This window comes from Mucilaginibacter rubeus, assembly GCF_014643835.1.
Classification (GTDB): domain Bacteria; phylum Bacteroidota; class Bacteroidia; order Sphingobacteriales; family Sphingobacteriaceae; genus Mucilaginibacter; species Mucilaginibacter rubeus.
Genome location: NZ_BMKD01000008.1, coordinates 173,015 through 337,280, shown reverse-complemented (window position 1 = coordinate 337,280; position 164,266 = coordinate 173,015). Strand labels below are relative to the sequence as shown.

156 protein-coding genes, 1 tRNA gene and 1 riboswitch (1 of these 158 only partly in view) are annotated in these 164,266 nt (G+C 43.3%); of the genes, 79 read left to right on the top strand and 78 right to left on the bottom strand.

The features are described 5' to 3' along the window. Window positions 1-491 precede the first annotated feature (491 nt). The 4 genes from groES (at window position 492) to IEX80_RS23815 (ending at window position 5,502) form a co-directional block, all read left to right on the top strand. Complete coding sequence (gene groES / locus IEX80_RS23830) at window positions 492-767, top strand: co-chaperone GroES (RefSeq protein ID WP_090530466.1); 276 nt, start codon at window positions 492-494, stop codon at window positions 765-767. Window positions 768-911: 144 nt separating this feature from the next. Then, window positions 912-2,543, top strand: coding sequence for a chaperonin GroEL (gene groL, locus IEX80_RS23825; protein ID WP_090530469.1), 1,632 nt, complete (start codon window positions 912-914; stop codon window positions 2,541-2,543). 364 nt (window positions 2,544-2,907) lie between these two features. Next, window positions 2,908-3,699, top strand: coding sequence for a mechanosensitive ion channel family protein (locus IEX80_RS23820; RefSeq protein WP_090530472.1), 792 nt, complete (start codon window positions 2,908-2,910; stop codon window positions 3,697-3,699). A 177-nt stretch (window positions 3,700-3,876) separates the two neighbouring features. Then, window positions 3,877-5,502 (top strand): NADP-dependent glyceraldehyde-3-phosphate dehydrogenase, encoded by a 1,626-nt coding sequence (locus IEX80_RS23815; protein WP_188834371.1) that lies wholly within the window; start codon window positions 3,877-3,879, stop codon window positions 5,500-5,502. A 223-nt stretch (window positions 5,503-5,725) separates the two neighbouring features. Here the strand turns inward: IEX80_RS23815 and IEX80_RS23810 are convergent, their stop codons facing one another. Next, window positions 5,726-7,780 carry a M13 family metallopeptidase gene (locus tag IEX80_RS23810; RefSeq protein ID WP_188834370.1) on the bottom strand — a complete coding sequence of 685 codons (2,055 nt, stop codon included), beginning with the start codon at window positions 7,778-7,780 and terminating at the stop codon, window positions 5,726-5,728. An 88-nt stretch (window positions 7,781-7,868) separates the two neighbouring features. Beyond that, window positions 7,869-8,108, bottom strand: a complete 240-nt coding sequence (locus tag IEX80_RS23805) for a helix-turn-helix domain-containing protein (RefSeq protein WP_090530481.1) — start codon at window positions 8,106-8,108, stop codon at window positions 7,869-7,871. A gap of 407 nt (window positions 8,109-8,515) precedes the next feature. Between IEX80_RS23805 and IEX80_RS23800 the strand changes: the two genes are divergently transcribed. Together IEX80_RS23800 and IEX80_RS23795 are read left to right on the top strand one after the other, a co-directional pair. Further along, window positions 8,516-9,655 carry an acyl-CoA dehydrogenase gene (locus tag IEX80_RS23800; RefSeq protein ID WP_188834369.1) on the top strand — a complete coding sequence of 380 codons (1,140 nt, stop codon included), beginning with the start codon at window positions 8,516-8,518 and terminating at the stop codon, window positions 9,653-9,655. Window positions 9,656-9,712: 57 nt separating this feature from the next. Further along, a complete protein-coding gene (locus IEX80_RS23795; protein ID WP_188834368.1) occupies window positions 9,713-10,954 on the top strand; it encodes a peroxiredoxin family protein in 1,242 nt (413 codons plus the stop codon). Window positions 10,955-11,072: 118 nt separating this feature from the next. On the opposite strand, the gene IEX80_RS23790 is transcribed toward IEX80_RS23795, so the two are convergent. From IEX80_RS23790 to IEX80_RS23765, 6 genes are all read right to left on the bottom strand, one after another. Then, window positions 11,073-11,789 carry an ABC transporter ATP-binding protein gene (locus tag IEX80_RS23790; RefSeq protein ID WP_188834367.1) on the bottom strand — a complete coding sequence of 239 codons (717 nt, stop codon included), beginning with the start codon at window positions 11,787-11,789 and terminating at the stop codon, window positions 11,073-11,075. Window positions 11,790-11,793: 4 nt separating this feature from the next. Continuing rightward, window positions 11,794-13,269 carry a DUF5687 family protein gene (locus IEX80_RS23785; RefSeq protein WP_188834366.1) on the bottom strand — a complete coding sequence of 492 codons (1,476 nt, stop codon included), beginning with the start codon at window positions 13,267-13,269 and terminating at the stop codon, window positions 11,794-11,796. Between the two features lie 137 nt (window positions 13,270-13,406). After that, the gene (locus IEX80_RS23780; RefSeq protein ID WP_188834365.1) at window positions 13,407-14,687 is read right to left on the bottom strand and encodes a replication-associated recombination protein A; all 1,281 of its coding nucleotides are present in this window, start codon (window positions 14,685-14,687) and stop codon (window positions 13,407-13,409) included. A gap of 247 nt (window positions 14,688-14,934) precedes the next feature. After that, window positions 14,935-15,279, bottom strand: coding sequence for a four-helix bundle copper-binding protein (locus IEX80_RS23775; RefSeq protein WP_188834364.1), 345 nt, complete (start codon window positions 15,277-15,279; stop codon window positions 14,935-14,937). A gap of 154 nt (window positions 15,280-15,433) precedes the next feature. After that, complete coding sequence (locus IEX80_RS23770; RefSeq protein ID WP_175490031.1) at window positions 15,434-16,552, bottom strand: DUF6515 family protein; 1,119 nt, start codon at window positions 16,550-16,552, stop codon at window positions 15,434-15,436. 150 nt (window positions 16,553-16,702) lie between these two features. Beyond that, window positions 16,703-17,275, bottom strand: coding sequence for a hypothetical protein (locus tag IEX80_RS23765; protein WP_090530509.1), 573 nt, complete (start codon window positions 17,273-17,275; stop codon window positions 16,703-16,705). A gap of 302 nt (window positions 17,276-17,577) precedes the next feature. Here IEX80_RS23765 and IEX80_RS23760 point away from each other — a divergent pair, with 302 nt between their 5' ends. Together IEX80_RS23760 and IEX80_RS23755 are read left to right on the top strand one after the other, a co-directional pair. After that, the gene (locus tag IEX80_RS23760; RefSeq protein ID WP_188834363.1) at window positions 17,578-17,829 is read left to right on the top strand and encodes a hypothetical protein; all 252 of its coding nucleotides are present in this window, start codon (window positions 17,578-17,580) and stop codon (window positions 17,827-17,829) included. Further along, window positions 17,816-18,463, top strand: a complete 648-nt coding sequence (locus IEX80_RS23755) for a hypothetical protein (protein ID WP_188834362.1) — start codon at window positions 17,816-17,818, stop codon at window positions 18,461-18,463. The genes IEX80_RS23760 and IEX80_RS23755 overlap by 14 nt, the downstream gene beginning before the upstream one ends. 74 nt (window positions 18,464-18,537) lie before the next feature. On the opposite strand, the gene IEX80_RS23750 is transcribed toward IEX80_RS23755, so the two are convergent. Both IEX80_RS23750 and pafA read right to left on the bottom strand, forming a co-directional pair. Beyond that, the gene (locus IEX80_RS23750; protein WP_090530515.1) at window positions 18,538-19,164 is read right to left on the bottom strand and encodes a thiamine phosphate synthase; all 627 of its coding nucleotides are present in this window, start codon (window positions 19,162-19,164) and stop codon (window positions 18,538-18,540) included. Between the two features lie 109 nt (window positions 19,165-19,273). Then, window positions 19,274-20,956, bottom strand: a complete 1,683-nt coding sequence (gene pafA / locus IEX80_RS23745) for an alkaline phosphatase PafA (RefSeq protein ID WP_188834361.1) — start codon at window positions 20,954-20,956, stop codon at window positions 19,274-19,276. Between the two features lie 224 nt (window positions 20,957-21,180). On the opposite strand from pafA, the gene IEX80_RS27950 reads away from it, so the two are divergent. From IEX80_RS27950 to IEX80_RS23730, 4 genes are all read left to right on the top strand, one after another. Further along, the gene (locus IEX80_RS27950; RefSeq protein ID WP_262892463.1) at window positions 21,181-21,591 is read left to right on the top strand and encodes a carboxylesterase family protein; all 411 of its coding nucleotides are present in this window, start codon (window positions 21,181-21,183) and stop codon (window positions 21,589-21,591) included. Then, entirely contained in the window at window positions 21,492-22,715 is a 1,224-nt protein-coding gene (locus IEX80_RS23740; RefSeq protein ID WP_308421707.1) for a carboxylesterase/lipase family protein, read from the top strand. The genes IEX80_RS27950 and IEX80_RS23740 overlap by 100 nt, the downstream gene beginning before the upstream one ends. Window positions 22,716-23,062: 347 nt before the next feature. Further along, a complete protein-coding gene (greA, locus tag IEX80_RS23735) occupies window positions 23,063-23,536 on the top strand; it encodes a transcription elongation factor GreA (RefSeq protein WP_090530524.1) in 474 nt (157 codons plus the stop codon). A gap of 135 nt (window positions 23,537-23,671) precedes the next feature. Further along, a complete protein-coding gene (locus tag IEX80_RS23730) occupies window positions 23,672-24,067 on the top strand; it encodes an HIT family protein (RefSeq protein ID WP_188834380.1) in 396 nt (131 codons plus the stop codon). A 116-nt stretch (window positions 24,068-24,183) separates the two neighbouring features. On the opposite strand, the gene IEX80_RS23725 is transcribed toward IEX80_RS23730, so the two are convergent. From IEX80_RS23725 to IEX80_RS23705, 5 genes are all read right to left on the bottom strand, one after another. Continuing rightward, window positions 24,184-25,491 carry a carbohydrate porin gene (locus tag IEX80_RS23725; protein ID WP_188834360.1) on the bottom strand — a complete coding sequence of 436 codons (1,308 nt, stop codon included), beginning with the start codon at window positions 25,489-25,491 and terminating at the stop codon, window positions 24,184-24,186. A 36-nt stretch (window positions 25,492-25,527) separates the two neighbouring features. Continuing rightward, on the bottom strand, window positions 25,528-26,178 hold the full coding sequence (locus IEX80_RS23720; RefSeq protein ID WP_188834359.1) for an HD domain-containing protein: 651 nt from the start codon (window positions 26,176-26,178) through the stop codon (window positions 25,528-25,530). Between the two features lie 53 nt (window positions 26,179-26,231). Then, window positions 26,232-26,471 (bottom strand): helix-turn-helix domain-containing protein, encoded by a 240-nt coding sequence (locus IEX80_RS23715; RefSeq protein WP_090530535.1) that lies wholly within the window; start codon window positions 26,469-26,471, stop codon window positions 26,232-26,234. A gap of 251 nt (window positions 26,472-26,722) precedes the next feature. After that, window positions 26,723-27,220, bottom strand: a complete 498-nt coding sequence (locus IEX80_RS23710; protein WP_188834358.1) for a hypothetical protein — start codon at window positions 27,218-27,220, stop codon at window positions 26,723-26,725. Beyond that, complete coding sequence (locus tag IEX80_RS23705) at window positions 27,221-28,396, bottom strand: THUMP domain-containing class I SAM-dependent RNA methyltransferase (RefSeq protein WP_188834357.1); 1,176 nt, start codon at window positions 28,394-28,396, stop codon at window positions 27,221-27,223. It lies immediately after the preceding gene. An 87-nt stretch (window positions 28,397-28,483) separates the two neighbouring features. Here IEX80_RS23705 and IEX80_RS23700 point away from each other — a divergent pair, with 87 nt between their 5' ends. The 3 genes from IEX80_RS23700 to IEX80_RS23690 all read left to right on the top strand — a co-directional run bounded on the left by IEX80_RS23700 (window position 28,484) and on the right by IEX80_RS23690 (window position 31,697). Further along, window positions 28,484-28,852: a DUF3127 domain-containing protein gene (locus IEX80_RS23700; RefSeq protein WP_112651106.1), complete on the top strand. Its 369-nt coding sequence runs from the start codon at window positions 28,484-28,486 to the stop codon at window positions 28,850-28,852. Window positions 28,853-29,074: 222 nt separating this feature from the next. After that, complete coding sequence (locus IEX80_RS23695; RefSeq protein WP_188834356.1) at window positions 29,075-30,886, top strand: sensor histidine kinase; 1,812 nt, start codon at window positions 29,075-29,077, stop codon at window positions 30,884-30,886. Between the two features lie 118 nt (window positions 30,887-31,004). Continuing rightward, the gene (locus tag IEX80_RS23690) at window positions 31,005-31,697 is read left to right on the top strand and encodes a response regulator transcription factor (RefSeq protein ID WP_090531325.1); all 693 of its coding nucleotides are present in this window, start codon (window positions 31,005-31,007) and stop codon (window positions 31,695-31,697) included. Between the two features lie 137 nt (window positions 31,698-31,834). On the opposite strand, the gene IEX80_RS23685 is transcribed toward IEX80_RS23690, so the two are convergent. From IEX80_RS23685 to IEX80_RS23675, 3 genes are all read right to left on the bottom strand, one after another. Further along, window positions 31,835-32,302 (bottom strand): phosphatidylglycerophosphatase A family protein, encoded by a 468-nt coding sequence (locus IEX80_RS23685; RefSeq protein WP_176625358.1) that lies wholly within the window; start codon window positions 32,300-32,302, stop codon window positions 31,835-31,837. 184 nt (window positions 32,303-32,486) lie between these two features. Next, entirely contained in the window at window positions 32,487-33,308 is an 822-nt protein-coding gene (locus tag IEX80_RS23680) for a TerC family protein (protein ID WP_176625360.1), read from the bottom strand. 3 nt (window positions 33,309-33,311) lie between these two features. Next, window positions 33,312-34,274 carry a hypothetical protein gene (locus tag IEX80_RS23675; RefSeq protein ID WP_090530557.1) on the bottom strand — a complete coding sequence of 321 codons (963 nt, stop codon included), beginning with the start codon at window positions 34,272-34,274 and terminating at the stop codon, window positions 33,312-33,314. Window positions 34,275-34,826: 552 nt separating this feature from the next. Here IEX80_RS23675 and IEX80_RS23670 point away from each other — a divergent pair. Further along, window positions 34,827-35,408 carry an RNA polymerase sigma factor gene (locus tag IEX80_RS23670; RefSeq protein WP_188834355.1) on the top strand — a complete coding sequence of 194 codons (582 nt, stop codon included), beginning with the start codon at window positions 34,827-34,829 and terminating at the stop codon, window positions 35,406-35,408. Beyond that, window positions 35,405-35,911, top strand: coding sequence for an anti-sigma factor (locus IEX80_RS23665; protein ID WP_188834354.1), 507 nt, complete (start codon window positions 35,405-35,407; stop codon window positions 35,909-35,911). The genes IEX80_RS23670 and IEX80_RS23665 overlap by 4 nt, the downstream gene beginning before the upstream one ends. Before the next feature lie 400 nt (window positions 35,912-36,311). On the opposite strand, the gene IEX80_RS23660 is transcribed toward IEX80_RS23665, so the two are convergent. The 4 genes from IEX80_RS23660 to IEX80_RS23645 all read right to left on the bottom strand — a co-directional run bounded on the left by IEX80_RS23660 (window position 36,312) and on the right by IEX80_RS23645 (window position 40,031). Further along, window positions 36,312-37,217, bottom strand: coding sequence for an SDR family oxidoreductase (locus IEX80_RS23660; RefSeq protein WP_188834353.1), 906 nt, complete (start codon window positions 37,215-37,217; stop codon window positions 36,312-36,314). Window positions 37,218-37,292: 75 nt separating this feature from the next. Beyond that, window positions 37,293-37,871: a Crp/Fnr family transcriptional regulator gene (locus IEX80_RS23655; protein WP_229701741.1), complete on the bottom strand. Its 579-nt coding sequence runs from the start codon at window positions 37,869-37,871 to the stop codon at window positions 37,293-37,295. 140 nt (window positions 37,872-38,011) lie between these two features. Further along, window positions 38,012-38,833 (bottom strand): alpha/beta fold hydrolase, encoded by an 822-nt coding sequence (locus tag IEX80_RS23650; protein ID WP_090531330.1) that lies wholly within the window; start codon window positions 38,831-38,833, stop codon window positions 38,012-38,014. Between the two features lie 322 nt (window positions 38,834-39,155). Next, window positions 39,156-40,031 (bottom strand): winged helix-turn-helix domain-containing protein, encoded by an 876-nt coding sequence (locus IEX80_RS23645; RefSeq protein WP_229701740.1) that lies wholly within the window; start codon window positions 40,029-40,031, stop codon window positions 39,156-39,158. Window positions 40,032-40,154: 123 nt separating this feature from the next. Between IEX80_RS23645 and IEX80_RS23640 the strand changes: the two genes are divergently transcribed. Beyond that, window positions 40,155-40,760, top strand: coding sequence for a YceI family protein (locus tag IEX80_RS23640; protein ID WP_188834351.1), 606 nt, complete (start codon window positions 40,155-40,157; stop codon window positions 40,758-40,760). Between the two features lie 88 nt (window positions 40,761-40,848). On the opposite strand, the gene IEX80_RS23635 is transcribed toward IEX80_RS23640, so the two are convergent. From IEX80_RS23635 to IEX80_RS23625, 3 genes are all read right to left on the bottom strand, one after another. Then, complete coding sequence (locus tag IEX80_RS23635) at window positions 40,849-41,349, bottom strand: RICIN domain-containing protein (RefSeq protein ID WP_188834350.1); 501 nt, start codon at window positions 41,347-41,349, stop codon at window positions 40,849-40,851. A 613-nt stretch (window positions 41,350-41,962) separates the two neighbouring features. Continuing rightward, on the bottom strand, window positions 41,963-43,234 hold the full coding sequence (locus IEX80_RS23630) for a DUF1501 domain-containing protein (RefSeq protein ID WP_188834349.1): 1,272 nt from the start codon (window positions 43,232-43,234) through the stop codon (window positions 41,963-41,965). Window positions 43,235-43,252: 18 nt separating this feature from the next. Then, window positions 43,253-45,190 (bottom strand): DUF1800 domain-containing protein, encoded by a 1,938-nt coding sequence (locus IEX80_RS23625; protein WP_188834348.1) that lies wholly within the window; start codon window positions 45,188-45,190, stop codon window positions 43,253-43,255. 163 nt (window positions 45,191-45,353) lie between these two features. On the opposite strand from IEX80_RS23625, the gene IEX80_RS23620 reads away from it, so the two are divergent. The 6 genes from IEX80_RS23620 to IEX80_RS23595 all read left to right on the top strand — a co-directional run bounded on the left by IEX80_RS23620 (window position 45,354) and on the right by IEX80_RS23595 (window position 49,442). Further along, window positions 45,354-45,722 (top strand): hypothetical protein, encoded by a 369-nt coding sequence (locus IEX80_RS23620; RefSeq protein WP_091167609.1) that lies wholly within the window; start codon window positions 45,354-45,356, stop codon window positions 45,720-45,722. Between the two features lie 143 nt (window positions 45,723-45,865). Further along, window positions 45,866-46,333 carry a response regulator transcription factor gene (locus tag IEX80_RS23615; RefSeq protein WP_090530593.1) on the top strand — a complete coding sequence of 156 codons (468 nt, stop codon included), beginning with the start codon at window positions 45,866-45,868 and terminating at the stop codon, window positions 46,331-46,333. A gap of 110 nt (window positions 46,334-46,443) precedes the next feature. Further along, entirely contained in the window at window positions 46,444-46,983 is a 540-nt protein-coding gene (locus IEX80_RS23610; protein ID WP_188834347.1) for a DUF4199 domain-containing protein, read from the top strand. A gap of 151 nt (window positions 46,984-47,134) precedes the next feature. After that, entirely contained in the window at window positions 47,135-48,034 is a 900-nt protein-coding gene (locus tag IEX80_RS23605) for a LysR substrate-binding domain-containing protein (RefSeq protein WP_218117180.1), read from the top strand. A 77-nt stretch (window positions 48,035-48,111) separates the two neighbouring features. After that, entirely contained in the window at window positions 48,112-49,122 is a 1,011-nt protein-coding gene (locus IEX80_RS23600; protein ID WP_188834346.1) for an NAD(P)/FAD-dependent oxidoreductase, read from the top strand. Between the two features lie 2 nt (window positions 49,123-49,124). After that, window positions 49,125-49,442 carry a 2Fe-2S iron-sulfur cluster-binding protein gene (locus IEX80_RS23595; protein WP_091167599.1) on the top strand — a complete coding sequence of 106 codons (318 nt, stop codon included), beginning with the start codon at window positions 49,125-49,127 and terminating at the stop codon, window positions 49,440-49,442. Window positions 49,443-49,628: 186 nt separating this feature from the next. On the opposite strand, the gene IEX80_RS23590 is transcribed toward IEX80_RS23595, so the two are convergent. From IEX80_RS23590 to pdeM, 4 genes are all read right to left on the bottom strand, one after another. Next, complete coding sequence (locus IEX80_RS23590; protein WP_188834345.1) at window positions 49,629-50,414, bottom strand: succinate dehydrogenase/fumarate reductase iron-sulfur subunit; 786 nt, start codon at window positions 50,412-50,414, stop codon at window positions 49,629-49,631. A gap of 102 nt (window positions 50,415-50,516) precedes the next feature. After that, window positions 50,517-52,451 (bottom strand): fumarate reductase/succinate dehydrogenase flavoprotein subunit, encoded by a 1,935-nt coding sequence (locus IEX80_RS23585; protein WP_188834344.1) that lies wholly within the window; start codon window positions 52,449-52,451, stop codon window positions 50,517-50,519. A gap of 42 nt (window positions 52,452-52,493) precedes the next feature. After that, window positions 52,494-53,285 carry a succinate dehydrogenase cytochrome b subunit gene (locus IEX80_RS23580; RefSeq protein WP_090530615.1) on the bottom strand — a complete coding sequence of 264 codons (792 nt, stop codon included), beginning with the start codon at window positions 53,283-53,285 and terminating at the stop codon, window positions 52,494-52,496. 181 nt (window positions 53,286-53,466) lie between these two features. After that, a complete protein-coding gene (gene pdeM, locus IEX80_RS23575; protein ID WP_229701739.1) occupies window positions 53,467-54,150 on the bottom strand; it encodes a ligase-associated DNA damage response endonuclease PdeM in 684 nt (227 codons plus the stop codon). Between the two features lie 145 nt (window positions 54,151-54,295). Between pdeM and IEX80_RS23570 the strand changes: the two genes are divergently transcribed. After that, window positions 54,296-54,670 (top strand): DUF6249 domain-containing protein, encoded by a 375-nt coding sequence (locus IEX80_RS23570; RefSeq protein ID WP_090530618.1) that lies wholly within the window; start codon window positions 54,296-54,298, stop codon window positions 54,668-54,670. Window positions 54,671-54,777: 107 nt separating this feature from the next. Here IEX80_RS23570 and IEX80_RS23565 read toward each other — a convergent pair whose 3' ends face one another. Together IEX80_RS23565 and IEX80_RS23560 are read right to left on the bottom strand one after the other, a co-directional pair. Then, window positions 54,778-55,293 (bottom strand): DinB family protein, encoded by a 516-nt coding sequence (locus tag IEX80_RS23565; RefSeq protein WP_218117181.1) that lies wholly within the window; start codon window positions 55,291-55,293, stop codon window positions 54,778-54,780. Then, complete coding sequence (locus IEX80_RS23560) at window positions 55,268-56,485, bottom strand: sensor histidine kinase (protein WP_176625392.1); 1,218 nt, start codon at window positions 56,483-56,485, stop codon at window positions 55,268-55,270. The genes IEX80_RS23565 and IEX80_RS23560 overlap by 26 nt, the downstream gene beginning before the upstream one ends. A 219-nt stretch (window positions 56,486-56,704) precedes the next feature. On the opposite strand from IEX80_RS23560, the gene gltX reads away from it, so the two are divergent. After that, the gene (gene gltX / locus IEX80_RS23555; RefSeq protein WP_188834343.1) at window positions 56,705-58,237 is read left to right on the top strand and encodes a glutamate--tRNA ligase; all 1,533 of its coding nucleotides are present in this window, start codon (window positions 56,705-56,707) and stop codon (window positions 58,235-58,237) included. Between the two features lie 138 nt (window positions 58,238-58,375). On the opposite strand, the gene IEX80_RS23550 is transcribed toward gltX, so the two are convergent. The 5 genes from IEX80_RS23550 to IEX80_RS23530 all read right to left on the bottom strand — a co-directional run bounded on the left by IEX80_RS23550 (window position 58,376) and on the right by IEX80_RS23530 (window position 62,930). Further along, the gene (locus IEX80_RS23550; RefSeq protein ID WP_188834342.1) at window positions 58,376-59,131 is read right to left on the bottom strand and encodes a 2-phosphosulfolactate phosphatase; all 756 of its coding nucleotides are present in this window, start codon (window positions 59,129-59,131) and stop codon (window positions 58,376-58,378) included. A 51-nt stretch (window positions 59,132-59,182) separates the two neighbouring features. Next, window positions 59,183-60,268: a glycine cleavage system aminomethyltransferase GcvT gene (gene gcvT, locus IEX80_RS23545; protein ID WP_176625398.1), complete on the bottom strand. Its 1,086-nt coding sequence runs from the start codon at window positions 60,266-60,268 to the stop codon at window positions 59,183-59,185. 387 nt (window positions 60,269-60,655) lie between these two features. Further along, the gene (locus IEX80_RS23540) at window positions 60,656-61,144 is read right to left on the bottom strand and encodes a TlpA family protein disulfide reductase (protein ID WP_176625400.1); all 489 of its coding nucleotides are present in this window, start codon (window positions 61,142-61,144) and stop codon (window positions 60,656-60,658) included. A 39-nt stretch (window positions 61,145-61,183) separates the two neighbouring features. Next, window positions 61,184-62,200 (bottom strand): Gfo/Idh/MocA family oxidoreductase, encoded by a 1,017-nt coding sequence (locus IEX80_RS23535; protein WP_188834341.1) that lies wholly within the window; start codon window positions 62,198-62,200, stop codon window positions 61,184-61,186. A 121-nt stretch (window positions 62,201-62,321) separates the two neighbouring features. After that, entirely contained in the window at window positions 62,322-62,930 is a 609-nt protein-coding gene (locus IEX80_RS23530) for a DUF4142 domain-containing protein (protein WP_176625404.1), read from the bottom strand. A 197-nt stretch (window positions 62,931-63,127) separates the two neighbouring features. Here IEX80_RS23530 and IEX80_RS23525 point away from each other — a divergent pair, with 197 nt between their 5' ends. The 6 genes from IEX80_RS23525 (at window position 63,128) to IEX80_RS23500 (ending at window position 68,286) form a co-directional block, all read left to right on the top strand. Continuing rightward, on the top strand, window positions 63,128-63,733 hold the full coding sequence (locus tag IEX80_RS23525; RefSeq protein WP_090530639.1) for a hypothetical protein: 606 nt from the start codon (window positions 63,128-63,130) through the stop codon (window positions 63,731-63,733). A 39-nt stretch (window positions 63,734-63,772) separates the two neighbouring features. Then, window positions 63,773-64,432, top strand: coding sequence for a DUF6624 domain-containing protein (locus tag IEX80_RS23520; protein WP_188834340.1), 660 nt, complete (start codon window positions 63,773-63,775; stop codon window positions 64,430-64,432). A gap of 494 nt (window positions 64,433-64,926) precedes the next feature. Beyond that, window positions 64,927-66,324 carry a class II fumarate hydratase gene (fumC, locus tag IEX80_RS23515; RefSeq protein ID WP_090530645.1) on the top strand — a complete coding sequence of 466 codons (1,398 nt, stop codon included), beginning with the start codon at window positions 64,927-64,929 and terminating at the stop codon, window positions 66,322-66,324. Between the two features lie 49 nt (window positions 66,325-66,373). Next, entirely contained in the window at window positions 66,374-66,958 is a 585-nt protein-coding gene (locus IEX80_RS23510) for a fumarate hydratase (RefSeq protein ID WP_188834339.1), read from the top strand. Then, complete coding sequence (locus IEX80_RS23505) at window positions 66,958-67,752, top strand: S1/P1 nuclease (RefSeq protein WP_176625410.1); 795 nt, start codon at window positions 66,958-66,960, stop codon at window positions 67,750-67,752. Before IEX80_RS23510 ends, IEX80_RS23505 begins: the two co-directional genes overlap by 1 nt. A 93-nt stretch (window positions 67,753-67,845) precedes the next feature. Continuing rightward, entirely contained in the window at window positions 67,846-68,286 is a 441-nt protein-coding gene (locus IEX80_RS23500) for a low molecular weight protein-tyrosine-phosphatase (protein WP_090530652.1), read from the top strand. A 36-nt stretch (window positions 68,287-68,322) separates the two neighbouring features. Here the strand turns inward: IEX80_RS23500 and IEX80_RS23495 are convergent, their stop codons facing one another. Then, a complete protein-coding gene (locus IEX80_RS23495; protein ID WP_188834338.1) occupies window positions 68,323-68,853 on the bottom strand; it encodes a GNAT family N-acetyltransferase in 531 nt (176 codons plus the stop codon). Between the two features lie 161 nt (window positions 68,854-69,014). Between IEX80_RS23495 and IEX80_RS23490 the strand changes: the two genes are divergently transcribed. The 3 genes from IEX80_RS23490 (at window position 69,015) to IEX80_RS27865 (ending at window position 73,350) form a co-directional block, all read left to right on the top strand. Continuing rightward, entirely contained in the window at window positions 69,015-70,244 is a 1,230-nt protein-coding gene (locus IEX80_RS23490) for a DEAD/DEAH box helicase (RefSeq protein ID WP_175490032.1), read from the top strand. 175 nt (window positions 70,245-70,419) lie between these two features. Then, the gene (locus IEX80_RS23485) at window positions 70,420-71,415 is read left to right on the top strand and encodes a glycoside hydrolase family 43 protein (protein ID WP_188834337.1); all 996 of its coding nucleotides are present in this window, start codon (window positions 70,420-70,422) and stop codon (window positions 71,413-71,415) included. Window positions 71,416-71,733: 318 nt separating this feature from the next. Beyond that, window positions 71,734-73,350: an aminopeptidase P family protein gene (locus tag IEX80_RS27865; RefSeq protein WP_229701738.1), complete on the top strand. Its 1,617-nt coding sequence runs from the start codon at window positions 71,734-71,736 to the stop codon at window positions 73,348-73,350. A 304-nt stretch (window positions 73,351-73,654) separates the two neighbouring features. Here IEX80_RS27865 and IEX80_RS23470 read toward each other — a convergent pair whose 3' ends face one another. From IEX80_RS23470 to IEX80_RS23450, 5 genes are all read right to left on the bottom strand, one after another. Beyond that, window positions 73,655-75,562, bottom strand: a complete 1,908-nt coding sequence (locus IEX80_RS23470) for a beta-N-acetylhexosaminidase (protein WP_188834336.1) — start codon at window positions 75,560-75,562, stop codon at window positions 73,655-73,657. A 278-nt stretch (window positions 75,563-75,840) separates the two neighbouring features. Next, window positions 75,841-76,971, bottom strand: a complete 1,131-nt coding sequence (locus IEX80_RS23465) for an acyltransferase family protein (protein ID WP_090530664.1) — start codon at window positions 76,969-76,971, stop codon at window positions 75,841-75,843. A gap of 169 nt (window positions 76,972-77,140) precedes the next feature. Then, entirely contained in the window at window positions 77,141-78,922 is a 1,782-nt protein-coding gene (locus tag IEX80_RS23460; RefSeq protein ID WP_090530667.1) for a RagB/SusD family nutrient uptake outer membrane protein, read from the bottom strand. Between the two features lie 23 nt (window positions 78,923-78,945). Next, the gene (locus tag IEX80_RS23455; RefSeq protein WP_217633169.1) at window positions 78,946-82,446 is read right to left on the bottom strand and encodes a TonB-dependent receptor; all 3,501 of its coding nucleotides are present in this window, start codon (window positions 82,444-82,446) and stop codon (window positions 78,946-78,948) included. Window positions 82,447-82,666: 220 nt separating this feature from the next. Further along, window positions 82,667-83,731: a FecR family protein gene (locus tag IEX80_RS23450; RefSeq protein WP_090530670.1), complete on the bottom strand. Its 1,065-nt coding sequence runs from the start codon at window positions 83,729-83,731 to the stop codon at window positions 82,667-82,669. A gap of 241 nt (window positions 83,732-83,972) precedes the next feature. Here IEX80_RS23450 and IEX80_RS23445 point away from each other — a divergent pair, with 241 nt between their 5' ends. Further along, window positions 83,973-84,533 carry an RNA polymerase sigma-70 factor gene (locus IEX80_RS23445; protein ID WP_090530673.1) on the top strand — a complete coding sequence of 187 codons (561 nt, stop codon included), beginning with the start codon at window positions 83,973-83,975 and terminating at the stop codon, window positions 84,531-84,533. Window positions 84,534-84,753: 220 nt separating this feature from the next. On the opposite strand, the gene IEX80_RS23440 is transcribed toward IEX80_RS23445, so the two are convergent. Both IEX80_RS23440 and IEX80_RS23435 read right to left on the bottom strand, forming a co-directional pair. Then, window positions 84,754-86,091, bottom strand: coding sequence for an efflux RND transporter periplasmic adaptor subunit (locus IEX80_RS23440; protein WP_090530676.1), 1,338 nt, complete (start codon window positions 86,089-86,091; stop codon window positions 84,754-84,756). Between the two features lie 36 nt (window positions 86,092-86,127). After that, entirely contained in the window at window positions 86,128-87,573 is a 1,446-nt protein-coding gene (locus tag IEX80_RS23435) for a TolC family protein (RefSeq protein ID WP_188834335.1), read from the bottom strand. Between the two features lie 101 nt (window positions 87,574-87,674). Between IEX80_RS23435 and IEX80_RS23430 the strand changes: the two genes are divergently transcribed. Together IEX80_RS23430 and IEX80_RS23425 are read left to right on the top strand one after the other, a co-directional pair. Further along, window positions 87,675-88,295, top strand: coding sequence for a polysaccharide deacetylase family protein (locus tag IEX80_RS23430; protein ID WP_188834334.1), 621 nt, complete (start codon window positions 87,675-87,677; stop codon window positions 88,293-88,295). A gap of 135 nt (window positions 88,296-88,430) precedes the next feature. Then, entirely contained in the window at window positions 88,431-89,177 is a 747-nt protein-coding gene (locus tag IEX80_RS23425; RefSeq protein ID WP_188834333.1) for a class I SAM-dependent methyltransferase, read from the top strand. Window positions 89,178-89,180: 3 nt separating this feature from the next. Here IEX80_RS23425 and IEX80_RS23420 read toward each other — a convergent pair whose 3' ends face one another. From IEX80_RS23420 to bshA, 3 genes are all read right to left on the bottom strand, one after another. Further along, a complete protein-coding gene (locus IEX80_RS23420; protein ID WP_188834332.1) occupies window positions 89,181-90,569 on the bottom strand; it encodes a voltage-gated chloride channel family protein in 1,389 nt (462 codons plus the stop codon). 58 nt (window positions 90,570-90,627) lie between these two features. Beyond that, window positions 90,628-90,692, bottom strand: a riboswitch (Fluoride riboswitch). Between the two features lie 109 nt (window positions 90,693-90,801). Continuing rightward, a complete protein-coding gene (locus IEX80_RS23415) occupies window positions 90,802-90,993 on the bottom strand; it encodes a hypothetical protein (protein ID WP_090530691.1) in 192 nt (63 codons plus the stop codon). Window positions 90,994-91,087: 94 nt separating this feature from the next. Further along, complete coding sequence (bshA, locus tag IEX80_RS23410; protein WP_090530693.1) at window positions 91,088-92,242, bottom strand: N-acetyl-alpha-D-glucosaminyl L-malate synthase BshA; 1,155 nt, start codon at window positions 92,240-92,242, stop codon at window positions 91,088-91,090. A gap of 176 nt (window positions 92,243-92,418) precedes the next feature. Here bshA and IEX80_RS23405 point away from each other — a divergent pair, with 176 nt between their 5' ends. From IEX80_RS23405 to IEX80_RS23360, 10 genes are all read left to right on the top strand, one after another. Then, window positions 92,419-92,841, top strand: a complete 423-nt coding sequence (locus IEX80_RS23405) for a VOC family protein (RefSeq protein WP_090530694.1) — start codon at window positions 92,419-92,421, stop codon at window positions 92,839-92,841. A gap of 197 nt (window positions 92,842-93,038) precedes the next feature. Continuing rightward, the gene (locus IEX80_RS23400; protein WP_188834331.1) at window positions 93,039-93,713 is read left to right on the top strand and encodes an energy transducer TonB; all 675 of its coding nucleotides are present in this window, start codon (window positions 93,039-93,041) and stop codon (window positions 93,711-93,713) included. 47 nt (window positions 93,714-93,760) lie between these two features. After that, a complete protein-coding gene (locus IEX80_RS23395; RefSeq protein ID WP_188834330.1) occupies window positions 93,761-94,264 on the top strand; it encodes a hypothetical protein in 504 nt (167 codons plus the stop codon). Between the two features lie 235 nt (window positions 94,265-94,499). Further along, window positions 94,500-96,818, top strand: a complete 2,319-nt coding sequence (locus tag IEX80_RS23390) for a PSD1 and planctomycete cytochrome C domain-containing protein (protein WP_188834329.1) — start codon at window positions 94,500-94,502, stop codon at window positions 96,816-96,818. Window positions 96,819-96,822: 4 nt separating this feature from the next. Beyond that, on the top strand, window positions 96,823-98,280 hold the full coding sequence (locus tag IEX80_RS23385; RefSeq protein ID WP_090530702.1) for a DUF1501 domain-containing protein: 1,458 nt from the start codon (window positions 96,823-96,825) through the stop codon (window positions 98,278-98,280). Between the two features lie 204 nt (window positions 98,281-98,484). Continuing rightward, complete coding sequence (locus IEX80_RS23380) at window positions 98,485-99,510, top strand: NHL repeat-containing protein (RefSeq protein WP_188834328.1); 1,026 nt, start codon at window positions 98,485-98,487, stop codon at window positions 99,508-99,510. Between the two features lie 25 nt (window positions 99,511-99,535). Next, on the top strand, window positions 99,536-101,692 hold the full coding sequence (locus IEX80_RS23375; protein ID WP_188834327.1) for a c-type cytochrome domain-containing protein: 2,157 nt from the start codon (window positions 99,536-99,538) through the stop codon (window positions 101,690-101,692). Window positions 101,693-101,962: 270 nt separating this feature from the next. Beyond that, window positions 101,963-102,970 (top strand): NAD(P)H-dependent glycerol-3-phosphate dehydrogenase, encoded by a 1,008-nt coding sequence (locus IEX80_RS23370; protein WP_188834326.1) that lies wholly within the window; start codon window positions 101,963-101,965, stop codon window positions 102,968-102,970. Between the two features lie 30 nt (window positions 102,971-103,000). After that, a complete protein-coding gene (locus IEX80_RS23365; protein WP_188834325.1) occupies window positions 103,001-103,312 on the top strand; it encodes a hypothetical protein in 312 nt (103 codons plus the stop codon). 47 nt (window positions 103,313-103,359) lie between these two features. Beyond that, window positions 103,360-103,680: a hypothetical protein gene (locus IEX80_RS23360; RefSeq protein ID WP_188834324.1), complete on the top strand. Its 321-nt coding sequence runs from the start codon at window positions 103,360-103,362 to the stop codon at window positions 103,678-103,680. Between the two features lie 229 nt (window positions 103,681-103,909). On the opposite strand, the gene IEX80_RS23355 is transcribed toward IEX80_RS23360, so the two are convergent. Then, entirely contained in the window at window positions 103,910-105,745 is a 1,836-nt protein-coding gene (locus IEX80_RS23355; RefSeq protein ID WP_188834323.1) for a DEAD/DEAH box helicase, read from the bottom strand. A gap of 375 nt (window positions 105,746-106,120) precedes the next feature. Continuing rightward, complete coding sequence (locus IEX80_RS23350; protein WP_090530720.1) at window positions 106,121-106,588, bottom strand: DUF4293 domain-containing protein; 468 nt, start codon at window positions 106,586-106,588, stop codon at window positions 106,121-106,123. A gap of 129 nt (window positions 106,589-106,717) precedes the next feature. Here IEX80_RS23350 and IEX80_RS23345 point away from each other — a divergent pair, with 129 nt between their 5' ends. The 3 genes from IEX80_RS23345 to IEX80_RS23335 all read left to right on the top strand — a co-directional run bounded on the left by IEX80_RS23345 (window position 106,718) and on the right by IEX80_RS23335 (window position 110,070). Further along, window positions 106,718-107,239, top strand: a complete 522-nt coding sequence (locus tag IEX80_RS23345; RefSeq protein ID WP_167516312.1) for a DUF892 family protein — start codon at window positions 106,718-106,720, stop codon at window positions 107,237-107,239. A gap of 55 nt (window positions 107,240-107,294) precedes the next feature. Beyond that, window positions 107,295-108,113, top strand: a complete 819-nt coding sequence (gene truA, locus IEX80_RS23340) for a tRNA pseudouridine(38-40) synthase TruA (protein WP_090530727.1) — start codon at window positions 107,295-107,297, stop codon at window positions 108,111-108,113. Window positions 108,114-108,321: 208 nt separating this feature from the next. Beyond that, entirely contained in the window at window positions 108,322-110,070 is a 1,749-nt protein-coding gene (locus IEX80_RS23335) for an ABC transporter ATP-binding protein (protein WP_188834377.1), read from the top strand. Window positions 110,071-110,149: 79 nt separating this feature from the next. On the opposite strand, the gene IEX80_RS23330 is transcribed toward IEX80_RS23335, so the two are convergent. Further along, window positions 110,150-110,350: a hypothetical protein gene (locus IEX80_RS23330; RefSeq protein ID WP_091167464.1), complete on the bottom strand. Its 201-nt coding sequence runs from the start codon at window positions 110,348-110,350 to the stop codon at window positions 110,150-110,152. A gap of 349 nt (window positions 110,351-110,699) precedes the next feature. Between IEX80_RS23330 and IEX80_RS23325 the strand changes: the two genes are divergently transcribed. From IEX80_RS23325 to IEX80_RS23305, 5 genes are all read left to right on the top strand, one after another. After that, a complete protein-coding gene (locus IEX80_RS23325) occupies window positions 110,700-111,578 on the top strand; it encodes a cell division protein FtsX (protein ID WP_091167461.1) in 879 nt (292 codons plus the stop codon). An 85-nt stretch (window positions 111,579-111,663) separates the two neighbouring features. Next, window positions 111,664-111,948: a DUF3098 domain-containing protein gene (locus IEX80_RS23320; protein WP_090530735.1), complete on the top strand. Its 285-nt coding sequence runs from the start codon at window positions 111,664-111,666 to the stop codon at window positions 111,946-111,948. 95 nt (window positions 111,949-112,043) lie between these two features. Next, window positions 112,044-112,838, top strand: a complete 795-nt coding sequence (locus tag IEX80_RS23315; protein WP_176625455.1) for an undecaprenyl-diphosphate phosphatase — start codon at window positions 112,044-112,046, stop codon at window positions 112,836-112,838. 147 nt (window positions 112,839-112,985) lie between these two features. Further along, window positions 112,986-113,717, top strand: coding sequence for a tRNA pseudouridine(55) synthase TruB (gene truB, locus IEX80_RS23310; protein WP_373290422.1), 732 nt, complete (start codon window positions 112,986-112,988; stop codon window positions 113,715-113,717). 75 nt (window positions 113,718-113,792) lie between these two features. Beyond that, complete coding sequence (locus IEX80_RS23305) at window positions 113,793-114,719, top strand: bifunctional riboflavin kinase/FAD synthetase (RefSeq protein WP_188834321.1); 927 nt, start codon at window positions 113,793-113,795, stop codon at window positions 114,717-114,719. A gap of 98 nt (window positions 114,720-114,817) precedes the next feature. Here the strand turns inward: IEX80_RS23305 and IEX80_RS23300 are convergent, their stop codons facing one another. Beyond that, on the bottom strand, window positions 114,818-115,441 hold the full coding sequence (locus IEX80_RS23300) for a LysE family transporter (RefSeq protein WP_090530747.1): 624 nt from the start codon (window positions 115,439-115,441) through the stop codon (window positions 114,818-114,820). Between the two features lie 167 nt (window positions 115,442-115,608). Between IEX80_RS23300 and IEX80_RS23295 the strand changes: the two genes are divergently transcribed. Then, on the top strand, window positions 115,609-116,535 hold the full coding sequence (locus tag IEX80_RS23295) for a cobalamin-binding protein (RefSeq protein ID WP_176625459.1): 927 nt from the start codon (window positions 115,609-115,611) through the stop codon (window positions 116,533-116,535). 173 nt (window positions 116,536-116,708) lie between these two features. Then, on the top strand, window positions 116,709-119,264 hold the full coding sequence (locus IEX80_RS23290) for a family 20 glycosylhydrolase (protein ID WP_188834320.1): 2,556 nt from the start codon (window positions 116,709-116,711) through the stop codon (window positions 119,262-119,264). Window positions 119,265-119,530: 266 nt separating this feature from the next. On the opposite strand, the gene IEX80_RS23285 is transcribed toward IEX80_RS23290, so the two are convergent. Continuing rightward, window positions 119,531-121,609 (bottom strand): TonB-dependent receptor, encoded by a 2,079-nt coding sequence (locus tag IEX80_RS23285; protein WP_188834319.1) that lies wholly within the window; start codon window positions 121,607-121,609, stop codon window positions 119,531-119,533. A gap of 251 nt (window positions 121,610-121,860) precedes the next feature. Here IEX80_RS23285 and IEX80_RS23280 point away from each other — a divergent pair, with 251 nt between their 5' ends. Then, on the top strand, window positions 121,861-122,637 hold the full coding sequence (locus tag IEX80_RS23280; protein ID WP_176625465.1) for a hypothetical protein: 777 nt from the start codon (window positions 121,861-121,863) through the stop codon (window positions 122,635-122,637). 98 nt (window positions 122,638-122,735) lie between these two features. Here IEX80_RS23280 and IEX80_RS23275 read toward each other — a convergent pair whose 3' ends face one another. The 3 genes from IEX80_RS23275 to IEX80_RS23265 form a co-directional block, all read right to left on the bottom strand. Beyond that, window positions 122,736-123,866 (bottom strand): TlpA disulfide reductase family protein, encoded by a 1,131-nt coding sequence (locus IEX80_RS23275; protein ID WP_176625467.1) that lies wholly within the window; start codon window positions 123,864-123,866, stop codon window positions 122,736-122,738. Window positions 123,867-123,967: 101 nt separating this feature from the next. Next, window positions 123,968-125,155 (bottom strand): TlpA disulfide reductase family protein, encoded by a 1,188-nt coding sequence (locus tag IEX80_RS23270; protein WP_090530765.1) that lies wholly within the window; start codon window positions 125,153-125,155, stop codon window positions 123,968-123,970. 57 nt (window positions 125,156-125,212) lie between these two features. Next, entirely contained in the window at window positions 125,213-126,394 is a 1,182-nt protein-coding gene (locus tag IEX80_RS23265) for a formimidoylglutamase (protein WP_188834318.1), read from the bottom strand. 166 nt (window positions 126,395-126,560) lie between these two features. Here IEX80_RS23265 and IEX80_RS23260 point away from each other — a divergent pair, with 166 nt between their 5' ends. Further along, window positions 126,561-127,529 carry an NAD-dependent epimerase/dehydratase family protein gene (locus tag IEX80_RS23260; protein WP_188834317.1) on the top strand — a complete coding sequence of 323 codons (969 nt, stop codon included), beginning with the start codon at window positions 126,561-126,563 and terminating at the stop codon, window positions 127,527-127,529. 7 nt (window positions 127,530-127,536) lie between these two features. Here IEX80_RS23260 and IEX80_RS23255 read toward each other — a convergent pair whose 3' ends face one another. Together IEX80_RS23255 and IEX80_RS23250 are read right to left on the bottom strand one after the other, a co-directional pair. Next, the gene (locus IEX80_RS23255) at window positions 127,537-127,830 is read right to left on the bottom strand and encodes a HigA family addiction module antitoxin (protein WP_188834316.1); all 294 of its coding nucleotides are present in this window, start codon (window positions 127,828-127,830) and stop codon (window positions 127,537-127,539) included. 29 nt (window positions 127,831-127,859) lie between these two features. Next, window positions 127,860-128,174, bottom strand: a complete 315-nt coding sequence (locus IEX80_RS23250) for a type II toxin-antitoxin system RelE/ParE family toxin (protein ID WP_188834315.1) — start codon at window positions 128,172-128,174, stop codon at window positions 127,860-127,862. 171 nt (window positions 128,175-128,345) lie between these two features. Here IEX80_RS23250 and IEX80_RS23245 point away from each other — a divergent pair, with 171 nt between their 5' ends. Beyond that, window positions 128,346-129,635 (top strand): HAD-IB family phosphatase, encoded by a 1,290-nt coding sequence (locus tag IEX80_RS23245; RefSeq protein WP_188834314.1) that lies wholly within the window; start codon window positions 128,346-128,348, stop codon window positions 129,633-129,635. Here the strand turns inward: IEX80_RS23245 and IEX80_RS23240 are convergent. Next, on the bottom strand, window positions 129,632-130,114 hold the full coding sequence (locus IEX80_RS23240) for a universal stress protein (RefSeq protein WP_188834313.1): 483 nt from the start codon (window positions 130,112-130,114) through the stop codon (window positions 129,632-129,634). The genes IEX80_RS23245 and IEX80_RS23240 overlap by 4 nt on opposite strands. An 84-nt stretch (window positions 130,115-130,198) precedes the next feature. Here IEX80_RS23240 and IEX80_RS23235 point away from each other — a divergent pair, with 84 nt between their 5' ends. After that, the gene (locus IEX80_RS23235) at window positions 130,199-131,152 is read left to right on the top strand and encodes a tryptophan 2,3-dioxygenase family protein (RefSeq protein ID WP_188834312.1); all 954 of its coding nucleotides are present in this window, start codon (window positions 130,199-130,201) and stop codon (window positions 131,150-131,152) included. Window positions 131,153-131,281: 129 nt separating this feature from the next. Next, entirely contained in the window at window positions 131,282-132,352 is a 1,071-nt protein-coding gene (locus tag IEX80_RS23230; RefSeq protein WP_090530786.1) for a branched-chain amino acid aminotransferase, read from the top strand. A gap of 203 nt (window positions 132,353-132,555) precedes the next feature. On the opposite strand, the gene IEX80_RS23225 is transcribed toward IEX80_RS23230, so the two are convergent. Together IEX80_RS23225 and IEX80_RS23220 are read right to left on the bottom strand one after the other, a co-directional pair. Then, a complete protein-coding gene (locus IEX80_RS23225) occupies window positions 132,556-133,104 on the bottom strand; it encodes a histidine phosphatase family protein (RefSeq protein ID WP_217633172.1) in 549 nt (182 codons plus the stop codon). 19 nt (window positions 133,105-133,123) lie between these two features. Further along, window positions 133,124-133,405: an ATP-dependent Clp protease adaptor ClpS gene (locus IEX80_RS23220; RefSeq protein WP_090530789.1), complete on the bottom strand. Its 282-nt coding sequence runs from the start codon at window positions 133,403-133,405 to the stop codon at window positions 133,124-133,126. A 99-nt stretch (window positions 133,406-133,504) separates the two neighbouring features. On the opposite strand from IEX80_RS23220, the gene IEX80_RS23215 reads away from it, so the two are divergent. After that, window positions 133,505-134,374 (top strand): DOMON domain-containing protein, encoded by an 870-nt coding sequence (locus tag IEX80_RS23215; protein WP_188834311.1) that lies wholly within the window; start codon window positions 133,505-133,507, stop codon window positions 134,372-134,374. A gap of 91 nt (window positions 134,375-134,465) precedes the next feature. Here IEX80_RS23215 and IEX80_RS23210 read toward each other — a convergent pair whose 3' ends face one another. Both IEX80_RS23210 and dcd read right to left on the bottom strand, forming a co-directional pair. Continuing rightward, window positions 134,466-137,183 carry a TonB-dependent receptor gene (locus IEX80_RS23210; RefSeq protein WP_188834310.1) on the bottom strand — a complete coding sequence of 906 codons (2,718 nt, stop codon included), beginning with the start codon at window positions 137,181-137,183 and terminating at the stop codon, window positions 134,466-134,468. A gap of 144 nt (window positions 137,184-137,327) precedes the next feature. After that, complete coding sequence (gene dcd, locus IEX80_RS23205; RefSeq protein WP_090530796.1) at window positions 137,328-137,864, bottom strand: dCTP deaminase; 537 nt, start codon at window positions 137,862-137,864, stop codon at window positions 137,328-137,330. A 211-nt stretch (window positions 137,865-138,075) separates the two neighbouring features. Between dcd and IEX80_RS23200 the strand changes: the two genes are divergently transcribed. The 5 genes from IEX80_RS23200 (at window position 138,076) to IEX80_RS23180 (ending at window position 141,087) form a co-directional block, all read left to right on the top strand. Then, window positions 138,076-138,717, top strand: coding sequence for a 4'-phosphopantetheinyl transferase family protein (locus IEX80_RS23200; protein WP_188834309.1), 642 nt, complete (start codon window positions 138,076-138,078; stop codon window positions 138,715-138,717). After that, a complete protein-coding gene (gene lipB / locus IEX80_RS23195) occupies window positions 138,717-139,472 on the top strand; it encodes a lipoyl(octanoyl) transferase LipB (protein ID WP_188834308.1) in 756 nt (251 codons plus the stop codon). The genes IEX80_RS23200 and lipB overlap by 1 nt, the downstream gene beginning before the upstream one ends. Continuing rightward, window positions 139,472-140,194: an SGNH/GDSL hydrolase family protein gene (locus tag IEX80_RS23190; RefSeq protein WP_217633173.1), complete on the top strand. Its 723-nt coding sequence runs from the start codon at window positions 139,472-139,474 to the stop codon at window positions 140,192-140,194. The genes lipB and IEX80_RS23190 overlap by 1 nt, the downstream gene beginning before the upstream one ends. A 56-nt stretch (window positions 140,195-140,250) precedes the next feature. Beyond that, window positions 140,251-140,658 carry an Xre family toxin-antitoxin system antitoxin gene (locus IEX80_RS23185; protein WP_188834307.1) on the top strand — a complete coding sequence of 136 codons (408 nt, stop codon included), beginning with the start codon at window positions 140,251-140,253 and terminating at the stop codon, window positions 140,656-140,658. Window positions 140,659-140,781: 123 nt separating this feature from the next. Next, complete coding sequence (locus IEX80_RS23180; RefSeq protein ID WP_229701742.1) at window positions 140,782-141,087, top strand: RES family NAD+ phosphorylase; 306 nt, start codon at window positions 140,782-140,784, stop codon at window positions 141,085-141,087. 28 nt (window positions 141,088-141,115) lie between these two features. Here IEX80_RS23180 and IEX80_RS23175 read toward each other — a convergent pair whose 3' ends face one another. The 3 genes from IEX80_RS23175 to IEX80_RS23165 are packed head-to-tail and all read right to left on the bottom strand — an operon-like array spanning window position 141,116 to window position 143,025. Next, on the bottom strand, window positions 141,116-141,916 hold the full coding sequence (locus IEX80_RS23175; RefSeq protein WP_090530810.1) for an ABC transporter permease: 801 nt from the start codon (window positions 141,914-141,916) through the stop codon (window positions 141,116-141,118). A gap of 3 nt (window positions 141,917-141,919) precedes the next feature. After that, window positions 141,920-142,819 (bottom strand): ABC transporter ATP-binding protein, encoded by a 900-nt coding sequence (locus IEX80_RS23170; RefSeq protein WP_188834306.1) that lies wholly within the window; start codon window positions 142,817-142,819, stop codon window positions 141,920-141,922. Further along, window positions 142,813-143,025 (bottom strand): hypothetical protein, encoded by a 213-nt coding sequence (locus tag IEX80_RS23165; protein WP_090530816.1) that lies wholly within the window; start codon window positions 143,023-143,025, stop codon window positions 142,813-142,815. Before IEX80_RS23165 ends, IEX80_RS23170 begins: the two co-directional genes overlap by 7 nt. Before the next feature lie 241 nt (window positions 143,026-143,266). On the opposite strand from IEX80_RS23165, the gene IEX80_RS23160 reads away from it, so the two are divergent. From IEX80_RS23160 to IEX80_RS23150, 3 genes are read left to right on the top strand one after another with little or no spacing between them, the layout of a single operon-like run. Then, a complete protein-coding gene (locus IEX80_RS23160) occupies window positions 143,267-144,322 on the top strand; it encodes a sensor histidine kinase (RefSeq protein WP_090530821.1) in 1,056 nt (351 codons plus the stop codon). An 18-nt stretch (window positions 144,323-144,340) separates the two neighbouring features. After that, complete coding sequence (locus tag IEX80_RS23155) at window positions 144,341-145,675, top strand: 3-keto-disaccharide hydrolase (RefSeq protein WP_188834305.1); 1,335 nt, start codon at window positions 144,341-144,343, stop codon at window positions 145,673-145,675. 54 nt (window positions 145,676-145,729) lie between these two features. Then, complete coding sequence (locus IEX80_RS23150; protein ID WP_090530824.1) at window positions 145,730-146,464, top strand: LytR/AlgR family response regulator transcription factor; 735 nt, start codon at window positions 145,730-145,732, stop codon at window positions 146,462-146,464. A gap of 172 nt (window positions 146,465-146,636) precedes the next feature. Here IEX80_RS23150 and IEX80_RS23145 read toward each other — a convergent pair whose 3' ends face one another. Both IEX80_RS23145 and frr read right to left on the bottom strand, forming a co-directional pair. Continuing rightward, window positions 146,637-148,397 carry an ABC transporter ATP-binding protein gene (locus IEX80_RS23145; protein WP_176625483.1) on the bottom strand — a complete coding sequence of 587 codons (1,761 nt, stop codon included), beginning with the start codon at window positions 148,395-148,397 and terminating at the stop codon, window positions 146,637-146,639. Between the two features lie 73 nt (window positions 148,398-148,470). Continuing rightward, complete coding sequence (gene frr / locus IEX80_RS23140) at window positions 148,471-149,034, bottom strand: ribosome recycling factor (protein WP_090530830.1); 564 nt, start codon at window positions 149,032-149,034, stop codon at window positions 148,471-148,473. 151 nt (window positions 149,035-149,185) lie between these two features. Here frr and IEX80_RS23135 point away from each other — a divergent pair, with 151 nt between their 5' ends. Then, a complete protein-coding gene (locus tag IEX80_RS23135; RefSeq protein ID WP_188834304.1) occupies window positions 149,186-149,575 on the top strand; it encodes a hypothetical protein in 390 nt (129 codons plus the stop codon). On the opposite strand, the gene IEX80_RS23130 is transcribed toward IEX80_RS23135, so the two are convergent. From IEX80_RS23130 to IEX80_RS23115, 4 genes are all read right to left on the bottom strand, one after another. Next, a complete protein-coding gene (locus IEX80_RS23130) occupies window positions 149,565-150,395 on the bottom strand; it encodes a sterol desaturase family protein (protein ID WP_188834303.1) in 831 nt (276 codons plus the stop codon). The two genes, IEX80_RS23135 and IEX80_RS23130, sit on opposite strands and share 11 nt — an antisense overlap. 137 nt (window positions 150,396-150,532) lie before the next feature. Further along, the gene (gene cdaA, locus IEX80_RS23125; protein WP_090530839.1) at window positions 150,533-151,324 is read right to left on the bottom strand and encodes a diadenylate cyclase CdaA; all 792 of its coding nucleotides are present in this window, start codon (window positions 151,322-151,324) and stop codon (window positions 150,533-150,535) included. Window positions 151,325-151,426: 102 nt separating this feature from the next. After that, window positions 151,427-151,897 carry a group II truncated hemoglobin gene (locus tag IEX80_RS23120; RefSeq protein WP_188834302.1) on the bottom strand — a complete coding sequence of 157 codons (471 nt, stop codon included), beginning with the start codon at window positions 151,895-151,897 and terminating at the stop codon, window positions 151,427-151,429. A 79-nt stretch (window positions 151,898-151,976) separates the two neighbouring features. Beyond that, window positions 151,977-152,948: a polyprenyl synthetase family protein gene (locus IEX80_RS23115; protein ID WP_090530846.1), complete on the bottom strand. Its 972-nt coding sequence runs from the start codon at window positions 152,946-152,948 to the stop codon at window positions 151,977-151,979. 260 nt (window positions 152,949-153,208) lie between these two features. Here IEX80_RS23115 and IEX80_RS23110 point away from each other — a divergent pair. The 5 genes from IEX80_RS23110 (at window position 153,209) to IEX80_RS23090 (ending at window position 156,494) form a co-directional block, all read left to right on the top strand. Beyond that, window positions 153,209-153,296: transfer RNA gene (locus IEX80_RS23110), tRNA-Ser, on the top strand. Between the two features lie 248 nt (window positions 153,297-153,544). Further along, window positions 153,545-154,753, top strand: a complete 1,209-nt coding sequence (locus IEX80_RS23105; RefSeq protein ID WP_188834301.1) for a site-specific integrase — start codon at window positions 153,545-153,547, stop codon at window positions 154,751-154,753. Between the two features lie 234 nt (window positions 154,754-154,987). Further along, complete coding sequence (locus IEX80_RS23100) at window positions 154,988-155,404, top strand: hypothetical protein (protein WP_188834300.1); 417 nt, start codon at window positions 154,988-154,990, stop codon at window positions 155,402-155,404. Window positions 155,405-155,415: 11 nt separating this feature from the next. Further along, window positions 155,416-155,799, top strand: coding sequence for a hypothetical protein (locus tag IEX80_RS23095; protein ID WP_188834299.1), 384 nt, complete (start codon window positions 155,416-155,418; stop codon window positions 155,797-155,799). Beyond that, window positions 155,799-156,494, top strand: a complete 696-nt coding sequence (locus tag IEX80_RS23090) for an ATPase (RefSeq protein WP_188834298.1) — start codon at window positions 155,799-155,801, stop codon at window positions 156,492-156,494. Before IEX80_RS23095 ends, IEX80_RS23090 begins: the two co-directional genes overlap by 1 nt. Window positions 156,495-156,868: 374 nt before the next feature. Here the strand turns inward: IEX80_RS23090 and IEX80_RS23085 are convergent, their stop codons facing one another. From IEX80_RS23085 to IEX80_RS23065, 5 genes are all read right to left on the bottom strand, one after another. Beyond that, window positions 156,869-157,843, bottom strand: coding sequence for a DUF5712 family protein (locus IEX80_RS23085; protein ID WP_188834297.1), 975 nt, complete (start codon window positions 157,841-157,843; stop codon window positions 156,869-156,871). 41 nt (window positions 157,844-157,884) lie between these two features. Beyond that, window positions 157,885-158,436, bottom strand: coding sequence for a BfmA/BtgA family mobilization protein (locus IEX80_RS23080; protein ID WP_188834296.1), 552 nt, complete (start codon window positions 158,434-158,436; stop codon window positions 157,885-157,887). Between the two features lie 389 nt (window positions 158,437-158,825). Next, window positions 158,826-159,143 carry a hypothetical protein gene (locus tag IEX80_RS23075; protein ID WP_188834295.1) on the bottom strand — a complete coding sequence of 106 codons (318 nt, stop codon included), beginning with the start codon at window positions 159,141-159,143 and terminating at the stop codon, window positions 158,826-158,828. Next, window positions 159,140-159,406, bottom strand: coding sequence for a helix-turn-helix domain-containing protein (locus IEX80_RS23070; RefSeq protein WP_188834294.1), 267 nt, complete (start codon window positions 159,404-159,406; stop codon window positions 159,140-159,142). The genes IEX80_RS23075 and IEX80_RS23070 overlap by 4 nt, the downstream gene beginning before the upstream one ends. Window positions 159,407-159,671: 265 nt before the next feature. Further along, the gene (locus IEX80_RS23065) at window positions 159,672-160,418 is read right to left on the bottom strand and encodes a hypothetical protein (protein WP_188834293.1); all 747 of its coding nucleotides are present in this window, start codon (window positions 160,416-160,418) and stop codon (window positions 159,672-159,674) included. 762 nt (window positions 160,419-161,180) lie between these two features. On the opposite strand from IEX80_RS23065, the gene IEX80_RS23060 reads away from it, so the two are divergent. Further along, window positions 161,181-161,660 carry a nuclear transport factor 2 family protein gene (locus tag IEX80_RS23060; RefSeq protein ID WP_188834292.1) on the top strand — a complete coding sequence of 160 codons (480 nt, stop codon included), beginning with the start codon at window positions 161,181-161,183 and terminating at the stop codon, window positions 161,658-161,660. Window positions 161,661-161,738: 78 nt separating this feature from the next. On the opposite strand, the gene IEX80_RS23055 is transcribed toward IEX80_RS23060, so the two are convergent. Both IEX80_RS23055 and IEX80_RS23050 read right to left on the bottom strand, forming a co-directional pair. Next, on the bottom strand, window positions 161,739-163,511 hold the full coding sequence (locus IEX80_RS23055) for an alpha-L-fucosidase (protein ID WP_188834291.1): 1,773 nt from the start codon (window positions 163,509-163,511) through the stop codon (window positions 161,739-161,741). A 262-nt stretch (window positions 163,512-163,773) separates the two neighbouring features. Next, window positions 163,774-164,266, bottom strand: the end of a protein-coding gene (locus IEX80_RS23050) for a RagB/SusD family nutrient uptake outer membrane protein (protein ID WP_188834290.1). 1,148 nt of this gene lie beyond the right edge of the window; 493 of the gene's 1,641 nt are visible here — the last part of the coding sequence; its start codon lies beyond the right edge, outside the window — the gene reads right to left on this strand; its stop codon occupies window positions 163,774-163,776.

The following is a 164,266-nucleotide window of genomic DNA, read 5'->3' as shown; positions in this document are numbered from 1 at the left end:
CTTACCTTCCAGGATTTCTTATGGACATCTATCCCCGCAAAAATCTTTTGCCCGCTAAAATCTAATTGTGTAACTTGTTGCATGAGTTCTTGATTTAAAGTGTTTGTTCTTAGTTGTTTACTTTAACCTACAACCTTTTTTTCAAGAACTCTTCTTTAACTGTTTCATGCATACGATCTTATACGCCTTGTTCTAAAACGTGTGTACGACTCTACAGGGCGTATAAGATTTCTCTTTCGCCCCAGCGCCGATGCCCAGCTGCTCAATCGAAATGACATTTTTTTTAAAGCATCATCCCCCTACCGTCATCCCTAAGTCATACTGACAACCTGACACCATCGGGTTAAAAAATTGTTAAGCTGCAAAACGCAAATAACCTTTTGCTGACATTAAAACAGTTTAGCCTGTCAATACTTGCCATAATACCCGCTTGGCATAATTGATGTTGCACATCGGGCTGAAAAACTTAAATAAAATAAACAGTTATAACTATGTCATTAAACATTAAACCGATCGGCGATAGGGTTGTAGTGGAAGCTGCAGCAGCCGAAGAGAAAACCGCTTCAGGTATCTTCATTCCTGATACTGCCAAAGAAAAACCTCAACGTGGAACCATCGTTGCTGTTGGACAGGGAAAAGTTGATGAGCCTTTAACCGTACAAGTTGGTGACCAGGTTTTATATGGTAAATATGCAGGTACTGAAATTACCTATGAAGGTAAAGAGTACTTAATTATGCGTGAATCAGACATATACGCAGTACTGTAATAATAGACGTGAGACATTAGATATAAGATTTGAGATAAAATAACCTCAAATACTTATGTCAAAACCTAAAAAATTAAATTGATTTGAATTTGGACTGAGCTTATCTCATGTCTCAAATCTCAGATCTCAAATCTTAAAAACATCATGGCAAAACAAGTTAAATACAATGTTGAAGCACGCGACGCCCTGAAACGCGGTGTTGATATCCTTGCTAACGCAGTAAAAGTAACCTTAGGCCCTAAAGGCCGTAACGTAATCATCGACAAAAAATTTGGCTCACCGGCCATCACCAAAGACGGTGTTACTGTTGCTAAAGAAATTGAATTAAAAGACGCCCTTGAAAACATGGGCGCACAAATGGTAAAAGAAGTTGCTTCAAAAACTGCCGATATTGCAGGTGATGGTACTACTACCGCTACTGTATTAGCTCAGGCTATCGTAACTGCAGGTATTAAAAACGTAGCTGCCGGTGCAAACCCAATGGATTTGAAACGCGGTATCGACAAAGCTGTTGCCTCCGTTGTTGAAAATCTGAAATCACAGTCACAAACTGTTGGCGAAGACAATAACAAAATCAAACAAGTTGCTTCTATCTCTGCAAATAACGACGAGGTTATCGGTTCATTAATTGCTGAAGCAATGGAAAAAGTTGGTAAAGATGGTGTAATCACTGTTGAAGAAGCAAAAGGTACTGAAACTGAAGTTAAAACTGTAGAAGGTATGCAGTTTGACCGTGGTTACCTTTCTCCTTACTTCGTAACCAACGCTGACAAAATGGAAGCTGAATTAGAAAACCCTTTCATCCTGATCTACGACAAAAAGATCTCTTCAATGAAAGAATTGCTTCCCATCCTTGAAAAACAAGTACAAACTGGCAAACCATTACTGATCATTGCTGAAGATCTTGACGGCGAAGCTTTAGCTACTTTGGTAGTTAACAAAATTCGTGGTTCACTGAAAGTTGCTGCTGTTAAAGCTCCGGGCTTCGGCGACCGTCGTAAGGCTATGTTAGAGGATATCGCTATCCTTACCGGTGGTACTTTGATCTCTGAAGAAAGAGGTTACAAATTAGAAAACGCTGACCTTAGCTACTTAGGTACTGCTGAGAAAATCGTTATCGACAAAGATAATACTACTATCATCAATGGTTCAGGTTCTGCAGAAGAGATCAAAGGCCGCGTAAGCCAGATCAAATCTCAGATCGAATCAACAACTTCTGATTACGACCGTGAAAAATTACAAGAGCGCTTAGCTAAATTATCTGGCGGTGTTGCTGTACTTTACGTAGGTGCTGCTACCGAAGTTGAAATGAAAGAGAAAAAAGACCGTGTTGACGACGCTTTACACGCTACACGTGCCGCTGTTGAAGAAGGTATCGTAGCTGGTGGTGGTGTTGCTTTCATCCGTGCTGTTGCTGCTTTAGCCGATCTTAAAGGTGATAACGAAGATGAAAACACTGGTATCCAGATCATCCGTCGCGCTATCGAAGAGCCTTTACGTCAGATCTGCGAAAACGCTGGTATCGAAGGTTCAATCATTGTGCAAAAAGTTAAAGAAGGCACTGCCGACTTTGGTTACAACGCACGTACTGATAAATACGAAAACCTGATTGCTGCAGGCGTTATCGACCCAACTAAAGTAAGCCGCGTTGCTTTAGAAAATGCAGCTTCAATCGCTTCCATGTTATTAACTACCGAAGTTGTATTGGCTGATGATCCTGAAGATGAAAAAGCAGGCGCTCCACCAATGGGCGGCGGCATGGGCGGCATGATGTAAGAGTCGCCAAGCCCCTGAAGGGGTGTATAGAAACTTATATACTTTCAAAACCCTGTATGCAAAAGCATACAGGGTTTTGTGCTTTAAAAGAGGCTTTATAGTCATCCTAAGGTAATTCAATGGTCATTAATTAATCATTTGATTAATTTTCAACTTCGCGGGGCGTCGTAATACGTAGTTTTGCATAACAAATCTGATACAGCACTAATCAGGCACAGGATTTGAATAATGCAGGTCATGAAACGTCTATCTCAAAAAACAAAACAAATACAAAGCACACTGGTTGAGTGGGTGTTGTTTAAGGGCCCCGAGCTCTTCGTTTCCCTGTACAGTTAATAGATAATTATTAACTTTGCGCCCAGTTATGAAACTGGACGAATTTTACACTGAGTTCCACCATTGGCTTATTAACCGCGGCCCTAATTATGTAGGTGGACTAATCATATTTTTTATTGGTTTATGGTTTATTAAGTTTTTGCGTGCAAGGCTGCGCATGCGTATGATGAAGCGTGGCATTCATTCATCACTACAGCCATTTTTCTTAAGCCTAACCATTACAGCTTTATATGTTTTACTCATTATTTGGGTAATGAACATCATAGGGCTGGAGATGAGTATCTTCACTACCATCATCGGTGCATTTTCAGTAGCGGCCGGTTTGGCCCTATCGGGTACCTTTCAAAACTTTGCAGGTGGCGTACTGATACTATTGTTAAAACCTTTTGAAATAGACGACAGTATTGTTGCCCAGGGTCAGGATGGCAGGGTGGTATCTATACAGATGTTTTATACTGTACTTATTACTGCCGATAACAAAACCGTCATTATCCCTAACGGAAAGCTGTTTAATGAAGTTATTGTAAACATAACGCGCGAAGGCCGCCGCCGTCTTGATTTTGAATTGCGGGTAGGTTATAACAATGATATAGAAAAGGCGAAGGCCATCATGACAGGCGTAGTAAATGCCAATAAAGATATCCTTCATGACCCGGCCGCGCGGGTGGGCGTTATCAGCCTGGATAACGATTGTGTAAGGTTTACCATTAATGTTTGGGTTGATCCTGCCGATTTCCTCAATGCTAAAATAAACCTTCAGGAACAAATGCTTAAAGAGCTTGCCGCGGGTGGCGTTAACTTCCCTAAACCAGGATTTTGATAAGAAGCAGGAAACCGGGAATCAAAGGCGTTTCAAAAGGGTAATTCTTCCACGAAGGCGGATCGGATCATCAATAATGCCTTCGGCTATTAAAAATCAGTAAACATTATAACACATAAAGCTTGCTTGTTAAAGCAGGCTTTTTTTATCTTAGGGAAATCAAACCCTTGAAAAAATATGAGTTTTAAAACCCAGCTCAGTTCAATTTTTATTGATGAAAATAATATTCCCCCCGAATTTCAGATTGAAGAAGTACACCAGCGCGAATACCTGAGCGGTGGCGAAATGAAACTATGGAACGGCGAAGTAAGTGAAGTTTACTCACCTGTTGGTTTTTGGGCGGAAGACGGTACTTTTACCCGTAAGCTCATAGGTACCTACCCGGTTTGCACCGAAAAAGAAGCTTTTGAAGCTCTGGATGCCGCCCTTGAAGCCTATGACAATGGCCGCGGCGAATGGCCCACCATGAGCATTGCCGACCGTATTAAATGTATGGAGCGCTTTATTTACAAAATGAGCGAACAACGTACGCTGGTGGTAAAACTGCTGATGTGGGAAATAGGCAAATCATACGCTGATTCGGCTAAAGAATTTGACCGTACTATTGAATACATCAATGCCACCATCGACGCGTTAAAAGATATTGACCGCCAGTCGTCACGCTTTGAAATGGCCGAGGGGCTGGTGGCCCAGATCCGTCGTTCGCCCCTGGGAGTAGTGCTTTGCATGGGGCCGTTTAATTACCCGTTAAACGAAACTTTCACTACGTTGATCCCCGCGCTGATCATGGGGAACACCATTTTATTTAAACCGCCTAAACACGGTACACTGCTGCATTATCCATTGCTAAAAGCCTTCCAGGAATCATTCCCTAAAGGAGTGGTGAACACCATTTATGGCAGGGGCGCAGTGGTAACACCCGGGCTGATGTCATCGGGCAAGGTGAATGTGCTGGCTTTCATTGGCTCAAGCAAAGTAGCAAATGATTTGAAAAAGCGTCACCCTAAAATTAATCGCTTAAGAGCTGTTTTAAGTCTGGACGCCAAGAACGCAGCCATAGTCACCAAACATGCCGACCTGCAGCAGGCTGTAAGCGAGTGTATTTTAGGCTCGCTGTCATTTAATGGCCAGCGTTGTACCGCTATTAAAGTGATATTTGTACATAAAGCCGTTGCCGATGAGTTTTTAAAGCTATTAAGCGAAGCCGTTGCCAAACTTAAATTCGGACTGCCCTGGGAAAAGGATGTAAAACTTACCCCGCTCCCCGAACCTCATAAACCGGCTTACCTTACCGATATTGTAAATGACGCCGTAGCTAACGGCGCAAAAGTGATTAACGAAAACGGAGGTGAAACATCGGCTTCGTTCTTTTTCCCGGCCATAGTTTACCCGGTTAATGAAAACATGAAACTGTACCGCGAAGAACAATTTGGACCGGTGATCCCAGTGATTCCGTTTGAAGATATTGAGGAGCCGATCACTTACCAGATAGATTCGCCACATGGTATGCAGGTGAGTATTTTCAGTAATGATGCGAGGGAAATTTCGTCACTGATCGATCCCTTTGTGAATTTAGTAAGCCGTGTAAACATTAACAGTCAGTGCCAGCGCGGTCCGGATGTATTTCCGTTCACCGGGCGCAAGGACAGTGCCGAGGGTACACTTTCGGTACATGATGCCTTAAGGTCGTTCTCAATCCGCTCATTAGTTACCACTAAAATGACCGAAACCAACAAAAACATCATCAATGAAATTGTAAATGACAATGATTCCAATTTCCTGAGCACGAAGTTTATATTGTAGGGAACCGTTAGGACGTCATGAGGAGCAGCCCCAGGACAACCCTAAAAAAAGGGAGTTAATATGCTTATACTTGACAATTAACAACTTACAGTCATTGCAACTATAAGACACGAAGCAATCCCGATTTACAGTCGCCCTGTATGATTTGGATTTGCTTCGTGTCTGTTTTTAACACACTAAAAGGTGACCATATAACGGCCAACCACATCGTTACCGCGCTACCCTACCATATCTTCACCCGTTTATCCGGATCTATCCACATTTTATCACCTTTCTTAATATGAAAGGCTTCGTAAAATTCAGGCACATCGGTAAACGGCCCGTTAACACGCATAAAACCGGGCGCATGTTCATTGGTTAGGATCTGGCTCGAAAGTGATTCTTTCCTGTCTTGCGTAAGCCAGCCTAATGAGTATCCTAAAAAATAACGCTGTAAGGGTGTTAACCCGTTAATGAGTTTACCCTCTCTATATTGCTGTGTTTTTTTGAACGCGTCAAGACCTATTACTATTCCGCCGAGATCGGCAATATTTTCCCCCTGAGTGGCTTTGCCATTTACATGCAAACCATAAATGCTGTAACCATTAAACTGGTCGATAAGCATTTTGGCACGCTGACTAAATTTTACCGAATCCTGCGGTTTCCACCAGGCTTTAAGGTTTCCGGCAGCATCAAACTGCCTGCCCTGGTCATCAAAACCGTGGGTCATTTCATGGCCAATAGTTGAAGCGGCAGCATAACCGTAAATGACGGCATCATCAATATTCTCATCCTTGTAGCCGGGAATGGTAAAAATGCCGGCAGGCAATACAATCTCGTTGTTTGATGGGTTATAGTAAGCATTATAGGTTTGAGGCGTGATGTCCCATTCAGTACGGTCGACAGGTTTGCCTAATTTAGCCGCGCTGAAATTATGCCACCACTCGTTTGCCCGTAATACGTTGAGGGCGTAAGGGCCCCGGTTAATTTCCAGAGTTGAAAAATCCTTCCATTTATCCGGGTAACCAACTTTAGGGACAACTTTTGATAATTTGTAGTAAGCTTTCTCCTTGGTTTCGGGGCTCATCCAATCCAGCTTTTCAATATGCTCTTTAAAGCTGGCGCGCATTTCTTCAACCAATTTCACATAGCGCTCTTTTGTTTTCTCGGGGAAATATTCTTTTACGAAGATTTGTCCTAATACCTCGCCCATCAAACCGTTTTCAGTATCCAACACCCTTTTCCAGCGTGGAAGTTGGGCCGTACTGCCATAAATCACCTTATCATAAAACCGAAACACCTCCTGATCAAACGGTTTGCTCAGGTATGGCCCAAAAGCAGTGACCAGGTTCTTGCGCAGGTAATTCTTCCAGTCATCTATAGTAAAAGTTTTTAGTGCTTTATTAAGCGCCCTGTAATACTCAGGCTGTCCTACAATTACGGTATCCGCATTTTTGTAGTCCATCTTTTCAAAAGTGGGTTTCCAGTCAATATCCGGGGCCAGCTTGCTCAGCGCGGCAAGTGGCATTTTGTTATAGTTATGATAAGGATCGCGCAGGTCCTCCAGTTTCCGGCTGCTATCAGCCAGGAAAGTTTCCAGCGAATAAGTTTTCTTAGCGCCGGCAATTGCTTTATCGACAGGCAGGCCTGCCAGTTTGAATATGGCGGGCAGGTAATTATTTTGATAGTCGGTACGGATGGCTGCGCTATGCTCATCTTTATTAAAGTAGTAATCGCGGTTTGGCATACCAATGCCCGACTGGTATAAACCCAAAGCCATCTTTGCACTGTTCTTAGCATCTTGCCCAACATAAGCGCCGATAGGCTGCGTAACGCCAATCCGTTGTAAGTGTGCAAACTCCTCAACCAGGCTTTTGATATCCGTTATCCTGTCAATTTTATCCAGTTCATCTTTCAGAGGTGCAAGCCCCTGTTTTTCGATGTTAACGGTATCCATCCCGCTGAAATAAAAATCGCCTATTTTTTGGGTGTTGCTGCCCTTCGGAGCATTAGCCTTAAGCGCATCCTCGTTGATCTTTTTCATCTTGTCGCGCAACTCTTCCTGCACAACATTGCCGATGCCCCAGGCAGCGTACGCCGCCGGAATAGGATTTTTGCGAAGCCAGGTTCCGTTGGCATATTTAAAGAAGTCATCGCCCGGTTTTACGGTGGTATCCATATTATGGATCACTGGGTCGCCGGCTTCGTAAGCTTTTGTTTTGTCGGTTTGGCTACAGGCACTAAGTAAGGTGCCAAGCGCGGCGGCAACTATGGATAAGGATTGGGTTTTTCTGTTCATTTTTTAGGTGTGTGTATGAATTAAAATACAACAACTGTATGGTAAAATAGAATTTAGGACAGCTTATTTTTTAAAATATGATAATTTATTATATCTCCTGGAAAAAACCTGCTAAGGAAACGTTAAAATAATAACAAATTTTACGAAGTGTTTCCAACCTGATATCAATAATACCAGATTCGAGCCGGGCAATATTTATGTGCGTTTCGTTAAAAAACTTCTCCTGGGTAACCTGATTTTGCTTGCGTAAAGTTTTAATCTGTAAGGCAACTTTGCGTTTAAATGCGCTATTAGTGTCGTTAAGGTATTCAAAATCAGTTAAAAGCATGACTGGATCGGCTAATATGATACATTGTATTTTTTGTGCAAGCTAAATATAAAATAACACCATTACATTTTATATACAGATATTATTCTTTTATAAAAATGAGCAACTAACGTTTAAACATGAAATATTAATGCCACAATTTTATAATTATGGCAAAGGATTTGTATATAGATATTCGCCCTGTATCATCTGTGAAAAAATAAAAGATTTAGTAACATCTACCTGTGAAAAATTAAATTGAATTCTCAGACGCCCAAGTTGAGATTTTTTGTTCTTTGTTTTGGGTTTAATCAATAGTTTAAATTAATTAGGGGAAAGGGAGCTTCAAAAAAAGCTCTCTTTTTTTGTTTATAAAAATTACTATGCATGCATAGTAATTTTTATATATTTATGCTTTTAATTATACCATGTATTTTGAACTGACCGAAGAACAAAAAATGATTCGCCAGGCTGCGCGTGATTTTGCGCAAACAGAATTGAAGCCAGGTGTTATTGAACGCGACGAACAGCAAAAATTCCCTGCTGCCCAGGTTAAGAAACTTGGTGAACTGGGTTTCCTGGGCATGATGGTATCTCCGCAATATGGCGGCGCTGGCATGGATGCCATATCATATGTGCTGGTGATGGAGGAACTTTCAAAGATTGACGCATCCACATCAGTAATTGTTTCAGTGAATAATTCGCTGGTATGCTATGGATTGGAGAAATATGGCAGCGAAGAACAGAAGCAAAAATATCTGGTACCGCTGGCCAAAGGCGAATGCATTGGCGCGTTCTGTCTTTCGGAGCCGGAAGCCGGCTCTGATGCTACATCACAAACCACTACAGCAATTGATATGGGCGATCATTACCTGCTTAATGGTACTAAGAACTGGATCACCAACGGAGGCAGCGCATCTACCTATATTGTAATAGCACAAACCAATGCCGAAAAAAAACACCATGGTATCAACGCTTTTATTGTTGAAAAAGGAATGGCGGGCTTTACTGTTGGCCCTAAAGAGAACAAGATGGGCATCCGCGGCTCGGATACCCACTCGCTGATGTTTGCCGATGTTAAAGTGCCTAAAGAGAACCGCATTGGCGAAGACGGCTTTGGGTTTAAGTTTGCCATGAACGTACTGGATGGTGGCCGTATAGGTATTGCTTCGCAGGCTTTAGGTATTGCTTCAGGTGCTTACGAACTTGCAGTGCAATACGCTAAGGAGCGCAAAACTTTTGGTAAATCGCTTGCCGACCACCAGGCTATCCAATTTAAGCTGGCCGATATGGCTACTGAAATTGAGGCAGCCCGTTTGATGTGCCTTAAAGCAGCGTGGTTTAAAGATCATGGAAAACCCTATGCCCAGGCATCCTCAATGGCAAAACTGTATGCATCTGAAGTAGCTATGCGCACCACCACCGAAGCGGTGCAGATTCATGGCGGGTACGGTTATGTGAAAGAATATCACGTTGAACGCCTGATGCGGGATGCCAAAATAACTCAGATCTATGAAGGAACATCTGAAATTCAAAGAATTGTCATTTCGCGCGGATTGTTGAAATAACGGCGCTGTTTTTATACCTTTGAAAGTATATAGATTAAGTAGACTATATATTTAAGTATGACTTTCAAAAATATTATAGCTGGTATTTGCGGATTACTATTTCTGCAAACCGGCTTTGCTCAAACCAAACTAAAAACAGGTGTGTGGCGCGGTGCACTTAAAACTAAATCAGGCACCGAAATCCCTTTTAATTTCGAGGTCAACAATAGCGGGAGCAAACAACAATTAGCTATCATTAACGGTGCCGAGCATTTCAAGGTAACAGATGTTGCTACCAAAGGCGATTCTGTTTTTATCCATATGCCGCTGTTCAATTCAGAATTTAAGCTGAAACTTAACGGAGATAGCCTTAACGGCAACTGGGTAAGGCACCTGGCGGATAATGATCTCCTTGTTCCGTTCAGCGCCAGGCCTAATACTTCATGGCGCTTTTTTAAGAATACTGAACAACCGGCGTTTAATATCGGAGGCCGCTGGTCGGCAGTGTTTGGTGAGGGCGAGGGCCGCGATACCACCGTTGGCGAGTTTAAGCAGGACGGTAATAAACTTACAGGTACTTTCTTAACCACCACCGGTGATTACCGTTATTTAGAAGGCTCGGTAAGTGGTAATAAACTTTACCTCTCTACTTTCGACGGCGGTCATGCCTATACTTTTACTGCTACTATCGGCAATGATAAAGCCATTACCGACGGTAAATTTTACGCCGGATATTCGGCAGTTCAATCCTGGACCGCTGTAAAGGATGAAAACGCCAAACTTCCAGATGCATATTCACTCACTTCATTAAAACCGGGGTATAAAAAAATAGCTTTCAGCTTTAAGGACCTTGATGGCAAAACTGTTTCGCTTGAGGATGCCAGGTTCAGAAACAAAGTGGTAATTGTGCAGATATTGGGCTCATGGTGCCCAAACTGCATGGACGAAACTGCTTATATGGTCAACTACTATAACAAATATCACGATAAAGGTGTTGAGGTAATTGGCCTGGCTTATGAACGCACCACCGATTTTGAAAAATCAAAGAAAGCGCTGCAGCAAGTAAAAGACAGGTTTAAAGTACCTTACTCATTGTTGGTGACCGGCTATACCAGCGATAAAAAACAAACCGCTCAAAGCCTGCCTATGTTATCCAAAGTGGTTGGTTTCCCTACCACCATTATTATCGATAAAAACGGCGACGTACAAAAAATCCATACTGGTTTTAGTGGTCCGGGAACGGGGGAGCATTATACAGAGTTTATCAACGAGTTTGAGAAGCTGACTGATGATCTAATACAAGCTCCTCCAGCCCCCTAAAGGAAGTGCTTGTATGCACGCACGCTTTTCAAAAGAAGATTTTAAACAAAAAAAGCATTGCTGTCGGCAATGCTTTTTTTGTTTATGCTTAAAAAGGGGCTTGAAGGTAGTCACCCTTTTAATGGGCAGGAGGGGCGACCTCAACGCCAAAGTACGCTTCCAACTCATTTAACGTTGATGAGCTGGTTGCAATATCTTTAATGATCACGCCTTTTTCCATCAGCAGAATCCGGTCGCATACATCGGTAATGTGGTTAAGATCATGGCTGGATACTATGGTAGTTACACCTTTATTCCTGTTCAGATCTTTCAGCAGATTTTTAAGCCTAAACTGGGTGCTTGGGTCGATATTGGCAAAGGGCTCGTCCAGCATCAGCAATTGAGGTTCCTGCAACAGGCAGGCCGCTACACCAACTTTGCATTGGTTACCTTTTGACAGGTCGCGGATGTACTTCCCTTTCTTCAGGATCTCGCCATTAAAAAAATCGGTCAGGCCAACCAACACCTCGTCAACATATGTGCGGTTATGACTATGTAGCCCTCCTATAAAATAAAAATACTCTTCAGGTGTAAGGTAATCTATCAGGAAACCTTCGTCGAGATAAGCAGCGGTGTAATCTTTCCACTTCTCATGACCAGCTACAGTTTCATCGTTGGATAAAATCTCGCCGCTTTCGGCGCGAATGAGGTCGAGCACCATCCGGAATAGTGTGGTTTTACCAGCGCCGTTATTACCTACAAGGCCAACGCTTTCGCCTTTGTTAATTTGCAGGGCGGGTACATCCACAACGGTAATCCCGTTATAAACCTTTTTTAAATTTCTTACTTCAATCATAGAATTATTTATTTCTGAAGCCTTCGGCAACGGTGTAACGTTTTTGTATAAAATCCTCTTCCAGTTTTTTAACCCAAAAATCGCGGGTTAAGATGAATATGATCCCGGTACCAGCCAGCATGGCCAGGCCGACGTCGGCGTGTTTGAACAGTGAGAAGGGAAGATAAATGATATACGGCGTTATCATCAAGGGAAACGAAATAAGCATTTGCGTTGCCCCCACCCCTTCCCAATTAAACGACGCGCCTTTTGACAGATCTATCCGTTTGGCATTGCGGTTAGCAAAAAACAGCACAATGGTTGTGTTGACGCCGATGTTCCACAGGTACATTACAAAATGTACCAAAACAATGCGCCAGCCAAAATAAGCATAAGGCGTAGTCAATATAAAAGCCACGGTTGATACCATAGTAAATAGCAGGTATTTTGCCTTTAAAAAATCGCGGAAATTGATCTTGCTTACCAACAGGCCATCAAAATGAGCGCCTTGCCAGCTATACATGAACTGCCCATAACTGATAATAAAAATACCCGTCATGAACATGCCCACAAAAATGTACCAGGTTTGTCCGTAATGGCTGTTGGTATAAAATATGAGCCCGTAAAACATAAAGAACAACCCCATAACCAATGCCGATCGTGGCCGCTTATTACGGAAGATCAGTTTCAGCTCGTTTGCGGCAAGGTCGCCAACCTTACCAAACCTGTTTAACAGCGGAAACTCCGTACTGCTTTTATAAGCCGATGCCTTGCGCGAACTCAGCTCTTCGAGGTACAGGTTTTGTTTTAAGTAGGCAAAATTGATGTAGTACATGGTTGCAGCAAGCACAACAGGCAGTAATACCAATACCGGTTTAGTGAGCAAATGGCCGAAATACAGATAGGAAATATTACGCACCGAATACAGATGAAACCTGAAATCGCCGGTAATAATAAGGATGAGAGCCGCTGCGAAAACCAGGAAGACCCAGCCATTAAGATTGGCCTTACGTTTAATAAACAAGGCCATGTAATTATTGAAAAGCATGAAGCCGATAATAGCCAATATAAAAACGAGCGCAGGCAAAGCACCCGAATCGGTAAGGATCACTTTTAAAATAAAAGGTACAAAAAGTATAATGGGCCACAGGTTAAAAACCGAAAGCATGGCCGTAAAGGCCAGATAGCCGACCACCGTATTCCTTTTTATAGGTAAATGAAGATATGGTTGCACTCTTAACGTAGGCAGTTCCTGCAATTGCATGCGCATCATGAGGTCAAACAAAAAATAAAGCAGGATGATACCGCAAAAAGAAACCACTATGTCATCATGCGGAAAAACCTGCCCCAAAATTTCATTCAAAAACAAACCGGCAAGCAAGATACATCCAAAAAGATAAAGGATAAGTAAGGCCATTACCACACGGATAGCAATACTTTTACCTGTATTTTTTGACCGCCAGAAAGCTTTAAGTTCGTGCCCGAGAAAGGTAGTGATCATAAGTATAGACAGTTAAGAGTTAAGGTATAGGTTTTATATAAAAGCAAAATGCATAAAGCCTAAAGCTATAAATTAATTAATATTGGTCAAATCATTATATGATATTAATTAACAGGCTCTATAACGCGAAACTTAAGTTAGTATTTATACCTGTCGCCCCAAAGTTTTCTTAACTTTTCTTTTGATTCGTTTTCGCGCGCATTGTTACCGGGGTCGTAAATTTTTGTTCCGCGGATAGCATCCGGCAGAAAATCAAGATCGGTAAAATTACCTTCGTAGCTATGGGCATATTTGTAATCCTTGCCGTAGCCAATGTTTTTCATGAATTTGGTTGGGGCGTTACGTAAGTGCAGCGGCACCGGTAAATCGCCGGTTTGACGCACCAATGCTATGGCCGCACCAATAGCCGTAGTGGCCGAATTACTTTTGGGCGATGTTGCCAGGTAAATAGCCGTTTGCGATAATATCAGTTGCGATTCGGGCATCCCTATTTTATTTACAGCCTCAAAGCAGCTTTGCGCAAGTAGTAATGCGTTTGGGTTGGCGTTGCCAATATCTTCGGATGCCAGGATCAGCATGCGCCGGGCTATGAAAAGCGGGTCTTCGCCGCCAACTATCATGCGCGCCAGCCAGTAAACAGCACCGTTAGGATCAGAGCCCCGCATGGATTTGATAAAGGCCGAAATGATATCATAGTGCTGCTCGCCGGTTTTATCATATAGTGCCATGTTTTGCTGTACGTGCTCCAGCACAACTTCATCGGTCAGTACTATCTCAGGCGTGTCAAAAGCGTTTACCAGCAGCTCGAAAATATTGAGCAGCTTTCGGGCATCGCCTCCCGAAAGGCGCAGCAAAGCCTCATGATCTTTGATGGTGATGTTTTTACCCTGCAAAACCACATCCTCTTTCATCGCCTTGTTCAGGAGGTCGATGAGATCAGTCTCAGACAGCGGCTGTAAAATATAAACCTGGCAACGCGACAGCAAAGCCGAGATCACTTCGAAAGATGGGTTTTCGGTAGTAGCGCCTATTAACGTAACAATGCCCCGCTCTACAGCGCCTAACAATGAATCCTGTTGCGATTTGGAAAAACGATGAATTTCATCAATAAATAATATCGGCAGTACCTCGCCCTGTTTTTTTAACAGTGATGCCTTTTCTATCACCTCCCTTACATCTTTCACGCCCGAATTAATAGCACTCAAAGCGAAAAACGGACGAAACAATGATTGCGAAATAATATAAGCCAAAGTAGTTTTACCCACACCCGGCGGCCCCCAAAATATCATCGACGGCAATGAACCCGACTCGATAGCTTTACGCAGCACTGCTCCCGGCCCAACAAGGTGTTTTTGCCCAACATAATCATCAAGCGATTTGGGGCGCATACGTTCGGCTAATGGCGGGAGGTTATTCATAAAAGTAAAATTCAGAAAAGAAAACGCTAAATCCTAAAAAAATTAGTAAAATAGTGAGCGTTGCGGATAATAAAGAGATTTTTAAATCCCCTCTTGAGAGGGGCGTGAAGGACAGAGCGATGGCAGGGGTGTGTTTCTTCGACTAACTCTAACGCAGAGACACACCCCTCCCCCCTCTCGAGGGGGAATCGCACGACCCTCCCGCTTTTTGACGACTATTCTCAAACGGGAACTAAATGTAATTACCTCAATCCTGTGTAATTGGCTCGTGATGTGCGTGGCAGGCCTCCGCGCAATCAATACAGGCTTTGGCACATTCCTGGCAATGATCGTGCTGATGCTTACCGCACTCCGCAGCGCAAAGGCGACAGATCTCCTCGCATAAAACCAGGTATTGGTGGGCAATAACTGAATCTCTTTGCAATAAGCGGGCTCCCTGGATACATATGTCAGCGCAGTCCCGGTCAAGACTAATGCAGCCGGCCATCATTTTAACATCCTCTTCGTGCAGGCATGCAGTAGCACAATGTTCGCAAGCTAAAGCGCAATCCAATAATTTTTGAATTATAACGCGGTGATCATGATTTTGCATAATGGCAGATTTTAATTATTACTTAATATACTACCCTTTGTAATTAAAAAAAGTTTGAATTAATTTGAATTATTCGGTTCAGATTCCGCAAGAATCAAAAAAGGCCGCTTCCAAAATGGAAGCGGCCCTAATATATATATTGAATTTTTATTAATTACTGTTGGTTAGGGTTTTGATCGCTGTCGTTATTTTCAGGATCATCAGATGGGGTGCCTACAATTTTGTAAGCTTTATTGCCGTCATCCTGAGTTTCCTGGTAGTAATAACCATCAGGGGATACAAACAGCTTTTCACCATTGATCTTGATCTTGCGGCAATCCGGTGGCAATTGAGTTACAATGTCGCCAATTTGCGGGCCCTGGTCAACACTGCTGCCATCGCCGTTGCCCTGATCGGTATTTAATTGGCCATCTTTACCTGCAATAACGTAAACAGTTGAGCCGTCATCTTTGGTATATGGCTGGTAGTAAACACCGTTTAACTCATAGTACTGTTCGCCATTGATCATGATAGATTCGGCACCTGAAGGCAGGGTTTTAATCTCGGCCCCTATCGGTGGTTCAACAACGGTATACTGGTCATTGTATTGACGGTAGTACAAGCCATCGCTGTAAAAATATTGGTAATCGCCCCACCAGAAAGGATAGTAACCATATGGCAAGAAACCTATGCTAAAACCTAACCGCGGATAATAGAATGAATTATAGTAGTTACGGTATGGATAATAGTAGTGACTGCCAAAATACCCCCCGCGGCCACCGTAATGGTAAGTACCGGGATAAACCCTGCGACCACCGTATGCATATGAACCACCTCTGTAATAAGTACCGCGACCGCCATTATAAACGCGCCTGTCTACAGTAGTATAGCTGCGGTTACCATTGTATACGGTACGACCGGTGCTACCATAGCTACGCTGGGGTGCTACGGATGTGCCATTTGGCCTTATTGCGTAATCACGACCACCATAACTGCGTTGTTGAGGAGCACCTATGCTGCCGCGAGAGTCAGTTCCATAGCTCCGTTGTGGAGCCGCGATAGCGCCGCGTGTGCTACCATTAAATGAAGTTGAGGGGCGGGAAAAACTACCACCGGAAGGACGGGAAAAACTACCGCCTCCGCCACCACCGCCTGACGGTCTTGAACCACCGCCTCCTCCGCCACCGCCGCCACGAGAACCGCCGCCACGTTGTGCATCAGCATTGAATGCCAGGGATAAGCTCAATAAGCCCCCCAATGCAATTGTTAATAGATTTTTATATGTCCTTTTCATGATGAAAGATTTTTTAACAGATCAGCATGGTATTTTTTGCTGATATAAATATATAGACTATTAAATGTTTAAACGGTTTAACGCGTTTTTAATTATTTTTCACTCAAAAAGCGAACCAATACCAGCTATACGTACCGGTTATTGTTTTCGCTACGCTATATCCTCGGCAATAAACAAAAAAGGTTGCTCAAACTGCAGGGTAAAAAAACCATCGTGGGTGGTTTTATACCTATTAGTGCTTGTGGCTTCAAGCCCGCTTATTTGTAAGCCCGACGGATGCGAAAGTACTTCAATGAACTCACCTGCAGGTTTCCACTTACTGAAGCCCGAATTAACCGGGTAGATCTTTTGCCGTTCCCTAAAAATCACCAGGTTTATTTTATCAGCATAAAACAAAAAATCTTTCAGGTCCAGCACATCGGTAATTACATTAACCGCCGGGTAATTATGCGTTATCAGGTATTTTAAAGCTGCACCTGCCGCATTGTCACCTCCCGAAGGCATCACCTTCACGTCCGACTGTAAATCACCCGAATCACCATCACTTATTATCCAGTCGATTTTAATCCCTGATGCATCCAACTTTTCGGCGGTACCGGTAGAGCAGATCACGGTCGGGCTCCACTCCAGCAACTGCCCCAGCATTTCCTCATCAAAAGTATCCATGCTTAAAACTAATAAAGCTGGTTCCTGTTTTTCGCGAACTATATGATGTGATGACATTGCTAATGTAGATGGAACAGATGAATATTAAATGAAAATATAAAGATGGGGTTTTTATTGATTGCTGAAACCAAATCAAAGTTTTATGACGGTAGAATAATATTTTTAGAACTGATGTCATCCCGATAAAGCGGGAAGAACAGATAGCGTGCCGGGGCGAAAGAGAAATCTTCTGCGTCATGCACAACTGCACGCCAAGTCGTATAAGATCGTATGCATGAAACAGTTAAAGAAGAGTTCTTGAAAAAAAGGTTGTAGATTAAAGTAAACAACTAAGAACAAACACTTTAAATCAAGAACTCATGCAACAAGTTACACAATTAGATTTTAGCGGGCAAAAGATTTTTGCGGGGATAGATGTCCATAAGAAATCCTGGAAGGTAAGCATCCGTAGTGAACAAATGGAACTCAGGACGTTTTCGCAGAACCCATCGGCGGGAGAATTAAGTACTTATCTTAAGCGTAATTACCCATCAGCGGACTACCACGTAGTTTATGAAGCCGGATTTTGCGGTTTCAGTCATCAGCGGGAATTTAGTAATGCAGGGATTTAACTGCATCGTTGTAAACCCGGCCGATGTACCCACGACAGGTAAGGAAAAACAGCGTAAATCAGACACCGTTGATTGCCGGAAATTAAGTCAGTCACTAAGTAAAGGAGACCTTACCGGTATTTTTATTCCCTGTATTGAACAACAGGATGACCGGGATATTATTCGCACATACAATCAAACGGTAAAAGATCAGACGAGATATAAAAACAGGATCCAGGGTTGGCTTCACTTCCAGGGGATAACGTTCGGTGAATCAGAGGGCCGTTATTGGTCAAATAATTTTACCAACTGGCTTAAAAATCTGTCATTGAGTCCTTCGGCAAGGACAGCCCTTGACCTTAAACTTCAGGGTTACCTACAGGCCAGGAGCATGGTATTGGCCGCCACCAGGCAGGTGCGTATTTTGTCCAGGCAGGCGCGTTATAAGGAAAGAATAGCCCTGATCAGGACAATTCCCGGCGTGGGCGAGATTAGATCATATTGCTGGCAGGTTGCTCCCCAGCAGAGCCTGTTTCCTCTTCTGATCTGCAAAGGAAAATTAAGAAAACATGCTCACGGTTTGCTTAGTCATTTATATATTATAACTTTATATAATCTATTACCACGCTTTTTAGGACTTTTTGCCTTTCTGTAGCAGATTTTCATCATAGGAGATTTCTCCTCACTCCTCATTTAAAAATGACAAGGTTTATTTAGAACCAGTGATTATCAATATACCCTTTTATAAAACTCCTTAACCCTTTCAGCCGGGTCAGCTACAAGATTTATGGCCGATGATATCGCAATACCGTCGATGCCTGTTTGAAGCAAGGGCTCAACATCATCCGGCTGGATGCCACCTGCTGCTATCACCGGGATACTGATGCCCAGTTTCTCCAGTTGGCGATATCCGTTAAAACCAAGCGGGTGATGCCCAACAGGCTCCTCTGTATTAGTGGCTGCAAATGGCCCGTAAACATAATAATCAACCACTCCGGTACTTTGTATTTTCAATAATTCATCAGCACCTGCTGCTGATACCCCAAGAGTTTTATCCGGGCCGATAATCTTGCGGATACTAGCCAGATCGGCATCACTATCATCTATATGCACACCCTGCGCATCAACCCGGTCAAGCAAGTCGTAATGATTAGCGATGATAAGGGTCGCGCCCCATTCGTCGCAAATTTCGGCTATTTCGTTTATCTCATCAATCAGCTCATCTTCGGGTTTGGTAAGGCAACGGTATTGTATCCAGTTTGCACCCGCGCCGCAAGCTATCTGCACTTGTTGTACGTGGCTAAAATCAGGCAGGTCATGTGTAAGATAATGAAATTTAGAAATGTATTTTTTCATTTTATAAGTCCGAATTCGGTCAAGCCCTAAAATCGGAAAGTTTTTAATTATTAACCGAAAAGTCCGAAAGTTTTGTGTTGTAAACTTTCGGACTTTCCTGACTTCAGACTTAGTTTTTCAGTGCTTCGCCGATAGCTTTACCTACACAGCCATCAGGAGCCTGGATATGCAGTAGCGATGCTACAGTAGCCGAAATATCTGTCATATGTGTTTGACGGGTCAAACTGCCGTGCTTAATGCCCCAGCCCATAAATACCAATGGGATATGCGAATCGTAAGGGTTCCAGGTACCGTGTGTAGTACCGGTTGGGCCGCGATCATTAGTGCCATGACCGGTATACCATGCCGGTTTCAGTATGATCTGGATAACACCGCTATGCTCGGCATTATAACCGTTAATGATCATACTGCGCAGCTCATCGGGGATATTGGCTTCCTGTATTTTTTGCAGGTCAATTGCATAGGCAATGCCTGGTTGTTTCTTCAGGTATTCGATACAGTCTAACTTTATAGCCTCTTCGTTAATGCCTGCTTTTGCAAGGGCCGCGTTGTTAAAATTAACCTGATAATTATCCATACTGATGATCAGGTTATCCACTTTGTATTTATCGCTGATCATCGTGTTCATTTCTTTTGCAGCTTTTCCCTCATCCCAAACACCTGCCGGGATGTTATGATCTTTCAAGAAGTTAGGGTTGTGGGCAGCGCCATGGTCAGCACTCAGGAAAACCGAATAATTGCCTTTACCTACAGTTGCATCTAAATAACTAAAAAACGCGGCCAGGTCCTGGTCAAGCCTTAAATAAGTATCTTCAACCTCAACCGAGTTAGGGCCAAACTGGTGACCAACATAATCTGTTGATGAAAGGCTCACGGCTAAAAAGTCGGGTACGGTATTTTTGCCCAATTTTTCGCCCTCAATAGCAGCTTTAGCCAGGTCGAGCGTCATGGTGTTGCCGAACGGAGTAGAACGGATCATGCCGATACGGCCTTTATAAAGTTCGGATGTTTTAACCGGTAAGGTAGGTGTAGCGGCACCGGCAAATTTGCCTTCATAACGATCGCTGTTATCGGGTGCGCTTTGTACATACGTATTAATAGGATATAACGGGTTCCAGTCCTGCTTCAGGTATTTTTCAGCAATTTTTTGATTGTTGAAGGTTTTAACCCAGGCGGGCAGGTCATTCATGTAATAAGTACTGGTGATCCAGTTACCGCTGGCATCATCAAACCAGTAAGCAGCGTTAGCCGAGTGACCCGCTGGCAGGATCCCGCCGCGGTCTTTTAATGCTATGCCGATAACTTTTGAGCGAAAATTGGTTGCCAGCCTCAATTCATCGGTAATTGTGCTAACCAGCAAGTTGCGGGGCGACATTTGCCCTGCTTTTGAAGTGCTGCCAACAGCTACAACCGTGCTGTCGTCGGTACAATACATGGATTTGCCTGTGGCCTGGATAATAAAATCATTACCCACTATACCATGTATGGCGGGGATAGATCCGGTATAGATACAAGTATGGCCGGCAGCGGTTACCGTTGGGATATAGTCGATATTGGTGTTTTCGCAGGTGAAGCCTTCATTAAGCATGCGCTTAAAGCCACCGGTTTGATAACGGTCATAGTAGCGGTACAGGTAATCCCAGCGCATTTGGTCAACTACTAAACCCACAACCAGTTTTGGGCGAGGAATTGATGCAGACGCAGCGGGTGCTGTCGTAGTTTTCTTTTTTTGTGCCGATACCGAAACGGTAGCGAAGGAGAGGGAAATAAGCAGCAGATGTTTAAACTTCATCGCGAAAAAAGATTTTTGATTTCGCCAAATATCAACAAAGCATTTAAAATGCAATGTGATGCTTTTGTTAATTATAGGGGATTGTTACAGAAGCCCCCTCTAAATCTCCCCCGGAAGGGGAGACTTTAAAGCCCTCCCTTCCGGGGAGGGTTTGGGTGGGGCTGTGTTTACAAAATGCCCAAAACTTTGTAAGTTTAGCAAACCAATCATTAAACCTATAATCAATGAAACGCATCCTTTTATTGCCGCTTTTGCTGCTGTGCTGTTCTGTCATCGCTCAAAATAAAAATCTTGATGTTGTTGCTACTGATGCAGGTAAAGTATCAGGCTTAACCAACCAGGCGGGCGATGTGCGTATTTATAAAGGTATTCCCTTTGCAGCGCCACCGGTTGGTGATTTACGCTGGAAGGAACCGCAACCGGTAAAGCCCTGGGAGGATGTTAAAAAATGCACCGATTTTGCGGCCAGCCCAATGCAGAGTAAACCAGACCCCTTTGGTGTTTACACGCGCGAGTTCCTCATCCCTATGAGCCCATCAGCGAAGATTGCCTGTACCTTAATGTATGGACTGCCGCAAAAACACCGTCAGAAAAACGCCCTGTGCTGGTTTATATTTATGGCGGTGGATTTGTAAGTGGCGGAGCAGGCGTACCAATTTATGATGGCGAGGCGATGGCTAAAAAGGGGATCATATTTGTGGTTATTAATTACCGCGTCGGGATTTTTGGTTTCTTCGCGCATCCTGAATTAACCCGGGAGTCGCCGCATAATGCATCAGGAAATTATGGTTTGATGGATCAGCTGGCTGCATTAACATGGGTGAAAAAGAATATCGCGGCTTTTGGTGGAGACCCGGATAAGGTTACCATAGCGGGGCAATCGGCAGGTTCCATGAGTGTAAATTGTTTGGTGGCATCGCCATTAGGTAAAGGGCTGTTCAGGGGTGCAATTGCCGAAAGCGGGGCCAGTTTTATTAGTCAGCAAGGATCTGGTGGGTTGCGGGAAGCAGAGGCAGCCGGTGTAAAAACAGCGACTGCCTTGGGTGCAAGCACCATTGCCGAACTAAGGAGCAAACCCGCCGCCCAACTGCTTGGCAAAGGCCAAAGCCGCCCGGTTATTGACGGCTATGTTTTACCCGCAACCATCGCTGATATTTTTAATGAGCACAAACAAAACGATGTGCCTGTACTTACCGGTTGGAACGAAGACGACGCTTTTGTAGGTCCGCCAAAAACTGCTGAAGAGTATAAAAAGATGATAAAAAGCCAATATGGTGCCGATGCTGATGCATTTTCAAAACTATACCCGGCGGGTTCAGACCAGGAAGCCGCGACCTCCCAAACCCGGATAAACCGCGATCAGATCTTCGGGATGCAGAATTATACCTGGGCCAATGTGCAAAGTAAAAAGGCGAAGTCGAAAATCTATGTTTACCGTTTTACCCGCCGCCTGCCAGCCACTGCCGATTTTGTTAAATACGGCGCTTTCCATACCGGCGAGGTTGCTTATGCCTATGACAACCTCAAATTCCTGAACCGGCCATGGGAACCTGTCGATCAGCAACTGGCCAATACAATGAGCACTTACTGGGCTAATTTTGTTAAAACCGGTAACCCGAACGGGAAAGGCGTACCTGCATGGCCGGCTTATACAACAAGTGATCATAAAATAATGATATTGGGTGAGAAGCCGGGCGCAAAACCTTTGCCGGATAAAACCGCTTTGGATTTTATGGTGAAGAAGGCCAACGGAAAGTAATACATAGGTAAAGACCCAGATAATAAACGCTGCCAGATACATTTAGGTAGGGAAGTCTTAAACACCCGCTTAATAAACTGATGAGACAGCCAGGCTTGAAATGTTAGTGGATACCATAAAACAAAAAGGTATAAACCCGGAATAATGTAAAAAAATTCCCCTCTTAAAAATTTGGATAATAAAACTTAAATCACTTATCTTCGTTAATTACCAAAACGCAAGACTATGTAAGCAGAGGGCTTACATAGTCTTGTTTGCTTTTATAAGCATTGCGTCCTTTCTTAAAACAGGGAAGGGCGGTTTTTTTTGGTTGATTAACAGTAATAATATTAATTAATTTTTGCGTTATGGCAGAGGTATCATACTATACCAAAGATGGTTTAGAGAAATTAAAAGAAGAACTACAGAGATTAAAAACAACCGGCCGTGCCGATATATCAAAAGCTATTGCTGAGGCACGTGACAAAGGCGATCTGTCGGAAAATGCCGAATACGATGCAGCTAAAGAAGCGCAGGGCTTACATGAGGCCAAAATAGCCCAGATGCAGGAAACACTGGCCAATGCGCGCCTGCTTGATGAATCAAAACTTGACGTTTCGAAGGTGCTTGCATTGTCGATAGTAAAGATCAAGAATCTGAAAAATGGAGCTACCATGAGTTATCAGCTGGTATCAGAGAGTGAAGCCGATCTTAAAACCGGTAAAATCTCGGTAGCGTCGCCGATAGCTAAAGGCCTGCTTGGCAAAAAGGTTGGTGAAAAAACCGAGATCACCGTACCTGCAGGTAAAATTGAATTCGAGATCCTGGAAATAAGCAGGTAATTTATTGGGTGAGCAGTGAATAATTGATTAAGAGAATGGTTTTTCCGGATATCGTAATCAATTATTAACTACTCACCCTTTTAATTAATGCCATAACAAACTACTCACCCAATCAACATAATCAACCACTCACCAATAATGACCATCTTTTCAAAAATAGTTGCAGGCGAGATTCCCGCTTATAAAGTGGCCGAGAACGATGAATTTCTGGCTTTTTTGGATATTTTTCCGCTTACGGAAGGTCACCTGCTGGTGATCCCAAAGAAGGAGGTTGATTATCTTTTTGATTTGGACGATGATACTTATATAGGCTTGCAGGTATTTGCCAAAAAAGTAGCCCTCGGTTTAAAAAAGGCTGTTCCCTGCCCACGGGTTGGAGTAGCAGTTATGGGCCTTGATGTGCCTCATGCGCATATCCATCTTATACCCATGAATGATATGAGCAGCATTAACTTTTCGCTCCCCAAACAAAAATTCACCCCCGAACAATTTAACACTACCGCCGAGAAGATCAGACAGGCAATCGGTTAACAATTGGGATAACATTAATCAAGCTATTAGCTATAAGTTTTGCTCATGCTGCTTTTAGCTTGTGTATATAGACAAAAAGGCCTCATCATAATATAAGTGACGAGGCCTTTTTATGTTTAAAACTCCACATGCGCCCTTAGCGAAAAGACATTTACCGGTCCCCTGTCCTTATTGTAGGCGGGGTTTAGCAAAAACTGGTAACCGGGTGTAAGCCAGAACTTTTTTTGATATGCGTTTATTTTATAATCAAGTTCGGCAATAAATTCGGTGCCGTAATTAAGCTTGCCATCGCCTATGATGAAACCGTAGCCGCCGGTTGCAAGATAATCACGATGGGCATTTGAGATGCCGTTGGCTACAAAAGCCAGGCCCAGTTCGTCATCGCCGCGGTTCCATGAACTTCCTTTAAGTACACCGCCAAAACTCAATGAACGGTCAATCTCTGTAAAATACCATGTTTGGGTTTTACCATCATTATAACTCACTTTGGCAAATACCCCAAAATCTTTGGTCAGATATTGGTCGGCGCTGATGCCGAAACCATATTTGTGCCTGCCATAAGCTTGTGTGGTATCAACATTGGGGGCAACAGGGCTTTGCGCGATTGCCAGGCGATAATCTCCCATTTTGCCATTATTACGGAAACCTAAGATCCTGAAGGTACCTTTTTGGCCGTTAAGTGTATAGCGTTTTTCGTATTCTAAGGTCTGGGTGTTTGCTTTACCAATTTTTTGATCCCAAATGGCGCCGTTGGCGGTAGTGGTTGACATAGTAAAGGCGAAACGCAAAGTCCAGTTAGGTTGCCCTAATTCGGTATGGATCCCCATAACATACCCGCGGGTATTGGCGGGATAATCCCATGCACCGTTATCCATTAAGCTCCAGTTCATGAACTGCGTACGCGGATCATGGCTAAATTCATTGCCGTCATAAAAATCGGCCATACCAAATTTACCTACGGTAACCGAAAAGTAACGCTTGCTTTTTAAACCGGCTAACTGGTTGGCATCATCGCTAATGGTGTCTTTATCCTTGCCCCATTCAAAGTTTTGGGTAAAATATAAACGGGCGATGTAGATCTTCGGCTCTGCGCCGCCTACACGAAAAGTTTCGCCATTAGGGAAACCTGCCGCACCCAGCGTTTTGCTCAGGCCCGATCCACCCGAAAGCTCGGGGTTAAAATAGGCTTCGGCGCCTTTCCAGAGCCTTGCACCGCCAAAAAGCGTAGTGGTAATTGAGCTTTGTGTTTCTTCTTTGGTAAGTAAACTGTTATCGCCATTATAATCGGCATGAAACGATGGTTTGTATTGAGTAATTACCGTTTGCTGGAAATGGAAGTTGAACCGCTGACGTTTAACTGTATCCTGCGCCAAAGCGGCGGCGGTAATTAATACGGGTATTATAGTAAGTATAAGTTTTTTCATGGGCTGTCAATTTTGGCGCAAAAGTAAGCTTTCGCGTTAACTTGAACCACATTCATCAAAAAACTGTTTTAAATAATCTTCCATAAAAGCGTGCCTTTGCGCGGCGAGCGCTTTGCCGGCAGGCGTATTCATTTTATCCTTAAGTAATAATAGCTTTTCGTAAAAGTGATTAATAGTTGGTGCGGTAGTGTTTTTATATTCTTCCCTGGTCATGTTAAGGTTTGGCGGGATTTCGGGATTGTACAATTCGCGGCCTTTAAAGCCTCCATAGGTAAAAGCGCGCGCAATGCCGATGGCGCCAATAGCATCCAGCCTGTCGGCATCCTGTACTACAGCCAGTTCGGGCGAATGAAAGGAGGGTTTATCAAAGCTGGCCTTGAACGACATATGCCTGATGATCTGCTGCACGTGCTCAGTAACACCCGTATCAACATTCATGCTTTGCAGGTAATTGCCAGCAGTACGCGGGCCAATCTCTTCATCGCCGTTATGAAACTTACTATCGGCAATATCATGCAGCAGGGCAGCAAGTTCAACTATCAGCTGATCGGTTTTTTCTGTTTGGTTGATGAGTTTCGCGTTTGTCCAAACGCGGTGAATATGCCACCAGTCGTGACCACCTTCGGCATCCCTGAGGGTGTTGCGCACAAAATTTGCAGTGGCTTCAATGAGTTTATTGTGTTCCATCTTTTGCAAAGATACTAAGCAAAAGACAGAACAATGGGGTTGTGTATAAAACGTTAAGCAGCGGCTATTTTTTCTGTATCGATGAGTTCGACAACTTCAATCTCCAAAATAGCAGCGATCTGAAAAAGCCTTTCCACGGTTATTTTTGTATAGCCTAACTCTATTTTGCTATACGCGTTTTGCGATATACCCAGCTTGGCTGCAAGGTATTCCTGGGTGTAATTTAGTCCCTCCCTGGTATGCCTTATGTTAGCAGCTATGGCCTTGATCTTTAAATTTAGCATATCTTTCATCCATTTACATATTAATTCGTTTATAAATAACGAAAATAATGGGGTTATGGATTTCAAAATTTTTAATTTTTTTAATGGCTAACCAATTGAAAAGCTGATATTTTATACTTTTTTAATTAAAAATTAATAACCCTTTATAAAAGCCCGTATAAATACATAGGTTTTAACAACCATACTAATTAATAATAAAGACAAAAAAAAGCGACAGGCCGCAAAGTCTGTCGCTTTCAAATTCCTTTTTATTAAAAAAACTACTCGCTTAAATTGTAACTAACAATTACCGTGGGCAATAAAGTAGCCGTTTCAAGCGGTACCTGGTTATAAGATATGATTGGCTTGCGTTTGCTGTAATAATCAAATGCCGCCTTTATAGTAGCATTGCTTGTATTTGCCGGCGCATTAAAGTTAATGGAAAACGGCAAAATAAAATCATGCAGTTTTTCATGATCGGGGATGATCCATTTATGATTTGATTTTTTTAGCGCCTCAATGATGGGTACTACCAGTACGGCATCATCCGCATAGTAAACAATTATTTTTTTGATCAAACCTTTTTCATCAGCGGTAAATTTAAACACCGCTGTTCCGCTTGCTTTCTTTTTAATGATTTCGGGTGATACAACAAGACTGTCTTTAAAAAAGCGGTTCATAATAGGACTACCGCCCTGAAACGGAAATGCTAATTGCGCTTGTGCCTTAACCAGTACTGATGATAAAATAAGTGTTATAAATAACAGGATCTTTTTCATTTAATTTTCTTCTTTCGGTTCGCGTTTGCTGCCCTGGTATAATTCATACTCAAACAAGCGGCAATCAAGCTTACCATTATAAAATTCAATTTTTCGGGCTGCCTTCAGGCCTATCTTTTTGGCCAGGTCGGGATTGCCCGTAAAAACGTAACCATTATACCCAAGGCATTTCTTTTTCATAAAATCGCCCATACGTTTATAGGTGATCTCCAGCTTAGTGTGTACGCCCAAACGCTCACCGTATTCGGGATTAAACATTACAACACCAGTTTCTGCCGGAACCTCGGTATCTTCAAAATCACAAACGGCAAAATCGATCAAATGTTCTACGCCGGCTGTCCTGGCATTTTTGCGGGCGATGTCAACCGCGTCTTCAGAAATATCCGTAGCGATGATTTTAAAGCCGGTTTCTTTTTTGGATTTATCTTTCAATGCTCGCCGCTCTGCAAAAAATACCGTTTCGTCATATCCTAAAATATGCATAAAAGCATAATTCATCCTGAACAAACCCGGCGACTTATCTGTAGCCAGCAATGCTGCTTCAATAGCCAGGGTACCCGAGCCGCACATAGGGTTAATGAATGTGCTTTTCATATCCCATTTGGTAGCCATAATGGTTGATGCTGCCAAAGCTTCGAGCATTGGTGCTTTACCCGGTATTTTACGGTAACTGTGCTTGGCCAGTGTTTCGCCCGATGTATCCAGGAAAATTTCGGCGCGGTCATCCTGCCAGTAAAGATGTACCAGCGTTTTATTAACCTCCGGGCCAGAGTCGGGCCTGATACCTTTAATGGATTTGATCCTGTCGGCAATAGCATCCTTTACCTTTACGTTGGCAAACAGCGGTGTAAGGATGTGTTCGTTATTTACGTTTGATGATACCGAAAAGTAACCGGTAAAATCAATCAGCTTTTCCCACTCGATGGTTACCAGCTCTTCGTAAAGCTCTTTCGGGTCGCGGGCGGTAAAAGTTTTTAACGAATACAGTACCTGACTTGCGCAGCGCAGGTTCAAATTAAGCGGAATAGTATCTGTAACGGTACCTTTTAGTTCGACCCCGGTAGGGAAAACGCGGACCGGCTCATAGCCTAAAGCTTCAACTTCCCGTTGCAGGTAGGTTGAAAGCCTTTTGTTACATGTAATTATGATTTTACTTTCGGTGTGGAAAACTTGCATATTAATTCGGTAAAATTAAGAATTAAAAAGCCCCTATTTTAATTTCTTACTATTAACTTTACATTTTAAATTATTTGAAGACTAATTATGGAAGTTAAAGGTAAGGTACATGAAGTGTCGGCCACTCAGCAAGTAACCGATTCACTTAAAAAACGCGAACTTATACTTGAATATATTGAGAACCCTCAATACCCTGAATATTTAAAGTTTGAAGCTATACAGGATCGTTGCAATTTACTGGATAACGTGAAGGTTGGGGATGATGTAGAGGTTTCTTTTAATCTTAAAGGTCGCCCGTGGACAGATAAAATGGGTAAAAAAACCTATTTTAACTCATTGCAGTTATGGAGAATTACTCCGCTTGCAGCTGCTAACAATGCAACGGCTGCTCCGCAATACGCAGCACCTTCAGCTGATATCAGCTCATCGGCCGATGATGACGATCTGCCATTCTAATAAAATAGAGAAAAGCTTGAGTAAAATATTTCAAAAGGCCCTTTAACAGGGTCTTTTGTTGTTTATAGGTTTCCCGTTATAACCCGCAGCCTTAAACAGACATCTCACTAATTGATACAATAAAATATTAAGCAGCAGAGTTTTAAATTGAATGCACATTTGTTAAATTTTGTTAAATGCAATTTTTGTGTGCGGATTTAGGATAATTTTGTTTGTTAATAAATGAAGAAAAGGAGCATAGGTTTAATTATTGGCTTAATGAGCTTTGCGTTGCTGGGCGTTATGGCTATGCAATTTTATTTTCTGAGGCAATCTTACCAGATGCAGTCCGATTCGTTCGATCGCCAGGTGAGGGAGGCTATGAACAATGTGGTAGATAAGGTTACCCGCCAGGATGCGAATAACTTTTTGAAAACCAAAACCCAGCAAGCTACCATTAGCACCGATAATGAAGAACAGGACATCGGCACAATAAAAGTAGCGGGAATACCAAAAACAAAAAAACACTCATCTGCCCGCGAAAAACGGATTGCTTTACTGCGCGATAGTTTGCAGCGCATGATCCAGCGTAAAAAAATGGATGATGAGCTTAACGGCTTACTACAAACAGAAGGTACGGTTGATTTTAAAGTACGTGTTGAAGAATATACAGACGAGTTTGGTGTAGTACATGAGCAACTTACACCCGAAATAGTGCATACCCGTATTACCCGCAGGGTAGGTCATCCTAAAAAGCTTCATAAGTATGATACCCTGAGGTACGTCTACGTCGACCCTCAGTTTGGCAAACAAATGATCTCGGTACCGCGCATCAATCCGTTGTGGGTACAGGAACAAACCCGTAAGCAAAAGGAACGGCAGGTTCAACAAATAAAAAAAATGCTGGAGACCGATTCGCTTGAAAAGGCTAACAGTTTGAGCAATAAGCCCACCGTTATTGAGAACCTGGCCGAAGAATACCGTAAATCGGGCGAACCGTTGAATAAACGGATCAACCCTTTCTGGATAGATTCGTTACTGCGTTTTGAGCTTCATAACAAAGGCATTTTTCTGCCTTTCAGCTATGAAGTAACAACTGCCAACAGCGACTCGCTCATATTTTCAAATGCCAGCGACAGCCAGGGCGAAAAGTTGCCTGTGTTTGTAGCGGCAAATACTTATCAAACCCCTATTTTCACCAAAGAGGTGATCAACGACCCCGGAAAGATCAGGCTTTCGTTTCCGCAAAAAAACTCGCTGATCTTAAGCAATATGACGGCTACTATGGCTACAACCGGCGGCCTTACCATGGTGCTGATCCTTTGTTTCGGCTACACTATCTTTTCGATATTGAGGCAGAAAAAGATCTCGGAAATGAAGATCGATTTCATTAACAACATGACCCACGAGTTTAAAACCCCGGTGTCAACCATCATGATTGCCAGTGAAGCTTTAAGGGATAATGAAATTGCCGAAGATAAAAGCCGGGTAGCCCGTTTAGCGAACATCATTTTTGAAGAAAATGCCCGTTTAGGCAGCCATATCGAGCGCGTATTAAACATTGCCCGTATTGAACGCAATGACTTTAAACTGGAGAAAAAGCCGGTTGATGTGAACGAGATGGTGAGCATAGTGCTTGATAGCATGGCGCTCAAATTGCAAAAATGCAATGCTAAAACCACACTGCACCTTGATGCCGAAAAAGCCTATATCATTGCCGATGAGCTGCATTTTTCGAACGTATTATATAACCTGGTTGATAACGCCATTAAATACAGCAACGAAGCGCCTGATATAACTATAAGTACTTTTGTTAAAAACGGCCAAATTGTTATTAAAGTAGCTGATAAAGGTATAGGCATGAGCCGCGACCAGCAATCAAAAATATTTGAACAGTTTTATCGCATCCCTACCGGCAACGTGCACAACGTTAAAGGTTTTGGGCTGGGCTTAAGCTATGTTAATACCATAGTAAAACGCCTGAATGGCACCATAAGCGTGAAATCAGAAAAAGAGAAGGGCTCGGAGTTTGAGCTGAAGTTCGCAGTGGCGTAGATCTACGAGTCGGAAAGTCGGGATGCCCGAAAGTCCGTAAGATAAGCTCAGCCTATCTCCCGACATGATTAAAGAACTTCCGGACTTTCCGACCTCGGACTTCCGGACTAAAAAACATATGAAGAAAATACTACTGGTTGAGGATGATGCCAATTTGGGCCTGTTACTGCAAGACTACCTGCAATTGAAAGGTAAGTTTGACGTGGTTTTATGTAAGGATGGCGAAGAAGGCCTACGCGCCTTTACCAAACAAACATATGACTTGCTGATACTGGATGTGATGATGCCTAAAAAGGATGGCTTTACACTTGGTAAGGATATCCGTAAGATCAATGCCCAGGTGCCTATTATTTTTGCGACGGCCAAAGGCATGATTGAAGATAAAACCCAGGCCTTCAATTTGGGGGGAGATGATTATATCACCAAGCCTTTCCGTATTGAGGAGTTATTACTTCGTATAAATGCCCTGCTAAAACGTACGGATAATATCGGCAAAAAGGAAGAGGAGAAACAAACCTCCTTTAAAATTGGGAAATATACTTTTGATTATACCACTCAGATGATCATGACAGCAGACAACCAGCAAAAGCTATCTACCAAGGAGGCTGAATTACTGCGCTTGTTGTGTGTACATAAAAACGAAGTGCTTACCCGCGAAGAAGCCCTGCTGAACATCTGGCATGATGACAATTACTTTAACGGTCGCAGCATGGATGTATTTCTGAGCAAGATCCGTAAGTATCTGAAAGATGACCCTAACGTGGAGATCATCAACGTACACGGACGAGGGTATAAGCTGCTGATTAACTGAACTCAGGGTTAATTTTTGTTTTGAAAAAATTATTTGTGTGATATAAGCCTCAAGAGGGCTTAACCAAGTTAGCTATGTAACCACATATTTGATTTTATAGGTTAGGAAGATGAAATCCCACAAATCCGCTCCTTTCACTAATGTGCTCCAAATTTCATCCACACAAAATATCCAATCCAAAGCAGGATATTGGAGTAAACGCCAGCCAGCACATCATCCATCATTACACCCAAACCGCCGCCAAGATCTTCCATTTTGCGTACGCCAAGCGGTTTCACAATATCAAAAAAGCGGAACAATACCAATCCGGCTAAAAGGAAATATAAGTTGGCAGGGATAAAAAGCATAGCTATCAGCATTCCGGCAACCTCATCAATTACCACACGCGAGCTGTCTTCGCCCCAGTCGGGTTCAACCTTATTGCCTACAAATACGCCAAGCGCGGTGACAAATATGGTAATAGCCAACAGGTACCAGGGATTTTGCAAAGCCGGACTTTGCCACAGCAGCCAGATAAAGCCACAGGTAACTATAGCGGCGTAAGTACCCCCACCTTTTAAAAAGCCGATGCCGAAAATGGACGCTATTGTTTTATTTAAGAACATTTAATTTATATATCAAGTCATTAATGTTTTATTCCCTCCCCGGGGAGGGTGCGGCTGGCGGTATTGTGGCAGGGAGGGGTTTATCCGCTTTGCAAAATCATACAAAGTTCAGGAAACCCCTCCCTACACCCTCCCAAAGGCGTTTTTTACTGCTGCCTGCTGCTAACTGCCACTGCCAACTGAACTACTGTTTATCCAGCACATCCTCTGCCGCTTCCGCAACTTCTGGTTCAATAGTATGTCTTTTTGGGAAGTTGAACAGCAATGACGTAAGTACAGGGATAATAAATAAAGCCACAGTAAACACCGAAGTGAAAATATCGGCGCTTTCTCCTTCCATCATTTTTGAAAATCCGGCTTCAGGGTAAAAGTGGACGTATAATGATGAGGCCAGTTTAATGCCCAGCACACCAATCACTATAAATGCCACTGTTTCCAGGAAGGTAAATTTCTCCATCAGTTTCACGAAAGCCTGGGCAACAAATCGCATAGCCAGGATCCCGATAAACACGCCAATATAAATTAACATCTTATGGTCGGTAAAAGCAACAGCCGCAAAAACGTTATCAATAGAGAAGGCAAGGTCCATTAGCTCCACTAAAGCTATGGTTGCCCACAAATTACCTATCAAACCAACGGTTGAGCGGTAAAGCCAGTTTTTGTTTTTATCAACCGTTTCCTCTTCAGCATCGCCATCGGCCTTTTTCAGTTTGCCTTTAAAATAATTGAAGCTCAGGTATATCAAATAAAGGCCTCCAAGTGGTTTCAGCCACCAAACAGATACCAGCCATGCCGCTAAAAACAAACAAACACCCCGTAAAACATATGCACCTATAATACCATAACGTAGTGCTTTTTTACGCTGATGCGGAGGCAGGTCAAGTACCATAGTAGCCAGTACGGCAGCATTATCAACCGAGAGCAGGCTCTCAATAACAATCAGGTTTAGGACAATCAATAGGCCGGCCTTAAGGTCGGGGCCAAGCAGGTAATGTAAAAACTCCATAAATTATATAATATCGGTATTAAGCATTGCTTTTAAAATATTGGCCTGCACATCCACGTCGCTCAGGCTTTGTAAAAAGTTGATGTCGGCTATTTTTTTGTAGTTTTCGGCTAATAGGCTTTTTATTTCGGGCGGCATGTAAGCTTTCATGGTAACTACATCGCTTTGCAGCTTATCAATTTTGTCCTGCAGCTCATGCATCAGTTTTTCCCTTTTTGACAGATTGTTGTTATGCTCGATGCCCGAAAGCTTTGTAACATCGCAAAATAGGAATAAATTATTGGCAGGCGAAAATAAAAAGTGCCTGTCTTCATCCATAAATTTATACACTTCCAGTATCAGGTTACCGGCTTTTAACCCACAGTAAAACTCTGTACGGAACTCGCGTTTTAACAATACCCCCATCAGCTTACGCTGAATAGTAGCGTAGTTATTATGATAGGTATCATTATAGTTATGTTGCACAAGTTCATTATACAGCTCTGGAGTTATGTTATAAAAAAAATCGGAACCATAGCGCAGGCTGAAGGCATTGATATTTTTGGAGAAAGGATAATCGGTTGAGTTATCTGAAAGTACCTGGTAAAGCTTCCGCAACGAAAGGTTTACTTTCAGCGCCTGCCTTTGCCTGTCAATCTTGAAATCCTGCTCGGTGAGCACATTGTCGTCCATCTTATCAATCATCTCCCGGGTAAGCTGGATCTCGTCGAGCACAAGGCTTACATTGTTCTCGTTGTTCTTCTTGATCTTGCGGAGCAGGTCGACCAGACTGGTGGTAAATTGCACATGAAAAAGTTCCAGCTTGTTGATATCGATTTCGGGATTGGTTTCAAAAAGCTTGTGGATAACCTGTGTGCGCAGATAGATCTTGTAAATGAGCTCGTCTTCAAAAAATACCGACAGCAGTTGAAGCTTGCTGAGCATCCTGTTTGAGCTATTTAAAATATTTAGCCTGTTTTCATCCATCAACGTACAATATCCCTTTTATAAATGTAAAAATACAAAATTATGAGATTGAATGTTGGGGCGTATGTTACGAATCGGGTGTGTATTTGGATTATTGACCTTAGAGGGCACCGCTTTAATTGAACCCCAATTTGCGTTAGGGATTGAAGCGGATACAGGCCCGGAGCGTAATTCCTGCAGGCGTATGAGCGTAAAGCCCGGCCGCAGGCAACGCTATGATTGATTTCGGAGTTGGGATTTTCGAATTCGGATTTCTTTTAATATCATGCCTGAGCTAAATGAACTAAGGATTTTTTATTGGTTTAGCATTCGATCAATTATCAAATTCTGTAAATTCTGATTCAGACAATGGCGTTGCCTACGGACCGGGCTTTTCGTTGCAAGTCCTCACCTTTCCTGCCCGCAATCCTAATACGCGCTGCGGGCTTTCCACTGCAATCCCTAACGCGCCACACACACAATCCCTGATACCAATCTATTCCCATCAAAATAAATTATATTTACATAAAGGTGTAACCTGATCTGTAAAAGTATGGTCACAGGGGTTATATAATGCAGAGCAAGCTTTCAGATATCGAACTTATTGAGCAAACCCTGGCTGGTAACCAGTTCGCGTACGCTGATTTGGTTAAGCGGCACCAGCGTTTTGTTTTTACGCTGGCCCTGCGTTTTGCAAAGGGCCGGGAAGATGCTGAAGAGATTGCGCAGGATTGTTTTGTGAAAGCGTACCGCTCGCTGGCTTCGTTCCAGGGGCAGTCAAAATTCAGTACCTGGCTGTATAGTATAGTTTATACTACAGCCATGACATTTTTAAGAAAAAAACGGGTGGATACCCATTCGATTGATGATGAGGGTACGTTTGTACAGGTTGAGAACCATGAATCGGCATATGATACCAACAACGCAGAAAACAAATCGCGGTCATATTACCTGAACCAGGCAATTGAGCAATTACTGCCCGATGATGCCACTATTATTACCCTTTTTTATAAGGGGGAGCAATCGTTAGAAGAAATTGCCCAAACAATGGGTATTGAAACAAATACCGTTAAGGTTAAACTATTTAGGGCACGCCAGCGTTTGAAAGAGAAGCTGGAGCGCAATTTAAAACACGAGGTGAAAGAACTGATATGAACACCATCGAAGAAAAACTTTGGAACTATATTGATGGTACCTGCACACCGGCTGAGCAGGAAGCCATTTCCCGGCTTATTGAGGAAGACGAGTTGTACAAACAAAAGTACACAGAGCTGCTTGTGCTAAACCAGGAGTTTGCCGGCCTGGAACTTGATGAACCATCAATGGCCTTTACCTATAATGTAATGGAGGCTATCAGGGCAGATCAGGCACTGGCACCTCTAAAATCAACTATAAATAAAAAGATTATACTGGGTATTGCGGCCTTTTTTGTGCTAAGCATATTGGCCCTGCTGGCAATCACCCTTTCAAATGTCCAAATTTCAGGAAATCCGTTCAGTGTTGTAAACATTAAACTACCTGCAGATTTAAAATTGCCTGCAGCCAACGCCATTTTCAATAGCGCTTTCATGAAAAGTTTTTTCGTGTTTGATGTAATTTTGGCGCTATTTTTAACTGACAGTTATCTGCGTAGAAAAAAAGCTGCAAAAGAGGCATAAAGTGTTCACTTTTCTGTATGCCAATAAAAATCACGGTGTCTTTTTGACACTTAATTGCACACTTTTTGTAAAGTAAATTCCCTTTTAACCTATTGTTAATGTATCAACAAGGATACATTAACAAAAAATTTAAAAAGTTTCCAATTTTGGCACAGGGATTGTAATAACAAGTGCGAACTGGTAAACTTACCGGTTTAATTGTGATAAGGTTTAGGTTGAAAGTCTCCCGACGCAAGGTTGGGAGGCTTTTATTTTTTAAAGGCAATCTATTCCTCAAACTCAGGATTAAGCAATCAACTTAGGGGTGAATAATAAGAGTATTTGTTTACCCAATAAATAAACGCACAGAAGCCGCCGTAAAAGTATACGATGGCTTCTGTGCTTTGAGCAAACTAAAAGTTTAATCAATGTTATTCTTGAAATAACCAGCGGCTCCGATATCAGCAATTAAACCGGTAGCTTGGGGCTGCCAACCTAAAACTGCGCGTGTTTTTTCGCTGGATGAAGGGCAGCCCAATGATGCAAAGTGTAAAAACCAGCCAAAATGTGCCGCCGCTTCATCACCTGTTTTACTCAGTACAGGCAAATGCAGACCCAGACCAATTTCTTCGGCAATTTCACGAAATGCGATACCTTCTTCAGCTACGGCGTGAAACACACGAAGCTCAGGTTGCTTTTCTATGATCAGGCGATATAGAACCGCGGCATCTGAACGGTGAACGGCAGGCCAGCGATTGCTCCCTTCAGCTATAAAGGCCGATTCTCCTTTTTCCCGGGCCATATTAATGATCATCGGTACAAAACCATGGTCGCCCTCGCCATGCACACTCGGCGGCAGGCGCACCGTATAAACTTTTACACCTTTTGCCGCCGCGACCGCGGCGGCCTCCTCTGAAGCTACGCGCGGAATAACATCTGATCCTGCAGGCGGCGCGTCATCTTCGTTAACCAGCCGGCCATAATTCAAAAGCCCTACTCCGGAGGTAATAACTAAAGGTTTACTTGTTCCGGCCAGTGCATCGCCCAGAGCTTCAATTACCTTCCGGTCGGCCTCACAATTGGCCTTAAACTGTGAAAAATCATGATTAAAGGCCGTATGGATTACAGCATCACACGCCGCGGCGCCTTGCTGAATAAATTTCAGGTCGTTGATATCGCCACGGTATACTTCGGCACCGGTTGATGCCAATTGTTCAGCGCCTTTATCTGAACGGACAAGGCCAAGCACCTCATGGCCTGCCCCTAAAAGTTCTTTTACTATTGCTGAGCCTACAAATCCTGAGGCTCCGGTTACAAATACACGCATAAGTCAATGATTTTATTTGATCCAAAATTCTCCAATAAAATCCCGCTAAAGATGGTCAGCTGACCATAATTTCAATTAGCGCTGAAGCTGCGCGTGACGGATACGGGTAAGGGTTTTTATGGAGATGCCCAAATAAGCGGCAATCATACGCAGGGGCAAACGAGCCAGGTAGTCCGGAAAGGTTTGGATAAAATCTTCATACTTTTCTTCGGGCGTTGCGCTTAACGAAATCAGGATCCGCTTCCGGCTGTAGTGGATATTACGGGCAATAAGGCCTTCGGCAAATTTTTTTAGTTGCGGCACCTCTGCCAGCAACATATCGAAATCTTTTTTTTGCCAGCAAAGTATTGTGCTGGGTTCTACTGCTCCTATGCTTACTTGCGAGGGTATCTGCCGGTCATAACTTTCAACATCAAGCGTCCAGCTGTTTTCCGGCGCAAATTGCAGAATATGCTGAGTGCCCCCGGCAGAAATATTGAAGGTGTGCAACAGCCCGCTTACAACAAATACCTTGTGCCGGCAAATTTCGCCTGCGCTTAAAAGGAGCTCATTACGGCGCAATTTTCTTGCCACTGCCAGATCACTGATCTTGCGGACCGCCTCCTCAGATAGGTCGCTCCTTCGCAGATATGTTTCAAATTCCGGATGCATCATCCAAAAATAATAAACATTTCAACAGCAAGTTTTCAGATGTGTATAAAATGAGATTCGGATAGATCATTGGTATGTCAATACAAACAAAAAGGCCGTCTCAAAAGAGGCGACCTTATGCAATACAGTAATTGATGAAAAAATTATTCTTTAATAAAAGCTAAAAGATCTTTGTTGATGGTTGCAGCCTCGGTAGTAGGCATACCATGCGGGAAACCCGGATAGGAGATCAATTTGCCGTTTTTCAGGTGTTTGATAGACTTTAGTGCCGAGTTTGCAAACGGAACGATCTGGTCATCTTCCCCGTGTAAAATAAGTACGGGAATATCTACACTTTTAAGATCTTCTGTGAAATCTGTTTCCGAAAAAGCTTTAACACAGTCGTAATGTGCTTTTATACCGCCCATCATACCCTGGCGCCACCAGTTGTCCCTGATACCCTGTGAAACTTTAGCGCCTTCGCGATTGTAGCCGTAAAACGGAATAGTCAGGTCCTGGTAAAATTGGTTCCTTTGGGTTGCAGTATTTTCGCGGATCTCGTCAAATACTGCAATCGGAACACCATCAGGATTGCTTTCGCTTTGAACCATAACCGGAGGAACCGCGCTGATCAGCACAGCTTTGGCGATACGTCCTTTTCCATATTTTGCAGCGTAATGAATAACCTCTCCGCCACCTGTAGAGTGACCGATGTGGATTGCACCCTTCAGGTCAAGCGCCTCAACAAGCTCCGCAACGTCAGCTGCATAAGTATCCATTTCATTGCCTGTTGCGGTTTGGCTTGAACGTCCATGGCCGCGGCGGTCATGGGCTATCACCCTATAACCTTGTTCAAGGAAAAAGAACATCTGGGCATCCCAGTCGTCGGCAGATAGAGGCCAGCCGTGATGGAAAACTAATGGTTGCCCGGTTCCCCAGTCCTTGTAATAAATTTCGGTTCCGTCTTTTACTGTAATTTTACTCATTTTGTTTTTCAATTATGGTGATTAATAAAGCGCTGAAGATGCAGGGCGTTTTTAGCAAATGTAACACCTTTAGGTTTTACTTTGGATGTTTATTATATCCACAAGTAAAGCTGGCCGGCGCCCAAAAGTAGTGAATAAAGGGAGGGCCTTTCAAAACCGTATCGAAATTTACCTGGATGCGATAAATCGGCTGTTTTTTTTGACGGAAAGCTTGATGACGTTTATCGTCGCTGCAAATCATTTATAAAACCACGTTATTGCATTTAAACAGTAACAACTTATCTGTACATATATACAGTGAAGCTTGTAGTTACAAAAGTAATTACCCGTTGATTTCCAGCTTATATCCCTTGCCGTGTATATTCACCAGTTTAATAGCCGGATCATGCTCCAGTTTTTTTCGCAGTTTTGATATGAACATGTCAAGGCTCCGGCCAACAATTACGCCCTCATCCTCCCAAATCTCTTTTTGAAGCCTGCTCCTTTCAATGATCTCATTTGGCGACCGGGCAAAGATGAGCAGCAGTTTATTTTCTTTTAAGGTAAGCTCGGTAATCATTCCGGCACTTTGCAGTTGCCGCCTGGCCGGGTTAAATATAATATTACCCATTTTAAAACTATTATCCAGGATGGAGCTATTTTCAACTGTGTTTTTCCGGCCTTTACCCGACATTGAAATTACAAGCCCGATAAATGCCAATAAAGGTATCCCGCCAATTAGATAGCCTTTTGAGGGCATATTCAATCCCTGGCTTTTGAATTTGAGGTTGATCACGTAACAGCTTTTAGGCTGTTTTCGCCCGGAGCAGGGCATTATGTTATCTTTTTTATTTTTGAATATAGCATAGCCAAATATCACATCCTTCCCTGTACAATTCAAAACGCTCACAATATAGTCGTTAGCCAGGTTGTCCTTTGCCAGCGCGCTGCTGATTGCTTTTTCCAGCGAATCGGGCTGAAAAGAAAATTCATTCTCAAACCGTAACTGGTACTCATTTTCAGCAATCTTTTGTACCGGCATCACCCGCGATGTACTATCACCCGAATATAATAGCACCTCATGCCCAATTTTCCGGAGCAGAATTTCCTGCCGGGCCATATCAAAGTCATCCTTACCGGTAAAGCTGAAAGCAACACATAAAAGGGTCATGAGCAGCAGGCAACCAAGCCCCAGCAAGCGTTTGGTTGTCTTATTCATTGGTAGTTTGGAGCCGGCCATATTCCTGGAAATTTAATTTACAAAGTTTACAATTTTATTTACAATATCGGCAATAACAAACGCGCTGAAGCTGAGTAGGTTTGCCAAATAAATCACTTATGTATGTTAAGAAAACACGCAATTATCCTGTTGCTGTCCATGGCCCTGCTCCCGGCCTCTGCACAGCAAACCTACCATTTAGATATTAAAAAAAGTAAAGTTTTATGGGATACCCGCAAAACTATGGGCGGCCATTACGGCTATCTGCTTTTTAAATCGGGCAGCCTGGAGTATACGGCTGGCGGTGAACCAAAAAACGGCACCTTTAGCCTGAATATGAATACCATGCACAGTACCGATCATGCCGATGCGGCCAGGAATAAAAAGGTAGATGAAGAATTGAAAAAAGAGGGCTTTTTTTCAGTAGGCCGGTACCCGGAAGCAACCATGGTTGTTAAAGAAATTACACGCGTTGGCCAGTCAACCAACTTTAACGTGACCGGCATCCTTACCATAAAAGGGATCAGCAACCCCATTGAATTTATGGCAGCTATCATTAAAAAGAACGATATCATCAGCGCTAAGGCAAATACCACAATTGACCGTATCAAGTGGAAAATCGATATGCAGCCTAAGCGGGAAGCATGGGATTTCTTTTCGGCCGTAAAAAACACAGTTGTTACCGACGAGATAGCAGTTGGGCTGAATCTTATATTTACGGCCGATTAACGCACTGTTGTGGCAGATACCGTTGCGTAATCCTATTTCAGGCCCGGTTGTAATATTACCGGTTAGCATACCATCTTCAGATAGGGCATCACATGGTAGGCGATTGTTCGTAAATATTCCAATACTGATCTTTTGTGTTCGTCTTTTTAGCTAAAACTATCTGTGAGTTAACTACGCCCTTTTTATCAGATGGCGTAATGTATAAGTCTGTCCCTTTCAATTTGATCATGAAAGTATCATGACCTATCGCCTCAAACTCATATTGCTGAATGGCGCTGTTCGTGTTAAGCGGTTGTTCCTCTAAAGCTACGTTTACATCAGCATCGCCCTTAGGCTGGAATGTTTTATTGGTAAGCAAATTCTGAAGCTCATAGGTATTCCCTGCAACATGTTTAAAATTCCAGGTCATGCATTTCCAGTTTTCGGGATAGTAAGCCACCAGTGGGGTACCATTTTCTGAATGTGCGTCTTTAACCCGTAACAGCATCCCGGTTTTCTCATTTTTAATAGCATAGCTCCCCTTAATTTGTTGGGCCGAAACCGCGAGGCAAGGTAACAGGAAGCATAACAGCCAGACAAATTTTTTCATAGGTATATCGATTTAAACAAATTTAGATACAAACTATAAACAGCTGTTATCAAAATTGATTCAGTTTTTAGTCGATATGTATCAAAGCGGTAGATGTGTTGCATGCGAATTGATTGTAACAAACGTGGTGTCCCAAAATTTTAATTCCCCATAAAAAATTGGAAAAACACCCAGGCCTTTTTTTCTGAAACAACATCATGTTCCAAATTTTAAGAGTGAAACACGAAACGCATTAAAACACTATTATTACTGATAATCAATGCTTTAACATTTTCAATGAAACATCTTCAAATAACTGACAATCAATGATTAAAACTTTAGAGAATATAAAATTAATGTTTCAACAGTGCTTTTTCGAAGGCTTTTATGCTACTGATTTTTTGATATTTTTTGAGCAAAAATAAACCTGGAAGGTTTTGGAAAAAAGTACTGACAAAACAGCGCCACCATTTTTTATGGCTAAAAGCTGTTGCTTTCGCAGGCAAAGTGCCTGCCCGGTTTTAGGCCGATTTACGTTATCGCCCAACTTCGGCCAGTGAATGAGCTGAAGTTAGAAACTTCAGGGATATCCAATCACGGGTTAGGCTATTGCTAAAACCGCGGCAGCCTGCTTTTATCCCCTCATTACATTCACCCTATCCCCTTTCCAGTCAGGAAACAGTATATGATCATTATTTATCGCAAGATGCTTATCCGCTACTGAGCTGAACACGCTCCTGAAATCGGTAGTTACCGCAAGGTCGCGGCCATCTTCAAGGTTTTCAACGGCGAGCGGCTTTACATCGCCATACACTAAACCGCCGCTTACATCATTACCTAAAATAAAGTTACATGAAGCGCGACCATGATCGGTACCACCAGTCCCGTTTTGATGCACGGTACGGCCAAACTCGGTCATGGTCATTATGGTAACATCGTCCTGGTAGGTGCCCAGGTCGGTCCACAGGGCCATTATGCTGTTGCTTAGGTCGGCAACATTCCGGGCGAAGATGCCGTTTTCGGTTCCCTGGTTAAAGTGGGTATCCCAACCGTTTGATTCGGCAAAGGCAACTTCCAGTCCCACATCCATTTTAATGAGCTGGGCTATTTGTTTCAGCGAATTGCCCAATGCCGAGCTGGGGTAAACAGCGCCATTGGCAGGCGTATAATTTTTAATATCAGTTTTCTGCAGCATCTTCATAGCCTCAAAACTTTCCTTTCCGGTTTGCTTCAGTAAGCCGGATGCGGTTTGATCATACAGATCTTCAAAACTTTTGGCCGCGATATTGGCTCCGGCAGGGTTGCCACGCATTTGAATCGCAAAATCCTGGAGATTGCTGATGGCTACCGAGGGATTGTCGCCATAAAAAGAACGTGGCATGGCCGATGTCATGCTCACGGCTGTAAACGGAGTAAGCGCGTCATGTCCAAGCAAACCTACAGCCCGGTTAAGCCAGCCGCTTGAGGTACCTTTATTGAATGGAGTGCCCGATTCCATATAATCCTGCGCATCAAAATGCGAGCGGGTATTATTAGGCGAACCGATGCCGTGAACAATGCCCAAACGTTTTTCGCGGAACATAGGTTCAAAGGCCTTCATGGCAGGGTGCAAACCAAAACGCCCGTCCAGGTCTATCAGCGGATTACCTGTACCACTTTTGGCAGCCGACATAAACAGGTTTGGCCGGGCAGCTTTCAAATAATCGTCCGTAAAGGGGGTAACAGCCATCAGTCCATCCATAGCTCCGCGCTGAAAGATACATACCAGCGTTTTTTTCTTTTTATAGGGCGATAAGATTTTTTCGCTTGCGGCTGCCTCAGCTAAAAAACCGGGTATGCCGCCCAGTAATCCTACACCTAAAAGGGCCAGCCCGCCCGATTTTAAAAAGCCTCTTCTTGATACCATTTTTAAATCCTCCTGCAATTAACGCCTTTGATATTCGGGTGAACCAATGATAACGCCAACCACCTGTGCCAGCATAGAATTATTGCCCGAGGTGCTTTGCATCGCTATAAAATTATTTTTTCGTTTACCTTTCAAACCCGCCTGCTGATCCATCATCTCATCACTGGCAGTTACTGGTAGCGCGGTTGCTGCAAGAGTTTTAGCGCTGGCTTCGCCAACCTTTTCCATAAGTTTGGGATCGTTAAGCATAGGCGTAAGCCGTTTAATAGTTTCATCAAGCTTACGGCCCGGCATAATGATCTTGCAATAAGTCATAAGTGCGGCCTGTGCGCTTTCGGGTTCGTGGTGGTTATTGAGTGCTGCAAGATCAACCTTTACACCCGGGATCCGGCCCGATGCCAACGCCAAACCAAAATTCATACGGTTAAGCAGTGCGCCGGTATTGATCCAGTATTGGCCTTTATCGGGGAAGCCCGTTGGGGCCTGGTAATAGTACATTTTTTCGCCCATTTTATTGATCCAGTTAAACAACTGGTAAGGCTGGGTAATATCGGCATGCAATGAACGTACCGAGCCTATGGCCAGTTCAAAAGGCGATTTTGTTTTTTCCCTTAAGGCTGCCGCGCTCCAAAATTCAGGCGCATCAACCATGGTGATCAATACCTGTTTAATATCACCATCTTTATTCATAAAGGTATGGACCATTTTATCAATAAGGCTCTGCGGCGGGTTATCGCTCACAAAGCGCACAGCAATTTTCTTTGCTATAAACCTTGCCGTAGCTCGTTGGTGTGCCAGCATATCAAGCAGTTGCACCCCCTCCTCATACCCGCCTCCAGCAGCAAAATGATGGCCCAATACCGTCTTTTCGCCGCTATCATGTTTGTTAGGGTTAAACAGAAAATCGCCCTCATGTACAAAACCACGGCTTTGCAGTTTTTCATCCCCAATACGGTTCATAAGTTTTTGACCCGCCTGCCCGTAAGTGCCCATTGGATAAACCGACCAGCCGGTAAGTACTTTAGCCGCCTGGGTAACATCCTGCTGGGTATAGCCGCCGTCAACGCCAAGGGTATGCAGTTCCATTACCTCGCGGGCGTAATTTTCATTAAGCCCCTGTGCCTTTTTTGCTTTGTTTAGTTTGGGCATATTGGCAAACCGACCTGTATCCGCACCCTGCATTTGCTGCATCAGCCGGCGGCGGATCGGCCCCTGCTCCATGTTCTCCTTATTCCCCGAGCTGCTGAAATTATCCAGGTAATATAGCATGGCCGGCGATTTGGCAGTGGCCAATAACAAATCATTAAATTTGCCAAGGGCATTCGGACGGATGACGTCGCGCTCATAAGCGGGGATATATTGCGAACAGTCATTTTTTACTATAGATACATTGAAATGATTGAACCAGAAACTGGTCATTACTTCCTGTAATTGATTATTGCTGTAAGCGGCTCTTAATATTTTTTGGTTGATGAATTGACGTAACAGCTCCTGCTCGGGCTTTAATCCGTTTTGCTGCATGTAGTTTTGCAGCTGATCGCGATAAGCTTTGCGATCTGTTTTTACCGAATCTTTGTTAACTATACCATCCCTTACAGCCATTCGCAAAACCTGCGCGCCTTTGGGGTATTGGGCAACAACTTCTGTATTGCTCAGTTTTAAGGCATCATATTTATTTAACAGTTGATTAAGGGAATCATCCGGGAGTTGGGCATCCAACTGTTGGGCAAACCACTTTTCGGGGCCGATTTTGGATACTTCTTCTACTTCGCCCGGGGTTGCCCCATAAGTAAAACGGCTCAGTAAATGAGCCGCGGCTTGTTCGGGTGTTAAACCCGCCTGCTTATATGGAAATTTTAAACTTGCATTAGGATAGCCCGGCAAAAAGGCAGTAAATACGGTAAACAAACACAACAACATAACAAAGCCACACCAGTACTTAACAGCCTTTTTCATAGTATCCGGGTTATTAAATTAAAAATTTAACTTTTGCATTAGTACGACCATAAAAGAACCCTTTGGTTTAATTTAATTGTCAAAGAAACTTATACACATACCCATTTAAACCAAAACTCATCTATATTGTCAATAAATTAATTATCTGCAAAAAATAAAAAATATGAAAAAACTACTGATGCTACTGGCCCTTGCCTGCGGACTAAACTACGCAGCCAACGCACAAAAAAAGATTGAAAAAACGCCTGCTCAAAAAGCGGCCAACAAAACCGAGCACCTGCAAAAAAACTTAAAACTTACTGCCGACCAGGCAAAAAAAGTCAATGTTATCCTGCTTGCCCAGGCAACAAGTATCGATAGCCTGAAAAAACTGAAACAGGATAAAAAAACCAGTCACCTGGCCGATCAAAAGATTAAACAACGCACCGCCACCGGCTTAAACAAGATTTTCACCCCCGAACAACAAAAAGCCTATGCAAAATTAAAAGCCGATAAAAAAGCCAGGAAAGACGCGGCTAAAGCTGATGAATAAAAGGAACCAGGACTTTCAGAATTAAGGTATTAACTTGACAAATTATAAATTTAAGAGCGGGATGTTTTCCGCTTTTTTTGTTTGCGTGTCTTTCTGCTTTATCTTAAATAATCCTAATTTTAAGATAAATCGGTGCTCATAACATGGCTTCAAATTTATTGGCAAAAAACAAACATACCATACTGTACGCGGTAGCACTCGCTCTGCTGTTGTTGTTGCTGAAATGGCTTGAGCTTAAACTGATCATTGTTGATAATGCCTATGAAATTTACATGGGTGCCATAGCAGTATTTTTTACCGTATTAGGAATTTGGCTGGCACTTAAACTTACCAAACCCAAAACAGTTGTTGTAGAAAAACAGGTTTATGTAAATAACGGACCTGAATTTATCATTAACCAGACAGAGGTGGAAAAGCTTGGCCTCAGCAAACGCGAGCTTGACGTTTTGCAATTAATGGCCGAAGGATTAAGTAACCAGGAAATTTCAGAGCGCTTATTTGTATCGTTGAATACCATCAAAACACATTCGGCAAAGGTGTTTGAAAAAATGGAGGTTAAACGCCGCACCCAGGCTGTTGAAATGGGGAAGCGGCTCAGCATTATTCCTTAACCCGCTTCATACTTTAGTACTAATGGCAGCATATTTTTAAAAATCACCCTAAAGTATGAGCCCGAAAAGTTTCTGACAAGCCAAATTTGTTCTATCAAAATATAAACGATATGAAAAAGAATGTATTTGTTTTTGGATCAATCTCCGGCCTCATCATCGCCGCTACCGGGGGAATTTCGGGAGCCCTTTGCTATAACAACCCCAACTTTCAGGGCAACATGTGGGTGGGCTATGGCTCCATGTTGCTGGCGTTTTCGCTGATATTTGTAGCCATCAAAAATTACCGTGACAAATACAACGAAGGCATAATTAGTTTCGGCAAAGCTTTTATGATCGGTCTTTACATTGTGTTGATCACCTCAACAGTTTATGTGATTGTGTGGTTAATAGAGTTCTATAACTTTTACCCCGATTTTATGGCCAAATACGTCGCCCATGTTTTAAGGGAAGCCAAAGCCCATGGTGCTACGGCCGCCGAACTTAAGCAACAGGAAGCAAGCATGGCCGGTTATGTTAATATGTACAAAAGCCCCTTCGGCGTAATCGTGCTTACTTACATGGAGATACTGCCTGTTGGCCTGGTGATTGCGCTGATAGCAGCTTTGATCCTGAAACGCAAGGATGCCAGCCCACAATTGGCTACGAATTAAATAGATACATTGACATAAATTTATGTCATTGCTGTAAGCGAAGCGTTGCAATCTCGCAGCCAATGCATATTCGCACTGTATAGTATGCGGTTGCCACGCTTCGCTCGTAGCGACATGCTGAATAAAAAGTATTTATTCCTAAATTGGCCCAATGATATTTGATTTCAGGCTGAAGGTTTTTTATACGGTAGCACAGCGGTTAAGCTTTACCAAAGCTGCATCCGAACTATTTATTACCCAACCGGCGGTCACCAAACATATCAAGGAACTGGAGCAGCAGCTCAGTGTACAGCTGTTTAAACGAAACGGCAATAATATTTCCCTTACCACCGCCGGCAAGATCCTTGAAAAATATGCCGAAAAGATTTTCCAAACCTATACCGACCTGGAAACTGAACTGGCACAGCTTAACAACCTGGAAGCCGGTACACTGCACATAGGGGCCAGTACCACCGTGGCGCAAACTATTTTGCCCAAACTGTTGGCTATGTTTAAAAAAACATATCCCAAGGTTACTTTCAATTTTATCCAGGCCAATACCGATCAGATCTCGCAGCTGGTACTGGCCGAAAAAATAGATATTGCCATTGTAGAAGGGGCTGCCCATTCGCCGCAATTATCCTATACCGATTTTATTAAAGATGAAATTGTACTGGTAACCAGTGCTAACAATAAGTTATCCAAAAAGACCGAGATCACACCCAAACAATTGCCTGCCATTCCCTTGGTTTTAAGGGAAGCCGGATCGGGCACCCTGGATGTTATCTTCAATGCCCTGGCCGCCGTGCAAATCAACCCTAAAGACCTGAACATCGAGATCCAACTGGAGAGCAGCATCGCCATAAAACAATATCTTTTATACTCAGAAACAGCAACATTTCTCTCCATCCAATCGGTAGTAAGCGAGTTAAAATACAACGAGCTCACCATTATTGATGTTAAAGGATTAGAGATTTTCCGCACTTTTCAGTTCATACAATTGCATGGCAAACACAGCAAACTGATAGAGTTATTTAAGCGTTTTTGCCTTGCCAATTATAACTTAAAGTAATCTCATATTACTTTATATCATTTGATTGCCAATTAGTTTAGCGGCAAATTTGATTGCTGAATCAAAGGCGATCATACATGGAAAAAATTACTACCGATATCTGCATTATAGGCGCGGGACCTGTTGGTTTATTTGCTGTTTTTGAAGCCGGGCTGCTAAAAATGCGCTGCCACCTTATCGATGTGCTGCCACAGGTTGGCGGCCAGCTTTCCGAAATTTATCCGCATAAACCTATTTATGATATTCCCGGTTATCCTGATGTTACCGCACAGCAACTGGTGGATAATTTGATGCTGCAGATAGCCCCGTTTCACCCTACCTTTAGTTTGGGCGAGCGGGTAGAAAACCTGCAACGCAATGATGACGGATCTTATAATATCATAACTAACGACGGCACAACCGTTCATTGCCAGGTAGTAGTAATTGCCGGCGGCCTTGGCTGTTTTGAACCCCGCAAACCAGAAATTGACCGTCTTACGGATTTTGAGGGAAAAGGCGTAGCCTACATGGTGAAGAACCCCGAACATTTCCGGGATAAAAAAGTGGTGCTTGCAGGTGGCGGCGATTCCGCCCTGGACTGGGCTGTTTTTCTAAGCAATGTAGCCGAGCGGGTTACCCTGGTCCATCGGGGAGATACTTTTCGCGGAGCGCCCGATAGTGCCGAAAAAGTATTTGAGCTGGCCAGGGAAGGCAAGATCGACCTGATCCTTAAATCAAACGTAGTTGCTTTAACCGGCGATGACCGTTTGCAGGAGATCACCCTGCTTGACCGGGACCAGCAGGTAAGCCATATTGAAGCAGATCATCTCATTCCTTTATTTGGCCTTAGCCCCAAACTTGGCCCTATTGCCGATTGGGGGTTGAATATCGACAGATCAGCCATCGCGGTAAATACAGTTGATTACAGCACCAATATCGAACGCATTTATGCCATTGGTGATATCAATACCTACCCGGGTAAACTTAAGCTGATCTTATGCGGTTTTCATGAAAGTGCGTTAATGGCCCAAAGTGCTTTCAAATATGTTTACCCCGAGCAAAAACTGAGTTTTAAATACACCACCGTTTACGGTGTAAGCGCTTTTTAGCCATGATAAATTTAACCATAATTGACCGCGACGGAGGCAGCAGGGCCGTTGAAATTCCGGAAGGCATAAATCTGAGCCTGATGGAAGTACTGAAGGCATCTGAATACGATATACTGGCCACCTGCGGCGGCATGGCGCTTTGTGCTACCTGTCACGTACAGGTGATAGAAGGCCCCGAGGAATATTTTACTGCTACGGATACCGAGCTCGACGTATTGGATACGCTCCCCTACGCTCCACCTGCAAGTCGGTTGGCTTGCCAGATCAGAATCTCTGAAGACATGGATGGGATGGTATTTAAGCTGGTTGGAGAGGAGTAAGCCGGAAGTCTTAAGTTCTAAGTCTTAAGCCGGACCAAAAAAGATTTGTATGCTTATTTCCCAAAAAGGGAAGAGTGTTTTTATGATCTCATTTTATTTTTATCAAGCCGTTTGAAAACTTCTGAATAAAACATAAAACGGCCCGGACAAGCCGGGCCGTTTACTATATCCTAACAGAAAGATCAATTAATGACCTTGCTCATGTACTTCTTCTTCCCTGAACAGTTTCGCGCTAAAATAGTCGTTGTTCATACGGGCAATGTTAGTCAATTTAATTTCCTTAGGGCACTCGGCTTCGCAGGCACCGGTGTTGGTACAGCTGCCAAAACCTTCCTCGTCCATCTGGGCAACCATTGATTGCACGCGACGATAGCGCTCCGGCTGACCTTGCGGTAATAAGCCTAACTGGGTGATCTTAGCCGATACGAACAACATAGCCGAGGCATTTTTACAGGCAGCAACGCAGGCTCCGCAACCAATACAGGTAGCCGAGTTGAACGCTTCATCAGCAATAACTTTAGGGATTGGGATAGCGTTACCATCAGGTACACCACCGGTGTTTACCGAAACATAACCACCGGCTTGTTGGATCCTGTCGAAGGCAGAGCGGTCAACCGCCAAATCTTTAACAATTGGGAATGCCTGAGCGCGCCATGGTTCGATAGTGATGGTTTCACCGTCGTGGAAGGTACGCATGTGCAGCTGGCAGGTAGTGATACCGCGTTTTGGGCCGTGCGGGTGACCATTGATATATAATGAACACATACCGCAGATCCCTTCGCGGCAATCGTGGTCAAAGTTAATTGGCTCATCGCCTTTGTGGGTAAGGCTCTCGTTAACCACGTCGAGCATTTCAAGGAACGACATGTCGGGCGAAATATTTTCGGCTTTGTAGCTTACAAATTTACCCGCGGTTTGAGCATTTTTTTGACGCCATACTTTAAGCGTCAGGTTCATATTTCCGTTACTCATCTTTGTTTTAGATTTGAGTTATCGTTGTTTTGTTGATTGAGTGAATAGATGATTGGAGAAATGGGTTTAACTTAATCAACCATTCTCCTAATCAACCAATCACTATGCATAATTACGTTGTGATAAATGAACTGCTTCAAATGTCAGTTGCTCTTTATGTAACTCTTCTGGTTGGTTTTCACCTTTGAATTCCCACGCTGCTACAAACGCGAAGTTTTCGTCATCGCGAAGTGCTTCACCATCTGCAGTTTGCGATTCAACCCTGAAGTGGCCACCGCATGATTCTTTACGCATTAAAGCGTCATCTATCATCAGCTCGCCAAGTTCAATGAAATCAGCTACGCGACCAGCTCTTTCTAACGAAGCGTTCACTTCTTCGTTTTCGCCGGTTACGATAGCATTTTTCCAGAAATCAGCTTTCAAAGCCTGGATCAGGCCTTTGGCCTTTTTCAGGCCTTCTTCGGTGCGGGCCATGCCGCAATACTCCCACATAATATGGCCAAGTTCGCGGTGGTATTCGTTAGTGGTTTTAGTGCCTTTAAGAGCTAATAATTTACTTATGTGTGCGATAACATCCTGTTTGGTTTTTTCAAACGCCGGGTGGCTGGTATCAACTTTTTTAGGGCCAATTTTAGCCAGGTAATCGCCAAGGGTATAAGGGATCACGAAATATCCATCAGATAAACCCTGCATCAGTGCAGATGCACCAAGGCGGTTAGCACCGTGGTCTGAGAAGTTACACTCACCTAAAGCATATAAGCCGGGGATTGTAGTGCTCAGGTTATAATCAACCCAAAGGCCGCCCATGGTATAGTGAACCGCAGGGTAAATACGCATTGGTTGTTTATATGGGTTCTCGTCGGTGATCTGGATGTACATATCAAACAGGTTACCGTATTTGGCTTTAACAGTTTCTTCGCCTAAACGTTTAATAGCATCGGCAAAGTCAAGGAATACCGCGAAGCCAGAACCTCCTACACCCCTGCCTTCTTCAACCATTTCCTTGGCGTTACGTGATGCCACATCGCGCGGAACAAGGTTACCGAAAGCAGGATATTTACGTTCAAGGAAATAATCGCGGTCATCTTCTTTAACCTGGTCTGCTTTCAAAGTGCCTTTGCGCAGCTGCTCGGCAATTTCAACAGTTTTTGGAGCCCATACACGGCCGTCGTTACGCAATGACTCTGACATCAGCGTTAACTTAGACTGGTGATCGCCGGTTACAGGGATACAGGTTGGGTGAATTTGAGTATAGCAGGGGTTACCAAAGAAAGCACCACGTTTGTGTGCCCTCCAGGCTGCCGTTACGTTTGAACCTATAGCGTTTGTTGACAGGTAGAATACGTTGCTGTAACCACCGGTACATAATAATACCGCGTGACCTGCATGCGTATCAATAGCGCCTGTTAACATATTACGGGTAACAATACCTTTGGCATGGCCATCGATAGTTACCACGTCAAGCATTTCGTGGCGGGTGTACATTTTTACTTTACCGGCATGGATCTGGCGGTTAAGCGCAGAATAAGCGCCCAATAATAATTGTTGTCCTGTTTGTCCCCTCGCGTAAAATGTACGCGATACCTGCGAACCACCGAATGAACGGTTATCCAGCAAGCCGCCGTATTCGCGGGCAAAAGGTACACCTTGTGCAACGCACTGGTCAATGATGTTTACCGAAACCTCGGCCAAACGGTGAACGTTGGCTTCGCGGGCGCGGTAGTCACCACCTTTAATGGTATCGTAAAATAAACGGAAAACACTGTCGCCGTCGTTTTGGTAGTTCTTAGCGGCATTGATACCACCCTGTGCTGCGATAGAGTGCGCACGGCGGGGGCTGTCCTGGAAACAAAACGCCTTAACGTTGTAACCCAGCTCGCCTAAAGTGGCAGCTGCCGAAGCGCCTGCCAAACCGGTACCTACAATGATGATATCGTATTTACGCTTGTTGGCGGGGTTAACCAGCTTCAGATCAAATTTATGCTTGCTCCATTTTTCGGCTAATGGGCCTTGAGGAATTTTAGCATCTAATGTCATCTCTTCTTTGTATTTATGTTTGTGGCTTTTGGCCAGCTAAACTTAGTGAGCTCCCTGGGTTGATAAATAGTAATAATAAACCGGCATGGCGGCAAAAAGCAGCGGAATGATAACTGCAAACAGCCATGTACCAATAAAGTAAACTACCGGCGTATATTTACGGTGTACCCAGCCCAGCGTACGGAACGCGCTCTGGAAACCATGTAACAAGTGAAATGCTACAGCGCCCATGGCTATTACGTAAAATATAACGTAGATAATGTTGCTGAAACTGTAAGCAACACGCGCGTGCAGGTCTTTTACCCTTACAACTTCCACATTGTTTTCGGTTGATACAGAGTGACTGAATTCGGCATTGGCCGGTGTGTAATCGCTAACCTTTGTTTCGCCTGTTGCCAGGTCGGTACGGTACTCTTTAAAGCCCATGGTTTTGTCGTTATGGTAACGGAACCAGAAATCGCCCATGTGGATAACGATGAACAGGAACAGGACTGAACCCAGCAGGCCCATGTTTTTTGATGACCATGAGGCATCAGATTTTGCCGCTACCGCATAACGTACAGGGCGGGCTTTACGGTTCTTGACAGTCAGGATCAAACCGTATAGTGCATGCACTAAAATGGAAAGGTACAACAGGTATGCTATAACTTCAATAGGCGGAAAATGCGTAAGGAAGTTGGCATACACGTTAAAACTGAAACCGTTATCGTTGTTAAACAACAACAGGTTGCCGCCTACGTGCACAATTAAAAAGGTACACAGAAACAAGCCTGTTAAAGCCATGATCAGCTTTTTGCCCAGCGACGAGTTTAAGGTTTGTTTGAATTCGCTCATTATGAATTGGATTTATTAGGCAAAAGTATTTATTAAATAACAAAACATAGAAGAGGTTTTGGCTTATTGGAGACCAAAAAGCTATTTAGAATCAATCTAAAATAATGTCCTGGTATTCAACAGCCAAATACAATACTATGACAGGGAATTCGATGGATTTAGTGCATTTTGTAGATAAAAATCAGGCTATAGCCACAACTTTATCTTTCAAAACAGCAAAGATCTTGTCGTTTTGAAGGCTCCGGATAGCTACCCGTCCGGTAAATTTTCCGAAGGATGGTAAAATTCCCTGTTTATTGCCGAAGGCAAAGCAAGGCAATGTAATGCTTTGACGTGCCCGGCCGCTTAAGTTTACCCCAGGGTGGATATGCCCGCAAAAAACGTAACCCGCTTTTTCGTCCTGGTCATTGGCAAGCGGATGGTGCATCATGAGGAAGGGGCCGATCAACAGTTCATCGTGCAGTTCGATATTCAGGTTATGATAATGCTTATCTGCAATGATATCATGGTTGCCGCGGACCAGCATGATCTGTAACGCGGGGAACTGGCTGCGCCAAAGGATAAACCAATCCCAATCGTTATTCATATCGCTGTGGAACAGATCGCCCAAAAAAATTAACTTTTCCGGCTTGTGTTCATAAATAAGATCGGAAAGTACGGCCAGGTCACTTTGCTCCATATCCCGCGGTATTGCTATGCCGGCCTTACGGAAATGGCCCACTTTGCCCAAATGCACATCGGCAATTATCAGGGCGCTTTGCTGCTGCCAGTAAATAGCTTTTTGTGGTAATAATAAAAGATCCTGCCCCAGCAGGTTAAAAGGAGTAGCCGCACTTATCATTAAAGCAAAGTTAATAAATGCCATCCGCCCTCCTAAAAGGGAGTAATAATTTTTTTCAATCAGGGTGTAACCTGTTTAAAAAACATGTGGTCATAGCTTACAAATACACCGCAATGGCGTGTTTATAGAGAGAAAAAACAGTATTAACTTAATTAAAAAAACAAATATTATGGGCGCAGGTGAATTGGGCGTATTAGCAGGAATTATAATACCCCTCAGCTTATTCGCAATGATCTTCGGGATCGTTTACTTAAACAAACGGGAGAAATTAGCTATGATTGAACGAAACATGGATCCGAGGAGTTATAAACCGCAATCGGCTCCTTACCAAAATTTAAAATGGGGCTTACTGCTTATTGGTTCGGGTATCGGGCTATTTTTGGCCTACGTTTTAAACCGTGGCATATTCAATAGTTTTGACGATGATGTTTTCTTTTTATACGTAGCATTGATCGCTATTTTTGGAGGGGCCGGCTTGTTTTTATCATACCGCATCGAGAAAAGAGAAGTGCTGGATAAAGAAGAATTGTACAAAGAGAAATAAAAAATCGCCCCCCCCCCGGGGCAGGTTGGAGAGCCCAGACTTACGAAGTTTTAAAAACTTCGTAAGTCTTTATGTTTAATGGCCTTACGATGTGCGATATAAATACCTTACCCTATCCCGTACCGCTCTTTAAATAAATTTAAATGATGGCGCTCATGCCCGGCCAGCATAAATACAAATGCGGCAACGGTAAACAAATGGTTGCTGGCAATACCGTTACGATTTAGCTGCTCATTGCTGAATGCTTTAATCATATAAAGGTTTGCCTGGCGCAATGCACGGAACTCTTCGGCAAGGTCTTTTATATTTTGACGGTTGAAATCGGTATTGTTAACATAAATATCCTGGTCAAAACCCGGCAGTTCGATATGATTGCGCGAAAACACGAGGGCACGATAGGCAAAGGTACGTTCGGTGTCTATCATATGGCCCAATGCCTGCTTAACTGTCCATTTGCCGGGTGCATAAGCATATAGTCCCTGCTCATCGGTTAAATTACTGAATAGCTGGTAACTGTTATCCATTTGCTGTTCAAGCATGTTAATTACATCATTGTCGCCAACAAGGCCCACATATCCCGCTGCAAATGGCGAATAATCACCTGGTTTTGGTTTTGTTATCATTGCGCGTGTTTTTTAGTACTATCCTGAAGGTTGTTCCTTTACCTATTTCCGAATCTTTCACAAAGATCTGCCCGTTATGGTAATTCTCTATTATGCGTTTGGTGAGCGACAAGCCTAATCCCCAGCCGCGTTTACGGGTGGTATACCCAGGTTGGAAAACGGTATCAAATTTAGAACGGGAGATGCCTTTGCCGGTATCTGTAACATCAATAAAAATCTGGTTTTTAACTTTATTGCCACTAATCTCAACCTTAATGCTTCCCTTACCCTCAATGGCATTAACAGCATTCTTCAGCAAATTTTCCAATACCCAGTCAAATAGTGGAATATTGAGCCCGGCCTTGAGGTGCGGATTACCCGTCATTTCAAAGCTGATGTTTTTACTAACACGTACCTTGAAATAATCAACAAAATCTTTCACTACGGCATAAACTCCGTGCTCGTCCAATACCGGTTTGGAGCCAATCTTTGAAAAGCGATCGGCCACAATTTCAAGGCGCTTTACGTCATTCTCCATTTCGGCCACCAGCACATCGTCTTCGGCATTAAATTTCTCTTTCATCAGCTCAATCCATGCAATAAGCGATGATATAGGCGTACCCAACTGATGAGCAGTTTCTTTGGCTAAACCAACCCAAACCTGGTCCTGCTCTGATTTGCGCGATGAACTGAAGGCTGTATACGCCATCAATAAAAATATAGCAATTACCGTGAGCTGTACATAAGGGAATAAGCGCAGCTGTGTAAGCAACGCCGAATCTTTATAGTAAACAAGGTTTTCTTCTCCCAAAACCTGGAGTTTAATAGGAGGATGCTGACCCTTCATATAGGCGAGCTCTTCTTTAAAGTAAGCCGGATCGTATTTTTTCCTCTTGTTGTTTTCGGCTTCCAGCTTGATAAAAGTCTTTGTGGTGTCTAAGCCTCGCTGTAAAACTATTTCGCCTTTTCCATCTGTTACAATGGCGGGTACGGTAAGGCTATCGCGCACGGCTATTACATAGTTTAAAAAGTCATTATCATCTGAGGCAAGGATCTGGCGCATACTTATGGCCCAAACCTGGGCCCGGGTACGTTCCGAACGTTCAATGTTTTTTACCAGGTAACGGGTATAAAGCAATGAGCCAATTGCAATTACCACTGCAAAGGCAAGGAGCAAATATTTCCAACGTTTTTTCTGTTGATATGGGTTCATGCTGGGCACAGCCCAAATAACGTAAAATTGCTTTGTAAAATATAATTTTTGTTGGAGGTAGTCCGGAAGTCCGCTGTCCGAAAGTCCGTAAGTTGAAAAGTGAGGATTTGCATATGGTTAAACTTTCAAATTGTAGGTTTTTCAGCCTGTACCATCCTTCCGACTTTCGGACAGCGGACTTCCGGACTTTCCGACTTAAAGCATATCTTTGCCCCCATCATGACCGATAAAAAAGTAAGAGTCCGTTTTGCGCCAAGCCCTACCGGTGGTTTACACCTTGGCGGTGTGCGCACCGTGTTGTTTAACTATTTATACGCCAAAAAACATGGCGGTGATTTTGTTTTGCGAATTGAGGATACCGACCAAACCCGCTATGTGGAAGGTGCCGAAGAATATATTTTAGATTGCCTTAAATGGTGCGGCCTTCACCCCGACGAAAGCCCGGTTGCCGGCGGCCCTTACGCGCCATATCGCCAAAGCGAGCGTAAACCACTTTACCGCGAATATGCCGAACGCCTGGTTATGGAAGGGCATGCTTATTATGCCTTTGATACCGCCGAAGAGCTGGACAAAAACCGGAAGGAGATCCCCAATTTTCAGTACGGCCTGGCCTATCGCCATACCCTAAGAAACTCGCTTTCATTGCCTCAGCACGAGGTTGATGCCTTGCTTGATGCAGGTACGCCGCATGTGATCCGCATTAAAATGCCGGAGGGTGAAACAGTAAGTTTCAATGATATGATTCGCGGATATGTGAGCTTTGAAACCGGCCTGGTTGATGATAAAGTGTTATTAAAAGCCGATGGCATGCCTACTTATCACCTGGCCGTTGTGGTTGACGATTATCTGATGAAGATCACGCATGCTTTTCGTGGCGAAGAATGGCTGCCGTCGGCCCCGGTACATTTGCTGCTTTGGGAATATCTGGGCTGGAAGGCCGATATGCCACAATGGGCGCATTTACCGTTAATCCTGAAACCGGATGGTCACGGTAAACTGAGCAAACGTGATGGAGCCCGACTGGGTTTCCCGGTGTATGCCATGAACTGGTTTGATGCAAAAACAGGCGAGTTGACGCCGGGTTTCCGTGAATTAGGTTTTTTACCGGAAGCTTTCCTGAACCTGCTGGCAACTTTGGGCTGGAACGACGGTACCGAGCAGGAGATTTTTACGCTTGACGAATTGATAGAAAAATTCTCGATAGAGCGCGTTAACAAATCGGGCGCCAAGTTTGATTTTGAGAAAGCCAAATGGTTCAATGCCGAGTGGATTAAGAGGTCTGAAGTCGAAAGTCTGAAGTCAGATGTTATAAAAGTATTTGCTGATAAGGGTGTTAACGTTAATGATGATGAGTATTTGGCCAAGGTTATCGGTTTAATTAAAGACCGTTGCGTACTAATGCCTGATTTTTACCAGCAGGCGGGTTTCTTTTTTGAGCAGCCCAGGGAGTATGACCTTAACGCGGTAAAACCTAAATGGACTGATGCCAAAACAGCGTTTTATCATGCGTTTATCGCCTTGCTAAATAACGAAGCAGTTATTGAAGCGCATGACCTGGAAGCTAAATTCAAAGCCCTTGCCGAAGAAAAAGGTTTAAAAGTTGGCGATGTAATGCTGCCTTTCCGCATTATGCTGGTTGGCGGCAAGTTTGGTCCGCATGTGTTTGATATTGTCGCCCTGCTTGGTAAAGAAGAAACCATCAGCAGGATTGAAAAGGCGCTTGTGGAGTTTGCTGCCCCCCCCGCCCCCTAAAGGGGGTGCTTACTTACGCCGGCTCTTTCGAGGCATCAACGATTTCTATTTTTGCTGTAAGGCACGAAACAATCCCCTATTGGCAGGTCCGCCCTGTATCGTTTGGGATTGCTTCGTGCCTCGCAATGACGTTTTTTATTACACCGCCAACTTCACCAGTTTCTCCCCTTCCAAAACAGGAATGGCAGTTGTCAAATCAACCTGTAAACAAAACTCGATATCTTTTTCGATGCCTAATTTTTTAAGGCGTTCGCCGTGTGATGTTTTTTTGAGATATCCGTTGATATCGCTTTTACCAACCTGGAAAAGATCGTTAGCGGCTAAGGCGGCATCGTCCAGTACAAATCCTTTATCTTTTAACTGCTCAATTACGGCACCGGCAAACAGGGTATCCTCCAAATTGAAATTGTTTTTCCAGCCGGCACACACCAGCAGCACATTTTCGTTTTGGGTATTAATCCAGTTGCTTAAAGCGGAAAGGTTCAGGAACGAACCAATAACAATTCTTTTTGCGCTGCGCGATAAATGCAGTGCATGTGTGCCGTTGGTAGTGGTTAACACTATTGTTTTACCGGCTACCTTTTCTTTAGTATATGAAAATGGCGAGTTGCCAAAATCAAAACCATCAACTACCGATCCGTCGCGCTCGGCGGCAAGAAGGTAATCCAGCCCTTTCTCTCTATACGCGGCACACTCCTCAACTTGTGATACCGGTATAATAGCCTCAGCACCGTTTTCAATACCATAACATATAGATGATGTTGCCCTGAAAATATCAATAACCACTACAATATAATCCTCCACATTAAACAGTGGCAGTAATGCAGGGGTTAGGCAAACGTGTGCCCCCCAGCCCCCTGAAGGGGGAGTTTGAGTAGTTGTATTTTCAGACATTTGTGTTTAATTAATTTAGAAAACTTTGAAGGTAGTTCCCCCTTTAGGGGGTTAGGGGGCTTTATAAAACGGAGGTTTTACAATCTGCGCTTTAATTTTATTATCCCTGATGCTGATGTAGATCTCGGTGCCTTCTTTGGCGAAAGCGGTATCTACATAGCCCATACCAATAGCTTTTTGTAATGATGGTGATTGTGTGCCTGAAGTTACTTTACCTATGGTATTGCCATCAGCGTCAACAATTAAATAATCATGGCGTGGAATACCGCGATCAATCATTTCAAAACCTACCAGTTTGCGGTTTACACCAGCTTGTTTTTGTGCCTGTAATGCTTCAGCATTAGTGAATTCTTTATTGAATTTTGTTACCCAGCCTAACCCGGCTTCAAGCGGTGAGGTGTTATCATCAATGTCGTTACCATATAGGCAGAAACCCATTTCCAAACGTAAGGTATCACGTGCGCCTAAACCAATTGGCTTAATACCAAAAGGCTCGCCGGCTTTGAAAATTGCATCCCAGATCTGCTCCGCATATTGGTTTTCAAAATAGATCTCGAAGCCGCCCGCGCCGGTATAGCCTGTAGCTGATATCAATACATTGTCAACACCTGCAAAAGTTCCTTTTTTAAAGGTATAGTATTCCATCGATACCAAATCTACCTCGGTAAGGCTTTGTAAAGCTTCGGCAGCTTTGGGACCCTGGATAGCCAACAATGAAGTCCGGTCGGATATGTTTTTCATATCTACACCCTTGGTATTGTATTTGGAGATCCAGTCCCAGTCTTTTTCAATATTTGAAGCGTTAACCACCAGCATATAGGTTTTTTCGTCGATCCGGTAAACCAGCAGGTCGTCAACAATACCGCCGTTTTCATTCGGCAGGCATGAGTACTGCACTTTGCCATCGTATAGTTTTGAGGCATCGTTACTGGTTACCCGCTGAATCAGATCAAGCGCGTTCTCTCCTTTTAAAATGAATTCGCCCATGTGGCTTACATCAAAAACACCAACGGCTTTACGCACGGTTTCGTGCTCGGCGTTAATGCCTGTGTATTGAACGGGCATGTTGTAACCGGCAAATGGAACCATTTTGGCACCGGCTTTTACGTGGATATCGGTTAATGCGGTATTCTTCATCGTCAACTTAAATATTGGCCGCAAAGGTAACTATTATGAAGCGTAATCGGTACTGTTGATTGGCTTTGATTTTGTTGATTGCTTTATGATCTTCTTATGGCCGCTGCGAGTTTAAGTAAGTTGCCCCCTCTGGGGGATTTGTATATTTTATTAAACAACATTAATTGAAATATACTTAAAAGCAAGTGCACCAGAGGTGCAAAAGGTTTGTAGCATGAAAGTTATAAAAATATCCTTTGCCCCAGCGGGGCAAAACAACACACCTTGCTGATTAAACGACAAAAAAGTTTTGTAGGGTAACTCAGACTGCGAGAGATCCTGATGGGACATTAAACAAAAAAGCCGGTTAACGTTGCATTAACCGGCTTGAGCTATAAGTTAGCTACTTTATACTTTTTTAAGCGTTTCCATCAACACCGGAATTTTTGGCACTTTTGGGTACGACTGGAATAATTTACCATACTTATCATAAATAGCTATGTATGGGGTGGTTTGTACGCTGTAAAACTTTTGCACAACGTAGGTATAACCTTCGGTACCAATGGTGATGTTATGGTATTTGGCCAGGTCAAAATCGCGTTGGAAAGTTTGGATCCCTTTAAGCATCGGCATAAAAGTGATCATCACTATCTGTACATTTTTTAATTTGGGCAGCTCGGGTTTCAGATCATACATCAGGTGCTGGCAATGGCTGCAATCGGGCGAAAAATAGATCACCATTACCGGTTTGTTTTTTTTCAGGTTGGCAGGAGTAACGTAAACACTGTCTGTAGTGAGGATGTGATATGGCGGCAAGCCGGAATTAGCAGGTGGCGTTTGTGCCTGGCTGCACCCGGCGGCAATAATCAGACAAAGCAGTAAATACAGTTTCTTCATTATTTTAATTAGCATTTAATAAGCATAGTTACAACATTTTTAGCTTTCAAGCAATTCAATTTGCCAGGCAACATGCTCCTCGGTTACCGGGAATAACGCATTTTCGCGCACGGTATGATATACAGCATCAAATATGCCATTATAATTACCTTTGGGTGACTTTATCCATTCCACGGTCTTCTGCCCGTCGGCACCCATAAGCACCAGTTTACCGTCGCTGCCTTCGGGCTCGATGCCAAAACCTTCGTCAGTAGGCATCATGTCGGCATCAAGCTGTGCTTCCTGTACATCGGTACGCATTTTAACAAAGCTGCCTAACGTGCCATGTACCACAAAGCCATAAGTATGCTCGGCAATGAGCAATCCCGAGGTTAGGTATACATTAAGCTGATTAGGATATTTAAGGTGGATATTGAAATAATCATCAACCTGCGAGTTTGGCCTAAATGCAGCGGTAGTTTTTTCATAGCTCAACGGCCTGCCAAAGATACTAATGGCATTATCAACCAAATGCGCGCCAAGGTCATAGGTAAGGCCACCGCCCGGAACGCCTGCTGTTTCCTTGAATTGTTTTGCACCGATAGCCATGCGGTACCTGTCCAGCCTGAAATGAACCTCGATCAACTCACCTAACCTGCCACTTTCAATCACCTCCTTTACCGAAAGGAAACCGCTGTCATAACGGCGGTTTTGGTAGATCATCACTTTCAAATCAAGTTTTTTGCCCAAATCATACAGCGCTTTCACCTCGCTTGAAGTTACGGCTGCGGGTTTTTCAATCAGTACATGTTTACCTGCATTTAGAGCTTGTACAGCATAATCAAAGTGGGTGTTGTTAGGGGTATTAACAATGATGAGCTCTATTTCATCGTCGTTAAGCAGTTGGTCGATGCTATCATAGCTGATCGCATCAGGGTATTTTTTGCCGGCTTTTTTTTCATGGCGCTCAACCACGGCCTTAAAAGTAAAGCCCGGATTGGTAGTTAAAAACGGGGCATGAAAAATCCGTCCCGACATTCCATAGGCCATGAGGCCGGTTACTATTGGTTTCGACATATTAAAGTAGATTTTGCTGTGTTAAAAGTATCGTTTTAGCTACACCTGTACAAGGGAATTAAACAGAAAAAGGGAGATTGTTACATCTCCCTTTTTCTATCTTGAATTAATCAATAGCTGATTACTTCATGCCTTTTTGAATAGCTTCAATTTCGGCTAAATGGTGCTGGATAACAGGTAATGTTTTAGCTGCAAAAGCCTTAAGGTCGGCATCTTTGCAATTTTTTGAAGCATCTTCAAACAGTGATTCAACTTTTTTATGGCCTTTAACCATAGCATCAACATAGTCCTTGTCAAAATCAGCACCAGATTTGGCTGCCAGGTCGGCTTTCATTTTCTGATGCTCATCATCAGGTGCCGATGGCAGGGTAATGTTTTTGGTTTTGGCTATGGCCATTAGTTCGTCGTTTGCTTTGCTGTGGTCAGTAACCATCATTTTAGCAAAATCTTTTACTTTGGCATTGGTTGCCTTTTCGCTGGCCAACTGGCCAACAGCAACTTCGGCTAAGCCGGCATTTGCCGCTTCGGTTGCAAATTTTGCATCATCGGCAGTAACGGCAATGCCTGTAGCACCGGTAGTAGTTGTGTCTTTTACTTTGTTGGCACTGTCGGCAGTGTCAGTTGTTGCAGCTGCTGTGCTATCGCCGCTGCCGCTTTTTGCTCCGCCTTTACAGGCCTGGAATGATAATGCCGCCAGGGCCATCATTGCAATTAAACTTAACTTTTTCATAGTAGTGTTTATGTATTTGTTTTTACAGTTAACATTTTTTAGTTAATTAAGTTTGATTTTCTTATTTGTAAAATAAGAAACAACAGGTAATTGGGGTGCCGTTTGTTAATATTTAGTTTTTAATAAATATTTAACATTTGTTTAAAAGCACTTTTATAAGTTGTGGTTTATAATAACGCGACTAAATTATACCTGATATGTTAATAGGATCATTGTTTTTGGGCAAAGTGCATGAGGTTAACGGGCAGTGGATAGAGACCAAATTTGTGGTTATTGGCATTCCGCTGTTCCCAACCAGCTCCATGCTGGTAACCCGATCGGCCTGGCGAAGCCGTAACGGGTTTAATATTCCGCTCAACCATCAAAGCATCATTGCAGGCTACGCCCGCATGTTTTCGGTGATCATAGCCTTTATTGCTTTCATCTTCTTTTTTAGCGAAAGGGATTCAACCGCTTTGTTAATCGGGGCCATTGGCCTGGCCCTGTGGTTATATTTTTATTTTGTATTTGGCAGCGCCGATACGGCAGAAGCGGAGGAACGAAAAAAAATGGGCGACCTTACCGGTCTGTACATCAAACCGGAGTGGCTTAGCTATGATGATGCCTACCGGATCTATGATCGCCTCGAAAAAAAATACCGGGCAGAGTTTGACGGTGCCGACTGGCTCAACGATCTGCAGCAAAATGAAATAGCGCCGGCCAAGCTGCCGCTGCTGTATGCGCTTTCGCGGTTTAACTATTCGTTAGGGGCTACCGAATGCAACAAAAAGCTATTTGAAAAGGCGGATAGCTTATACTTGTAATACAGGTTTTTGCGTTTATTTGCTTAAACCTCATTGACCATGAAAAACCTGATCATCGTGTTGTTAATTATAACGGCAGGCATAGCATCTGCTCAACAAAAGTTTAACCCTGTTTTAAAGAGACAGCTTGACAGCGTATTGGCACTTGATCAGAAATATCGCGAGATCTTAACTTATCTGATGGATCCGAGCAAAAAGGATTCGGTGTTGAAAACATTACCGGTTAAACCGGAAGAAGCTACAGGCTATTACTGGAAGCTTCAGAGCCAGGCCGATTCGACCAATTTGATTTTTATCGAGAATGTATTTGCGAAATACGGCTATCCCGGTAAATCGCTTGTTGGAGAACCAACCAATGAGGCAGCTTGGTACGTAATCCAGCACTCACCTAAAATAAATCAATACATGCCCCTCATGAAAACCGCTGCCGAAAACAAAGAACTGCCTTTCAGGTTGTACGCCATGATGCTCGACAGGCAGCTGATGTATGAAGGTAAAGAGCAAATCTACGGTTCGCAGGCTACGTCAAAGCCATTGCGCAACGGCCAAAAAATTGGTTATTATGTTTGGCCGATAAAAGACGCGGCAGGTGTAAATGAACGCCGTAAGCAAGCCGGTTTTGATCAAACTGTTGAACAGAATGCCAAAAGGTTGGGCTTTGATTACAAGGTTGTGAAAATTGAGGATGTAAAGTGGTAGCCATGATTTAATAAATAGAACTGCTCAATTGAACCCCAATTTGCGTTAGGGATTGAAGCGGATACCGGTCCACGAGCGTAATGCCTGCAGGCGTATGAGCGTAAAGCCCGGCCGGAGGCAACGCCCATATCTGAACCATGATTTTTAGGATTTTGGGATTGTTAGGATTTTTATGTCAATTTTTAAACCGGCATAGTAAAAATCGCAATGCTCTTTATTACTAATCTCATGCTGAAAAATTTCAACACAATTGCTTTGCAAGCGCTCCACAATTAATCGAATTACACGAATCTTAAATTGATTCAATTCGTGTAATTCGATTAATACGTAAAAATTAGTGTGAAAAATTTTCATTTATTGTTTTTCAATTCGTATGTGGTTAAAAGCAGTTTCCCTGTGCTTGGCTTTATATATTTATCATATCAAAAAGTTTACACCCCGCATTCCCCCGCATCATATAAAAACATAACTTTGCCCCTGCAAAATTTAATACCATGAGTTTCAGAACCGAACACGATACCATGGGCGAGGTACAGGTACCTGCCGACAAATACTGGGGAGCGCAAACCGAACGCTCACGCAATAATTTTAAAATTGGTCCGGAAGCATCAATGCCAAAGGAAATTATCGACGCTTTTGCATACCTGAAAAAGGCAGCCGCTTTTACCAATACAGATTTAGGGGTATTACCGGCTGAAAAACGCGACCTGATAGCACAGGTTTGCGACGAGATCCTGGCCGGCGAACTGGCTTCGGAGTTTCCGCTGGTGATCTGGCAAACAGGCTCGGGCACGCAATCAAACATGAACGTGAACGAGGTTGTTGCTAACCGTGCACACGTATTACAAGGCAATAAACTGGGCGAAGGCAAAACCTTTATTCACCCGAATGATGACGTGAACAAATCACAATCATCAAACGATACCTACCCAACAGCTATGCACATTGCGGCATACAAGATCCTGATTGATGTAACCATTCCGGGTATCGAAAAACTGCGCGATACCTTGCAGGCTAAGGTCGAGGCTTTCAAATCCGTAGTTAAAATCGGGCGTACCCATTTGATGGATGCTACCCCGCTTACCTTAGGCCAGGAGTTTTCAGGTTATGTTTCACAGTTGAACCACGGCTTAAAAGCATTGCGTAATACGCTTGATCACCTTTCAGAACTGGCCCTTGGTGGTACGGCTGTAGGTACAGGGATCAACACGCCTAAAGGTTATGATGTAAAAGTTGCTGAGTACATTGCCCAGTTTACCGGCTTGCCGTTCATCACAGCAGAAAATAAATTTGAAGCTCTTGCCGCTCATGATGCCATTGTTGAAAGTCATGGCGCTTTGAAACAAATTGCGGTTTCATTAATGAAAATTGCTAACGATATCAGGATGCTGGCTTCTGGTCCGCGTTCGGGCATTGGCGAGATCCATATTCCGGATAACGAACCAGGCTCATCAATTATGCCGGGTAAAGTTAACCCTACCCAAAACGAAGCTGTTACGATGGTAGCTGCACAGGTTATGGGGAATGACGTGGCTATTTCTATCGGTGGCTCAAACGGCCATTACGAGCTGAATGTATTTAAACCGGTTATGGCGGCAAACTTCCTGCAATCGGCAAGGTTAATTGGTGATGCCTGCGTGTCATTCAATGATCATTGCGCTGTAGGCATTGAGCCAAATTACGAAGGTATTAAAAAGCACCTTGAAAACTCATTAATGCTGGTAACTGCGCTTAACCCGCATATTGGCTATGAAAACGCGGCAAAAATTGCTAAAACAGCCCTTAAAAACGGCAGTTCACTGCGCGAAGCTGCTATTGGTTTAGGCTTACTAACCAACGAGCAGTTTGACGAGTGGGTTCGCCCCGAAAATATGATAGGCAGTTTAAAATAAGCCTCACCCCAACCCCTCTCCAAAGGAGAGGGGCTTTTAATTTCTGCTTATGCAAAAACGCTATAGCTTTCTCTTTTCTTTTTTCGGTTTCAGGCCTTTTGCCTTCAGCTTTCAGCCTTCGGCTTTTAGCTTAAAAAACGCCTTTTGCCTCATAGCCTTTAGCTTTATGCTTTCAGCTTTTAGCTCTTGCAGCAGGAACCCTGATATGCAGGAACCGGGAGACAGCAAACTGCAGGGCGAGTGGAAACAAGATTCCGTACCTGCGCAAAAAAGCCTGGTAACATATTCGCTATATGATATTAAATTCAGCTGTGATTCATTTCTTTTGAAGATTAGTACCGTTAGCAAGGTTAATTACGGGGCTGATACGTGTATGAGCAAAGGCCATTGGGATGAATATGTACGCGGAACGTACTCGCAACGGCGGGACACTCTCCACATTAAGGGGCAGTTTTGCAATGCCGATGGCTCATATAAAAATGAACAGGGCTGTTTCAGGTTTGGTGATTATGAAGAATATTTTAAGGTTCATAAGCAAAGCGACTCGCTGATCCGGTTTGTAAGTACATCCAACGTAATACCTATTAACGCGCATTTAATAAAAAGAACAAGCTGCATTCCAAAACCATTGTAATGAAAACACGAACCTTAAAAAAACTTTTATTGCTGGTGGCGATATTTTATATCCCCCTGCAAAGCATGGCCTGGGGTACTAATGGGCACCGCATTTGCGGCCAGGTTGCGGATAGCTACCTAACCACCAAAGCCCGTAAAGCTATTCAAGCCATTTTGGGTAATGAGTCGATTGCCATTACCAGCAACTGGGCCGATTTTATTAAATCAGACCCGGCTTACAATTACCTGTATAACTGGCATTTTATCAACCTGGAAAAAGCTTACACTTATCCTGAGCTACAGGGCTATTTAAAGGCTGATACGATTACCGATGCCTATACCAAAATGAATTTCCTGGTGGCCGAACTTAAAAAGAAAACTACTACCAAAACCAATAGGCTGCTTTACCTGCGCATGCTGATCCATATTGTTGAGGATGTACACCAACCGCTGCACACCGGTCACCTGAGCGATAAGGGCGGTAACGATGTAAAGGTACAATGGTTTGGTAAAGACAGCAACCTGCACTCGGTTTGGGACAGCGAGCTGATTGACCTTCAGCAGTTAAGCTACACCGAATACACTGCGATGATAAACCACACAACAGCTGCTCAGCGTACTGAATTACAAAAAGCGCCAATGAGCCAGTGGATATACGAAAGCAACCAGATGGCAGATAAACTGTATTCCGAAACTAAAACCGGTGATAAACTTGGTTACAAATACAACTTTAGCCATATAGCAACCCTTAACCAGCAAATGGTTAAAGCCGGCGTACGTTTGGCCGGTTTACTGAACCAGATATTTGGATAGTTCTTTGAGGTGAAAGGTTAAAGCTGAAAGGTAAAAGGTAGATTTTCTGCCTAAACCTTTTGCCTTTATCCTTTCGCCTTTTACCTCAAAAAAATGAAAATACTAATGGTATGCCTGGGTAATATATGCCGTTCGCCGCTGGCGGAGGGGGTTATGCAGCACCTGGCAGATGAAAATGGACTTGGCTGGGATGTTGATTCGGCGGGTACCGGAAGATGGCATGTGGGCGAAGCCCCCGACAGACGTTCAATCCGCGTAGCACGGAACCACGGCATTGATATCAGCAAACAAATTTGCCGCCAGTTTAAACGAAGCGACTTTGACGAGTTCGACCATATTTTTGTGATGGACCGTAATAACCTGAGCGATGTGCTTGATATGGCCCGCAACGAAGCACAGGCTGCTAAAGTAAAGCTTCTGTTAGGTGATAAGGTTGTCCCCGATCCATACTACGACGATAACCAATTTGAACCGGTTTTTGAATTAATTGAAAACGGGTGTAGGGATATTATTAAAGAGTTACACCCCCTCTAAATCTCCCCCATTGGGGGAGACTTTTAATAAATGTCTTTAAGCCCTCCCTTCCGGGGAGGGTTGGGTGGGGTTTTTCACCCTAAAAAACGGCACATCTTCCCCATACCAAAACACAATCCCTTCCCGTACAAAACCGGCTTTAATCAGCACCCTTTGCGATGCTGCGTTTTGCGGATGAGTAACGGCACAAATCTCTTTTAGCCCTATATCATTGAACCCATAACTGATCAGTGCTTCGGCCAGTTCGGTAGCTATACCTTGTCCCCAGTATTTGAGGTGCAGCCGGTAGCCCAGCTCAATGCGGCTCTTGTCGTAATCGCTGGGTTTAAGGGCGCAAACACCTATAAAATCGTTATCGGCAATATTAAAAATCCCCCATCTGCCCAGGCCAGAACCGTTCTGGTATTCCTTCAGCGTATCTTTAAAAACCTGTTTACTCTCTTGCGGAGTACGTTTTTTCACATATTGTGTAAGCCGGTCATCGGCATCTATTGCGGTAACAAGCTCTTCATCTCCGGCTGTAAATTCACGGATCAGCAAGCGTGGTGTTTGAGTGATAATATTCATAGGTTTTCAAAAATATATTTTTGAATTGATTGTACAGGTAAGTTGAGTGTCATATAAAAGGTGACCAGATTTATTTTGATCTTTAAGGGAAGCTCAATTATGCTAAAACCCTCATTTACCGTTAAATTTTTATACCTTGCATAATTTACTTATAAGATATAGTGACTTTCCAGGATTTTAAATTTAACGAGCAATTATTTGAAGGTGTAGAGAGCATGGGTTTCGTAAACCCAACACCCATACAATCTATGGCTATCCCAGCCATTATGGAGGGGCGCGACCTGATTGCATGCGCTCAAACGGGTACCGGTAAAACCGGCGCTTACCTGCTGCCTGTTTTAAACAGCATCAGCAAAACAAATAAACACCATACCAGTGCCCTTATACTTGCCCCAACCCGCGAGCTTGCCCAACAAATAGATCAGCAGGTTGAAGGCCTTGCTTATTTTACCGGCATCAGCTCCATCGCTGTTTTTGGCGGCGGCGACGGCATTGTTTACGAACAACAGCGCCGAGGCATCCAGAATAATGTAAATATTATTGTAGCTACGCCGGGCAGGCTGATAGCCCACCTTACATCGGGCGTGCTGAAGCTTAATCACCTTACCCATTTGGTACTTGATGAGGCCGACCGAATGCTGGATATGGGCTTTTCGGACGATATCATGAAAATTATCAGCTACCTGCCAAAAGAGAGGCAAACGCTGTTGTTTTCGGCCACCATGCCAGGTCGTATCCGTTCATTGGCTAAAGCTATTTTGAAAGATCCGGAGCAGATCAATATCGCTATTTCGCAGCCAGCCGTTGGTATCGATCAGCAGGTTTACCGCGTGCATGATCAGCAAAAAACGCCGCTGGTACAGCATATTCTGAAAGATTCAGCATTTACAAGCATCATCATCTTTGCATCACGCAAGGAGATCGTTAAAGCGCTATACAAAGAACTTAAGGCTATCAAAATCAACGCCATGTCTTTCCACTCCGATCTGGAGCAGAAAGAGCGCGAAGAGATCCTCCTTAAATTCAAAAACAAGCAATTACCGGTTATCATCGGTACCGACGCCCTTTCGCGGGGGATTGATGTGGAGGGTATCGATCTGGTGATCAACTACGATGTTCCCGGCGATCCGGAAGATTATATTCACCGTATTGGTCGTACGGCCCGCGCCGCTACCACCGGTACCGCCATAACCTTCGTTAACCACCGCGATGAGCGCAAGCTTAAAAATATTGAGAAACTGATTGAAAAGCCGATAAAGCTGATGGCACTGCCGGATGAACTGGCCACGATACAACCCCTGAAGCCCGAACAGCCTCAAGGAGATGCCAAAAGGAAACCTAACCGCCGCTGGGGCAAAAAGAAGCCGAAACAGCAGAATACGGGTAACTAAAAAAGTTTTCACGAATATCATTTTGGGTTCGATTTAATTTGATCGAATTACACGAATTAATAGTTGGCAGTACAAAGCTCAATAATTAAAAATTCGTGTAATTCGAAGAAATTCGCGCCTCATCACTAAAACGTTTTATCTATTTTAATATCTTAGACCAAAAATCTATTTCCCAATGATCATTCCTAAAAAACTGGTTTTACTGGCAACGTTTGGTGCGGCAATTATCATATCTGAAAATAAGGCTTTAGCACAGGAGAAGAAAACATCAGGTAACCCTATTGTTGAAGGTTGGTATGCCGACCCGGAAGCCAAAATCTTCAATAAGCAATATTGGGTTTACCCTACCTACTCGGCTAAATATAATGACCAGGTATTTATGGATGCCTTTTCATCGCCCGATCTGGTTAACTGGACTAAGCATCCCCGCATTATCGATACTGCCGCTGTAAAGTGGGCTAAACGTGCCATGTGGGCTCCGGCAGTAACTGAAAAAGACGGTAAATACTATATCTTTTTTGGCGCTAACGATATTCAGAACAATAACGAAGTTGGCGGTATAGGTGTTGCCGTTGGCGATAAACCTGAAGGCCCGTTCAAAGACCTTTTGGGCAAACCACTCATTGGCCAGATCATCAATAAAGCGCAACCTATAGATCAATTTGTGTTTAAGGATTACGACGGCCAATACTACATGATTTACGGTGGCTGGGGCCAATGTAATATCGTAAAGCTAAAAAACGACTTTACAGGTATCGAACCATTTAAAGATGGTGAAACCTACAAACTGATCACCCCTAAAGATTATGTTGAAGGCCCGGTGATGTTTAAACGAAAAGGGAAATATTACTTTATGTGGAGCGAAGGCGGCTGGACTGGTCCGGATTACCGCGTGGCTTATGCTATTGGCGATTCTCCATTCGGTCCGTTTAACCGTATTGGTACCATATTGAAACAGGATGCCAGCATAGCCACAGGAGCAGGGCACCATTCGGTGATCCAGGTGCCGGGTAAGGACGAATGGTATATTGTTTATCACCGCCGCCCCTTAACCGAAACTGATGGCAACCACCGCGTTACCTGCATCGATAAAATGTACTTTGATAAGGATGGCAAGATCCTGCCGGTGAAAATCACCAATGAAGGTGTAACGGCAAGGAAGATTAAATAGATCGTTCAAATTTAATATGTCATTGCGAGCGATAGCGCGGCAATCTCATAGCTAATGCTATTCGCCATGCCGGTTTGCTGTCTATGCGACGAGATTGCCACGTCGCCCCAGGCACAAACCCGGGCCGCTCCTCGCAATGACATAGTTGGTTTTTTGTAGCCATTGTGGTTTCAGCGTTGATATTGTCGTTGATAATTTGCACATCTGAAATCTTTTCATTTGCACATCAATCTTTTCCCCCTAAAAGGGTGAGCATGATAATCCCTGATATTTAGTATCTTAAACCGTTTTTTTGACTGACATTATTCCTTTATCATTATGACGCGATCAATTTTTCGGGCATTAGTAATTTTACTTGCCCTGGGCGGCGGCAGCCGCTGTTTCGGACAAACCGCCGAAAACTTACCCACCGATTATTTAAGCAATGAATTTCATGCCGGAAGGCGACAGGCCCTGCGCAACCTGATGCCCGCCAATTCGGTGATGGTGATCTTCTCGTACCCTGAACAGGTGTTTTCGAACGATGTTAACTACGTTTATCATCCTAATCCCGACCTGTATTATTTTTCAGGATATAAAGAACCCAACTCGGTGTTGTTGGTATTTAAAGAGATGCAGGCTGTGGGCGACAGCAGCTATAATGAGGTGCTATTTGTACGTCACCGGGATGCCGGTCGTGAGCAGTGGACAGGCAGGCGTTTGGGTGTTGAAGGCGCTAAATCGCAGCTTGGTTTTAAGCGGGCTTACAACAGCGAGGATTTCGCGAAATTCCCCGTTGATTTTAAAAGGTTTGCCAATGTGTATTATGATGCACTGCCCGAAGATGTTACCGGCGATGGATCGACCGGCGAGCTAAAAAAACTGATCGCAGCTTTTAAAAATAAGGCTGGCATAACGGAAACAAACAGGCAGGTTATGAGTGATCTTAATTTGATAGCAAGAATGGTTACTCCTCAAAATTTAACCCGTTTCATGACTTATTTTAAAGATAAGTTTGCAGATGAGGATCACAAGAATAATCCGCTTATACAACAATTGGTGGCCAAACCCGATTCTGCAACGCTTGCCGATGTTAAGGCAAAGATTGGCACAACCTACGGCGGTAACACCGGATATGCTGAATTTACTTCAAAGCTGCGGGGCGTAAAAACACCCGAAGAAATAGCTGTGTTGAAAAAAGCGGTTGAGATCTCAAGCCTTGCCCATCTGGAAGTAATGAAATCGGTAAAACCCAATATGAGCGAGCGCGAGGTTGAAGGCATCATGACCTACGTGCATAAAAGATACGGAGCAGAAGACGAGGGATATCCACCAATTGTAGGTGCAGGCGCTAATGGCTGTATCCTGCATTATGAAGAAAACTCGGCCACAAAAATCAATAACCAGTTGCTGCTGATGGATGTTGGTGCGGAGTACCACGGTTATTCTGCCGACGTTACCCGCACCGTACCGGCTAACGGCAAATTTACCGAAGAGCAAAAGGCTATTTATCAATTGGTATACGACGCACAGGAAGAGATTTTTAAATTGTGTAAAGCCGGTGTGCCCTATGCCAGTCTTGAGCAAAAATCGGTAGAAGTATTATCGGCCGGACTGATTAAACTCGGTATTATCAAGGACGCATCAGAAGTGCGCAAATATTATCCGCATGGCTGTTCGCACCATTTGGGGCTTGATGTGCATGACAAAGGCGGCCGCGGTAATTTGGAAGAGAATTGGGTGATCACCGTTGAGCCGGGGATCTATATACCTGCCGGAAGCCCCTGCGATAAAAAATGGTGGAATATTGGCGTACGTATTGAAGATGACGTACAAATTGGTAAAGACAAGGGCACAATCCTATCGATAGATGCGCCGCGCAAATGGCAGGATGTTGAAAAAGCTGCGACTGAGAAAAGCATTTTTGAAGCAGCTAAATTTCCGGAGCTGAAATAAAAATAAAGCCAATAGAAAAAGCCCGCCGCCGCTCGGCTCCAGCCGAGTGGCAATTTTTAAGCGGCCTCTGGCCGAAGCGAAAATACCTTGCGCTCGTTTGTAATGCGATATCCGCGATACAATCGCCGAACCATATTAAGCGCTCGTTGCAAACGAGCGCAAGAAATAACAGAACTTCGGCGGCCAGAGGCCGTTTGATAGTAAACACTCGGCTGGAGCCGAGCGTTGGCGATAGTATAAGCGTACTTAAACACGAAAGCCCTCCGAAACTAAATCGGAGGGCTTTTCCATTTATAAATAACTCTTATTTCTTAATCCTGCTCTTCAACTCGGCCAATGGCATGGTAACCATACGGCCTATTGGCTTTTTACCACGATAAGTGATCACCCTTAATGTAGTAGCATCTTTAGGGGCATCTATCGGCGCAGTGTACTTAGGATAAAACCTGTCGGGGAACGAGTTGTCAAAGCTGTAATAAGTGTCCAGCCCGTTTACCTCGTTTGTCAGTGTAATTTTTAACGTGCTGTCAGGATTCAACACCGCATCAAATGAGGGGTCGTAAGCACTTGGGGCTATTTTGGTTTCGGCTTCATCAAAGCGCGGGAAATGTTTCTCTACCCTGCCGAAAAATCCATCCCAGTTTTTAGGGCCTTTTGGCGACCATACATCTTCGGCAATAGCCATACCGCGTGGCCAGGTCATATATTCGGCCTGCCGGATGTTGTATACCTGCTCGGTCCATAAGTTGGCCTGGCCGCCTTTAATAAGGCGCGCATCAACGCTATCCGGTACAGGCTCCCATGAATAGGTTTTGTTAAGGCGAAGTGTGGCATAAATCTTTGTTTCGTTCACACGGTCGCTTTGCATATAATCAAGGTAAGCGAATGTGGTTGGGCTCATGACCACCTCATGACCTGCTTTAGCGGCAGTGATGCCACCCTGGATACCGCGCCAGCTCATAACCGCGGCATTAGGGCCCAGACCGCCCTCAATGATCTCGTCCCAACCCATGAATTTTTTACCTTTCGACTCTACGATTTTTTCAAGTCGCTTTTCGAAATAAGCCTGTACTTCGCTCATCGTTTTCAGGTTTTCTTTAGCCATTAATGCTTTTATGGCATCGCTTTGCTCCCAGAAATTTTTGGCGCACTCATCGCCCCCTAAATGGATATAGCCAAAGGGGAACAACTGCGCAATTTCGGTAACTACCTTATCCATAAAAGTATAAACAGCTTCATTGGCCGGGCAAAGGGTATTGTCGACAATAGCGCGGTTATGCGGACCGCTCCAATCCATGAAAGGTTCGCCCGAGTTTACTACGTATTTATCGGCGCCTGGTGTGCATGAAAGCTCGGGATAGGCAACTATCGCAGCAAGGCTATGGCCGGGAACGTCAATTTCGGGCAGGATGTTCACAAACCTGTCCTTGGCGTACTGTACCAACTCTTTGATATCTTCCTGGGTATAAAAACCGCCATAGGTACGTGGCTCATCTGCCGCAGGTGGAGTAAACGTACCAAACTGCCCTACTTTTTTAACGTTGTGCGATCCTACTTCGGTTAATCTTGGCAGGCTTTTGATCTCCACTCGCCAGCCTTCATCATCGGTAAGGTGTAAATGCAGCAGGTTAAATTTATACTTAACCATGGCATCGATGTATTGCTTAACCTCGGCTTTGGTAAAAAAGTGACGGGATACATCAAACATCAGGCCTCTCCAGCCAAACCTTGGATAGTCGGTAATTTCAACCGCGGGTGCAGTCCATTTTACGCCTTTGGCTACTTCCAGTCCTTCAATTTCTTTAGGCAACAGCTGGAAAAACGTTTGTACGCCATAAAATAATCCCGCGGCATCATTAGCACGGATCACTACTTTTTTAGGAGTTACGGATAGTTTATAGCCTTCGGTTTTGAGTACGGTATCGGCTGTTTTATTTAGAATCAGCCTGATAGGCGCAGTTGGCGCAGTACTTTTTACGGTGATGAATACACCTGTAGCTGTAGATAGCTTTCTTTTAAGATAGGCGGTAACGTTTGCCACATCAGCCGAAGAACCGGCTTCTACAACAACCGTTTTGGGCAATACAAACTGGCCGGTAGTTTGGGTAACTTTTACCGGCTGCGGGATAAGCGCGAGCGCCGGTTTGGTTGTTTGGGCCGCAGAAAGCAGGTGTGCCATACAGCCGCAAAGCAATAAGGATAATCTCTTCATAAAGAATTGTTATTTAATTGGATGTACGCAAATTAAACTTTTTAAATAATATTAAGAAGTGTATTTTTTGACCCATGATTTTTAGGATTTGAGGATGACCAGGATATTGTCTGAACTCAAATTTTAAAGGAATTTTTAGATTCTTTTTTGAATTTGCAGAGCGTTCTGTAATTACTTAATTCCTTAAATTCCTGTTCAGACAAAATCGGTGAAATCAAAAATCAATCGATGAAACCCAAAAAATCCGAAATCAAACATCCGAAATCCGACATTCCAAATCACACTCTGATATAGATATTCCGCTTATCAAGGATATAGGCAACCAGCCAGCAAATCATCATAAAGCTGATGGCGAATAGCAATGATCCAATCGGGCCGGGCGCTATAGCCTGGTAAAAAGCGGTGTTGATCCAATCGACAGCGTTGGTTCCGCTTATCATGATCATACTTACCGGGATCAGCAGTATTTCGGATAGTACATAAATAGGCAGCGGATTTTTCCCCATGGTGGTGAAAAAACGGGCCCAGTTGCCTTTATTCCAATTATTGATTTCCAGGGCATAAATCAATGCCGACAAGATCACCAGGTCAAGCCCGGTAGTTACCAGTACAAATGAGCTTGTCCACAGTTTTTTATTGATCGGGAAAACCATGTTCCAGCATAAGGCCAGGAAGATGAACAGGCAGCCTGTTAACAGCAGTTTAGTAGTAGTATCATATCCCTTCCCTTTTTGCTGAATGAATTTACCTGCATAGTAACCAACCACCACATTTACAATGGCAGGCAGGGTGCTCAATACGCCTTCCGGATCGAAGGGAATGCCTTCGCCATGATATAAATGATCAGGGCCGAATAAAAATTTATCAAGATAAATGCCTGCATTGCCGGTCATGCTCAGCGGATCGGCAGGGTTACCATACACCAGCAGGATGATCCAGTAGATCACCAGAAATAACCCCGATAAAATGAAAACCGAACGTTTTGACAGAAAATGAATCATGAGCGAGGCAAAACAATAACACAGGGCAATGCGCTGCAAAACCCCCATAATGCGGGTATGAGTAATTGGTTTTAGATGAAACTGTCCGCCGCCTGTTGAAAAGAAAGGGAACCAGTACATGAGGTAACCTATTAAAAATATGAGCAGGGTACGCCTGAAAATTTTGCTTAGCACAGCCGAGTTGCCCATTTCCTGGTAGCGTTTCATTGAAAAGCTCATGGCGTTGCCTACTGCAAACAGAAAAGAAGGGAACACAAGATCGGTTGGGGTGAAGCCATGCCATGCGGCATGTTCAAGTGGCGAAAAAGGGGCTGCTCCGCTGCCCGGCGTATTTACAATGATCATGAAGCATAAAGTCATGCCACGAAATACATCCAGCGATAAAAACCGCGATGATGATTTGTCCATAAATGGGTTTAAAAATGTTTATAATCAGCTTTTCAGAAGCAGGGATGTTAAGGCAATATAATAAACTTACCGGGAATGCATATTGTCCCGGTAAGTTATAAGCCATTACAAAACCGAATGCCGCCAGTTTAATAGCTTTCGGCTTTGCGCGTTTTGCTTTTAGCTTTAATTAATGATAACCCGGATTTTGTTTCAATTGCGGTGTACCACCTTTGGCGCTTAAGTCAATCTCTACCAGCGGTATCGGGAAATATTCGCTTTTACCTTTAATGAATTTACCTCCTTTTACATCATTGGTCAACGTACTTTGATATGCTATGTAAGCATTAAGCTCAGTATCGGCAATGCCCCAGCGTACAAGGTCAAAAAAGCGGTGCCCTTCCATGGCAAGCTCAATTTTACGCTCAAAATAAATGGCTTTAAGCGCAAAATCCTTATTGGCAAATGCACCGCCGGGATAAGGGCTAACCTTATAGTTAGCAGCAGCCTGGGTGGTGAAACCTGCTGTAGGGTCATCGTTATCTTTGTATTTATGTACAAAACCTTCGGGGTTAGCTGCGCGGTTACGCACCATGTTTACATAGCTTTCGGCTTTATCCAGGCTCCCAACCTGTGCTTCGACCTCAGCGGCCATTAACAGTACATCGGCGTAACGAATAATGTTATAATTGATGCCTGAGCCTGGCGCCCACGAGGTGTTATCGCCGTTTACATCCTGCTCGGCCTGGCCGTAAACGTTTTTGATAGGCGAATAAGGGCCGCCGTACTGCTGATCGCGGATCCAGTCGGCTCCTGGATGTAAGCCCCAGTCAAGATAAGGGATCCCGCGGCGACCAGCAGTCCAGTCAAGGCGCGGATCAATTGTGCCGGCGTCAGGAGTATAATCGTCGGCCGATGCCAGGCCCATATCTGTTTTTATAGCGTGACTGTTATAATCGTCAAGATATGGTAAGCCGGTAGTTGAATTGGTGCGGAAATGATTTACAAGGTCAATTGATGGCTGGTAAAAACCACAGCAGCTAAACGGGCTGCTATTGCCGTACGGAAAGTTAAGCATATCGCCGTTGTTTGCCTGCGACGGGCCGTTAGGATCGGTATTGGCAGCAGCCTGAACAGCAAAAACAGATTCGGCGCTGTTGTTGGTAGCTGTTCTGAAATTGTCGTTGAATTTAGCGTTAAGTGCATACTTTTTACCATCGGAAGTTACACCCTGCGCAATAACCGCATCAAATACAACCTTTGCTTCAGCATATTTATGCTCGTACAGGTATGTTTTACCTAAGTATGCACCGGCAGCCCATTTATTGGCGCGACCAACTTCGGTTTGGGTATTAGGCAGATTGTCGTAAGCGAATTTGAAATCCGCTTCAATCTTTGGCCAAATATCTGTGTTGTTAGGTTGATTAATGTCGGTTGTTGTTTCATCAAGATAAGGCACATTATTGAACATCTTTTTCAGGTCGAAATAATAATGCGCTCTTAAGAAACGGGCCTGTGCCAGTATATTAGTTTTATTTGAGGCTGATATCGAAGTAACCTTATTGGTTATTTTGATGGTGTTGTTTGTGCGTGATACCCCCTCGTAATCGGCCCGCCATTTGCTGTCAAAAAAACCATTGCTGGCATCTGCGTTGTATTTCATCATCGGCTCTATCGGTTGCTGATCGCCGGCAATACTGCCTTTTGATGCATCACCGCCTACTACACCGCCATATACCCAGTTATCCGGCGAGGCTTCCCAGGCACCGCCGCCGCCTACAGCGGCATCGCCGCCCTGCTGACCATCCAACACCGCATATGCACCTACAAGCAGTTCATTAGCTCCTGATTCTGTTTCGAGAAATTGAGGCTCGAGGGCGCCGTTAATAGGCTTATCGAGATATGATTTTTTACACGCGCCAAGCGATAGTGTGCTTAAAAGCGCTATGGAAATAAGTTTTTTAGCTTTCATTGTAATCCGTTTAAATATTGCTGTTATAATGAAAAATTAACTCCGAATATGAAGGTGCGCGGGCTGGCGTAGCTACCCTCGTCAATACCAAAATCTTTGGTGTTGCCGCTTAGTTCAGGATCAACACCGCTGTAACCTGTTAAAGTAAACAGGTTGGTTGCCGATACATAGATCCTTAACTTTTGGATCCCTGCCTTTTTAAGCCCTGCAATGTTAAAGGTGTAGCCAACCTGTGCGTTACGCATGCGCACATAAGTGCCATTTTCAACAAAGTATGAGTTTGGTGTAGCGCCGCTGCTGGTTGATGCGTCGAGCTCCTGGATAGGTGCCTTTGCATTTTGATGAGTTGGTGTCCATGAATCGTTAAGCGCGGTATAGCTTTTTGCTGTGCCGAATGAAGCATAGAAGTCTCTCCAGTATTTAACGCTGTTCCATAGTTTATTGCCAAATGAGCCGTAAAGGAATATGCTGGCATCAAAGTTTTTATAGTTTACACCCAGGTTTAAACCGGCAGTAACTTTCGGGTTTGGATTACCGATAAAAGTACGATCGGCATCGGTAATGACACCATCACCGTTTACGTCTTTATACCTGAAACGGCCAACCTTTACATCTGATTGGTAGTAAGCATTCGGATCGCCGGTGCGGGTTTGTACAGCTTTGTCGGCTGCGTCAATTTCGGCCTGCGAATTCCAGAAGCCCATGATTTGGTAGCCATAAAACTCGCCTAAAGAATGACCTACCTGGCTGCGGGTAATCGGGTTATCAAACCTGCTTGTTGCCGAGCCGGGGAAGTAATCCCTGTCATCAGATACTTTTAATACTTTATTATTATAAGTGGTTAAAGTACCGGTAGCATTAAAGCTCAGATCGCTGCTGGCCCTGAAGTTGCCGGTAACAGAAAGGTCAAGACCATCGGTTTTCATTTTACCAACGTTTTGTGCCGGGAAAGCACCATTACCCGCAGTACCTAACTGGGTAGCGTTAAATAACAAGTCCTTAATGTCTTTGCGATAGTAATCGGCGGTTACGGCTATTTTGCCGCCAAATAAGGTTGCATCAAAACCAAAATTGGAGTTAATATCTTTTTCCCAAAGCGCGTGAGGGTTGGCTGTTTGATCCTGGTAAAAGCCAGGGGTCAGGTTAAGTGAACCATCGATAGGATAATACGACTGGCCAATATCATTGCTGAACGTAACGTAAGCATCTTTACTGCCCATATTGATCTGATTACCCATAATACCCCAGCCGCCTCTTAGCTTAAGGTCGGTAAGCCAGGTAATATTTTTCATGAAGTTTTCCTGCGAGATCCGCCAGCCTGCGCTGAATGCCGGGAAATAACCGTAACGTTGGTCGACCGGGAATTTTGATGAGCCATCACGACGGATAGTGGCGTTAAACAGGTAGCGGTCGTTATAAGTATAATCTAAACGGGCAAACTCCGAAAATAACGAGTTGTTAGATTTGCCGCTGTAGGTGTTTTTATTGGTAGTACCGGTAGACAGGTTTACATAATCAGGATCAAAAGTGTAAAAACCCTGGATGCTGCCGCCAACATAACGGTCGTGATCTTCAACGGCCTCGGTACCTACCACTATGTTAACATTGTGTTTGCCAAATACTTTTTGATAGCTAAGGGTGTTGGTCCAGTTGTAGGTATAGCTGTTGTCTGAGCCTTCGCTGTAAGTATTTGTTGAAGAGTTTTCAACGTTTTCATACGTAGGGAACGAAAACGAATGATTGTTGCTGTTGATGATATCGCCGCCAAAACTGGTGCGTAAGGTAAGGCCGGGAATAATGTCGGCTTCGGCAAATACGTTACCAAGCAAACGATAACTTGTTGACTGGTTGTTTTTTGTACGCTCCTGTATGGCAACCGGGTTGTTGGCATCGCCGAGGCCTGTGCCGTAACTGCCTGCGTAGTTACCTTTAATATCATAAACCGGAATGATAGGTTGCTCGCGCAGGGCATGTGCAATAACGCCGTCCGGGTCATTAGTGCTAACCTGCGAATGTGATGTTCCGTCATTTACCTGCGGCTGCCTGGTTATAGAATAAGCCAGGTTTTCGCCCACCCTGATGTGTTTAGTTACATTGTAGGTGGTATTTGAGCGCAGTGTGTACCGTTTAAGATAAGTATCAATCAGTGTACCTTGCTGGTTAAAATAATTTAAGGAAAATAAATAGCTGGCGTTATCAGTACTGCCGCTCAACGATATATTGTGACTATTCATCGGGGCCGATTTAAACAACTCGTGATACCAGTCGGTACCGGCTTTGTTGGCCCTTGTTATCCTGTAAAAATTGCCAAGGTCTGCAGCTGATGTATAAAAAGGATTTACGTAGTATTTTGATGGATCGACAGAGGGGTCACCTTCTTTAGCACCTGCCGGGGTAATATAATCAGGCAGTGTAAAAGCCGAGCCAGTACCGGTTGGGTTGTACAAGGCATCTTTAATGCTGTTATCGCCCGAATTTTTCTTAGCCGTAAGTTTCAGATCGGCCATTTGTTGCGGCGTAATGGTATTCCAGACATTGCCGCCTTTTGGTCTTTGCGTACCGTAGTAGGCATCATATTGAATATTTACTTTGCCCTTACCCCGTTTGGTAGTGATGATGATAACGCCGTTTGCCGCCCTTGCACCATATATTGATGCCGAACTTGCGTCTTTTAACACCTGGAAGGTCTCCACATCATTAGGGTTCAGCGTGCTTACATCATATGTTTCCACACCGTCAACTACGTATAAGGGAGTATTATTTCCGAAAGTATTAAAACCCCTGATGTGTACCTGCGGCTCTTCACCGGGTTGTCCTGATCCGGTAACGGTAACGCCCGATGCCTGGCCTTGCAATTGCGAGTTTACTGATGACGATGCCTGTTTGTTGAGATCTTTAACATTAACTACCGCAACGGCGCCGGTAAGGTCTTTCTTTTTCTGCGTGGTATAACCAACCACAACCACCTCGTTCAGCGCTTTTGACTCTTCAAGCAAAGTTACGTTAATGGTTGTTTGTCCGTTTACCGGAATAACCTGTGTGGTAAAGCCTAAAAAACCAAATTCAAGTGTGCCGCTACCATCGGGCAGGGTAAGGCTGTATTTACCATCAACATTGGTAACCGTACCTAAATTACTGCCTCTGAGTTTTACACTTACACCCGGTAAAGGCTGCCCGTTAATGTCTTTAACCACACCTGTTACAGTTACCGTGACAACAGGTTTTGCATCGGCAGGTTTTATAATGATGATATCATCAACCACCTGGAAGGTTAAAGGCTGTTTTTGCAGCACCTTCTGCATTACGGTTTCAATAGGCGCGTCCTGCACATCCACGTTTATTTTCTTGTCGACATCAACCTGGTCAAGCCTGTAAAAAACGGTGTATTTACTGTTTTTTTCAATTTGCTTAAACATTTGCTTAACAGAAATATTGTTTACACTAAAGTTGTAAACGTTTTGTGAATAAGCGGCAGCGTGTATTTGCATAATGCCCGTTAAGAGCAGAACGGTTACCAGCTTCATAATTTTGATCGTTTTTTGCCACGGGCCGGCGGCCAGAGCGGACTTTCTGTAAAAATTAATCATAAATTTGTTTGTTAATCAGTTAATACGATGCTTCCCCAAGCGTAGGGTATTAGCTTTGATTGCTTTAGGCCCGGGCGTGTTGGTAGCACATCCGGGTTTTTTATGTAAAAGAGAATGTTAGTTTTTGATCATAGTTTCCTTTTTGTTTTTTTAGTCGTTAATCATTATTGTTGTTTCGTGTAATGTTTACTGTATTGCCGTTTACCGAATAATTGATAGCGGTATTAGCTTTTATAATAGCCAGCACTTTTTCGATGCTTTGGATATTTTTAAAACTGCCCGAATAGCGGATACTGCTCAGTTCGGCATCGGTCATGTTGATGGTTACATTATATCTGCGTTCAAGCACTTTAGCTATTTCGCTAAGGGTAGCGCCGTCAAATACCAGCAGGTTTTCCTTCCAGCCATCATAACGGTCAAGCTTTGCCGAATCAATCTCCGATACCTGGATCTCATTCAGGCTTTTTGGATCTGGTGTGGTATAGCTATAGTTTTCTTTTTTGGGATGATAATAAATGCGGAGCACCTGCCGCGGCTTTACATAAATCCGGCTCATTTCATGCGCATTGTTATCTATATTTCCCTCTACAGATACCTCGCCTTTTACTACTGTGGTTTCAAAGAACGGGTCGGAGGCATAGGCCTTAAGATTAAACTTTGTACCTATGTCCCTTATGGTATAGTTTTTCGTATTTACAATAAAAGGGATTGTCTTTTTCCCGGGAGCGATATCAAAAAACGCTTCGCCTTCCAGGTAAACGGTACGCGTTGTTTTACCAAAATCGGCCGTATAATTAAGCTTACTGTCCGCATTAAGCCAAACCTGTGTGCCATCGCTCAAAACAATTTTTTTAATGGCGCCAGGGTTAGCGGCTATTTGCCTTACGCTTTCTGCATTTTTTGAATACCTGTTATATAAGGTAGCCGTAACCGCTGCCAGTAAAGCAATAGCCGCTGCCACTTTGCCCCAGGTGATCAGCCTTGCATAGCGCGACGGCTCCGCTGGTTCCATACCAGTCGAAAGTTTATTATAGGCGTTATCTTTATTTACAACCGCTGGCTGCAGGTAAAGCATGTTATGCCAGGTTTCATACAGTTGTACAAAATACTGCTCGTTTTCGGGGTGCGCACTTATCCATTGTTTAACCTGCTCAAGCTCCTGCAAGGTAGCTTCGCCGGTTATGTATTTTACCAACAGTAGTTTTACTTCTTCGTTATCCATTTGTAATATTATCGTTAAGACAATCAACAAAACAGATACCCTCAAAACGAAAAGAAATATTTTTCAATTTTATTCGGCGAGTAACCTGAACGTCCCCTTCATATTACGCGTAACTGTTTTTTTACAGAATGTTTGTGTTTAGCTTTTCATTATTTCCATATTAAATTTGATACAGAATGAAAAACTCTGTAACTTGTTAAAGTTTTTTAAAAAGTATTCGGATTAATTAAAGGCGGGATTAATGATCCAGGAAAACAAACTACCTATAACCTCATTTACACAGGGTGACGCGAAAACGTTTGAAACCCTGTTCAGGCTATACTATACCCGCTTAACCTTGTTCTCCAATCGTTTTGTAAACGATTTAACCGTTGCCGAAGAAATTACTGCCGATGTATTCACCCACCTGTGGGAGCGCGGGCATGAGGTCAATTTTTGCTCATCAGTAAGTTCCTATCTTTTTAAAATGGTGCAAAACCGAAGCCTCAACTACCTCAAACGCCAGAAGATAGAAAACCTTTACGTTAATTACCTCGAAAAAAACAACCTGTTTGATGAACTGCGCAATACGCTCGAAAACGGACTGGAGGAAAAAGAACTCGCCCTGCAGATAGAAGCTGCCATAGCCACCCTTCCCGAAAAATGCCGCGAGATTTTTGTATTGAGCCGTTTCAGCGATATGAAATATCGCGAAATTGCCATGCAGCTCAATATCTCCCCCAAAACAGTTGAACGCCAGATGAGCATCGCCCTCGAAAAATTACGCCAGGTGTTGAAGCATGTGAGTTATATGCTTTTTTAAATTGCCGGTAAGTTACTATATAATAGTTGCCGAAGGGTTGCACGCTGGCATTCTGTCCACGCTTCGAGGGCCCGACCTTGACAACTGTTCAACTTAAATTCGCGCTTTTTTACGAGTGTTTAAATCATCGGAAATTCCATTCACAAAAAAGCCCGGCGAAACCGGGCGTCTGAAAATCTAATTGATATGCACATTTGAATCCTGCACATATGCATATCAATTACTTAGTATTATCAGCGTTAAATAATTTTGACTTATCTACTTTCTGAACAGCTTGCCCATCGCTAAGCGTTTTTGAAATAGCCGAATATGGAGCTGATACAACTTCTTCGCCACCTTTAAGGCCGGATAAGATCTGGATGTAACTATCGTTCTGGATACCCGTAGTTACCTGTACCTGTTTAAGCTTACCTGCGTTTAGTACAAATACGTATTCTTTGGCTACCGGGCTGATTTGTGGTTTACTCTTATCCTCATCAGCTTTCGGCGGACCGTTATTTTCTTTCTTTTCCTCGCGGGTGGTTACCGATTGGATTGGTACCGACAGAGCTTTGGCCGAATTGGTGCTGATATCAACAGTGGCTGTTAACCCCGGACGGAAAGGTGATGGATTATCGGCTGTTTTCTTTAACAGGGCGGCATATGAATCGGCATTGATCCTCACTTTTACAGTAAAGTTTGTTACCTGGTCGGCAGATGTACCTACCACGTTTGCCGAACTGCCTATTTCAGTTACCACACCGGTAAATTTCTTGCCTAAAAACGCGTCAACTTCAATTTTTGATGAATCGCCAAGGGAGATGCGGTTGATGTCATTTTCATTCACGTCAACATTCACGTCCATTTTGCTCAGATCAGATATAGTCATGATTTCGGTACCGGCAAATTGCTGGGTACCCAAAACACGCTCACCTTTTTCAACAGATAGCTTTGAAACCACCCCGTCAACCGGCGAGTAAATAGTTGTTTTCGCGAGGTTATCCTGCGCTTCCTTAACTGATGCCTGTGATTGTGCCAGGCCATATTGCGAGCCTACCACATTTTGTTTGGCAGCTTCAAGCGATGCTTTAGCGCCTTCATAAGCAGCTTTGGCATTTTCAAATTCCGAAACCGTTAACACTTTTTTATCATAAAGCTCTTTACTGCGCTTGTAAATACCGGCCTGGTTAGCATAAGTAGCTTCGGCTTGTTTAAGCATCTGGCTTGAATTACCTACGCTTGCTTTTTGGGTATTGTACGATGCGATAGCCCGGTCATAACCTGACTTTAAAATGTCGGGCCTGATCTTACAAAGCAATTGGCCTTTTTTAACCACATCACCCTCTTTTATTGGCAGTTCAACCACCTCGCCCGATACTTCGGGGCTTATCTTAACCTCAACATGTGGTTTGATCTTTCCGCTGGCCGATACGGTTTCATTTATTTCGCGTGTTTCGGCCTTTTCGGTAGCTACCTGGGTTAGCGCGGGCTTGCCTATCAGGCCCGTAACCTTAGCAATGATCAGCAGGACAATCAGTGCGCCAAGACCTATCAGAATATATTTAGTAGTTTTTCCCATGACGGTGAATTTGGATATTTTACGGTTAAGATTTTATTAAAGTGTTATAGGGTTACCTAAATAATAGTCAATGACTTTGCTTCTGAAAATCACCTGGTATTGCGCCTCAATCATATCAAACTGCGATTTGTTAAGGTTGGTTAACGATGTATTATAATCAAGCGAGTTAACCAAACCTACTGTATAGCGTTGCTGGATAATATTAAACGCATCTTTATTGGCATTGTAGGTCTGTGTCGCCGATGCATAACGCTTATCGGCGGCCTGCAAATCCCATACTGCCTGGTAAATGATTTTACTCAGGTTATTCCGCGCCAGCTGCGCAGTTACTTCGGCATTTTGGTTTTGCAGTTTTGCTTTCCGTACCGCAGTGCGAGACAAGAACCTATTGAAAATAGGGACCTGCAAGCTTACTCCCACCGATTGGTTAAAGTTGTCACTCAGTTGCCTGAAAAAGGGGTTGCTCTTGAAGCCTACTTTGTAATTAGGTACTACAACCGCCTGCTGCGAGTTTTGAACAAAGCCAACAGTATCAAATTTACCGGTTGGTGTAGCGCCAAAAGGCGTATTCTTGGCATCAGAAAAATAAGAGCCGGCAGCACCAAACAAAACCACCGACGGATAATAATTTCCCTTTGCTATTTTAACACCCTGCGCCGCAGCTTTTTGGCGCTGTTCGGCCAGTAGTACATCGGGGTTTACTGCAAGAGCGGTTTTTACAACTTCCTGGGCATCATATACAGTTTTCACATTGTTTAACTTACTGATGTCGGGCCTTTCAACTCTAATATCAGTGCCGGGATCCATCTCCATATATTGCTTTAGGGTCAGGAGCGATTGCTCCAGTTGATTCTCGGCATTGGTATAGTTCAGATCGTTGGTCGAGAGCTGCGCTTTTGCCTGCGACAGATCGGCAAGAGTTTGATTACCTACATCAAATCCTTTCTGAGCGCGATCCAAAGCTATTTTGGATACATCAATCTGCTGCTGGGCGGCTGTTACCAGATCCTGGTTGGTCAACACCAGCAAGTATGTAGTAACCACGTTCAATATCAGGTCGTTTTTTACTTTGGCAACGTTGGTTTTATCGGCATCAAGCAAAATCTTATTCTGGATTACCGTATTACGCAATTGTCCGCCCTGAAAGAGGGTAACTTGTGAGGTGAAGTTACCGCTTACCGCCAAAATACGCTGGTTGCTGAACTGGTTGGTTGAAGGGTCGATATTACGGCCAAAGTTGAATGAGCCCTGTGGGCTTACTGCTAAATTTGGCAGTTGATTATATTTCGACTGTTTAAGATCTTCGTTGGTGATGGCAGCTGTGAACTCGGCTTGTTTAATAGTAAGATTACGTTCAAGGGCCAGGTCTACTGCCTTTTGCAAGCCTATTACTTCCTGCGCGCCGGCATTAAAGCTGCATACCGAAAATATAATTGTGCAAATGAGCGTTGCTTTAACTGATAGTAATAATTTTAGTTTCATAAGGTTTTTCTATACAATGGTAAGCAACTGTTCATTACATTGCAGTGTTTATTTTTGTTAAATGTTGTTAATAGGGATAAAACACAAACTACCTCATCTGTATGTACCTGGTTAAAACTCCCTGGCTGCTGAAAAAGCTTTATCCCCAACTTACCTGGGATATAAAATCAACTGACCGTTGCATTTATCTCACTTTTGACGACGGCCCTATACCAATTGTTACACCGGCTGTATTAAATATTTTAAAACAATACAATGCCAAAGCCACCTTTTTTTGCATTGGCGACAATGTACGCAAGCACCCCGATATTTTTGAACAGGTAAAAGCCGGCGGCCATGCCATAGGCAACCATACTTTTAACCACCTAAAAGGCTGGAAAACCGATACGCAAACCTATCTTGATAATTTTTTACAGGCCGATAAATTGCTGGATACGCCGTTGTTTCGTCCTCCGTACGGAAGGATCAAAAGGGAGCAGATCCGGGCGCTGAAAGCAGCGAGACCCAATCTAAATATTTTTATGTGGGATGTGCTCAGCGGCGATTTTGATGCGGCCCTTAAACCTGAAGATTGCCTAAAAGGAGTGCTTAAATATACTGAAGCAGGATCGATGGTAGTATTTCATGACAGCATCAAAGCTTTTGATCGATTGGAGTATGTACTGCCGCGGGCTTTGGAGGTTTGGAGTAAGGAAGGGTATAGTTTTAAGAGTTTACAGTAAGCAGTTGGCAGTGCTCTGTTGGCGACTGTAAGTTGTTAAACATTCCCATTTATTAAATACTGCTTACTGCACAATGAAAACTGCCAACTGAAAACCGCCAACCGGAAACTGCCTACTTTTTATACCTTTGCACCCATGAGCAACGAACTCACCGACAAGGCATTTTGGGCCGGTTACTGGGAATCAAAAAAAGACCTGGCTTTTAATGTGCCGGCTAATTATACTTTTCATAAGCTGCTAAAAAGCATTATCGATACCAACAAACCGGCGTCGGCTATTGAGCTTGGGGGTTTTCCGGGTTATTTTGCCATTTTTTTGAAGAAGTATTTCGGGTTAAAAACTACGCTGTTCGATTTTTATGTGCACCCAAAAGTTTTGAAGGAAGTACTGGATGCCAATCAGCTTAATGATCGGGACATCGCGGTTATTGAAGGCGACCTGTTCAAATACCAACCCGAAACCGAATATGACCTGGTACTTTCATGCGGATTGATAGAGCATTTTAATGATACCAAAGGCATTATTGAAAAACACCTCTCTTTCCTTAAACCGGGAGGCACACTGTTTATTACCCTGCCTAACTTTACCGGTGTTAACGGATGGGTACAACGCAACTACGACCTTAATAACTACGAAAAACACAACATCAATAGTATGAACCCTCCATTACTGGCCAGCTATTGCAAGGAACTTGGCTTAAAAAATGTTGAGGCATATTATTACGGCAAATTTTCGGTTTGGCTGGAAGATAAGGCTAACAAGCCTGCCATAGCTAAAGCCATCACCAAACTGGTGTGGGTAGCAGGCAAGGTTTTTACCAAAATCATCCCGGTAGAATCAAAGCTATTATCTCCTTACATTGTGGTTACCGCCACTAAATAATGCTTATTCCTTCGCTTTAAGGAAACTATATTTTGCCAGCTTATGATATAAATATCCGCGCCTTTTCATTGCTTCCGAAAGCGTTTTGTCATCGGCCGGTCCACCGGTTAACTTAGTAACTCCAATTCTTTGGGAGCCATATATACCCGTATGCCCGCTGAAAAGATAGGCTGTGAAACAGGCCACGGCAAACAACAGGGCGTGTTCGCCACCAAAAAGCTCTATACCCATAAAAGTACAGGCCAGCGGGGTATTAGTTGCGCCTGCAAAAACCGCTATAAAACCTAAAGCGGCAAAAAGGCTAACCGGCGCATCAAGTAAACCGGATAAAGTGTTACCCAAAGTAGCGCCAATATAAAACAGCGGTGTTACCTCTCCGCCCTTAAAACCTGTACCTAAGGTTACGGTAGTGTAAATGGTTTTCCAGAGCCAGCTCCAGGTATCGGCACCGCCGGCATGAAAAGCTGAAGGGATTGTAACAGCACCAGCATGTTCGGCATCTACCCCTAAACTTAGGTAATCGGGTTTGCCATTAACAAAAGTAAGCGCGATAATGATCAGCCCGCCAATAAACGGGATCAACCAGGGCGTTTTGATGTATTGTGTAAAAAAACTTTTGATGCCATGTACCATTTTGGCAAAAAGGTAACTGACCAGCCCGAAAGCGATAGAAGCTACTATAGTTTTGAAGATCATTAACAGGTCGGTTGAAACATAGCCTGAAAACCAATGCGGGATAACAGGGATAATATCAATATGATAAGGCGTATGATGAACACCCCAGGCGGCCACCGTAATATCGCCGGCAATGCCCGCAATAAGACATGGCAGCAGCGCATTATATTGCACCCGGCCTATCGTCAGCACCTCCATTGCAAAAACAGCACCAGTTAACGGCGTACCAAATACCGCACCGAAACCCGCCGCTATGCCCGCGGTAAGTACTGTTTGGGTATCAGCTTCATTAAGCATAAGCCATTTGCCTATCATTTGGGCTAAGCTGCCGCCCATTTGTACCGCCGTTCCCTCGCGCCCGGCCGAGCCGCCAAACAAATGAGTAATAATAGTAGTAATCAGCACCAGTGGGGCCATACGCTTAGGGACCCCGCCACCGGGGTTATGGATTTCATCAATAATTAAATTATTCCCCTTTTCGGCCGGACCACCAAAAAATTTATAAATGAAAAATATCGCGATACCTGCCAACGGCAGCAAATACAACAGCCAGTTATGTGCAAACCTAAAATGGATAGCCCAACTCAACAACCACAAGAATAAGGCAACCGCGCTGCCAATAACAACAGCTATGGGGATGATAATGACCGTCCACCGGAGGGCGTTTTTAAGAATTGCGAAATGTTGCGAAGAAAAAAGTTGGTTTTGATTTTGCATGTTGCTGATATTTATGTACCCACAAAAAATTAGCACAGGATAAAAGCCCGTGAGTTAATTGTCTGTAGGCGCCATCAGCTTTTTAGGGCGGTTAAGTAGGAAGACACCATTTCCTTTTGTGACGCTAATATAGGTTTCTTTTCGCTAAAAATAAAATAGCCTTACTTAGCACGTATGCATGAGTAAGGCTATTTTCCCTTGTCTTTTGAACAGACCGGCTCAAGTTATTTACTTAAGCAACGCTTAGTGTTTCCACATCCTTAAGTGCCAGAAGCATTAATTTACCCTGGTATTCCACCCAGATGTCGGCGAAACTATTCTCATCGTACCCCATAAATTTTAATGGATGACCAATGTGCAGGTTTTTCCATTTCTTTCCGATGTACTTAAGGAGTTGTCCGCTTTTTAGTGTGTGCTTTGCCATAAGTTTTAACTTTTAGGAGTGAAAAACTAAATTAATTAACGAAACCGATAAAATTTAACTTTTTAAGAATATTTTTTGAATTGTATCAGGTTTATTACAACTGTTGGTTAAACAGCTTAGCTTTATTTTGCTCAATTACCTCAAGATAAAAGTTTTCATATTTGGGCAAAATGGTAGATAATTCAAACTCTTTGGCGTGTGCCAGTGCATTTTCTTTAAATTTAGCTAAACGTTCTTCATCCTCCAAAATAAATATTGCTTTTTCTGCCATACCTTCTACATCTCCTGGCTCTTTCAAAAAGCCTGTTACACCATCAATATTTAATTCGGGCAAACCACCGGCATTACTGCTGATCACCGGCACTTTACAAGCCATAGCTTCAAGAGCCGCTAAGCCAAAACTTTCTGATTGCGATGGCATCAGGAATAAATCGGATACAGAAAGGATCTCTTCAACAGCATCCTGTTTACCTAAAAAGCGTACATTATCGGTAACGCCCAAATCACGGCAAAGCTGCTCGCACATGGAACGTTCGGGGCCGTCGCCTACCATCAGTAGTTTCGACGGGATCTTTTTAATCACTTTAGCAAAAATCTTCACTACGTCTTCGGTACGTTTAACCTTACGGAAGTTGGAGGTATGCACCAGGATTTTTTCGCCCGAAGGTGCAATCGCTTTCTTAAAATGATCTTTAGGTTTAAGGCTGAACCTGCTAAGGTCAATAAAGTTAGGGATCACGAGGATATCCTTCTTAATATCAAAAAACTTATAGGTATCCTCTTTAAGGTTTTGCGATACGGCTGTTACACCATCACTTTGGTTAATGGAAAAAGTAACAACCGGTTTAAAGGTACGGTCTTTACCAACCAACGTAATATCTGTGCCGTGCAGCGTAGTTACCACCGGGATGTAAATGCCATAGGTCATTAATATTTGCTTGGCCATAAACGCAGCCGAAGCATGGGGTATAGCATAGTGCACATGCAGTACATCCAATTGCTCATGACGCACCACATCAACCAGCCTGCTTGCCAGGGCCAGCTCGTACGGCGGAAAATCGAACAGCGGATAGTTGGAAACCGAAACTTCGTGATAAAACAGGTTTTCGGAAAAGAGATCCAACCGCGCCGGCTGGTTATAGGTCACAAAATGAACTTGGTGACCACGGTCTGCAAGGGCTTTACCAAGTTCAGTGGCAACAACCCCGCTTCCGCCAAAGGTTGGGTAACAAACAATTCCGATCTTCATTAATATGTTTTAATTGGTGCAAGTTTAACTGCAATTTACATCAAATGTGTTAAGCTTGTGTAAAATGATGGATGGATGATAATTACTGCATATTTATTTTGCCGGCGTTGCCAACCATATCTGTTACCGAGTGTTTAAACATACATTAAATCCATAATAAACAACTGATTATCAGCATGAGCAATCATATAAATTTAGCAATAAACGGAATACAACATATCGGCGTGCCGGTAACCAATATTGAAGCATCACAACAATTTTACGCCAGACTGGGCTTTCACAATGTAATGCAAGCCCCTTTTACCGATAACAGCGGTACCGGCACCTGCGTTATGATGCAGCGCGGCAATATGATCATGGAGCTTTACCAATTGCCTGAAGCTTCGCTGGCCGAGATCCGTTCAAGATCAAACGGGCACATTGATCACGTAGCCTTTGATGTTGATGATATCAACCTCGCCTTTAAAACTATTAAAGAAGCTGGCTTCAACGTGATCGAACCAGAGCCCGTGTTTTTACAATTCTGGAAAAATGGCTGCAAATATTTCAACATCACCGGGCCGGATGGCGAACGGTTGGAGTTTAACCAGGTACTTTGATTTGGGAATTCGGATCTTCTATTTTGGATTTAGTTATACATATAAAATAGGTAGTAAGCCAATGACAGCAAGTTGATTGGTAAGCCGCTTGCAAATGGGGTACTGAAACCAATATGACTATCCGTTTAGTTACTCAGCCACAATTCTTTCTAAGGCTATCTAAACATAATCCGCAATTTATTGTCGATATTTATACTATGCTTAAAGCGCTTTGTCTCCATATCGCGTTCATCATTTTTACAGCGGGTTATTTGCTTGCCCAGCAGCCTGCGTTTAAAGGCGGACAGCAGGCGTTTAACGATTTCCTGAAGACAAAGATCATTTATCCTGAATACTCGCGGCAAAATTGTATTTCGGGAACCATCAATGTTTCGTTTATGGTTGATAAAGATGGTATGGTACATGATGCAAAAATACAGGATGGCCCCGGTATCGACCTCGACGACGAAGCTTTGAGGGTTATTAAACTTACATCGGGCCAGTGGGTAGTCCCGGCGGGATATAATCTTAAAACCAATATCGTTCAACCCATCCGTTTTGACCCTGATCCCGCACGTTGTGGCCCAGCCAGCATCCGCGATATGCAAAGCGCTATTGCCAGCTATAAAGCTCAGCAGGAGCTGGAAAACGCGGTTACCAATTACTACAGCAACAAATACAAAGGCAAGGCCGATACCACCAAAGAGGCTATCATTATTAACCTCAAAAAACAACTTGGCTACGATGATGATTTTATAAATGATGTACTAAGCCAGGCCGGCGAAAAATTTAAACAAGGCGACACAGAAGGTGCCTGCCATGACTGGAATTTTATCCGCAACATAGGCAGCGATAAAGCCGATAATTTTATAAAAAAGTATTGCGCTCACTAACCCCTAAAGGGAGAATATGCCACCAAATTCCCTAACTTGCCCTTGTTATGAAAACCGAACCTGAACTTCGCAAAAAAATAAAAACCTGGGTAATTGTATTTATCATCGGTCTGGTACTAAGTGGTGTAACCGCTTTCCCTATCGAAACTGAGCTTGCCTGGCTTGCTAATCATGCCTCCGTATTTCCGGGATTTATGCAGAACTGGCTAACCAATGTTTATCTCGCTGTAAAAACAACCAATCAAAACTATCCTTACCTGGCGTATGGTACCGACTGGCTGGCTTTCGGTCACCTTGTTATTGCTATGGCATTTGTTGGCCCGCTGAAAGATCCGGTTAAAAACATTTGGATAATTGAGTTTGGCATGATCGCCTGTGTAATGGTGTTCCCGCTGGCCTTTATTGCCGGCCCAATCCGCGGTATCCCCGTTTACTGGCGGTTCATTGACTGCTGCTTCGGTATTTTTGGGATCATCCCTTTATATATCGTTTACCGGGATATTAAAAAGTTGGAAAAGATGATCAATCAGAACATTGCTCCTTTACATTAAAAAAACAAATATTAGCCGGTCAAATTCAATTTATTGTTCATCGGCTATTCCGTTTTTATTCTTTTAAAAATGCCCTCCTTTGCGCGTATGTTAAAACATTTGTACAAAATGTATGAACATATCATTTTTCATGCTATATTGCCCCCGCTAAATCAATTTGAGTACATAAATATGTATTTGCAAATTGTGCTATAAATTATATAACTTTAATTTCTGTTTAACCAATTTTAAACCCATGTACCGGAAGTTGTATTATGTGTGGCTTACAATAGCCATCTGCATGCTGTACACGCTTTATTCCTGCCATTCATCCGGCGGGATAGCCGAAGAACAGGTGCCCGATACCATCAGCTACAACTTTAATATCCGCCCAATACTTTCAGACAAGTGCTATAAATGCCACGGCCCTGATGCTTCTCATCGTGAAGCCGACCTTAGGCTTGATCTTCCGGAGAGCGCCTATAAGGCATTAAAAGATAACCCATCTTCGCACGCGCTTGTGCCCGGAGATCCTATGCAATCGGAGGTTTATCGCCGAATCTCTACCAAAGATACTACCGAGCAGATGCCGCCGGCATCATCCAATCTTAAGAGATTATCGCCCTATGAGGTTGAACTCATTCACAAATGGATAAAACAGGGCGCCAAATATGAAAAGCACTGGGCTTTTGTCGCTCCGCGAAATTACCCGGTTCCGCAGGTTAAAAACACGGCATGGCCTAAAAATGCTATCGATAATTTCGTACTGCAAAAAATGGAGCAGGCCAGCCTGGAGCCTAATCCCGAAGCGGATAAAGAACGCCTGCTGAAACGCATTTCACTCGATTTGACCGGTCTGCCGCCATCCCTTGCTTTAATGGATGAGTTTTTAGCCGATAAAAGCGCCAATGCTTACGAAAAAATGGTGGACAAGCTGATGGCAGCTCCGCAATACGGCGAAAAAATGGCGCTGCACTGGCTGGATGTTGCCCGCTATGCCGACTCGCACGGTTATCAGGATGATAATTACCGCACCCAATGGCCATGGCGCGACTGGGTGATCCATGCCTATAACGAAAACCTGCCATATGATAAATTCATTACCTGGCAGCTGGCGGGCGATCAACTACCAAACGCCACTAAGGAGCAGTTGCTGGCTACGGGCTTTAACCGCAACCACAAAATAACCGAAGAAGGCGGCGTAATTGATGAGGAATACCGGGTAAGTTATGTAACCGACCGAACCAATACCTTCGGCAAGGCCATGTTGGGCGTCACGCTTGAATGCGCGCATTGTCATGATCACAAATACGACCCTTTTTCGCAAAAAGAGTACTACCAGGTTTATGCCTTTTTTAATAATGTGAAAGAAGTGGGCTTGCAATCAACCGTGGGTGGGCCCGAAACCTACGCCAAAAATCCGATGATGCAGATCAGTAACGACGATGTTAAAAAGATCCTGACTTTTGTGAACAAGCGCGATACCGATAAGCTCATCGTATCCATCATGACGGATAGTGACAAGGTGCGGCCGACATACATCCTCAAACGAGGCAACTACGATGCCCATGGCGATGAGGTGCAGGCCGGTACGCCCAAATCCATTTTGCCATTTACCAATAACTACCCAAAAAACCGCCTGGGTTTGGCCGAATGGCTATTCAACAAAAATAACCCGCTTACCGCACGTGTATTTGTAAACCAAATGTGGCAGGAGTTTTTCGGCAAGGGCATCGTAAAAAGCTCTGGAGATTTCGGTATGCAGGGAGATCTGCCGTCGCATTCGGAATTGCTTGACTGGCTCGCGGTTGATTTCCGCGATCATGGCTGGAATATTAAACGGCTGGTAAAACAGATGGTAATGTCGGCCACTTATCGGCAATCGGCAGCGGCCACACCCGAAAAACTGAAGGGAGATCCGGATAATACTTTATTAGCCCGGGGCCCAAGGGGCCGTTTACCTGCCGAATTTGTTCGTGACCTGGTGCTGGCCAGCAGCGGGCTGCTTAATCCAACCATTGGCGGCCCGAGTGTTAACCCTTACCAGCCGCCAGGCCTTTGGGAAAATGCCACCTCGGGCAGGGGGATTTTGGCAAATTACAAACAGGTGCATGGGCCTAACCTGTACCGCAGGGGAATGTATACCCTAATTAAACGTACCGTTCCGCCAGCATCCTTAGGTATTTTTGATGCCAGCAACCGCGACCAGTGCGAGGTAAAACGCCTGCGTACCAATACACCATTACAGGCCCTGGTAATGCTCAATGACCCAACCGTATTGGAAAGTGCGAGGGTTTTAGCTGCAAAGCTTTTGCAGGATAAAAGCACGCCGACAGCAAAGATCACCAAAGCGTTCCGCTTGATCCTCTGCCGCCATCCGCAGGAAAAAGAACTGGCTATTTTAACTTCGTACTATACAGATGAACTAAAAACCATGAAAAAGGCCGATGCCGAAAAATTGCTAACCGTGGGCGAATACCCGGTACCGGCCAATTTGGATAAAATAACCCTCGCAGCTATGATGAAAGTGGTTGATACCATGTATAATCTGGAAGAAGCCATAACAAAAACCTGAGCACATGGAAAAATATTTTTTAGAAAACAGGCTTAACATCAACCGGCGCAGGTTTCTTTCCAGGCTCAGTCTGGGCATTGGCAGCGTGGCATTGGGTTCATTGCTCATTCCTGATCTGTTTAGCGGCAAGGGCGATGAAGCCGAGGCTGATTTTATCCCCGGCATCCCCAACTTTGCGCCAAAGGCCAAGCGGGTAATCTACCTTTTCCAGGATGGAGCGCCCTCACAACTGGAGTCGTTTGATTACAAGCCCAAGCTGCGTGAAATGATGGGGCAGGAACTGCCGGCATCGGTACGCGGCAACCAGATCCTTACCGGCATGACGGCCAAGCAGGCTTCATTTCCGCTGGTGGGTTCGTTTTATGATTTTAAGCAGTACGGCGAGTCGCGCGCCTGGATCAGCGATATGTTTCCGCACATAGGCAAAATTGCCGATGATATCTGCATTATTAAATCGCTTAATACCGATGCCATCAACCATGACCCGGCGCTAACTTTTTTCCAGACAGGGGCACAGCAGGGTAACCGCCCAAGCATGGGCTCGTGGGTAAGCTACGGCCTCGGCAGCGAAAACAAAAACCTGCCGGCTTTCACCGTATTGTTATCTAAAGGCAAGGGAAACGGGCAGGGTGTTTACTCCAAACTGTGGAGCAATGGCTTTTTAGATTCCATTCACCAGGGTGTACAGTTCAGCAGCGGCGAAGACCCAATCCTGTACCTGAATGATCCTGAAGGACTGAACCGTCACGAGCGCCGTAAAATGCTGGATAAACTGGCCGAGCTCAATGACATGAACTACAAAGAGTTCGGCGACCCGGAAATAAATACCAAGGTACAGCAATATGAAATGGCCTACCGCATGCAAACCGCCGTACCCGAAATTATGGACGTAAGTAAGGAGTCGGACGATATTGTGAAGATGTACGGGCCGGAGTGTCTTATTCCCGGCACTTATGCGGCTAACTGCCTACTGGCCCGCAAACTTTCTGAAAACGGCGTACGCTTTGTGCAGCTTTACCACCAGGGCTGGGACCAGCACAGCAACCTACCGCAGGAAATGGCCGGGCAAGCTAAAGATGTCGACCAGGCATCCGCAGCACTGGTTACTGATTTGAAACAACGTGGTCTGTTGGATGAAACACTGGTAATCTGGGGCGGGGAATTCGGACGAACCAATTACAGCCAGGGTAAACTGGAAAAAGCCAATTATGGTCGCGACCATCATCCCCGCTGTTTCAGCATCTGGATGGCCGGCGGTGGTATTAAGCCGGGCATCGTTTACGGCGAAACAGATGAGTTTGGCTACAACATCGTAAAAGATCCGGTGCACGTGCATGATTTCCATGCCACCATCCTAAATCAATTAGGTATCGACCATAAAAAACTAACTTATAAAAGCCAGGGCAGAAGATATAGGTTAACGGATGTAGCGGGGAATGTGGTGAAGGGGATCATAGCGTAAACCCCACCTAAACCCTCCCCATTCAACTATGTCATTGCGAGGTACGAAGCAATCGCACGGAGGCCGAGGGGCTATGCAAGTCCGCCCCTGTAAAGTTCGCGATTTCTTCGTTCCTCGCAATGACGGGATGAACAAGGATTCAAAAAATCGGTGTAATCAAAAGAAATAATCAGTGAAATCAACGCAATCATAAAAATCAACGGCATGGAAAGAAGAGAATTTATCAAGCACACTTCAGTTTTATCAGCAGGCTTTTTTATAGCTAAAGACATGTTAGCAAAAGATGACGGGCCAATTTACGGTCATGGTAATATGCGCTATCGCATGGATAAAAACTGGAGCAAAGCCGATTCGCAGAAGAACCCGGTGAATGATTGCCATGAGATGGTACAGGATTCAAAAGGCCGCATTTTACTGCTCACTAACGAGACTAAGAACAATGTACTCATTTATAATAAATCGGGCAAGCTGCTAAGTACCTGGGGGCATGATTTTCCCGGCGCACATGGCCTCACCCTGTTTAATGAAAACGGCACCGAAGTACTGTTCATAACCGATACCGTAAAACACCAGGTTTATAAAACCACGCTTGATGGTCGTATTTTAATGACCATTAATGTGCCGCTCGAAACCGGCGTTTACAAAAAATCCGAAGAATTTGTTCCCACCGAAACTACTATCGACAGCAATGGCGATATTTTTATTGCCGATGGCTACGGTGCGCAATACGTTACCCATTATGATAAAGATGGCAAACTGAAAGGCTTCTTCGGTGGTAAAGGCGAGGGGGACGAACACCTGGATAATGCGCACGGTATCGTGATTGACAGGCGATATGATACACCGACATTACTGGTCACCGATCGTACCCGTAACTGCTTTAAGCGCTTCAGCATGGATGGCAAACTACAGGAAGTGATCAAGCTTCCGGGAGCCTGCGTTTGCCGCCCGGTAATTAAGGGCGATCATTTGTATGCTGCCGTACTTCGCTCGCCCGACCTGAGCAAGGAGAATACCGGCTTTACTACCATATTAGATAAAAACAACAAAGTAGTATCCAACCTTGGCGGTACCGAACCAGTGTATACCGACGGCGTACTGCAACCAATGGCCCAGGCCGAAAAGATTTTCCTGAACCCACATGATGTTTGTGTGGATAACGACGAGAATTTGTACGTAGCCCAATGGGCATCAGGCAAAGTATATCCTTATAAATTCACAAGGGTTTAATTAATACACATATAGCCCGGCGTATATGAAAAGCAGCCACAAAGGTTTTGCGGAAGGGACATTATTTGCCCTTAATATTTTTATTGTAGTGCTGCTTATAGCCGGCGATAGCCTGGTTGTGCCCCGCTGGCTGCAACCGGTTGGCCGTATGCACCCACTCATTCTGCATTTCCCCATCGTGATACTGATGCTGGCCATGGTGATGGAGTTTTTCCGTTATCGGGCCGAGTTTATTAACGAAAAACTGTATCAAACCTTTACAAGTTACCTGCTGCTGCTGGGTGCATTACTGTCATCAATAACGGTGATCATGGGCTTGTTCCTTTCAAGAGAACCGGGATACGAAGGTGATACCTTACAATGGCATAAATGGTTTGGCGTAAGCGTGGCCTTTGCCGGCTATGGTGTATATCTCATTCGCCATACATCAAAATATACCGTAACGCTGGCTAAAGCCGGAGCCGTGATAACTGTTTTTTGTTTGATTGTTGCCGGGCACCTTGGCGGCAACCTTACCCACGGGCAGGATTTTGTTTTGGGCCCGGTGATGGATAAAAGCAAGAACGCTGTACCGATAGACCAGGCGCTGGTTTATAACGATGTGATCCGCCCCATATTTGAGGTAAAATGCCAAAGCTGCCATAATGCCGATAAAATGAAAGGCGGCTTAATGCTCACTGATTCGGCGGCAATCATGAAAGGCGGTAAAAACGGCAAACTATTCATCGCTGGCGACCCGGCCATGAGCTTGTTACTGCAGCGCGTGCACCTGCCCGAAACCGAAAAGAAACACATGCCACCTACCGGCAAAACGCAGCTTACCGATGATGAAAAAATGCTGCTTTACCTGTGGGTAAAAAGCAAGGCACGCTTCGGCAAAAAAGTGATCGACCTGCCAGCTAACGATTCATTACGGATGATAGCCGCCACCCACTTAAAACCCGCAGAAAGCGAAGAAGAGGTTTATGACTTTTCGGCAGCTAACGAAAAGGAAATTCAAAAGCTGAACAACAACTACCGGGTGGTTTATCCGCTGGCCAGCGAGTCGCCGGCGCTGGCGGTTAATATTTACAATAAAAGCACCTATAATGTAAAAGTGCTGGAGGAGTTAAGTTCTATAAAAAAACAGGTGGTATCGCTCGATCTGAACAAGATGCCCGTAAAGGACGCCGACCTGAAAACCATCGCCAAATTTGAAAACCTTCGCAGGCTAAACCTTAACTTCAGCGATGTTACGGGCAAAGGTTTAAAGGAATTAGCAGGTTTAAAATACCTCAAAAGTATTTCACTAACGGGTGTTAAACTTAATATAGCCGATGTAAAACAGCTCGTCGCTATAAAAAGCCTCAATGAACTGGCGGTATGGAATAGCGGCCTGAACCCGGCCGATCTGCAATCGCTTCAAAAACAAAACCCCAAACTGAGCCTGTTAACCGGCTTTAAGGATGATGGTAAGGCGCTTAAGCTCACCAGTCCGCAGTTAAAAAATACGGCAGTTATATTTAAGCAGAGTTATGCTTTACTACTTAGCAACCCTATAAAAGGTGCGGATATTCGGTACACTACTGATGGTTCGGTGCCTGATAGTATCAAGGCTGCATCTTACAAACCGGGAATTATACTTACCCGAAGTACTGCGATCAGGACAAGGGCGTTTAAAGCGGGATGGATTGGCAGCGATACCGTGCAATTCAATGTTTATAAATGTGCCTATACGCCTGATAGCATCAGCTTTGTCAAATATCCTGACGACAAATACAAAGGCGATGGCGCTAAAACAATTATCGATAAAGAATTAGGCGGCGACAATTTTGGCAACGGAAAATGGGTTGCATCGCAAAAGGATCTGACGGTGATCATGTGGTTTAATAAACCAATTGATCTGCATTCGGTTGGCCTCAATGTAATGCGCAATACAGGTTCCCAGATCTTTTTGCCCGCCGGAGTTGAGGTTTGGGGAGGCACCGATCAAAACCATCTCAAGCTGTTGAGCACACTTAAAACAGGGGCACCAAAAAAATCCGATCCGTTTGCTTTGATCCCATTGGAATGTAAGTTAAAATCCGAACAAAAGATATCCTGCATCAAACTGGTTGCCCAACCGCTTAAAAGCGTGCCGGCATGGCATCCGGCCAAAGGCAAACCGGGCTGGGTGTTTTTGGATGAGGTGTTTTTAAATTGATGCTTAACAACTAATAGCATCCTGCGCTCCTCTGTGATTCTTTAACCGACCATCCCGATAAAAGAAACCCGGGAGCATGCAAGCTATCTTAAACGCCTTAACTTAGAAAAGAAAAACGGTAGCATCGGCCCGGAGCCAGGTTATTGTCTTGCAAAAAAGGTTCAGAAAAGTAATTCGGCCCACTTTTTCTCTCATTCGCCAATCTGCATAATATTTCATTAATTTGCTTGGCCGATTAAAACCAGGCAGCGATATTTCTATTATTTATTGATGGATAAAAAATTAAACAAGATCACAGTTGTTGGCGGGGGGAGCTGGGCTACGGCTAATATCAAAATGCTTATCGACAACACCACCCCAAAAGAAATTTTTTGGTGGATGCGTAACGCCGAAGCTGTGGAACATTTGAAAAAGTTTGCGCGTAATCCGCATTACCTGAGTTCGGTGGAGATCAAACTTCCCGAACAAAATATATCTACCGATCTGAAACCACTCATAGCGGCTGCTGACATTGTGTTGCTTAATGTACCGGCTGCTTTTTTGAAAGACGCACTAAAAGACATTACCACTGCCGATCTGAAAGGTAAAAAGATAGTATCGGCTATAAAAGGTATCGTGCCCGATGAAAACCTGATAATTGCCGAATTCCTCCATCAAAAATACGATATATCGTTTGATGATTTTATGGTGATCAGCGGTCCGTGCCATGCCGAGGAAGTGGCGCTCGAAAAATTATCATATTTAACTATAGCTTCCGGAGATACAAGACTTGCCTCGCAGTTTGCGGGCATGATCAATACCCGGTATATCAAAACAAACATTTCTGATGATATCTATGGTACAGAATACGGGGCTGTTTTGAAGAATGTATACGCAATTGCCAGTGGTATTTGCCATGGTGTGGGCTATGGAGATAATTTCCAGGCGGTGCTGATATCAAACGCTATTCGCGAATTGGAGCGTTTTGTAGCCGCTGTACATCCTATCGACAGGGATATTAAAGAATCGGCTTACCTGGGCGATTTGCTGGTTACTGCTTATTCGCAATTTAGCCGTAACCGCACCTTTGGTAACATGATAGGCAAGGGATATACAGTAACATCGGCCCAACTGGAAATGAACATGATTGCCGAGGGGTACTATGCAGTAAATTGCCTACACGAGGTTAATAAGCAATACGGCGTGAGCATCCCTATATGCGAAGCTGTTTATGCTATTTTATATCAAAAACGCTCACCTGTAGTAGAAATGAGAAATTTGGCCGAGAAATTGAGTTGATTTTATTAAAGAAACTTAATTACTGTCAATATGAAAAATCTGTTTAAAATAGCCCTGTTTGCTGCCGGTACATTTATGGTTAGCCCGGGCTTTGCCCAAACGCATAAGGATTCAACCCTCGGTGGGAAGATCAGCAAAACCACAAAAAAAATAGGCCATAAAACATCCGAGATTGCGGCTAAAGGCGCAGCTACGGTAGCTGATAAGAAATATGCCGGCAAGGCTGGCCCTAATGGCGAAACCATTTACATTGATAAATATTCGCATTATTTTTATGTGAATAAAAAAGGTCACCGGGTTTATCTGAAAAAATCTGAACTGATTGATAAACCTACCCAATAATTAAATTCAACAAAGGCGTAAGCCGTTCTAAAAAATCCTGATCCGTCATGAAAAAGTTTGCTCCCATATTTGCTGCAGTTGCAGGCATGTTATTGATATACGCTTGTTCTGAGCCGCCGGCTGCCAATAAAAAGCTGGAAGGTAACTGGAAATCCAAGGATGGTGCTACCAAGCTTTCAATAACGGATAAAGATTTTATTATGGACGACGGGCAGGCAAGCAAAGAGGATTATTTTGTAAAAAATGATACCATTTACACCTCCTACCAGGGGAGCAGGCCTTATACCAAGTTTTTTATTAAGGAACTTACCGACAGTAAGCTAACGCTTTGTTATCCGGATTCGGATATTGTTGAATTTAGCCGTTAATGTAAGCGGAAAGCTGAATGCCTAAAGCTCATAAGTTTTATGGATAGGTTGAAGTTTGCTTATAACCAGAAAAGGCGGGCTTATATATAAAACAAAAGCCTTTGTTCCCGTATGCAGCGGTAAAAAGGCTTTGTTAACAAAACTAAACTAAAACTAATGCTTCTTACTAAAGGAAGCTCATGAAAACCACCACATGCTTTGCACATGGTGGTTTTTTTATGATGGATGATTAAAATCTCCTTCTGCGCTCAGGACGATCTTCACGGGGTTTGCCTGAAAAGTCGCGGAAACCACCACTGTGTTCGCGGCGTTCGTTACTACGGTATCCGCCTTCACGACGGTCACCACCACGGTAGCCACCTTCACGGCGATCTCCGCCACGGTATCCGCCTTCTCTGCGGTCACCACCACGATATCCGCCTTCACGACGTTCGCTGGTGCCTTCGCCTGAGATCTCGATCCTTACCGGACGACCTTTATATTCGGCTTCTTTAAAGCTGGCCATCACTTTATCAACATCTTCGTTTTGTACTTCAAAGAAAGAGTACACACCTTTAACATCGATTTTACCTACGGTACGGCCGCTTATTTTGGTAGTGTTACAGATGTAACCTAACAAATCGCCGCGGTTAAATTCATCAACCGAACCTAAGTTTATAAATAAACGGGTAAAGTTGCCACGTACACCATTGCCGCGTTCGCCGCGTTCTTCGAACCTGTTACGGCCTTCTTCAACGCTGGCATTCAGGTCAGGAGCGTTTTTGTAATAATCAAGGAAACGGTTAAATTCAATTGAAGCAAATCGTTTGATGAAATCTTCCTTGGTGAAATCTTTAAACTCGTCATAAATGCGCGGCAGGTATTGCTCAATCTGCTCTTCGTTAACAGTTACGTTATGTACTTTGTGAACGATAGAGAATAATTGTTTTTCGCAAACATCAAAACCTGTAGGGATCTCAGCTTTCACGAATTTTTTACCAATAACACGCTCAATCTGGCGAATTTTGCCTAATTCTTTGGCGTTAACGATAGAGATTGATACACCGGTTTTACCTGCACGGGCTGTACGGCCGCTACGGTGAGTGTAGTTTTCAATCTCGTCGGGTAATGAATAGTTAATAACGTGAGTTACGTCGTTAACGTCGATACCACGTGCGGCAACGTCAGTAGCAATTAATAATTGCAGGCTGCGCTCACGGTAGCGTTTCATCACTTTATCGCGTTGTTGCTGTGAAAGGTCACCGTGCAATGAATCGGCATTGTAGCCGTCTTTGATCAGCGATTCAGCAATTTCCTGGGTTTCAATTTTGGTACGGCAAAATACGATACCAAAAATATCAGGATTAAAGTCAACAATACGTTTAAACGCGGCATACTTGTCACGTGCACGTACTATATAGTACTCATGCTCGATGTTGGCATTGCCGGTGTTTTTTGCGCCCATGGTAAGCTCGAAAGGATCGGTCATGTATTTTTTCGCGATCCGCCTAACTTCGGCAGGCATGGTGGCCGAGAATAGCCAGGTTTTTTTCTCTTCGGGTGTGGTAGATAAGATACTATCAATGTCTTCCTGAAAGCCCATATTGAGCATTTCATCAGCCTCATCCAATACTACATACTTCACAGCCGAAAAATCAATAGCCTTACGGTTAATGATATCAAGCATACGCCCTGGTGTAGCAACTACGATCTGTACGCCGCGTTTGATCTGACGTAACTGATCCATAATGCTTGCTCCGCCATAAACAGCAACAACGTGTACGTTGCTCATTTTTTTGGAGTAGTTCTTAATGTCGTTCGCGATTTGTAAACAAAGTTCGCGTGTTGGGCATAAAACAAGTGCCTGTGGATGATTTTCTTCGAAATCAAGCAGTTCCAATAATGGTAGGCCAAAGGCAGCAGTTTTTCCGGTCCCGGTTTGGGCTAATCCGACAAAATCGTTGCTGCCTGTTAACAATACCGGGATTGACTGCTCCTGGATTGGTGTAGGATTCTCAAATCCTAACTCAGAGATGGCATTAACAATATCATGACGGATTCCCAGTTCAATAAATGGGTTGTTCATGAATTTAAATAACGAATTTGACAACATCGTCAAATCGGGCGCAAAGATAGTGTTAATGTTTTATAATTCCAATAGGCGGGTTGAGATAAAATGAAGTTTGGTAGTATTATTGAGAATAAGCCACTAATTGACTGAAAAAAAACCAGTTAATTAATAATTTCATAACAAGGATTACTTTTTTCTCCGGTTTTTAAAGCCCGATTTTTGATAATAAGGGGCTTTAGTAAGCATGAAAATCATCAATCCATTACCTGGTTTTTACACCAGTATTGCAAAAAAGGGACTTAAGGCTTCAGCCACAAGCTCCAGGTATGAAAAAGAAAAACCAGACTTTTAACTTCCGACTTAGTACTGTCGACTTAACGCTAACCGGGGTTACCTCAACCTGTCGGCCGATTTTACCAGCTTCTCATCTTTTTTTATGCTTTTTTGTGCGAAGATGATCAGTATGATGCTTAATGAAGTAAGGAACAGGCCAATACCCATCGTGCGTGTGTCAAGGGTAATGCTGCCTGCTGCGCCTTTAACAGTTTGTGCCATCCAGAAACTGTAGCCAATAAGTACCAGTATAGCGCTGTAGCAGAAGGCTATTTGCTGTTTTCGGTTTTTATATAGAAAAATGATGACCAGGGGAATGAGGGCAACAATAGCTGTTATAGCGGCGAGTGCCACAAATGTTTGGGTATGTTGCTGTACGCCGTTCACATCCTGGTAAATACCGGTAACCATAATGCTGGATGGTTTATCATTAACATAGACGTTGTGGGCAAGCGGAAAAAAGAAAAGGGCGAACAGCACAAGGCTGGCGAACAAAAGGTAAATGCTTTGGATGCGTTGCAGCATGATATTAAAAATTATAAAGGCAAATATAAATGTTTTGCTTATTGGAGAAGCACTAATTTAATAGCGATATCGCTTGCTTTGAATGATAATTATTTAATGTATATTTATTTGTATTTAAACAATTGTCAAATGCCCCGCATTAGTGAACAAAACCCCGAAGATGTTAAATTTGAGAACGTCCATTTAAAAAGGATTTTCCTTGAGCACCTGAACAGTATTTATTTTGGTAAAAAACATCTGATTGATTTTTTTGAAGAGATAAAAGAGCTTGCATCCTTAGCTTATTTAAAGGAGGCTGTACAGGAATGTTATGAAGCTACCCAAAAGCAGCTTACCCATCTCGATTCTATTTACAGCGCCATTAATGAAACGCCATCAAAAACGACGGTACTTGGCATAAAAGCCATGACGCTTGAAGCTTATATATCGGCAATTAAAACCGGGAAAACTGCCATGGAGCGTGATGTGTTCATTGTATTTTATGTGCAGATCATCGAAGGGATTGAAATAACCTATTTTGATGTTTTGCGTAACCTGGCAAAAACCATTGGCTATAGCAATTCCTTTATCAATAAGCCTTTTAATCTGGCTGTTAAAAATAAACTGGCGTTTGAGGCTATCTATAAGGCCTATATAACCGAACCCGCATAATACTATGACCAAATTATGAACCCGGCATAGGCGGCAGATTATTAACTTTGCCGTCGTGAGCAACAACCAGCGTTATTTTATTGAACTGGCCTACAACGGCACCGCCTATCACGGCTGGCAAATACAGCAAAATGCCGTAAGTGTTCAGGAATTGCTGAACAAGGCACTAAGCACAATTTTACGGCAGCCCATAGAAACAACCGGCTGCGGCCGCACAGATACAGGCGTACATGCAAAGGAGTTTTTTGCGCATTTTGATATTGAAGGTAATAGTTCATCGTTCATAGATCATGGCAAAGCTGACGGCCATGAACCATCAACTATTAACCATGAACAGGTGGTGAGGGGCCTCAACGCCCTGCTCCCACCTGATATCGCTATAAAAAATATTATCCCGGTACATGCCGATGCGCATGCCCGTTTTGATGCCACATCGCGCTCGTATCAGTATCATGTTCACTTTAATAAAGACCCTTTTTTGCAAGGGGCTTCCTGGCAATTGCGCGATGTGCCTGATATTAATTTGATGAACCAGGCCGCGGCTATTATGATGGAGTACATCGATTTTAGTTGTTTTAGCAAATCAAACACCCAGGTAAAAACCAATAACTGCAAAATTACCCGTGCCGAATGGGTGAAAACCGAAAACGGCATTGTTTTCCACATCACTGCCGACAGATTTTTGCGTAACATGGTACGGGCCATTGTGGGTACCTTGATGATGATTGGCCGGGAAGAAATGCAACCGGAAGGTATCCGTGAAATTATTGAAAGTAAAAACCGCTCCAATGCCGGCACCAGCGTACCGGCTTGCGGGTTGTATTTGACGGAAGTTAAATATCCTTACCAACTGGTCACTCCATTAGCCCCCTAACCCCCTGAAGGGGGAACAATGGTGGATAATGTGGATGAGATTTGACGATAGATAATTATACTTTAACTTTGATATAGTGGCTAAAGAAGAAAAAGATAATAAACAGGAAACTCTCTCCTCAGCAAATGAGGGAGCAACCAAGCAAGCAGCCCCCCCTTCAGGGGTCGTAACCGGAAAGGCCCTCGACTGGAAGCTACTGGGCCGGGTAATGCATTACGTTAAGCCGTATAATAAAACCTTTGTTATAGCTACTTTCCTCACCATTTTTATAGCAGCCAATGCTTTGCTGCAGCCAATCCTGATCCAACGTACATTGGATGTTAATATTTTGAACGATGATTATAATGGGTTGGTTTTTATGGTTGAGCTCATGATAGCACAGCTTCTCATTCAAACTATTGCGCAGTACTACCAAACTTATTTAACCAATGCGCTGGGCCAATATGTGATCCGCGATTTGAGGATCGATATTTTTAACCACATTACCAGTTTAAGATTAAAATACTTCGACCGTACGCCTATCGGTATGCTTATTACCCGTACGGTGTCCGACCTGGAAACTATTGCCGATATTTTTTCGGAAGGGTTGATCTCTATCATGGGTGATATGCTGTTGGTGGTTGCTGTGATAGGCTATATGCTTTGGCAAGACTGGAAACTGGCCCTGATTACGCTCATTCCGATGCCTTTCCTGTTTGCTTCAACCTATGTGTTTAAGGAGGCTATTAAGTCCTCATTCCAGGAGGTGCGTACGCAGGTGGCACGGCTCAATACTTTCTTGGCCGAACATATTTCAGGTATCAGCGTGATCCAGATCTTTGCCCGTGAAGACCAGGAGATGCGCAAGTTTAAAGCCGTGAATGAAAAGTACCGTGATGCTAACATCCGCTCAAATTGGTATTACTCGATATTTTTTCCGGTGGTTGAAATCCTGTTTGCCATATGTATGGGCTTGCTGGTTTGGTATGGCTGCAAAAGGATGCTGTCTGATAGTCAAATGTTAACTATCTCTGCTTCAGGTAAGGGTATTACTCCAGGATTGATCACCAGCTTTATTGTATTGCTGAATATGTTGTTCAGGCCTATCCGCCAGCTGGCCGATAAATTTAACACCCTACAAATGGGTATGGTAGGTGCCGACAGGATTTTTAAAGTATTGGATACCGACGAGGTGGCCGAAAATAAAGGCACACTTACAACAGGCAGGCTGCAGGGCGATATCAGCTTTGATAAAGTATGGTTTGCCTATAATGATGAAAACTGGGTGCTGAAAAACATCAGCTTCCATATCAAGCCCGGCGAAACCCTGGCTTTGGTAGGCGCAACCGGCGCAGGTAAATCATCAACCATTAATATCCTGAACCGTTTTTATGAAATTGGCAAAGGCTGTGTAAGGGTTGATGGGCACGATATCCATGATTATGACGTAAACTACCTGCGTTCGCAGATAGCAACTGTGATACAGGATGTGTTTTTGTTCAGCGATACCATTGCCAATAATGTCAGCCTCAATAATCCCAATATCACCCGCGAGCAGATCATAGCTGCAGCCAAAGATGTTGGCGCGCATGATTTTATCGAACGCCTGCCCGGTGGCTACGATTATAATGTGATGGAACGCGGCTCAACACTTTCGGCCGGGCAATCGCAACTAATCTCGTTTATCAGGGCACTGGTTTATAATCCCGCAATCCTGGTCTTGGACGAAGCTACGTCATCTGTTGATACAGAAACCGAGATCCTGATCCAGAATGCCATCAATAAATTAATGGAAGGCCGTACGGCCATAGTGATAGCCCACAGGCTTTCCACCATTCAAAATGCCGACAGGATCATTGTACTTGACCATGGCGAGATCATGGAAATGGGTACCCACCAGGAGTTGCTTAAAATTGAGAACGGTCACTACCGCAAATTGTATGATTTGCAGTTTAATTCGGCAGGGATTGCGAGATAACCCCACCCAACCCTCCCCAGCAGGGAGGGCTTAAAGATCTTAATTAAGTCTCCCCTTTCGGGGGAGATTTAGAAGGGGCTTATTTCGGTACACTCTTCACCGAATGAACCGGTTGTTCTTCTTTCTCATGCTTTTTGGCGATATCACCTCCATGCGGATTATCGGCATGATATTGTTTATCTTCCTTTCGCACCTTGCTTTTATGCCCGTTGTCATTTGGCCTGTGGGTCGGGGTATCTGATGGCGAAGGTTTATCTTTTTCGTTTGCTGGCTTTGTCATGTATTGATAACAATAGCGGTGGCGCTTTGTTTAACTCCAGGTTTAGATCAGAATTCGATGTTTAATTTGTCTGAATCAGAATTTTGTCAGAACTCGAATCTTTTGAATTAAGGAATTTATCGAATGCAAGGCAATTCATTAATTCGTTTAATTCGAGTTCTGACAAAATCCCGGTTCTGTTGTTAATAAATGTTAAATCTGTTAAGCTAAAGCGTTATTAAACATATTTATAAGCAATAAACTTTTACCTTTAGGGAGGGTTTCTTATTTTCGCAGAAATATGATATTAACTTGAGGGGGATAGTGATCTCAAATCTCATGTCTAATATCTCACATCTAACAAGAGTAAATGGAAGAATTTGAAGCAAGCGCATCCTCTAAAAAGACAAAAACCATCTACATTTCAACTGTATTTGGTATTGCCATGGTGCTGTTAATGGTAGGGCTGCTGGGTTTAATACTGGTATACGCTAAAAATATTTCGAGCTATGTTAAAGAAAACATCGTGCTTAATATTTTTGTTGATGATGCCGCCCACGAAAGCGACGTATTGCAACTTCAAAAGCAGTTGGATGGCAACGTAATGGTAAAACAAACCCAATACGTAAGTAAAGAGCTTGCCGCCCGCAACCTGCAAAAAGACCTTGGCGAAGACTTTGTAAAGTTTTTAGGCTATAACCCGCTATCGCAGTCAGTTGATGTTTATCTGAAAGCGGATTATGCCAACAACAAGGATATCGAAAAGTTTAAAGCCGAATTGCTGAAAAATCCATTGATAAAAGAGGTTAAATATCAGCAATCATTGGTTGACCAGATGAACCAGAATGTGACAACAATTAGTTTGATCATCCTTACATTTGCGGGCATTTTTGTAGTGCTTTCGGTAGCGTTGATTAATAATACCATCAGGTTGGCGATTTATTCGCAGCGTTTCCTGATCAAGTCAATGCAACTGGTTGGGGCTACAAAAGGGTTTATCCGCAAGCCTTTTTTACTGTACGGGATCTGGCATGGCTTATTAGGCGGGTTAATTGCCATTATCCTGCTGATAGGTACTTTATATGTTGCTTATGACAACGTACCGGACCTTGTATTTTTGCAAAACTACACCGAGTTTGGCATCGTGTTTTTAGTTGTAGTTGGGCTGGGTATTTTTATATCAGGCTTCAGTACCTTTTTAGCAGTTAACAAGTTTTTACGTTTAAAAATATACGATCTGTACAGATAGAGGTTAAAGGCCAAAGCTGAAAGGTTTTGATCCGGGCCTTAAATCACTAATTCATTAACTCAATAATTCAGTAATTAAAAGATATATGGCACAAAAATTTAAACCAGCGGCTCCTGTAAAAACAACTGCTGCAACATCGCCGGCAGCTACCGGTGCCGCAAAAGCTACTGCGCCGGTACAATTTATATTTGATAAAAGCAATTACCGTATGCTGATCATCAGCGTGGCGGTTGTTGCCTTCGGTTTTGTCCTGATGTCGGGCACAACTGACATTTACAGCACTACCAAAATAGTTATCGCCCCAATAGTAGTTTTGGGCGGTTTTGCTTTGGGTTTCTTCGCTATCCTTAAAAAGCCTTCGGCTAATTAATACAGTAACCATGCTGAATTTTACAGTAGATATGTTTTAGTGAAAGATATCTACTGTAATAACGTATATCTCTACCTCAACCCCTTAAAACCCCAATGAATTTAATCCATGTTATTATCCTTGCAATTATTGAAGGGATAACTGAATTTTTACCTGTATCATCAACCGGGCACATGATCATTGCTTCATCAGTAATGGGCATAGCAGCCGATCCTTTTGTTAAGCTTTTTACTATTGCCATACAACTGGGCGCCATCTTATCGGTAGTGTTCCTGTACTGGAGAAGGTTCTTGCAATCGGTTAATTTTTATTTAAAACTGTTTATCGCTTTTATACCTGCAGCGGTATTTGGCGTATTGTTTAGCAAAAAGATAGATGCTTTATTGGAGAGCGCGCTCACCGTTGGTATTACCCTGTTTGTTGGCGGCATTATTTTATTGTTTGTTGATAAATGGTTCAACAAGCCGGTGATTAAAGAAGAAAAGGATATCAGCAATTTAACGGCACTTAAAATAGGCTTTTTTCAGTGTTTAGCCATGATCCCCGGTACATCGCGTTCGGCTGCTACTATTGTTGGTGGCATGGCGCAAAAACTAAACCGTACTGCAGCTGCCGAGTTTTCATTCTTCCTGGCAGTGCCCACTATGTTTGCCGCAACTGCAAAAAAACTATATGACTTCCATAAAGAAGGGCACGTATTTACCGGCGAAGAAATTAAATTACTGGCCATAGGTAATATCATTGCTTTTATTGTTGCCATGCTGGCTATTAAAACATTCATTACTTTTCTTGAGCGCCGTGGTTTCCAGATTTTCGGCTGGTACCGTATTGTGATTGGAGCTGTTATTATAGGATTAATTTTGAGCGGGCACCAATTACAAACGATTTAAGCATTTAAGTATATCACATTAATTTTGCCGCGCCGGATCATTCTCATATCAAAAGAGATTGATCCGGCGCAGTAATTTATAGCTTGTCCGGCAATAGGGGCGAAAATCGTACCTTTGCGAAAAATCGGATAAATTGATCCGGTGTAAATAAAAGATTTGAAGAACACGTATACAAAAATAGAGGAATTTGCTGAGGGGCAGCTCCTGCTGGTTAATAAACCGTATCAATGGACAAGCTTTGATGTGGTTGGCAAACTCCGCAATTCATTTAAGCCGCTTAAGCTGAAGGTTGGCCATGCAGGCACACTCGATCCGTTGGCTACCGGCTTGCTGATCATCTGCACCGGTAAAATGACCAAGCAGATAGATACTTTCCAGGCCGAAGAAAAGGAATATACCGGGACCATGGTATTGGGCGCAACTACGCCTTCATATGATATGGAAACGGCACAGGACAAAAGTTTCGACATCAGCCAACTCACTGAAGAAATGCTGCGTAACAACTGCAGACAGTTCATTGGCGATATCCAGCAATATCCGCCGGCGCACTCGGCCATAAAAGTTGATGGTGAGCGTTTATATGAAAAGGCGCGCCGGGGCGAGGATGTGGAACTGAAGCTCCGTAACGTCACTATAACCGGGTTTGAACTAACCCGTATTGAGCTGCCCGAGGTTGATTTCAGAGTGGTGTGCAGTAAGGGCACTTACATCCGTTCGCTGGTGAATGATTTTGGCTCGGCTTTAGGAAACGGGGCTTATCTTTCAAAACTAAGACGTACACGGAGCGGTAACTTCAGAATTGAGGATGCCTGGGAAGTGATGGAACTGGTAAATACCGTGAGGGAATTAAAAGTATCAGATGTACGTACAGCGCGGTAAAGGAAATTTACAAAGCTCAAACACTCCGGTTTTTAATCCCATCAACTAAAAATTAACTTTGTGTTTTACTCATAAATGAGGGTTTACAATAATATCGACGAATTTACAGCGGTAAACAATGCAGTAGTCACCATCGGTACATTTGATGGGGTACACTTAGGGCACCGTAAAATTATCTCAGGCATTAAGGAGCTGGCCGAAAGTACAGGAGGCGAAACGGTGATCCTTACTTTTTTTCCGCACCCGCGTATGATCCTGCACCCGGAAGATGAAAGCCTGAAACTGATAACCACCATTGCCGAAAAGGCCGAACTACTGGAACGCATCGGGGTTGACCATCTCATTATAACCCCTTTTTCAAGAGATTTCTCCAATCAATCTGCCGAGAGCTATATCCGTGATGTGCTGGTTAATAAAATTGGTACAAAAAAAATAGTAATAGGCTATGACCATCGCTTCGGTAAAGACAGGCAGGGCGGCTTTGAAGATCTGCAGCGCCTTAGCCCTGTGTATGGTTTTGATGTGGTAGAAATTCCCGAACAGGACATCAACGAGGTGGCCATCAGCTCAACCCGCATCCGTAACGCCCTGTTAAGCGGCGATATTCATTTGGCTAACGCCTTTTTAGGCTATCCTTTCTTTATTACCGGAAAGGTTGTCCGCGGCGATCAGATCGGCCGTCAGCTTGGTTATCCGACAGCCAATATCGTGGTTGAAGAAAAATATAAGCTTATTCCATGCGATGGTATTTTTGCAGTAACAGTAATTATAGCTGATCAGAAATATAAAGGGATGGCCTACATCGGTAGCCGCCCAACGGTTAATGGCCTTACACGCAACATCGAGGTAAATATCTTTGACTTTGGCGAAGAGATCTATAATCAAACTATCCGGATGGAGTTTCACCACTACATACGGGGGGATGTTAAGTTTTCATCGCTTGATGAGTTGAAAGTTCAGTTGGCCCAGGATAAGGTAGATGTGCTGAAAGTCATGAATTGAACCATGATTTGCTTGATTTAAGGATTACCTTGAATTCAATATGGATTGGCAGCTTACGCACCGCATCAGGCAATCCCTAAATCAAGAAAATCAAGGTTTTAATGCTTAAAAAACGACAAGTAGATCTGTTTCACAATATGATACATCGCGAAAGCGAAAAATAATATAGCTATGCTGGTATTGATAAGCCTGGTGCTTAACGCAAATCTTTCCTGTATGTATTTAGCGAATTTGGCATAGATAAACAGGCATAAAAAAGCACCTGCCGCCGAGCCCAGGCTAAAAATAACAAGGGCTACCCTACCGTCAAGGATCCATTCATGCGTAATAAGGTATGTGCCGGTTACCATCCAGAAGGGCACCTGCATGGGGTTTAAAAAGCCTAATAAAATACCATATTTGATACTGGCATGTTCGGAGTAATTGGCTTTAGGCGGCTTGTTACGATGGATCCAGGTGATGTATCCCATAACGCCGAACAGCACTACCATTATCCAGTCGATAACTGTATTAAGTTGCAATTGCCCAGAAAGCCAGCGGGCAGCATGCATGATGAAATAAGTAAAGAAAAATTCAACAGCCGAAAAAGCGGTTATAAAGCGTACAGCTTCCTTAATGCCACGGTTTATAGTGATCTGTACTAAAGTTAGGTTTATGTTGCCGGGGGGAATATAGCCTATAAAGTTGGCTATGATCCCGATGAAAAATGTTAGAAATATCATCGCAGCAAAGATAGGTTGTTAATTGGAGTTGGCAAATAATGTCTGAACCATGATTTATAGGATTTGGGGATTACCCGGATATCTGCATTAGAATCCAATAATCTGACAAATCCGTTTAATCCCGGTTCAGAATCTTCCTTACATTTGCAAACTTTAAACGTGTTAACATGCCAACTGAAAAAATAGTTTCATTACTGCCGGCCGCTACCGAGATAATTTGTGCTTTAGGATTAGAGAAAAACCTGGTAGGCCGTTCGCATGAGTGCGATTTTCCGGCATCTGTTAAAGAATTACCCATATGTACTGAAGCTAATTTTCCGGATGGTTTAAGCAGCGCCGATATTGATATAAAAGTGAAAGAGATCCTGGCCGATGCACTATCGGTTTATACCGTAAAGCGCGAACAAATTAAAACCCTTGCACCGGACGTCGTGGTAACCCAGGCCCAGTGCGAGGTTTGCGCAGTATCGTTAAAAGATGTTGAAGAGGCGCTTGAAAACTACCTGGATAAACAGGCACAAATTATATCGCTGCAACCCAATAGCCTCGATGATATTTTTAATGACATTGCCAACGTTGCCAACGGGCTAAATGCACAGCAAGCCGGTGCCGAATTAATCGAGAGTTTGCAGGAACGCGTTGATATCATCAAGCACAAGCTGAAGTTTATCGACAGTAAACCTACGGTTGCCTGCATTGAGTGGCTTGAACCTTTAATGATTTCCGGCAACTGGGTACCAGGCCTGGTAGACATAGCAGGCGGAACGCCCGTTTTGGCACAGGAAGGTAAGCACTCGCCTTATATTGAGTGGGATGAGATCCTGCAGCAGGACCCGGAAATTATTGTGGTGATGCCTTGCGGGTTCAGCATTGAACGTACTATGCGGGAGATTAACCTCCTTTTGGACCGCCCGGGTTTTGCATCCCTCAAAGCGGTAAAAAACGACAGGTTTTATATTGCCGATGGCAACCAATATTTCAATCGTCCCGGCCCGAGGATTGTAGATTCTATTGAGATCCTGGCCGAAATCATCCGCCCTAAACAATTTATATTCGGATATGAGGGTGAGGGGTGGATTAAGTTTTCTTTATAAGTCTTAAGTCAGAAGTCTTAAGTCGAAATGAAATAAGAATAGTTAACAGAGCTATACTAAATCTAACTTAAGACTTAATACTTTAGACTAACGACTTCTTTAAAATACTTATTAAAATAATTTAAAAAGTAATATATTTACCTGTCTGCTATCTCCCAGGCACAGGATCAATTATGAACAAAATTTTTACGCTGGTGGTTATCGCCGCGGTTTTTGTATGCAGCGGTTTTAAAATTAGTGATGATAAAAAACCGAACGTAACCAACCTGCACCTCACCTGGCAGGTAATGGATAATAACTATCAAAATAAAAATGAAGCGCTCACTGCACTGGTGATAACCAATAAAAGTCATGAGGTTTTGCCTGCGGTGGGATGGAAGATCTACTTTAATTCCGGGCGCGGTTTTACCAAAACGGCCGTTAGCAATAACGCCCTGATTGAACAGGTTAACGGCGACTTATACAGCATAACCCCAACATCCGGCTTCAAAGACCTGAAACCCGGCGAAACCTCCCGCATTGAATTTGTGTGCGATGATCCTGTGGTAAACATTACCGATGCACCTGAAGGGCCATACCTTGTTTGGGATAACGCCCCTGAAAAAGGCTATTCTTTCGGCTCGTATGACATTACGCCGTACAAACCAACTTACCAGGGGTTGATAACACCCGAAATTGTTTTCGACAGGAACAAGACGGTTAGCGATATTCCTGCCGATCAATTGGTGAAAGTTTTCCCTACACCGGTAAGTTATAGCCTAAACAGCGGCAGTTTTTCGTTCACTGCAGGTGTTCAGGTTTCATCTGCCGATGCGCGGTTCAGCAAAGAAGCAGCTGTTTTACGTAATTACATTGGCGGCATCTTCGGAAAAAAGGAAACAGGAAAACCGGGTAAAGTTATTTCATTTGAATACAAAGCCGGTTTGGGCAATGAAGCTTACGAGCTAAGTGTAAAACCAACCACTGTGGTTATCCGCGCATCTGCAAATACCGGCATCTATTATGGTATTCAATCATTCAAAAGCCTGATCCCGGCGAGCGCTTTAGCTAAAACGCCATCATCGGTACAAATTCCATGCGTTGAAGTTACCGATGCCCCTCGTTTTGCGTATCGTGCCGTAATGCTTGATATAGCCCGTAACTTCCAGTCAAAACAGCAGGTATTGAAACTGCTCGAAGCGATGAGCCTGTACAAGCTTAATGTGTTGCACCTGCATTTAACGGATGATGAGGGATGGAGAATAGAGATTCCTGCGCTGCCTGAGCTTACTGCTGTCAGCTCGAAACGCGGGCATACCCTTGATAGCAAACGCCACCTGCCACCGTCGCACGGCTCTGGCCCGGAGGTTAATAACCCTTTTGGCACCGGCTATTATACGAAAGCAGATTATATCGAGATCCTGAAATACGCCAATGATCGCCATATCACCGTAGTCCCTGAAATTGAAACACCCGGTCATGCCCGTGGAGCTATCAAGGCAATGAACGCCCGCTATGACCGCCTGATAGCCGAAGGCAAAAAGGCAGAAGCAGAAAAGTATTTACTGTATGACCTGAATGATAAATCTGAGTATCGCTCGGTACAATACTGGAACGATAACGTGATTGATGTATCGCTCCCTTCAACCTATAACTTTGTGGAGACTGTTGTAAATGACCTCATCAGCACTTATAAAGAAGCCGAAGCGCCGTTATCAACAATTCATTTTGGTGGCGATGAGGTTCCGGCCAATGTATGGGAAAAATCGCCGGCTTATGCGGCGCTTAAAGCTGCACATCCCGAAATACAAAGCACCAATGATCTGTGGTATTACTTTTACGGTCGCGTTAATGAGATCCTTAAGGCGAAAGGCATTCGTCTTTCAGGTTGGGAAGAAATGGCGCTTCGTAAAACTACGCTCGACGGTCAGCCGGCTTACGTACCAAATCCGGATTTTACAAAAGAACACCTACAGGTTGATGTTTGGAACAACGTATTAGGCGGAGGGCAGGAAGATTTGGCTTACCGTTTGGCTAATGGTGGTTACAAGGTTGTGCTAACCTGCGTTACTAACCTGTATTTTGATATGGCCAACTACAAATCATTTGATGAGCCGGGCTATTACTGGGGCGCGTTTTTGGGCATTGATAAATTTTTCTCGTTTATCCCATACGACTATTTTAAAAATGCTGACGTTGATAAGCAAGGCAATCCAATTAACAGGAATATCTTCATCGGCAAGCAACGCCTTACCGATTATGGCAAAAGCAATATAGTAGGCTTGCAAGGTGCCTTATGGGCCGAAACAGTGAAAGGCCCCGAAAGAATGGATTACATGATTTTCCCTCGACTACTTGGCCTGGCCGAACGTGCCTGGGCGCAAGACCCGGCATGGGCCACCGAAAAAGACCCTGTAAAAAGTAAAGAGGCATACCAGGTAGCCTGGTCAAACTTTTTGAATGTGTTGGGCAAACGAGAACTGCCACGTTTATCCTATTACAACGGTGGCTACGATTATCGTGTGCCTAAGCCAGGGATCAGCCTGCAGGATGGTAAATACTTGAGCAATGTGGAGTTCCCGGGTTTAACTATCCGGTATACAACCAATGGTAAAGATCCTGACGCTGGCAGTAAGGTTTACACTGGCCCTGTTAACTACAATGGCGGCGTTATCAAATTCCGCGCTTTTGATCCGAAAGGCAGGGGAAGCAATATAGCTGAAGGAGGTAATAACAATTTGAATCCGTAATTCAGTTTGCAGTTTGCAAGCTTTAAAAAAGGCCGTGTTTTGCGAAGCAAAACCGGCCTTTTTTTAATAACAATCGCCGGGTTCATATTAAAATCATGTCATTGAGGAGGAACGACGAAGCAATCGCATACATTACAGAGCCGCTCTGCTTCCGTGCGATTGCTTCGTTCCTCGCAATGACATGGTTTTACCTTCCGGGTTTTTATTGATTAAGGCGAGCGTAGTCCGCGATTACTATGATCTATGAACCATCAACTATTAACCATCTAATACATAAAATTCATCCCAACCGAGTAATTCCTCAGCGGAGCCGCATTATAATATCGGTTACCTACAGCATTCAAATCATTACCAAGGCTATATTTCTGATTCAGTAAATTATCCGCGGCAGCAAATATTTCAAAACGATTTTTACGGCCAATGGTTGGCTGATAGCTAACGCGGGACTGCAACAGGTTATATTTTGGCGCATATACGTTGCTTGCATCGTTCAGCGGAATTTTTGAAGTAAAGGTATGCTGAACAAATAATGCAATACTTTCCGGAAACCTGATCTGTACGCTGCTTACAAATACGTTTTTAGGCACGCCCGTTAGCCTGTTACCCGAATAATTGGCATTGGTAACCATATAATCCCTAAACCGGAAATGACTGTACGTAAAAGATTCGTTGAGTTGTAGCCCACGGATGAAGTTATACCTGTTTGGGCGAATAATCCAATAGTATAATGACGCTTCGGTGCCTAACTGGTTAGTACCACCCGCGTTGACGTAATGCTCGGTTTCATTGGCATTAAGGCGACGTACTATGGCATTATTTAAACGATAATAATAAACTGATGCATCAAGCATAAAAGTTTCATCGCTGTTGCGCAGGCGGAACCCGGTTTCGTAGTTCCAGCCGTATTGGGCTTGCAGGCTGGTGTTTACAATGTTATCGGTTGGCCGCACCTCGGCAGTGGTAGGGCTCGAGTAACCGCGGCTTACGCTTGCCCGCCATGCAAAGGGATTAATGATCTGGTATGACAAAGCCAGCCGCGGCATTAGCTGTGCGCTAAAGTTGCGGTTAGTAAAGTTGTTTTGATTAAGCGGATACAGGTTTTTGAAGTCATAACCATAATCATTTAAGCTTACCGCGGCCTCTATATGCAGGCGTTTGTACACATCAGCAGCATAACGGGCAAATACAAAATGCTGGTTGGTGTGGATATCATCAATGGTTTGGGCGGTATCTTTTACCCCCTTCTTATTGCCATAGTTGGCAATGTGCGAGTTGGTTTGCTGCCATTCAAAACCGAGATCAACTTTCCAGTCTAAATTGGGTTTCTTATCGCCGGTTAGTTCAAAATAAGTACGGAAACCATAGGTATTTTCACTGCGTTGCTCATAATTAGTAATGAACGGATTGGCGAAATCAACGTGATTGCCAAACACAGCCAGTACATTGCGAATGTGGTCGTTAAAATGATATTCGTTGGTTAGGCCGCCTAAATACATCTTGGTAGTAATACCTATCCGTTGCTGAATAGCCCCCGGCAAAGTTGCCGTAGGCTGGCGGGCTAATCGCGGATTGGCGGTATACTGGGCCAGGTTTAAGCCACCCGGTGTTTGATAGGCAAGATCCGAATAAATCCCCAATGCTTTTAGTGTGTTTTTACCGCTGTAATTCCAGCTATCGGCCAGTTGCAGGTAGTTGCGATGGGTATCGCTGTTTTGCCTGTAGCCATGATAGGTTTGAAAACTTTGGTTAATGTCGAGCAGGTAATTGGTAGTTTTTAATTGCACTGCTGCCTTTTCATGAAACAACCCGTACGAACCACCGTTTACCCCCGCCGAAATATAGGTGCTGTCGTTATAACGGTTAAGCGGACTAAGAATCACGACACCGCCCGAGTTAGCCCCAAATAAGCTGCCATCCGGCCCTTTTAATATTTCAACCTTTTGTATCGAAGCAATATCAATAGTATTTAAATAACTGTTGCCGCCGGCGTCGGTAAGCGGGATATCGTCAAAATAGATCTTTACGTCCCTCACGCCAAAAGGCGAACGTAATAAACTGCCCCTGATGGATAAACGATAGCTGCCCGGCGAACGCTCCTCGGTACGTACTCCCGGAACCGTATTTAAGGCATTTACAAATGAATTATCAGGCTGGATCCTGAGCTGGGCTGCATTAAGCACACTTACCGACGCCGGTACACTTATCACAGGCTGGTCGCTCAGGTAACCTTTGATGATCACCGGTTTAAGTTCGGTGGTGTCTCTCTTAGGTTTGATCTTATTTTGTGCGTGAGTTGCAGTAAAAGCAGCAAGTATAAGAGTTATAAGAGTAAAGCGTTTTAGCATAGATTGACAATCAGGGATGACCCTCAAAAATAGTTTTTATACTTGTAAAAGGATATCGCCCACTTGTAAATATCTTGATGTTGCTAACTTTTTCTTTCCGGACATCTGATCATCACGCTGCAACTATATTACACATGTATTGCAGATTTGTCAGAATAGAGCGGAACAATACTGAAAAGGCCCTTTCTCTCAAAATTTATTAATCCCAATTATAGTTATTTTTTTAAATTCGTTCATTCATATCCCTTATAATGAGAAAGTTATTATTTTACCTTGCTATACTTGCATTGTGCTTTTGTGTAGTATCCTCGTGCCAAAAGAATGGCGAGCCTAACGCTCCTGAGGGAGAAATTGCCGTTAGTAAATTAAAGGTAAAAATAAACGAGCCGGACTCGATGCTGCTGGTGGGAGCAGATAACAAGGAGGTTACCTGGATGGTAGCCCCTTCAGGTTTTGATACCATTCGCACTGCAAAAAATGCTGCCCGGATAAAGTTCACCAAAGCCGGAAATTATACCATCAGCGCGAAAAATAGCGATATTACTTCGAAAAGCATAGTTATAACTGTTATCGATTCTGTATATGCGCCTCCTGTGTATTTTATTCCGTTCGATAAAAGTGATTCGATCACCTTTGTGCCGCAGTATGTAAAAAGCGCCAAGTCTGATTCGGCATACCTTGCATTTACCATAAGCACCAAAAAAAAATATTGCACCAACTTTATGTTTACCTATAGCCTTTTTGTACCATTTCCTTTACATGATAAGTATTATATAAATTTCACCGGTGCTGTTATAAAAAGTCTGGACAATACCGCTTGTACTGGTACAGCCATATTGACAGCACATAATAATTATGCATTTTATCAACCCGTATTAAAGGAAGGTGTTTATAAGTTTTATGCAGGCTTTGGCCAGGATATTAACACGGACTACGAGGGCAGTATGGAAGTGACCGCAACACAGATCATTTTTCACTGGGACGATTCAACAGGGATAACTATTTCACCAAAGGTGCTGGCGCGATAGGGAACATATAAAGTGCAAACCAAATCTCAACTGATTGGTGCAAAAATCAAAGGAAAGCGGCTATTAGCCTCTTTCCTTTGATCAATGATTTGGTATTATTAAATTTTCCCAAAGATCTCGGCAAGCTTGTTTTGCAGATCTTCGCCCCTTAGGTTTTTACCGATGATCTTTCCGTTAGGATCTAATAAAAAGTTTTGAGGGATTCCGCGTACCGCATACAGATCGGCAGCTTTACTGTCCCAGAATTTAAGGTCGGATACATGATTCCAGGTAAGACCATCTTTGTGGATAGCTGCCAGCCATTTATCTTTCGCATTCGGCCTGTCGAGCGACACGCCAAGTATGGTGAAGTTTTTGCCTTTATAAGCATTGTAAGCCTTTACCACATTAGGGTTTTCACGACGGCAAGGGCCGCACCATGATGCCCAGAAATCTATCAGTACATATTTACCACGAAATGATGACAGGCTAACCATTTTACCGGCAGTATCAGCTTCGGCAAATTCGGGTGCGGTTGCACCTAATGCCACAGCTTTTAATTTTGGCAGGCGTTCGGCAAATTTCTTGCCTGCTTCGGTTGCTTTAATAGCAGGACTGAAGCTGTTAAACAATGGGGCAATATCAACGTAATCGGCACTGTAGGCATATGATTCAAGCGCGTTAAGGCTTACATATGAATCGGGGTTTTCCTGAATAAACTTTTTATTTAGCTGCGCATCCTGGTCGTCGATCTTTTTTTCCTCAGCATTTAGTTCGGCAAGTTGGTCCGGCGTGGCGGTTTTACGTTTTGCCGAAAGCGCCTCATAGGCATCATTAATCGGTTTTTCGGCCAGGTTATATTTTTCGTTATCGTTATTGGTTTTGGTGCCTTCTATTTTGGCATCGGCAATTTTATCAGTTGCGCTTACGTTGATGGTACCTGGTTCAAGGTAAATGGAACGATAATCTTCTGAGCTATGCAGGCCGGTACCTTTGGGGTTAAACAAAATATAACCGCTTACAGGTGTTGTTGTGCTTGTTTTACCGGTAAATTTAAAGGCTCCTTCGTTCAATACTGCCGAATCGACAACCGTTTTTCCATCTTTACGATATTGCACATAGACTTTCGCCGGTGCGTTATAGGCGCCAATTTTACCTTGCACAGTATATTGGGCATCCTGGGCAAAAGCTAAAGCAGGGGCGCTTGCAATTGCTGTTAAAGCTATTTTTTTAATTGAGGTCAAGTTCATATCGCAATATAATAAAATTAGCCGGGTATTAAATATCCGGCTAATTCAACGGTGAATATGACATATTAATTAATATCGCCCAGGCAGGGCCTTAGTATCAATTAATTATATTTTCCAAATAACTGTTCCAGTTTGGCATCAAGATCTTCGCCACGGAGGTTTTTTGCAATGATTTTTCCCTGAGGATCGATCAGGAAGTTTTGAGGGATAGATGTTACCGAGTACAAAGCCGCAGCCTGGTTGTTCCAGAATTTAAGATCAGATAATTGCGTCCATTCCAATCCGTCGCTTTTAATGGCAGCAAGCCACGCCGATTTGCCGTCGGGCCTATCCAACGAAACCCCAACTACGGTAAAGTTTTTGTTTTTGAACCTTGCATAGTTACGTACCACGTTCGGGTTTTCCTGACGACAGGGACCGCACCATGATGCCCAAAAATCAAGTAATACATACTTGCCCCTGAACGACGATAGCTTTACAGGAGTTCCGTTAACGTCGTTTTGTATAAAATCAGGAGCTTCGGAGCCGATAGCCGTAACTTTTAGGGCGTCGAGCTGCACCTTCATCATTTTACCGGCTTCGGTATCTTTGATTTTTTGAGATAACGAATTGTATAATGGCTCAACCTCGCTAAGGTCAGGAGCAGGACCGCTTACCGAGGTTAGTGCAAGTAAACTTAAATAACTATCAGGGTTGGCTGCAATAAAGCTTTTTAAAGTTGTCTTTTGCTCTGTTTGCAGGGCTTTATACCTTGCCTGCATGGCACTCCTGAAAGCTGCCGATTTTTGCTGCTCCGGCGTTGCTGCCTTGGCGTCGGCCATTAGCTTTTCGCCTTTTTGATTGATGGCTTTTAACTGTGCCTGGAGTTTTACATTATCTGTATTAAGTTGCGAACCTGTGATCTGCGCTTTATCTATCGAATCTTTGCTGGTGATGGTGATGGTCCCTTTTTCCAGGAAAAAATCTATGTCGTCGGCCGTCTTTGAAATCAGGCTGCCGTTATCGGCATATTTATAGTTGCCGTCGATAAATTTTTCGAGGGGTAAGCCCTTGTAGTTAACGGCTAATGTGGCATTAACGGGGTTAAAGATAGTGCCGGTAAATGAAAATGCCCCGTTAACCACATTGGCCGAATCGGTAACATTATTAGCACCCAGTTGGTACGATAAATATACTTTGGCAGGTGTGGTGACATTGCCTAATTTACCATTAATAACAAAGGTGTCTGTAGCCTGTGCAAGCGCCGTTACCGGCAGCATGGCGGCTATGTAAAAAAATAATTTCTTCATTAGAATATATAAAACTCTACGCTGCTAACGTTTAAGCAAGTGTTAAAATTGTGAATATCAGTTTAATTTTTGATAGGTACGCCACCAAAGGTCCGGCAATTCGCCTGATGTTGCCGTTTTATAGTCGGCATAGCTGCAGGGTACCAAATGAAAACGCTCATTAGGCGAACCTGCCGACGGGTAGGGCACCTGCATCCACCAACGGTCGGATTTTTTACTTTTTACAAATATTACTTCCTGGTCGTCGTGGGTTAAGCTGGTTTTATAAATAAGGTATTGTGATTTAGGGTTAAGTGGAAAATCGCGCTTACGGTTATAAAAACCGTCAATAAAATACCAGATCATTTGCGCCAGTTGCCAGGCGGTTTGCCCGTTACTGTCATAAGCCGGATTAAATTCATAAAAACCTATCGAGGTAAGTTTATCATTAAAGCCCGCGTAACGACAGAGCTGGCAGGCTTCTTCGCCATAAAAACCATTTGGCGTGGCATTGGCATTCCCCATGGCATCGGCAGCGCGAATTGCGCCGATATCGAAACTTACCATGCTGGCATTGCGGATGGCAGGTTCGGTAACAGCAATATTGCCGCTCAGTTCGCCTAAGCGGTGTACATCAAAATAAAGCTTATCCATTACCCGGAGGCTGTCCTGGCTTACAAAATAGGTTTGATAGCCAAGGTTGCTGAAGTTAAACAGGTAATTTGGATCATGCAGGAATATTTTGTTGAGATAGGAAGCAGAAGTAGTTTCAATGCTTTCGCCGTGATTATCTTCATCCAAATCAAAATGCGAATCGATTACCACCAGGTCAACTTTCTGTTCAAGCTCCTCATAACCCAGGTACTGGGCGTAAGTAAGATCCTGTCCCCCGCCTAAAATAACCGGGATGATATCTTTTTTGATCAGTTCGGCCACTACAGTTTTAACGGCAAAGTAGGTGTCGGTAACTTTTTCGCCGGCACGGATATTTCCGAGATCGGCAATTTTTACACTATACCCCCCTTCATTTAGCTGGTAAAGTTTTTCACGGATATAATCGGGCGCAAGCGAGCAACCGGAGTTGCCAACCGCGTTACGATCATCCATAACACCGATAATGGCAATATCCGTTTTCTCCTGCAGATCAGGGAAATCGATAGAGTAATGCACAATTTTATCGCCAAGCTGGCTGGTATAATAGCCTTTTTTAGGAGCTATCTTTTTAAGATCAATCGGCGTAAAAAAATCAGCTAATGACATAATTATTTAATGTGCAGATTTCAGATGTGCAAATGTGCAGATTTTTTAGCCTAAAGCTTAAGGCTAAAAGCAGAAAGCTTTTCTTACCATTTTGCTTAAGTTTAAAAAAGAAAGCTTTAGGCCTTAGGCTTTCTGCTTTGAGATAAAAAATAATCACATTTGCATCATGATCTTAATAACAGGCGCAACTGGTTTTCTCGGGGCCGAACTGGCAAAACTATTGGTTACCACTACCGGGCAGCGAATCCGCTGCACCAAAAGGGAAAGTTCAGTTATTCCAAAGTTACTGTTGCCTTATCAGCAAAACATCGACTGGGTTGACGCTGATATGATGGATATTTTTGCGTTGGCCGACGCGCTCGACGGTATTACCCAAGTTTACCATTGTGCCGCCTGGGTATCATTAAAGCAGGCAGATAAAAAGCCGATGATCAATACCAATGTTACCGGGACTGCCAATTTGGTTAACCTTTGCAATGAGCGTGGCATAAGGATGGTACATGTAAGTTCAATAGCTGCTATTGGCGCCGCAAAACCAGGGGAGTTAATTACCGAAAACCACCACCTGGAGCAGTCAACAGAAAATGATGGCTATGCCATATCCAAATTGGAAAGCGAGATGGAGGTTTGGCGTGGTATTGCCGAGGGTTTGGACGCTGTTATTGTTAACCCCTCGTTGATAATTGGCGCGAGTGCCGGCACCCAGGGCAGCGGCGCTTTATTCAATACGGTACGTAAGGGGCTAAAATTTTACACTTCGGGCACTATAGGTTTTGTTGATGTAGAAGATGTTGCCAAATGCATGGTGGGTTTAATGAATAGCGATATTACGGCCGAGCGTTATATCATCAGCGCCGAAAACCGGGACTATAAAGGTATGGTTACCGAGATAGCAAATGGTTTTGGCATTAAACCACCTACTATTTACGCTAAACCATGGATGATGGAACTGGCCTGGCGCGGGGCTGCTTTTGTTTCGGCTATAACCGGCGGAGATCCGGCCATCGACAAAACATCAGCCCAGGCTGCTTCCTTAACCCGCGAGTTTGATAATTCAAAAATTAAAAAGGCCATTGGCTTTGAGTTTAAACCGATCAGCAAAACGATTACTGAGATATGTGAGGCATTAAAGTAATTAGAGGTTAAACCGATAACTCTTCTGCTCTGGCAATAAATAAATCATATTCCATTTGTAATCCTAACCAGTAATGGGAACTGATGCCCAAGAACTTTTCAAGCCTTACAGCAAGCTTTGCAGAAATATTTCTTTTGCCTGCAAATATCTCGCTTAAATGGTGCGGCAAAATATGGAGGGCCTTAGCTACATCCTTTTTAAGGATAGCCCTTTCTTCAATTTCTTCCTGCAAAAATTCGCCCGGATGAAATGCTTCTATTTCAATTTCCTTACCATTATGATCTAATACCTGATTATTCATAATAAGTATAAAGGGCTCCTGGCCCGGGTTTATGAGTAGTGGTTATTGATCTCTTCAATGCAAATGATCTCTAACCTGCTGATCTCGTTGTTTTCAATCCGAAATATTAAACGGTAAGATATATTCAATCGTATTGAATACTTTCCATCATATTTCTTTCCTTTTAGTTTTTCAAAATGTAAGCTTTTAATCATCCTCAAATCAGCAGTGCTTTTTGCCTGTTTGATTTGATACAGTCGTTTTCTAAAAGCTTTGATCACTTGGTCCGGAAAAGGTGATTTTCCGGTTACTTTATTGTAATTGGCCACTTCACCCAGAAAGTGATCTTCAATAATTACCTGCATTGCTAAGGTTTATTAAATGTTATTGATTTTTTCATTGTTTTTGCTTTAAAACTGTTTGAACGTTATCAAATATATCAATTAATGATGGAGTTACCAAAAAAAGGTTATTTTAATTAAACTACAAACTCCCTATACTTCCTCATCAAATTTTTTCGCACCTTTGCAGCCAAGATGGAACAGTACTTTATTATTGATTTCGATAGTACCTTTACACAGGTTGAGGCCCTTGATGAACTGGCCCGGATCTCTCTCAAAAATCGCCCCGACCGCGAAGATATCTACAAACAGATAGAAGATTTGACCAATGCCTCGATGGAAGGTAAGCTGTCGTTTACCGAAAGTTTAGAGCGCAGGGTGAAATTGCTAAATGCTAACCGCGATCATTTAAAGCAACTGATCAGCCATCTTAAAAAGAAAGTTTCTACTTCTTTTTCGCGGAATACTATCTTCTTTAAAAATCACCAGGACGAGGTGTTGATCGTATCCGGTGGGTTCAAAGAGTTCATTACACCGGTAGTAACCGAGTACCACATTAAAAAAGAAAATATCTACGCCAACACTTTCGTGTTTGACGAGGAAGGCAATATTATAGGTTACGATCGTGAAAACCCGCTTTCGCAGGAAGGTGGCAAGGTAAAGCTGCTGAAAGAGCTTCAGTTACCGGGCGATATCTATGGTATCGGTGATGGTTATTCTGATTTCCAGCTAAAGGAATCGGGTATGATCAAAAAGTTCTTCGCTTTTACCGAAAACATCGAACGTAAATCAGTAGCCGAAAAGGCCGACCATATTACCCCAAGCTTTGACGAGTTCCTCTATCTGAATAAACTGCCGCGTGCCATCTCCTACCCTAAAAACCGTATTAAATGTTTGGTTGTGGGCAATGTGGATGAGGATGCACTGGACCAGCTCAAAAAAGAGGGCTACAACATGCGCCACCGCGACGATGTTGAAGAAAAATATCTTGAGGAAGCCGGTGTGTTATTTTGTGACGAAGAACATCAGCCAAGCGCCGAACAAGTTCAAAATGCAGGCAGGTTAAAGGTGATTGGTATTTTTGGCAAATGTAGCCGCAAGCTGGCCGATGCCGCTGCCGAAAACGGGATCATTATATTTGACGACCCAAGGCATAATCCGCACAGTACCGACTTTTTGCCAAAAAGGGTAATGGCTTTCATGAATGAAGGCAAAACGCATACCAGCTGTAACTTTCCCGATCTGCAGCCGCCGCGTGTTAACAATGCCCACCGTTTAATTCACATCCATAAAAACGTACCGGGGATACTGGCTAAAATTAATGATGTATTTGCCCGTCATAATATTAACATTGTGGGTGAGTTCCTGGTTACCAACCCGCAAATAGGTTATGTAATCACCGATGTTAATACAGGCTATGATACTGAAGTATTGAACGAGTTAAAAGCGATTGAGCATACCATTAAGTTCAGGCTTTTATATTAATTTTTCTCTTCATTATAAGGCACAACCAATACAGGGATCAATGATTTGTTGACCACCTGCTCGGCAACGTTTCCTAAAAAGAATTTATCGATACCGGTACGGCGGTGGGTACCTAAAACTATCAGGTCGGCATTAAACTCCTGGCTGCATTCAATAATACCTTCAGCTGTAGAACCGTACTGGGTAAATTGAGCTATTTCCAGTCCCCCGCCCCATTCTTTTGCCGTCTGATCCAGCAATGCGGCAGAGCGCTCGGTTTGCAATGTTTCTAATTCTGTGCCTGGCAGATTTATATTAGGATCAAATGGCATCCCTCCTAATAAACCCTCCTGGGTATCGGTGGGCACAATAATAGGTTCAACTATGTGTACCAAACCAACTTCGGCATTATAGGTATGGGCTATATCAAAAGCGAACGCCGCTGCATAACGTGAAAATTCGCTTTCATCAATACCGATGAGTATCTTCCTGATCTTCATAATAATATTTATAAGGCTTGTATCCATTATAACAACCTAATACGGATATGTTTTAGCAGTATACTATTTTATTACCTTTGAAGTATGCATTTCTCTCCCGAAATTGAAGACCGGTTAAATCAGCTGCAGGAAAAGTACGAAGCTATGGGCCAGGATATGAACTCATACCTTGATGGCCTGCTTTATGCAGATTTTTTAACCTATTGGGATTATATCCACCTGGATACCCTGCTTAGTTTACAAAACCCTAAAACCCCATTTCCCGACGAGGAGATCTTTATCATTTATCACCAGATAACTGAATTGTATTTTAAGCTTGCCCTGCATGAGTGCAGGCAAATTGCTGAAGCAGCGCCGCTGACAGCCGAGTTTTTTACTGCGCGGTTAAAAAGGATCAACAGGTATTTTGGTGCCTTAACCCACTCGTTCGAGATCATGGTTGATGGTATGGAAAAAGAGCAGTTCCTGAAATTCAGGATGTCGTTGCTGCCGGCAAGCGGTTTCCAATCCGGGCAGTACCGGATGATCGAGATCTACGCTACGGATTTTATAAACCTGGTTGCTAAAGATAAACGTGAGGAACTGCTGCATGCAACTATTGAAGCGCAATTTGAATACCTGTACTGGAAGTTTGGCGCTACCGAACTTTCCACCGGTAAAAAGACTTTGACGCTTAAACAGTTCGAGAAAAAATATTCAAAAACATTTATTGAACTGGGCAAGGCCGCTGTTAAGCATAACTTTAATACGCTGGCTAAACAATTTGAGTCATCATCAGAACTGACTCCTGAATTGCGTAACGAATTGCGCCAGCTGGATATCAATGTCAACGTAAACTGGCCGCTTTCACATTATAAATCTGCGGTGCGTTACCTTAATCGTGAGCCGGAGGATATTAAGGCAACAGGCGGCACTAACTGGCAAAAGTACTTGCCGCCGCGTTTTCAAAAGCGAATCTTTTATCCCTGGGTATGGAGCGAAGAGGAAAAAGAGAACTGGGGTAAGGCCTGGGTTGATGATGTGCTGAGTAGTAATTGAGCCCGGCAATCATATTGTCAAAATGATATTTTTATATGTGATAATCACCATTTACACGCTTAATTTTTTGGCACAGGCCATAAAAATGCCTAACTTGCCATTTTCTATTATTTATTAATTTATAATGCCATGACCGAGACATTGGACATCAAGATCAGCAGGACAACTGCTTCCCGTTTGCAGCAAACGGACTTTGACAACTTACCTTTTGGAAAAACATTTTCTGACCACATGTTTGTGGCCGATTACGCGGACGGTGAATGGAAAAATCTCTCGGTCATTCCCTACGGCGAAATTGGTCTAAGCCCTGCAATTTCAGCACTTCATTACGGACAAGCGTTTTTTGAAGGACTGAAAGCCTATAAACATGCGGATGGAAAAATCACCGTTTTCCGCCCTGATAAGAATGCTATCCGTTTCAACAAATCGGCCGAACGCCTTTGTATGCCAACCCTGCCCGAAGAAATCTTTTTGCAAAGTATAGCTACTCTGGTTGACCTTGACCGCGATTGGGTACCTTCAAAGCCAAACCATGCTTTGTATATCCGCCCGTTCATGTTCGCTACCGATCCTTACCTGGGGGTAACACCATCTTCAACTTATAAATACATGGTATTGATTGGCCCCGTTGGCCCGTACTTTTCAAAACCATTGCGTGTTAAAATTGAAACACACTATACCCGCGCTGCCGAAGGCGGTATGGGTTATGCCAAAGCTGCCGGTAACTACGGAAGCTCCATGCTGCCGGCCCGTAAAGCAACCGAAGAAGGTTTTGATCAACTAATTTGGACTGATGCCAAAGAGCATAAGTTTATTGAAGAAATGGGCGCTGCTAACGCGATGTTCCTGTTAGATGGTAAACTGATCACGGCCGAAGCAAAAGACACGATATTAGATGGTGTAACCCGCGATACCGTTATAGCTTTAGCCAAAGAGTGGGGTATCACTGTTGAGGAACGCAAAGTTTCTGTAGCCGAGATTGTTGAAGGTGCTAAAAATGGCAAACTTACCGATGCCTTTGGTGCCGGTACTGCCGCAACTATAGCTCCTGTAGCTTCAATCAGCTACGAAGGCCAGGAGTATTTCCTGAGCGATCCGAAAACACGCGAGTTTTCGAACAAGGTATTTGATACACTGGATGCCATTAAGTATGGTAATGTTCCGGATACGCATAACTGGAATTACCTGGTTAGCGAATAATTATCAGTTAACATAAAACACAAAACGCCCCGGAAAATCCGGGGCGTTTTGTGTTTTATGTTATACTTTGCCGCCGCTCGGCTCAAGCCGAGTGGTTATTATTCCAAGGCCTCCGGCCTGCGTTATCCGGCGGTCGGGAGGCCGCTTAATAGTTGCCACTCGGCTGGAGCCGAGCGGCGGCGTAAACGATGAGGTGGATTAATTTAAAAACTACACCCCGAAGCCGGTGTAATCCCTTCTTTATCCATCGTTAACGACGGTTTGCCTTTTTTGAAAGTCACTATCCAGATGCTGTCGAAATCACTGTCGGGCCATTCCAGGTCTTTAACTTTCATACCTAAAGCTTTCAGTAAAGGTTTAATTTGATTATGTTCCCATACAATAAGGATGGTGCCTTTTTTTGAGGTAAGTTCTTTAGCGACGCCGTTATCATCCTCTTCTTCAAAATTACTATTGATAGAAAGATTATATTTTGCAGCAAACGGCGAGACGGTTTGGAACATGCGCACCCTCGCGGTTGATTTACCCTGGTGCATTGCCGGCACATAAATATGATCGGGCAAACCGAATTTGGCTTTTAAAACTTCGGGCAGTTTGAGCGAACGGTTAAACCCGGCGCACGAAAGGTTATCCCCAACATCGGGCTTTTCGGCATGACGGATAATTACCAGTTTCAGGTTTTTGCCCTGGCCGCAGGCGGTCAGGCTTGCCCAACCGACTAATAAAAAAAATAAAAATGATCTTTTTAACATGTCGGTTGTTTTTAGTGTTTTATTCTACTGAAACTGTTAACCCTTCCTGCTGAAGGATTTTTCGGTAGATCTCCATTTCGGTAAAGGAGCCTTCCAGTACGGCGCATTTGCCTTCGTTATGTACTTTCCATGCTATCTTTTCGGCTTGTGGTTCGGAGTAATCCAGGTATTTCATCATGCAGTGGATCACGTGGTCAAAAGTGTTAAAATCATCGTTCCAGAGTATTAAACGATGCATCTCTTTAAGTCCTGCAAGTAACTCTTCGAGGGTAAATGTTTCTTCCTGTACTTCAGTTGGCATACGTAACTACAAATTTACTCAAAAACAATAATAAAAGTATTAAAATCGTGTTCCATGGTCTTAAAAATCATGTTACATAAAACCCTTAAAAAACTTCACATGAAAAAAGCATCCCCGGCTTTTGTTTTAGCATTAACCGCACAACTTTTAACAGCTCACCATTCATCGGCCCAAAGTACTCAAAACAGCTTACAGGGCCCGCCCGCTAATATTAACATTGATGGTAGCCTGAAAGACTGGGGCGACAGCCTGCGTTACTATAATGAAGAGAAGAAGCTGAACTACGTGCTGGCCAATGATAAGGATTACCTGTATGCCGCTATCCGCATTAGCGACAGGCTTGATAAAATGAAAGTGTTGAATGCAGGGATTACAATAAGCATTGATCCTAAAGGGAAAAAGAAAGATAGTTTTATGCTTACTTTTCCACTGGCAGCCCCGGATGAAAAGCCGGAGTTTGCCAAGCCAAAAGATGATAACGGCGAAATTACCCAGGCCGACCGTGACGAGCTGATGCGCGAGCGGATAACTAAGCTGCGATATATTAAGGTTGTTGGGTTTAAGGATATTGATGGCGATATGATCACCACATCAAACACCTACGGCATTAAAACAGCCATAAATTACGATGCCAATGGCGATTTGGTTTATGAAGCGGCCATACCCTTAAGCTTTTTCCACGCCGGTAACGATGCTTTTAAAAATGAGTGGGCTTTTAATTTTAAGATCAACGGTTTCCAGCGACCGGCAGGCACAGGTGGGGGCGAGCAAGACGGTGGCAGCTTTGGCGGCGGCGGTGGTCGCGGCGGACGAGGTGGAATGGGCGGAGGCGGCATGGGTGGCGGCCGTGGTGGAAGAGGCGGTCGCGGTGGCATGGGAGGCGGCGCAGGCCGTGGTGCGGCGGGCGGTTCAGGCGAGATGTCAAAATCTGTTGATTTTTGGGAGAAGTATTATTTGAGCAGTAAATAAGTTTGCTCGCCAAAAATAAAGTCCGAAAGAGATAAACATTAGCATTGCTTAAATCTTTCGGACTTGCCGACTGCGGGCTTCCGGCTTAATATCATTCCACCTTATATCTGTAAACCTGCCTTCCTAAATTGCCATCAACATCAATACCTTCAATTATTACCCGGTACGTGCCCTTTGCATCGGCGTTAAAAAAATTCATCGATGTATTGCCGTCCTTATCTGTTAACAAGCCTGGTGCCCAGTAAATGGTGCTGCGAAGGTCCTGCATTTGGGCATTGGTTTTAGGATCATCATACTTAGGCGAATAAAATTCGCGCGCTTTATAATATCCCTTAGGGGCATAAGTAACAATGCCCGGAGCATATCTATTATAAACACTTTCGCCGCCGCGTTTGGTTGTGATAACCAACAGGCCGCCAGCTCCCCTTGATCCGTAAATCGCGGTATTGCCAATGCTGCGTAAAGATTCAATAGTGGCAATATCATTTACATTTAAATTATCAAGAAAGTCGGCCTCCACATAAGTTCCGTCAAGCACAATTTGCATTGGGCTACCCGGGCTGCGGGTTGAATAGGGAATCCCTCCACGAAATATCACTCCTGTTAACCGTCCCTGTAATATTTGTGAAAGCTGCCCTCCGCCATACATCAGGTCTTTACTGGTAAGTGTTTGATCAGCATTACCTGCCCCGTTAAGGTTGGACGAATTTTTAAAAGGGTTTTCCCGTTTCTCGCGGATCACTACTTCTTTTAATACAATAGTATGATTGCCGATACCATATTTTACCTGTTCATCATAAAGCTTTTTACTGTTCAACAGATAGGCCGATGCCCCATCATTGATGTTGACCTGGATATCGGGGGCATTTTTATTTAGCCCAACAGGTTGCGGGGCTACATTATCAAGCGTAATATCGAGGTTTTTGCGGTCTTTGGCTGTGCGCGCCTGGATCACAAATTTGATACTATCCCTAAAAACCAGGTCTTTAAAAGTAAACTTACCTTCGGCATCAGCCACGGTATCCATAATAAAAGTACCTCCCGACGTTGAAAACAGGGTAACCTTGCCGTTTGGTACCGGTTTGCCCCCAAAAGTTTTGAGATGGCCTGTTACCTCCAGTGATTTTTCGGGCTTAAAAACTATGGGGGTAAATTTATCAGCAAGCAGTTGTTTCCATTCAAAGCGATGGTAGCCCTGGGTAAGCATCAGTGCATCAAGGTTGGCTTTGGTTTCGTTACTTACATTAGTAAAGTAATAGTTCGGTTTTTCAATATATCCTTTCAGGTCGGAGGTAAGCAGCAACGTTGAAAATATAGAGCTTTCATTAGCTTCATCAGTAGTAACTTTTGATTCATCAATAACCGATGCTGAAAAACTACCGACGACGGGTTTATCCTCACTGTTTTTAGCGTTGAGGTTTATGGTCACTTTTTCGCGCGGCTTGTAGCTCTGTTTTTCTGTGGTGACAGCAAGCTTAAGCTGATCGGGGTTTTGAACAAAGATGAGGCGTTCATTCAATGGTTCGCCGGTTGCCGAAAACAAGGTGAATTGTACTATACCCGATGGGAATTTATTTTTAGGGATGGCAGCCGAAAAGGATGTTGCCCCATCCTTGCTTTTGCCTGCATAACAAAGCTCGCCACCAGATTGCGCTATCAGCGTTAAACCCGATAATGAGGCCGTGCCGTTACCGGTGTTTTTACCGGGGATGATGGATACAAACACCTTATCGTCGCGCATGCTGTTAACGCTTAATACATAGCCATTATCAACTGCTTTGGGCAAATCGAAAACACCTTCAGAGCCATCGGCATAAGTAATGTGCGCTTTATAGGTTTTACTACTTTCAGGCTCAAAGGTAATAGTACCCATGCCAAAATGGCTATCGCCTAATGGCGCAACCTGGTTGTTTTGGTCGTCGGCAATAAAGCCTTTAATATCAACCCCTAACCCATCGGCGCCAACAGCTTTAAAAGCTACTTTTTCAAAAACACCATTAATTAAATTTCCGCTCTCCGGGAAAAACTGAACATCAACCTTATTTGATAGCGTTTTTATAGGTACGGCTTTGGCTATAGTATGCTTTTCATCCAATTTAACCTCGGTATTGATATGGCCGGATGTTATTGAAACTACCTGACTGGTAGTGAAGCTGATTGTGAGGTTCCCTTTATCATCAGTTATACCTTTCCCCCGGGAGATTGATTTTCCGTTTATTTCAACTTCATAGCTTACTGGTTTATTAACGTAGGCTATCCCGTTGAGGTCTGTGTAGGTAGTAATAGCAGTTACTTTTTGTTTGCCGTTTAAGGTGCTGTAGGCATAGGTTGTTTTAGTGAAAACCTTGTTACTGATCCCGTTTACCACAGTGATGGTTTTATTGAAGAAATAGGCCTCCCCTTCGTTACGCATCCAATTGGTATAAGCGCGGATGCGGTAGTTTCCTTCGGCCATGCTATCGGCCAAAGCAAAATCTCCCGCGGCCAGGCCAGCTGTTAAGGGAAGTTTAAGGCTGCGTTTTATCGAATCGTTATCATCAATAAGGTCAACATTCAGGGTTTCGCTATAAGCCGAAAGCTTATGCTCACTGCCTATAGTAACATAGGCTTTAAACCAGATATCCTCGCCAATGGCATAATAGGGCTTATCAAAGTGCAGGTAAACTTTTTCCTGCGGATGCTCGGTACGCCATTTATCAAGCTGGGCAATGATTTTTGTTACCAGTTCATCATCGGGTTTTATAAAAGCTAAGGTAGCACCGGCAATTAAGGTGATCAGGATTCCAACCGATAGGCGTTTTAGGTTCATAGAAAGATAATCTTGAACTACCAAGATACGCAAAAAAAGTACCAAGTCGTATTAAGTCTGAAGTTCGAAGTCTTTAGTCGAAAGTTTGACTTATATTTTCTACTTGGTACTTAAGACTCCCGACTTAAGACTTGTGGCTTAAACCTACCACTTATTCTTCCACATCATGCTTTCAACGGGGCGTGTAGTAGGATTGTTGTATTTGGCGTTGGCTTTGCTGTTGTACAGCGTTTCGATCTCGCCTTCAACTACAAAATAAATAAGCTGGCCAATGGGCATGCCGGCGTAAATGCGCACCGGCTGGGCACATGAAATTTCAAGTGTCCAGGTATTGCAGAAACCAACATCACCTTTACCCGCTGTTGCGTGAATATCGATACCTAAACGCCCTGTGCTTGATTTGCCCTCTAAAAACGGAACATGCCGGTGTGTTTCGGTGTACTCCATCGTTACGCCCAGGTAAAGGGTATTGGGCTGAAGCACAAAGCCATCCTTCGGAATTTCAAAGCCATCTATCTCATTATGAACTTTGGCATCAAGCACCCGGCTACGGTAAGTAGCTAAATATTTGCCCAAATGAACGTCGTACGAGTTAGTGCCCAGGTATTCGCGGTTAAATGGTTCAATAATAATATGGCCTTGTTCAATTTCTTCGAGGATGCGCTTATCAGATAGTATCATACAGGCAGGTTATTGCTGGCGCTAAATTATGAAAATTAGCCTAATCGGCGCCGGCTTTTATAAACAATATTGGCCGGCGAAATGCGTTCAGATAGCGCAGAAACAATTCCTAAACCTGATATGGTTCAGCCGATTACGAATATGTAGCTGCGCTGATATTATTTAATTTTTTTTGACATATGTTTGCAACCTATTTTGCAATTTTACTTTTATGGCGATAGCATACAGGCAGCGTATTGATGATGACACCGAGTTTGCACTCTGGCGTATCGAGGAGGAGGCTACGGACCTGTACAGCCAATTGCAACTTGATCAGCAGGAAAAGGATTTTGTAGAAAGCCTGAGCAATGGCAAGCGCCACCTGCACTGGCTGGGTACCCGCGTGCTGCTGCGTAAAATGCTTCGTACCGATGAGTATATTGATTGTAAAGTTGATGAGCATGGCAAGCCTTACCTGGTAAACCTCCCTTACCACATCTCCTTAAGCCATTCGTTTGATTATGCCGCTGTGATGATCAGCAAAACACATAAGGTTGGGATTGATATTGAGCAGATTAAGCAAAAAGTTGAGCGCATTGCCAACAAGTTTATGCGTAAGGAAGAGTTGAAATTTATAAATGGCCCGCAAAAAATTGAACAACTATATGTTTGCTGGTGCGCCAAGGAGGCTGTTTATAAATGTAACGGGCAAAAAGAGGTTTCATTTGCCGATAACATTTTTTTGGAGCCTTTCCAGTTTGAGCATCATGGCGTGGTGAATGCGCAATTGAATAAAAAAGATACCACCATTGATTATACAGTAGGCTATCTGCAATATGAAGATTATATGATAGGGTACGTAAAGGGCGAGTAATGAAAAACAAGAAAGTATTTTTTCAGGATTGGGGCCTGGTTGATTATCAGCAGGCCTGGGATAAACAGGAAACCCTTTTTAGTGAAACGGTTAAAACTAAAATAGACAACCGTAATCGTGAAACGGCTTACGAAGCAGTTGCTAAAAACGCAGGGACTGCTGTAGCCTACGATACTATCGAAGCCGACGAAACTTTTAACTATCTGGTATTTTGCGAGCACCCGCACGTGTATACCCTGGGTAAAAGCGGCAAGCCCGAGCATCTATTGTTAGATGAGGCAGGCTTGAAAGAAAAGCAGGCTGTTTATTACCCGATAAACAGGGGCGGTGATATTACCTATCATGGGCCGGGGCAAATTGTTTCATACCCGATACTGGACCTTGATAATTTTTTTACTGATATACACCTGTACCTGCGTACGCTGGAAGAAGCAGTGATCCTTACCCTCACCGATTTTGGCCTGCACGCCGGTCGCTATGAAGGTTATACCGGCGTATGGTTTGATGCCGATAATGACAAAGCCCGTAAAATATGCGCCATGGGCGTACGCTGCAGTCGCTGGGTAACCATGCACGGCCTCGCGCTTAATGTAAACACCGATCTGAGCTATTTTAAAAACATAGTGCCCTGCGGTATTGACGATAAGGCTGTTACCTCCATGCAGCAGGAACTTGGGTATGAGGTTGATATTAATGAAGTAAAAAAAATCCTTAAACACCATATTTCCGTACTTTTTGGTATGGAGATATTATAATGAAGGGAATAATTTTCAGTTTACTCACAGCAATTACATTATCGGCCTGTGCAGGCAAAAACACACCGGCGCCGGTTAGCTATAATAATCCCCCGCCAAAACCAGTTACCGTGATACAGGATACCCTAACATACCTTGCCCTCGGCGATTCATATACCATAGGCCAGTCTGTGCCCCCTGAACAGGCATTTCCTAATCAACTGGCTAACCAGTTACAAGGCCTCAAAGTAAATACGCCGACTATCATAGCCCGCACCGGCTGGACAACCGATCAACTCATTGAAGCTATTGATCAAAGCAGCATCAAAAGCAATACTTATGATGTAGTCACACTGCTGATAGGTGTAAATGATCAATATGATGGCTTAAGCCAGGAAAATTACCGCGTTAAGTTTGAGCAGGTTTTAAATACGGCCATCAAATTTGCTGAGGGTATCAGCGAGCATGTGTTTGTGCTGTCTATCCCCGACTATGGTGTTACACCTTTTGCTCAAGGGCAGGATGCCGCTATCGGCCCTGAGATAGATCAGTTCAATGATATTAACCGTAAAATAAGTGCTAATGCAAAGGTTAATTATGTTGAAATAACAGGGATCTCCAAACTGGCCGCCAATGATCTTACCTTATTGGCTGATGATGGTTTGCATCCATCCGGTAAAATGTATGGAATGTGGGTTGATAAACTGAAGGCGGCAGTAAGGGCTATTTTTGCTAAAAAATAAGATTTGCTTTTCGACGACAATTGTCGTAAATCTATGGTCAATTTACAATAAAGGCCATGAGGACTCCAAAACCCTATAAATTTCTTAATGATGATGAGGTTAATTTAACCTTCATGGTAAGGGAGGGCATATCATTTCCTTATCTTACCAAATTATCAAATCATATCCATTTTAATATTGATGACTGGGCTTCGTACCTTCATCTTTCCGAGCGAACTATTCAACGTTATAAAAAGGAAAACAAAACCTTTGATCCCATATATTCTGAAAAGATAATCATGATTGAATTACTCTATAAAAGGGGTATTGAGGTTTTTGGCGATGAAAATAATTTTTACGCCTGGATGGATTATAAAAGCATCCCCCTGGGCGGAGTAAAGCCTAAAGAACTTTTGGATACAGCTTTTGGGATCAATATGATCCGCGATGAATTGGGCCGTATTGAACATGGCATACTTGCATGATCGTTTATCGCTTAAGTAAGCAGGCTTACATTCATGACTTGAGCGGCAGGGGGGCTGAACTAAAACGGCGGGCGCTGGAACAGTAAAGGAACTGCTGTAGTTTATACCTCATCATCACGTGCCCTGGCTGTACTTGAAGTTGCGGTACATACGCCGCTTGGATTTATGCCTGCTGATTATTTTATGGCGACTATTGAGCTGCCTGATAATGCAGATATTTTTAAGCCTGACATTGATCAGTTGCCCGAAAAGTGGAATAGTAACCCCCTGATCAAAGCAACACAGCAAATTGAGGAAAGCTTTGTGAAAGCCAACAAATATTTAGCGCTCCAGGTACCATCCGCCACTGTTACCGGCGATTTTAACTACCTGCTCAACCCTTTACACCCCGATTTTAAAGCAATAAAAATCATTAATATCGAGGATTAACTAACCTCCAGCCTCTAATCACTAACATCTACTTCACGCTCTTACGCTGCACAATAAAATATCCTGCCACAAATACTACAACTGCTATAGCCATACTTACAAATACATCTTTAGTGAAAACATCTATCTGTAACTGGTTAGCAGGATCACCATGATTATTTTTCAGCATGCTGCTGATGGCGGCCATGGGGTGTGCATATGGAAACAGGTAGCTATATTCCCAGCCTTTTGAAGCAGCTACAACGCCGGCTATAGTACATATAAAACCAATCCCCATCGGCTTTAAAAAATCGGCCCAAAATAAACTGAGTAAAAACTGAATGGAGAGGATCCCTAATGATGATAAAAACAATTTAAAATAGATCTGTGCCAGTTCTTTCTCCATGTGGAAATTATCGAACCGTAACTCTGGCTTTACGATGCTTAACAAATTGCCGAAACCAATGGTAAACAGCACAAACAATGCAAGACAAAGAAATACAAGGAAAACCGCATAAAAAAATTTAGCCGCATAAACCGACCAGCGGGGGATTGGCAGATTAAACAAGGTTTTCCAGGTATCGGCCCGGTGTTCGATACTGTTTACGGAGTATGCTATAAATATGATATACATTGGCAGCACCAATGAGCCCATGATACCCAAAATAGCACCAGCAAACTGTAGCCAAAGCATCATCGGCGGCATTGACACCAACTTTTCACTTTTGGTATAAAATCCCACGAACAGCAAAACCCCTATAAATAAAGGAAGCATTACAGAGGCCCAGAAACCAAGCGTTTTACGGCTTTTGTAAAACTCCGAACGGAATGACAGTATAAATCCTTTCATGGCTTAGGCGCTTTGGGTGATATCTAAAAATAGTTTTTCCAGGTCCTTTTGTTGTTTACTGATGCTGTAAACCGTTTGCCCGTTTTTATTGAGCAGTGCGTTGATCTCGCCCATTTGCTGTTTGGAGATGTAGGGTACCAGTAAATGCTCGTCGGTTACTTCGGTAACATTAATATGGTGGCGGGTTAAAAGGTTGGCGGCGTCAACGGTATTTTCGGCATCAACGCGCACCAGCGGTTTACTAATGGACTGCAGGTCGGCAACACTGCCCTGAAAAAGCATTGCGCCGTTATTTATAATGCCCACATGCGTGGCCATCCGTTCAATCTCACCAAGCAAATGGCTTGATATAAAAACAGTTTTGCCATGTTGGGCAACAAGCTTTTTCAAAAGCTCGCGGATCTCGATGATACCGTTTGGGTCGAGGCCGTTGGTGGGCTCATCCAAAATCAACAATTTAGGATCGGCCAGCAGGGCCAGCGCAATACCGAGGCGCTGCTTCATCCCTAATGAATATTGCCCGGCCTTTTTATTGGCGGCGGCGGTTAGCTGTACCAGGTCAAGCATATCTTCAACGCGCTGGGTAGGCACCTGCAATAATAAGGCCCTGTTCAATAAATTTTCCCTCCCGGTTAAATGCTGGTATAAAGCAGGCTGTTCAATAAGCGAGCCTATTTGCGAAAGTATGCTGATGCGGTTTGTTTTGATATCCTGCTCAAAAATGTGGATGTTACCTGCATCGGGTTTTAGCAGGTTAAGCAGGAGTTTGATGGTAGTGGTTTTCCCGGCGCCGTTGGGACCGAGAAAACCATATATACTTCCTTCCGGAACTTGCAGCGCCAGTGAATTAACTACCTGCTGCTTACCAAAGGTGAAGGAAAGGCCTTCGGTAGTAATTACCATATGTTATTGTTTTTTGCTATTGAGCAAACAGTTTTAACCATTACAAAACCTTTGTGAAACAATGAGGTAGCATGTACTGCTGTGCGGCCAATTATTGCTGTTTCCTTTTTTTGCTCGAACTGGTAGCTTACACCCAAAATAAGGGCAAACATTACCGGGATCAATAACATGATAAAAGGATTTGAATTTTTGATAAGCGTTTTCATTGTGAGTGGTGATTTTATACAACAAAGGAATATTAAAAAAATAACCTGCTAAAATCATTTAGACCAACACACTTTGTTTATAGATGAACGCTTTTCTGCATCTTTTAACCGGTTCATCGATAATAAAAGCCAGTTCATCGAAAAAATGGGCCGCTATATATAAATAACAGGCCGATATCATTATCAAAATATTAAATTAGATGCCACACCCCCAAACATAAAAGGGATTTAAAAACAGCGAATGGAGGCTTCATTACCATTACCTAAATCCAGAACCGGAATAAAAACCGCCTGGATAATTTTTTGGCACCTGTTTTTCTGGGCGGCCATTATATCCTTTTTTGTTTTTTTGGCGAGGCTTAACGATGCTATGCTCAGTACCAAGGAGTTACTAGTGATTTTTTTGCTTTATCCTACTATTAATATCAGCTTATTTTACCTTAACTACCTGGTTTTTATACCTAAATTTCTAAATAAAAAACGCTACTGGCAATACGCCACCTTTGTGCTTACAAGCATCATAGTTTACGGCGTAGCCAAATACGGCGTGGGGCTTTTATTTAAAGATATTGTACTGGTGCATCAAAAAGGTCATGTCACCAGTTTTGCTACTTATTTCTACAGCAGTATTTTTACCAGCCTCATATTTGTATTTTTGAGCACTGCACTAAAATTCAGTACAGACTGGTTCCTGAATGAACGCATCCAGCGCGACCTGGAAAATCAGCGCCTTATTGCCGAGCTGGCTTTTCTGAAATCGCAGATCAACCCGCATTTTTTATTTAACTCCTTAAACAGTATTTATTCACTGGCTTATCAGCGATCCGAAACTACCCCCGAAGCCATTTTAAAGCTTTCGGAAATTATGCGTTATATGCTGTATGAATGTAACGATAACAAGGTTGATCTGAGCAAAGAACTTCAATACCTTCAAAACTATATCGATCTGCAAAAGATCCGCTTTGGCAGTAAGGCCTTTATTGATTTTAAGGTAGATGGCAATATCACCGATCAAAAAATAGAACCTTTGCTACTGATCGCTTTTATCGAAAACGCTTTTAAGCATGGCGTTGCAAATGATATCAACTCACCTATAAAGCTACTTATTAACGTGGCGGATGGTAAACTGCATTTCTACATCCAAAATAAAAAACATAACAATAACCGTGATGCTGTAGGTGGAATTGGCTTGATAAATGTGCAGCGCCGGCTCAACCTGCTTTACCCCAACAGGTACTCTTTAAAAATAAGGGATGAAGAATATACTTACACCTGCGAATTATCAATAGATTTATAGTTATAACCCATTATAACCATGACCTGTTTGAAAAAATTGCTCCCAGCCCTGTTTCTTGCAGCATCGGCCATTACCGCATCTGCACAAACCGATCCTAAAGCAACCGAAGTTTGGGACCCTGAGCCTGAAGTAGTTTTACCGGGCGCCGGCAACAAGCCGCCATCTGATGCTATTATTTTGTTTGATGGCAAAAATTTGGACAAATGGACAGATCAGAAAGGTAACAAACCGGGCTGGATAGTAAAGGACGGTATTGTAACCGTTAAGCCGGGCAGCGGCTCCATCATCACCAAACAAAACTTTGCCGATTGCCAGCTGCATATAGAATGGCGCACACCAGCTGTTGTTAAAGGCGAAGGACAGGAGCGTGGCAACAGCGGTGTAATTATGCAAAGCCGCTACGAACTGCAGATCCTGGATAGTTATAAAAACCGCACTTACTCAAACGGACAGGCCGGTTCTGTTTATAAACAATACCTGCCGCAGGTAAATGCCTCGCTTAAACCAGGCCAGTGGCAAAAGTATGATATCATTTATACCGCTCCACGCTTTAATATCGATAGCTCGGTTAAATCACCGGCTTACATTACCGTATTACACAATGGCATACTGATACAAAACCATGTAGCTATAAAAGGAACAGTGGCGCATGTTGGTCAGCCCAAATATCAAAAACACGCCTTCGCCTTACCCTTGTTGCTGCAAGAACATGAGTTTCCGGTATCATTCCGCAATATCTGGATCAGGGAGATTGGGGTTCAAAAATTGTTAAACGGCAAGGATAAAAAGGGTTGGTATACCTACCTGGATACTTTAGGCAAGGATAATGATGTACATAACAACTTTGCCATTGAAAATGGCATGGTGCATGTAATGGGCAAGTATTTTGGTTATATGGCCACCAAAAAATCGTACGATAATTATTACCTGAAAGTAGTATTTAAATGGGGGAGCAAGCAATATCACCCACGCGAAAAGGGCGTACGCGATGCAGGTGTTTTATATCATTTTGGAGAGGGGGATAAAGATATCGTATGGCCAAGATCGATAGAATGCCAGATCCAGGAAGGTGATTGCGGCGATATTTGGTGCGTACAACATACTAATGTGGTTACGCCCAATAAATCGGCCATTGAGTGGGACCAGCAGCGTGTTTACCGCACCGCCAATTTTGAAAATCCGCGCGGCGAGTGGAACACCATCGAAATCATTTGCAATGGCAACCAGATTGAACATTATGTTAACGGACATTTGGTGAACTGGGGAATAGCTTCCTTATCGCACGGTCGCATCCTTTTACAATCGGAAGGCGCCGAAATCTGGTATAAATCTGTTGAATTGACGCCGTTATAACAAAACAGCACATTAAAAAATTTAGAATAACCATTATTACATTATTTTTACGCTATGATCAGATGTTTGGTAGTTGACGATGAGCCTTTGGCGCTGCATATTTTGGAAGATTATATTTCCAAGATGCCTTTTTTGCAATTGGTTAAAGCTACAACCAACCCCATCGAAGCGCTTACCATGGTGCAGGCCGCCGAAGCTGACCTTGTGTTTTTAGATGTTCAGATGCCCGAGCTTACCGGCATTCAATTTTTGAAGATCGCCAACGGCAAAGCCAAGGTTATTTTAACTACAGCCTACCCGCAGTACGCGCTTGAAGGCTATGAGCTTGATGTAGTTGATTACCTGTTAAAGCCTATCGCATTTGATCGCTTTTTTAAATCGGTACAAAAAGCACAAAGCATTATCCAGCCTGTTGCAGCCAAACCACAGGTGGTGATGCAGGCCGAACCCGTGCAGCAGGATGATTTTTCAACCGATTTTATCTTTGTAAAAACCGAGCATAAAATTCAGAAAGTATACCTGCACGATATTATGTTTATAGAGGGTTTAAAGGATTATATCAGCATCTTTACCTCTGCCGAGAGGATCATTACCCTGCAGGGCATGAAAAAGATGGAAGATGCCTTGCCCGAAAAACATTTTGTTCGGGTACACAAATCATACATTGTAGCCCTCAATAAAATAGACAGCATTGAACGGAGCCGCATCCAGATAGGCGACAAGATCATCCCTGTAGGCGATACCTATCGTGATGAGTTTTTCAGGATGATTGAGAATAAAAATATTTAAACTTGGGTATTTGGGATTGCTAATGCGGTTTTAAACTCAATAAATATTGAAGGAAAAATGACATTAGTATATAGAAGCTGTTACGGGCAAATAGCAAAAACGTAGAAGACTTACGAAGTTTTTGAAACTTCGTAAGTCTGGATTTCCTAATATCAATCTGCTTTTTGTGCTTTTAATCCAGTGCGTCTACCGTATCCTTTTCCCCTATCTGTTGCCTCCACATAGCATAATATAACCCTTTCTGGGAAATGAGATCGGCATGCTTGCCCGATTCAATAATACGGCCTTTCTCCAATACGTAAATACTATCAGCATGCATAATGGTTGATAGCCGGTGAGCGATGAGGATAGTAATATGGTTCTCTTTTTCAGATACGTTACGGATAGTTTCGGTGATCTCCTCCTCAGTGATAGAATCAAGGGATGACGTAGCTTCGTCAAATACCAGGATATCCGGCCGGCGTAATAAAGCACGGGCTATTGACAGGCGTTGTTTTTCACCGCCAGATACTTTTACACCACCTTCGCCAATTACAGTGCTTAAACCTTTATCGGCCCGGGCCAGCAGGGTTTGGCATGCGGCACGCTGCAGCACATCCATACATTCCTCATCGGTAGCATCCGGGCGTACAAACTGCAGGTTTTCACGGATGGTACCCGAAAATAGTTGCGTATCCTGGGTTACGAAGCCTATTTTTTCGCGCAGCTGATCAAGGTCGATTTCTTTACTTAATGTGCCGTTGTATAAAATATCGCCCTGCAAAGGCTGATATAAACCAACCAATAATTTAACGAGCGTAGTTTTGCCCGAACCGGAAGGACCAACAAAAGCGATCGTCTCGCCCGAATTGGTTTCAAAGCTGATATGGTTAAGCGCGTTACGATTTGCGGTTAAGTGTTTAAAGCTAACGTCATTAAATGTTAAGGTATTCACTTTTTCAAGCAATACAGGTTTTTCGGGCTTTTTATCAATAGGAATACTCAATATCCGGTTAAAGTTACCAAGGGAAACCTCAGCCTCACGCCAGGAAAGGATTACATTGCCTAACTCCTGCAATGGGTTAAATAAAAAGAATGAGTAAAATAAAAAACTGAAATATTGGCCCGGAGAGATAGTGCTTTTAAAAATGAGCATCAGCAGAACTACCACCATCACACTGCGCACAAAGTTTACGGTAGTACCCTGTACAAAGCTCATGCTGCGTACATACTTCACTTTTTTCAGTTCCAGGTCGAGAATTTTGTAGGTAGTATTATTCAACCGTGCTATTTCCTGTTTTGCCAGGCCCAAACTTTTTACAAGCTCGATATTCCTTAGCGATTCGGTTGTTGAACCTGCCAGCGCTGTTGTTTCGGCCACAATTGTCTTTTGGATTTTCTTAATTCTCCGGCTCATGGCCATACTCACAAAAGTGATGATGGGTATCGCGGCGAAATATACCAGGGTAACCTTATAGCTCACGCTCACCGAGTAAACGATAACAAATACCATCCCGATGAGCGACACAAAAAGGATCCCGATAAAGGAGGTAATAAACTTTTCGCAATCTAAACGTACCTTTTGCAATATGCCCAAAGTTTCGCCGCTTCGCTGGTCTTCAAATACCTGGTAGGGCAACTCAAGCGAGTGCTTTAAACCATCGGCATACATCTCAGCGCCTACCTTTTGGGTAATGATATTGGTAAAATAATCCTGGAAGTTTTTAGCTATACGCGATATCATGGCAACACCAATAGCAGCGCCAACCAGCATCAGCACCTGGTTAAGGTATGCGTCATATTGTAGCTTACTGCGTTGTTCAATAACACGGTCAACAATACGCCCGGTTATCCATGGGTCGAGCAGTGAGAAGCCTATATTCATCGCCGCCAGGAAAAGTGCAAATACAACTATCCAGCGGTGTTTTTTTAAGTAAGAGATTAATACATTCATGTTTCAACGGCAAACATAAAAAAAGGGAATGGCTAAGTAGCTCATTCCCTTTTAATTTGACACAAGGTTAATATTAAACCGTCATGATATCTTTTTCTTTAGCTTCTGAAAGCTGATCAACTTTAGCAATATAAGCATCAGTAAGTTTTTGAACTTCAGCTTCGCCTGTCTTTATTTCGTCTTCAGAAACACCTTCTGATTTTAATTTTTTGATCTTTTCGTTAGCATCTTTACGGATGTTACGAACAGCCACCTTACCGGTCTCAGCCTCGGCTTTAGCTTTTTTAACCAAATCACGGCGGCGCTCTTCGGTAAGCGGCGGTACATTAATACGGATAATGATACCATCGTTTTGAGGGTTAACACCTAAATTAGCTTCTTTAATGGCTTTTTCAATAGGGTTTAACAATGATTTTTCCCATGGCTGAACAACAATGGTACGGGCATCAGGGGTGTTAACACTACCTATCTGGCTTAGTGGTGTTGGGGTACCATAGTAATCAACCCTGATATCGTCAAGTAATGAAGGGCTTGCCTTACCTGCACGTATTTTATTTAATTCGCTATCTGCATGGTCAATGGCCTTTTCCATCAAGGCCTTTGCATCGTTCACTTGTTTTTTAATGAGTTCGCTCATCGGTTTTTAAATTTTCCACAAAAGTAATAAAATCTATCAGTTTATGGCTTTGGTATTTGGGTTCAATTCAAAAGCATTTAACATTTAATAACATTATTTAACATTTAAATATTATTGAATGATAGGTATATTAGTATAAAATAATATCACCATGAAAAAAACCTTAATCCTTGCTGCTATCATAGCCTGTGCAGGCCAGCTTAAAGCACAAAACCTCAATAAGGCACCTAAAAACAATAACGCTGCCGATAAGCTATTTAACTTGAAACTATTAAAGGCTGATACTAATCTGTCTAAACTTATCCCAACGCTTCCCCCAAACGTTTTTTTTAATCATAACAATACACTACTGAACACCCACGAACTTATTGCAGATGAGCCCGTTTACAGCCGGATGCCGATTGTTAAAACTTACCCAAACGACAACATGCCGATTGTTAAAACTGACGAACCCGGGATAAAATACCATATGCTCATTAAAAGAATAGATGTTGTTAATCCGGATACTGCCGGGGTAAAAAAGGAAAAAGTTACTCCGTAGCCAGTTCGTCTGACAATAGTCCCTGGTCTCCTTTACACTTCACTTTTTCGCGCTTTTCAACCACCTGTTCAAAGCTCTTTTCATAATCGGGGTGATTAGTGCCCATCAGCCTGTCCCATATATTGAAATATAAACCATAATTGCATTTAACTAATCGGTGGTGCATATTATGATGCGTTGAAGTATTGTGCCATTTAAACAGTTTATGCGTAGTAAACCCCTGGGGAAAAAGCTCATAGCCCAGATGACCGGTCACGTTTAATAGCAACGAATACAAAGAAAATATAGTAAGCGCTGTGCCGTGATAGGGAATAGTAAAGGCGATAAGCGGTACAATCCCAATCTCCACTACGGCTTCCAGCGGATGGAAAGCATAAGCGGCAAATGGTGTCGGATTAGTTGACAAATGATGCGTTTTGTGCATCAGCTTAAACAAAGGCTTCCAGTGCATAGCCCTGTGTGTCCAGTAAAAGTAGGTGTCGTGCATCAGGATCATCAGCCCTATACTCAAAAAATAATAAACATATCCTTTATCGCTGATGTTTGGATAGATCCTTGTTAAATGCTGCTTACTGGCGTAGATCACCAACAGGATCACCGCACCAAATATCAGTATAGTAAAAAACGAATAAACGATTTCGCGACGGATATGCTTGCTTTCGGGATAGCGTTGCTGAATTTTTGAATACCAATATGTTCGTCTTCTCCACACGTAAAAAAAGAAGTATAATGCCCCGGCAAATACCAGGTAACGCCCTGCTATCGAAAGCAGGACCCGGGAGATTTCTGTTATTTTATCGATGGAGGGTTGCAGTGGCATTGTTAATTTAACACTGATTATTTTGATTCACAATATAGCAATCCTTTATTAGCTTAGAGGGCACAAGTACGCCCCGCTCTTGCAACCACACGATACTTGCGCCAGTTAAAGGCGCATCCTGTCTTATTTTTATCCGATTAAAAATCCTTATTTAAAACTTTTTCCAGCTCTGCAAAACTGATATTCATTTTAATCCGGCCTTGTTTGGCATACGAGATCTCACCGGTTTCTTCAGATACAATGATCGCCGTGGCCTCATTGGCTTCTGTTACACCAATACCTGCCCTGTGGCGCAGGCCGAACTGTGCCGGCAGATCCGTTTTTTCGGTAAGCGGCAAAATACAACTTGCCGATTTTATCTTATTCTCCGAAATCACCACCGCACCATCATGCAGCGGACTGGTTTTCTGAAAAATACTTTCCAACAATCGCTTTGAAATTTTGGCCTCCACCACCTCGCAACTGTTTTGATAAAACTGTTCGTCATAATACTTGGCGAAAACAATGAGCGCCCCTGTGCGGGTTTGCTTCAGGCTTTTGCAGGCATCAATTATTGGCTTGATCCTGGCGTAATTATTTTTCTCAACTTCCGATTTTCCGAAGAAATATTGCCACCAGGCTTTATTGCGTTGGAGTGAAGCATTTTTACCTACCAATAATAAAAATCGCCTTACTTCCTGTTGAAAAACCACGATAATGGCAATGATCCCCACATCAACAAATTTGCCCAGAATAATGGTAAGCAGCTTCATATCCAAAGCCTTCACCACAAAATTGAGAGCAAAGATCACTGCAAACCCAATGAAGATATTAGCTGCAATGGTTCCCCTGATAAGGTTATACAACTGGTAAATGATCAAAGCCACCAGCAATACATCAAGAATAGAAAAGAAACCTATTTTAGGGAAGAGGGATTGTATGGACTGCATTTACGAAGTTAATAAGTTTACCCGAACATAAACGCCGGAAGAGCAGTAATTATGATGTGCTGCCTTTGAACACCGGTCATTTTACATACCTGTGTTATTATTTCAGGGGATGTATGGTCCGCCCGGCACGCCCCAGTCCCATTTCGGCATAGGCGTATCCGGGCTTTCTGTAGTATTATCTGTTTGGGAGTTCAGCACTGCTATCCGCGTACCCCACTCCAGGTAAGCCATAAAAGCTGAGCGAAATTCCGGATCATCGGGCAGTGACAGTTCATCGGCAGTTTGCAGCAACAGTTCAATCCAGCGCTTGCGGTGCGCTTCGGTTAAATGCTTTTGCAAATGTTTATTAATCATGGTATAATGACTGCCTTCAGTTTCGCTATAGGTTTTTGGGCCGCCAAAAACTTCACTTACAAAATGCGCCACATGAATCCGGTGCTGGGGCGACATATGCTTAAATACGGGTTCCAGCAGCTCATCGGCCAAAACCTTACCATAAAATTTATTGAAAAGTAGTTCAAAAGCAGGTGTACCACCCGCCCATTCAAACAATGTAGGGATTGTAGCTGTCATAAGTGTAAAAACCGGTTGTGATAAAGATAGGGAGTGCATCTTTAAAAAACCAGTTATTTATACGCAGCAATAAAATTGATTATTTGTCCCGTTCGGTAGTAAACCTAACCAGTTGCTCCAGCCCGCGGTGCGAATCACTGTCGGGAAAAGTGTTCAGGATTTCGAAAGCCTCCTCCTGGTACTTTTTCATCTGGGTTTCGGCGTATTGTAGGCCACCGGTATCCTTCACAAATTTGATGATCTCAGCAATCTTTTTAGGATCTTCATTATGGTTCTTCACCAGGTTGATCACCCTCTTTTTTTCTGAACTGCTGCAATTGGCCAGGGCGTAAATAAGCGGCAGGGTTACTTTTTTTTCTTTGATATCGATACCTAACGGCTTACCCACATCATCAGTGCCAAAATCAAACATATCATCCTTGATCTGGAACGCAATGCCTATTTTCTCGCCAAAGAGGCGCATTTTTTCAATCACCTCGTCACTGGCCCCTGCCGACGCAGCACCGCAGGCACAGCAGGATGCAATAAGCGAAGCGGTTTTCTGCCTAATCACTTCATAATAAACAGGTTCACCAATATCCATGCGGCGCACCTTTTCAATTTGCATCAGTTCACCCTCGCTCATTTGCTTAACAGCATCCGAAACAATACGCAGTAATTGAAAATCGTTGTTATCAATAGAAAGCAGCAAGCCTTTTGAAAGCAGGTAATCACCCACCAAAACAGCTATCTTATTTTTCCATAAAGCATTGATAGAGAAAAAGCCGCGGCGTTGGTAGGAGTTATCAACCACATCGTCATGCACAAGTGATGCCGTATGCAACAGCTCAACCAATGCCGCCCCGCGGTGCGTTGCCTCATTGATGCCCCCGCAAATGCTGGCCGAAAAGAACACGAACATTGGGCGGATCTGCTTGCCTTTACGCTTTACAATGTAATGTGTGATGCGGTCAAGCAGCGGAACGGAACTTTTCATTGAGTTCCTGAATTTCTCCTCAAACGCATCAATATCAGCAGCAATAGGTTTTTTAATGTCGTTGATGCTCAGCATTGCAACCAAAACAGTATTTTATGTTAACCACCGCCATGTGACAGTGCGGAGCAAACATAAGCTAAAATTATGTATCTGCATTGCAGCCTAATATTTTTTACTCAAATTAAACCAAAGCACGCCATAACTGTCAAACTTGTGCGAGTGCAATTTTTATAAGTAGAGTTAAGTTTTTGTGAAAGCGAAGCCGGTTAAAACGGGCTTCGCTTTTTTATTGATAGTAAGGGCAAATATTTTACCTTTGCAATCCGCATTTACACGGAGAGGTGTCTGAGTGGTCGAAAGAGCACGCCTGGAAAGTGTGTATACTCCAAAAGGGTATCGAGGGTTCGAATCCCTCCCTCTCCGCTGATTTTGATATCAAATTATGTAAAAGCCTGCAAATCATATGATTGCAGGCTTTTGTTTTTTTATCAATACTCAAAATATCCACCGAATCGCATATAAACAGTGCGTAATTAGGTGAGTAAATTTTGAGATATTTAAACTCACCGAATTAGTCATATCTTTTTGATTATCAAGATGTTCAATACTTAAACATCTTGATTATGATTAGCTGCAAGCTTAGTTTTGTTTCACTTTTAATGTTATTTAACATGAAAACTAATTTCAGCTTACTCTTCTATTTGAAGAAACCAAAAAACTACACAGACGGCCCCGTGCCGATCTATCTTCGTATTACCGTTGCCGGTAAACGGTCTGAAACTACAACAGCACGAAGCTGCGATCCTTTACAATGGAATAGCAAAGCAGGGCGGTTAAAAGGAACCAAGGAAGCTTCCAGAACCTTTAACGCATACCTTGACCAGTTACAAGCTATGGTGTATGACGCGCATCAAAGCCTTACGGAGCAAAAAGCAGCCATTACAGCCGAACGGCTAAAAAGTAAACTCACCGGTAAAACGGAATCCGTCAGGATGATCCTTGATATATTTAAGGACCACAATGCACAGGTGGCAGCTTTGGTCGGTGCCGATTTTGCAAAAGGGACATTAGAGCGTTATCAAACCTCTTTAAAGCATACTTCCGAATTCATCAAATGGAAATATAATACCGCTGACATCGATATCCGTGACATTGATCATGATTTTATTACAAGCTATGATTTCTACCTTCGCTCTGTAAGAAAATGCGGGAATAATTCAGCAGTTAAATACCTTAAAAACTTTAAAAAGATTGTTCGGATCTGTATTGCAAGCGGTTGGTTAAACAGTGATCCTTTTGTCAATTACAAAGCGAAAGTTAAAGTAGTGGACAGGGTATTTTTAAATAATGAAGAATTGCAGCGAATGGTTGTTAAGCAATTCGCAACCGAACGTTTAGGGCAGATCAGGGATATTTTTCTTTTCAGCTGCTACACTGGACTATCTTACGCTGATGTATTTAAGCTTAAAGCGTTTGAGGTCGTCACAGGTCCTGACTGTGAGAAATGGATCAATACCAAACGGCAGAAAACAGCTACACCCACACGTATTCCCCTTTTACCATCGGCAATTGCTATCCTGAATAAATATAGTGATTCTCCGATTTGCGAAAATTCAGGGAAAGCACTTCCAGTATCCACCAACCAAAAGATGAACGCTTACTTAAAAGAAATTGCCGACATCTGTGCCATTACTAAAAAGTTAACCTTCCATATTGCACGGCACACCTTTGCTACGACGGTTACACTTTCCAATGGTGTACCTATTGAAAGTGTAAGTAAGATGCTGGGTCACACCAACATCAAAACGACCCAGCATTATGCAAAGATCCTTGACCTTAAAGTCGGTCAGGATATGTCTAAATTAAGACAACTTTATTAATAGCCCCCTACCCAATACCCATGAAGGCTCAAGCGGCTTCATGGGTATTCATTATATTCTTAACCAACACAAAAGGGAAAAACGAGATCAATCGTGTTCCCTTGGCCGATAGCTTACAGAATTAAACACTTAACGAAAATGAGCAATCAAAACAATGATATAATCGATTCGCTGGAGGAAGTTACCGACAGGTCAACCGAACATAGCAAAACGTATAATGACCGCATAGCCAACATGGAGAAGAACATTAATAACTATCCAAAAGTTTATTTGCCGGATTATACTTCCCAATTTGAACAGATCAGCGTGAAACTGGATAAGCTGGTTAACCGTCAACCGGATAACAAATTAGAAATTGCTATAGACAATTTGGAGAAAAAACTTGATAAAGTGCTTAAATCCTCTCCTGAACAAATAAAACTGAAAATGCTACTTGTTTATTTCGGCTTGGTTATCACAGCCGCAATTTCTTTCGGATTTGCATTGGCTTTAAAAATACAGATCAATGCGTTGGCAGGGTTACTACAAGAACAACAAGGCAACATAAGTAAGCCAACGCCTGTCCAATCTCAATCCAATAATATGAGGTTTCCCCATGGGGCAATTCAGCACAAAAAAGCGCTTCAGCATCACGCTATTGTTAAACAATAATTTGTAAAATCATGTATAAAACACTAAATTTGAAAGAGTTCATCGGTCAGGATACATTTAATATTGTTTACGACGAACAACAAAAGGCAACCGCTGTTCTTATTCCTGTGAGCCATTGGCACCCAGCAAAGGCGGCGGAACTACAAATTCTAATGGAGCAACTAACTTACATACCAGTTTTTGAATGTTCTTTAAAAGAGCTGGAAGAACGGTTGTGTCCTGAAATCCAAAATGTAGAAGCCGAAAACACTCATTTGGGTCTCTATAACGTTTATGAGGCAGCGGGAAATCAAGAGTATAATAATCACGTTATTCGTGAATATGCCGATCATCGAGAGTTGGTTAAAGTAAATACCACCACAGGTGACAGCCAGATAGTCAGCAGGAGATTTTAATGGAACAGCCGGAACTATTTGTTTTTGCCGGGCCAAATGGCGCTGGTAAAAGCACGCTGTCGTCCTCCATGGTACCACCTGGTACTCCTATTTTTGATGGCGATAAAGAATTTATACTTCTAAAAAAGCAATTTCCAGGTTTAGACAGCGGTAATTTATATGACGCAGTTAACGGGCATGTATTTTCGGGCTGGAAAGAAACCATGCAAGCCAAAAATGCAACCTGTGCTTTCGAGACGAACTTTCGAACAGAAGATATCATGAAATCAGTCAATGAATTTAAGCTTAAGGGCTATAGTACCCGATTATTTTTCTTTGGCTTGGATGAAATTGCTATGTCTTTTGAGCGCGTACGTTTAAGGGTAGCTAAAGGAGGGCACGATGTATCGGCAGATAACATCAAAGCTAATTATGAGCAGTCATTAATTAACCTGCAAAAATATTACCATACTTTTGATCAAGTTATCTTAATGAAAGCCGCATCTAAGGAAAAGGGACAAAATATTTCGGTATATCTGAAATATGCTGATGGTAAACTTGTCGAACAGGCTCCTAATTTACCGCAATGGGTTAACCGCATCGTTCAAGACATGGGAACATCCATGGAGAAAACGCAAGAGCAACAACGTATAGTAAAACCCGAACAGGATCAGAGTCCTGGGCGTTCATTAGGTAGCGGCGGCATCAAACGTTAATTTGCGAGGGTAATTATATGTGCCGTGCACCTCTTCTTCAACTGCACGCACTCAGTCATATCACCGCTTAAACAACCGGGAGCTTAAAGCATGAAAAGTGTCAAGGGCCGGCGATAGCCGGTTTATATACCCTTGACACTTTTCATGCGTGAGCTAATTTTGTGACCGCGGTGCTGTGACTAACCGATAACCCGCGGGCGGGAAAGGCAGGTGTGTATGAGGAACGAATACACTCCTGCACGTGCGGCGGCGAGACTGGCGGCGTAATGAAACCCGGAGCGCAGCGCGTGGTGTAATGAAGCCGCCTGCCGCAGCTGCATGGCCACTTTTATATATCAAAAGGACAAATATCTTTTCTATAATAACTCACTGCTTCAATGCGAGATCTGCTGGCCCTGGTATTTTTTCTTTCGTTTTTTCTTTGCCTCGGCCTCGCTTTCAGGGACAATATTAGCACCTCCTGTATACATCGGTTCCAGCATCACTTCTAGGAAGCTTGCGGCTGTCTTACCCGCTGCCGATAGCATATTCGCTGTTGTCGTAAATAAGCCTTCCGCAACTCCCTGAGCGAGTTCATTAGCCACCGACCTGCTTTTGTAATTTTGCGAAGCTCCTTCGGCCAACACACCTAATTGTTCCCGCTGTGATAGCTCCCCGTTCTTTTGAACATTGGCATATGCCATCGTATCTTTTAACTGCCTGTCAAATCCAAACAGGCTGTCGAAAAGAGATTCTCCGCTCTGTTTGAATGCTACCCGGTCAAACTGCCCCATCTTTTTAGAATGCTCTCCATTTTTTCCTCTTGAGGTGTTCATTGGGCTAAGCTTGATCTTATTGGTTATATCCTTACGGCTGACAATAACCTGCACATGCATCTGCTCACCCTCTTTACGTTCGCCCCGTTGTTTTAAACCTTGTTTTACTTCCGGATCAGTATGGCTGTAGTAACGGTAGTTTTCCAACTTGGCGAACCATAACAAGTCTTGGTTACTGTTCACACCATCCCGGTTAAAGTTTTTTGCGTAGGCATCCATCACCCTGACCGCAAAGCCTTTCATATGTTCTTTAGCACTTTCTTCGCCATACTGTTCTTTCAGAAACCTGATCTCTTTCTGGCTCGGGCTGATATTGATTAAGAAAAACTTAGCATCGTCTTTACCCAGCTTGGCGACATTACCATCTATGGTGCGCATGACCTCATAAGGCTCGATTCTGATCTGCCTACCATTGAACCAGTATTCAGGTTCCTGCTTATGATCAATCCTGTTTTCTTTTTCCAGGTAATTTACTAGTCCCGCGCTGCTGCCTTTGTTCGCTGCTTCTTTGCTGTCCGTGATATTGATAAACATAAAGCCCCCTAACCCCCTAAAGGGGGAATTAAAATATATGATTAAAGTAAACTTACCTGCGATCTGGTAACAGCGATCAACTCATCTTTTTCCCTGGCCGATGTCATCATCCCGAAAGCCTCCCGTGATTTGATGTAACCATCAAAGATGAACAGGAATTGTTTTTTCAGGTGTTCCTTACTTTTTTGATTTTTCGAAATCGTTTCCATCAGCGCATCCATTCCGGTTAACTTTTGCGCCATCACGTGCTGATTATTTAGCAAATCCGTATTCGCCTTGAGGATTTGCGTATTAAAACGTTCGATGATCTTGGCTTGTGATACAGATACCCGATCCATTTCTGTTTTGATCGGAATGAGCAACATATTCTCCTGGCTTTTGATAAAACCGATATACTGCTGGTGATTCTTCATCAGCGCATTTTTTAATAACTCATCATTCAGGTCCAGCGGGTCTTTCTTGCTTTTATAAAAGTAATCGACCATCTGGATAAACACCTGCCGCTTTGTCCTGCCCAGTTTAAGGGCGATCTTTTCAAACTTCTGATCTACCGTAACCGGGTATCTCACTGATCTTACATTGATATCTTCCATGCTATCCTTTCATATTGACGGCATAGCTGTTTATACAGTCATGCCTTTATTCCTATATACAGGATACCGCCGAGTATCCTGTTTTCTTTTATTTCACAGGCGGAAACGCCCTAAAGTATCCCCGGAGGATACGTAAAACCCCCGTAGCGAAGCGTAGGGCAAGCAAAGTAGGGCTCTGCCCAACTTCCGCTTGCTCCCTTCGCTTTCGCAAAGCGACCGCCGCTTTCCCTTCCTCATTTGCGAAGCAAATCATTACCGGTGCAGCCAAGGGCTGCACCGGATTGATATAGCTGGATATCTGTCTATCCATATATCGGAATAACCAGTTATTCCGATATGCAGCTATTTGTATAGCCCGGTATACAGATATACCGATACAAAGTATCGGGCTACACTTCCCAACCGGCTGGCCAGTATACCTGGCTGCCGAGTTTGGGGTGGTATGATGGCTCATAGCGGATGTAACCATATTCATCGAGTTCTTTGATACACTTGTGATACGTTGCAATTGACGCGACCTTGGAAAACGCCATAAGCGTTTTCCGGGTCACACTGAACGGGCTTGTAAAACCGTTCCGCTGCCAACAGACAAACAAACCTGTAAACAGGCTAAGATGCGTTGGCAGCAGCCGGTCGTCTTTTTCCATGCGCCTGACCAGGCTGGCATAACCGGCCAATTCTTTAACAATTTCCTTCTGCAACTTCATTTGCCTTCACCCTCCAGGATCTCGTTGATGTCTTCCAGTTTGTAATACATAATACTACCTACTTTGGTAAAACGCAGTGTTCCATTAATTCGTAGGTTCTGAAGTGTGCCGGGCGAGATGCCCAACAGCTTCCGCACTTCGACGCTCCTCAGCCATTTCTTAGATTGCCCTTGTCCGGGCTGCATCAGCTGTTTGATCTCCTTCAATAACTCTCCTTTAAACTCCCTTAAATCCTCCTTAGTGATCAATTCAATTGCTGTCATAGTTGATATTTTTTTCGTGAATAATTCTTGTCCAAATTTGGGCAAGCGCTATTTTATTAATTGGGGACTTTAATAGGGTGACCCCAAATGTTTGTATATTAAATCTTGTTTAGTTTCGCACCGTGATAACCTCCTTTCTTTATTAAACCCGTTCAGCGGAACAATAAAATACCAGCCACTAAATACAATGGTTCAAAAATGAGGGCTAAAACAGCAAAATGAATGACCATTGGAGGCGTTTGGTCACGAATGAAAAGACAAAAGCCTATTTTTTAGGCTTTTGTATAATTTTGAAGAGTTTGTCTTTTTCGGCGATGATCGTGTATTTCGGAGGTGGGTTTTCCTTATCGGCCGGGAAATAATTCTGAGCGGTGCCTATAGCAATAGGTTTATCTCCGTTTAAAAAATTCTTGGCGATCAATTTATACCAGGGGCTTGCCGTTTGGCTGTTTACCAATTTATTATCGTTCGGCAACTTCAAATCCCTTATTTGATCAATCAGGTCAATGAACACCGGCAGGCCGTCCTTGCTGATGACTATCTTTTCACCGGCTTCATATTTAATGTAATCTTTAATCTGGTTCTCCAGTTCTTTGATTTTTGCTTCTAACTGGTCAATCTGTTTATTTTTATCAGCGATAACTGATTCCAAGGGCTGTGTTTTGTGCCACTGATCAATACTTTCCAGGTATGCCAGAAACGCTTCCAGTTTGGCGGTAAATTTCAATCCCTGGGCGGACGGCTTAAGCCCTTTGTAGAATTTAATCCTGGTATTTACAATATCATAAACATGATCGAAAAAAGCCTCTTCCTGTCCGGCGTTTCCCTCAAGGTAGTGATTTAACTGGTAATTGTAAAACGTAGCGTACTCATCTTTTTTGATCTTATAAATCTTATTGACAAGGAAATTTAAACCGAAAATCCTGTCTGTAAATATTAGCCAACCGATATCATACCGGTGAGGATTTAACTCAAAGCGACCGCGAAACTTGAAATAGGTATCCGATATCATAAGATTATTATACGTTTTTAATAAACAATATATTATAATTTGGTTTATCAGATTTCATAGCAAATATTAATTATCGAAAGGGTTCGATCCCCTTTGCGTTAAGACAATAGTTGTTTTCCGGATTTTGGTTCTGTCGAGAGGGTATGATTAACAGACAGAAATACGTCGACAAAACTTTGTAGAAGTATTGACGAATGTCAAAATTTGATTTCATTCATTACGCAATCGTGGTTTCTATAATGTAAATATTAAAGCCAAGACTTGGCCTTAATTTATACGGCAATGCATCGTTATCAATTGGCTATCGGTAAGGGGGATATTTTGGCAGATCGCGAAATGTTTGAGTATGGCCGAACGGGGTGGTTTTTTCTATAAAAATTTAACAATAATCGTTGTTTAAAGCACTTTGAAAGCTATTTTTTAGACTGTCTCAAAATAGCTTTTTATAAAGTAGATACTTTTCGATTTTTCAGAACTTTTTGATGTGTTCTTCGCTTAATAGGGTAAGAAGGCATAATCATTTTTCAGATAATTGGTCGCCATTTAATCATTTAAAAAGGGATAATCGATATAGACTTGTTCTCCGCCACCAAACATACTTCCCTACCGGACAGTTTTCGAATGCTTGTAAATCATTTTTAGATTTCATCTCATTGATATTCAATATTTCTAACGTTTCAGTAAGTACCTTACCATCAGGTAAGTACTTGTGTAAACGTAACTCACAGCATACATTTACACAACCACTTAAGAAAAGAGAAAATGAAAGTAAAACTAATAGCAGCAATACTGTTTTTTGCGGTAAATCTAACTTGTGTACAGGCACAAAAAGTAAATCATTCTCTAAAAAATAAAAATAGTGTTATGAAACAAGAAGAAGACAACAAGAAAATAGCTAGCACAGCTTACCAAAGAATTTTTGGGGATCTGGATACTTCTGCGGTTGATGAGTATATGAGTAAGAATTTCTTACAACATAACCCAACAATAGCTGACGGCCCGGAAGGAGTAAAGGCTCTTGTAAAAATGCTTATCTCTAAAGGCATATCCCACCAGAAAATTGAGTTTAAACATATTGTTGCAGATGGCGATATTGTTATCCTTCATTCACGGTATGAAATGGCAGGGAAAGAATCAAGGTTTATTGATATTTATCGTTTAGAAAATGGAAAATTAGCCGAGCATTGGGATGCTATGATGCAGATGCCAGACAGGCGTGCCAATAACAATCCGATGTTCTAAATTAAATTCGAATTTCTGTAACTTACGACAATAAGGGGATAAAAAGGTCCCCTTATTGTCGTTAATAAGATTAACTGCTTAATCAATCCTGAACACAACGGATGTCGAGAACGCCATGTTCGATGGGCAGGTGACAGACAGCCCTTCAGCTTCCTGTTTCCATTGCAGTTTACCGTTATAACCCAACAGGGTCACAGATTTAATTTCCTTGGTAAGATGCTTTGAATCTGTTCCTAATGATCTTATCATCAAGCGTGTTCCGGGTAAAGGTACTGTCATGCAAAAAGCATACAACGCTCCATTTTTACCCCTGGTAAAACGAAAGTCCTGAGGACCGAATTTAAATTCAGCCTGCCTGTGTGTCAATGCCCCTGGGGGCAGCATCTTCAACTTGCCATTCACTTGTTCTCCTTCACCAGGGATGGCCCACGCATAGCTTCCATAAACGGCCTCGCCGTTACGGCGCATCCAAACACCCACTTCCTTTAATAGCTGCTGGCTGCCCTTATTCAGTGATCCATCGGGCAAAATCGAGATACATACTGCCGCGTTTCCGTCGCGGGCTATGGCCTCTATAATATAACGGATTACCATGCCCGAGTCATATGTAAATCCAGGTTCGTAAAACCAGTCGCCTACCGGCGCTTCTGCTATCCAGGGTTGATCTGTTTTTATATTCGCCGGAATTCCGAATTCCTCGGTATTTACTGTGCCATTTGTTTTATCGCGGAATTTTACGATGCTAAATGTGTTTACCGCCCCGCGCTTTTTAAGCGTACGGTTATAATAATCAGCAATAACCGTTTGCATGGCATCGGCTTTTAACCCGGTGCCTGTTCCATTACCTGTAAATGGCCCTTGAACCGTGCCGTCGGTGTAAATAAAATCCGGGTCGTAATGTTCTACCACATCCATCATCCTTAATGCCCATCGAGTGGCATACCATTTGGCATAGTCCAAATGATTATTGAAAATGCCGGCTGGCGGTGGGTTCCATGGAGAAGCCGCTTCCTTTTCAACGCCTTTGTATTCGCGCAGGTCAATTCCGTAAAGTAAACGCGGATCATATCCTTGCCACCATTTGCCTTTACCATCGGCTAAGGTGAGGTTACCATCGTAAGGAATGCCTTTTTTTTCGCCAACTTTGTCGCTCCCAAACGCTGTTTGCCACCACCACCAGGTATATTCGTGATGGAAAGTTACTCCATAACGCATACCATTTGCCCGGCAAGCTTTAGCCCATTCGCCAATTATATCGCGCTTGGGGCCAATATTAACAGAATTCCATGGCTGATAACGCGAATTCCACATATCATAATTGTCATGATGTACGCCCTGAATCACCAGGAACCGGGCCCCAGCATCTTTATATATCTTAGTCAATTTAGCAGGGTCAAGTTTGATAGGGTTCCAATCACGAAGCACTTCTTTGTATCCAGCTTCGGAAGGGTGACCATATTTCTTGAGGTGATTATTATAGGCTTTCGTCCCCGGCGTATAAAGCCTGCGCGCGTACCAATCGCCGCTTTCACCTGCCGCTTGCGGTCCAAAGTGAACCCATATACCAAACTTCGCCTCACGAAGCCAATCGGGTTCGCCTGGATAATTCTTTTCAATCGATTCCCAGTTTGGCTCAAACGGCCCTTCAGCAATAGGAATATCCAATTTAAATTCAGGAAACGATTTCCAATCTCCCATGGGTACACTATCAATTGGCAATCGCGCCGGAATGGCCGGAAATGGGGGGAGCTGTGTTTTTGATGTAGTTTTTGTTTCCCACTTAACGTTTTGGGCGCTTAGTTTAAATGACGCTACCACGATAAATAAAACAACTCCTAAAATTCTGCTCATAATTAATTACTGATTATTGTTATTTAAAAGTGGATTTTCCACGAAATACAAAAGCTATTCATTTAAATTCTTTAATCTGAAAAAATGATTTTCTTGAAATTTAGACAATACCCGGACAACAATCCCGTGGCTAATCCTTTTATTAAAGTTCTTCTTTTCATACGATTTTTCCTAAAAAGCAACATCAGGAAGGTGGCCCTGAAAAGGCCACACTTCCATCCGCTGCCGCCCTCAGGGCTACCAATTAAACCAAATTTATTACCTAATAACCCGGATTCTGCTTTAAATTAGGGTTAATCTGAATTTCTGATTGAGGAATTGGCCATAACTCATTTTTCCCGATAATAAAGGCCCGTTTTTTGTACAGATAAAAGCCATTAGCATCTACCGGGAATTGCGTGTAAGTTGATGGTGAATTAGTCAGTTTCATACCTGTAAATTGACGGTTGTTTTCTGACCCGATTATCCCCCAGCGTAAGCAATCATAATATCTAAGGCCTTCAAACGCAAATTCTATATGGCGCTCTCTTCTTATAATCGTACGCAATGCATCTTTATCTGTAGTGGTTACGGCCGGCATTTTTACAGCGGCTCTTCCACGCACTTTATTAATAGTTTGATCTAATAACGACTGCGTGATTGGGGCACCTGACTCCAATTGCGATTCCAAATAGCCTAAAAGCACTTCAGCATATCTGATGATAGGGAAGTTATTGCCATCGTTACTTACGTTACCAAGGGTGGGATCATCCTCA

What these genes read in the sequence shown, in the direction of transcription:
- groES (WP_090530466.1), top strand. Translation starts at nt 492, where the DNA reads ATGTCATTAAACATTAAACCGATCGGCGATAGGGTTGTAGTGGAAGCT.
- groL (WP_090530469.1), top strand. Translation starts at nt 912, where the DNA reads ATGGCAAAACAAGTTAAATACAATGTTGAAGCACGCGACGCCCTGAAA.
- IEX80_RS23820 (WP_090530472.1), top strand. Translation starts at nt 2,908, where the DNA reads ATGAAACTGGACGAATTTTACACTGAGTTCCACCATTGGCTTATTAAC.
- IEX80_RS23815 (WP_188834371.1), top strand. Translation starts at nt 3,877, where the DNA reads ATGAGTTTTAAAACCCAGCTCAGTTCAATTTTTATTGATGAAAATAAT.
- IEX80_RS23810 (WP_188834370.1), bottom strand. Translation starts at nt 7,780, where the DNA reads ATGAACAGAAAAACCCAATCCTTATCCATAGTTGCCGCCGCGCTTGGC.
- IEX80_RS23805 (WP_090530481.1), bottom strand. Translation starts at nt 8,108, where the DNA reads ATGCTTTTAACTGATTTTGAATACCTTAACGACACTAATAGCGCATTT.
- IEX80_RS23800 (WP_188834369.1), top strand. Translation starts at nt 8,516, where the DNA reads ATGTATTTTGAACTGACCGAAGAACAAAAAATGATTCGCCAGGCTGCG.
- IEX80_RS23795 (WP_188834368.1), top strand. Translation starts at nt 9,713, where the DNA reads ATGACTTTCAAAAATATTATAGCTGGTATTTGCGGATTACTATTTCTG.
- IEX80_RS23790 (WP_188834367.1), bottom strand. Translation starts at nt 11,789, where the DNA reads ATGATTGAAGTAAGAAATTTAAAAAAGGTTTATAACGGGATTACCGTT.
- IEX80_RS23785 (WP_188834366.1), bottom strand. Translation starts at nt 13,269, where the DNA reads ATGATCACTACCTTTCTCGGGCACGAACTTAAAGCTTTCTGGCGGTCA.
- IEX80_RS23780 (WP_188834365.1), bottom strand. Translation starts at nt 14,687, where the DNA reads ATGAATAACCTCCCGCCATTAGCCGAACGTATGCGCCCCAAATCGCTT.
- IEX80_RS23775 (WP_188834364.1), bottom strand. Translation starts at nt 15,279, where the DNA reads ATGCAAAATCATGATCACCGCGTTATAATTCAAAAATTATTGGATTGC.
- IEX80_RS23770 (WP_175490031.1), bottom strand. Translation starts at nt 16,552, where the DNA reads ATGAAAAGGACATATAAAAATCTATTAACAATTGCATTGGGGGGCTTA.
- IEX80_RS23765 (WP_090530509.1), bottom strand. Translation starts at nt 17,275, where the DNA reads ATGTCATCACATCATATAGTTCGCGAAAAACAGGAACCAGCTTTATTA.
- IEX80_RS23760 (WP_188834363.1), top strand. Translation starts at nt 17,578, where the DNA reads ATGCAACAAGTTACACAATTAGATTTTAGCGGGCAAAAGATTTTTGCG.
- IEX80_RS23755 (WP_188834362.1), top strand. Translation starts at nt 17,816, where the DNA reads ATGCAGGGATTTAACTGCATCGTTGTAAACCCGGCCGATGTACCCACG.
- IEX80_RS23750 (WP_090530515.1), bottom strand. Translation starts at nt 19,164, where the DNA reads ATGAAAAAATACATTTCTAAATTTCATTATCTTACACATGACCTGCCT.
- pafA (WP_188834361.1), bottom strand. Translation starts at nt 20,956, where the DNA reads ATGAAGTTTAAACATCTGCTGCTTATTTCCCTCTCCTTCGCTACCGTT.
- IEX80_RS27950 (WP_262892463.1), top strand. Translation starts at nt 21,181, where the DNA reads ATGAAACGCATCCTTTTATTGCCGCTTTTGCTGCTGTGCTGTTCTGTC.
- greA (WP_090530524.1), top strand. Translation starts at nt 23,063, where the DNA reads ATGGCAGAGGTATCATACTATACCAAAGATGGTTTAGAGAAATTAAAA.
- IEX80_RS23725 (WP_188834360.1), bottom strand. Translation starts at nt 25,491, where the DNA reads ATGAAAAAACTTATACTTACTATAATACCCGTATTAATTACCGCCGCC.
- IEX80_RS23720 (WP_188834359.1), bottom strand. Translation starts at nt 26,178, where the DNA reads ATGGAACACAATAAACTCATTGAAGCCACTGCAAATTTTGTGCGCAAC.
- IEX80_RS23715 (WP_090530535.1), bottom strand. Translation starts at nt 26,471, where the DNA reads ATGAAAGATATGCTAAATTTAAAGATCAAGGCCATAGCTGCTAACATA.
- IEX80_RS23710 (WP_188834358.1), bottom strand. Translation starts at nt 27,220, where the DNA reads ATGAAAAAGATCCTGTTATTTATAACACTTATTTTATCATCAGTACTG.
- IEX80_RS23705 (WP_188834357.1), bottom strand. Translation starts at nt 28,396, where the DNA reads ATGCAAGTTTTCCACACCGAAAGTAAAATCATAATTACATGTAACAAA.
- IEX80_RS23700 (WP_112651106.1), top strand. Translation starts at nt 28,484, where the DNA reads ATGGAAGTTAAAGGTAAGGTACATGAAGTGTCGGCCACTCAGCAAGTA.
- IEX80_RS23695 (WP_188834356.1), top strand. Translation starts at nt 29,075, where the DNA reads ATGAAGAAAAGGAGCATAGGTTTAATTATTGGCTTAATGAGCTTTGCG.
- IEX80_RS23690 (WP_090531325.1), top strand. Translation starts at nt 31,005, where the DNA reads ATGAAGAAAATACTACTGGTTGAGGATGATGCCAATTTGGGCCTGTTA.
- IEX80_RS23685 (WP_176625358.1), bottom strand. Translation starts at nt 32,302, where the DNA reads ATGTTCTTAAATAAAACAATAGCGTCCATTTTCGGCATCGGCTTTTTA.
- IEX80_RS23680 (WP_176625360.1), bottom strand. Translation starts at nt 33,308, where the DNA reads ATGGAGTTTTTACATTACCTGCTTGGCCCCGACCTTAAGGCCGGCCTA.
- IEX80_RS23675 (WP_090530557.1), bottom strand. Translation starts at nt 34,274, where the DNA reads ATGGATGAAAACAGGCTAAATATTTTAAATAGCTCAAACAGGATGCTC.
- IEX80_RS23670 (WP_188834355.1), top strand. Translation starts at nt 34,827, where the DNA reads ATGCAGAGCAAGCTTTCAGATATCGAACTTATTGAGCAAACCCTGGCT.
- IEX80_RS23665 (WP_188834354.1), top strand. Translation starts at nt 35,405, where the DNA reads ATGAACACCATCGAAGAAAAACTTTGGAACTATATTGATGGTACCTGC.
- IEX80_RS23660 (WP_188834353.1), bottom strand. Translation starts at nt 37,217, where the DNA reads ATGCGTGTATTTGTAACCGGAGCCTCAGGATTTGTAGGCTCAGCAATA.
- IEX80_RS23655 (WP_229701741.1), bottom strand. Translation starts at nt 37,871, where the DNA reads ATGATGCATCCGGAATTTGAAACATATCTGCGAAGGAGCGACCTATCT.
- IEX80_RS23650 (WP_090531330.1), bottom strand. Translation starts at nt 38,833, where the DNA reads ATGAGTAAAATTACAGTAAAAGACGGAACCGAAATTTATTACAAGGAC.
- IEX80_RS23645 (WP_229701740.1), bottom strand. Translation starts at nt 40,031, where the DNA reads ATGAATAAGACAACCAAACGCTTGCTGGGGCTTGGTTGCCTGCTGCTC.
- IEX80_RS23640 (WP_188834351.1), top strand. Translation starts at nt 40,155, where the DNA reads ATGTTAAGAAAACACGCAATTATCCTGTTGCTGTCCATGGCCCTGCTC.
- IEX80_RS23635 (WP_188834350.1), bottom strand. Translation starts at nt 41,349, where the DNA reads ATGAAAAAATTTGTCTGGCTGTTATGCTTCCTGTTACCTTGCCTCGCG.
- IEX80_RS23630 (WP_188834349.1), bottom strand. Translation starts at nt 43,234, where the DNA reads ATGGTATCAAGAAGAGGCTTTTTAAAATCGGGCGGGCTGGCCCTTTTA.
- IEX80_RS23625 (WP_188834348.1), bottom strand. Translation starts at nt 45,190, where the DNA reads ATGAAAAAGGCTGTTAAGTACTGGTGTGGCTTTGTTATGTTGTTGTGT.
- IEX80_RS23620 (WP_091167609.1), top strand. Translation starts at nt 45,354, where the DNA reads ATGAAAAAACTACTGATGCTACTGGCCCTTGCCTGCGGACTAAACTAC.
- IEX80_RS23615 (WP_090530593.1), top strand. Translation starts at nt 45,866, where the DNA reads ATGGCTTCAAATTTATTGGCAAAAAACAAACATACCATACTGTACGCG.
- IEX80_RS23610 (WP_188834347.1), top strand. Translation starts at nt 46,444, where the DNA reads ATGAAAAAGAATGTATTTGTTTTTGGATCAATCTCCGGCCTCATCATC.
- IEX80_RS23605 (WP_218117180.1), top strand. Translation starts at nt 47,135, where the DNA reads ATGATATTTGATTTCAGGCTGAAGGTTTTTTATACGGTAGCACAGCGG.
- IEX80_RS23600 (WP_188834346.1), top strand. Translation starts at nt 48,112, where the DNA reads ATGGAAAAAATTACTACCGATATCTGCATTATAGGCGCGGGACCTGTT.
- IEX80_RS23595 (WP_091167599.1), top strand. Translation starts at nt 49,125, where the DNA reads ATGATAAATTTAACCATAATTGACCGCGACGGAGGCAGCAGGGCCGTT.
- IEX80_RS23590 (WP_188834345.1), bottom strand. Translation starts at nt 50,414, where the DNA reads ATGAGTAACGGAAATATGAACCTGACGCTTAAAGTATGGCGTCAAAAA.
- IEX80_RS23585 (WP_188834344.1), bottom strand. Translation starts at nt 52,451, where the DNA reads ATGACATTAGATGCTAAAATTCCTCAAGGCCCATTAGCCGAAAAATGG.
- IEX80_RS23580 (WP_090530615.1), bottom strand. Translation starts at nt 53,285, where the DNA reads ATGAGCGAATTCAAACAAACCTTAAACTCGTCGCTGGGCAAAAAGCTG.
- pdeM (WP_229701739.1), bottom strand. Translation starts at nt 54,150, where the DNA reads ATGGCATTTATTAACTTTGCTTTAATGATAAGTGCGGCTACTCCTTTT.
- IEX80_RS23570 (WP_090530618.1), top strand. Translation starts at nt 54,296, where the DNA reads ATGGGCGCAGGTGAATTGGGCGTATTAGCAGGAATTATAATACCCCTC.
- IEX80_RS23565 (WP_218117181.1), bottom strand. Translation starts at nt 55,293, where the DNA reads ATGATAACAAAACCAAAACCAGGTGATTATTCGCCATTTGCAGCGGGA.
- IEX80_RS23560 (WP_176625392.1), bottom strand. Translation starts at nt 56,485, where the DNA reads ATGAACCCATATCAACAGAAAAAACGTTGGAAATATTTGCTCCTTGCC.
- gltX (WP_188834343.1), top strand. Translation starts at nt 56,705, where the DNA reads ATGACCGATAAAAAAGTAAGAGTCCGTTTTGCGCCAAGCCCTACCGGT.
- IEX80_RS23550 (WP_188834342.1), bottom strand. Translation starts at nt 59,131, where the DNA reads ATGTCTGAAAATACAACTACTCAAACTCCCCCTTCAGGGGGCTGGGGG.
- gcvT (WP_176625398.1), bottom strand. Translation starts at nt 60,268, where the DNA reads ATGAAGAATACCGCATTAACCGATATCCACGTAAAAGCCGGTGCCAAA.
- IEX80_RS23540 (WP_176625400.1), bottom strand. Translation starts at nt 61,144, where the DNA reads ATGAAGAAACTGTATTTACTGCTTTGTCTGATTATTGCCGCCGGGTGC.
- IEX80_RS23535 (WP_188834341.1), bottom strand. Translation starts at nt 62,200, where the DNA reads ATGTCGAAACCAATAGTAACCGGCCTCATGGCCTATGGAATGTCGGGA.
- IEX80_RS23530 (WP_176625404.1), bottom strand. Translation starts at nt 62,930, where the DNA reads ATGAAAAAGTTAAGTTTAATTGCAATGATGGCCCTGGCGGCATTATCA.
- IEX80_RS23525 (WP_090530639.1), top strand. Translation starts at nt 63,128, where the DNA reads ATGTTAATAGGATCATTGTTTTTGGGCAAAGTGCATGAGGTTAACGGG.
- IEX80_RS23520 (WP_188834340.1), top strand. Translation starts at nt 63,773, where the DNA reads ATGAAAAACCTGATCATCGTGTTGTTAATTATAACGGCAGGCATAGCA.
- fumC (WP_090530645.1), top strand. Translation starts at nt 64,927, where the DNA reads ATGAGTTTCAGAACCGAACACGATACCATGGGCGAGGTACAGGTACCT.
- IEX80_RS23510 (WP_188834339.1), top strand. Translation starts at nt 66,374, where the DNA reads ATGCAAAAACGCTATAGCTTTCTCTTTTCTTTTTTCGGTTTCAGGCCT.
- IEX80_RS23505 (WP_176625410.1), top strand. Translation starts at nt 66,958, where the DNA reads ATGAAAACACGAACCTTAAAAAAACTTTTATTGCTGGTGGCGATATTT.
- IEX80_RS23500 (WP_090530652.1), top strand. Translation starts at nt 67,846, where the DNA reads ATGAAAATACTAATGGTATGCCTGGGTAATATATGCCGTTCGCCGCTG.
- IEX80_RS23495 (WP_188834338.1), bottom strand. Translation starts at nt 68,853, where the DNA reads ATGAATATTATCACTCAAACACCACGCTTGCTGATCCGTGAATTTACA.
- IEX80_RS23485 (WP_188834337.1), top strand. Translation starts at nt 70,420, where the DNA reads ATGATCATTCCTAAAAAACTGGTTTTACTGGCAACGTTTGGTGCGGCA.
- IEX80_RS27865 (WP_229701738.1), top strand. Translation starts at nt 71,734, where the DNA reads ATGACGCGATCAATTTTTCGGGCATTAGTAATTTTACTTGCCCTGGGC.
- IEX80_RS23470 (WP_188834336.1), bottom strand. Translation starts at nt 75,562, where the DNA reads ATGAAGAGATTATCCTTATTGCTTTGCGGCTGTATGGCACACCTGCTT.
- IEX80_RS23465 (WP_090530664.1), bottom strand. Translation starts at nt 76,971, where the DNA reads ATGGACAAATCATCATCGCGGTTTTTATCGCTGGATGTATTTCGTGGC.
- IEX80_RS23460 (WP_090530667.1), bottom strand. Translation starts at nt 78,922, where the DNA reads ATGAAAGCTAAAAAACTTATTTCCATAGCGCTTTTAAGCACACTATCG.
- IEX80_RS23455 (WP_217633169.1), bottom strand. Translation starts at nt 82,446, where the DNA reads ATGAAGCTGGTAACCGTTCTGCTCTTAACGGGCATTATGCAAATACAC.
- IEX80_RS23450 (WP_090530670.1), bottom strand. Translation starts at nt 83,731, where the DNA reads ATGGATAACGAAGAAGTAAAACTACTGTTGGTAAAATACATAACCGGC.
- IEX80_RS23445 (WP_090530673.1), top strand. Translation starts at nt 83,973, where the DNA reads ATGATCCAGGAAAACAAACTACCTATAACCTCATTTACACAGGGTGAC.
- IEX80_RS23440 (WP_090530676.1), bottom strand. Translation starts at nt 86,091, where the DNA reads ATGGGAAAAACTACTAAATATATTCTGATAGGTCTTGGCGCACTGATT.
- IEX80_RS23435 (WP_188834335.1), bottom strand. Translation starts at nt 87,573, where the DNA reads ATGAAACTAAAATTATTACTATCAGTTAAAGCAACGCTCATTTGCACA.
- IEX80_RS23430 (WP_188834334.1), top strand. Translation starts at nt 87,675, where the DNA reads ATGTACCTGGTTAAAACTCCCTGGCTGCTGAAAAAGCTTTATCCCCAA.
- IEX80_RS23425 (WP_188834333.1), top strand. Translation starts at nt 88,431, where the DNA reads ATGAGCAACGAACTCACCGACAAGGCATTTTGGGCCGGTTACTGGGAA.
- IEX80_RS23420 (WP_188834332.1), bottom strand. Translation starts at nt 90,569, where the DNA reads ATGCAAAATCAAAACCAACTTTTTTCTTCGCAACATTTCGCAATTCTT.
- IEX80_RS23415 (WP_090530691.1), bottom strand. Translation starts at nt 90,993, where the DNA reads ATGGCAAAGCACACACTAAAAAGCGGACAACTCCTTAAGTACATCGGA.
- bshA (WP_090530693.1), bottom strand. Translation starts at nt 92,242, where the DNA reads ATGAAGATCGGAATTGTTTGTTACCCAACCTTTGGCGGAAGCGGGGTT.
- IEX80_RS23405 (WP_090530694.1), top strand. Translation starts at nt 92,419, where the DNA reads ATGAGCAATCATATAAATTTAGCAATAAACGGAATACAACATATCGGC.
- IEX80_RS23400 (WP_188834331.1), top strand. Translation starts at nt 93,039, where the DNA reads ATGCTTAAAGCGCTTTGTCTCCATATCGCGTTCATCATTTTTACAGCG.
- IEX80_RS23395 (WP_188834330.1), top strand. Translation starts at nt 93,761, where the DNA reads ATGAAAACCGAACCTGAACTTCGCAAAAAAATAAAAACCTGGGTAATT.
- IEX80_RS23390 (WP_188834329.1), top strand. Translation starts at nt 94,500, where the DNA reads ATGTACCGGAAGTTGTATTATGTGTGGCTTACAATAGCCATCTGCATG.
- IEX80_RS23385 (WP_090530702.1), top strand. Translation starts at nt 96,823, where the DNA reads ATGGAAAAATATTTTTTAGAAAACAGGCTTAACATCAACCGGCGCAGG.
- IEX80_RS23380 (WP_188834328.1), top strand. Translation starts at nt 98,485, where the DNA reads ATGGAAAGAAGAGAATTTATCAAGCACACTTCAGTTTTATCAGCAGGC.
- IEX80_RS23375 (WP_188834327.1), top strand. Translation starts at nt 99,536, where the DNA reads ATGAAAAGCAGCCACAAAGGTTTTGCGGAAGGGACATTATTTGCCCTT.
- IEX80_RS23370 (WP_188834326.1), top strand. Translation starts at nt 101,963, where the DNA reads ATGGATAAAAAATTAAACAAGATCACAGTTGTTGGCGGGGGGAGCTGG.
- IEX80_RS23365 (WP_188834325.1), top strand. Translation starts at nt 103,001, where the DNA reads ATGAAAAATCTGTTTAAAATAGCCCTGTTTGCTGCCGGTACATTTATG.
- IEX80_RS23360 (WP_188834324.1), top strand. Translation starts at nt 103,360, where the DNA reads ATGAAAAAGTTTGCTCCCATATTTGCTGCAGTTGCAGGCATGTTATTG.
- IEX80_RS23355 (WP_188834323.1), bottom strand. Translation starts at nt 105,745, where the DNA reads ATGAACAACCCATTTATTGAACTGGGAATCCGTCATGATATTGTTAAT.
- IEX80_RS23350 (WP_090530720.1), bottom strand. Translation starts at nt 106,588, where the DNA reads ATGCTGCAACGCATCCAAAGCATTTACCTTTTGTTCGCCAGCCTTGTG.
- IEX80_RS23345 (WP_167516312.1), top strand. Translation starts at nt 106,718, where the DNA reads ATGCCCCGCATTAGTGAACAAAACCCCGAAGATGTTAAATTTGAGAAC.
- IEX80_RS23335 (WP_188834377.1), top strand. Translation starts at nt 108,322, where the DNA reads ATGCATTACGTTAAGCCGTATAATAAAACCTTTGTTATAGCTACTTTC.
- IEX80_RS23330 (WP_091167464.1), bottom strand. Translation starts at nt 110,350, where the DNA reads ATGACAAAGCCAGCAAACGAAAAAGATAAACCTTCGCCATCAGATACC.
- IEX80_RS23325 (WP_091167461.1), top strand. Translation starts at nt 110,700, where the DNA reads ATGGAAGAATTTGAAGCAAGCGCATCCTCTAAAAAGACAAAAACCATC.
- IEX80_RS23320 (WP_090530735.1), top strand. Translation starts at nt 111,664, where the DNA reads ATGGCACAAAAATTTAAACCAGCGGCTCCTGTAAAAACAACTGCTGCA.
- IEX80_RS23315 (WP_176625455.1), top strand. Translation starts at nt 112,044, where the DNA reads ATGAATTTAATCCATGTTATTATCCTTGCAATTATTGAAGGGATAACT.
- IEX80_RS23305 (WP_188834321.1), top strand. Translation starts at nt 113,793, where the DNA reads ATGAGGGTTTACAATAATATCGACGAATTTACAGCGGTAAACAATGCA.
- IEX80_RS23300 (WP_090530747.1), bottom strand. Translation starts at nt 115,441, where the DNA reads ATGATATTTCTAACATTTTTCATCGGGATCATAGCCAACTTTATAGGC.
- IEX80_RS23295 (WP_176625459.1), top strand. Translation starts at nt 115,609, where the DNA reads ATGCCAACTGAAAAAATAGTTTCATTACTGCCGGCCGCTACCGAGATA.
- IEX80_RS23290 (WP_188834320.1), top strand. Translation starts at nt 116,709, where the DNA reads ATGAACAAAATTTTTACGCTGGTGGTTATCGCCGCGGTTTTTGTATGC.
- IEX80_RS23285 (WP_188834319.1), bottom strand. Translation starts at nt 121,609, where the DNA reads ATGCTAAAACGCTTTACTCTTATAACTCTTATACTTGCTGCTTTTACT.
- IEX80_RS23280 (WP_176625465.1), top strand. Translation starts at nt 121,861, where the DNA reads ATGAGAAAGTTATTATTTTACCTTGCTATACTTGCATTGTGCTTTTGT.
- IEX80_RS23275 (WP_176625467.1), bottom strand. Translation starts at nt 123,866, where the DNA reads ATGAACTTGACCTCAATTAAAAAAATAGCTTTAACAGCAATTGCAAGC.
- IEX80_RS23270 (WP_090530765.1), bottom strand. Translation starts at nt 125,155, where the DNA reads ATGAAGAAATTATTTTTTTACATAGCCGCCATGCTGCCGGTAACGGCG.
- IEX80_RS23265 (WP_188834318.1), bottom strand. Translation starts at nt 126,394, where the DNA reads ATGTCATTAGCTGATTTTTTTACGCCGATTGATCTTAAAAAGATAGCT.
- IEX80_RS23260 (WP_188834317.1), top strand. Translation starts at nt 126,561, where the DNA reads ATGATCTTAATAACAGGCGCAACTGGTTTTCTCGGGGCCGAACTGGCA.
- IEX80_RS23255 (WP_188834316.1), bottom strand. Translation starts at nt 127,830, where the DNA reads ATGAATAATCAGGTATTAGATCATAATGGTAAGGAAATTGAAATAGAA.
- IEX80_RS23250 (WP_188834315.1), bottom strand. Translation starts at nt 128,174, where the DNA reads ATGCAGGTAATTATTGAAGATCACTTTCTGGGTGAAGTGGCCAATTAC.
- IEX80_RS23245 (WP_188834314.1), top strand. Translation starts at nt 128,346, where the DNA reads ATGGAACAGTACTTTATTATTGATTTCGATAGTACCTTTACACAGGTT.
- IEX80_RS23240 (WP_188834313.1), bottom strand. Translation starts at nt 130,114, where the DNA reads ATGAAGATCAGGAAGATACTCATCGGTATTGATGAAAGCGAATTTTCA.
- IEX80_RS23235 (WP_188834312.1), top strand. Translation starts at nt 130,199, where the DNA reads ATGCATTTCTCTCCCGAAATTGAAGACCGGTTAAATCAGCTGCAGGAA.
- IEX80_RS23230 (WP_090530786.1), top strand. Translation starts at nt 131,282, where the DNA reads ATGACCGAGACATTGGACATCAAGATCAGCAGGACAACTGCTTCCCGT.
- IEX80_RS23225 (WP_217633172.1), bottom strand. Translation starts at nt 133,104, where the DNA reads ATGTTAAAAAGATCATTTTTATTTTTTTTATTAGTCGGTTGGGCAAGC.
- IEX80_RS23220 (WP_090530789.1), bottom strand. Translation starts at nt 133,405, where the DNA reads ATGCCAACTGAAGTACAGGAAGAAACATTTACCCTCGAAGAGTTACTT.
- IEX80_RS23215 (WP_188834311.1), top strand. Translation starts at nt 133,505, where the DNA reads ATGAAAAAAGCATCCCCGGCTTTTGTTTTAGCATTAACCGCACAACTT.
- IEX80_RS23210 (WP_188834310.1), bottom strand. Translation starts at nt 137,183, where the DNA reads ATGAACCTAAAACGCCTATCGGTTGGAATCCTGATCACCTTAATTGCC.
- dcd (WP_090530796.1), bottom strand. Translation starts at nt 137,864, where the DNA reads ATGATACTATCTGATAAGCGCATCCTCGAAGAAATTGAACAAGGCCAT.
- IEX80_RS23200 (WP_188834309.1), top strand. Translation starts at nt 138,076, where the DNA reads ATGGCGATAGCATACAGGCAGCGTATTGATGATGACACCGAGTTTGCA.
- lipB (WP_188834308.1), top strand. Translation starts at nt 138,717, where the DNA reads ATGAAAAACAAGAAAGTATTTTTTCAGGATTGGGGCCTGGTTGATTAT.
- IEX80_RS23190 (WP_217633173.1), top strand. Translation starts at nt 139,472, where the DNA reads ATGAAGGGAATAATTTTCAGTTTACTCACAGCAATTACATTATCGGCC.
- IEX80_RS23185 (WP_188834307.1), top strand. Translation starts at nt 140,251, where the DNA reads ATGAGGACTCCAAAACCCTATAAATTTCTTAATGATGATGAGGTTAAT.
- IEX80_RS23175 (WP_090530810.1), bottom strand. Translation starts at nt 141,916, where the DNA reads ATGAAAGGATTTATACTGTCATTCCGTTCGGAGTTTTACAAAAGCCGT.
- IEX80_RS23170 (WP_188834306.1), bottom strand. Translation starts at nt 142,819, where the DNA reads ATGGTAATTACTACCGAAGGCCTTTCCTTCACCTTTGGTAAGCAGCAG.
- IEX80_RS23165 (WP_090530816.1), bottom strand. Translation starts at nt 143,025, where the DNA reads ATGAAAACGCTTATCAAAAATTCAAATCCTTTTATCATGTTATTGATC.
- IEX80_RS23160 (WP_090530821.1), top strand. Translation starts at nt 143,267, where the DNA reads ATGGAGGCTTCATTACCATTACCTAAATCCAGAACCGGAATAAAAACC.
- IEX80_RS23155 (WP_188834305.1), top strand. Translation starts at nt 144,341, where the DNA reads ATGACCTGTTTGAAAAAATTGCTCCCAGCCCTGTTTCTTGCAGCATCG.
- IEX80_RS23150 (WP_090530824.1), top strand. Translation starts at nt 145,730, where the DNA reads ATGATCAGATGTTTGGTAGTTGACGATGAGCCTTTGGCGCTGCATATT.
- IEX80_RS23145 (WP_176625483.1), bottom strand. Translation starts at nt 148,397, where the DNA reads ATGAATGTATTAATCTCTTACTTAAAAAAACACCGCTGGATAGTTGTA.
- frr (WP_090530830.1), bottom strand. Translation starts at nt 149,034, where the DNA reads ATGAGCGAACTCATTAAAAAACAAGTGAACGATGCAAAGGCCTTGATG.
- IEX80_RS23135 (WP_188834304.1), top strand. Translation starts at nt 149,186, where the DNA reads ATGAAAAAAACCTTAATCCTTGCTGCTATCATAGCCTGTGCAGGCCAG.
- IEX80_RS23130 (WP_188834303.1), bottom strand. Translation starts at nt 150,395, where the DNA reads ATGCCACTGCAACCCTCCATCGATAAAATAACAGAAATCTCCCGGGTC.
- cdaA (WP_090530839.1), bottom strand. Translation starts at nt 151,324, where the DNA reads ATGCAGTCCATACAATCCCTCTTCCCTAAAATAGGTTTCTTTTCTATT.
- IEX80_RS23120 (WP_188834302.1), bottom strand. Translation starts at nt 151,897, where the DNA reads ATGACAGCTACAATCCCTACATTGTTTGAATGGGCGGGTGGTACACCT.
- IEX80_RS23115 (WP_090530846.1), bottom strand. Translation starts at nt 152,948, where the DNA reads ATGCTGAGCATCAACGACATTAAAAAACCTATTGCTGCTGATATTGAT.
- IEX80_RS23105 (WP_188834301.1), top strand. Translation starts at nt 153,545, where the DNA reads ATGAAAACTAATTTCAGCTTACTCTTCTATTTGAAGAAACCAAAAAAC.
- IEX80_RS23100 (WP_188834300.1), top strand. Translation starts at nt 154,988, where the DNA reads ATGGAGAAGAACATTAATAACTATCCAAAAGTTTATTTGCCGGATTAT.
- IEX80_RS23095 (WP_188834299.1), top strand. Translation starts at nt 155,416, where the DNA reads ATGTATAAAACACTAAATTTGAAAGAGTTCATCGGTCAGGATACATTT.
- IEX80_RS23090 (WP_188834298.1), top strand. Translation starts at nt 155,799, where the DNA reads ATGGAACAGCCGGAACTATTTGTTTTTGCCGGGCCAAATGGCGCTGGT.
- IEX80_RS23085 (WP_188834297.1), bottom strand. Translation starts at nt 157,843, where the DNA reads ATGTTTATCAATATCACGGACAGCAAAGAAGCAGCGAACAAAGGCAGC.
- IEX80_RS23080 (WP_188834296.1), bottom strand. Translation starts at nt 158,436, where the DNA reads ATGGAAGATATCAATGTAAGATCAGTGAGATACCCGGTTACGGTAGAT.
- IEX80_RS23075 (WP_188834295.1), bottom strand. Translation starts at nt 159,143, where the DNA reads ATGAAGTTGCAGAAGGAAATTGTTAAAGAATTGGCCGGTTATGCCAGC.
- IEX80_RS23070 (WP_188834294.1), bottom strand. Translation starts at nt 159,406, where the DNA reads ATGACAGCAATTGAATTGATCACTAAGGAGGATTTAAGGGAGTTTAAA.
- IEX80_RS23065 (WP_188834293.1), bottom strand. Translation starts at nt 160,418, where the DNA reads ATGATATCGGATACCTATTTCAAGTTTCGCGGTCGCTTTGAGTTAAAT.
- IEX80_RS23060 (WP_188834292.1), top strand. Translation starts at nt 161,181, where the DNA reads ATGAAAGTAAAACTAATAGCAGCAATACTGTTTTTTGCGGTAAATCTA.
- IEX80_RS23055 (WP_188834291.1), bottom strand. Translation starts at nt 163,511, where the DNA reads ATGAGCAGAATTTTAGGAGTTGTTTTATTTATCGTGGTAGCGTCATTT.